This window comes from Marinobacter sp., assembly GCF_041595835.1.
Lineage (GTDB): Bacteria > Pseudomonadota > Gammaproteobacteria > Pseudomonadales > Oleiphilaceae > Marinobacter.
Genome location: NZ_JBFHJO010000001.1, coordinates 1 through 230686 on the forward strand (window position 1 = coordinate 1; position 230686 = coordinate 230686).

201 protein-coding genes, 11 tRNA genes and 1 riboswitch (1 of these 213 cut by a window edge) are annotated in these 230686 nt (G+C 51.5%); of the genes, 75 read left to right on the forward strand and 137 right to left on the reverse strand.

What is annotated here, in order from left to right:
* Nucleotides 1-291 precede the first annotated feature (291 nt).
* The 3 genes from ABYA77_RS00005 to ABYA77_RS00015 form a co-directional block, all read right to left on the reverse strand.
* Nucleotides 292-894: an outer membrane beta-barrel protein gene (locus ABYA77_RS00005; RefSeq protein WP_372963879.1), complete on the reverse strand. Its 603-nt coding sequence runs from the start codon at nt 892-894 to the stop codon at nt 292-294.
* 118 nt (nt 895-1012) lie between these two features.
* Complete coding sequence (locus ABYA77_RS00010) at nt 1013-1513, reverse strand: hypothetical protein (protein WP_372963880.1); 501 nt, start codon at nt 1511-1513, stop codon at nt 1013-1015.
* Nucleotides 1514-1741: 228 nt separating this feature from the next.
* On the reverse strand, nt 1742-1999 hold the full coding sequence (locus ABYA77_RS00015; protein WP_372963881.1) for a hypothetical protein: 258 nt from the start codon (nt 1997-1999) through the stop codon (nt 1742-1744).
* 563 nt (nt 2000-2562) lie between these two features.
* On the opposite strand from ABYA77_RS00015, the gene ABYA77_RS00020 reads away from it, so the two are divergent.
* A complete protein-coding gene (locus tag ABYA77_RS00020; protein ID WP_372963882.1) occupies nt 2563-2874 on the forward strand; it encodes a hypothetical protein in 312 nt (103 codons plus the stop codon).
* Nucleotides 2875-3096: 222 nt separating this feature from the next.
* Here the strand turns inward: ABYA77_RS00020 and ABYA77_RS00025 are convergent.
* Nucleotides 3097-3170, reverse strand: a tRNA-Cys gene (locus tag ABYA77_RS00025).
* 52 nt (nt 3171-3222) lie between these two features.
* Nucleotides 3223-3298 (reverse strand) — tRNA-Gly (locus tag ABYA77_RS00030).
* 236 nt (nt 3299-3534) lie between these two features.
* On the opposite strand from ABYA77_RS00030, the gene ABYA77_RS00035 reads away from it, so the two are divergent.
* Complete coding sequence (locus ABYA77_RS00035; RefSeq protein ID WP_372963883.1) at nt 3535-4239, forward strand: START domain-containing protein; 705 nt, start codon at nt 3535-3537, stop codon at nt 4237-4239.
* Nucleotides 4240-4260: 21 nt separating this feature from the next.
* On the opposite strand, the gene ABYA77_RS00040 is transcribed toward ABYA77_RS00035, so the two are convergent.
* Nucleotides 4261-4992, reverse strand: coding sequence for a murein L,D-transpeptidase catalytic domain family protein (locus ABYA77_RS00040; protein WP_372963884.1), 732 nt, complete (start codon nt 4990-4992; stop codon nt 4261-4263).
* Nucleotides 4993-5151: 159 nt separating this feature from the next.
* Nucleotides 5152-5244, forward strand: a riboswitch (TPP riboswitch).
* 53 nt (nt 5245-5297) lie between these two features.
* On the opposite strand from ABYA77_RS00040, the gene thiB reads away from it, so the two are divergent.
* Genes thiB through ABYA77_RS00075 form a run of 7 tightly spaced genes read left to right on the forward strand, consistent with a single transcriptional unit; the run spans nt 5298 to nt 12150 of the window.
* The gene (thiB, locus tag ABYA77_RS00045) at nt 5298-6302 is read left to right on the forward strand and encodes a thiamine ABC transporter substrate binding subunit (RefSeq protein WP_372963885.1); all 1005 of its coding nucleotides are present in this window, start codon (nt 5298-5300) and stop codon (nt 6300-6302) included.
* A 4-nt stretch (nt 6303-6306) separates the two neighbouring features.
* On the forward strand, nt 6307-7974 hold the full coding sequence (gene thiP / locus ABYA77_RS00050; protein ID WP_372963886.1) for a thiamine/thiamine pyrophosphate ABC transporter permease: 1668 nt from the start codon (nt 6307-6309) through the stop codon (nt 7972-7974).
* Entirely contained in the window at nt 7967-8581 is a 615-nt protein-coding gene (locus ABYA77_RS00055; protein WP_372963887.1) for an ATP-binding cassette domain-containing protein, read from the forward strand. Before thiP ends, ABYA77_RS00055 begins: the two co-directional genes overlap by 8 nt.
* A gap of 36 nt (nt 8582-8617) precedes the next feature.
* The gene (locus ABYA77_RS00060; protein ID WP_372963888.1) at nt 8618-9769 is read left to right on the forward strand and encodes an MlaE family lipid ABC transporter permease subunit; all 1152 of its coding nucleotides are present in this window, start codon (nt 8618-8620) and stop codon (nt 9767-9769) included.
* A gap of 3 nt (nt 9770-9772) precedes the next feature.
* Nucleotides 9773-10588 (forward strand): ABC transporter ATP-binding protein, encoded by an 816-nt coding sequence (locus ABYA77_RS00065; protein ID WP_372963889.1) that lies wholly within the window; start codon nt 9773-9775, stop codon nt 10586-10588.
* Nucleotides 10589-11527, forward strand: a complete 939-nt coding sequence (locus ABYA77_RS00070; protein ID WP_372963890.1) for an MlaD family protein — start codon at nt 10589-10591, stop codon at nt 11525-11527.
* Nucleotides 11524-12150 (forward strand): ABC-type transport auxiliary lipoprotein family protein, encoded by a 627-nt coding sequence (locus tag ABYA77_RS00075; RefSeq protein ID WP_372963891.1) that lies wholly within the window; start codon nt 11524-11526, stop codon nt 12148-12150. Before ABYA77_RS00070 ends, ABYA77_RS00075 begins: the two co-directional genes overlap by 4 nt.
* A gap of 1 nt (nt 12151) precedes the next feature.
* On the opposite strand, the gene pgsA is transcribed toward ABYA77_RS00075, so the two are convergent.
* The 4 genes from pgsA to ABYA77_RS00095 form a co-directional block, all read right to left on the reverse strand.
* The gene (gene pgsA / locus ABYA77_RS00080; RefSeq protein WP_372963892.1) at nt 12152-12721 is read right to left on the reverse strand and encodes a CDP-diacylglycerol--glycerol-3-phosphate 3-phosphatidyltransferase; all 570 of its coding nucleotides are present in this window, start codon (nt 12719-12721) and stop codon (nt 12152-12154) included.
* A gap of 10 nt (nt 12722-12731) precedes the next feature.
* Nucleotides 12732-14591, reverse strand: coding sequence for an excinuclease ABC subunit UvrC (uvrC, locus tag ABYA77_RS00085; protein ID WP_372963893.1), 1860 nt, complete (start codon nt 14589-14591; stop codon nt 12732-12734).
* The gene (gene uvrY, locus ABYA77_RS00090) at nt 14575-15234 is read right to left on the reverse strand and encodes a UvrY/SirA/GacA family response regulator transcription factor (protein ID WP_372963894.1); all 660 of its coding nucleotides are present in this window, start codon (nt 15232-15234) and stop codon (nt 14575-14577) included. Before uvrY ends, uvrC begins: the two co-directional genes overlap by 17 nt.
* A 116-nt stretch (nt 15235-15350) precedes the next feature.
* The gene (locus ABYA77_RS00095) at nt 15351-15602 is read right to left on the reverse strand and encodes a hypothetical protein (protein WP_372963895.1); all 252 of its coding nucleotides are present in this window, start codon (nt 15600-15602) and stop codon (nt 15351-15353) included.
* 168 nt (nt 15603-15770) lie between these two features.
* Here ABYA77_RS00095 and ABYA77_RS00100 point away from each other — a divergent pair, with 168 nt between their 5' ends.
* Entirely contained in the window at nt 15771-16475 is a 705-nt protein-coding gene (locus ABYA77_RS00100; protein ID WP_372963896.1) for an AzlC family ABC transporter permease, read from the forward strand.
* Nucleotides 16468-16812, forward strand: coding sequence for a branched-chain amino acid transporter permease (locus tag ABYA77_RS00105; RefSeq protein ID WP_372963897.1), 345 nt, complete (start codon nt 16468-16470; stop codon nt 16810-16812). The genes ABYA77_RS00100 and ABYA77_RS00105 overlap by 8 nt, the downstream gene beginning before the upstream one ends.
* On the opposite strand, the gene ABYA77_RS00110 is transcribed toward ABYA77_RS00105, so the two are convergent.
* Complete coding sequence (locus ABYA77_RS00110) at nt 16813-17217, reverse strand: DUF1330 domain-containing protein (RefSeq protein ID WP_372963898.1); 405 nt, start codon at nt 17215-17217, stop codon at nt 16813-16815.
* A gap of 219 nt (nt 17218-17436) precedes the next feature.
* On the opposite strand from ABYA77_RS00110, the gene ABYA77_RS00115 reads away from it, so the two are divergent.
* The 3 genes from ABYA77_RS00115 to ABYA77_RS00125 all read left to right on the forward strand — a co-directional run bounded on the left by ABYA77_RS00115 (nt 17437) and on the right by ABYA77_RS00125 (nt 20143).
* A complete protein-coding gene (locus ABYA77_RS00115) occupies nt 17437-18081 on the forward strand; it encodes a cytochrome c (RefSeq protein WP_372963899.1) in 645 nt (214 codons plus the stop codon).
* Between the two features lie 15 nt (nt 18082-18096).
* Entirely contained in the window at nt 18097-19107 is a 1011-nt protein-coding gene (locus ABYA77_RS00120; RefSeq protein WP_372963900.1) for a c-type cytochrome, read from the forward strand.
* A gap of 91 nt (nt 19108-19198) precedes the next feature.
* Nucleotides 19199-20143 (forward strand): AEC family transporter, encoded by a 945-nt coding sequence (locus ABYA77_RS00125; protein ID WP_372964117.1) that lies wholly within the window; start codon nt 19199-19201, stop codon nt 20141-20143.
* 71 nt (nt 20144-20214) lie between these two features.
* Here ABYA77_RS00125 and ABYA77_RS00130 read toward each other — a convergent pair.
* A tRNA-Ser gene (locus ABYA77_RS00130) sits at nt 20215-20305 on the reverse strand.
* Nucleotides 20306-20490: 185 nt separating this feature from the next.
* Between ABYA77_RS00130 and ABYA77_RS00135 the strand changes: the two genes are divergently transcribed.
* The gene (locus tag ABYA77_RS00135; protein WP_372963901.1) at nt 20491-21021 is read left to right on the forward strand and encodes an isochorismatase family protein; all 531 of its coding nucleotides are present in this window, start codon (nt 20491-20493) and stop codon (nt 21019-21021) included.
* Nucleotides 21022-21041: 20 nt separating this feature from the next.
* A complete protein-coding gene (locus ABYA77_RS00140; RefSeq protein ID WP_372963902.1) occupies nt 21042-21695 on the forward strand; it encodes a cupin domain-containing protein in 654 nt (217 codons plus the stop codon).
* A gap of 77 nt (nt 21696-21772) precedes the next feature.
* Here the strand turns inward: ABYA77_RS00140 and ABYA77_RS00145 are convergent, their stop codons facing one another.
* Together ABYA77_RS00145 and ABYA77_RS00150 are read right to left on the reverse strand one after the other, a co-directional pair.
* Nucleotides 21773-22600, reverse strand: coding sequence for a protein-glutamate O-methyltransferase CheR (locus ABYA77_RS00145; protein ID WP_372963903.1), 828 nt, complete (start codon nt 22598-22600; stop codon nt 21773-21775).
* Nucleotides 22601-22637: 37 nt separating this feature from the next.
* A complete protein-coding gene (locus ABYA77_RS00150) occupies nt 22638-23567 on the reverse strand; it encodes a chemotaxis protein CheV (RefSeq protein ID WP_372963904.1) in 930 nt (309 codons plus the stop codon).
* 181 nt (nt 23568-23748) lie between these two features.
* Here ABYA77_RS00150 and flgA point away from each other — a divergent pair, with 181 nt between their 5' ends.
* The 3 genes from flgA (at nt 23749) to ABYA77_RS00165 (ending at nt 25384) form a co-directional block, all read left to right on the forward strand.
* Nucleotides 23749-24450 (forward strand): flagellar basal body P-ring formation chaperone FlgA, encoded by a 702-nt coding sequence (gene flgA, locus ABYA77_RS00155; RefSeq protein ID WP_372963905.1) that lies wholly within the window; start codon nt 23749-23751, stop codon nt 24448-24450.
* A 129-nt stretch (nt 24451-24579) separates the two neighbouring features.
* Nucleotides 24580-24906 carry a flagellar biosynthesis anti-sigma factor FlgM gene (gene flgM, locus ABYA77_RS00160; protein ID WP_372963906.1) on the forward strand — a complete coding sequence of 109 codons (327 nt, stop codon included), beginning with the start codon at nt 24580-24582 and terminating at the stop codon, nt 24904-24906.
* Nucleotides 24907-24913: 7 nt separating this feature from the next.
* Nucleotides 24914-25384 carry a flagella synthesis protein FlgN gene (locus ABYA77_RS00165; protein ID WP_372963907.1) on the forward strand — a complete coding sequence of 157 codons (471 nt, stop codon included), beginning with the start codon at nt 24914-24916 and terminating at the stop codon, nt 25382-25384.
* Nucleotides 25385-25452: 68 nt separating this feature from the next.
* On the opposite strand, the gene ABYA77_RS00170 is transcribed toward ABYA77_RS00165, so the two are convergent.
* Nucleotides 25453-26208 (reverse strand): pilus assembly protein PilB, encoded by a 756-nt coding sequence (locus tag ABYA77_RS00170; protein WP_372963908.1) that lies wholly within the window; start codon nt 26206-26208, stop codon nt 25453-25455.
* Between the two features lie 214 nt (nt 26209-26422).
* Between ABYA77_RS00170 and ABYA77_RS00175 the strand changes: the two genes are divergently transcribed.
* The 3 genes from ABYA77_RS00175 (at nt 26423) to ABYA77_RS00185 (ending at nt 29643) form a co-directional block, all read left to right on the forward strand.
* Nucleotides 26423-27028 (forward strand): peptidylprolyl isomerase, encoded by a 606-nt coding sequence (locus ABYA77_RS00175; RefSeq protein WP_372963909.1) that lies wholly within the window; start codon nt 26423-26425, stop codon nt 27026-27028.
* 4 nt (nt 27029-27032) lie between these two features.
* Nucleotides 27033-28910: a bifunctional tRNA (5-methylaminomethyl-2-thiouridine)(34)-methyltransferase MnmD/FAD-dependent 5-carboxymethylaminomethyl-2-thiouridine(34) oxidoreductase MnmC gene (mnmC, locus tag ABYA77_RS00180; protein ID WP_372963910.1), complete on the forward strand. Its 1878-nt coding sequence runs from the start codon at nt 27033-27035 to the stop codon at nt 28908-28910.
* Between the two features lie 100 nt (nt 28911-29010).
* Nucleotides 29011-29643 carry a CBS domain-containing protein gene (locus tag ABYA77_RS00185; protein ID WP_372963911.1) on the forward strand — a complete coding sequence of 211 codons (633 nt, stop codon included), beginning with the start codon at nt 29011-29013 and terminating at the stop codon, nt 29641-29643.
* Nucleotides 29644-29680: 37 nt separating this feature from the next.
* On the opposite strand, the gene ABYA77_RS00190 is transcribed toward ABYA77_RS00185, so the two are convergent.
* From ABYA77_RS00190 to ABYA77_RS00210, 5 genes are all read right to left on the reverse strand, one after another.
* Nucleotides 29681-32365, reverse strand: coding sequence for a hypothetical protein (locus ABYA77_RS00190; RefSeq protein ID WP_372963912.1), 2685 nt, complete (start codon nt 32363-32365; stop codon nt 29681-29683).
* Nucleotides 32366-32518: 153 nt separating this feature from the next.
* Complete coding sequence (ligA, locus tag ABYA77_RS00195; RefSeq protein WP_372963913.1) at nt 32519-34555, reverse strand: NAD-dependent DNA ligase LigA; 2037 nt, start codon at nt 34553-34555, stop codon at nt 32519-32521.
* A gap of 23 nt (nt 34556-34578) precedes the next feature.
* A complete protein-coding gene (gene zipA, locus ABYA77_RS00200) occupies nt 34579-35586 on the reverse strand; it encodes a cell division protein ZipA (protein ID WP_372963914.1) in 1008 nt (335 codons plus the stop codon).
* Nucleotides 35587-35707: 121 nt separating this feature from the next.
* Complete coding sequence (gene smc, locus ABYA77_RS00205) at nt 35708-39202, reverse strand: chromosome segregation protein SMC (protein ID WP_372963915.1); 3495 nt, start codon at nt 39200-39202, stop codon at nt 35708-35710.
* Between the two features lies 1 nt (nt 39203).
* Nucleotides 39204-39884, reverse strand: coding sequence for a GntR family transcriptional regulator (locus tag ABYA77_RS00210; protein WP_372963916.1), 681 nt, complete (start codon nt 39882-39884; stop codon nt 39204-39206).
* A gap of 271 nt (nt 39885-40155) precedes the next feature.
* Between ABYA77_RS00210 and ABYA77_RS00215 the strand changes: the two genes are divergently transcribed.
* On the forward strand, nt 40156-41082 hold the full coding sequence (locus ABYA77_RS00215; protein WP_372963917.1) for a GGDEF domain-containing protein: 927 nt from the start codon (nt 40156-40158) through the stop codon (nt 41080-41082).
* Nucleotides 41083-41089: 7 nt separating this feature from the next.
* Here ABYA77_RS00215 and rluB read toward each other — a convergent pair whose 3' ends face one another.
* The 13 genes from rluB to sdhC form a co-directional block, all read right to left on the reverse strand.
* A complete protein-coding gene (gene rluB, locus ABYA77_RS00220; protein ID WP_372963918.1) occupies nt 41090-42097 on the reverse strand; it encodes a 23S rRNA pseudouridine(2605) synthase RluB in 1008 nt (335 codons plus the stop codon).
* A gap of 39 nt (nt 42098-42136) precedes the next feature.
* On the reverse strand, nt 42137-42802 hold the full coding sequence (gene scpB, locus ABYA77_RS00225) for an SMC-Scp complex subunit ScpB (RefSeq protein WP_372963919.1): 666 nt from the start codon (nt 42800-42802) through the stop codon (nt 42137-42139).
* 16 nt (nt 42803-42818) lie between these two features.
* Nucleotides 42819-43646, reverse strand: a complete 828-nt coding sequence (locus ABYA77_RS00230) for a ScpA family protein (RefSeq protein ID WP_372963920.1) — start codon at nt 43644-43646, stop codon at nt 42819-42821.
* 39 nt (nt 43647-43685) lie between these two features.
* A complete protein-coding gene (locus ABYA77_RS00235) occupies nt 43686-44900 on the reverse strand; it encodes a tryptophan--tRNA ligase (protein ID WP_372964118.1) in 1215 nt (404 codons plus the stop codon).
* A gap of 196 nt (nt 44901-45096) precedes the next feature.
* Nucleotides 45097-45969, reverse strand: coding sequence for a succinate--CoA ligase subunit alpha (gene sucD / locus ABYA77_RS00240; protein WP_372963921.1), 873 nt, complete (start codon nt 45967-45969; stop codon nt 45097-45099).
* Nucleotides 45969-47135, reverse strand: coding sequence for an ADP-forming succinate--CoA ligase subunit beta (sucC, locus tag ABYA77_RS00245; protein ID WP_372963922.1), 1167 nt, complete (start codon nt 47133-47135; stop codon nt 45969-45971). The genes sucD and sucC overlap by 1 nt, the downstream gene beginning before the upstream one ends.
* Nucleotides 47136-47330: 195 nt before the next feature.
* Complete coding sequence (gene lpdA, locus ABYA77_RS00250; protein ID WP_372963923.1) at nt 47331-48773, reverse strand: dihydrolipoyl dehydrogenase; 1443 nt, start codon at nt 48771-48773, stop codon at nt 47331-47333.
* Between the two features lie 35 nt (nt 48774-48808).
* Nucleotides 48809-50020, reverse strand: coding sequence for a 2-oxoglutarate dehydrogenase complex dihydrolipoyllysine-residue succinyltransferase (odhB, locus tag ABYA77_RS00255; protein ID WP_372963924.1), 1212 nt, complete (start codon nt 50018-50020; stop codon nt 48809-48811).
* 25 nt (nt 50021-50045) lie between these two features.
* Nucleotides 50046-52883, reverse strand: coding sequence for a 2-oxoglutarate dehydrogenase E1 component (locus ABYA77_RS00260; protein ID WP_372963925.1), 2838 nt, complete (start codon nt 52881-52883; stop codon nt 50046-50048).
* 314 nt (nt 52884-53197) lie between these two features.
* On the reverse strand, nt 53198-53902 hold the full coding sequence (locus ABYA77_RS00265; RefSeq protein ID WP_372963926.1) for a succinate dehydrogenase iron-sulfur subunit: 705 nt from the start codon (nt 53900-53902) through the stop codon (nt 53198-53200).
* A gap of 15 nt (nt 53903-53917) precedes the next feature.
* Complete coding sequence (sdhA, locus tag ABYA77_RS00270) at nt 53918-55690, reverse strand: succinate dehydrogenase flavoprotein subunit (RefSeq protein ID WP_372963927.1); 1773 nt, start codon at nt 55688-55690, stop codon at nt 53918-53920.
* A 3-nt stretch (nt 55691-55693) separates the two neighbouring features.
* Nucleotides 55694-56035, reverse strand: a complete 342-nt coding sequence (sdhD, locus tag ABYA77_RS00275) for a succinate dehydrogenase, hydrophobic membrane anchor protein (protein WP_372964119.1) — start codon at nt 56033-56035, stop codon at nt 55694-55696.
* Nucleotides 56032-56409, reverse strand: a complete 378-nt coding sequence (sdhC, locus tag ABYA77_RS00280; RefSeq protein ID WP_372963928.1) for a succinate dehydrogenase, cytochrome b556 subunit — start codon at nt 56407-56409, stop codon at nt 56032-56034. Before sdhC ends, sdhD begins: the two co-directional genes overlap by 4 nt.
* Before the next feature lie 476 nt (nt 56410-56885).
* On the opposite strand from sdhC, the gene gltA reads away from it, so the two are divergent.
* Nucleotides 56886-58160 (forward strand): citrate synthase, encoded by a 1275-nt coding sequence (gene gltA / locus ABYA77_RS00285; RefSeq protein ID WP_372963929.1) that lies wholly within the window; start codon nt 56886-56888, stop codon nt 58158-58160.
* Between the two features lie 88 nt (nt 58161-58248).
* Here gltA and ABYA77_RS00290 read toward each other — a convergent pair whose 3' ends face one another.
* Entirely contained in the window at nt 58249-59457 is a 1209-nt protein-coding gene (locus tag ABYA77_RS00290) for a M48 family metalloprotease (RefSeq protein WP_372963930.1), read from the reverse strand.
* Nucleotides 59458-59827: 370 nt separating this feature from the next.
* On the opposite strand from ABYA77_RS00290, the gene ABYA77_RS00295 reads away from it, so the two are divergent.
* Nucleotides 59828-60700, forward strand: coding sequence for an NAD(P)-dependent oxidoreductase (locus ABYA77_RS00295; RefSeq protein ID WP_372963931.1), 873 nt, complete (start codon nt 59828-59830; stop codon nt 60698-60700).
* 68 nt (nt 60701-60768) lie between these two features.
* Here the strand turns inward: ABYA77_RS00295 and topA are convergent, their stop codons facing one another.
* The 3 genes from topA to fadB form a co-directional block, all read right to left on the reverse strand.
* Nucleotides 60769-63408, reverse strand: coding sequence for a type I DNA topoisomerase (gene topA / locus ABYA77_RS00300; RefSeq protein ID WP_372963932.1), 2640 nt, complete (start codon nt 63406-63408; stop codon nt 60769-60771).
* Between the two features lie 265 nt (nt 63409-63673).
* On the reverse strand, nt 63674-64849 hold the full coding sequence (gene fadA, locus ABYA77_RS00305) for an acetyl-CoA C-acyltransferase FadA (RefSeq protein ID WP_372963933.1): 1176 nt from the start codon (nt 64847-64849) through the stop codon (nt 63674-63676).
* 33 nt (nt 64850-64882) lie between these two features.
* Nucleotides 64883-67030, reverse strand: a complete 2148-nt coding sequence (fadB, locus tag ABYA77_RS00310) for a fatty acid oxidation complex subunit alpha FadB (protein ID WP_372963934.1) — start codon at nt 67028-67030, stop codon at nt 64883-64885.
* 316 nt (nt 67031-67346) lie between these two features.
* Here fadB and ABYA77_RS00315 point away from each other — a divergent pair, with 316 nt between their 5' ends.
* Entirely contained in the window at nt 67347-68165 is an 819-nt protein-coding gene (locus tag ABYA77_RS00315; protein WP_372963935.1) for a hypothetical protein, read from the forward strand.
* A gap of 146 nt (nt 68166-68311) precedes the next feature.
* Nucleotides 68312-68743, forward strand: a complete 432-nt coding sequence (locus ABYA77_RS00320; protein WP_372963936.1) for a universal stress protein — start codon at nt 68312-68314, stop codon at nt 68741-68743.
* Nucleotides 68744-68780: 37 nt separating this feature from the next.
* Here the strand turns inward: ABYA77_RS00320 and ABYA77_RS00325 are convergent, their stop codons facing one another.
* The 5 genes from ABYA77_RS00325 to ABYA77_RS00345 all read right to left on the reverse strand — a co-directional run bounded on the left by ABYA77_RS00325 (nt 68781) and on the right by ABYA77_RS00345 (nt 73151).
* Entirely contained in the window at nt 68781-69452 is a 672-nt protein-coding gene (locus tag ABYA77_RS00325; RefSeq protein WP_372963937.1) for a DUF6901 family protein, read from the reverse strand.
* Nucleotides 69449-71386: an ATP-binding cassette domain-containing protein gene (locus ABYA77_RS00330; protein WP_372963938.1), complete on the reverse strand. Its 1938-nt coding sequence runs from the start codon at nt 71384-71386 to the stop codon at nt 69449-69451. Before ABYA77_RS00330 ends, ABYA77_RS00325 begins: the two co-directional genes overlap by 4 nt.
* 5 nt (nt 71387-71391) lie before the next feature.
* Nucleotides 71392-72189, reverse strand: a complete 798-nt coding sequence (locus ABYA77_RS00335) for an MOSC domain-containing protein (protein WP_372963939.1) — start codon at nt 72187-72189, stop codon at nt 71392-71394.
* 132 nt (nt 72190-72321) lie between these two features.
* Nucleotides 72322-72397 (reverse strand) — tRNA-Gly (locus ABYA77_RS00340).
* Between the two features lie 151 nt (nt 72398-72548).
* A complete protein-coding gene (locus tag ABYA77_RS00345) occupies nt 72549-73151 on the reverse strand; it encodes a DUF924 family protein (RefSeq protein WP_372963940.1) in 603 nt (200 codons plus the stop codon).
* A 56-nt stretch (nt 73152-73207) separates the two neighbouring features.
* Here ABYA77_RS00345 and ABYA77_RS00350 point away from each other — a divergent pair, with 56 nt between their 5' ends.
* Nucleotides 73208-73585: a sirohydrochlorin chelatase gene (locus ABYA77_RS00350; protein WP_372963941.1), complete on the forward strand. Its 378-nt coding sequence runs from the start codon at nt 73208-73210 to the stop codon at nt 73583-73585.
* Between the two features lie 223 nt (nt 73586-73808).
* Nucleotides 73809-73884 (forward strand) — tRNA-Glu (locus tag ABYA77_RS00355).
* A gap of 17 nt (nt 73885-73901) precedes the next feature.
* On the opposite strand, the gene ccoM is transcribed toward ABYA77_RS00355, so the two are convergent.
* On the reverse strand, nt 73902-74051 hold the full coding sequence (ccoM, locus tag ABYA77_RS00360; RefSeq protein WP_372963942.1) for a cytochrome c oxidase subunit CcoM: 150 nt from the start codon (nt 74049-74051) through the stop codon (nt 73902-73904).
* A gap of 278 nt (nt 74052-74329) precedes the next feature.
* Here ccoM and ABYA77_RS00365 point away from each other — a divergent pair, with 278 nt between their 5' ends.
* Genes ABYA77_RS00365 through pta form a run of 3 tightly spaced genes read left to right on the forward strand, consistent with a single transcriptional unit; the run spans nt 74330 to nt 80136 of the window.
* The gene (locus ABYA77_RS00365; RefSeq protein ID WP_372963943.1) at nt 74330-76747 is read left to right on the forward strand and encodes an EAL domain-containing protein; all 2418 of its coding nucleotides are present in this window, start codon (nt 74330-74332) and stop codon (nt 76745-76747) included.
* 20 nt (nt 76748-76767) lie between these two features.
* Nucleotides 76768-77952, forward strand: coding sequence for an acetate/propionate family kinase (locus ABYA77_RS00370; RefSeq protein ID WP_372963944.1), 1185 nt, complete (start codon nt 76768-76770; stop codon nt 77950-77952).
* Between the two features lie 27 nt (nt 77953-77979).
* On the forward strand, nt 77980-80136 hold the full coding sequence (gene pta / locus ABYA77_RS00375) for a phosphate acetyltransferase (protein ID WP_372963945.1): 2157 nt from the start codon (nt 77980-77982) through the stop codon (nt 80134-80136).
* A gap of 30 nt (nt 80137-80166) precedes the next feature.
* Here the strand turns inward: pta and der are convergent, their stop codons facing one another.
* The 13 genes from der to trmJ all read right to left on the reverse strand — a co-directional run bounded on the left by der (nt 80167) and on the right by trmJ (nt 92860).
* Nucleotides 80167-81588, reverse strand: coding sequence for a ribosome biogenesis GTPase Der (der, locus tag ABYA77_RS00380; protein ID WP_372963946.1), 1422 nt, complete (start codon nt 81586-81588; stop codon nt 80167-80169).
* A gap of 60 nt (nt 81589-81648) precedes the next feature.
* Nucleotides 81649-82818 carry an outer membrane protein assembly factor BamB gene (gene bamB / locus ABYA77_RS00385; protein WP_372963947.1) on the reverse strand — a complete coding sequence of 390 codons (1170 nt, stop codon included), beginning with the start codon at nt 82816-82818 and terminating at the stop codon, nt 81649-81651.
* Complete coding sequence (locus ABYA77_RS00390; RefSeq protein ID WP_372963948.1) at nt 82818-83471, reverse strand: YfgM family protein; 654 nt, start codon at nt 83469-83471, stop codon at nt 82818-82820. The genes bamB and ABYA77_RS00390 overlap by 1 nt, the downstream gene beginning before the upstream one ends.
* A gap of 48 nt (nt 83472-83519) precedes the next feature.
* The gene (gene hisS / locus ABYA77_RS00395) at nt 83520-84794 is read right to left on the reverse strand and encodes a histidine--tRNA ligase (protein ID WP_372963949.1); all 1275 of its coding nucleotides are present in this window, start codon (nt 84792-84794) and stop codon (nt 83520-83522) included.
* 39 nt (nt 84795-84833) lie between these two features.
* On the reverse strand, nt 84834-85952 hold the full coding sequence (ispG, locus tag ABYA77_RS00400) for a flavodoxin-dependent (E)-4-hydroxy-3-methylbut-2-enyl-diphosphate synthase (protein ID WP_372963950.1): 1119 nt from the start codon (nt 85950-85952) through the stop codon (nt 84834-84836).
* Nucleotides 85953-85986: 34 nt separating this feature from the next.
* Nucleotides 85987-86943, reverse strand: coding sequence for a RodZ domain-containing protein (locus ABYA77_RS00405; RefSeq protein WP_372963951.1), 957 nt, complete (start codon nt 86941-86943; stop codon nt 85987-85989).
* 16 nt (nt 86944-86959) lie between these two features.
* Nucleotides 86960-87763, reverse strand: a complete 804-nt coding sequence (gene pilW / locus ABYA77_RS00410; RefSeq protein WP_372963952.1) for a type IV pilus biogenesis/stability protein PilW — start codon at nt 87761-87763, stop codon at nt 86960-86962.
* A gap of 40 nt (nt 87764-87803) precedes the next feature.
* Nucleotides 87804-88913, reverse strand: a complete 1110-nt coding sequence (gene rlmN / locus ABYA77_RS00415; protein WP_372963953.1) for a 23S rRNA (adenine(2503)-C(2))-methyltransferase RlmN — start codon at nt 88911-88913, stop codon at nt 87804-87806.
* 62 nt (nt 88914-88975) lie between these two features.
* A complete protein-coding gene (gene ndk / locus ABYA77_RS00420; RefSeq protein WP_372963954.1) occupies nt 88976-89404 on the reverse strand; it encodes a nucleoside-diphosphate kinase in 429 nt (142 codons plus the stop codon).
* Nucleotides 89405-89471: 67 nt separating this feature from the next.
* Nucleotides 89472-90620, reverse strand: coding sequence for an IscS subfamily cysteine desulfurase (locus tag ABYA77_RS00425; RefSeq protein WP_372963955.1), 1149 nt, complete (start codon nt 90618-90620; stop codon nt 89472-89474).
* 22 nt (nt 90621-90642) lie between these two features.
* Nucleotides 90643-91134 carry a Fe-S cluster assembly transcriptional regulator IscR gene (gene iscR, locus ABYA77_RS00430; RefSeq protein WP_372963956.1) on the reverse strand — a complete coding sequence of 164 codons (492 nt, stop codon included), beginning with the start codon at nt 91132-91134 and terminating at the stop codon, nt 90643-90645.
* 78 nt (nt 91135-91212) lie between these two features.
* On the reverse strand, nt 91213-91995 hold the full coding sequence (cysE, locus tag ABYA77_RS00435; RefSeq protein WP_372963957.1) for a serine O-acetyltransferase: 783 nt from the start codon (nt 91993-91995) through the stop codon (nt 91213-91215).
* Between the two features lie 4 nt (nt 91996-91999).
* Nucleotides 92000-92860, reverse strand: a complete 861-nt coding sequence (gene trmJ, locus ABYA77_RS00440; protein ID WP_372963958.1) for a tRNA (cytosine(32)/uridine(32)-2'-O)-methyltransferase TrmJ — start codon at nt 92858-92860, stop codon at nt 92000-92002.
* 192 nt (nt 92861-93052) lie between these two features.
* Between trmJ and ABYA77_RS00445 the strand changes: the two genes are divergently transcribed.
* Nucleotides 93053-93853, forward strand: coding sequence for an inositol monophosphatase (locus tag ABYA77_RS00445; RefSeq protein WP_372963959.1), 801 nt, complete (start codon nt 93053-93055; stop codon nt 93851-93853).
* 72 nt (nt 93854-93925) lie between these two features.
* Here the strand turns inward: ABYA77_RS00445 and secF are convergent, their stop codons facing one another.
* The 18 genes from secF to ABYA77_RS00535 form a co-directional block, all read right to left on the reverse strand.
* Nucleotides 93926-94879, reverse strand: coding sequence for a protein translocase subunit SecF (secF, locus tag ABYA77_RS00450; RefSeq protein ID WP_372963960.1), 954 nt, complete (start codon nt 94877-94879; stop codon nt 93926-93928).
* Entirely contained in the window at nt 94872-96746 is a 1875-nt protein-coding gene (gene secD, locus ABYA77_RS00455; protein WP_372963961.1) for a protein translocase subunit SecD, read from the reverse strand. Before secD ends, secF begins: the two co-directional genes overlap by 8 nt.
* 92 nt (nt 96747-96838) lie before the next feature.
* Nucleotides 96839-97144 (reverse strand): preprotein translocase subunit YajC, encoded by a 306-nt coding sequence (gene yajC / locus ABYA77_RS00460; protein WP_372964120.1) that lies wholly within the window; start codon nt 97142-97144, stop codon nt 96839-96841.
* Between the two features lie 89 nt (nt 97145-97233).
* The gene (gene tgt, locus ABYA77_RS00465; protein ID WP_372964121.1) at nt 97234-98355 is read right to left on the reverse strand and encodes a tRNA guanosine(34) transglycosylase Tgt; all 1122 of its coding nucleotides are present in this window, start codon (nt 98353-98355) and stop codon (nt 97234-97236) included.
* 14 nt (nt 98356-98369) lie between these two features.
* Nucleotides 98370-99470: a tRNA preQ1(34) S-adenosylmethionine ribosyltransferase-isomerase QueA gene (gene queA / locus ABYA77_RS00470; protein WP_372963962.1), complete on the reverse strand. Its 1101-nt coding sequence runs from the start codon at nt 99468-99470 to the stop codon at nt 98370-98372.
* Between the two features lie 40 nt (nt 99471-99510).
* Nucleotides 99511-99597, reverse strand: a tRNA-Leu gene (locus tag ABYA77_RS00475).
* Between the two features lie 82 nt (nt 99598-99679).
* Nucleotides 99680-100915, reverse strand: coding sequence for a flagellar hook-associated protein FlgL (gene flgL / locus ABYA77_RS00480; RefSeq protein WP_372963963.1), 1236 nt, complete (start codon nt 100913-100915; stop codon nt 99680-99682).
* 16 nt (nt 100916-100931) lie between these two features.
* On the reverse strand, nt 100932-102962 hold the full coding sequence (gene flgK / locus ABYA77_RS00485; RefSeq protein WP_372963964.1) for a flagellar hook-associated protein FlgK: 2031 nt from the start codon (nt 102960-102962) through the stop codon (nt 100932-100934).
* Nucleotides 102963-102968: 6 nt separating this feature from the next.
* Nucleotides 102969-103967 (reverse strand): flagellar assembly peptidoglycan hydrolase FlgJ, encoded by a 999-nt coding sequence (gene flgJ, locus ABYA77_RS00490; protein ID WP_372963965.1) that lies wholly within the window; start codon nt 103965-103967, stop codon nt 102969-102971.
* Nucleotides 103968-103975: 8 nt separating this feature from the next.
* The gene (locus ABYA77_RS00495; protein ID WP_372963966.1) at nt 103976-105070 is read right to left on the reverse strand and encodes a flagellar basal body P-ring protein FlgI; all 1095 of its coding nucleotides are present in this window, start codon (nt 105068-105070) and stop codon (nt 103976-103978) included.
* On the reverse strand, nt 105067-105768 hold the full coding sequence (gene flgH, locus ABYA77_RS00500; RefSeq protein ID WP_372963967.1) for a flagellar basal body L-ring protein FlgH: 702 nt from the start codon (nt 105766-105768) through the stop codon (nt 105067-105069). The genes ABYA77_RS00495 and flgH overlap by 4 nt, the downstream gene beginning before the upstream one ends.
* Before the next feature lie 3 nt (nt 105769-105771).
* Nucleotides 105772-106560: a flagellar basal-body rod protein FlgG gene (gene flgG, locus ABYA77_RS00505; RefSeq protein ID WP_372963968.1), complete on the reverse strand. Its 789-nt coding sequence runs from the start codon at nt 106558-106560 to the stop codon at nt 105772-105774.
* 83 nt (nt 106561-106643) lie between these two features.
* Nucleotides 106644-107396 carry a flagellar basal body rod protein FlgF gene (locus ABYA77_RS00510; protein WP_372963969.1) on the reverse strand — a complete coding sequence of 251 codons (753 nt, stop codon included), beginning with the start codon at nt 107394-107396 and terminating at the stop codon, nt 106644-106646.
* Nucleotides 107397-107469: 73 nt separating this feature from the next.
* A complete protein-coding gene (locus ABYA77_RS00515) occupies nt 107470-109470 on the reverse strand; it encodes a flagellar hook protein FlgE (protein ID WP_372963970.1) in 2001 nt (666 codons plus the stop codon).
* Between the two features lie 29 nt (nt 109471-109499).
* Nucleotides 109500-110177, reverse strand: coding sequence for a flagellar hook assembly protein FlgD (locus ABYA77_RS00520; protein WP_372963971.1), 678 nt, complete (start codon nt 110175-110177; stop codon nt 109500-109502).
* An 18-nt stretch (nt 110178-110195) separates the two neighbouring features.
* Complete coding sequence (flgC, locus tag ABYA77_RS00525; RefSeq protein ID WP_372963972.1) at nt 110196-110645, reverse strand: flagellar basal body rod protein FlgC; 450 nt, start codon at nt 110643-110645, stop codon at nt 110196-110198.
* Between the two features lie 33 nt (nt 110646-110678).
* Entirely contained in the window at nt 110679-111077 is a 399-nt protein-coding gene (gene flgB / locus ABYA77_RS00530) for a flagellar basal body rod protein FlgB (RefSeq protein WP_372963973.1), read from the reverse strand.
* A 226-nt stretch (nt 111078-111303) separates the two neighbouring features.
* Nucleotides 111304-111885, reverse strand: a complete 582-nt coding sequence (locus ABYA77_RS00535) for a nitroreductase (protein WP_372963974.1) — start codon at nt 111883-111885, stop codon at nt 111304-111306.
* A gap of 218 nt (nt 111886-112103) precedes the next feature.
* Between ABYA77_RS00535 and ABYA77_RS00540 the strand changes: the two genes are divergently transcribed.
* A complete protein-coding gene (locus ABYA77_RS00540) occupies nt 112104-113543 on the forward strand; it encodes an adenylate/guanylate cyclase domain-containing protein (RefSeq protein WP_372963975.1) in 1440 nt (479 codons plus the stop codon).
* Nucleotides 113544-113558: 15 nt separating this feature from the next.
* On the opposite strand, the gene queF is transcribed toward ABYA77_RS00540, so the two are convergent.
* The 3 genes from queF to ABYA77_RS00555 are packed head-to-tail and all read right to left on the reverse strand — an operon-like array spanning nt 113559 to nt 116117.
* Nucleotides 113559-114377: an NADPH-dependent 7-cyano-7-deazaguanine reductase QueF gene (queF, locus tag ABYA77_RS00545; RefSeq protein WP_372963976.1), complete on the reverse strand. Its 819-nt coding sequence runs from the start codon at nt 114375-114377 to the stop codon at nt 113559-113561.
* Between the two features lie 19 nt (nt 114378-114396).
* Complete coding sequence (locus ABYA77_RS00550) at nt 114397-115170, reverse strand: ABC transporter permease (protein ID WP_372963977.1); 774 nt, start codon at nt 115168-115170, stop codon at nt 114397-114399.
* Nucleotides 115167-116117, reverse strand: a complete 951-nt coding sequence (locus tag ABYA77_RS00555) for an ABC transporter ATP-binding protein (protein WP_372963978.1) — start codon at nt 116115-116117, stop codon at nt 115167-115169. The genes ABYA77_RS00550 and ABYA77_RS00555 overlap by 4 nt, the downstream gene beginning before the upstream one ends.
* A gap of 239 nt (nt 116118-116356) precedes the next feature.
* On the opposite strand from ABYA77_RS00555, the gene ABYA77_RS00560 reads away from it, so the two are divergent.
* Nucleotides 116357-117499, forward strand: coding sequence for an organic solvent ABC transporter permease (locus tag ABYA77_RS00560; protein WP_372963979.1), 1143 nt, complete (start codon nt 116357-116359; stop codon nt 117497-117499).
* Here ABYA77_RS00560 and ABYA77_RS00565 read toward each other — a convergent pair.
* The 3 genes from ABYA77_RS00565 to ABYA77_RS00575 all read right to left on the reverse strand — a co-directional run bounded on the left by ABYA77_RS00565 (nt 117489) and on the right by ABYA77_RS00575 (nt 119907).
* Nucleotides 117489-118796 (reverse strand): HD-GYP domain-containing protein, encoded by a 1308-nt coding sequence (locus tag ABYA77_RS00565; protein ID WP_372963980.1) that lies wholly within the window; start codon nt 118794-118796, stop codon nt 117489-117491. The two genes, ABYA77_RS00560 and ABYA77_RS00565, sit on opposite strands and share 11 nt — an antisense overlap.
* A 173-nt stretch (nt 118797-118969) precedes the next feature.
* The gene (locus ABYA77_RS00570; protein WP_372963981.1) at nt 118970-119566 is read right to left on the reverse strand and encodes a hypothetical protein; all 597 of its coding nucleotides are present in this window, start codon (nt 119564-119566) and stop codon (nt 118970-118972) included.
* A 53-nt stretch (nt 119567-119619) separates the two neighbouring features.
* The gene (locus ABYA77_RS00575) at nt 119620-119907 is read right to left on the reverse strand and encodes a PilZ domain-containing protein (protein ID WP_372964122.1); all 288 of its coding nucleotides are present in this window, start codon (nt 119905-119907) and stop codon (nt 119620-119622) included.
* Between the two features lie 189 nt (nt 119908-120096).
* Between ABYA77_RS00575 and ABYA77_RS00580 the strand changes: the two genes are divergently transcribed.
* Together ABYA77_RS00580 and ABYA77_RS00585 are read left to right on the forward strand one after the other, a co-directional pair.
* Entirely contained in the window at nt 120097-121110 is a 1014-nt protein-coding gene (locus ABYA77_RS00580) for a Fe(3+) ABC transporter substrate-binding protein (RefSeq protein WP_372963982.1), read from the forward strand.
* A gap of 164 nt (nt 121111-121274) precedes the next feature.
* Nucleotides 121275-122963 (forward strand): ABC transporter permease, encoded by a 1689-nt coding sequence (locus ABYA77_RS00585; protein ID WP_372963983.1) that lies wholly within the window; start codon nt 121275-121277, stop codon nt 122961-122963.
* 76 nt (nt 122964-123039) lie between these two features.
* Here the strand turns inward: ABYA77_RS00585 and ABYA77_RS00590 are convergent, their stop codons facing one another.
* Nucleotides 123040-124707, reverse strand: coding sequence for an AMP-binding protein (locus ABYA77_RS00590; RefSeq protein ID WP_372963984.1), 1668 nt, complete (start codon nt 124705-124707; stop codon nt 123040-123042).
* 253 nt (nt 124708-124960) lie between these two features.
* Between ABYA77_RS00590 and ABYA77_RS00595 the strand changes: the two genes are divergently transcribed.
* The 3 genes from ABYA77_RS00595 to ABYA77_RS00605 all read left to right on the forward strand — a co-directional run bounded on the left by ABYA77_RS00595 (nt 124961) and on the right by ABYA77_RS00605 (nt 127711).
* Complete coding sequence (locus tag ABYA77_RS00595) at nt 124961-125935, forward strand: ABC transporter substrate-binding protein (protein ID WP_372963985.1); 975 nt, start codon at nt 124961-124963, stop codon at nt 125933-125935.
* A gap of 66 nt (nt 125936-126001) precedes the next feature.
* Complete coding sequence (locus ABYA77_RS00600) at nt 126002-126907, forward strand: ABC transporter permease (protein WP_372963986.1); 906 nt, start codon at nt 126002-126004, stop codon at nt 126905-126907.
* Between the two features lie 9 nt (nt 126908-126916).
* Entirely contained in the window at nt 126917-127711 is a 795-nt protein-coding gene (locus ABYA77_RS00605; protein WP_372963987.1) for an ABC transporter ATP-binding protein, read from the forward strand.
* 48 nt (nt 127712-127759) lie between these two features.
* Here ABYA77_RS00605 and ABYA77_RS00610 read toward each other — a convergent pair whose 3' ends face one another.
* Entirely contained in the window at nt 127760-128575 is an 816-nt protein-coding gene (locus ABYA77_RS00610; RefSeq protein WP_372963988.1) for a DUF6160 family protein, read from the reverse strand.
* A 368-nt stretch (nt 128576-128943) separates the two neighbouring features.
* Here ABYA77_RS00610 and ABYA77_RS00615 point away from each other — a divergent pair, with 368 nt between their 5' ends.
* Both ABYA77_RS00615 and ABYA77_RS00620 read left to right on the forward strand, forming a co-directional pair.
* A complete protein-coding gene (locus ABYA77_RS00615; protein ID WP_372963989.1) occupies nt 128944-131082 on the forward strand; it encodes an adenosylcobalamin-dependent ribonucleoside-diphosphate reductase in 2139 nt (712 codons plus the stop codon).
* A 30-nt stretch (nt 131083-131112) separates the two neighbouring features.
* Complete coding sequence (locus ABYA77_RS00620) at nt 131113-131811, forward strand: NrdJb (RefSeq protein WP_372963990.1); 699 nt, start codon at nt 131113-131115, stop codon at nt 131809-131811.
* Nucleotides 131812-131947: 136 nt separating this feature from the next.
* On the opposite strand, the gene ABYA77_RS00625 is transcribed toward ABYA77_RS00620, so the two are convergent.
* Nucleotides 131948-132109 (reverse strand): CCGSCS motif protein, encoded by a 162-nt coding sequence (locus ABYA77_RS00625; RefSeq protein ID WP_372963991.1) that lies wholly within the window; start codon nt 132107-132109, stop codon nt 131948-131950.
* Between the two features lie 191 nt (nt 132110-132300).
* On the opposite strand from ABYA77_RS00625, the gene ABYA77_RS00630 reads away from it, so the two are divergent.
* Genes ABYA77_RS00630 through ABYA77_RS00640 form a run of 3 tightly spaced genes read left to right on the forward strand, consistent with a single transcriptional unit; the run spans nt 132301 to nt 134336 of the window.
* Nucleotides 132301-132786 carry a GNAT family N-acetyltransferase gene (locus ABYA77_RS00630; protein WP_372963992.1) on the forward strand — a complete coding sequence of 162 codons (486 nt, stop codon included), beginning with the start codon at nt 132301-132303 and terminating at the stop codon, nt 132784-132786.
* Nucleotide 132787: 1 nt separating this feature from the next.
* Nucleotides 132788-133333 carry a methylated-DNA--[protein]-cysteine S-methyltransferase gene (locus ABYA77_RS00635; protein WP_372963993.1) on the forward strand — a complete coding sequence of 182 codons (546 nt, stop codon included), beginning with the start codon at nt 132788-132790 and terminating at the stop codon, nt 133331-133333.
* Nucleotides 133317-134336, forward strand: coding sequence for a class I fructose-bisphosphate aldolase (locus ABYA77_RS00640; RefSeq protein ID WP_372963994.1), 1020 nt, complete (start codon nt 133317-133319; stop codon nt 134334-134336). The genes ABYA77_RS00635 and ABYA77_RS00640 overlap by 17 nt, the downstream gene beginning before the upstream one ends.
* Before the next feature lies 1 nt (nt 134337).
* On the opposite strand, the gene ABYA77_RS00645 is transcribed toward ABYA77_RS00640, so the two are convergent.
* The 7 genes from ABYA77_RS00645 to ABYA77_RS00675 form a co-directional block, all read right to left on the reverse strand.
* The gene (locus ABYA77_RS00645; protein ID WP_372963995.1) at nt 134338-135351 is read right to left on the reverse strand and encodes a tRNA dihydrouridine synthase; all 1014 of its coding nucleotides are present in this window, start codon (nt 135349-135351) and stop codon (nt 134338-134340) included.
* 131 nt (nt 135352-135482) lie between these two features.
* On the reverse strand, nt 135483-137654 hold the full coding sequence (gene katG / locus ABYA77_RS00650) for a catalase/peroxidase HPI (protein WP_372963996.1): 2172 nt from the start codon (nt 137652-137654) through the stop codon (nt 135483-135485).
* 244 nt (nt 137655-137898) lie between these two features.
* Entirely contained in the window at nt 137899-138117 is a 219-nt protein-coding gene (locus tag ABYA77_RS00655) for a DUF2835 domain-containing protein (protein ID WP_372963997.1), read from the reverse strand.
* 12 nt (nt 138118-138129) lie between these two features.
* On the reverse strand, nt 138130-140022 hold the full coding sequence (htpG, locus tag ABYA77_RS00660; protein WP_372963998.1) for a molecular chaperone HtpG: 1893 nt from the start codon (nt 140020-140022) through the stop codon (nt 138130-138132).
* Between the two features lie 97 nt (nt 140023-140119).
* Nucleotides 140120-140554: a PaaI family thioesterase gene (locus ABYA77_RS00665; protein WP_372963999.1), complete on the reverse strand. Its 435-nt coding sequence runs from the start codon at nt 140552-140554 to the stop codon at nt 140120-140122.
* Nucleotides 140551-141021, reverse strand: coding sequence for a PaaI family thioesterase (locus ABYA77_RS00670; protein ID WP_372964000.1), 471 nt, complete (start codon nt 141019-141021; stop codon nt 140551-140553). The genes ABYA77_RS00665 and ABYA77_RS00670 overlap by 4 nt, the downstream gene beginning before the upstream one ends.
* A gap of 18 nt (nt 141022-141039) precedes the next feature.
* Nucleotides 141040-141780 (reverse strand): DUF599 domain-containing protein, encoded by a 741-nt coding sequence (locus tag ABYA77_RS00675; protein WP_372964001.1) that lies wholly within the window; start codon nt 141778-141780, stop codon nt 141040-141042.
* 235 nt (nt 141781-142015) lie between these two features.
* On the opposite strand from ABYA77_RS00675, the gene ABYA77_RS00680 reads away from it, so the two are divergent.
* The 4 genes from ABYA77_RS00680 (at nt 142016) to ABYA77_RS00695 (ending at nt 146100) form a co-directional block, all read left to right on the forward strand.
* Complete coding sequence (locus ABYA77_RS00680) at nt 142016-143251, forward strand: M48 family metalloprotease (protein WP_372964123.1); 1236 nt, start codon at nt 142016-142018, stop codon at nt 143249-143251.
* A gap of 164 nt (nt 143252-143415) precedes the next feature.
* On the forward strand, nt 143416-143961 hold the full coding sequence (locus tag ABYA77_RS00685; protein WP_372964002.1) for a hypothetical protein: 546 nt from the start codon (nt 143416-143418) through the stop codon (nt 143959-143961).
* The gene (locus tag ABYA77_RS00690; RefSeq protein ID WP_372964003.1) at nt 143961-145148 is read left to right on the forward strand and encodes an iron-containing alcohol dehydrogenase; all 1188 of its coding nucleotides are present in this window, start codon (nt 143961-143963) and stop codon (nt 145146-145148) included. The genes ABYA77_RS00685 and ABYA77_RS00690 overlap by 1 nt, the downstream gene beginning before the upstream one ends.
* 169 nt (nt 145149-145317) lie before the next feature.
* Entirely contained in the window at nt 145318-146100 is a 783-nt protein-coding gene (locus ABYA77_RS00695; RefSeq protein WP_372964004.1) for a substrate-binding periplasmic protein, read from the forward strand.
* Nucleotides 146101-146121: 21 nt separating this feature from the next.
* Here ABYA77_RS00695 and ABYA77_RS00700 read toward each other — a convergent pair whose 3' ends face one another.
* Nucleotides 146122-148608 (reverse strand): ABC transporter permease, encoded by a 2487-nt coding sequence (locus tag ABYA77_RS00700; RefSeq protein ID WP_372964005.1) that lies wholly within the window; start codon nt 148606-148608, stop codon nt 146122-146124.
* Complete coding sequence (locus ABYA77_RS00705; RefSeq protein ID WP_372964124.1) at nt 148608-149327, reverse strand: ABC transporter ATP-binding protein; 720 nt, start codon at nt 149325-149327, stop codon at nt 148608-148610. Before ABYA77_RS00705 ends, ABYA77_RS00700 begins: the two co-directional genes overlap by 1 nt.
* Before the next feature lie 67 nt (nt 149328-149394).
* On the opposite strand from ABYA77_RS00705, the gene ABYA77_RS00710 reads away from it, so the two are divergent.
* On the forward strand, nt 149395-150021 hold the full coding sequence (locus ABYA77_RS00710) for an arylesterase (protein WP_372964006.1): 627 nt from the start codon (nt 149395-149397) through the stop codon (nt 150019-150021).
* Between the two features lie 39 nt (nt 150022-150060).
* Here the strand turns inward: ABYA77_RS00710 and ABYA77_RS00715 are convergent, their stop codons facing one another.
* Nucleotides 150061-150930 carry a YheT family hydrolase gene (locus tag ABYA77_RS00715; protein ID WP_372964007.1) on the reverse strand — a complete coding sequence of 290 codons (870 nt, stop codon included), beginning with the start codon at nt 150928-150930 and terminating at the stop codon, nt 150061-150063.
* 169 nt (nt 150931-151099) lie between these two features.
* Between ABYA77_RS00715 and ABYA77_RS00720 the strand changes: the two genes are divergently transcribed.
* A tRNA-Asn gene (locus ABYA77_RS00720) sits at nt 151100-151175 on the forward strand.
* Between the two features lie 53 nt (nt 151176-151228).
* Here the strand turns inward: ABYA77_RS00720 and ABYA77_RS00725 are convergent.
* Nucleotides 151229-152518 (reverse strand): M18 family aminopeptidase, encoded by a 1290-nt coding sequence (locus tag ABYA77_RS00725; RefSeq protein ID WP_372964008.1) that lies wholly within the window; start codon nt 152516-152518, stop codon nt 151229-151231.
* 114 nt (nt 152519-152632) lie between these two features.
* On the opposite strand from ABYA77_RS00725, the gene ABYA77_RS00730 reads away from it, so the two are divergent.
* Both ABYA77_RS00730 and ABYA77_RS00735 read left to right on the forward strand, forming a co-directional pair.
* Nucleotides 152633-153118: a hypothetical protein gene (locus tag ABYA77_RS00730; protein WP_372964009.1), complete on the forward strand. Its 486-nt coding sequence runs from the start codon at nt 152633-152635 to the stop codon at nt 153116-153118.
* A 104-nt stretch (nt 153119-153222) separates the two neighbouring features.
* Nucleotides 153223-153825: an outer membrane beta-barrel protein gene (locus tag ABYA77_RS00735; RefSeq protein WP_372964010.1), complete on the forward strand. Its 603-nt coding sequence runs from the start codon at nt 153223-153225 to the stop codon at nt 153823-153825.
* Between the two features lie 76 nt (nt 153826-153901).
* Here ABYA77_RS00735 and rlmKL read toward each other — a convergent pair whose 3' ends face one another.
* Nucleotides 153902-156082: a bifunctional 23S rRNA (guanine(2069)-N(7))-methyltransferase RlmK/23S rRNA (guanine(2445)-N(2))-methyltransferase RlmL gene (gene rlmKL, locus ABYA77_RS00740; RefSeq protein ID WP_372964011.1), complete on the reverse strand. Its 2181-nt coding sequence runs from the start codon at nt 156080-156082 to the stop codon at nt 153902-153904.
* 320 nt (nt 156083-156402) lie between these two features.
* Here rlmKL and rmf point away from each other — a divergent pair, with 320 nt between their 5' ends.
* Complete coding sequence (gene rmf / locus ABYA77_RS00745; protein WP_372964012.1) at nt 156403-156615, forward strand: ribosome modulation factor; 213 nt, start codon at nt 156403-156405, stop codon at nt 156613-156615.
* A 154-nt stretch (nt 156616-156769) separates the two neighbouring features.
* Here rmf and ABYA77_RS00750 read toward each other — a convergent pair whose 3' ends face one another.
* Complete coding sequence (locus ABYA77_RS00750) at nt 156770-157813, reverse strand: quinone-dependent dihydroorotate dehydrogenase (RefSeq protein ID WP_372964013.1); 1044 nt, start codon at nt 157811-157813, stop codon at nt 156770-156772.
* A 405-nt stretch (nt 157814-158218) separates the two neighbouring features.
* On the opposite strand from ABYA77_RS00750, the gene ABYA77_RS00755 reads away from it, so the two are divergent.
* On the forward strand, nt 158219-159379 hold the full coding sequence (locus tag ABYA77_RS00755; protein WP_372964014.1) for a cation diffusion facilitator family transporter: 1161 nt from the start codon (nt 158219-158221) through the stop codon (nt 159377-159379).
* Between the two features lie 13 nt (nt 159380-159392).
* On the opposite strand, the gene ABYA77_RS00760 is transcribed toward ABYA77_RS00755, so the two are convergent.
* Complete coding sequence (locus ABYA77_RS00760) at nt 159393-160892, reverse strand: RimK family protein (protein WP_372964015.1); 1500 nt, start codon at nt 160890-160892, stop codon at nt 159393-159395.
* Nucleotides 160893-161091: 199 nt separating this feature from the next.
* On the opposite strand from ABYA77_RS00760, the gene rimI reads away from it, so the two are divergent.
* Entirely contained in the window at nt 161092-162207 is a 1116-nt protein-coding gene (rimI, locus tag ABYA77_RS00765) for a ribosomal protein S18-alanine N-acetyltransferase (RefSeq protein ID WP_372964016.1), read from the forward strand.
* Here the strand turns inward: rimI and uvrB are convergent, their stop codons facing one another.
* Nucleotides 162208-164265: an excinuclease ABC subunit UvrB gene (gene uvrB / locus ABYA77_RS00770; protein ID WP_372964017.1), complete on the reverse strand. Its 2058-nt coding sequence runs from the start codon at nt 164263-164265 to the stop codon at nt 162208-162210.
* Between the two features lie 184 nt (nt 164266-164449).
* Here uvrB and ABYA77_RS00775 point away from each other — a divergent pair, with 184 nt between their 5' ends.
* Both ABYA77_RS00775 and ABYA77_RS00780 read left to right on the forward strand, forming a co-directional pair.
* A complete protein-coding gene (locus ABYA77_RS00775) occupies nt 164450-165634 on the forward strand; it encodes a pyridoxal phosphate-dependent aminotransferase (RefSeq protein ID WP_372964018.1) in 1185 nt (394 codons plus the stop codon).
* A 70-nt stretch (nt 165635-165704) separates the two neighbouring features.
* Nucleotides 165705-165780 (forward strand) — tRNA-Asn (locus ABYA77_RS00780).
* Between the two features lie 196 nt (nt 165781-165976).
* On the opposite strand, the gene pyrF is transcribed toward ABYA77_RS00780, so the two are convergent.
* The 12 genes from pyrF to purU form a co-directional block, all read right to left on the reverse strand.
* Nucleotides 165977-166687, reverse strand: a complete 711-nt coding sequence (gene pyrF, locus ABYA77_RS00785) for an orotidine-5'-phosphate decarboxylase (protein ID WP_372964019.1) — start codon at nt 166685-166687, stop codon at nt 165977-165979.
* Nucleotides 166688-166717: 30 nt separating this feature from the next.
* Nucleotides 166718-167887, reverse strand: coding sequence for a lipopolysaccharide assembly protein LapB (gene lapB, locus ABYA77_RS00790; protein ID WP_372964020.1), 1170 nt, complete (start codon nt 167885-167887; stop codon nt 166718-166720).
* Entirely contained in the window at nt 167887-168189 is a 303-nt protein-coding gene (locus ABYA77_RS00795; RefSeq protein ID WP_372964021.1) for a LapA family protein, read from the reverse strand. Before ABYA77_RS00795 ends, lapB begins: the two co-directional genes overlap by 1 nt.
* Nucleotides 168190-168258: 69 nt before the next feature.
* Entirely contained in the window at nt 168259-168555 is a 297-nt protein-coding gene (locus tag ABYA77_RS00800) for an integration host factor subunit beta (RefSeq protein WP_372964022.1), read from the reverse strand.
* Nucleotides 168556-168687: 132 nt separating this feature from the next.
* Nucleotides 168688-170379, reverse strand: coding sequence for a 30S ribosomal protein S1 (rpsA, locus tag ABYA77_RS00805; RefSeq protein WP_372964023.1), 1692 nt, complete (start codon nt 170377-170379; stop codon nt 168688-168690).
* A 131-nt stretch (nt 170380-170510) separates the two neighbouring features.
* The gene (cmk, locus tag ABYA77_RS00810) at nt 170511-171191 is read right to left on the reverse strand and encodes a (d)CMP kinase (RefSeq protein WP_372964024.1); all 681 of its coding nucleotides are present in this window, start codon (nt 171189-171191) and stop codon (nt 170511-170513) included.
* On the reverse strand, nt 171191-173419 hold the full coding sequence (locus ABYA77_RS00815) for a bifunctional prephenate dehydrogenase/3-phosphoshikimate 1-carboxyvinyltransferase (protein WP_372964025.1): 2229 nt from the start codon (nt 173417-173419) through the stop codon (nt 171191-171193). The genes cmk and ABYA77_RS00815 overlap by 1 nt, the downstream gene beginning before the upstream one ends.
* A gap of 1 nt (nt 173420) precedes the next feature.
* The gene (gene hisC / locus ABYA77_RS00820; RefSeq protein WP_372964026.1) at nt 173421-174545 is read right to left on the reverse strand and encodes a histidinol-phosphate transaminase; all 1125 of its coding nucleotides are present in this window, start codon (nt 174543-174545) and stop codon (nt 173421-173423) included.
* Between the two features lie 32 nt (nt 174546-174577).
* Entirely contained in the window at nt 174578-175675 is a 1098-nt protein-coding gene (gene pheA, locus ABYA77_RS00825; RefSeq protein WP_372964027.1) for a prephenate dehydratase, read from the reverse strand.
* A gap of 2 nt (nt 175676-175677) precedes the next feature.
* Entirely contained in the window at nt 175678-176760 is a 1083-nt protein-coding gene (gene serC / locus ABYA77_RS00830; protein WP_372964028.1) for a 3-phosphoserine/phosphohydroxythreonine transaminase, read from the reverse strand.
* Entirely contained in the window at nt 176757-179402 is a 2646-nt protein-coding gene (gyrA, locus tag ABYA77_RS00835) for a DNA gyrase subunit A (RefSeq protein ID WP_372964029.1), read from the reverse strand. The genes serC and gyrA overlap by 4 nt, the downstream gene beginning before the upstream one ends.
* Nucleotides 179403-179528: 126 nt before the next feature.
* Entirely contained in the window at nt 179529-180383 is an 855-nt protein-coding gene (gene purU / locus ABYA77_RS00840) for a formyltetrahydrofolate deformylase (protein ID WP_372964030.1), read from the reverse strand.
* A 141-nt stretch (nt 180384-180524) separates the two neighbouring features.
* On the opposite strand from purU, the gene ggt reads away from it, so the two are divergent.
* Together ggt and ftsH are read left to right on the forward strand one after the other, a co-directional pair.
* Nucleotides 180525-182288: a gamma-glutamyltransferase gene (ggt, locus tag ABYA77_RS00845; RefSeq protein WP_372964031.1), complete on the forward strand. Its 1764-nt coding sequence runs from the start codon at nt 180525-180527 to the stop codon at nt 182286-182288.
* Nucleotides 182289-182306: 18 nt separating this feature from the next.
* The gene (gene ftsH, locus ABYA77_RS00850) at nt 182307-184196 is read left to right on the forward strand and encodes an ATP-dependent zinc metalloprotease FtsH (RefSeq protein WP_372964032.1); all 1890 of its coding nucleotides are present in this window, start codon (nt 182307-182309) and stop codon (nt 184194-184196) included.
* 48 nt (nt 184197-184244) lie between these two features.
* Here the strand turns inward: ftsH and ABYA77_RS00855 are convergent, their stop codons facing one another.
* The 5 genes from ABYA77_RS00855 to ABYA77_RS00875 all read right to left on the reverse strand — a co-directional run bounded on the left by ABYA77_RS00855 (nt 184245) and on the right by ABYA77_RS00875 (nt 189560).
* Nucleotides 184245-185108 carry a universal stress protein gene (locus ABYA77_RS00855; protein ID WP_372964033.1) on the reverse strand — a complete coding sequence of 288 codons (864 nt, stop codon included), beginning with the start codon at nt 185106-185108 and terminating at the stop codon, nt 184245-184247.
* Nucleotides 185101-187500 carry a Lon protease family protein gene (locus tag ABYA77_RS00860; protein ID WP_372964034.1) on the reverse strand — a complete coding sequence of 800 codons (2400 nt, stop codon included), beginning with the start codon at nt 187498-187500 and terminating at the stop codon, nt 185101-185103. Before ABYA77_RS00860 ends, ABYA77_RS00855 begins: the two co-directional genes overlap by 8 nt.
* An 8-nt stretch (nt 187501-187508) precedes the next feature.
* Nucleotides 187509-188381, reverse strand: coding sequence for a glutathione-dependent disulfide-bond oxidoreductase (gene yghU / locus ABYA77_RS00865; RefSeq protein ID WP_372964035.1), 873 nt, complete (start codon nt 188379-188381; stop codon nt 187509-187511).
* 259 nt (nt 188382-188640) lie between these two features.
* Nucleotides 188641-189093 carry a DUF302 domain-containing protein gene (locus ABYA77_RS00870; protein ID WP_372964036.1) on the reverse strand — a complete coding sequence of 151 codons (453 nt, stop codon included), beginning with the start codon at nt 189091-189093 and terminating at the stop codon, nt 188641-188643.
* Nucleotides 189094-189248: 155 nt separating this feature from the next.
* Nucleotides 189249-189560, reverse strand: coding sequence for a YkgJ family cysteine cluster protein (locus tag ABYA77_RS00875; protein ID WP_372964037.1), 312 nt, complete (start codon nt 189558-189560; stop codon nt 189249-189251).
* A gap of 236 nt (nt 189561-189796) precedes the next feature.
* Between ABYA77_RS00875 and ABYA77_RS00880 the strand changes: the two genes are divergently transcribed.
* Entirely contained in the window at nt 189797-191287 is a 1491-nt protein-coding gene (locus ABYA77_RS00880; protein WP_372964038.1) for a helicase HerA-like domain-containing protein, read from the forward strand.
* Between the two features lie 15 nt (nt 191288-191302).
* Here the strand turns inward: ABYA77_RS00880 and ABYA77_RS00885 are convergent, their stop codons facing one another.
* The gene (locus tag ABYA77_RS00885) at nt 191303-191635 is read right to left on the reverse strand and encodes a hypothetical protein (RefSeq protein ID WP_372964039.1); all 333 of its coding nucleotides are present in this window, start codon (nt 191633-191635) and stop codon (nt 191303-191305) included.
* A gap of 221 nt (nt 191636-191856) precedes the next feature.
* Between ABYA77_RS00885 and imuA the strand changes: the two genes are divergently transcribed.
* Genes imuA through ABYA77_RS00900 form a run of 3 tightly spaced genes read left to right on the forward strand, consistent with a single transcriptional unit; the run spans nt 191857 to nt 197086 of the window.
* On the forward strand, nt 191857-192546 hold the full coding sequence (gene imuA / locus ABYA77_RS00890) for a translesion DNA synthesis-associated protein ImuA (RefSeq protein ID WP_372964040.1): 690 nt from the start codon (nt 191857-191859) through the stop codon (nt 192544-192546).
* 5 nt (nt 192547-192551) lie between these two features.
* On the forward strand, nt 192552-193970 hold the full coding sequence (locus ABYA77_RS00895) for a DNA polymerase Y family protein (protein ID WP_372964041.1): 1419 nt from the start codon (nt 192552-192554) through the stop codon (nt 193968-193970).
* Nucleotides 193970-197086, forward strand: coding sequence for an error-prone DNA polymerase (locus ABYA77_RS00900; protein WP_372964042.1), 3117 nt, complete (start codon nt 193970-193972; stop codon nt 197084-197086). Before ABYA77_RS00895 ends, ABYA77_RS00900 begins: the two co-directional genes overlap by 1 nt.
* A 59-nt stretch (nt 197087-197145) precedes the next feature.
* On the opposite strand, the gene ABYA77_RS00905 is transcribed toward ABYA77_RS00900, so the two are convergent.
* From ABYA77_RS00905 to dbpA, 4 genes are all read right to left on the reverse strand, one after another.
* On the reverse strand, nt 197146-198468 hold the full coding sequence (locus ABYA77_RS00905; protein ID WP_372964043.1) for a sodium ion-translocating decarboxylase subunit beta: 1323 nt from the start codon (nt 198466-198468) through the stop codon (nt 197146-197148).
* A gap of 13 nt (nt 198469-198481) precedes the next feature.
* A complete protein-coding gene (oadA, locus tag ABYA77_RS00910; RefSeq protein ID WP_372964044.1) occupies nt 198482-200260 on the reverse strand; it encodes a sodium-extruding oxaloacetate decarboxylase subunit alpha in 1779 nt (592 codons plus the stop codon).
* Nucleotides 200261-200301: 41 nt separating this feature from the next.
* Nucleotides 200302-200553 carry an OadG family protein gene (locus tag ABYA77_RS00915; protein ID WP_372964045.1) on the reverse strand — a complete coding sequence of 84 codons (252 nt, stop codon included), beginning with the start codon at nt 200551-200553 and terminating at the stop codon, nt 200302-200304.
* Between the two features lie 209 nt (nt 200554-200762).
* Nucleotides 200763-202136 (reverse strand): ATP-dependent RNA helicase DbpA, encoded by a 1374-nt coding sequence (gene dbpA / locus ABYA77_RS00920; protein ID WP_372964046.1) that lies wholly within the window; start codon nt 202134-202136, stop codon nt 200763-200765.
* 104 nt (nt 202137-202240) lie between these two features.
* Here dbpA and ABYA77_RS00925 point away from each other — a divergent pair, with 104 nt between their 5' ends.
* Nucleotides 202241-202777 carry a DUF2058 domain-containing protein gene (locus ABYA77_RS00925; protein WP_372964047.1) on the forward strand — a complete coding sequence of 179 codons (537 nt, stop codon included), beginning with the start codon at nt 202241-202243 and terminating at the stop codon, nt 202775-202777.
* Nucleotides 202778-202926: 149 nt separating this feature from the next.
* Here ABYA77_RS00925 and ABYA77_RS00930 read toward each other — a convergent pair.
* The 6 genes from ABYA77_RS00930 to alaS form a co-directional block, all read right to left on the reverse strand.
* Nucleotides 202927-203003, reverse strand: a tRNA-Arg gene (locus ABYA77_RS00930).
* A gap of 20 nt (nt 203004-203023) precedes the next feature.
* Nucleotides 203024-203100 (reverse strand) — tRNA-Arg (locus ABYA77_RS00935).
* Nucleotides 203101-203158: 58 nt separating this feature from the next.
* Nucleotides 203159-203248: transfer RNA gene (locus ABYA77_RS00940), tRNA-Ser, on the reverse strand.
* A 127-nt stretch (nt 203249-203375) separates the two neighbouring features.
* Nucleotides 203376-203573 (reverse strand): carbon storage regulator CsrA, encoded by a 198-nt coding sequence (gene csrA / locus ABYA77_RS00945; protein WP_372964048.1) that lies wholly within the window; start codon nt 203571-203573, stop codon nt 203376-203378.
* A 173-nt stretch (nt 203574-203746) separates the two neighbouring features.
* Complete coding sequence (locus ABYA77_RS00950) at nt 203747-204985, reverse strand: aspartate kinase (RefSeq protein WP_372964049.1); 1239 nt, start codon at nt 204983-204985, stop codon at nt 203747-203749.
* 106 nt (nt 204986-205091) lie between these two features.
* The gene (gene alaS, locus ABYA77_RS00955) at nt 205092-207722 is read right to left on the reverse strand and encodes an alanine--tRNA ligase (RefSeq protein WP_372964050.1); all 2631 of its coding nucleotides are present in this window, start codon (nt 207720-207722) and stop codon (nt 205092-205094) included.
* Between the two features lie 141 nt (nt 207723-207863).
* Here alaS and ABYA77_RS00960 point away from each other — a divergent pair, with 141 nt between their 5' ends.
* Nucleotides 207864-208406 carry an RDD family protein gene (locus ABYA77_RS00960; RefSeq protein WP_372964051.1) on the forward strand — a complete coding sequence of 181 codons (543 nt, stop codon included), beginning with the start codon at nt 207864-207866 and terminating at the stop codon, nt 208404-208406.
* Between the two features lie 13 nt (nt 208407-208419).
* Here ABYA77_RS00960 and lptG read toward each other — a convergent pair whose 3' ends face one another.
* Together lptG and lptF are read right to left on the reverse strand one after the other, a co-directional pair.
* The gene (lptG, locus tag ABYA77_RS00965; protein WP_372964052.1) at nt 208420-209481 is read right to left on the reverse strand and encodes an LPS export ABC transporter permease LptG; all 1062 of its coding nucleotides are present in this window, start codon (nt 209479-209481) and stop codon (nt 208420-208422) included.
* Nucleotides 209474-210577, reverse strand: coding sequence for an LPS export ABC transporter permease LptF (gene lptF / locus ABYA77_RS00970; RefSeq protein WP_372964053.1), 1104 nt, complete (start codon nt 210575-210577; stop codon nt 209474-209476). Before lptF ends, lptG begins: the two co-directional genes overlap by 8 nt.
* A gap of 220 nt (nt 210578-210797) precedes the next feature.
* Here lptF and ABYA77_RS00975 point away from each other — a divergent pair, with 220 nt between their 5' ends.
* From ABYA77_RS00975 to ABYA77_RS00995, 5 genes are all read left to right on the forward strand, one after another.
* Nucleotides 210798-212288 (forward strand): leucyl aminopeptidase, encoded by a 1491-nt coding sequence (locus tag ABYA77_RS00975; RefSeq protein WP_372964054.1) that lies wholly within the window; start codon nt 210798-210800, stop codon nt 212286-212288.
* The gene (locus tag ABYA77_RS00980) at nt 212278-212790 is read left to right on the forward strand and encodes a DNA polymerase III subunit chi (RefSeq protein WP_372964055.1); all 513 of its coding nucleotides are present in this window, start codon (nt 212278-212280) and stop codon (nt 212788-212790) included. The genes ABYA77_RS00975 and ABYA77_RS00980 overlap by 11 nt, the downstream gene beginning before the upstream one ends.
* Before the next feature lie 339 nt (nt 212791-213129).
* On the forward strand, nt 213130-215982 hold the full coding sequence (locus tag ABYA77_RS00985) for a valine--tRNA ligase (protein WP_372964056.1): 2853 nt from the start codon (nt 213130-213132) through the stop codon (nt 215980-215982).
* Between the two features lie 4 nt (nt 215983-215986).
* Entirely contained in the window at nt 215987-216871 is an 885-nt protein-coding gene (locus ABYA77_RS00990; RefSeq protein WP_372964057.1) for a ketopantoate reductase family protein, read from the forward strand.
* 25 nt (nt 216872-216896) lie between these two features.
* Nucleotides 216897-217454, forward strand: coding sequence for a cob(I)yrinic acid a,c-diamide adenosyltransferase (locus tag ABYA77_RS00995; RefSeq protein WP_372964058.1), 558 nt, complete (start codon nt 216897-216899; stop codon nt 217452-217454).
* Between the two features lie 23 nt (nt 217455-217477).
* Here the strand turns inward: ABYA77_RS00995 and ABYA77_RS01000 are convergent, their stop codons facing one another.
* The 4 genes from ABYA77_RS01000 to ABYA77_RS01015 all read right to left on the reverse strand — a co-directional run bounded on the left by ABYA77_RS01000 (nt 217478) and on the right by ABYA77_RS01015 (nt 223505).
* A complete protein-coding gene (locus ABYA77_RS01000; protein ID WP_372964059.1) occupies nt 217478-219508 on the reverse strand; it encodes a methyl-accepting chemotaxis protein in 2031 nt (676 codons plus the stop codon).
* Between the two features lie 101 nt (nt 219509-219609).
* Nucleotides 219610-220497, reverse strand: a complete 888-nt coding sequence (locus ABYA77_RS01005; protein WP_372964060.1) for a histidine kinase — start codon at nt 220495-220497, stop codon at nt 219610-219612.
* Nucleotides 220498-221085 carry a 1,6-anhydro-N-acetylmuramyl-L-alanine amidase AmpD gene (gene ampD, locus ABYA77_RS01010; protein WP_372964125.1) on the reverse strand — a complete coding sequence of 196 codons (588 nt, stop codon included), beginning with the start codon at nt 221083-221085 and terminating at the stop codon, nt 220498-220500.
* A 134-nt stretch (nt 221086-221219) separates the two neighbouring features.
* Nucleotides 221220-223505 carry a DUF1631 domain-containing protein gene (locus ABYA77_RS01015; RefSeq protein WP_372964061.1) on the reverse strand — a complete coding sequence of 762 codons (2286 nt, stop codon included), beginning with the start codon at nt 223503-223505 and terminating at the stop codon, nt 221220-221222.
* A gap of 225 nt (nt 223506-223730) precedes the next feature.
* Here ABYA77_RS01015 and nadC point away from each other — a divergent pair, with 225 nt between their 5' ends.
* Nucleotides 223731-224570 (forward strand): carboxylating nicotinate-nucleotide diphosphorylase, encoded by an 840-nt coding sequence (gene nadC, locus ABYA77_RS01020; RefSeq protein WP_372964062.1) that lies wholly within the window; start codon nt 223731-223733, stop codon nt 224568-224570.
* Nucleotides 224571-224590: 20 nt separating this feature from the next.
* On the opposite strand, the gene ABYA77_RS01025 is transcribed toward nadC, so the two are convergent.
* Genes ABYA77_RS01025 through ABYA77_RS01045 form a run of 5 tightly spaced genes read right to left on the reverse strand, consistent with a single transcriptional unit; the run spans nt 224591 to nt 228313 of the window.
* Entirely contained in the window at nt 224591-224926 is a 336-nt protein-coding gene (locus ABYA77_RS01025) for a YqcC family protein (protein WP_372964063.1), read from the reverse strand.
* Between the two features lie 14 nt (nt 224927-224940).
* Nucleotides 224941-225738, reverse strand: coding sequence for a ParA family protein (locus ABYA77_RS01030; protein WP_372964064.1), 798 nt, complete (start codon nt 225736-225738; stop codon nt 224941-224943).
* Nucleotides 225739-225788: 50 nt separating this feature from the next.
* Nucleotides 225789-226472: a DnaA regulatory inactivator Hda gene (gene hda, locus ABYA77_RS01035; protein ID WP_372964126.1), complete on the reverse strand. Its 684-nt coding sequence runs from the start codon at nt 226470-226472 to the stop codon at nt 225789-225791.
* Between the two features lie 11 nt (nt 226473-226483).
* Nucleotides 226484-227044 carry a CDP-alcohol phosphatidyltransferase family protein gene (locus ABYA77_RS01040; RefSeq protein ID WP_372964065.1) on the reverse strand — a complete coding sequence of 187 codons (561 nt, stop codon included), beginning with the start codon at nt 227042-227044 and terminating at the stop codon, nt 226484-226486.
* A 21-nt stretch (nt 227045-227065) separates the two neighbouring features.
* Entirely contained in the window at nt 227066-228313 is a 1248-nt protein-coding gene (locus ABYA77_RS01045; protein ID WP_372964066.1) for a DUF2066 domain-containing protein, read from the reverse strand.
* Between the two features lie 230 nt (nt 228314-228543).
* Here ABYA77_RS01045 and purM point away from each other — a divergent pair, with 230 nt between their 5' ends.
* The 3 genes from purM to ABYA77_RS01060 all read left to right on the forward strand — a co-directional run.
* Complete coding sequence (gene purM / locus ABYA77_RS01050; RefSeq protein ID WP_372964067.1) at nt 228544-229608, forward strand: phosphoribosylformylglycinamidine cyclo-ligase; 1065 nt, start codon at nt 228544-228546, stop codon at nt 229606-229608.
* Complete coding sequence (purN, locus tag ABYA77_RS01055) at nt 229605-230267, forward strand: phosphoribosylglycinamide formyltransferase (protein WP_372964068.1); 663 nt, start codon at nt 229605-229607, stop codon at nt 230265-230267. Before purM ends, purN begins: the two co-directional genes overlap by 4 nt.
* A 72-nt stretch (nt 230268-230339) precedes the next feature.
* A protein-coding gene (locus ABYA77_RS01060) for a DUF3108 domain-containing protein (protein WP_372964069.1) crosses the window boundary here: on the forward strand, nt 230340-230686 show its 5' end (the start). It continues 394 nt past the right edge of the window; the window shows 347 of its 741 coding nt (coding positions 1-347); its start codon is at nt 230340-230342; the stop codon falls past the right edge of the window.

The following is a 230686-nucleotide window of genomic DNA, read 5'->3' on the forward strand; positions in this document are numbered from 1 at the left end:
CAGAAGCAATTGGAGCCGGATTCTTCCAATTCTGGGTGGACCTAATATGGGGTCAGGGTCAAGAAAGTTGGGAGCAGGTCACTCCGCCCAGGGCATCGCCGACGGCACCACCTAGGAGGCAAGCGGTAAATAAATTCACTGGGTCAGAGTTAAGTTCGTGGCGAGTTGATGCCATGACGATGGACCATCCAGAGATGGGCTTGGGCTGGCTTAGTACACATTCATTGAATGACACAAGACAGGAAACGCCCGGGCCTATTTCATGAGGCCCAGGCGCAAAACAACGTTCTGTTAGAAACGGAACTCAGGTCCTACGCTAAAGACGTTGATATCGGTTTCGCCGGTTTCATCTTCATCACCGACGTTAACGAGATAATCCCAGTCAGCACGTAGGCGTACCGAGTCAGAGACATCAAAGCTAACGCCAAGCCCCGTTCGGAATGCAACACCCGTATCGCTATCGCTCTCAGAAACCGTCATAAAGCCGTTACTAGCCGTCGCTTCATAATTTAGGCGCCACAACAGCAGACCCGCCTTGGTGAACACCTTAAACGGCCCTGCTTCCGGCATTCCTAGCTGAAACGTTGTATCAACGAAGTGTCCATTAACCGCACCGGCAACAGCCACGCCACTCAACACTCCGGATACCTCTACGTCATCGATATAACGGTAGCCAAACTCAAGGTTCGCAAAACCGTTTAGCTCCGTTCCCCCGTATACACGCAGAGAGAGCGCACTGTCGTCGCACGAAGTCTCCGACCCATCACAGAAATCCTCCACTGTAGCCTGCCCTAACGACACACCTACATACCCTGCCTGCGGTTCAGCGGCTTGCGCCGAAGTGTGAGCCAGAACGGCAAGGGACAGAACCAACGCAGATTTATTCAACTTCATTTCAACTTCCTTTTAATAACAATAAACACTCGCTACTCATCAGAGTGAACGAGCCACCGAATCTGGTCTATGCAAACCGTTTGCTTATTTGCTACCGGTTTCAGACACGACCAAGCCATCATGCCCTGCAGGTGCGACAGGTAGAGTCGCCAAATCGATCTACCCCTAGAACAGTGGGGGTGTCTTGTTTGCCAAGTGCAGTCTGGGCAGCGACCTTCGCGCTCTCGAATTGATCTTCCCACGCTTCTTGGCTAATCCGGTCGTTATGGAAATCCCAGCCCCCCTGGAACACATACCGGTTACTCGGCAACACACGGATGCTTTTTGGAAACTCCGCCCAAGCCAGCTGCTCCAGCTGTCGGTTTTTATCCAAGCCGGATAGCTTCTCGAGAAAACTACTGAAAGAATGCTTTTCAGAGGTTCGATACTCATCACCGATCTCGGTTGCGTAGGCCGCATTGAAGGCGATCCAGAGGAAAATAAACTGACCGTCTAAATCCTCTGCTTGCTCGGCGCGGTTTAGAACCTCATCCAGTGGGAAGCGCATGGATTCAAGGGCAATTCGTAGAAGCAACTTCGAACTCGACGGTATGGCCAACAAGGTATGCAGACGCCACATAGGAACTGACTTTCTGCTTACACCAGTTCAATGCTAGGTTCTTTTCTTCATAATCGACACCATCCCAGCATTGCTTTAGGTCAGTGGCACGATCTGCTGCGAGGATAGCCTCGGACTTAGTGATTGTGCAGGAGCTGTACGTGCTCTTTTTTGAACCATCGGAATTTTCGCTACCGCCACAGGCGGTGAGGAAAAAAGCAGTTGCGAGAATCGTAGCTATGCGTTTCATTATTCAATCTCCTTAGTTTCACCACACTCGATGTGGCTGAGCTCCATGCCCACTTGAACTTCAACTTTCTCGCCAACAAGACAAGGTTGCAGCATTGCCACGCCTGCCCCTAATTCTCGATACTCACCATTCACCCACAAATCTACCGCTTGGTCGGTAAGGTTTAGGATGGATGCTGACGTTGGGTTGCGATCAACATCATTTGCCACAGCCGCGGTAGACACCAACAAACCCAAGCACATCATTCTGATTTTCATGTTATTCCTTAGATTCAATTTCCTGCCCCAAAAGCCATAACATTCAGGCTTAGGTTGCACCCCTCTCTATAGCGATGGCTGACAGATTAACGCCCCGCCAACCATTCGCATGGTGAAACCCGTATCAAACTGGCTCAGACGAGATCGGCTTCTCTGGTGAAGTATAAGTGTCTGAACCTGAACTCCCGACAGCGGTACCGACTTCAGCGTCAGCCCTGTTGTCATTCGGTAAAGTTACCGCTTCCTTCATCCATTCATGCCAGGCTTCACATGGTGCGAAAATAATCAGACTCGAAACCTCATTTCCCGTGGATTCACTCGGTACTGATCCCTGACATTTCCCTATTAATACATCGTCGCAGGCTAACAGGTAGGCTGCACTTTTTATAAAGCCAATAGTGCTTGATTTAGAGCCACATTCCAAGACTTGAGTCGCTTTCACCAACATGCATAGAAATTCGACATAGTCGCCTGCATGGGAAGCGACACAGTATGTCGCTGTGTAATCCCCCCATTTTTAACCTCTCTTTTGAGTAGAGGTTAAGCGACCTCCAGCAGCCTGGATGGGGGAAGTCATCAAAAAGGAAGTCCGAGACTTGCTCAATAACACAGAGCTCACTGACGAGGTGCTGGCCGTTGAAATTTATGATATTGAAAAACGGATGAGCTTGGAGTTCGATACCCCTAGCGAGCCTCATGAGATCTTTTCAGGCGACCCTGTATTGGAAGATGGAGTCTTCCTGCTATATGCGACAGATGATGATCTCGCGAAATTTGCAATCGGAACAGCCGAACAACGTATCCCCTATATGCATCCCAGGGAGGCTTACCAATACCTGATTTTCCTGCGCGAAAAGGCACTTGAAAGGGCCTGAGCCCAACACAATAATCTAGCCTTATTTTTTACCAACATGTAGCCTCAATTCACTATTAAGCCTCGACCAATTCCGGCGAGGCTTTTTGCTATCAGTTGCTAAACACGCCCGGAGGAATCACTCGATACCGCGGATAATATTTTGGGTTTAATTTGGATATTTTTTGGTCAGGAATACAACTAAAATCAACAGGATTAGTGCGTTGATTTTGCTGTAAAGAAATGGAGGCGCGGGTCGGAATCGAACCGGCGTACACGGAGTTGCAGTCCGCTGCATAACCACTCTGCCACCGCGCCGGGTAAGCCTTGACAGGCCTTTGCTCTCAGGAGGCATTGAGAGACTTTGAAATGGAGCGGGAAACGAGATTCGAACTCGCGACCCCAACCTTGGCAAGGTTGTGCTCTACCAACTGAGCTATTCCCGCTCTTCGTTCAGAGGCTTTGCCTCGTCAACGGATGCGTATTCTACGGATTACGCTGGTTTCGTCAACAACTTTTTTCAACCTTTTGTTTTTATAGGTAATGTGGGTGTTTTTTAGCCAAAATCAACACGTATCATTTCAGGCCAACCCCCTAAAACAGCGAACTGGCCCCAAGATAGCAAAGAATATTTCCATCAGTATGAGCAACCGCACTCTTAATCTCACGCCAGGGCTTGCTCATGCGCATTCAAATATTTACATACTCCTGTTTTGCTGCACTTCTATTTTCCACCACTACTCCTGGCTTGGCATCCGAGTGGGTAACCGAACAACAAGGTAAAGAACGAGGCGACATTACCACTTCTGTACGCGTCGTCTCAGACACACCCATAAAACAATTCCGCGGAGTGGTAGAAACCCAGCATTCCATAGCGGCCGCACTTGCAGTAATTGATGATATTTCTTTGTGTCAGGAATGGATTTATAACTGCCAAAAGGCCCGCCACTACTACACCAGCGAAGGCCAACGGCTGTTGTGGATGATGTTTGATGGAGTCTGGCCGGTGTCCGACCGCGACCTGATCATGCAGTCTACATTTACTCAAGAACAAGCTGGTGGAGCTGTCACGGTCCAATCCATCGGTATGAAAAGCGCTGCGCCGGAACAACCAGGCTATGTACGCATTCCAATGCTGGACAACAGTTTCTATCTCGAACCCTTGGCCGATGGCTGGACTCGTATCACCTTTACCACCCACGTGGACCCGGGCGGGCTAGTACCGGCATGGGTCGCAAACATTGTCGCCACTGATGCGCCCATTCATACACTGGAAGGATTAAAACGAATGATGGATCAGGAACCGTTCAGGAATTACACAATGGATAACATGCCAGAAGAACTGTTGGAGAAGCATAAACTGCGCTTCTCCACCCAGGATCTGTAAAGAGCCTTGTCGATATAGAGCTCAGGAATTACCGTCACTTGAATGGTTGGCTTTGGCCACTTGGGCAGGGCTATCACAATTCAGGAAACTAGACGTCTGAAGCCACTTCTGGTCAGGATAGTAAGTGAAAACAAGCTGGCCGCCTTTCAGGTTGTCAACGACTGACCGGATCACATTCCGATCAACTGCGGGGCAGCCGTGACTGCGACCGATCCGCCCATAGTCTGCAACCCAGTCCGGACTGACATAATCTGCGCCGTGAATAACAATTGCCCGTTGACGAGCCAGGTCATTAATGCCCGGCTCCAGGCCATCAAGCCGCAAAGAATACCCATGCGAGCCTTTATAGCTTTCATTCGCTTTGAACAGGCCAATGCTTGACTGGTGACTGCCCTCAATATTAGAAAACGAGTTAGCCTCCACTTCGCCTGAGTTCTTCCCATGGGCGACAAGGTCTTTAAGCAGTAGACTGCCCTGCTCTAAATCGAAAATCCACATCCGCTCATTATTGGATGGCAAGGAAAAATCGATCACGGCTAAGCGTTCTGGCATGGCTACACCATTATTTACGGCACACCGTGTTGCTTTGAATGCGGCATCCAGAACATCAGGGTTAAGTTTGGGTGCAGAGTCCGCCAACTGAGCAAGAAGACTATCGTCAAATGGCTCCCCATGAGCGTGAGCGGAAAGAGACAAACAAAGTGCCAGGCCCGGTAACAATGAAAAAGGGCTTCGTTTATTGTGCTGAAACATCCGCACATCACCTCAAGAATTAAGAGTGTCAGGTATCTGACTGATAATATGCCCCATTCTAGCAGCGAAATTTGAGACTTTTGTCATTCCGTACATTTTTTAACCTTCCGGCTACAATTCCACCGCATTTCTACTGCGCTTTCGCCATGGTAGACTTGCAACAACTCAACGGGGTGCCCTTTCAGGGCTGAGACCACACCCGCGGAACCTGACACGGATAATGCCGGCGAAGGGATTGAGTAGCACTGTACCAAACAGTGTTTGCCGCGGCATGGTTACTCCCCTTTTTACACAGGATGCCGCACATGTTTTACCGTTTGTCACTTCTGTTATTGGCCGTATCTCTGCCACTGGCTGCGAAGTCTTCTGACCACCCGGTTCTGAATGTGTACACCCACCCTTCTTTCGCCGCTGAATGGGGCCCGGGGCCCGGTGTAAAGGAAGCGTTTGAAGCGCACTGCGCATGTACTCTGAACTATACGGTTCTGGACAGCGGAGGGGATATTCTTCAACGGCTTCGGCTAGAAGGTACATCCACACCTGCGGATATTGTTCTGGGCCTGGACACAGCCACAATGGAAACTGCACGTCAAACCGGGCTCATAGGTAAACATGAGCGCACTTTAGAACAACTGGCTCTTCCCATTGACTGGAACGACTCACATTTTATCCCCTACGATTGGGGCTACTTTGCATTTGTGTACGATACACAGCAACTGCCTGAGCCACCCGCCAGCCTAGACGCGCTGATTAATGCTCCGGACGACTTGAAAATCGTCATTCAAGACCCCCGCACCAGCACTCCAGGGCTGGGTCTGTTGTTATGGATGCACTCGGTATACGGTGATGAAGCATCGGCAAAATGGGAACAACTCAGCAAGAAAATTCTGGCAACAACCCAGAGTTGGAGTGACGGCTATTTTTCACTGTTCATGAATGGCGAAGCTCCGATGATCCTGTCCTATAGCACGTCCCCGGCTTACCATATGGCTATTGATAAAACCGACCGCTATCAGGCCGTCGAATTCAAAGAAGGCCATTATCTGCAAGTCGAAGTTGCGGCTTTGGTTGAATCGTCCAAAAACAAAGACCTCGCCCGATCGTTTCTGGACTTCATGCTAACGCCAGATTTTCAGCGGCACATTCCACTGAAAAATGTGATGTACCCGGCTATCGACCTTGGGACTGAACTACCCGAAGTATTTGATCGGCTGATAACCCCCAAAAACACCTTTTTTATGCCACCCGCAGAAGTTGCAAGCCAGCGTCGCAAGTTGATCAACGACTGGCTGAACGCTATGACCCAGTAGCGCAATGAATTCTCCAGCCCGAACCGCCCCACTTAGCCACCCTGGATGGCAGCTGGCCCCTGGACTATTGCTCGGGCTGTCCCTGATTCTGCTCATCGCTTTCGGGCTTGGTAGCATGCTGCTGACAGCAGGCAGCCTTGATATCGCCACTGTACTGAACAGCCGGTATCTGCAGGGCGTAGTGTGGTTTACAGTTTGGCAGGCAATGTTGTCGGTATTTCTAAGCCTGGTCCTGGCGTTACCGGTTGCCCGGGCGCTGGCCAGGTATAAGCATTTCCCGGCGCGCGGTTTGCTGCTGAGAATTATGGAGTTAAGCCTGGTACTGCCAACAATCGTGGCGGTTTCCGGTATTATCGGAGTTTATGGCAGGCAAGGTTGGGCTACCGGACTTCTAAACGAGTGGGCTCCCGGGCATGGCTGGAGCCTGTATGGCCTGAATGGCATACTCTTAGCCCATGTTTTCTTCAACGCACCACTTGCCGCAAGAGTGATGCTGCAAGCCTTGGAAGCCATTCCGTCATCACGACTTCGGATAGCATCCCAGCTAGGTCTTCGCGGATGGTGGCTGTGGCGTTCGGTTGAGTGGCCCGCCTTGCGGCCGGTGTTACCAGGGCTATTTGCCTTGGTGTTCACGTTATGCTTCACCAGCTTTGCCATCATCATGACACTGGGTGGAGGCCCTGCCGCCACTACCCTGGAAGTAGCTATATACCAAGCACTTCGATTTGAATTTGACTTCCCTCAGGCGGCTGTATTGGCGGTCATTCAGCTCCTGATTTGTGGCGGTTTGTGGTTGCTGGTTTTCCGCCAGCGCCTGGAGTCATCACTTATACCCAACCGGCAACTTTCTCACCCGGTACCGCTTAGGGGGTGGCCGTTACAAAGCGCTTTTTATGCCACCCTTCTCTTTATATTCAGCGTTTTCTTACTGCTCCCTCTTACAGCAATTGCCAGCCGCGGTTTACCAACTCTTTTTTCATTTGGTAGTGGTTCAGTTTATGAACAACTGCTTCCAGCCACCGGTCGAAGTTTACTGATTGCCTTGCCTGCCGGTTTTGGTTCCGTTGGCAGCGCCTTGTTTATTTTGGCCTCGGCCCGAAAAGCTCAGAATGGAATATTGAAAGCCATCCCTACAACTACCGGTTATCTCCCCTTAATCGTCCCCCCCATTGTTCTCGGCACAGGGCTATTTCTGCTGTTACGGCCGGGGCTGGGACACAATGCGCAAGGCTGGGTTTTAGTGGCCTTGATAAACAGCCTGATGGCCCTGCCCTTCATTATTCAGATCTTACGTGGCCCATTGAACAGCCTCGACAGTCATTCTCTGCGAGTAGCGGACCAGTTAGGCATTATTGGCTGGTATCGCTGGCACCGGATCTACTGGCCACTATTACGCCGGCCTATAGCGCTGGGGCTTGCCTATGGAATTGCCCTGTCTATGGGTGATTTTGGTGTTATCGCACTCTTTGGAAGTCCCGGGCAACCCACTCTGCCAGTTCTGCTTTATCAGCAGCTTGGCAGCTACCGAGTATCCGAAGCCGCCGGGACTGGTTTATGGCTGCTGATCCTTCTTGTACTCATTTTCGGACTGTTTTCAGCCATGGGTCGTCCCCCCATCTATCGCAGGCATACATCTTCCTCGCCAGCACTCCTGGAGCCCAAACATGCTTAACGTAGAACGCCTGTGTTTTCTTTACCCAGGCCAGGAAAACGGCTGGGAATATCATTTCTCGTTAACACCAGGCCAGTGCATTGCTATTCATGGGCCTAGCGGGTCAGGTAAAACAACGTTGCTTAACCTCATTGCAGGTTTTCTTGAACCAGACTCAGGAACAATATGTTGGAACAAGCGGCCAATCCAGCATTTAGCCCCCTGGGAGCGACCTGTCACCAGCGTTTTTCAAGAACATAACCTGTTTGAACATCTGGACGTAGCGACCAATATTGGCCTTGGTTTGCACCCGGGATTAAAACTCAGCCCCGAACAAAAAAAACAGATAGATCAAGGCCTGGAGCGCACAGGCCTGGCGGGTTTCAGCAAACGGATGCCCGGTGACCTTTCAGGAGGTCAGAGGCAACGGGTAGCGCTCGTCAGAGCCATTCTTCGCCGCCAGCCCTTATTGCTTCTGGATGAGCCCCTGACCGGATTGGATTCAGAGGCTAAAAATAGCCTTAGAACCATGTTACTTGAAGAGAAATCCCGAGGCGTTGCCTTGATTCTCGCAAGCCATGATGAAGAAGATCGAAAGATACTGGCAGACCACTACTGGAATCTTTAAGCTTGGAGTGAACAGTTACAGGGATGTCTTTACTCAGTGGCGATCCGTTCCGGACTTCTTTCATCATCACCAGGCCAGCTTCCAGGTAGTGCGGAATTCAACGGCACTCATTTGGTTCTGAGTGGCGCCTGGACCTTAGCTCAATACAGCTCACTATCTCAGCTGATAAGCACTATTCAGCAGAAAGCACCTCCCGAATTTACACCGGATCTGTCTCAACTGGGGCGAGTCGATACCGCCGGTGCCTCACTCCTTGTAAAACTCGTTGGTGCGCGCGCCCTGCTCATGGCGTTAAATAGCTCGGGGCTGGCCGATGAACAAAAGGCGCTGATAAACGCTGTTGCTTCGGCCATGGAGAACGATGAGTTCTGCCCCCCCAAAATAAACCCAATACTGGCGTTTCTGGGCACTATTGGACAAAAGGTCACGTCCGTTTCCCGGCTCATGTGGCTACTTTCCGGATTTATCGGCGAAACACTTTCCTCGTTGTTTTACATCCTCCCCCGCCCCAGCCGATGGCGGGTGACTTCTTTTGTTGCAGCCGTGCAAGATACCGGCCTCAACGCACTGCCTATTGTCGCCCTGCTGACCTTTTTGGTAGGCGCAGTTATTGCTTTCCTGGGAGCGACAGTACTGCAGGATTTTGGTGCGACAATCTACACCGTAAACCTGGTAGCTTTTTCATTCCTTCGGGAGTTTGGCGTTTTGCTTGCTGCCATTTTGTTAGCCGGTCGCACTGCCAGCTCATTTACTGCACATATCGGCGCCATGAAGGTCAATGAAGAGTTGGACGCCATACGCACCCTTGGCCTTAATCCTGTTGAGTTGCTGGTTCTGCCTCGTGTGTTGGCAATGATGGTGAGCCTTCCTGCACTTACCTTCATTGGCATGATTTCGGGAATGGTCGGTGGCGCCGTTGTGTGCGCAATAACACTGGACATTCCTCCAAGCCAGTTTATAGCCATAGTTGAACGTGATATCGCCCTGAAACACTTCCTGGTGGGGCTCGGTAAAGCTCCGATATTTGCGTTTTTGATTGCAGTGATTGGTTGTCTTGAAGGCTTCAAGGTGGCTGGCAGTGCGCAGTCCGTAGGTGAACACACCACTTCAAGCGTGGTTCAGTCGATCTTCATGGTGATCTTACTGGATTCAATCGCCGCATTGTTTTTTATGGAAATGGGCTGGTAACACATGGCTAAACCTGACAATCCCCAACACAACAAGCCGATAATTGAAGTCCGTGGGCTGAACACTCGATTTGGCAATCACATAGTTCACGATGGCCTGGATTTAGATTTATATACTGGTGAAATTCTGGGAGTGGTAGGCGGTTCAGGAACCGGAAAGTCAGTTCTACTACGAACGATTGTGGGATTAAACGCACCAGACGCAGGACATATTCATGTATTTGGCGTGGATCTGACTGAACTCTCTTCAGCGGAAAGATCGTTATACGAACAGCGCTTTGGTGTACTTTTTCAAGGAGGTGCACTATTTACATCGTTAAACCTGGTGCAGAACATCTCTCTACCCTTGATCGAACATGCAGGACTAAGCCGGTCCGATGCGGAAGAACTGGCCCGAATGAAATTATCGCTGACAGGCTTGCCTGCAGACGCTGCTTTAAAATACCCGGCTGAACTGTCTGGAGGAATGGTTAAACGTGCAGCCCTGGCCCGCGCACTGGCGCTGGACCCGGAAATTCTGTTTCTGGATGAACCCACCGCCGGGCTGGACCCAATTGGTGCCGCCGCGTTTGATGACCTCATTGTGACTCTGAGCAACGCCTTGGGATTAACTGTATTTCTTGTCACCCATGATCTGGACACCCTCTACACAACCTGCAACCGCGTAGCAGTATTATCCCAACGTAAAGTATTAATAGCGGGCACCCTTGACGAAGTTGCTCAAACAAATGACGCATGGGTTCAACAGTATTTTCACGGCCCCCGCGGGCGTGCGGCCATCACGGCCCGAAACAGACTGACACAACAGGAGCCCAGCTAAATGGAACCAAAGGCCCATCACGTCATTATAGGATTGTTTACGCTGGCAGTAGTGAGCGCTGCCCTGCTGTTTGCGTTGTGGCTGGGCAAGTCTTCAGCTGACCGTGAATGGGCTTATTATCAGATTGGGTTTGACCATCCGGTCAGCGGTCTGACTAAAGGCAATCCGGTTTTATACAGCGGTATTCAGGTCGGAGATGTTCTGGACCTGACCCTGGCTCCGGAAAATCCGGCCAATGTTCGTGTGCTGGTTCGTGTTCACAAAGAAATACCGGTGCGCGTAAACACAAAGGCCGGGCTGGTACTGGCCAATATAACGGGTAGCATGAGTATCCAGTTCACCGGTGGTACACCTGAAAGCCCGATACTTGAGGGGGATCGTGAAAACCCGCCATTGATAACAGCAGAGCCTTCCACACTCAGTAACCTTCTCAATAACGGCGAAGCCATGCTGTCTCAGGCTGAACAGCTATTAACCAACATGAACCGATTGCTCGCTACCGAAAACGTCGAAAATATTACGGTTCTTCTTCGCAATACCCGGGAAGCCACCGACTCCCTTCTTGCTAACAGAGATACCCTCATCGAGCTGCTGGCTAAGTTTGACAGTGCTGCCGTGCGTGCCGAAGAAGCAGCGATAAAGGTATCCGGTGTTTCAGACAACACCCGCTCAGTACTAAACGATCGAGTTGTCCCCGTGCTTAACGCAATGGATGTTGCCCTGTCGACCTTGCAACCGTCTTTAGAGCGAGTTGACAAGATTACCAGCAGCAATGAACACGCTTTGGATGCGGGCCTTCAGGGTCTTTCTCAGCTTGATCCCGCACTGCGCGAGTTAAGGCGCACTCTGCGTAACCTGAATGCCTTTACCCGCCGGCTCGAACAAGACCCGTCAGGCACTCTCTGGGGCGGAACAACCATCAAGGAGTTTGAGCAATGACATCATTTATAGCCCGGCTCGCAATCCTGACGACAGCAATATCGACAGCTGCCTGCACTGTGCTTCCCCGGCCTGAACCGCCCCGGGTCATGGACCTTGCTGTTGCACCGTCACAAACCACATATGACCAGGCATTACCGTTTACTGTTCGAGTTGATACCCCCCTCGCTTCAGCCCCGATAGACAGCTCGATCATTCTGTTAAAGCCAACCCCATACGAATTTCAGGCGTTCAGACAAGCCCGTTGGCGGGACAGCACCGCAGTACTTATCCGGGATCATCTCGCCAGACATCTACGCAATAGTCACGGCTTTCGTAACATCGTGATAGACACAAGCCCGGCAAACACCAATATCACACTACTGACAGAACTGTCGGCCTTTTATATCAGTGTCATCAGGGCTAACAAACCTGAAGCCATCCTTGAATTACATGCCGAACTGACAGAAAACCGGAGCGGTGAAAGCCTCTGCATTCGTAACTGGTCTATTCGGGAGCCTTCGGAAGACACCGACCTGGACTCAGCGGTAGAAGCATTCTCCCGTGCAGGAAACACCCTTGCGGAAGAGCTTACTCATTGGGCCCGGAGCTGTGTAAACAAGGCACCTTCAACTGCCCCCTGAGTTAAGCCTGACTCTCTTTGCTTTTAGCCTTGGGGAACAGGTCGCCCCAGGCCGCATGCAGGTACAGATACATAGACCAAAGAGTCAGTGCCGCTGCAATATACAGCAATCCAATTGCCACATATGCCCAGAAATTGCCCGGAGGAAATGCCAGCAAACCAACAATGGCAGCGATCTGGGCGGTGGTTTTAATCTTACCAATATAGGAAACTGCCACGCTGCCACGGCTGCCGATTTCGGCCATCCATTCTCTCAGCGCTGAGATCACGATTTCACGCCCGATGATGATCGTCGCAGGAATAGTGAGTAATACGGCAGCGTAGCCTTCAATCAGAACCGCCAGCGCTACGGCAACCATCAGTTTGTCCGCCACCGGATCCAAAAAGGCGCCAAATGGCGTGCTTTGATTGAGCTTTCGGGCGAGATAACCATCGAGCCAATCGGTAATCCCCGCCAGCGCAAAAATAGCCGCGCTAGCCATGTAACTCCACTCTGAGGGTAAATAGAAAACCACCACGAACACCGGGATCATCACGATGCGAGACATGGTAATTAGGTTCGGTAAATTCATGGTTTCCCTATTATTCGTTGTGCAGTGCTGCGTAAATGGATTCGGCCAGTGCTTTGCTGATGCCTTGCACTTTGGCGATTTCGTCAACACCGGCTTTCCGGATTCCCTGTATGCCACCGAAATAGCGTATCAGTTCCCGCCGGCGTTTTGGCCCTACTCCTTCGATGCCCTCAAGAGTGGACTGTCTGCGTTTTTTATCACGCCGTGCCCGGTGGCCGGTAATAGCAAACCGGTGCGACTCATCCCGTATATGCTGAATCAGGTGCAGTGCCGGTGAATCGGCCGGCACCCGGAAAATGGCATCCGTCATGGCATCGATCAATTGTTCCATGCCAGCCCTGCGAGTGACACCCTTCGCAACACCAATCAACGGGATATCTGAAATCCCCAGCTCGTCAAACACTTCTCTGGCGATATTCAATTGGCCTTTACCGCCATCAATAAACACCAAATCGGGTCTTTTGCCCTCGCCATTAACCAAGCGTCGGTAGCGACGAGTCAAAACCTGGCGCATAGCCGCGTAATCGTCTCCGGCTTTAACATCCTCAATATTGTATAGCCGATAATCGCTCTTGAGGGGGCCATTCTCGTCGAAAACCACGCAGGATGCGACGGTATTTTCCCCATGACTATGGCTGACATCAAAACACTCCATGCGAGAAGGTGTTTCCGTCAACTCAAGCAAGTCCCGTAATGCAAGCAACCGCCGATAAACTGTCTCTTTGCTGGCGAGGTGAGTCAACAATGTTTGCCGGGCGTTGGTCATAGCAAGCTCTAGCCAGCGCTTTCGCTCACCTCGCACGTTTCCGCGGATTCGGGTTTCACGGTTTGCCGACTCTGTAAGAGCTTTCGTTAATAATTCCTGTCCATCTACGTTAACCGGAACCAGAATATCCTTGGGGATTTCCCGCCGGGTATCACCGCCAAAATAATATTGCCCAAGAAATGATGACAGCAACTCTCCTTCTGATTGCTCCAGTGAGAACCTCGGGAAATAATCTTTGGTGCCAAGCACCCTCCCACCACGCACAATAATCACCACAATGCACACGATGCCCGCATCCTGAGCAATGGCAATCACATCCGCATCGCCACCTTCACCGTCTACTGACTGCTGCTCCTGCACGTGACGCAGATGGTTAACCTGATCGCGATAGATTGCTGCTTTTTCAAACTCAAGTTTGGCTGAAGCCTCTTCCATCGCGTTCATCAGATCATGAATGATCGCAGGGTTCTTGCCCTCCAGAAACATAGTGGCACGGCGGATATCTTGCTGATACTCCTCAGGAGTAATGTATCCCACACAAGGAGCGGTACATCGATTAATCTGATACTGCAGACAAGGACGATTTCTATTCCTGAAATAGCTTTCATCACAAGACCTTATGCGGAAAACCTTTTGTAAAATATTAAGACTTTCCTTGACGGCTCCTGAGCTTGGAAACGGCCCGAACCAAGTGCCGCCCCCCTTTTTGGTCCTCCCCCGACGGAACGTCAGCGATGGATAATCAGCGTGAGATGATAAGTAAATATAAGGGTAAGATTTATCATCCCTGAGCAGAATATTATAAGGCGGACGAAGTGATTTAATCAGGTTTTGTTCCAGCAGCAGAGCTTCGGTTTCGCTGCCGGTAACCGTAATTTCAATGGAGTGAATCTTGCTGACCAGCGCCTCTGTTTTGGGGGCCAGGCCGGTTTTTCGGAAGTAACTGCTAACGCGGTTTTTCAAATTTCGGGCTTTACCCACATAGAGTATAGCCCCGGCACTATCGTACATTCGATAAACACCGGCACGTTCAGACAGTTGTTTCAGGAAGCTTTTACTGTCAAACCCCCGCATTGGCTCGACAGGTTCAGACGGTGTCGGCATCCAGCAATCCAAGTCGTACCGCCATCAGTGCCAACTCCACATCGCTGGAGATCTCCAGCTTCTCGAAAATCCGGTAGCGATAGCTATTCACAGTTTTCGGGCTCAAGCAAAGCTTGTCCGAAATATCCTGAACTTTCTGACACTCCACCACCATCATGGCAATTTGCATTTCCCGCTCAGACAAACGCTCGAACTTTGAAAGCTCACCATCCTCATCCTTGTCGCCACCCAGGTTTTTCAAAGCCATTTTCTGAGCGATTTCGGGACTGATATAACGCTGACCAGAATGAGCTTTTCGAATGGCGCGAACCATTTCCTGAATATCCGACCCCTTGGTAATATAGGCTGCGGCGCCACTTTGCATGACTCGGGTGGGATACGGGTCATCAGCACAAGCCGTTACCACAATAACCCGGATAGAATCATCAAACCTGAGAATTCTCCGGGTAGCTTCAAGCCCGCCGATTCCAGGCATACGAATATCCATCAGAACGATGTCCGGACGGGCATTGCGTACAAACTCAATAGCGCCCTCACCAGAAGCAGCCTCGCCAATCACATCGATGTCGGGATCGTCTGCCAACATACGGGTAATACCCGAGCGCACCAGTTCATGGTCATCAACAACCAGTACCCTGATCAAAGCTCACCTCACCATCAGGTAATAAAAATCAATCTGATTGTAACGTTTACACCATCGACAGGATAGGCAAGCCACCCAAAACCTTGTCACACGTCATAGATCAGGCTCCCATCAAATCAGGCCGGGGCGGCCAGACTTGCGGTATTTTCTACTGGATCAAACCAAACTACGAGGTCACCCTGACTTATTGCTGAAAGAACCCTGCTGCGCTCAGCAAGCGGGTTTTCGGTATCATTCAAGCCATGGTAGCGAGTACAATACTCCTCTGCCAAACCCTCAAGCTGGTCCTGGGTAAGCAAGCTGGCCTCTACTACAAACTTCTCCTCTCGCGGATCCGGTTCAGGCTCCCGCTCTGTATATTCGTTCATATCATCTCCCGTGAAGGACCGTATATTATGGTTTAACGCCGCCAATCATACCCTAGCACCTTCAGACGGATCAGGATCTACCCGGTATTTATGTCGGCCAAGCATACGAACCTTCTCAATAAGCCGGCAATTCATTATCATCCCCGCTTTCACAAAGTTTGGAAGCTAATGAATCAAAACGTCTTCAAGCTAACCTTACCCATCCTGTTTGGCTACTTGCCTTTAGGCATGGCCTTTGGCGTACTGTTCACCACACAGCTGGACTATGCCTGGTGGGTTGCACCACTGATGGGGCTGCTGATCTACGCTGGCGCAGGACAGATTCTGGCCGTTAGCCTGCTATCGGTTAATGCAGGGCTTGTCGAAGTTGCCGTGGCAATGCTGGTACTTAATGCCAGACACCTGTTTTATGGCTTGTCATTACTTGGGCAATTCCGCGGCGCGGGCTGGCGTAAAGGTTATCTGATTTTCGGATTAACGGATGAAACATATTCGTTGCTCACTAGCCGCCCCCGTTCAAGTGACCGCCATCACGAACAAGAAGTCGATTTCCGGATCACGGGTTTCAACCAGATTTATTGGGTACTGGGTTGTACCCTGGGCGCACTTCTGGGGGAATGGGTAGCGTTCAACAGTACCGGCATTGAATTTGCCCTGGTCGCACTCTTTATTGTTCTAACGATTGAGCAGTTCAAGGTACTGAGGAATGGTTTTCCGATCTGGGCGGGAGCTCTTGCCGCCGGAGTTGCTATGCTGCTGATACCAGCCACCCATCAATTGATCGCCGCCATCGCCCTTGTCACCGGCGTACTGCTTCTGCACTACCGCTGTCATCGCCAAACAACACTGCAGCCGGAGACCAACCATGACTGAAAACTACTATCTGGCTGCGTTTATAGCCGTCTCGGCTCTGGCGACCTTCGCTACGCGCGTAGTACCGTTTCTATTTTTCGAAAGACACACAGAGCACCCACTTGTAAGACACCTGGGGCGCTATTTGCCGGCAGCCGTAATGGCGCTTCTGGCGACAATTTTTTTACAGCGATCGGCCCATTGGGATTCAGGACTTCCGGGACTAGATGCCTTGATACCCGGATGCCTGGTGGTGGCCATTCACGTCTGGAAAGGCAATGCTCTGTTGTCAATTGCAACAGGCACCGTCGCGTACATGATCATCCAGCAAACCGGCGTAGTAACAAGCGGGCTTTGATCAGAGCCCGTTTTCTACATTGGCCACCAGCCTTGAATCCTCGAGTGCAGCCGTTTTGTGCTTGAGTACACCTTTGTAGTCGGGATTCTCAATCATCGCGAGAAAGGCACTTATAGAGGGGTATCGAACCAATAACACCTGATCCCAGGATTCTTCTGGTGGTGCAATCAGGGAGCCAACACTACGGCCAGACCAAACCACTTCGGCGCCAACAGCTGTGACACATTCTGCAGCCTCATCCATATAGCGCTTATAGGCATCGCGCCCGGAACACTCTTCACTTTCATCCTTGTACTCAGCCCGGTCACGAAACCGCAGCAAATTCAACATAACTACCGGTTGATCTTTAGGGGTTTCCTGCAACACTTTCTTTAGCTCTTCCTGAGATGGGTCAGCGGCCGCCATAGGTGTTCCTGCTATTCGTTAAAGATAGTATCTGACTTCCGGAATACCTGAGAACAGTAAACTAAATTACCTGACCATGCACCACCCCATTAGCTTTTAGGGTAAGAGCTCTTGCTATATTGATCGTCATCGCGAGAGAATCGCAGGTTGCGCCTTAGTTATATACAAATAAGCAAAAACACTAAAAAGTGAATTTGTACACTGGGAGGGCCACGAACTGTGAGAAAAACACCATTAAAACTAGCCATATATGGACTCGCTGCACTTACCAGCTTTGCCCACGCCACCGAAGGTGATGCAACCCGGGGTGCGGAGGTCGCAAACCTTTGCGTCGCCTGTCACCAGGCCGATGGCAGTGGCATGCATATAGAGGGTGGTGAATCCTGGCCACGGCTCGCTGGTTTGAATGCCAGCTATTTCGCCAAACAGATTCATGACCTCAAAAACGGAACCCGCCAGAGCGCGACCATGACACCTTTCGTTGGCATGCTAGACGATCAGAAGATCGCAGATGTTGCTGCCTATTACAGCCAGATGAAGCCAACAGCGGGTCAAGGCGGCGAAGATGCCGATGAAGCCACACTAAAGCGCGGCGAACAGATTGCTGAACGCGGCGACTGGGCGAACTACATTGTGTCCTGCAAAAGCTGCCATGGCCCCGGTAACCGTGGTGCAGGCGATGTGTTCCCGGGCATTGCAGGCCAGCATGCAGGCTACATCAAAGCACAGCTGAACGCATGGAAGGCCGGCACTCGCAAAAACGACCCCCAGGACCTGATGGGTACCATTGCTCGCCGAATGAGCGATAAAGATATTCATGCCGTAGCCGTGTGGTTGGCAAATCAGGGCTCCGGAACCAAATAAGGGGATACAGACATCATGACACGCATATTCTTATCCGTCGTACTATCCGGGACAGCATTATTCTCTGCCAATGTCGCGGCCAATGATCAATCGCAAACACTCATCGACACGCTAACGGAAATGGGCTTTCCTGCGCCAACCGAGAACCAGCTGGTACATATCCCCCCCACCATGGCGGATCTTGAGGAAGCCGATATCCACCCGGAACTCAAGAAGGTTATTCGCAAGGGCTATAGCTTGTTCACCAACACCCAGCAACTGCGTGGCAAAAATGTTTTCAACAACATGAACTGCTCCAGCTGCCATTTGGGCGAAGGCCGAATGCCTTTCAGCGCCCCAGTCTGGCCTGCCGCGGTAACCCTACCCGACTATCGAGGTAAAAACGGCCACGTAAACAACCTTGAAGAACGCATTGCCGGTTGTTTCACCTACTCCATGAACGGCAAGCCGCTGGAGTACGGCAGTGACAACATGCTGGCACTGGCGGCTTATCATCAGTGGTTGGCAACCGGAGTCGAAATGTACCCCAAGAAGCCCATTTACGGCCGGGGTTTCCCAGCACCAGAACGCCCTAAAGAACTCAGCTACGAGCGGGGAGCGCAACTCTACAAAGACAATTGCTCGGTTTGTCACGGTGAAGATGGTTCCGGACTGCGTGTAGATGGCCAGACCGTGTTTCCCGCACCCTGGGGTGATATGTCTAACAACTGGGGTGCCGGTATTGTCCGTCTGTTCACCGCAGCAGGCTTTATCAAGAACAACATGCCTCTGGGCCAGCCTAATTCGTTGTCAGACCAGGACGCCTGGGATATCGCTTTCTTTATGGACAGCCAGGAGCGCCCGCAGGATCCTCGCTACACAGGCGACGTAAAGGAAACACTCGAGAAGTTCGGCCCTTCATTCCACAAACATTCCATGTACGGACAGGTTCGTGAACATGATGGCAAAGTCCTTGCTGATCACAGCAATACCGGCGAGAAGACTTTTTTAAAACCCGATGCGGTTGCCCCCAGAACCTTCGATTAGACTTATCTGTATAATCAAACCTGAAGGCCTCCCTTGTGGAGGCCTTTTCCATTGACGCCAGCAAACAGGAACCCTGCAACCTTTGAGCAATCTGCTAGCAACGTTTACATACACCCTTGAAATCACCTTGCCTGTCTTTGCCATGGTATTCCTCGGCATTGGTCTGCGCCGCATCGGATGGGTTGACCAGCATTTTATTACCACCGCATCTGCCCTGGTGTTTAAGGCCACTCTCCCAACCCTGGTCTTTCTCGCGATCGTAAAAGCAGATCTGAGCACGACACTAAACCCGAGCGTGCTCCTGTTTTACCTGGTCGCAACCTTGATGAGTTTTTGTTCAGTGTGGCTTTGGGCCACCAAAAGAGTGAGCAAAGCCGATGATCGGGGCGTCTATGTTCAGGGGGCCTTCAGAGGGAACTGTGGCATTGTAGGGCTGGCGTTAGCCGCCAACCTATATGGCGACTACGGGCTCTCAGCAGGAGGCATATTGCTTGGCCTGGTGATCATTTCTTACAACATTCTGTCTGTTGTCGTTCTGCTGGCTTACCAGCCGGACAAGGTCATGAACTTCTCCAGTATCACCAGAGATATCGCTCGCAACCCACTGATTATATCCGTTTTTCTTGCTATCCCTTTTGCTGCTGCAGAAATAAGTATTCCACAGTGGGTAATGACCAGTGGTGAATATTTTGCCTCTCTGACACTTCCCCTCGCCTTGCTTTGCATTGGCGCAACGGTTTCACTGAAGTCTATACGCACAGAAAGTGGACCCGCCCTGGGCTCAGCTATCTGGAAAATGGTTACCTTGCCAATGGCCTGCACACTTGCTGCCTGGCTATTTGGTTTTGAAGGGCGAGAGCTGGGCCTGATGTTCCTGTTTTTTGCCAGCCCGACAGCCGCAGCGAGTTTTGTCATGGTCAAAGCGCTTGGAGGAAATGACCGGATGGCCGCCAACATCATCGCACTGACAACACTACTGGCCAGTGTGACGGTCACTATCGGGGTATTTGTGCTGCAGTCGGCGGGCCTGACCTGAACAACATGAACGTCATTCCGACCCGTCAATAAAAAACCCTGATTCTCTATACGAAAATCAGGGTTTTAATTTGGCGGAGAGGGAGGGATTCGAACCCTCGATACGCTATTAACGTATACACACTTTCCAGGCGTGCTCCTTCAGCCACTCGGACACCTCTCCAATAAACTGTTTCAAATCAGCGGCGTTGTCGCTCATTTGAGGGCGCAAACTTTAATTGTTTTGGAGTCGTTTAGCAACCATCTAAATAAAAATCCCTGAAATTTCTTTGCAACTGCTTCAACTCCCCTATTGATGGGTAATTTCGCTATCCTAGTCACAATACGCCCCACTACTGGAGAACAACAATGTTGATGAACGCCGAACATTCAACCCTGCTACTGATTGATGTACAAGAAAGGCTGATGCCCGCTATCAGTCAGGGTAATGAAGTCATTGATCGCTGCACAACGCTTGCGATTATCGCGGGCCTTCTGGAAGTCCCTGTGATCGGCACAGAACAATTACCAGACAAATTGGGGCCAAATGTTGAATCCGTCAGGGAACTCTGTAACAACACTGTCGAAAAATACCACTTCGATGCTTGTCCAGACGGGCTGATCGATGAATTACCCGAAGGTCGTCAGCACATAGTAATCGGTGGCTGCGAAACCCATGTGTGTATGTTACAAACGGCTTTAAGTCTTATAGATGCCGGGTACAAGGTTTGGGTAGTGGCCGATGCTACCGGTTCACGCAACGATTTTGACCGGGATGTCGCGCTTGACCGTTTGCACCAAAGCGGCGCTCGCATTGTGACAACTGAAATGGTGGCGTTCGAGTGGATGACGCACTGCAAACACCCGCGTTTCCGTGACATTCAGGCACTGATTAAATAACGTTGCCCCGAGGGCTTTGTATGCTGAACATGAATTTTTCTGCCCGGGTAGTGATTCGTACTCATGAGCAAGACTGGGCTCCCAGCCCTGCAGCCGGAGTTGAGCGCAAACCCCTGGCCCGAGAAGAGGCAGAGCGTGGCCATGCCACCAGTATCGTACGCTATAAGCCCGGAGCGTCCTTCGCCCGTCACGAGCATCCGCTGGGTGAGGAAATCTTCGTTCTGGAAGGCGTATTTTCGGATGAAGATGGCCACTACCCCGCAGGCACTTACCTTCGCAACCCGCCAGGTAGCGGCCACGCGCCGTTCAGTGAAGAAGGATGCACTCTATTGGTCAAACTACACCAGTTTGATCAACGCGACACTGATAAAGTTTGCATCGACACCACCGCCGCAACATGGCTGCCGGGCATTGGCGGCTTACAGGTCCTGCCCCTTCACGATTTTGAGCATGAACACGTAGCCCTCGTGAAATGGCCTGCCAATGAAGTGTTTCAGCCGCACAGGCATTTCGGTGGCGAAGAAATACTCGTGTTATCCGGAGAGTTTTGTGACGAACACGGGAGATACCCGGCAGGCACCTGGATACGAGCCCCCCATATGAGCGAGCACCATCCTTTTGTCGATGAAGAAACTGTGATCTGGGTTAAGACAGGGCATTTACCCCAACAGTAAAACCGGCGGGGAAAGCCAACGCCCTGCCCCAACTCACCTATGCGGATGATTTAAGGCGAGCCCAGGCAGAGCACAGCTTATTTCTTTCTATAGATAATGCCAGGATGGCATTGAACCATTTCGTAAAGGTCTGGCAGGCCATTCAGCGACTCTGACGCCCCCAGAATCAGATACCCTCCCGGATTCAGAGCTCCATGCAGCCGGGTCAGAATGTCTTTTTTCAACTCTGCAGAGAAGTAGATCAGCACATTACGGCACAGAATAATATCGAACTTCCCAAGCATGTAGCGCTCCAGAAGGTTCAACTCTTTGAACTCCACCATAGACTTGATCTGGGAATTAATCTGCCAGCCACCGTTCACGGATGGCTTAAAATAGCGCTTCTGGCGATCGGGCGACAACCCCCGCCCGATGGCAATCATTTCGTATTCACCACTGCGCGCAACATCCAGAACACTTTTGGAAATATCAGTGGCCGTTATCCGCACATCCCTGAGCTTACCCGGATGGGTGCGGCGGAACTCATCAACCACCATGGATACCGAGTAAGGTTCCTGGCCTGTCGAGCAGGCTGCAGACCAGATACGCAAAGGCTGTAACGATTTTCTCTCTGCAAACTCAGGTAGCAATTTATCCTGAAGAATCCTGAACGGATGATTATCCCGAAACCAAAGTGTTTCGTTGGTTGTCATTGCATCGATAACGACTTCGCGTAGCCCTATACGCCCAGAGCGCTTCAGCCGCTCCAGTAACTCACCAAGCGTATTCAGACTGTTCTCTTCAAGAATCCTGCGAAGGCGGCTCTTTACCAGGTATTGCTTATTATCCCCAAGCAGAATGCCACACGCATCCTGCAGGAATGTTTTGAACTCTTCGTACTCCTGAGGCGTTATATCCGCTTTCATTGGATCTCTATCATGAGTAAATTGATCAACAGAAACATCAATTCTTATCAATTATTTCCATCACGCGCTCAGCCAGCTCATCGGGGCTGAATTTGGCCATAAAGTCATCTGCTCCCACCTTCTGAACCATCGCCCGGTTGAACACACCACTTAAAGACGTGTGAAGCATGATAAAAATATCTTTCAGCGCGGGGTCTTCCTTAATTCTGGTAACCAGGGTGTAGCCATCCATTTCAGGCATTTCCACATCGGAAATAATTAATGAAAGATGGTCTCGGACCGTAGTACCGTCGCCGGTAATATCCTTCAGATAATTGAGCGCCTGTTTCCCATCATTCTGAGTAATCACCTCCATACCAATATCGGTCAGGCAACGGGAAATCTGGCGACGTGCAACAAAGGAGTCATCCACCACCAATACAGGAAGGTGGCCAGCTACACGCTCAGCACTTCGTGAAACCAACGCATCAGTCACCTCTTCACGAAGCGGAGCAACCTCTGCAAGAATTTTCTCTACATCAATGATTTCAACGAGTTTTTCATCAATTTTTGTAACTGCAGTTAAGTACACATCTTTGCCCGCGCCTTTTGGCGGCGGCATGATATCCTCCCAATTCATGTTCAGGATGCGGTCAACTCCTGAAACCAGAAAACCCTGAGTTCTGCGATTATACTCGGTGATAATAACAAAGCTGGTCGCCAACGCTTCCTGAGGCACGCCAGGTAAGCCAATCGCCATGCCCATATCAATAATGGGTATTGTCTCCCCTCGAATGTGGGATACACCGCGTACCACACTACGACTGTTAGGAATGGAAGACAGCTTCGGGCATTGCAGCACCTCTTTCACCTTGAATACATTGATGCCGTATACCTGACGGCCACGCAGCCGGAACAGCAACAGTTCAAGCCGGTTCTGACCGACCAGTTGAGTACGCTGATTGACGCTGTGTAATACCCCTGCCATGACCTTTCACTCCTGGCGTGCCGAAGTCGGCATCAAAATTGCTTTATTACCCACAGAATATGAGTAATCGCGAAATAAAGCCAAATTGTTGGCGCTTAGATATATCGGCCGTAACTCGGTTTTCTTAACCTTTTTCGCTTGAACCACGGACTTCACGACAGCATAGGACAAAGCGACACAGATGCGAATCATCATCTTGACGGCGTTATGCCTCTGCAATAGTTTGCCAGCAATGGCTGACGATGCAACAACTGCGAGCGATATACGGCAAATGGCTGGCACATTTCTTGATGCATGGGCAGCCAACCAGTCTGAGCTTGGCCGCCGCGTGACGTTCAGCATAGGCAACGTAGACAGCAGGCTTACTCTTGCTCCCTGCGGCGGCGAACCAACACTCAGCTTTGCCAGTGATCCGCTAACGACGTCCAGCCCTTCTATATTAGTCAGATGCTCTGGTGACCGCCCATGGCGAATGTATGTAACCGCCTCCGTTGAGGTCTATGGCCCGGCACTGGTCGCCTCCAGGCCACTGACCCGCGGGGAGCGCCTGACAAGTTCAGCCATTACCTCTGACGAGGTTCAGCTCAACGCAAGCCGTCAGGGTATCCTGACCGACAAGAGCGTCTTGCAAGGCATGACGATTCGCCGCCCCGTACGAACCGGAACCGTAATAACCCCAGACTTACTGGAAGCGCCCCATGCCATCGAGAGAGGCGACCATGTTATCATCGTCGCCCGATCCGGTTCATTTTCTGTAACTTCTCGTGGCAAAGCTCTGGGCAACGCAGGTGTTGGCGAACAGGTAATGGTCGAAAACCTGCAATCTTCCCGTACTTTAAAGGCTACAGCGGTTGCACCAGGGCGCGTAGAAATCCCGATGTAACCGTATGCGTCAGAACAGCGGAAATTTTTTTCCGAAATACTCTAAAGTACGGCAACAAATTGCCGTTAAGCAGATATAAATCCGAATCCGCCACCAGTCACATGTGGCCACATGCAAGCAGGTAACATTATGTCAGTTGACTTAAATGGAATTGGCCCAGGCCAGGTCAACACCACCAGAACATCGGCCGATAAAACCGCAGGCAGCCCAGGCACTACACCTGCAACGGCTGACCATGCGAAGGCTCAGAGCCCGGCAGCCCGTGGTGAAAGCGTCAGCCTCAGCAGTCAGGCAAAAAACCTGAAACAGCTGGAGGAAAAGCTCGGCAGTTATCCAGAAATGGACGATGACCGTATCGCACAGATTCGCTCTGCTCTTGATAATGGCACCTATAAAGTTGATGCCGAAAAGCTGGCCCAGAAAATGCTTGAGATGGATAAAAGCATTTTTGGGTGAGTAGAGTATGGCCGCAATCGATGAGTTGAAGACCCTTCTTTGTGAAGACCTCCGCCAGCTAGACATTCTGGCGGATCTTCTTATCCGGGAAAAACAGGTGTTATCCTCCCCGGATATTAACCCCCTGCAGGAAATCACCGAGCAAAAAAGCCGTCTTCTTGGCGATATCCGTGAGCGGGCCCGGCAGAAAATTCATTTGCTGGTCAGTTTGGGTTACCGCCCGGATTCAGGGGAGCCCTCACGCTTTATTCGTGCAGGCGGGATGGATGAGCTCTACCAGTTGTGGAAATCTGCAGACCAGAAGCTCCGTGAATGCCAGGCTATAAACCATAACAACGGTCGAGTGGTTGGGCATCTTCAGAAGCGACTGGCCAGAGTGACCGATATATTTCGCGGCGCCTCTGCCCAACAAAAACTTTATGGATCGCAAGGGCAACAAACCAGCGTCTCCAGCCGGACCATATTGGCCAGCGCCTGACCCAGCCCCGACCTAAAGCAAAACGCCCGGCAATGTACCGGGCGCTTTTTTTTATTAGAACACTACGATTAACGAGTATAAATCGTCATCTGAGAGTCCGGGTGAAAACGAATACCCTGCAGACTGATACTCCCCATAGATGCACTATTACCGCCAGATACCCGAATATTATCCATCCGGATTTCCTCGATCCTTTCCGGCATAGCTAACTTTAGCGCACCGTCCTCGCGGATAGAGAATCGCTCCTCACCCTCACGATAATGAACACCAGAGATAGTCAGCTCAGAGTCAACAAAACTCAGCACCGGCACAAACACGTTAGCAGCAAGCCTGATTCCCTCAACAGCGTCAAGGCCCGCAGCCTCAGGATCACTTACCTCCCCGTCAGAAGCCGTCTCCTGCATCGCTGTAACCGCTTCAATTCGATCCAGCAAGCCGATACCCTTTTGTCCGGACACCCCGGACATCTCACTTTCAGTCAGAGGTACAAAACCATAACCTTCATATAACTGCCCCGCGCTTGCCACGGCATCTGAATCCGATACATGGTTATTCGTCGCAGCAAAAGACACCAACGGTTGAAAAGGGAGTGCAACCATCGTAACCAGAGCAGCAGCATTCCGGTATCGGGACTGATGCTTCAGAACTCTGTTCAGATCTTTCTCACTGATGCAACCAGAGGAAATCAGTACCTCACCCAACCGGAGCCCCGAAGTCCGTTGCGACAACAGAGCTTCTTCCAACTGACTTTCAGTCAGGTAACCGCGATTTATCAACAACCGGCCAAGCCGTGACTTTTCTTCAAATCCCTGATGGACTTTCACTGGACTTCTCCTGTGTTCACTATGAACACCGTACAACCTGGCCCGGCATTATGAATTCGTTCAATATAGCTCAAGAATATCTGACTGCAGCATCATCTACTGTTTGCTTTTGCTCTTATCGGAGTAAGGATCTGTTAAAATCACCTACTATTTTGTAGCCAACCTGATTATGTCAGGATTTCCGACATCAGTTGAAACAGAGAGCGCCCTTTAAATGACAAATTACGTAAAACTCCCACCCTTTGTGATATCTGTCGTATTTCTGTTCATATCAGCAATCTTCTTGTCTAACTACGCTCATGCTGATAGCAGCAATGAACTCCCCAAAGTCCGCGTTCTGACATCTGAAGGCGCGTTCGTCCTCCAGTTGCGGCCCGACGTCGCACCGAAAACGGTCGAGAATTTTCTGAGCTATGTTGAAGATGGCTTCTATGACAACACTATTTTTCACCGTGTTATTTCGGGATTCATGATTCAAGGTGGCGGATTCACCGCTGACATGTCACGAAAACCCACAAAATCACCCATTAAAAACGAAGGCAGTCAAACCTTGCCCAACCTTCGTGGCACGATTGCGATGGCGCGTACAAGCAACCCGGACTCAGCCACATCTCAATTCTTCATTAACGTTGTAAACAACGACTTTTTGAATGCTGGTGCCCGCGGCGCAGGCTATGCAGTTTTTGGCAAAGTAACCGAAGGTATGGGAGTTGTTGACCAAATAGCCTCCGTTCAAACCGGACACAAACGTGGAATGGCCGATGTACCAGTCACTCCTGTTATGATCGAAAGCATCACGCTTCTCAACACCGAAGAGTGATCCCATGAAAGCATCTGTTCACCCGCCGGCTTTAGAGCCGGCGGAATTACTCTGGCGTGATGGTATCCCGGAGTCTGCGCGTTTTGGCGATGTCTATTTTAATCGTGATAACGGCCTGTCAGAATCCCGCCATGTGTTCATTGAAGCAAATGAGTTGCCTGGCCGCTTCGCAGACCTAAAGGCCAACACGCATTTCGTGATTGCAGAAACCGGTTTCGGCACGGGCCTTAATTTTCTGAGCACTTGGGCTGAATGGAAAAAACATCAGCCACAGACCAATAGTGTTCTGCATTTCATATCCTTTGAACGCTTCCCGCTCACCACGCCAGACTTATCTAAAGCACTGGCCCTATGGCCAGAACTGGCACCATTCGCTGACCAACTTATCACCCAGTATCCGCAACTGATTAAAGGCACTCATCGCTTGCTATTCGACGAAGGGCGGGTCCGTCTTACTTTGTGCTTCGGTGATTTGCTCTATGGATTAGGCCACCTCTCATTTATAGCTGACGCTTGGTTTCTTGATGGTTTTGCACCGTCTCACAACCCAGACATGTGGGCTGAGAATGCCATCAGCGCGATACGGGAGCACAGCAAGCCCGGTACAACGTTTGCCACATTTACCGTAGCCGGCCGCATAAGGCGATCACTTGAAACGTCCGGCTTCAAAATCCAGAAGCTCCCCGGATTCGGTCGTAAGCGGGAAATGCTTGCAGGAAAAATCGTTGCTGACACTCATCCCGAAAGCCAGCCAACAATCAAACCCATAGCCATTATTGGCGCGGGTATTGCCGGCTCGATGTTAGCCAGAAACCTGGCAGAACGCGGTCTTCCCGTTCTGTTAATCGACAAAGCAAGCCACCCGGGTTCCGCAGCATCCGGCAACCCGCAGGGCGCCCTCTATGCCAAGCTCGGGATCGAATACAACGCTCAGGCAGAGTTGGCGGCAACCGCATTAACCTTTAGCCAACGTTATTACCAACCATGGCAGTCGGACTTCTGGCACCCTACGGGCTTGCTTCAGCTAGCTACGACAGAACAGGAAGAAGCGCGGCAAAAGAAATTTTGCGACCGCAACCAATACCCCGAAACCTTCCTCACTCCCGTTAGCGCAGACAAGGCGACGGAACTGGCCGGTATTACCATTAAAGTACCCGGGCTGTGGTTTCCTCAATCAGGCTGGCTTGAACCTTCCAAAGCATGCCAGCGCCTTGCCTCACATGAACAGATAACACCACTGTATAACCGGCAGGTGACTCGTATTGAACGTTATGGTGATGAATGGATTCTTCTTGATGGTCAGGGTACCAGCCACACCGTCAGCAGGATCGTCATTGCCTGCGGACACCAGACCGCTGACATCGTACCCGTGACCGGCGAGCTCCGATTGAAGCCTATACGTGGTCAAATTTCTTATTTGCCTGAAACCAGCCTTAACCAGCCCGCCACCGTTATTTGCGGTTTGAAATACCTGAACCCTGCAAACAAGGGGCAGGCAGTAACCGGCGCAACTTTTGATCTGAAAAGTGACAATCCACGGCCAACCGTAGAGGGCCATCAGGAGAACCTGGACGAACTGTTCCGAATGCTCCCTACCCTTTGCACTAATGAATCGCTACAGGCTGGCTCACTCAATGGCCGAGTGGCCTTCCGGTGCGCAACCCACGACTATCAACCCGTGGCGGGCGAACTCCTTACAGAGTCAGGCAACCCGGTAGAGGGGGTCTATCTTTTTACAGGATTAGGCAGCAAGGGGCTCGTTTGGGCGCCATTACTCGCCGAGTACCTTGCTGACATCATCACAGGGCAGCCACCCTGTCTGCCGGACTACCTCGCACGCCGGATAGAAACTCAACGGCTGTACCGGAAGCCGAAAACCTGAAGATTTCACTCCAGAACTGAAGTTTTCAGGATGTCAGCCGATACCCCCGATAAGAGAGGTCTCGCAACTATTGCGCTGATCAGTTTAAAAAGGTGATGTTATGTCTATTCACGTCAGCGAACCGGGCCGGCCCATTGGTACTCGCCTTCCCGATGCATTTCGAAGCCGTCGGGTGGGTGACGTTACCGAGCTTAAAGAATCCAGCGCAATCTCAACTGACCATAACGAAGCCACTGACGCAGAGTTTCAACAAGCTGCGAATAGCGGCAGGCACAGGGCATTACAAGAATACAGCACGGCTGCAGCCGGGGAGCGCAGAGACGAAAGAGTTTACCTTCCTGTCTCGGAGATAACCTCTCCCGCACAATATTCGATACCTGCAACAGCCACTATGAGCCAGGCGCTCGCGGCCATGGAAGACTATGGTGTGCACCATCTTGTGGTACTGTCGGATGATAATGTGGCGGGGCTGATTGACCTTAGATGGTTATTGAACTGGGTAAACGAGCACAGGGCTGAAGCCGACACCCAGCGCCTTCTACACATTGAATTACCCGCGTTTCTGACGGCATTCCCGGAAACCGACGCCCATCAACTCGCACGTTTGATGCTGGCACATCGCCTGAACGCTGCCCTGGTTGTGGCCCCAGGGGGAAAACCTGTCGGCATTGTCACCAGTACGGATTACCTCAAACTCTACGCCAGTGCCAGCCGACACGAGGGCGCAGTTTAATCCTGCCCCTCGCCACATTTCCACACAACATTTACTATCAGGGAGCTATCGGCGTCAGTAGCTTACCTTCAGGGCTGAATACCAGAAGTTGCCGGATACCCGCCACTTCAACCAGAGCCAACACTTCATCATCCCGGAAATTAGCTAAATCCAGAAATGTCATGTTGTACGGCAGTTGCTTGCCCCAATGGCGGTAGGCAGCGTCATCTTCAGAGCTACGCCGAGCCAAAACCCCATCATTATCTGTGGCGCTCTCGCTGCGTTTTTTAAGCTGGCCATTAGTGTTCCCGGCAACCACAACATCCCCATCGAACAACACGCTGCGGCTCAGGGTTTCCTTAGACGTATCCGCGTAATCATTGACTTGATAAGCAGCATTTGGAACACCTGCGGTACTGAAGCCCCACACGAAACCAGCCGGACTGTTAAGGTCATAGTCACGGGTAAGCTCATTATCTTCATCCTCTACCTCAGTGATGGAATAGGATATGCCCTGAGCATCACCCACCAACCAGGCGGATCCGGCACCGAAAACGCCGTGTTTAAGCAGCTCCGACTGGTCAGCACCAACCTGAACAGGCTTCAACGCAGAGGTGGCACGGCCACTGGCAAAAAAGGGGCCAACTGAGCCTGAGCCATCTATCGTGACCTGCGCGTTCCCGAACAACACAGGCGTTGACGCATTAAAGCCCCCCCCCACAAGGACGTCGGTACGGCTTGAACCTATCAGGCGAACAGCCTTCTGAGACGGGGCCCCGTCTTTTTCCTCAATTTCAACCAAGAAAACGTCTGATGAACCTGATACGTTCTGGTCACCCCAGTCTCCTGTTGTATCACCAGCCAGAATGACTAATGGCTTGCTACCCTCAGAGCCAAGCCCTATCCAACGAACAAAGTCATCTGACTTAGATCCCACTTCGTGTTCCCAGACAAACTCATAGGCTCCTGGAGCTGGCGGAACCTCCTTAAACCGATACAGCGCCATGTGCACATCTTCTCCACCTATAGCACCCGGAGCTGAGAATCCAACAGCGAGCTCATGGTATGTAACCCGGGGCGTCACTGTAGTATCCAGTCGATCGGCAGCATGGATATAGACATCTGTATTGGTTGTCCCGGGTGCCACAGTCATGGTTTGCAGAATGCCACCCGCCTGATCAAATATCCGAACCTCTATATCTGTGTCGGTATATCCGGCCACAAACAGCCGGTTATCATGCCCCAACTCAATATCCGTCGGCGTAAAATCTGTGAATATCTGGGGGGCAATCAGCCGGTTCAGGTTAACCCGCAACAGCGTATCTGCCTCTCCCCGGGCGTAGCCTTCTCTTCCTGCCTGGTATGCATCATCAACGGACAAATGCAAAAAGAGATCGTCAAACCCATCATCCGGGTCAACGTCATATGATATTCCGCGGAGACTGAATTCAATCTCATTTTTATCAACGGGGAAGGTCAGCTCTGAAACAGTTACGTCGTCCGGCCCCACAATTTCGTACTGAACTCCCAGTCTGGCGCCTGCGCCCTCACCTTGTTCCGAAAACCTGACGGACACCGGGCCATCCCTTTCGCCGGTCAAAACAGCCTTGTAGTTCGTTAACGAACCCTCTATCCCCGCACCGGGGTCAGCGTCTGCGTTAATAGCGTCTTTATTCCCACCATTCAGGGTTTGCACAGACACTACAGGCTCGTTATCGACAATAGTAATGCCGGCTTTGACCTCAGTATCATTTGAGCCAAGTGCGGCAATCCCTTTGCGGACTTCGGTCAGGCGAATATTGGCAAGCTCGTTGGATTCTGGAATATTGTCATCTACAACTTCCAGCGGGATATAACATTCAGTGATGCCTGGCTCTAGTATGAGCACCCCTTTGTCGTACACATTTTCATCATATTTAAGATAAGAAAGCACTTTGCCATTTTTGTCAGCAGGAGCCGCAGAGTCAGAGCCCCGGATAACAATATCCTGCCCCACAATCGCACGCCCCGTGTTCGAAGTACTGTACTCGCATCGTTGGTGTGGTTTGCTGAAGCTAGCATCACAATTATCCGGGTTGAAATCACTGTCCAGCTGAAAAGCAACAACAATTTGGGTAACAGACGGCTGATCCAGCTCTACTTTTGCCAAAACTCGGCGAGTTGTTCGGGTGATGGTTTTAACCGTGTCCAGTTCGCCATTTTCGTCGTATATATTCAAATCAAATGTATGTTGACCTGCGGACTTCAGATCCGGCATCGCACACGCGTTCTCCTCCTGAGTTTCCAGTTTCAGCGACTCGCCTTCAGTAAACTCCGAAGGCTCTACCGACAATACGTTGCGCTTAACCTCAATATCAAATGGCAGAAAACCGGCCATTCTTCCATCAGTACCCAGAATTTCAATATTCTCATGCTTACCGAGGTCAGCATCACCGCGATTGCCGCCGGACAGCCCGGGAACTCCCCGCATAATAATACCTTGTCGGGCTTTATTTGATGTGTCCTCCAACGCAAGCCAGGACGGTGCATTAACTAAAGAGTAATCAAGGATACTTTCACCGCCATACGCACCCCAGTTGTAATAGTACTCTACCCCGAGATAGGCCGTGGGTGCTGGCGCCCCCACCAAGGTTGGTTGGTCAGGACCTTTCTCGGTTTTGCAGCCGGTTGCGGCCAGCGCGATAAGAGTAAGGGCAGCCAGACGGCCCGAAAGGATAGTGCGGGAAAAAAAATCGGCGCGCATGCAAAAATCCGTTTCTTAACGTTGTTGTTTTGGCAGTGCTCTGCTGAGATTTAACACAGCAGATTTACACACCGTTACAGATCAACGCCATGTTAGCCAATTTGTTGGTAACAGGACCTGCGCGAGTTCTCAGATTCACCGGCCAGAGCCGGCTCAGACCTCTATGCCGTGGTTAGCCAAAAACGCTAGCAGCCCGTCCTCATCCAAAACCTTCACGCCAAGTTGCTCTGCTTTTGTCAGCTTTGAACCAGCCGATTCACCAGCAACAACACAGGAGGTCTTCTTAGACACGCTGCCAGCAACCTTGGCGCCCAGCGCCTCGAGTTTTTCCTTGGCCTGGTCACGAGTCATCCGCGAAAGCGCCCCTGTCAGAACCCAGGTTTCTCCAGCTAAAGGTTGTTCCTCAACTGAAAGCACCTGCTCTTCCTGCCAGCTAACCCCTGCATCTTTAAGCGCCTGAAGGATTTCCTGGTTATGGGGCTGGTCAAAGAAGCTTCGAATATGGCCAGCCACAATTGGGCCCACATCCTGTACCAGCTTCAAGGCCTCTTCATCCGCCGCGGCAATTGCCTCAAGGGAACCAAAATGGGAAGCAAGGGACTTCGCCGTTGCCTCCCCCACTTCCCGAATACCAAGGGCATACAAAAAACGCCACAACACAGGATTACGAGAACGATCGATCGCTGCGATCAAATTACCGGCAGATTTATCCCCCATGCGCTCAAGGCTGGACACCTGGAACCTGGTAAGGCGATACAAGTCTGCAACCGTGCGCACCATGCCCTCATCAACAAGCACGTCAATAAGGCGCTCCCCAAGACCTTCAATATCCAGAGCCTTGCGGGAGGCATAATGGCGAATGGCTTCTTTGCGCTGAGCCGGACAGTAAAGCCCGCCGGAACACCGGGCAACCGCTTCCCCTTCGATTTGCACGATGTCTGAATCACACACTGGACAATGTTCGGGCATGGTTACACCCGGCGCACCTTCCGGGCGTTTCTCAGGTACAACTTTAACCACCTGAGGAATCACATCCCCTGCCCGACGAATGAAAACCGTATCGCCGATATGAACATCAAGGCGACGGACTTCATCCATATTATGGAGTGTCGCATTAGAGACTGTCACACCACCTACAAACACCGGTTTCAACCGAGCAACCGGTGTCACCGCACCGGTTCGGCCAACCTGAAACTCGACACCTTCGATAGTCGTAAGCTCTTCCTGAGCTGGAAACTTTTGGGCAATTGCCCACCTGGGAGCCCGGGATACAAAACCTAGCTGGCGTTGAAGATCCAACCGGTTTACTTTGAACACGATGCCATCAATTTCATAGGGCAAAGTCGTGCGTTTTTCCAACAAATCATTATAAGCCCGCAGACAGGCTTCAGCGCCGGTAGCCTTACGCATTTCAGGGTTGATTCTGAAGCCCCAGTTTTTTACCTGTTGCAAGCAGTCCCAATGAGTTGCTGGTAACTGGCTTTCATCGGTAACTGCCAGGCTGTATGCACACATCTCCAATGGCCGCTTGGCGGTAACCGTTGATTTTTTCTGACGCAAACTGCCAGCTGCAGCGTTACGTGGGTTCACAAAGGTTTTTTCACCCTGCTCCGCCAACCCTTGATTGAGTTTCTCGAAACCAGCTTTGGGCATGTACACCTCCCCCCTCACTTCAACCAATTCCGGGAAATCCGTCCCGCGCAGTTTAAGAGGGATTGAGGGTATGGTGCGGATGTTGGCAGTTATATCTTCACCGGTGTAGCCATCACCCCGGGTTGCCGCACGAGTGAGCATCCCATGTTCGTAATTAAGACTAACAGCCAAACCATCCAGTTTTGGCTCACAAACATATTCAACCGGCTCATCAGTACCGAGCCTTTCGCGCACACGACGGTCAAATTCCTGAAGTTCTTCTTCGCTGAAAGCATTATCCAGTGAGAGCATTGGCAGCCGGTGAGTCACTTCTGCAAAGCTGGTGTCAGAACTACTTCCGACTCGACAGGTCGGGGAATCTTCCGAGGCAAGCTCTGGGTACTCTGCTTCCAGCTTCTGCAGCTCCCGGAACAGGCGATCGTATTCCGCGTCAGGTATTCTGGGATCGTCCAGAACGTAGTAGTAATAGTTATGATCGTCCAGCGCTGCGCGCAACTCTTCCACGCGCAGCCGAACTTCTGAAGGGGTCTGAGTCATCAGGTGGGAGTCCTGGTTAAGCGTTACACCCGGTTGAAACGCTGTTTACGTTCAAACTCACGGATGCGCTGACGACAATGCTCTATGGTCTGGGGCGTCATAACGCTACGGCGTTCATCTTTCAGCTCACCCCCCATGTTACGTACCACACACTGAGCCGTTTCCAGCATGAACTCGAAGGCCTGCAAAGAATTAGTGGGGCCTGGCAGGCTCATAAAAAAGCTGATTCCCGGGGTGCTCAGTGCAGGCATATCTTCTGGCCGAAAGGTTCCGGGCTCAACGGCACTTGCCACACTGAATTGTACCGGTGACGTGGTATCACTGCCTTCATGGCGATGATAAATATCCATATCTCCATATTCCAGGCCGCACGCTTCAAACAGTTTCTTGAGCACTGCCCCCTGAAAGGGTTCACCTTGGCGAGAGAGTACATTGATAACCAGCACTTCTTTCGCTTCCGGGCGATTCGCGCCAGCCAAGGGTTGCTTTTTACCGGGACTGACAACTTTCCTTTTGGCGGTATCTTCCTGAACATCAGAAACCACAGTTTCAGCCGGAGATTCTTCAGGTTCAGGTTTATCCGAAACAGGTTCCGGCACTAACTTTTTCGAAGCTGACGACTCTGCTGTCGAAGCTTTCACTTCCGCAGACTCACGGCGCCGAACTCCCGGTGCGCTTACGAGTTCATCCTGAGCAATCTCCGGAGCCTCAAGCTCATCGCGGCTAGCACTCCAACCGGATTCGGCAGTGATCTCGCCTTCATTCTCAACGCTGCTCAAAGGCTCTGAGATATCCGATTTCAAATAGCCCTTTTCCTCAAGTGTGCCTCTGGAAACAATCCGGGCGCCTCCATTAGGCAACTCAGGATTGAAATCACTATCCAGTGGTGAGTCATGGAGCTCATCCACTCCCATGCCTGATGAAATAGCCATAGACTCCTTCCGGGCACGATGCATTCGCCGCAGACCATCAATGACAATTCCAATAATAACCAGGGTACCTATGGCAATTAACCATTCCCTAAGTGACATAATTCTGCTGTCCTGTTTGCAGTTTGGAACGTTGCTACTCTAAAAAAAGCCCGAAACGAATACAACGTACTCCGGGCTCATATGGCTGTATTGTCATGGTTGGCGGCTTTTTCGCCAACCATCAGGCTTCAGCCAGTGCTGCCGCCTCTTCCACATCAACCGACACGAGTCTTGAGCAACCGGGTTCGTGCATGGTTACGCCCATCAACTGATTCGCCATTTCCATAGCGATCTTATTGTGGGTGATGTAGATAAACTGGACCTGTTTTGACATTTCTTTAACCAGGTTCGCATAGCGCCCGACATTGGCGTCGTCTAATGGCGCATCGACTTCATCCAGCATACAAAACGGTGCCGGGTTTAGCTGGAAAATAGAGAATACCAGAGCAATCGCCGTAAGCGCTTTTTCCCCACCCGATAACAGGTGGATTGTACTGTTTTTCTTGCCCGGAGGCCTTGCCATAATGGCCACGCCGGTCTCAAGAAGATCATCACTGGTCAGTTCCAGATAGGCATTCCCACCGCCAAAGACTTTAGGAAACAAGGCCTGCAGCCCCCCATTTACCTGATCAAACGTCTCTTTAAAGCGTTGGCGGGTTTCACGGTCGATCTTGCGAATGGCATTATCCAGAGTTTCCAGTGCTTCCATCAGGTCATCGTGCTGTTCGTCCAGGTAGTTTTTCCGTTCGCCCTGAACCTGATACTCCTCAATGGCGGCCAGGTTAATCGCCCCCAACCGTTGGATACGATTACCGATTTTCTCTAACTCGTCCGCCCAGATTTTTACTTCTGCACCTTCAGGAAGTTGGCTGAGCACTTCCTGAAGTTTTACATCCAGCTCCTGAAGTTGCTCAATATAGTTCGCAGAACGAATTTCGAGCGCCTGAGATTCCATTTTCAGCTTTTCTAATCTGGCACGTACATCCTGAATGAGATGGTCCGTTCGACTCCTTCCCTGCTCCTGGTCGCGTACTTTCTTATCAATATCTTCCAGCGCATCTCTCGCCGCACCAAGCTTCTCTTCTTCCGCCAGGCGTCGCTCCAACAGGCCTTCCAACTGAAGTTTCAGGTCTTCAATTGGTTCTTCAGCCCCCTCTCTGGTCTCACGCAACACCTCAAGCCGCTCGTCAAGGCGTTCTTTTTGCAATTGCATGCGGTCGATGGTTTGCTTTAAGCCATCCCGTTGACTTTGCAGTGTTTGTAGCTGGAGTTGTAGCTGATGAGCATGGTCTCTGTCGTGTCGGGCGTCCTGACGTAACCGGTCAAGATTTTCACGAAGCGTGTCGCGCTGCTCCAATAATCGCTCTTTTTCTTCATCGCTGTCTTCAGTCGAAGCTAAAGCCATATCCCATTCTTCTTTAGCTTCTTGCAGTTGAATTTGCTGATCCTCAAGATTGGCCCTCACATCATCGATATCATCACGAATACGGGCTACACGCGCATCAATCTGCTCTGTCCTGGCTTTCAGTGCACTAGCACGAGACGACAAACCAGACAGCTCACGTTCTAAGTCAGTTTGGCGCCCCTGAGCGTCCTCCCTCGCGGTTTCTACACGCTCGCTCTGTTCCTGAAACTGCGCCAGTTGAGCATTTACCAGCTCCAGCTCTTGCTCAGCATCAGCGAGCTGCAGATGCAGTTCATCAACCTTTTTCTGACGTTCAATCACACCGACCTGGCCAGCCTCAGAGTCCGGCATTAACACCCAGTCACGAGAAACCCAGACACCCTCTTGTGTAATGACGCTATCGCCGGAATCAAGGCTGGCGCGACGAGCAAGCGCACCTTCTACAGAACTCGCTACATCTATTCGTAACAGGAGATGTTCTATAGCCTTTAAACCGCTGACTTTAGCCGCCAGGCCGGAGCCGGAAGAAACGTCAACAGTTTGCTGAGAAACCACAGCGACACCTTTAGGGGCTGTGGTTAACGCTTCATTCAGGTTTTCAAGGCCAGGCAAAGCCAATCCCTGAGTATAACGGCCAATAACCTGCTCAACGGCAAATTCCCAACCATCTTCAATGTTAAGGGATGCGGCAACGCGGGGGGCATCTGCCAAACCATTTTCGCTAAGCCAGGCCTGCAAAGTATCGTCTTGCCCACCCATCTGCTCATCTAAAAGTGCTTGCTGTGAATCAAGAGCGGCACGAAGGCTCTGAACCTTCTGGCGCTTACCGGCAACATCCTGTTCTGCACTTTTAAGTTTCTGCCGAACCTGGTACACATCATCTTGGAGTACCTGAATACGCTCAGCGGACTCTTCCCGTTGTAACTCGAGGGTGTCTATCTGCTCAAGCAGCGCGTCCAGTTCAGTTCTGTCGACCTGACCTTCAAGAAGCTCCTGCTCATCTTTCAATTTAAGATGTCGATTCTGCAACTGACTGATCGCATCTTCGAGAGAACGGATACGTGACTGGGCAAGCTCAGCCTTTCGGCGCGCATCAGAAGACCGGGTACTAAAAGCATCCCAGCGGTTCTGCCAGTCTGTCATTGCATCTTCTGCTTGCTGAAGTTTTTCGCCGGACTCTTCCGAACGCAGCATTAAGGCTTCTTGTTCTGGCTCGATCATACCCAGCTCTTCAAGAATGCCCGCCAGCTTATCCTCATCCTGCTCCAGCTCGCGTTGAATCTCACGCTGATTAGCGACGGCCTGATCCAGCTCAATAGCAGTCTGACGGCTGCGATCTCGATGATGCTCCAGACTCTGCTCTATCCGGGCAATATCCGCTCCGGCCTCATAATATTTAGCTTGAGCGCGATTAAAGTGTTCTGTTCGGTCGTGGTGAGCCTCCCGAAGGGATTCCAGGGAAGTTTCAAGGTTTACCCGCTCGGTGAGTAGCTTTTCAAGCTCAAGTTCTGTGTCGCGGATTTTCTCGCGCCAGGTTTGAAGGTCGTTATCCAGGGTTTTCCATCGAAGAACGGTAAGCTCTGCTTTCTTCTGTCGCTCTTCCAGCTTGTAGGCTTTGTATTTTTCAGCTGCCGCCGCCTGGCGCTCCAGGTGCTGGAGCTGCCGCCCAAGCTCTTCTCTTAAATCAGTCAGTCGCTCAAGATTTTCGTGCGTACGTTTTATACGATTTTCGGTTTCCCGCCGACGCTCCTTGTACTTGGAGATACCTGCGGCTTCTTCAATATAAATCCGCAACTCTTCTGGTTTGGCTTCAATGAGTCGGGAGATCATTCCCTGTTCGATAATGGCGTAACTGCGAGGCCCCAAACCGGTCCCAAGAAAAAGGTCCGTTATATCACGACGACGACATTTAGAGCCGTTAAGAAAGTACTCGGACTGCCCTTCCCTGGATACGCGGCGTTTAACCGAAATCTCATTGAATTTAACGAACTCACCCGGGGCTTTGCCCGCGTCATTATCAAAAACCAGCTCGATCGAGGCCTGTCCAACCGGTTTACGTGCAGTAGAGCCATTGAAGATAACATCTGTCATGGACTCGCCACGCAGATATTTGGCCGAGCTTTCGCCCATAACCCAGCGCACAGCATCAATAATGTTGGACTTGCCACAACCGTTGGGACCAACCACCGCCGTCAGGTTAGTCGGAAAAGGAACGGTTGTCGGGTCTACAAACGATTTGAAGCCGGCCAGTTTGATGGACTTAAGCCTCATGTCAGGTGTTCTCCTCCTTGAGAATGCTCAAAACCTGTTTTCGTTGATGTTCACCAAAATCCCAGATGGCCTGTTGAAGCTGGGCGGCATCATTGTTGAGTGCAGCATCTGCAAGCTGCCGGAAAAAGACGGCTGTTTCGGCCACTTCTCCCCGGAAATTTTCGAGGGCAGCATAGTACGTTCGACTGATGGCCGGACGGAAATTTTCAAGTGTTTCCTGAAGGAAAGGGTTCTCAACCAGACGATAGGCATACTGCACAACACCAAAACCCGCCTCAATGACCCGTTCAGCAGCATCATCAGCACTGGAGTTCAGAGCATCAATCACCTCTCTGAACTCGTGTATCTGGCCCATAAAGTCCCCCAGCTCACTTCCTGACCAACGCTCAAGAACCTTACGACCCAGCATGCACAACAAATCGATATAAATATCGTAAAGGGCATTCACTGAGCTTTCAGTCAGCTCGGAAACCACCGCACCTCGCCGAGGATAAATCTCTATCAAGTGTCTGCGTTCAAGAATGAGCAAAGCTTCACGCACTGAGCCACGGCTCACATTAAGCTCACCCGCAACCTTCAATTCCTGGATACGTTCACCTGGCTTAAGGTCACGCACCACAATCCGCTGGCCGATATGCTGGGCAATTTGCTCTGAAAGACTCTCGGGGGCCTCAAATCTCATACAACCATTGCTCACTTGATACTTTCGTGGGCGCAAGTTTATCACAGCCTCTGGTGAGCCCCACACCCTTGTCCGACATTTTGATTGCAGGTCTGAGCCGGAACGGCATCGATCTGCCGGAAAATTGACACCCAAACGGGAGCCGCGAACAAAAATTCTGGCAATACACGATTTTAAATCGTAGATGCCTGGTTTTACTTGGTATTTTTTTTATGGCATCAAAAATGCTATCGAAGAGATATATTTCTTTTACGGAACAGAGTGAGCTGACGTGAAAAACCTGACATCGATCCAGCCATCAACATCTCAACCTGCCCAACTGGCCGCGCTGAAGCAAGCGTTCCAGGAATGGAGTCAGGGTCCGGATATGCTGACCAGACTGACAAAGCGACTTTCCACAACGCTTTCTCTGGAAAATCAGCTAAGCATTATGGCGGAAGAGATTTCCTCTACGATTCCTTTCGACTCGATGCAGTACCGGCACAGAATTGCACGGCAGGACTTTGTATTTTCCACAGGAATTGGCGGGCCACACCGATGTGAATATCGCCTGACACTGGAAGGCGCTCACTATGGCAGTCTTACATTCCAGCGCCGCCAGAAATTCAGCGACGACGAACTTGCCGGAATAGAAATGATCATGTCGGCGGTCATTTGCCCCCTGCGCAACGCCTGCCAGTTTATCGCTATTGAACAAACAGCGCTTACAGACTCCCTGACAGGCATTGGAAACAAACGCGCTCTTGACGAAGAGTTGCAGCGAGCCGCCTCTCTCGCAGACAGGCTCGGGTCAGCTTACAGCCTGATCATTTGCGATCTGGACCACTTCAAGCTGATCAACGATAACCAGGGCCACGTGGTTGGCGACCACATTCTGGCAAAAACGGCAGAAAAAATTGAGCAAGCGGTACGCAACTCAGACATGGTGTACCGTTTTGGAGGGGAAGAGTTTGCGATCCTACTGCCACACACTCGCGAACAGGAAGCGCGAGACGTGGCAGACCGTATTCGCCTGGCACTGGAAACGATTCGCGTAGATGGCGGCGAAACTCCAATAACCGTAACCGGCAGTTGCGGCGTAGCCTCTCACTTAGTGGCAGAACAACCGGAACAGTGGTTGGCCCGCGCAGATGAAGCACTCTATCAAGCCAAGGCTAGCGGCCGTAACTGCACGCGGGTGTTTGCCTCAATCTCATGACCGGGGGCTATGCCCCCCGATTATTCCTTGCCGGACGTGTAGCACCTACTTTACCTCTTCGGGCATCCCTCTTGGGCTTGGCCGGTGCAGAATCACTCACCTGCCAACTACCCCGCTTTGCTTTATGAAGAGATTTCCCCGGGCTTTTACGAAGCTTTCGATCATGCTCCGCTTGTTCGCCCGGCGTTTTCTGGGGTACCTGAACCGTCTGAAGCCCTACTGTTCGGCTAAGGATGTCTACCGCTTTCTGATCAAGCTCTTCCCACTTACCCAATGTCAATCTGCTAGGCAAAAAGATCGGCCCGTAACGTACTCGCTTGAGACGACTCACTCTGACACCTTGAGACTCCCACAAACGCCGAACTTCACGGTTCCTTCCCTCAAGCAGGGTCACATGGAACCATTTGTTCATACCACTGCCGCCAGCCTGTGAGATATCCGAAAACTGTGCCATACCGTCTTCAAGCAACACACCTTGAAGCAGGCGCTGGATCATCGCGTCATCCACTTCACCAAAAACACGAACAGCATACTCTCGGTCAATTTGACTCGAGGGATGCATCAAGCGGTTCGCGAGCTCACCATCCGTGGTAAACAGCACCAGGCCGGTTGTGTTGAGATCCAGTCGGCCAATGGAGATCCACCTCTGGTCTTTCAGGCGCGGCAAACGATCGAATACGGTTGGACGCCCTTCCGGGTCTTTGCGGGTTGTCACTTCACCTTCCGGCTTATTGTAAATCAGTACGCGGCGAACCACCTGACCCGCGGAAGAGACATCAAGTTTATTTCCATCCAACTCAAAAGTATCTGCGATCGTTGCCTTTTGTCCGGGCTCGGCTGGCCGTCCATTCACCAACAGACGCCCGGAATCCATCCAACCTTCAATCTCGCGGCGCGAACCAACACCCGCCCGGGCCAGAAGCTTCTGAATGCGTTCCGGGCCTTCAGTCAGTGATTTTTCACCCTGTGCAGCTTTCTTGCCTGCACGTGGTTTTCCGGGGCTAGATGCCACCATGTGTCCTTTCCTTAATAAGTATCTGACACCATCAGGGTATCAGTGAATTGTCTGTACTGATGGAGCATCTTCGTCCAGGCTGTTTTCAGCCGGGTGCTCGCGTTCGCCCAGGGTAGACTCAAACTCAATCTCACCCTGCATTTTCCCCTCTATTTCCCGGCCAATCTCTTCCAAATCCCGAACTTCTGACAAAGCGGGCAGCTCATCCAGGCCAACGAGGTTGAAATAATCCAGAAACTGCTTGGTGGTAGCATACATAGCCGGGCGCCCCGGCACATCGCGATGTCCTACTACACGCACCCACTCTCGCTCAAGCAGGGTTCGAATGATATTGCTGCTTACCGCAACGCCGCGAATATCTTCTATCTCCCCCCGGGTAATCGGTTGTCTGTAGGCTATCAGGGCAAGGGTTTCCAAAAGGGCCCGGGAATAGCGTTGCGGTTTTTCTTCAAATAACCGACTGACCCAGGGTGCATACTCTTCTTTAACCTGCAAACGAAAGCCACTGGCAACCCGCTTCAATTCGAATCCCCGACCCTGGCAGGACTGTTCGAGCATAACCATAGCGTGCTCCATCACTTGCCGGGCCGGACGTTCCTCTTCAAGGAAAAGCTCACGGAGCTGCTCCAGAGACAGCGGTTTGCCCGATGCCAGCAGCGCCGCCTCAGCGATAGCCTGTATCCTTGCCAGATCTTCTTCATTCATGGTTATTCAGTATCCTTCAGCTGACCGCTCTGGCCCGAACATGAATGGGCCCAAGAACTTCCGCCTGCACAATCTCAATCAACTGTTCTTTAACCAGCTCCAGCGTTGCCAGAAAGCTCACAACCACGCCAAGACGGCCTTCTTCCACCGTAAACAGACTTTCAAAAGTGACAAACCGGTCACCCTGAAGTACGGAGAGAATGTGTGACATGCGCTCCCGCGTTGAAAGACGTTCTTTTTCAACATGGTGACTGGTAAACAGGTCTGCTCGTTTGAGCACGCCATGCAGCGCCAGGATCAGTTCGCGCATATCCACATCGGGGTGTGGTTGAGTTGACGGCAATTTCGGCAACGCAGCAGAACCAACAAAACTGTCACGCTCCATCCTCGGCATCTGATCAATATCTTCTGCCGCTTTCTTAAACCGCTCATATTGCTGCAACCGGCGAATAAGCTCTGCCCTTGGATCCGACTCTTCATCATCGTCAGCTTCGTGACGGGGAAGCAACATGCGGGATTTAATCTCTGCGAGGGTTGCCGCCATCACCAAATACTCAGCGGCCAGTTCAAAGCGCATGGACTCTACGGCACCGATGTAATCCATGTACTGACGGGTGATTTCACTAACGTCGATGTCCAGAATATTCATATTCTGGCGCCGGATCAGGTACAACAATAAATCCAGAGGCCCCTCAAAGGCCTCTAAAAACACAGCAAGCGCATCGGGTGGAATATAAAGATCTTTAGGCAGATCCACCAGCGGCTTGCCAGAAACCAAAGCCAGGGGCACCTGCTCCATGACCTCTGGCAGCGCCTCAGCCTGCGCTTTGGTTTCTTCCGTCATGCCAGCTTCCGCCTGTCTCTGAAAATTGCCCGGACTGGCTCAGCGATAGCTGAGCCCCATAGCTGCCCGAACTTCTTCAAGAGTATCCCTCGCTGCGTCCCTTGCATGCTCTCGACCTTCTTGCAGGATGGAATATACGAGATCCGGATTATTCTCGTATTCTTTAGCACGTTCGTGCAAAGGTTTCTGCTCTTCAACGATGGCATCAATCAGCGGACCCTTGCATTCCAGGCAACCGATTCCAGCACTTCGGCATCCCTTCTGTACCCAATCACAGGTTGCGTCATCCGAATATACTTTGTGCATACTCCAAACCGGGCATTTTTCCGGCTCACCGGGGTCGGTTCTGCGCACACGCTGAGGGTCCGTTTGCATAGTACGGATTTTTTGGGCCACGCTGTCCGGCTCTTCCCGCAGGGCAATGTAGTTATTGTAGGATTTGGACATTTTTTGACCGTCCAGCCCCGGCATTTTGGATTCTGGAGTAAATAACGGCTGGGGCTCAGGCAGAATCACTTTGCCACCACCTTCGATGTAGCCATATAGACGCTCACGATCACCCAATGAAATATTTTGCTGCTCTTTTAGCAACGCTCGGGCAGTTTCAAGAGCTTCGGTATTGCCCTCCTCCTGGTACCGTTTTTTCAATGAGCGATACAGTTTGGCGTTTTTCTTGCCCATTTTGACAATCGCCGCCTCAGCATAATCCTCAAAACCTGGCTCACGCCCATAAATATGGTTAAAGCGACGCGCAATCTCACGGGTAATTTCCACGTGCGACATCTGATCGGCACCCACCGGCACCTTTCCGGCCCGATACATCAGAATATCCGAGGACATTAGTAACGGATAACCTAAAAATCCGTAGGTGGCCAAATCCTTTTCTCGCAGCTTTTCTTGCTGCTCCTTATACGTGGGAACCCGTTCGAGCCAGCCCAGCGGAGTGATCATCGACAGTAACAGGTTAAGTTCTGCATGCTCCGGGACCTGTGACTGGATAAACATGGTAGACGAACCCGGGTTAACACCGGCGGCCAACCAATCAATAACCATGTCCCACACACTCTGTTCGATACCAGAGGGGTCGTCATACTGAGTGGTTAAAGCATGCCAGTCAGCAACGAAAAAGAAGCACTCGTACTCGTGCTGGAGTTTAACCCAGTTTTTCAGCACACCGTGGTAGTGGCCGAGGTGAAGCTTGCCGGTCGGACGCATGCCGGACAAAACTCTTTGCTGGGAATCGACAGAACTCAAAGCACGAACTCCTTCTTTCTGTTTTGAAGATGCCTGATTTGCCGTGAACATACGGCCTCATAAACCAGGCTGACCGGCCATTATAGTCGCAACACCCGGCCGCGTTAAGCAAACACTTATAAAACAGTAAGCCAATAACGCAAAACCCCCGGAATTCATACGAATCCGGGGGTTTTGTTAAAGGCAATGAATTGGCTTACCAGCCAGTCACTTCCTTCAGTGCCTTGCCGATCTCAGCCAGGCTACGCACAGTTTTAACACCGGCGTCATTCAGAGCCGCAAACTTCTCGTCTGCAGTACCTTTACCACCAGAGATGATAGCACCGGCGTGGCCCATCCGCTTACCTGGGGGCGCAGTAACGCCGGCAATGTAGGAAACCACAGGCTTGGTAACGTTCTCTTTGATGAATGCAGCCGCCTCTTCTTCAGCCGTTCCACCAATTTCACCGATCATCACGATGGCCTCAGTCTGCGGATCTTCTTGCAGAAGCTTAAGGATATCGATGAAATTAGAGCCCGGAATCGGGTCGCCACCAATGCCTACGCAGGTAGACTGGCCGTAGCCAAAGTCAGTAGTCTGCTTGACAGCTTCGTAAGTCAGAGTACCGGAACGGGAAACAATACCGACCTTGCCTGGCTTATGGATATGGCCTGGCATGATACCGATCTTGCACTCACCAGGAGTAATCACACCCGGGCAGTTAGGCCCGATCATGCGTACGCCTTTACGATCAACGTATTCTTTAGCGTACAGCATGTCGATGGTCGGAATACCTTCGGTGATGCATACAATCAGCTCAAGGCCAGCATCTGCTGCTTCAATGATGGCATCCTTACAGAACGGAGCCGGAACATAGATCACAGTTGCCTGAGCACCGGTCTTTTCTACAGCGTCACGCACGGTGTTGAATACCGGGAGGCCCAGGTGTGTAGTACCACCCTTACCCGGGCTAACGCCACCCACCATCTTAGTGCCGTATTCAATCGCCTGCTCAGAGTGGAAGGTACCCTGTGCGCCGGTAAAGCCCTGGCAGATAACCTTGGTGTCTTTATTAATCAGGATGCTCATTATTTACCCCCTGCGGCTTTAACGACTTGCTCTGCAGCATCGGCCAGGCTGCTGGCGGCGATGATGTTCAGGCCACTATCAGCCAATACCTTTGAACCCAGTTCAGCGTTGTTACCTTCAAGACGAACAACCACGGGAACTTTAACGCCAACTTCTTTAACCGCGCCGATGATACCTTCAGCGATCATGTCACAGCGAACAATACCGCCGAAGATGTTAACCAGAACTGCTTGTACAGCATCATCAGACAGGATGATTTTGAACGCTTCGGAAACACGCTCTTTGGTAGCACCGCCCCCAACGTCCAGGAAGTTGGCAGGACGGCCACCAGATAATTTGATGATATCCATGGTGCCCATCGCCAAACCGGCGCCGTTAACCATGCAACCAATATTGCCGTCGAGGGCAACGTAGTTCAGTTCCCACGCTGCTGCTTCTGCTTCTCGAGCGTCTTCCTGTGAAGGGTCACGCATTTCCTGAAGCTTCTTCTGACGGTACAAAGCGTTGCCATCAACACCAATCTTGGCATCCAGACAATGCAGATCACCCGCTGGAGTAATAACGAGCGGGTTGATTTCCAGAAGCGCAAGGTCATAGTCTTCGAACAGCTTAGCCAGACCCAGGAAGATTTTGGTGAACTGACCAATTTGCTTACCTTCCAAGCCCAGCTTGAAGGCCAACTCACGCCCCTGATATGGCTGCGCACCAACGAGAGGATCAATTTCGGCTTTCAGAATTTTTTCAGGCGTTTCTTCTGCAACGGTCTCAATTTCAACACCGCCTTCAGTAGAGGCCATAAATACAATGCGACGACTACCGCGATCAACAACTGCGCCCAGGTACAGCTCCTGGTCAATGTCCGTCAGGGATTCAACAAGAATTTTGCTGACCGGCTGGCCATGCTCGTCAGTCTGAAAAGTAACCAACTGCTTACCTAACCACTGCTCAGCGAACGCGCGGATGTCGTCAGTATTCTTGACCAGCTTTACACCACCGGCTTTACCGCGGCCGCCAGCGTGAACCTGGGCTTTGACTACCCAGCTGTCTCCGCCAATTTTCTCTGCAGCTGCAACAGCTTCATCCGGGGTATCGCAGGCGATGCCCTTTGAGACAGGCAAGCCATATTCAGCGAAAAGCTGTTTGCCCTGATATTCATGCAAATTCATAGTTAATGTCCCGCTTTTTGATGGAGGATAACCACGTACGGATATGAACCCGCCACTCCCCACACAGGGAGCCTTAAACGCGAATTCGATTCGATGAGCAGGGGATCACCTCAGCTCACCATGATCGCAACCGGAAATCAGTTCTTATTATGATAAAGGGGCGCCATCAAGGGCGCCCCTGCATCCGGGTTTGCGTTACTTCTTTTTGCGACGGTTTGCAATGTGAATTGCGCCGCCACCAACAGCCAACGCTGCTTCATGCACAGACTCAGACAAAGTCGGGTGCGCAAAACAGGTCAGAGCCAAATCTTCTGCTGTAGAACCGAACTCCATGGCAATAACGCCCTGAGCTACGATCTCGGAAGCCTGAGGACCTACAACGTGGAAGCCCAGAATTCGGTCAGTTTTAGCATCAGCAAGGATCTTCACCATACCTGCGGTCGCATTAGCCGCCATAGCACGACCGTTTGCCGCAAACGGGAAGGTGCCTACATTGTAGTCTTCACCTTCTGCCTTCAGCTGCTCTTCAGTCTTGCCAACCCAGGCTACTTCCGGAGTGGTATAAATCACATTCGGAATACAGTCGTAGTTAACCTGAGGCTTATGGCCTGCAATACGCTCAGCAACCATCACGCCCTCCTCGGACGCTTTGTGTGCCAGCATAGGTCCGCGAACGATATCACCAACAGCCCATACGCCCGGCGCTTCGGTTTTGCAGTGATCATTAACAAAAATGAAGCCACGCTCATCAAGCTTAACGCCGGAATCTTCAGCCAACAGTCCGTCAGTGTAGGGACGACGACCAACGGCAACAATCAGCTTATCGAACTTCGCTTCCTGCTTACCCTTGGAATCTTCGTAGTTCACGTAAACCAGCTTACGCTTCACTTCAGCACCCGTCATACGGGCACCAGTGATGATATTCAGGCCTTGCTTTTTGAACTGCTTAAGCGCGTCTTTAGCAATTTGCTGATCAACCACTGGCAGGAAACTGCTCTGCGCTTCAAGAATGGTCACTTCAGCACCTAGGCGAGCCCAGACACTACCCAGCTCAAGACCGATAACACCCGCACCAATTACGCCAAGGCGCTTCGGCACTTCAGTGAACTCAAGTGCACCTTCGGAATCAACAATGTATTCACCATCAAATGGTGCTGGCGGGATTTCGATAGGCTTGGAGCCGCTTGCCAGAATAACGTTATCAGCTTCGTAGGTCGTGGTTTTACCGTCTTTATCAGTAACTTCAACCTTACGGCCGGCCAACAATTTGCCGTGACCATGAATAGAAGTAACACCATTGGCTTTAAACAATCCGGCAATACCACCGGTCAGTTGTTTAACGATCCCAACCTTACGTTCCATCATCTTGGCAACATCGATATCGACGTCTTTCGCCATGATACCCATGGATTCGTAATCGTGACTGGTTTCCTCAAACTTGTGCGTGACTTCCAGCAGCGCTTTGGACGGAATACAGCCAACGTTCAGACAGGTACCGCCAAGCACCTGACTTTTCCCATCTTCAGCAGTCCAGGACTCAACACACGCAGTCTTCAGACCCAGTTGAGCAGCTTTGATAGCGGCCACATAACCACCGGGGCCGGCACCAATCACAATGACATCGTACTTATCGGACATAATCTTTCCTGTTCTCAGATTCGTTGAATGTCAGCTTACACGTCCAGCAGGATGCGAGCCGGGTCTTCAAGCATTTCCTTGATGGCCACCAGGAACTGAACGGCTTCCTTACCGTCGATCATACGGTGATCGTATGATAGCGCCAGGTACATCATCGGCAGAATCTCAACCTTGCCATTCACCGCCATCGGGCGCTCCTGAATTTTATGCATACCCAAGATTGCTGTCTGCGGCGGATTCAGAATCGGAGTAGAAATTAACGACCCAAAAATACCACCGTTCGTGATGGTGAAGGTTCCGCCCGTCATCTCTTCGATGCCCAGTTTTCCACCTTTTGCCTTGGTACCGTATTCGACAATTTTCTTCTCAATATCTGCCAAGCCCAGTGCATCGACATCGCGAACAACAGGCACAACCAGGCCACGGTCAGTTGATACGGCAACACCGATATCCTGATAACCATGGTAAACCATGTCGTTACCATCAATAGAAGCGTTAACTGCCGGGAAACGTTTCAACGCTTCGGTAGCAGCCTTAGTGAAAAACGACATAAAGCCAAGCTTGATCCCGTGACGCTTAACAAAACTTTCCTGGTACTGCTTACGCAGCTCCATGATTGGCGCCATGTTGACTTCATTAAAGGTAGTCAGCATGGCAGCGGTTTGCTGAGCGTCAACCAGACGCTTAGCAATGCTGGCACGCAAACGGGTCATCGGAACGCGCTTCTCGACACGCTCGCCCTGAGCAACATCCAATGCCGCCGGCGCAGCGGCAGGCTTAGCCGGAACAGAATCTGAAGACTTGCTGCTATCAATATGATTCTGAACATCTTCTTTGGTAACACGACCGTCTTTTCCCGTGCCTTTAACGGCACTCGGATCGACATTATTCTCTTCCGCCAGCTTACGAGCTGCCGGGCTGAGAATGGCATCACCGGAAGTCGATGTTTCCTGAGGCTCTTCGGTTTTCTCTTCAGCTTTGGTTTCAGCAGGCTTGGACGAGCCGGCCGCGCCAGCTTTAAATTTGCCGATAACTTCACCGCTTTCGCAGGTATCGCCTTCGCCTTTCAGGATTTCTTCGATCACACCATCAGCCGGTGCAACCACTTCGAGCACGACTTTGTCGGTTTCGATATCGACAATCAGCTCATCACGTGAGCAGGCTTCACCTGGTTGCTTGTGCCAGGTCGCTACGGTGCCTTCGGCAACCGACTCAGGGAAAACGGGGGCTTTTATCTCTGTTGACATTACGATTCCTTAGCTCGGTAGCTCGTCAGATTTCGAACGCGTCGTTGACTAGTTTCTTTTGCTCTTCAATGTGTACAGACATATGTCCACACGCAGGAGCAGCGGAAGGCTCACGACCGGCATACTGAAGGTATAGTTTTGGGTTCAGGCGTTGCAACGCATTACGCATATGGTGCTGACTGCAGTACCAGGCTCCCTGGTTCATTGGTTCTTCCTGACACCAGACAACATTCTTGAGCCTCGCATACTGACCCAGAATTTCATCAAGATCGTCGCTCGGGAATGGATACAGCTGCTCAATACGGACAATCGCAACATCATCACGCTCATCTGCTTTTTTCTTTTCCAGCAGATCGTAATAAACCTTGCCACTGCACATAATCAGGCGCGTGATCTTCTTCGGATCAGACGGTTCCTTCTCTGGCAATACTGTCTGGAATGTGCCTGACGTCAAGTCATCCAAGCTAGAGATAGCCTCTTTATGACGCAACAAGCTCTTCGGCGTGATTGCAACCAGCGGCTTACGCAGCGGACGTTTAACCTGACGACGCAGCATATGGAACACCTGAGACGGCGTAGTGGGAACACAAACCTGAATATTGTGCTCAGCACACATTTGCAGGAAACGCTCCATACGAGCTGAACTGTGCTCCGGACCCTGTCCTTCATACCCATGAGGCAGCAACAGAGTCAGGCCACACAACCGGCCCCACTTATGTTCGCCACTGGTCAGGAACTGGTCGATAACCACCTGTGCACCATTAGCGAAATCGCCAAATTGAGCTTCCCAAACAACCAACCCGTCAGGCTTGGTTGTTGAATAGCCATATTCAAACGCCATGACAGCTTCTTCTGACAACAGCGAGTCATAAATTTCAAACCTCGGCTGGTCTTCAGCAAGCTCTTTCAGCGCAACATGGGTGGAACCATCTTTCTGATTATGCAATACCGCATGGCGATGCGAGAAGGTACCCCGGCCCACGTCCTGACCGGTCAGCCGGATCGGGTGCCCTTCATTCAGCAAGGTAGCGTAAGCCATCATCTCACCGTAACCCCAGTTCATGGCCATGGCACCTGCAGTCATTTTCTCCCGATCGTTAACGATCTTGGATACCTGACGCTGAATGCTGAAGCCTTCCGGAACCTGGGTCAGCTTATTACCTAATTTCTGAATAGTTTTCAGAGGCACGCTGGTTTTGCACTTAGCCGTCCACTCGTGACCAAGGTATGGAGTCCAGTCAACGTAAAGCTCTTTATTTGGCTCTTTCACCAACGACTTCACAACGTGCTCGCCTTTATCCAGCGCATCACGGTAGTCAGTTTCAATCTGTTTAGCTTCTTCTTCAGTGATGACACCGGCTTCAACCAAACGCTCAGCATAAATATTGCGTGTGGTGCTCAGCTTACGGATCTTGTCATACATCAGCGGCTGAGTTGCTGCCGGCTCATCGGCCTCGTTGTGACCCCGACGACGATAGCAGACCAGATCAATCACCACATCCCGCTTAAATTCGTTGCGGTAGTCCATGGCCATCTGGGTAACAAAAAGGACAGCTTCCGGGTTATCGGCGTTTACGTGCAGAATCGGCGCCTGAACCATCTTCGCCACGTCGGTACAGTATTCAGTAGAACGGGCGTCTTCCTGTTTGCTTGTGGTAAAGCCAACCTGGTTATTGATCACAATGTGGATGGTGCCACCTACACCAAAGCCTCGGGTCTGAGACATCTGGAAGGTTTCCATCACAACACCCTGCCCGGCAAAGGCCGCATCACCGTGCATCACAATCGGTACGACCTTGCTGCCGTCTGTATCACCACGGCGATCCTGACGGGCACGCACCGATCCTTCTACCACCGGAGAAACGATTTCTAGGTGCGACGGGTTAAATGCCATGGCCAAATGAACTTCGCCACCTGGAGTCATAACATTAGAGGAGAAGCCCTGGTGGTATTTCACATCACCTGAGCCGGAATCCGCGAGTTTCTTACCCTCGAATTCGTCAAACAATTCCTTCGGATTCTTACCGAGCGTATTAACCAGAACGTTTAGGCGGCCACGGTGTGCCATACCCAAAACGATTTCTTTGGCGCCATAAGAGCCGGCTCGCTGAATCAGTTCATCCAGGCAAGGAATAAGGCTTTCGCCACCTTCCAGACCAAAACGCTTCACACCCGGGTAGCGAGACCCGAGGTACTTTTCAAGACCTTCTGCTGCCGTTAGGCGCTCAAGCAAATGCTTCCGGGTTTCGACCTCGTATTCAGGACGAGAGCGAACGGGCTCCATACGCTGCTGGAACCAACGTTTTATGCGCGTATCAACAACGTGCATGTACTCTGCACCGATACTTTCGCAATAGGTCTGACGCAGACCATCAACAATGTCTCTGAGCTTCATCGTCTCAGAGCCAAAACTCAAAGAGCCTGTCTGAAACTCCAAGTCGAGATCTGATGGGCCCAACTCATGAAAAGCCGGATCCAGATCTTCAACAGGTTCACGCTGCCAGACACCCAGTGGATCAAGCTTTGACTCCTGATGACCGCGAAAACGGTACGCGTTGATCAGTTGTAGAACACGAATCTGCTTTTTATCAGCATCTGAAGTAGCGCTGGCCGGCACGCCGCCATTCGCCAAAAATCGCTGATTTCGGGAGATATGTTCAAACTGTTCACGGATGGTTGAGTGAACAACATCCGGGCCATGTTGGCCATCGATGCTGGGGAGCTTGTCAAAGTAACTCCGCCACTCTTCAGGAATAGCATTGGGGTCTGTCAGGTAGGTTTCAAAAAGCTGTTCAACATAGGCCAGATTTCCACCCTGCAAGAGGGAAGTCTGCCATAACTGCTCCATGATGCTTTCGTGCATTTTGAATAGCTCACCTTGGGCTGGTGCGGGGGAGCGGGTATGGTCGGCCAGGGGTATTTCTCAGTCAATACGGGATATTACGGCATGACTTTTGGCCACCACACCCTGCAAGGATGTTTTCCGTCCCCTGTGATTTTTATACTCAGCGATACTGCAAGGAACCAGGATAAGGCAACCAGGCAGCGCGACCAGTTTGCACCTTGGTAAGACTTTTGACTATAAGCCTTTGGTTGAAGGCCCCGCATAAGCGAGGCCTTCAGGGTTGCTAACTGGCACTGAAGAGCCAGTATAGCTGTTTCTTCACAATTTGCTGCTCAGGTGGTCCTTTGCAGCAGTAAATTCCGAATATGACCAATCGCCTTAGTGGGATTGAGGCCCTTCGGACAAACACTCACACAGTTCATAATGCCCCGGCAGCGGAATACGCTGAACGGATCATCAAGCTCAGCAAGACGCTCGGCCTGAGCCGTATCACGACTATCAACCAGGAAGCGGTATGCTTGCAACAGGCCTGATGGGCCAATGAACTTATCCGGATTCCACCAGAAAGACGGACAAGCAGTAGAACAGCATGCACAGAGAATACACTCGTACAGGCCGTCCAGCTTCTCACGTTCTTCCGGAGTCTGCAGGCGCTCAATAGCAGGCGCCGGGGTGTCATTAACAAGGTACGGCATGATTTTTTCGTACTGTTTGTAGAACAGCCCCATATCCACAACCAAGTCACGGATAACCGGCAGCCCCGGCAGTGGACGCAGAACCAGCTTGTTATTCTTGACCACTTCAGAAACCGGAGTGATACAAGCAAGACCATTCTTGCCATTCATATTCATGCCATCGGAGCCACAAACACCCTCACGGCAGGAACGACGGAATGCAACCGAAGGATCCTTTTCCTTGACCAGTGCCAAGACATCCAGAACCATCAGATCTTTACCTGCTGGCAATTCAATCTCAACGTCCTGCATGTAAGGGGCGTTGTCAGTTTCCGGGTTATAACGGTACAGACTTACCAACATTTTCTGGATACCCCCTTAGTAGGTCCGGACTTTCGGCTCGAAGGTCGGAACTGTTTTCGGTGCGAAGTTTACATCACGCTTGCCAACACGCTTTTCTAGCGGGAAGTACATGGAGTGCTTCAGCCAGTTCTCGTCATCACGCTCAGTGAAGTCGTTACGAGCATGAGCCCCACGACTTTCTTTACGCACAATCGCAGAATGCGCTGTGGCATAGGCAACTTCGTAGAGGTTGTCCAGTTCCAGTGCTTCAATGCGGGCAGTATTAAAGGCCTTACTGGTATCAGTCAGCCTGGTCTTGCGAACACGCTCACCAATTTCTTCCAGCAGCTTCAACCCCTTCTCCATGCTCTCACCATCGCGGAACACGCCGAAGTAAAGCTGCATGCAGTTCTGAAGATCCTTACGAACCTGAGCAACATCCTCACCTTCTTTGGTGTTGTTCAGACGATCAAGGCGAGCCATGGCACGCTTGATATCTTCATCGCTCGCACCATCAACCTCGAAACCGCCACGAATCTGTTCCTCGATGTGCAGACCCGCCGCACGACCGAATACCACAAGATCCAGCAGCGAGTTGCCGCCCAGGCGGTTTGCGCCGTGTACAGACACACAAGCCGCCTCACCACATGCAAACAGACCAGGAATCGGCTGATCGTTGCCGTTTTCGTCTTGAGTCAGAGCCTGGCCACCCACATTGGTCGGAATGCCGCCCATCATGTAGTGACAAGTAGGCACAACCGGAACCGGCTCTTTTACCGGATCGACATGCGCAAAGGTACGGGACAGATCACAAATACCTGGCAGACGCAGGTTCAGGGTCTCTTCACCCAGATGATCAAGCTTCAGCAGTACGTGATCTTTATCGGGACCACAACCACGCCCTTCAAGAATTTCCAGAACCATGGAGCGAGCCACAACATCACGGCCAGCCAGGTCTTTTGCGTTCGGAGCATAACGCTCCATGAAGCGCTCGCCCTCGGCGTTAATCAGATAACCACCCTCACCCCGGCAACCTTCCGTTACCAGTACACCGGCACCGTGAATGCCAGTTGGGTGGAACTGCCACATTTCCATGTCCTGGACAGGGAAGCCTGCACGCAACGCCATACCAATACCGTCACCAGTGTTGATCAGAGCGTTGGTAGTAGAAGCATAAATACGTCCGGCGCCACCGGTCGCCAGAACAGTTGCTTTGGCTTTGATATAAGCCACTTCACCGCTTTCAATTTCAATCGCAACAACACCAACCACTTCATTCTTGGCGTTCTTAACCAGATCAACAGCGTACCATTCATTAAGGAAGCTGGTACCGCCTTTCAGGTTCGCCTGGTACAGAGTGTGCAACAATGCATGCCCCGTACGGTCAGCCGCTGCACAGGTGCGCGCAGCCTGAGTTGGGTTATCAGGACCTTTGGACTGACCACCGAAAGGACGCTGATAAATACGTCCCTGTTCAGTACGGGAGAACGGCAACCCCATATGCTCAAGCTCAAATACCGCCTGAGGACCTACAGAACACATGTATTCGATAGCGTCCTGGTCGCCGATGTAGTCGGAACCCTTGACGGTGTCATACATGTGCCAGCGCCAATCGTCGTTGGGGTCAGCGCTTGCAATCGCACAAGTGATACCACCCTGGGCAGACACCGTGTGCGAACGGGTTGGAAATACTTTCGTGATACACGCGGTGTTAAGGCCCGACTCTGTCAGCTGCAGGGCGGCTCGCATACCAGCTCCGCCACCACCGATAACAATCGCGTCGTAAGACATGGTTTTGATGTTAGCCATCGATTAAAGCCCCCAAAGAATCTGAATGCCCCACACAACATACACAAACAAAACGAGTATGCAGGCCGCCTGAAGCAGGAAGCGTGGAAGTGCTGCTTTGATGTAATCCGTGGAAACTGTCCACAAACCAACCCATGCGTGTCCTGCGATAGATAGCAGCGCCAGCAGGCTGAAGACCTTGAACCAGCCTTGACCGTACAACGCAGACCAGGCCTGGTAATCAACATCAGTAGTTACAAAAAACCCAAGCAGGAACAAGGTGTAGAGCGCAAGAATGTAAGCGGTAGCGCGCTGGATAATCCAGTCTTGAACACCGTTACGACCAAGATTAGTTACACTGTTCATGCCCATACCCAGACTCCTGCCAGAATAATGAGAACAATGGAAACCACTAGTGTGGTTTTCGCGGCAAGGCGACCGCTTTCAAGCTCTTCGCCGATACCAGCATCCATCAGCAGGTGTTTAATACCCGCAACCAGGTGGTATAGCAGAGCAGACAGGATGCCCCAGGTAATCAGCTTTGCCAGGAAGCTGTTCAGCAGTTCATTTACACGGTTGAAGCCATCTTCTCCGGACAGGGAGAGATCCAGGCCGTACATCAGGAAAGCAACACCCACAAAGATGATGATGCCGCTGATGCGATGCAGGATCGATGTAATGGCTGGCAGCGGAAAATGGAACTTGCCGAGATCGAGATTTACTGGTCGTTTGCTATTCACAGCGCTCTCACACTCTCTCTTGGTTCCGCAAAACCGATATTCTGGCAGCGGATGGTTAGTATGTTGGGACCGGAGAATCGATACGATACCGATAACCGATTGGTTCAGGAGGGCGGATGACAACCCGATAGCTTGCTATGCTGTAGCCTGCAGGCAGGCGCATCCCCTATTCCGGGCTACGGATTATAAGGAGACGCCCCGGTAATTACAAACTTGCAACAACCTGAAAAGCCTTGCCAGCCGCTGAACCACCCCCTCTATTCAGCTTATTGACAAATCATCTTTTGACTCCAAAGCACTGGAATTGCGCTCTTTTAGACAGGTCAACAAAAAATGAAAACACGCTTTTCGCCTCCAATAGATTGACAAAAAAAGCTAACGCCCTATATTTTGCCGCCAGTTTTGCGATAATACGCGCCTTCTCGCGCATCTATAAATGCAAAGAGCTGTATAAGCTAATCAAATAGGAGAGCACCATGACCGACAGGAAAGCCACGCTCTCGGTGGGAGACAAGTCCATTGAGCTTCCGGTTTATTCCGGCACCGTCGGCCCTGACGTTATTGACGTACGCGGGCTAGTCCAGGAAGGCGTTTTCACCTACGATCCGGGGTTTGTCTCAACGGCAGCCTGCGAATCAGCCATAACCTATATTGATGGCGCTAACGGCGTACTCTTGCATCGGGGTTACCCGATCGACCAGCTCGCCGAGCAATCTGACTTCCTTGAAGTATGCTACCTGCTCCTGCATGGCGAATTGCCAAGCAAGGAAGAAAACAAGCGCTTCCACGACACCGTCAAAAACCACACAATGCTGCACGACCAGATGCGCAATTTCTTCAACGGCTTCCGCCGTGATGCGCACCCAATGGCAATCATGTGCGGCGTGGTTGGTGCTCTATCTGCGTTTTATCACGACCAGATGGACGTCAGCGACCCTAAGCAGCGCGAGATCACCGGCCATCGATTGATTGCCAAAATGCCTACCATTGCAGCTTGGTGCTATAAGTATTCTGCCGGCCAGCCGTTCGTGTATCCGCGCAACGACCTGTCCTATGCAGAGAATTTCCTGCAGATGATGTTCGGTACTCCTTGCGAAGAGTACAAACCGAACCCGGTTCTGGCCAACGCTATGGATAAAATCTTTATCCTGCACGCGGATCACGAACAAAATGCATCCACCTCGACGGTACGCCTGGCAGGCTCTACAGGCGCCAACCCATACGCGTGTATCGCTTCTGGTATCGCCGCCCTTTGGGGCCCGGCTCATGGCGGCGCGAATGAAGCCGTTCTGGACATGCTGGCTGAAATCGGTGATGAATCCAATATCGAGAAGTTCATTGCGAAAGCGAAGGACAAAGATGACCCATTCCGCCTAATGGGCTTTGGTCACAGGGTTTACAAGAACTTTGACCCACGCGCCAAAGTGATGAGCGAAACCGCTCATCAGGTTCTGCAAGAACTCGGCCTGGAAAATGATCCTCTGCTGAAAATTGCACAACGTCTGGAAAAAATCGCCCTGGAAGACGAATACTTCGTCAAACGCCAGCTTTACCCGAACGTAGACTTCTACTCCGGAATCATCCTGAAAGCCATCGGTATCCCAACATCCATGTTTACCGTCATTTTCGCGATGTCCCGGACTATTGGCTGGTTCTCACACTGGAACGAGATGGTCAGCGGCAACTACCGCATTGGTCGTCCGCGTCAGCTGTACACTGGCTCGCCTAAGCGTGACTACCCAACGAAATAATTCTCTGGGAATGTCAGGAAGATATAAAAAGGCCGCTGATTTCAGCGGCCTTTTTAATTGCATCAATCAACCTATGACACAAGCGTAGCTATCGGCAATTGGCCGGCAACCATTCCTCCGATACATTTTGACCGTAGCAAACCCAGCTCAAACCGGTGTCCGAAACGCTAGGTTCAAGCACGATGTATTCGAATTCACCCTGCTCGTCCATACCCATTTCAACACCGATCACTCCACCGTCGTACACATCGATTGAATAATTATTTGAAACATCGTCCAGCGTGGATTCGGGATACCCCATATCCTGCATAGCGACAGGCCACTCTTGATATTTCTCTACGTACGCATCAACTGATGCCTGAACTTCCAACGCACTGTAATAAGCCCCCAGAAAGCGCGCCCTCTCTGTGTAGTCCTGGTATTGCGGAATCGCAACAGCGGCCAGAATACCGACAATTGCTATCGCCATCAGAAGCGAAACAGGCCCGCCTCCAGCCCCAAGGCGAGGTACAAACAAGGCCAGTAGCCACGCAGGAAGACTGCGACCAGGGTGTACAACCTCTCTTCCCTCAGAAAATGCGATCGCTGACGCCATGCGCTTTGTCAGCCATGGGTAATCTCCCGTCAACTCATTGAATGACATCCAGAAACCACCCGTCTCAGAAATCTGCCGGACATAGGCATCAACATTCATAGTCTTCCAGCGTGTATCCCCAGCCGCAATAGCCGCCAACGCTGACTTGATATCATCAGAGGATTGACAGCAAGCCGCGCCATAACGGTCGCACGTATACTCCTCTGCCCGGCGCAAGGCTGGCCCAATTATTGGAAGCCAGGCCCCCGGCATCAGAAATAGACGCCAGGTCAAATGCTTGCGATGAATATGCCCAAGTTCATGACCAATATAAAAATCAATAGCCCCCGGCTGATCCTCCAAGGCATCAACAACATCGGTAAACAGCACGACAAAATGTCTTCCAAGAAACCTGGTGGCCAGCGCGTTAAAGAAATCCGTGCGCAACAAATATGCTTCAGGAACTTCTGTAACACCCACCGCCTTGCATGACCTTAAAAGGCTCTCGTAAAGATCTGGGTATTGCTCTTGACTGATACGAACACCGGAACCTTTCAGATGGGAAATAAAAGCTGAATGAGCAAACAGAAAAAACACATAACCCACGAGCAGATAAACCAGAACTAACCCAAACGTGCCGAAGAATAAAGCCAGCCAAACAATCGCTGCAATAGCAGCTGTAACCGTCACCAACGGCCTTTCATGCTTATAGATTAAATTCATACTATCCCCTTAAGAAAAACAACAGCGAGCCATTGATTCGCATCCCTGCCCGCACCAGTCATCAGGAATGTACAGGGCCATAACGAAATATACGGGTCATGGAAGTCATTTTTTGTTCGCCAGTGCCGAAAGACTGCGGAGTATAGAAACCTGAAACACCAAGATCCATAAAATTCATAGGTTTAGCCCACAATATAAGCGCCGTTGTGACTTAGCTCATAAATAGATTCTTACTTTGTTTCCAGCGCATAAACATGAATACCCGGCCAACTCGAAGTACACTCGGAGGTTCAGCAATCCTCTTCATCTGGATTCATCCATCAGGACTATCCCAGTCAATCACTTAAACACGAAAACCGGGAGCGCAATAATGGCATTAACTGTAACTTTTATCGGTCTGGGAGTGATGGGCTACCCCATGGCCGGACACCTGGCGAAGGCAGGCTTATCCGTTCGCGTTTGGAATCGTACTGAGGAAAAAACCACACAATGGTCAAACGAACATCCCGGTACAGGCTGTAAAACAATAGCCGAGGCCGTTCAAGGCTCAGACCTGGTGATTACCTGCGTAGGTGCAGATAAAGACCTTATATCAGTGTATGAAGGATCTGGAGGGATTATTGAAAATACAGCCAAAGGGGCCGTACTGGTTGATCACACCACAGCTTCTGCCGGTATCGCTGAACACCTGGCATCTGTCGCCAGCATGGCTGGCCAGGGCTTTATCGATGCTCCCGTATCAGGCGGTCAGCAAGGAGCAGAAAATGGCAAGCTCACCATCATGTGCGGTGGCCGAGAAGAAGACTACCAAAAAGCCGCTCCCGTCATGGCCCATTACGCCCGCGCACTCAACCTGATGGGACCGACAGGGTGCGGCCAGAAAACCAAAATGGTAAACCAGATAGCCATTGCAGGACTGATCCAGGGGCTATCAGAAGCTCTGCATTTTGCAGAGCAGGCTGGGCTGGATGCGAATAAAGTTGTAGAGGTGATCTCCAAAGGAGCCGCCCAATCCTGGCAGATGGAAAACCGCTCCGAGTCCATGATCGATGCCGAATTTGACCACGGTTTTGCTGTCGACTGGATGCGCAAGGATCTGGGTATTTGCCTGGAAGAAGCGCGCCGAAATGGCTCAACGTTGCCGGTGACCGCACTGGTCGACCAGTTTTACGGAGACGTTCAGAAGATGGGAGGTAACCGCTGGGACACATCATCACTGATACAGCGACTGCGCAATAAATAACAACCGACAACGAAACTCACGAAAGATCAGCCAACCCCGATACCTTCGTGAGTTTCGTATATGAACATTTACTTTTTCTTATCTCTTGGAACCCAGCGCCCGTTTTCGTACCAGGCAGACCAGCCAGTCGCCTTACCGTCTTTTTCGGACATCACATACTGCTCTTTGGATTTCCGGCTGTAACGGATCACCGAAGGGTTGCCTTCAGGATCTTTCTCAGGCGCATCCATCAAGTAATCGTACTTCGGATCAATTTCCTTACGATGTGGCTTGATCTCCATCACCAGTGGTGGCCTGGTTTCCCGGTTTTTCGGAAATTTACTCGCAGCCAGAAACAGACCAGAAGCTCCATCCCGCAAAACATAGGTGTCATCCACCTTAAGGCACTGAAGTTCTGGCATAGGCACCGGGTCCATTTTGGGGGGCGCAGGCTCACCACTCTTCAACAACTTACGGGTATTTTTACATTCAGCATTGGTACAACCAAAGTACTTGCCGAACCGGCCAGTCTTCAGCTGCATTTCGGAGCCACACTTGTCGCACTCTAATGTCGGACCATCGTAACCCTTAATACGAAAAGTCCCCTGCTCAACTTCGTAGCCAGAACAATCAGGGTTATTGCCACAGACATGGAGCTTGCGAGCTTCATCGATCAAGTAACTGTCCATCGCAGTGCCGCACTTGGCACACCGGCGCTTTTTTCGCAGGAGGCGGGTTTCACCTTCCCCTTCCACGTCCTCATCAGCACTGACAACCTCATCCCCGGACACCAGGTTGATGGTTGTTTTGCAGCGCTCTTTAGGAGGCAGAGAGTAGCCGGAACACCCAAGAAACACTCCGGTACTTGCAACTCGAATCTGCATATTCCGGCCGCAACTCGGGCACGGAATATCTGTTTCTGTCGGGTTGTTCGTCCGCATTCCGCCTTCCGTTTGCTCAGCACTTTCAAGCTGACTACGGAATTTGGCATAGAAATCATTAAGAACTTTCTTCCAGTTCACCTCGCCACCGGCAATGTGATCCAGCTCATCTTCAAGACGAGCCGTAAAATCATAATCCATCAGATTGGGGAAGGATTCTGCCAAGCGCTCAGTAACAATCTCTCCCATCTTTTCTGCATAGAATCTACGGTTTTGCAGGCGCACATAGCCCCGATCCTGAATGGTCGAAATAATGGATGCGTAGGTCGATGGCCGACCAATCCCCTGCTTTTCCAATTCTTTGACCAAGCTGGCCTCGGTATAGCGTGGGGATGGCTTGGTAAAATGCTGTGTCGGATCAAGCTTTCTGAGATCAAGCGCCTCGCCCACTTTGATGTCCGGCAATGCCACATCTTCGTCTTTCTTTGATGACTGGGGCGCAGCTTTCAGGAAGCCTTCGAACTTTACGATACGACCACGGGTACGAAGCTCGTAATCGCCATTAGCGATCACAATCGATGTGCTCAGAAATTCAGCATCTGCCATCTGACAAGCAATAAACTGGCGCCATATCAGATCATAGAGCTTCTCAGCATCTTTCTCGAGCCCGGAAATGTCAGTAGGCCTGCGAGTCACATCCGACGGACGAATAGCCTCGTGCGCCTCCTGAGCGCCTTCCTTGCTACCATACAGGCGAGGAGCATCCGGCAAGTAACGTTCACCAAACTGCTTTCCGACAAACTCACGACAGCTTTCAACGGCATCCTTACTCAGGTTGGTTGAGTCGGTACGCATGTAGGTAATGAAACCGGCTTCATACAGGCGCTGGGCCAGCATCATCGTTTTCTTGACACTAAAACCCATTCGGTTACTGGCGGCTTGTTGCAACGTCGAAGTAATGAACGGTGCGGACGGCTTAGAGCGTGTTGGCTTATCTTCACGCTTGGCAACCTTGAAGTCACCCTCTTTCAAGCGAGCAACATGCTCGTTGCTTTGCGTTTCGTTAACCGGGCGATACGGCTTATCGTTATACCGCGTCACTTCAAAACGAACAGGCGCTTTTGCCCCCTTCGCGCCGAGATCGGCATGCAACTGCCAGAATTCCTCCGGAACAAATTTCCGAATCTCGCGTTCGCGCTCAACAATCAGCCGGACCGCTACAGACTGAACCCGTCCAGCCGACAAGCCTCGGGCTATTTTACTCCAGAGCAGCGGCGAAACCATATAGCCCACGACTCGATCAAGGAAACGACGGGCTTGTTGTGCATTAACACGATCTTTATCCAGGTTGCCTGGATCTTTGAAGGCATCCTGAATGGCGCGTTTAGTTATCTCGTTAAACACCACTCGCCGATATTTTTCAGGCTCACCACCAATCGTTTCCTGAAGGTGCCAGGCAATGGCTTCCCCTTCCCTATCCAAATCCGTTGCGAGATAGATATGGTCAGCTGATTTAGCCAAGCGCTTTAACTCGCTAACGACCTTTTCCTTACCAGGCAAAATCTCGTACCGGGCACTCCAGTCATGGTCGGGGTCGACACCCATGCGGGCAACCAGCTGTTCTCTGGCCTTGCGTTTTTTGTGTATGACCTTTTCTTCCGGGCTCAACTTTCGAGTAGCAGCCGCCTGCTTTGCCCGTTCTTTAGGGTCAGACTGACTACCACTGCCACTGACTGGCAGGTCACGAATGTGGCCGACACTGGACTTAACAATGAAGTCCGAGCCCAGATACTTGTTGATGGTCTTCGCTTTCGCTGGAGACTCGACAATAACGAGACTTTTACCCATATCGGAGATCTATATCCTTGGCGGCGAATTGGTTAATCGCTGAACAAACCGTAAACTCGCATAAAAATCAGGCAACTGGAAAACATAGAGGCTGCCATTGTGTATAGGCCACTGTTTTACAGGGTCAAGAATAGCAAGACAACCCATTATTTGACTTCAGTTAGCCTTTTTTTAAATTTTTGGCGCTGGTAATCCCCACCACAAACAGGAAGGCCCGGCGTAAGCCGGGCCTTCTGAGTGAACGTTACTGATCAGAAATTACAGATCAGAGACGCTCCCACACAGTGGCAATGCCCTGACCGAGACCGATACACATGGTGGAAACACCAAGCTTACCGCCTTTAGCCTGCATTACGTTCAGCAGTGTGGTGGAGATACGGGTACCGGAACAGCCCAGCGGATGGCCAAGGGCAATCGCGCCGCCATTCAGGTTAACCTTCTCTTCCATAACGCCCAGCAGTTTCAGATCTTTCAGAACTGGCAGGGACTGGCCAGCAAAGGCTTCGTTCAGCTCCCAGAAGTCGATATCTTCAACTTTCAGGCCTGCACGCTTCAATGCTTTCTTGGTTGCCGGTACAGGACCGTAACCCATAATTGCGGGATCACAACCGGCCACAGCCATGCTACGGATCTTGGCCATTGGTTTCAGGCCAAGCGCTTCAGCACGCTCTGCAGACATCAGAACCATTGCAGAAGCGCCGTCAGTTAGCTGAGAAGAAGTACCAGCAGTCACAGTACCGTTCTTGGGATCAAACGCCGGACGCAGCTGGCCCAGAGACTCAACAGTCGTTTCCGGACGAATGGTCTCATCTTCTTCGATAAGCTTCACAAAGCCGTTCTCATCGTGACCTACGATAGGTACGATTTCGTTCTTGAATCGGCCTTCCAGCGTAGCTTCATGTGCAAGGCGGTGAGACCGGGCGCCGAACTCGTCCTGCTGCTGACGGGTGATACCGTGCATTTTCGCCAGCATTTCTGCAGTCAGCCCCATCATATTGGATGCTTTTGCAGTGTACTTGGACGCAGCCGGGTTGTGGTCGAAGCCAGTCGTCATAGGAACATGACCCATATGCTCAACACCACCAACTACGAACACATCACCGTTACCAGTCATGATAGCCTGGGCAGCGGTGTGGATGGCACTCATAGCCGAACCACACAGACGGTTTACGGTCTGGGCTCCAGACTCGTGCGGGATACGGGTCAGCAAAGAAATCTGCCTGGCCACGTTAAAGCCCTGTTCTTTAGTCTGGTTCACACAGCCCCAGATAACATCTTCAACTTCTTTCGGGTCGAGCTCAGGATTGCGCTCGAACAGTGCGTCGATCAGCGTAGCCGACAGGGTTTCCGCACGTACGTTACGGAAACAACCGTTTTTGGCACGACCCATCGGAGTCCGCACGCAATCGACGACGACAACGTCTCTCGGATTAAGGCTCATTGATCTTTCTCCGTTCGGAAATCTCGTTCAGGGTTAGCCAAAGAACTTTTTGCCAGTCTTGGCCATTTCACGCAGCTTCTCGGTCGGGTGATACAGAGGACCCAGATCTGCAAACTTGTCTGCCAGTTCAACGAACTTATCTACACCCATATCATCGATGTAGCGTAGGGCACCACCACGGAACGGCGGGAAGCCGATACCGAAGATCAGGCCCATATCCGCGTCAGCTGGGTCTTGCACAATGCCATCTTCCAGGCAACGCACAGTTTCCAGGCACAACGGAATCATCATGCGAGCAATGATGTCTTCTTCGCTGAACTCATTTTTACCCTGAACAACCGGCTCCAGCAGTTTGTAGGTTTCTTCATCGACAACCTTTTTCTGCTTACCTTTGCGGTCCAGTTCATACTTGTAGAAACCAACGTTGTTCTTCTGACCGTAACGGTTGTTCTCGAACATGACGTCGATAGCAGTGGTTTCTGCATGCTTCATACGATCCGGGAAGCCCTCGGCCATAACTTCGCCAGCGTGTTTGCCGGTATCCATGCCTACAACGTCCAGCAGGTATGCAGGCCCCATAGGCCAACCGAATTTCTCCATAACCTTGTCGACTTTCTGGAAGTCAGCACCGTCACGCACCAGACCAACAAAACCGCCGAAATATGGGAACAAAACACGGTTCACGAGGAAGCCCGGGCAATCGTTTACAACAATCGGAGTCTTGCCCATCGCCTTGGCGTAAGCCACAGTGGTCGCAATAGCCCGGTCACTGGTTTTCTCGCCACGGATAACCTCAACCAGCGGCATCATGTGTACCGGGTTGAAGAAGTGCATGCCACAGAAATTTTCCGGACGCTTCAGGTTTTTGGCCAGAAGGTTGATGGAAATAGTAGACGTGTTCGAAGTCAGAATTGCGTCATCGCGAACCATTTCTTCGGTTTCACGCAATACCGCATCTTTTACTTTCGGATTTTCAACAACTGCTTCAACAACCAGGTCTACGTTCTTGAAATCACCGTAGTTCAGGGTTGGAGTAATACTATTCAGAACGTCTGCCATCTTACCGGCATTCATCCGGCCTTTATCGACACGCTTGGTCAGAAGTTTCTTGGCTTCATTCAGACCCAGAGCGATACCATCCTGATTAATGTCCTTCATGATGATCGGAGTGCCTTTCAGTGCAGACTGATAAGCAACACCGCCACCCATGATACCAGCACCCAATACTGCTGCCAGTTTCACTTCAGACGCTTCTTTTTCCCAAGCGCTGGCTTTTTTCTTCAACGCCTGATCATTCAGGAACAGACCAACCAGACAGGCAGCAACATTCGTCTTGGCCATTTTTGCGAAGCCTTTGGCCTCTACTTCAATAGCCTTGTCACGAGTCATACCTGCATGCTTCTGCATGGTCTTAATCGCTTCCACAGGCGCTGGGTAGTTCTTGCCTGCTTTACCAGCAACGAACGCCTTGGAAATTTCAAATGCCATCATACTTTCCATGGCATTCAGTTTGATCTTGCTTTTCTTCTCTTCACGACGAGCCAGGTTGTCCAGCTTGCCTTCGTTGCACTGATTGATAATGGCAACAGCGGCCGCAACCAACTCATCATCAGCCACTACTGCATCAACGGCGCCGATTTTCAGAGCAGCATCGGCACGATTTTCAGTACCACCTGCAATCCACTCAACCGCGTTGTCTACGCCCACAAGACGGGATAGACGCACAGTGCCGCCGAAGCCCGGGAAGATACCCAGCTTAACTTCCGGCAGACCTACCTTGGCCTTGGGAGCCATAACCCGGTAGTCGGTTGCCAGACACATTTCGAAACCACCACCCAGCGCGATACCGTTAATTGCGGTAACGGTCGGGAATGGCAAGTCTTCGATGGCGCTGAATATTGCGTTCGCCTTCAGATTATTGGCAACAAGTTCTTCCTCGGAACCGTCAAACAGCTCAGTGAACTCGGTGATATCCGCACCGACAATGAAGCTATCCTTGGAACTGGTTACAACCAGCCCCTTCAGGTTCTTCTGGGATTTAAGTGCTTCAGCTGCGGCGCCCAGCTCTTCGATGGTGAGACGGTTGAACTTATTGACTGACTCGCCTTGCAAGTCAAAGTCCAACTGAGCGATCCCACCGTCGATCTCTTTAACCGTGATGGCTTTACCTTCGTAAATCATCAACTGATCTCCAGTCTGTGTTTGGAACTGCTGACAACCCATTGACGTTGAACGCCAAACCGGCTGTTTGTGCAGCGAGATTTCGGTCACTGCCCGATCTTTCCGATCCAAAATTCATACAGTCGTTTGAATCGTGAGGGCACACGATGAAAAAAAATGGAGCGTTTGTCAATTTCTTTCTTCAGGAATCCTGTAGAAAGAAATGAAGAACTATCTGTAACAGCCGGAAACTACTTGATTAGCCAGCGGAGTTACTTTAACGTCCGTTTAAGACTTTAGTCCACAATAATAAAACCGCATTACGGAGACTCATCCGATGAAAGACACCCGACTGCGCATACAGTCCGTTATGGCTGCGCTGATTTTCCTCTCTCTGACTGCCTTTGGCGCCAAGGCTCAGGAATCTGGTGCAGAGTTCCTTGCTGACCTGCACGATTTTCGCATCAACAACTACCTCGCGGTTGACGCTTTCTACAACTTCAGCACATCGGGTGATACCGAAACTCTCAACCGAATTGTTGTTGCCATTAATAACGCTAACGATGCAATGAACTCTGTCATTGCCAGTACCAGCGGGGTACTTTCTGCCAACCAGATTGAAGGCCTCAACCAAACCTTTGATCAATTTAAAAGCATTATGCGCAGTAACATCAACGAAGTTCGGGATCGAGGCTATCCCGACCTTCGGCTGATGGCTGACATGGCCGATCACGCCCTGAACTTAAACTCTAGCGCATCAGAACTTTACGCAATTGCGCAGGAAAACAGTGGCGTAAAAACTGACGACAGAGTTGAGTCAGCAAGGTCCGCATCGGTCATCATGGCACAAATGATGGTGCGCTACGCAGCAAGAAGCAATTCATCCGTGTCTCAGGCGTTCCAGGGTGCAGCGTCGGAAATCCCCTTGGATGAACAAGCAAAACAATTTGAAGAGCACCTGAAAAACGTCAGATCTACTTCCCCGTCAGGAGAGCTCAAGGCAACATTGAGTGACGTTGCCTCTAAATGGGACTTTATCCGCGGTTCCTACATCAACTACAACGACAATAATGTGTCGTTCATTATCGGCCGCTACTCCAAGGGCATTATCAAGGGGCTTACAACCGCAATTGAACTTATGCTTACCGACGCATAACCCTGCCTCCGGCCGGGGCGACGACTCACGTTCGCCCTGGCCTGTTTTATTCAGCATATTCCCGCCCAACTACGACAACCCTTCCATCAGCCTTCTAACGGTACTATTCTTGATTCATACCCCCTCATATACAAAGGAGTGAATCGATGCCGACTTACAAACGAATGCTGGTTGCCATTGACCTGACCGAAGAGGCGCCTCAGGTTCTGGATAAAGCAAAAGCCGTCTGCGACGCTCATGGAGCCAAGCTCATTCTGGTTCATGTGATTGAGCCTGTTGGCTATGCTTATGGTGGCGACATACCGATGGATCTTTCCGAACTTCAGGACCAGCTAGACAAAGCGGCCAGGGAGCAGCTCGGAAAGTATGGAGAGCAATACGGTATCAGCAAAGAAGATCAGGTGGTTACCATCGGTCGCCCGGAATCCGAGATCCATCGGATTGTAAAGGAGCAGCAGATAGATCTGACTATTGTCGGCAGCCATGGACGGAAAGGCTTCCAATTGCTACTGGGCTCAACTGCAAATGGCGTACTGCACGGCACGGAATGTGATGTGCTGGCCATCCGGATTAAATAACGGCCAAAAAGCACATAGCTGCGGAATGAAAGGGGCTTTAACTCTCCCCTTTCATCCGGGCCTGTAATTTTCTGAGCTGGCTTTCCAGTGATACGCTGACACTGGATGCCATCGAAAAGAAATTCAACAACGCTTTAAGATTGCTATCCCCCTTGCAAACCGCATGAATACGCTGCCATAGCGCCTGATTCACCAGCTGCAGCTTTTGATTACGCTGCACCAGGCCAGCCAACGCCCAGTCAGGCTCTTCCTGATTTCGCATAGCAAACATCTGCTGCAACAGATAGTAGCCCACGCTGCGCATAATAAACTCATCATTCGTTGCAAATGGCAGATGATCCAATGCCATCGGCTTCAGTTCAGAAAGCACCGGACAACCACTGGTCGCCATTTTAAGACCCAGCAACGAACGCAAAGACTCTTCCAGCGTTGTTTGCTTAAAGTAAGTGCGACGCTTGTCAGTAACCGTCACATCCACTTTCTGATAGGCATCCTCTGCCTTAAAGACTTCAACCACCGGCAGAATTTCAGTGGCTGCAGGACAAAACTCCACATCACCTTTTTTCAGAGGGCAGTTGGTGCATTGGCAATGCTCCAGCCTCGTCCATGCCGGCATCAGGTCAGCCGATGACACTTTCGGCGATTCAGTCGCGACCCGAAAGTCTATAACTCGACCATCCTGAAATTTAAAGCTGTAGTTGATGTTCATTGATTCGCCTGCTCCTCCAACTCCATCCATCTTTCTATAACAGACTCAAGGCTTGCTTCCGTTTCCGACAATTTTTCCAGAGTAGCTGCTACTTCTTCCGGCGGGAGCGAATAAAAATCCGAGGCTGCAATGGCCTCTTGCAACTCCGCCACTCGACTTTCAAGTTGCTCAATCTTAGCGGGCAGCTGTTCCAACTCAAGCTTTAGCTTGTAGCTAAGCTTTCCGGCTTTCGGTTTTGACGATTGCTCCACAGCCTTAGCACTCGGACCAGCCTTTTCTGAAGATGTGGATGTTTTATCACGCTTATCCTGCTTGTCTGGCCGGCTTCCTGAGGTTTCAGCAGGAAATTTGCCGCCCTGCCTGCGCCAATCGCTGTAACCGCCAACAAACTCACGCGCTGAGCCGGTGCCATCAAGGAAGATAATGTCAGTAACCACATTATCCAGAAACTCACGGTCATGACTGATAACGATAACTGTGCCTTTGAACTCCGACAATTGCTCTTCCAGCAATTCGAGCGTTTCTACATCCAGATCGTTGGTTGGCTCGTCCAGCACCAGGATATTGGCAGGCTTGCTGAACAGTTTGGCCAGCAGCAACCGAGCACGTTCACCACCAGAAAAAACACTGACAGGAGAACGCGCCCGAGCCGGAGTGAACAAGAACTCCTGCAGGTAACCTAAAACATGCTTGCTCTGACCGTTTATATCAATGAACTCACGCCCCTCAGAGAGGTTATCCAGGGCATTTTTCTCAAGATCCAGCTCACCACGTAACTGGTCGAAATAAGCGACCTCCAGATTCGTCCCCAGCCTGACACTGCCTTTTGTAGGCTCCAGTTCCCCCAGAAGCAACCGAACCAGAGTGGTTTTACCCGTTCCGTTCTCACCAACCAGGCCGATCTTATCGCCCCGGAGCACTGTCAGATCCAAATCACGAATAATCGGATCCTGCCCGGCGTAGGCAAAATCAACGTGACTGGCTTCAGCCACCAACTTACCGGATCTGGCGGCCTCTTCAACGGCAAAACTGGCAGTACCACCACGCACGCGACGCTGTCTGTGTTCTTCCCGCATGGCTTTCAACGAACGAACCCTTCCCATATTACGGGTTCGGCGCGCTTTGATACCTTGCCTTATCCACACCTCTTCCTGTTTCAGGCGCTTATCAAACAGAGCATTTTGTCGCTCCTCCTCTTCCAGCGCCTTTTCTTTCAGTTCAAGGTACTTATCGTATGATGCGGCAAAACTCACCAACTGGCCGCGATCCAACTCCACCACACGCGTTGCCATACGCCGTATAAATGCCCTGTCGTGGCTCACAAACAACATGGCGCCGCGAAACTGGGTTAGCGCGTCTTCAAGCCAGGCAATGGCGGGCACATCCAGGTGGTTGGTCGGTTCGTCCAGCAACAGAATGTCCGGCTCAGCCACCAAAGCCTTGGCAAGCAAAACTCGCCGCTGCCAACCTCCGGACAGCGTATTGAGAGCTCGATCCGGATCTACCCCATACTGAGCCAGAATGGTCGTCACTTTCTGATCCAGACGCCAACCATCGAGAGCCTCCAGACGCTCCTGAACAGCCATCAACTTTTCCAGGCTTGCTTCATCCGCTTGCTGCGCCAGATGATGAAACTCAATCAACAAGGCCCCGGTTTCCGGAAACGCTGAGGCAACTACGTCATATGCTGTCCTCGTATCGCCGGATGGCAGACTCTGAGGGAGCACAGACAGCACAGAACCTTCTTCCAGCCGAACGACACCGCCATCTGGTGTAACCTCGCCTTTAAGAATCTTCAACAGCGTCGACTTGCCTTCTCCATTTCGCCCCAGAAGGCAAACCCGCTCTCCCGGCTCAATAATAAGCGAGGCCCCATCCAATAGTGGATGCATACCAAAGGAAAGCGATATCTTATCCAGAGTTAATAACGGCACTGTACTCAACACTCCTGCTTAGAAATAAAAACACGGTCTCCAACGACTATTTTGCCCGTGCCCTCATGGATCGCATTTTGACCAAAAATCACCCCATCAGGAGTTTTTCTGTACGAAGAAAGAGCTTTGAGCGGCTGGGTGTCAGCATCTTTCACACCGGTATCCGGGTCAACGGTTGTCAGAACGCACCGCGAGCAAGGCTTAACCACGTCAAAACGGATCTCACCGATCATCAATGAGTGCCAGCGGTCTTCAGCCCATGGCTCTGAGCCCGATACTACAATATTGGGGCGGAATCGCCGGATATCTACCGGCTGGGTCAATCGAGAGTTCAATTCGTCCAGAGAAGCCAGATTAACAAGAAGAAAAGGAAATCCATCAGCAAAACCTACCCGACGAACATCAGCCACTCGCTCCGGGTCCACTCTTCGGTAGGTTGTATTCGGCATATAGACAAACTGCAAACGCTCCCCTGAAAAACGGCTCAAAGCTTCATTTGCCTGATCTTGCCCTGCACTGGCACAGACCTGATCGCGCCAAACTGTCACCTGTAACTGCTCAGGGGTTGGCTGAAGCACAAATACGCCCTCACCCGGAATGCGAACCCTCACATGCCCCCCCTCAAGTTCAGTCCTGATCAGGGCCAAATGCGGCATCTTCCGCTGGGTCACAAACTGTCCACCACCATCCACAATCATCCACCGGCGGTCACCCCTCGGTCCAAAATCATCAAGCTCGAGCGACGACACCTGAATACCCGCGAGGGATTTAACGGGATACAAATAGAGCGACAGCACCTTCATAAAAACCTCTCGGAAGAAGCCCGTTTAAAAAAAGAGGATGCAGAGTATAACTGAGGCAACAAACTAAAGGAGGGAGTATGGCGGCTTCCAAAAACAAAAAACCCGACACTAAGGTCGGGTTTTTCTAAATTCTGGAGCGGGAAACGAGATTCGAACTCGCGACCCCAACCTTGGCAAGGTTGTGCTCTACCAACTGAGCTATTCCCGCTTTTCAGCTGCGAGGCATTGCCTCTCAACGGCTGCGTATTCTACTGATCAGCGGCCGGTCGTCAACAGTTTTATTAAACTTTTTTGTGTAATCAAACAATGCTCAACATGCGCGCTCGCTGAATGGATCACCAGATAGCCAGCCCCTTACCTCACTGGCCAAAACGGGAACCACTCTTCAGATAGTCCAACTCCTCAGCCGTAGAAGCTCGCCCCAGCACCTTGTTTCGATGAGGAAAACGACCAAAACGACGAACCACCTCCCGATGATCCTTCGCAGACTGAACAAAACTCTCCAGAAAATCAGCAAGCAGCCCGCTTTCGGTCGCCGCCAACTGACGATAACAATCCACGGAAAGATTCTGATCATCAAGCGCCTCTGAATGCTGCAATGGCATGTAAATAAAGGCCCTCATAACCGCTGGCAAAGCTACATCCCACCCTTTGTCCATCGCCTTTTTACAAAGATCCCGAGCTAACTTGTCCTGCTCGAATGCCAATGATGTCCCCCTGAAGATATTCCGGGTGAACTGATCCAGAAGAATAATCTCGGCCAAAGCCCCGCCAGGTTCATTCCGCCAACTATCCAACCCCTGCTCGGAGGCAAACAGTACAAGCGACAAAAACCGGCGCCTTATCTCCTGATCGAATCGTTTTTCAGAACGAAACCACCGGCGCCGGTGATCGCTGTCAGGCAGACCAATGTCATCTAATGTGCCAAACCAGAAATCCAGAAGCTCTTTCCAATCGAACATTAGCCAACTCCCTGATACATTGAAACCTTCATTCAGCTGACGTCACCGGAGATTAGATGAACAACCCACATCAGATTATTTTACTGGCCCATGGCAGTAGCGACAGACGTTGGTGCGAAACCTTTGAAAAGCTGGCTGAACCAACCCTCCAGTCAATTGAAAATTCTGCCATTGCCTATATGGAGCTTGCAGAACCGTCGCTGGAAACGATTGTGGCCCAGGCTAAAGCACAAGGTACCGAGCAGTTCACAGTAGTGCCACTGTTTTTAGCAGCAGGAAGGCATTTACGCAAAGACGTGCCAGCCATGATCGAAAAGATCGAGAAACAACACGGTGTAACCATGCGCCTTGCTGAGCCCATCGGCCAGAACCCACACCTGGGTGATGCAATAAGAGATGTCGTTCAGGAAGAGCTGGCAAAGTCGGTGCATTAACAGGCACCAACACTGAAAGTGCTCATTTATGCAATATGCAGGGTAATGCGGGCAGAACAAAAAGCGACAGCACGTAGAAGAGATTCGAGTTCGCTACCTTCAACTCGATAACCGCGTAGGCAAATTCAGCGGTAGAATATTTTTTCCAAAAAATCGTTGACAGCCTCGCGACCCTTACTTAATATACGCGCCACCTCGACGAGGCAAGTGTTGAAAACGTTGCGTCCCCTTCGTCTAGTGGCCTAGGACTCCGCCCTTTCACGGCGGCAACAGGGGTTCGAACCCCCTAGGGGACGCCATTTTTTCACAACTCGGGCTAGCCAGTATGGCCGCCTTGCTTCGCTCTTCCTGGCTTATCATCGTGATTTTTTTGATCTTTCATTATAAAAATACCAACACCAACGAAAAATCCGATCATTAGTAGTACGGTTAAAATTCCTGCAATTACAACAACGTCCGTAAACATGGCGAACCCCCAACTGATACTTAACTTGATTAAGCTCAGGTTACGCGGTCGCCAGTCTCTCGGTATTGACCTGTATCAAGAGCAAACGCTCCTTTTGACTAAACGTGCCCGCTGAGAAGTAGTCCTCCTTTTCCCCGATTTATCCTGTATTTTCAGCGCATTTGAAAAAAACTGCTGCTATAGTCAACTCTAAGAGACACCCCAGATAAGCCAATAGCAGGGATATTCACTGTTCAACGGTTCTGTCCGGTACTTCATGCGGTGGCCAAATCAGAAACATGTCAGATATCACCAGTCATCTGAAACGCTTTCGTAGCACCTCTCCCCTGTCTTTCAGGCTCCTCGCCTGGATTTTAGTCTTTAGCTCCGCTTTGACCTTAATAGCTTCAGGTATTCAGATATACTCAGACTATAAAAAAGATCTCCACGATATAGAACAAAGAATGTCTGTGATTGAGTCCGGATACGCGTCCAGCCTGGCTCGAAGCTTATGGGCACTCGATCAAAAACTGCTGCAAACTCAAATGGAGGGAATTCTTAGCCTCCCGGACATTTCACACCTCCGCTTACGAATAGAACCAGACTCAGAACTGGTTATGGGTGAGGTACCTCGTAACTCACCTACCCTCAGTCATAGCTTTGCATTGCAATATGAGGAAGGAGAACTTTTTAATCTTGGCCGGTTGACAATTACGGCAAATCTCGACCGTATCTATAGCGACCTCCGGACAAAAATCGGTGTAACCCTGGCCACCCAATTTCTCACGATATTCGTGATAGCAATTCTGGTTCTCTCAATCTTCCGTCACCTGGTAACCCGGCACCTGGCCGCTATGGCTCAATATGCCCGAGATCTTTCACTCGAAAACCTTTCGCAGCCACTGCTTTTAGATCGCCACACGCCCCCCGGCCATCAAAGAGACGAACTGGGGATGGTTACAGACGCCATAAACCAGATGCGAGAACGACTGAATGAAGACGTCGACCGTCGCGAACATGACGCAGCAGAAATTCTTAAATTTTCCAAGGCGATAGACCAAAGCCCATCCTCCGTCCTGATCTGCGACAAATTCTGGCACATCGAATATGCCAACAAAAAGTTTGTCCAGCTTACCGGCCACATTCCGGATGACATCAAGGGAAAACACCCATCCAGCCTCATCATCCAAAGCATGGATCGCAAGGAAGCTCAAAAACTCTGGCAATCAATACGCCTCCAGGTTCAGCGTGTTGGCGTCTGGCAAGGAGAGGTAAACAGCGCACGTTACAACGGTGAGCGTTACTGGGAACAGCTTGTTATCACTCCGATAAAAGATAATAACGGCGAAACTACCGGATATCTCATTCTTGGAGAAGACATCAGTATCCGTAAGCGGTACGAACAACAATTACTGAGACAAGCAAACTACGACATACTCACCGGTCTACCCAACAGAATGCTTGCACTCGATCGACTGAAACTCGCCCTGGCTCAAGCACGACGGGACAATGCTCAAGTGGGCGTTATGTTCCTGGATCTCGATAACTTCAAGCATATTAACGATACGTTAGGCCACGACGCCGGCGACACACTTCTGATTGAAGCGGCACGAAGAATTTCCAGCTGTTTGCGAGGAACCAGTACTGTCGCCCGACTCGGGGGCGATGAGTTTCTTGTTATCCTACCGGGCCTCACACATCCAGAGGATGCTTGTCAGGTAGCTGAACGCGTGCTCCTTACCTTCTCCGCACCGTTCACCCTGAATACTCAGGAAGTTTTCGTCACAACCAGTATAGGCATCGCAACCTTCCCCGATGATGCAGATAACAGCGGTACCCTGCTCCAGCATGCAGATGCGGCAATGTACGAAGCCAAGCACAAAGGTAAAAGTTCCTACGCCAGATTTACCCCTGAAATGACCGAGGTGTCTCACGAACGCCTGCATATGGAGTCCCATATGCGAAAAGCATTGGATCTCAAGGAGTTCCAGCTCGTATTTCAGCCAATCGTCGATACTAAAAACGGTAAATTAATGGCCGCAGAAGCCTTGCTCCGCTGGAATAATCCAGCCCTTGGCCTGGTCATGCCTGACCGGTTTATCCCGCTGGCAGAAGAAACCGGCATGATTATTCCTATCGGTGAGTGGGTTATTCAGGAGGCCTGTAAAGCGGCGTGTTGTTGGCAAGCCCTGGCTGGCTACGACATTGGTATCGCAGTGAATGTTTCTCCGCGGCAATTCCGTGACCCAGGGTTCACCGCAGCGGTTATGCAAGCGCTGAATGACAGCAACTTAAAACCTGAACTTCTGGAACTTGAAATAACAGAAAGACTGATTCTGGACAACACCATTGAAACTGCTGATATTCTCAAGCAACTAGATCAGGCTGGTATACGGTTATCAGTTGATGACTTTGGAACAGGCTATTCCGCGCTGAGCTACCTGAAGAGTTACCCATTTGATACCCTTAAAATTGATAAATCCTTTATTCAAGATGTAGTCAACGAAACAGATGACGCTTCTCTGGTCCGAGCCATTATCAATATGGCCCACAGCTTGGGCCTGAGAGTTATCGCCGAAGGTGTCGAAGAGGAAGCACAATGTCATTTTCTGACAGCTGAAAACTGTGATTTCTCACAAGGCTACTTCTACAGTCGCCCCCTGCCTGAGCAGGACTTCATTCACTGGCTTGAAACCGATGATCGAGCCAACGGCTAGGAATCAACACGGCATTACCCATGGACGAATCTATACTGGTCGTAAACTGCGGCAGTTCTTCCCTGAAACTCGCACTGTTTGACAGGCACCTCCAAAAAACGGTCTCAGCATTGGCTGAAAAACTCAACAGACCAGATGCAGTTGCACATATATCCGGAGACCAAGAGCCCATTCAGCTTCCTTCCGGCGCCAGTCACAAGAAGGCCCTGCACAAGCTCATTCAAGCCTTCGCTAAGCGGAAATCATTTAGCGGCCAGCCTATCGCCATTGGTCACCGTGTTGTTCACGGTGGCGAAACGTTTCGTGAAGCCGCATTGATAAACCCGGAAACAATCTCTGCAATTCAAGACTGTGCTGGCTTGGCTCCACTTCACAACCCCGTCAACCTTGCCGGCATAAAAGCCATGCGTGCACTGTTTCCGGCGGTTCCTCAAATAGCTGTCTTTGACACGGCATTCCATCAAACTCTTCCAGAAAGAGCTTATCGCTACGCTCTGCCAGAGCGTTGTTATAAAAACTGGGGTATCCGACGTTACGGTTTTCACGGAACCAGCCACTACTTCATGGCTCAGGAAGCAGCTCGCCTGCTTGGTAAAACCCCTGCGACTACCTCCATAATCTCAGCCCATTTAGGTAACGGCTGCAGTATTACAGCCATCAAAAACGGTTTAAGCGTCGACACCAGCATGGGGCTTACCCCACTCGAGGGGCTGGTTATGGGCACGAGAAGCGGCGACGTAGATCCGGGGCTGTTTGACTACCTGGCAGGAAAGGGGGTCAGCGCAGACGAAGTACATACCATGTTGAACAACGAGAGCGGCCTGCTGGGCCTGTCCGGGCAAACAAACGATATGCGTACAATTTGTGAATTAGCGGAGCACGGCCACGCCCCTTCCCGCCTGGCAGTTGATGTTTTCTGCTTCAGGCTGGCCCGTTATATTGCCGCGATGACAGCTTCTCTCACTCATTTGGATGCTATTGTTTTCACCGGAGGAATTGGAGAAAACAGTCCCCAAATTCGAAGTGAAACCATTAAGCACCTGCACTTAATGGGACTCGAAATTGACCCCGAACTTAACCAACATCACGGTAGGCTGAGCGATGGCAGAGTGAACAGTGCCGATTCACGCTTCCCAGTACTCACCATACCAACCAACGAAGAACTGGTTATTGCTCGCGAAGCAGGCCGGCTGGCCTCCGCCTAAACCTTTAAGACCCGAACTGGAAACACCATGGCAAAAAGTCTTTTTATCGCTCCGACATCGATGAACTCAGGCCTGACGTCCGTATGTCTTGGCCTGTTTAGAGCACTTGAGCGTGAAGGTGTCAGCGTCGGTTTTTTTAAACCGTTCACACAATCTGTTCACCAAGGAGAAGCTATTCACAATGGTGGAAAAGACTCCTCCGTAGCTTTTGTACGAGCTCACAGTGATCAGGAGTTACCAGACCCTATTCCACTCAAACAGGCCCAGCAACTGCTTAATCATGGCAAGGGCGACCTGCTACTGGAAAACGTTATTGGCGAATACCAAAAAGTAGCCAGTAACGTTGACGTTGTCATCATTGAAGGTTTGGTGCCAGATAGCGGCGAAGCCTATATTGCCCGATTAAACGTGGAGGTTGCCCGTAACCTCGGTTCTGAGGTTATCTTAGTCAGCACACCCAAAGGCTGTACGCCAGAAGAATTAGACGAAGAACTGGAGTTCTCTGCCCGTTTGTTCACAACATCTCCAGGCCTGGACGTTATTGCAGTTATTCTCAATAAAATTGGAGAACCGAAAAAAACGGGAATGGCGCTGGCGTTCGAACCTCCTAAAGAGATTCAAAACACGGACTTTCAGCCTGCGTGTAAAGTATTTTCTTCTGGTCGCTTCCACTTGCTGGGTCAAATTCCCTGGAACCCCAAGCTACTTGCACCCCGGGTTTCAGATGTAGCCCGCGAGCTTGGTATCAATGTCCTGCATGAAGGTGAAATGTATCAGCGGCGAGTGCAAAAGGTCTCCGTATGCGCCCGCACGATCCGGAATATGACCGATATATTGAAGCCAGGAACGCTACTCGTAACACCTGGTGACCGGGAAGATATTGTCGTCACGACTGCCGTGGCGGCCCTCAACGGCGTCCCTCTTGCGGGCCTGATGCTAACTGGCGGGCTGATGCCTGATGACAATGTGATTGAGCTTTGTCGTCGCGCTCTGGATACCGGGCTCCCTATTCTGAGTTCACAAAACAACACTTTTGAATCGGCTCACAGGCTGGCATGCCTTTCATCTTCTATCCCGATTGATGATCCTAAACGGGTTGAACAGGCGATGGAATCCGTTGCAAAAAAAATTGACACAAAGTGGCTGGAAGAGCATCTGAAGGTGCAACGCCAGACCCGCCTGTCTCCACCCGCCTTCCGTTACCAGCTTTCAGAACGCTCAAGAGCGGCTAACAAACGCATTGTCTTGCCTGAAGGCAGCGAGCCACGGACCGTACAGGCAGCTATCATTTGCCACAAGCGCAAACTTGCCCGTTGTGCGTTGATCGGCGACCCGCAGGAAATTCAATCAGTCGCTGTATCTCTAGGGGTTCACATACCCGACGACATGGAGATCATCAACCCTCAGAGCAGTGTTCGCCAGCGATATATTGAACCCATGGTGGAGCTTAGGAAGCACAAAGGATTAACCAGCGATCAGGCTGAAGCACTGCTGGAAGACAACGTCGTACTTGGCACCATGATGGTTGCCATGGACGAGGCCGACGGGCTCGTATCCGGAGCTATCCACACAACAGCTAACACTGTTCGTCCAGCCCTTCAGTTAATTAAAACGCATGACAAGGCCAAAGTCGTATCATCCGTATTCTTCATGCTATTGCCACAACAAGTTCTGGTTTACGGCGACTGCGCCATAAACCCTGACCCTAACGCTGAAGAGTTGGCGGATATTGCAATACAAAGTGCAGAGTCAGCTGAAGCATTTGGTATTGAGCCCGTAGTTGCAATGATCAGCTACAGCACCGGTGAATCAGGTACCGGGCATGATGTAGAAAAGGTACGAGAAGCAACACGTATTGCCCGAGAACGTCGCCCAGATCTGCTAATAGATGGGCCTCTACAATACGATGCAGCCGTTATAGAGAGCGTTGGTAAGTCGAAGGCGCCAAATAGCAAGGTAGCAGGGAAAGCCACCGTCTTTGTATTCCCGGATTTGAATACCGGGAATACGACTTATAAAGCCGTGCAGCGAAGTGCTAATGTTGTAAGCGTTGGCCCGATGCTTCAAGGCCTGAGAAAACCAGTTAACGATTTGTCGAGAGGTGCTCTGGTAGAGGATATTGTCTTTACCATAGCGCTAACATGCGTACAGGCTAAGCAAGTAGCTGACGCAGGGGTGGCATAGGTCACCCCTGCCAGCCAGACTTCCGGCTGATTAGCGCTTAGTGCTCTTCTGCCGGACTTTCTTGACTGTGCGCCCCTTCTTAATATCGTTATCTTTTTTAACCTTCTGCCTGGGCGTAAGCCGGTCAACCTTATGGGCAAAAGGATTCTCTCCACCACGGAACTCAAAGCGTATAGGTGAACCCACCACTTTCAACACCTTACGGAAAGTATTCTCAAGATAGCGTTTGTAGGCGCCAGGCAAAGAACCCACCTGATTACCATGAACCACAACAATAGGTGGATTAGACCCCCCTTGGTGTGCGTAACGAAGTTTGATTCTACGACCATGTACCATCGGCGGCTGATGCTGAGCAACCGCATCCTCAAGAATGGCCGTGAGGCGATTGGTTGGCCACTTGGCCATCGAAGATTCGTAGCTGGCCTGTACCGACTCGTACATAGAGCCAACGCCGGTGCCATGTAACGCAGAGATATAATATTTGTCGGCATAATCAAGGAAGTCCAGGCGTCGAGCGACCTGCTCTTTCACCTTTGCCCGATCCTCCGAATCCATGCCGTCCCATTTGTTGATCGCAATGACCAGTGACCGACCAGCATCCAGAACAAAGCCAATCAGATGCATATCCTGATCGACCAGACCCTCACGCGCATCGATTACAAGAATAACCACATGCGCGTCATCAATAGCCTGAAGGGTTTTAATAATAGAGAATTTCTCTACCACTTCACGCACGTTCTTCCTTCGGCGGACACCCGCGGTATCAATCAGCGTATATTCCTGGCCATGCCGCTCATAGGGGATATAGATACTATCCCGAGTGGTACCTGGCATATCATAAACAACAACACGATCTTCCCCCAGCATACGGTTAACCAACGTGGACTTGCCCACATTCGGCCGACCAACAACGCCGATACGAATGCCAGGGTAGCGATCTGCCCGATCCTGCTCACTGGCGTCTTCAGGCTCGGGCAGCAATAGCTCAAGCATGGAACGAACACCACGGTTGTGGGCCGCTGCAATCATGAAGACGGACTGAAAGCCCAGCTTGTAGAAGTCAGCTGCAGCCACGTCTGGATCTTGCCCATCCGTTTTATTAACAACCAAATGGGCCGGCTTATCGGAACGACGCAAATGATCCGCAATGACCTCATCGCCCACGGTCAGGCCGGCACGACCATCCACCAGAAACAATACGATGTCTGCTTCTTCAACGGCCTGTAAAGACTGACGAGCCATCTCGGAATCCAGCCCGGCCTCTTGGCCGGTCAAGCCACCGGTATCAATTACGATGAACTTACGCTCCTCGTAGAATCCTTCCCCGTATTTTCTATCACGGGTTAATCCCGGAAAATCCGCGACCAAAGCATCCCGAGACCGGGTCATCTGATTAAACAACGTGGACTTGCCCACATTCGGGCGTCCTACAAGGGCAATAACTGGGGTCATAATTATCTGCTATACAAAGAAACAAAAACCCGGCCTGAGCCGGGTAAATTCAGTCAGTGGTCAGTCTTTCTGCTCGAGTTTCAGAACAGACATTTTGCCACCGTTACCATAAACCAACAGGTTACCATTAGTCAGCACCTGTACAGGTACGCGGATACCGTCACTGTCAAATTTGAACTGGCCCACCAGGTGGCCATCTTTCATCGACAACACGTGCAGATAACCTTCAAAGTCACCCACAACCAAGTAGTTACCAGACACCGCAGGCCGTGTAATCTGCCTCCAGGCCAAATCACTCTGAACCCATAGCTCGCGCCGATCAGTGCCACGTAGTGCAACGACATCGCCATTGGCAGAAGCCAGGAAAATATTGCCGTTTCCGATTGCCGGTGAATAGAAACTTGAGGCCGTGCGACTCCAGATTTCCTGCCCGGAACGGATATCAACCAGAGCCAGCTTTCCCTGGTAGCCAACGACCATAATGGCAGAATCCAGGACCAGCGGTTGACCACCAATATCAACCAGCCGTTCCAGCTCGGTACGACCTTGCGCCTGCCCTACTTCATATTGCCATACAGGTTGTCCATTTTCGGCCGTAAGCGCAATGACACGCCCATTAGAAAACGAAGCAATAACAATGTCTGCGCCAACCAGTGGGGCCGCAGCGGTACGCATCGTCAGCACTGGAACCTGAGCTTCATACTGCCACACCCGGTCGCCCTTATCAGTACTAAAACCAATGACCCGGCCATCGGTGGTCTGAACCACAACAAGTGAACCATTAGACTGTGGAGCTGCAAGTACCTCTGTAGGCAAAGGCACACGCCAGACTTCGCTTCCATCTTCAGCCGACAGTGCAATCAACTCAGCATCGCGAGTGACGACGTACAGGTGACGGGAATCAGCCCCAGGGCCAGCGAATATCCGGTCATCCAGTTCCGTCGACCATACAACTTCACCATTTTCTGTGCCTACGGTAACCACCTCACCGTCAGCAGAAGCTGCGAAAATCACATCGCCAGCGTAAAGCGGTGCAAGCTGCAAGAATTCGTTATCATGCCCGTTACCGACAGACATACTCCAGACACGATCAAACTCAACAGTTGCTTCAATTTCAGGCACTGGCACGGGCTGTTCGTAAGTATCCGTAGCACTGCAACCTGTCAGCACCAACAGCAAGACAGACAACGCCGAGATTAATCTGAATGGCTTGTTACGCCCAAAAGGCATCAAGCACCCTCCCCGACGCCGAGATCTGACAGTTTGAGCTCAAGCAGGTCTCCACCGCTTGCTTGCCCCTGCTCTCTGGCAGCAAGATAAGCTTCCCGCGCTCCATCGGTATCGCCCATCGCCATAAGAATGTCGCCTCTCAGTTCAGAAAAAACCGCGTCGAATGCCTTTGCATCGCCAGCACCATCCAAAGTCGCCAAAGCAGCTTCATGCTGGCCGGCCGCGAACTGAGCTATCGCCAAGCGGTTGCGAATAACCAGTGATAGCGCGTTGTAGTCTGAGGCTTGCTCCAGAGACCACTGCAACGATTCGATAGCTGCCTCCGGATCCTTCTGCACCATCATCTGCTGACGCGCTAAAACCAGGTTCCCATAAATAGCATACGCACTGCTTCCGTGCTCATTGCGCAAAGACTCTGCCACAAACTCAATGGTGTCATTACTACCCTCACCACCGCTAGAGAAGGCACTCAACAAAGTCGCAAACTGGTTTGCAGCTTCTGCGCGCTCCTGAGCCTGATGGTTTTGCCATGCCTGCCAGCCAAAAACAATCGCCAAAGCAGCGCCGATACCAATTAATAACGAGCTACCGTTTTTCTTCCACCAGTCCTTGATAGCCTGGACCTGTTCTTCTTCGGTGCGCAACTCAGCCATGAAAACTCCTGTTAATTATTTATTGTCGCCCGTTAGCGGTTATTTAAATCAAACATGCTCTGCCAGAATTCTGGCAAGATCTGCTTGCGCCACTTCCTGCTGAGGCTGATCATCCCGCAGTGGCTTTAAGCCAGCCGTGCCATGTTCTATTTCATTTTCGCCCAAGATAACCGCATAGCGGGCGCCGCTGCGATCCGCTTTCTTCATCTGGCTTTTAAAACTACCGCCGCCACAATGGGTGATAACTACTCTGCCGGGCAGATCATTACGAAGTGTATTCGCAATAGACATCGCCGTAGAGATACTCTTATCCCCCATAGCAGTAACGTATATATCTGCACGGTTATTCACTTCGTCAGGAATAAGGTTCAATGTTTCCAATAGCAGAATCAAACGCTCAAGGCCCATTGCAAATCCAACAGCTAAAGTTGGTTTGCCACCCAACTGTTCAACCAGACCATCATATCGACCACCAGCACAAATAGTGCCTTGGGCGCCAAGGCTTTCAGTGACCCATTCAAACACTGTTTTGCCATAATAATCCAAGCCACGAACCAGGGCCGGATTCACTGTGTAAGCTACACCTGCGGAATCAAGCAAAGCCTTGAGCTGTTCAAAGTGGCATCTGGACTCTTCATCCAGGTAATCACTAAGACTGGGAGCATGCTCCAAAATACTGCGGGTCTGCTGAACCTTGCTGTCCAGAATACGAAGCGGGTTTGTCGTCAGCCTGCGCTTGCTATCCTCATCCAGCTGATCCCGGTACTGCTCAAGATAACTGACCAGCGCTTCGCGATAGACCTTGCGAGACTCGCTGGTGCCGATAGAGTTAATTTCAAGACGAGCATGACCTGAAAGACCTAACTCCGCCCACAACCGCGAAGTCAGCATCAACAACTCCGCATCAATATCCGGGCCGGCCATACCAAAACATTCAACCCCGATCTGGTGAAACTGACGGTAACGGCCCTTTTGCGGACGCTCATGACGAAACATCGGGCCGGTATACCAGAGACGACGGGTCTGATTGAACAGCAGGCCATGCTCCTCCGCAGCGCGTACACAACCGGCAGTTCCTTCCGGACGCAGAGTCAGGCTATCTCCGTTGCGGTCGTCGAATGTATACATTTCTTTTTCGACAATATCGGTCACTTCACCGATGGAGCGCTTGAACAGCTCTGTTTGCTCCACAATGGGCATCCGAATTTCCTGGTAGCCATACTGTGCAAGAACTTTTCGAACGGTTGTTTCAACGTACTGCCAGACAGGTGTCTGGTCCGGGAGAATATCGTTCATCCCCCGAATTGCCTGAATTTTAGCCAAAGTAAAACCCTGATAGCTTTTTGAAATAGTATAAGTAGATCAGTCTGCCGACTTTGCGATTACTAATGCTTCCTGATCCTGCCGCCGCGAGACCTCTTCACGAATCAGACGTTCTAAGTCATCGGTCAGTGTGGCGTTGTCCAGTTTTTGATTCGGCTTTCCACTGAGATAGAACAAGTTCTTGGGTGAGCCTCCGGTCAAGCCGATGTCGGCCTCGCGTGCTTCGCCTGGCCCGTTTACAATGCAGCCGATAATGGCAACATCCAACGGTGTGTTGACATCTTCCAGACGCACCTCCAGATCATTCATTGTCTGGATAACATCAAAATTCTGCCTTGAGCAACTTGGGCAAGCTATAAAGTTTATGCCACGACTACGCAACCGAAGACTTTTAAGAATATCGAAGCCTACTTTTATTTCCTGAACAGGATCAGCTGCAAGCGATACCCGAATTGTGTCGCCAATACCATCCATCAACAACATGCCTAAACCAATGGACGACTTAACCGTACCTGACCGAAAGCCGCCCGCTTCTGTAATTCCCAAATGAAGAGGCTGTTCGATCTGTGCTGCGATTAATCGGTACGCCGCTACGGTCATAAAGACCTCAGAGGCCTTAAGACTTACCTTGAAATTCTGGAAATCATGCTTATCGAGAATATCGATATGGCGCATAGCAGACTCTACAAGCGCTTCAGGTGTCGGCTCCCCGTATTTACGCTGAAGAGCCTTCTCTAACGAACCAGCATTCACCCCAATGCGAATGGGAATATTGCCATCTTTCGCAGCGCTGATAACGGCGCTTACCCGATCATCTCGGCCAATATTACCGGGGTTAATCCGCAAGCAATCAACGCCCAGTTCCGCCACACGCAACGCAATTTTATGATCAAAATGAATATCGGCTACCAAGGGTACAGAGACCTGCTTGCGAATCTGACCAAAAGCCTCTGCGGCCTCAATAGACGGCACGGACACCCGCACAATATCGGCTCCGGCGTCTTGAATGGCTTTAATCTGCGCAACGGTTGCAGCAACATCACAGGTGTTTGTATTGGTCATGCTCTGAACGGCAATAGGTGCATCACCACCTACCGGCACATCGCCAACCATGATCTGCCGGGATTTACGTCTTTTGATTGGGGAATCTTGTTTCATTGACTGGAACCAACAATATGTCCGGGCGTTAGGTTCAGGGTTCGAGTGTGAACTCTGATCTGTTATTCACTACACGAAAATCATCCATCTCAAGGCGTTCGCCCTGAAACCGAATAACTTCAACTGCATTCATTGCTCCAACAACCACTTTCAAAGGAGGGGGACCGCTCACATCCAGAGTATCACCCCGTCGGCGAAGCTCACTGGCCAAACGCTGACCATTAGCATCAGTTACCTGAATCCAACAGTCATCGCTGAAGGTCATTTCCAGGCGTCCCACCGGAAACACGGTATCGGACCCGGCGGAGGCCGGCTCAATCTCCTCAGCAGCCTGCTGCGGAGCCTCTACATTCGGCTCTTCCTCAGTCTGCAGCGCCGCGCCCTGATCCACAGGGATATCCGTGATTGATAAAGCTTCAGGCTCTTCCAATAATTCTGGGGATGGTGTTACAGAAAGGGCCTGCAAAGATTCCATCGGGGCATCGTCAGAAGGGCTGCCTGCAAGAGGCTCTGACAGAGCTTCATTCGTATCTGGATGTTGCTCACCAACTGATAACTCAGGAGCATCAGAGCCTGTACCATCAAAAATTCCTACTCGGCCCGGGGTCAGGTAATGAAATGCCAAATACCCCAACAGTGCAAGTAGCAACACCACTAAAAAGGACTTAACCAGCCGACGCTTTCTTCGCCGTCTGCGTTCAATATCTACCAGTGGATGGGTTTGCAGCTCATCTTCGCGCTGCTTACGCATCGGGGCTAACTCTGCGTCGAGATCCCGGATCACCGCATCAGCATCAAGGCCAACCTGACGAGCATAGGCTCTCACGTAGCCTTTAAGAAACAGCTCGGTATCAATCTTGCTGTAGTCGCCAGATTCAATGGCCTGAACGACAGAACACCGCAGGTGCTGCTGCTCCGTAATAGCAGACACAGACCAGCCTTTGGCTTCTCTGGCTCGCTGTAACTGCTGCCCAACAGGGTCTGCTGGCACGGAAATTTCCTGCTGTTCACTGCCCATTAGAAATCAGTGCCTTATATTGTTGGTATTCCACAGAGTCAGGAAACTCGTTTCTCAATAAAAGTGCCAAACTCGCTTCCTGGTCTCTATCCTCAAAATGTCTCGCTATACGAATACCTGTGTAAAGACTCTCGGGCGAATGAGCCAGTCGCGGATTTTTCTGAATCATCGTCTGAAGGCGGGAATAATAACGGGAGGCGGCCATGTAATCCCCCTTTTCAACCAACACGCGTGACAAAGAAAGTACCGCACGGGCCTCACCCCGAGTCAGATCTACCGCCCGGCGATAGGCCTGCTCCGCTCCCTCTCGGTTTCCTAACTGTTCTTCGGTCATTCCCAGGTTATAAAATACACCGCCACGGTCTTTATAACCTGTGTTTTCAGAAGCTACCTCGAACTGCCGCCGAGCTTCTTCAAATCTGCCCTGGCTATAGAGAAATGCACCATAATAAACCCGGCCGCGAGTGTAACTGCTATCAGATTCAACCGAGTTTTTGAAACTTTGCTCTGCAAGAGCGTCTTCGCCTTCAGAACTATACACAAGACCCATTGCAGCATGGGCCGGGGCATAATTTCCGTCTAATTCAAAAGCACGGTTGAGATGGTGCCGCGCCCTACGCAGGTTACCCTGCCCGATATAGCGGGATGCCAACTGAACATAGCTATCTAAAGCTTTATCTCGATCAGCTTCACGATTGAAACGACTGTCTGTTGTGGTTACGCAACCAGAAACCAGCAATCCGAAAAGCACCAGAAACAAGGCAGCCAGTTTTACAGTCGTGTTTTTTACCATCTACAAACACCTTCTATTACGGCTTTATCTGCATTTTTGATCAGGGATTAACCTGCTGCACAGCAATATAACGCTGACTTCTTCGAGTACGATCTTCTACTTGCCCTACCAACTGACCACAGGCCGCATCGATATCGTCACCACGGGTTGTTCTGATTGTCGTAACGTAGCCAGCCTCGTTCATAACCGTCTGGAAGCGGCGCGTAGCATTCATGCTAGGGCGCTTGAAGTCACTTTCCGGGAACGGATTAAACGGAATCAGATTAACCTTGCACGGCAATCCCTTCAATATAACAGCCAGCTCTTTTGCATGATCAAGATGATCATTCACGCCTTCAATAACGGTGTATTCGATTGTCGCCTTTCGCTTATCAGGCAACCGGGCGAGATAGCGCCTGGTTGCAGCAAGCAGCTCTGCAATCGGATACTTTTTGTTCAATGGCACCAATTGGTTACGCAATTCATCATTAGGTGCATGGAGCGATATAGCCAGTGAAACATCGGTAACCTCACCCAACCGGTCAATGGCCGGGACAACACCCGACGTACTCACCGTAACCCGACGTTTAGAGATCCCGTATGCGAGATCTTCCATCATCAGGTTCATGGCATCCACTACGTTCTCAAAATTAAGTAACGGCTCCCCCATGCCCATCATCACAACATTGGTAATGGGTCGGCTACTGGGCTCAAACGGCATGAAAGCCTTACGGGCGACCCATACCTGACCGATAATTTCAGCAGCCGTCAGATTACGATTAAAACCACGCTTTCCAGTTGAACAGAACGTGCAGTCAAGGCTACAGCCGATCTGAGAGGAAACACAGAGGGTACCGCGTTCACCATCAGGGATCAGAACGGTTTCAACGTTATTTCCGTTGTCCATTTTCATAACCCATTTACGTGTTCCGTCTTTCGAGGTTTCGTCATACACCACCTCAGGACCACGCACTTCGGCTATGTCTTTCAGCCGCTCCCGAAGAGCTACGCTCATATTGGTCATTTGATCGAAGTCATCAACACCACGCTGATGAATCCACTGCAACATCTGCTGAGCACGAAAACGCTTTTCTCCCAAAGTTTCAAAGAAGGCCTCAAGTTTATCTTTAGGCATTCCAAGAAGGTTGGTTTTTTCAGCAGGGGCAGTCATGGCATAACCTCGATCAGATAACCAATTCAGGGGTAGCACCTGCCACCCCTGAACAGACAACATTAGCCGCGTGGGCAGATTTCGTTGTCATTGAAGAAGTAAGCCACTTCGCGCTCTGCAGAAGCAGCAGAGTCGGAGCCGTGAACGGCGTTGGCATCGATAGATGAAGCGAAATCAGCACGGATAGTACCGGCAGCAGCTTCTTTCGGGTTGGTAGCACCCATCAGGTCACGATTCTTCAGGATAGCGCCTTCACCTTCCAGAACCTGAACAACAACAGGGCCGGAAGTCATAAATGCAACCAGGTCGTTGAAGAAAGGACGCTCTTTATGCTCAGCATAGAAGCCTTCAGCTTGTTCCTGGGTCAGGTGCATCATTTTGGATGCAACGATTTGCAGGCCAGCTTTTTCGAAACGGCTGTAGATTTCGCCAATCACGTTTTTGGCTACCGCGTCAGGCTTGATGATTGAGAGCGTGCGCTCATTTGCCATGCTAATTCTCCAGTCTGGTTAGGGTTAAAATCAGGGATTAGATTATACGCAGTCAAGGGCCTACTGCCTACCGCACCGAGCGAAGTCGCGTAACAACATCAACTATTTGAGCGCTGGCGAACTCAATTTCCTCGTCGGTAGTGAAACGGCCGAACGAAAATCTCAGAGCCCGATGCGCAAGCTCATCGCTGCGACCTATTCCGCGTACCACAAAAGACGACTCCACTGAAGCTGACGCACAAGCAGAACCCGACGACACCGCAATATTTCGTAAACCCAGCATGAGAGACTCTGCATCTACACCCTCAAAGGAAAGGTTAATAATGCCAGGCACACGGTGCTCAGTACTGCCATTAAAGTGCACCCTATCTAACGCCTGAAGGCCAGACAAAAACCGCTGCCTCAGCTCTTCCAGACGAGCCACCTCTTCACCAAGACTCTGGCCAGCCAACTCGAAAGCCTTGCCCATACCAACTATCTGGTGCGTAGCCAAGGTCCCTGAACGCATATTTCGCTCATGCCCACCACCATGCATCTGCGCCTCGACCCGAACATCCGGTGACCGCCGCACATACAAAGCGCCAATACCCTTCGGCCCGTATAGCTTGTGAGCCGACAGCGACAACAGGTCTACATTAAGACTGACAACATCAAGAGGCAGCTTGCCCGCAGCCTGGGCTGCGTCAACGTGAAACAATACGCCCCGCGCTCGCAAGACAGCTCCGATAGCTCCAACATCCGTGATACAACCAAGCTCGTTATTTACCAGCATCAAACTAACGAGAACCGTATTGTCTTTTAGCGCATTAATGACAGAATCAAGAGATATTCGCCCATCTTCTTGCGGAGTCAGCCACGTCACCTCGACACCTTGGCGCTCCAGCCATTTGCACGTATCAATCACAGCCTTGTGTTCAATCAGCGAAGTGACTATATGCGGCCTGGAAGCGATATCAATCACACCTTTAATTGCAAGATTGTCAGACTCCGTCGCACCGGACGTCCAAACGATTTCTCGTGGGTCAGCATGAATCAGTTCGGCCACCTGCCGACGCGCATTTTCCACCGCAGCCTCAGCCTGCCACCCATAACCATGGGACCGTGAGGCTGGGTTGCCAAAAACACCATCAAGCGTCAGGTGTTTTGCCATTTCTTCAGCAACAACGGGATCAACCGGCGTTGTGGCCGCATAATCCAGATATACAGGCTTTTTCATAATTTGAGAGTGTATGCTGTTATCAGGCCGAAGCCTGGTCTGTCAATTGACGGGTATTTATCGCATCAGCATCTGATTGCTTACGATTCTGGCGATCAGCAACCAGCTGGATTTCACGCTTACGCATCAAATCGCCGAGACTGATGTCACTCAGGAACTGGTGAATCTGATCGGACAAATCAGACCAAAGATGGTGAGTCAGACATTTTTCACCATTCTGACAGTCGCCCTTATTACCACAGCGGGTAGTGTCCAGGGACTCACTGACGGCATCAACCACCTCAGCAATATAGACTTCATCTGCTGTTCGGCTGAGCTGATATCCACCACCTGGGCCTCGGACACTGGCCACCAGATTCTGGCGACGCAGGCGAGAGAAAAGCTGTTCGAGATAGGAGAGGGAGATTTCCTGACGAGCGGAGATATCCGCCAGGCTCACCGGCCCCTCACTGCCATGCAGAGCCAGATCCAGCATAGCTGTAACGGCATAGCGGCCTTTTGTGGTGAGCTTCATATTCTCAGCCCTGATAATGGGATTGAATATCGATCTTCATGACTGAGTATGAATTGACCCACTAAAACAGTCAAGTATTCAGCCTTTCGCCCCATCCTCAGGGTCGTCACGAACGCAATCAAAATCATCATCATCCAGCTGCGGCAGATCGCCATTCTGATATTCACTATTTACTTTATGAAGAGCCTTACACATCGTTTCCAACCGCTCATCTACGGCATGCATATGGTCCAGCAAGGCACGAACAGATCTCGCCATAGGATCAGGCATTTCTTCAGTCACACCATAAGCATCAAAGCCCATGCGCTCTTCCATCACTTTACGGCGAACGTCGTCTTCCTCCAACTTCCGCTTAACAATGACACGCCCCGGGATCCCGACAACGGTGGCACCGGCAGGCACCGCTTTCGTCACCACCGAGTTAGACCCGATTTTGGCACCCTCACCCACTTCAAACGGCCCAAGAATCTTGGCTCCGGCACCAACGACCACCCCACTCCCTATCGTAGGGTGGCGCTTACCTTTGTTCCAACTGGTACCCCCAAGCGTGACCCCCTGATAAAGCGTTACATCATTCCCAATAACGGTCGTCTCACCAATCACGACACCCATACCATGATCAATAAAAAACCGCCGACCAATAGTGGCGCCAGGATGAATCTCTATACCAGTAAACCATCGAGCCAGCGTGGACAGCGTCCGGGCCACCCACTTCAGACCATGCCCCCACAACCAGTGCGCTACACGATGCAGTAACAAAGCGTGTAAACCGGGATAATTGGTAAGCACCTCGAAGGTGTTACGTGCTGCAGGATCTCGGTGGAAAACGCTGTTAATGTCTTCCTTTAATCTTTGAAACATATCGTTATTCCTGCCCTTCATCTTTGGAGTCTACAGAAACAGATTGCCGCTGGCCTTTACCCTTATGATTGCCAGCTGCCTTTTGAACAGCCGACAGAACACCCCGAAGAATGTTCACTTCCAACTGATCCATCCTCGCTCTCTGGAACAGGCGACGAAGGCGAGCAATCAGGTGGCGCGGGTTATCCCGCCGATGGAAATCCACATCCACCAGCATTTGCTCAAAATGACCAAAAAAGCCTTCAACTTCACCGACTGTGGCCGGAGGAGAATCCCAGCCCGGATCACCTGGAGCAAGCATAGGCTCAAGGTATGGACGAGACTCGTCCTCTTCAAGGCTTCTCAGGTGGTGCATCCTCAGTTCGTAACTGATCACCTGTACAGCCATAGCGAGATTCAACGAGCTATAATCCGGATTTGACGGGATATGTATATGGTAATGACATCGCTGTAACTCATCATTGGAAAGCCCGTGATTTTCGCGACCAAAAACCAGAGCCACCTTACCTTTCGAAGAATACTCCAAAGCAGTGGCCGCCGCCGCGGGCGGAGGAACAACCGGCCAGGGAACCTTCCGCCCCCGCGCACTGGTACCCATCACCAGCACACAATCAGCCAAAGCCTCATCCAGGGACTGCACTACCTGCGCCCTGTCCAAAACATCAGAGGCCCCTGCGGAACGGGCATAGGATGTTTCATCCGGAAAGGATGACGGGTTAACCAGAAATAAGTTTCCGAGCCCCATATTTTTCATGGCCCGAGCCACTGCGCCAATGTTTCCCGAATGGGAGGTTTCCACCAGAACTATACGAATCTGGTTATTAAAGGAGTCTGTACCTTCCAGCGGCAGCGCGGTTTCGTGCATGGTAATCGGGCCTGTTGCTCGTCATTAATTTGGAAAAAGAGGCGAATCATACCAGAAAGCCAAGGGATTCCGCTCTCAGGAAATCCCGCAACCCGGTGGCATGCGTGGTTTTGCTAAGGCAAAAAGCATACAAGCGGCCTAAGTTTTTGCTATTATATCCGCCCTTCACACACTCGGATAATGAACTCTCAGATGCAACCAGCAATTAAAATGGCCCTGCGCGTTGCCCGCCACGGGTCTGACTACCTGAAAGCCCATTTCGAGCGTCAGGAACCCAATGGCAAAGACGAAGGCGAACGTTACCGGCAACTGGAACGAGTCGAACAGTCTATCTACGACAACTTCTCAGAGCAGCTTGCCAAAGCCTATAAAGATCACACCATCGCACCGATGGGAGAGGCTGACGCTAACGGCAGCGATAAAAGCTGGCACATATTTCCGATTCTTGGTCGGGAAAACTTTGTCCGGGGAATTCCTGAGTTCGCTCTGGCTCTATCCCAGAAGAAGAACAACCGTACCGAGAACCTTTTGATCGTCAACCCTGTTACCGGGGAAGAGTATTCAGCAAGTCGTGGTCACGGTGCAGCTCTGAACAGCCGCCGAGTGCGTGCATCAGAAATAAAGCTGCCAGCCAGATCAGCACTGGCCTCTAATCTTTTAGACCAGGCCCGCCAAGGCGAGGACCCAATGATCTGGGGTGAAATGGCAGCAACAATTGCTCGCGAAACCGGAATGTTCCGCACTTCGGGCTGCGTTGTTCTCGACATCGCTCGCGTTTCATCTGGCCTTCTGGACGCTGCGATAATCTTCCGCCCATCAGCTGCAGACATCGATCTGGGCGTAACCCTGGCAATGGAGTCAGGCGCACTAACAGGTGATTTTTCCGGCAACCCATCTATCGGCACAGCCCGGCAGCTGATCGTTGCAAACCCGAAGCTATTCAGAGAGCTGCTAAAGGTGCTCAACCCGTTCCGCGGCCGTTTACCGCGATAAACTTTACACGGGTACAAAAAAACCGCCATCCTTTTTAGGGGTGGCGGTTTTTTTATGACGGCACAAAATTAATTACATACGATTCAACCATTCGGGTGGCTGCTCTTCATCCGCATCATCACCCGCGCCCTCTTTAGCTGGTACCATTAAGTCTTCACGGGTAACCCCCATCACCATCAGCATATTAGCCGACACGTAGATGGATGAGTATGTACCCACAACAACACCAATAATCAATGCCAAGGCGAAGTTATTGATGGCTTCGCCCCCCAGGAAATACAAAGCAATAAGCACTACCAGCGTGGTACCAGAGGTATTAATTGTTCGAGAAATCGTCTCATGAATTGACTGATTGATAATATCCCATGACTCACCAACACGAAGCTTTCGGAAGTTTTCCCGAATCCGGTCTGCGACAACGATGGTATCGTTAAGGGAGTAACCAATAACAGCCAGCAGCGCTGCAAGAACCGTCAAATCAAACGTCCACTGGAACAGTGCAAACATACCCAAAACGATGATCACGTCATGAGCCAAGGGGATCACCGAAGCGATACCGAACTTGAACTGGAAACGCATGCCAACGTATATGAGCACCACAGCCAAAGCAATCAGAAGCCCAAGACCACTATCCTCTTTCAGCTCCTCACCCACCTGAGATCCCACAAACTCTGAACTCACCAGCTCCAGCTCAGCTCCGGAAGCCGACAACACTTCCGTTACTTCACGGGCCAGCTCATCATTACCGGACTCAGCCATGCGAATCAGAACAGTAGTATCTGCACCAAAATTCTGGACAGAAAACTGCTCGTACCCAGATGCAGTCAATTTGTTACGGATATCATCAAGCATTGGGGCTTCAGCATATTCAAACTCAACCGAAGTACCGCCCGTGAAGTCCATGCCAAAGTTAAGACCACGTACACCCAGCAGAACAATGGAGCCAATCACCAGTATAAGAGAAAAGACCGAAGCTGCTTTTCGGAACCCCATGAAATCAAAAGGTTTTTTAGTCATATCAGGCATTGGCCAGCTTCCCCCCGATCGAAAGTTTCTCGACCCTACGGCCGCCGTATACCATGTTCACGATACCCCGACTTACCATCAATCCACAGAACATGGAGGTCAGTATGCCAATACATAAAGTAACCGCAAAACCTTTCACTGGACCTGACCCCATAGCAAACAGAATCACCGCAACCAACAGAGTTGTGATATTCGCGTCAAAGATTGAAACGAAGGCACGCCCATAACCAGCATTGATTGCACTCTGAGGTGGCACGCCCACTTTGAGCTCTTCTTTTATACGCTCAAAAATCAGAACGTTAGCATCAACAGCCATACCAACTGTCAAAACAATCCCCGCAATCCCCGGTAACGTAAGCGTCGCTGAGAGAATAGACATACAGGCAACCAAAAGCATAAGGTTCAGAGTCAACGATACGTTGGCAATCAAACCAAAACCACGGTAATAAGCCAGCATATAAAGCAGAACCAAGCCGAAGCCCAATGCTACAGACATCATACCGGCATCGATATTTTTCTGACCAAGGCTGGGGCCAATAGTACGTTCCTGTACGAAATACATCGGTGCAGCAAGCGCACCCGCACGCAGCAAGAGCGCAAGCTCAGCTGCCTCAGGGATAGAATCAAGACCAGTGATGCGGAAGCTGCTACCAAGTGCAGACTGCACCGTTGCCAGGCTAATCAAGCCTTTCTCAACAACGCGTTTTTCAACCTGCTTCAGCTCACCATCAACTTCCCGAGTCTCCATTTCGGTACGGAATTCAATAAACAGCACCGCCATGCGCCGGCCTATGTTGTTCCGGGTAGCGCGGTTCATAAGATCACCACCAACAGAATCCATGGTGATATTAACCTGAGGCTGACCATTTTCATCAAAGGCCTGCTGAGCGTTTGCTACATTATTACCCGTAGCAATCACATCGCGCTCCAGACGTGCCGTACGTTGGGGCGTATCACGGAAGCTGAACTGCTCCGTTTCAGCGGAAGGCGCATCCTGACGAGCTTCCATACGAAACTCAAGGTTTGCAGTAGCACCCAAAACTCGTTTTGCCTGGGCGGTATCCTGAACACCTGGAAGTTCTACAATGATTCGATCAGTACCCTGGCGCTGAACCAGCGGCTCAGCAACACCCAACTCATTTACCCTGTTGCGGATCGTGGTAAGGTTCTGCTCCAGAGCATACTCCTGAATTTTTCGGACTTCTGCTTCTGAAAGTCTCAGGGTCAGCAGAAACTCACTACCTTCAGTGGTTGAGTCCAATAGAAATTCATTAAACTGACCACGCACCAAATCAAAAGCCTCAGCCCGGGATTCTTCGTCCCGGAAGCTCAGCACAATCTCCCGACTATTCTCAACGTCGCCACCACGGTAGCGAATCCTCTCATCACGCATATCCTGCTTAATTTGCCCTGACAGCGCTTCCAGCCTTTGGGTCACCGCGGTATCCATATCCACTTCAAGCAGGAAGTGGACACCACCACGAAGATCCAGGCCGAGTTTCATCGGACCAGCACCGAGGCTGCGCAGCCATCCCGGTGTGGACGGAGCCATATTCAACGCCACCAGATAATCGTTACCGAGTGCAGCCTGGACTGCCGGGCGTGCACGCAGCTGATCATCAGAACTGTTTAAACGGATCAAAGCATCACGCGCCTCTACAGCGCTGGACTTTACTTCAATGCCCTGAGACTCGAGTGCGCCGACCGCACGATCAAGGATTCGCTGATCGACCTCGGTACTACCTCGGGAACCAGTAATCTGGATGGCATAATCGTCAGGAAAGAAATTGGGTAAGGCGTATATAAAACCGATAATCAGCGCGAACACGATTACCAGATTTTTCCAGAGAGGATACTTATTCAGCATGGGATCCCTTTGGGCCGGCAAACAGCCAGCCTTGGTGTTTCAGCCAGTGTGATTCAGCCGGCGCAACCCGCGCACGCCGGCACCGAATCGGCTCAGATTTCCTTGAGCGTGCCCTTAGGCAGAGCACCAGCAACGGCAACTTTCTGAATCTTGATTTCGATGTTGTCGGCCACTTCAAGAACAATAAAGTCATCAGTAACTTTAGTGATACGACCAACCATGCCGCCAGAAGTTACAACTTCGTCGCCTTTATTCAGGCCAGACATCAGATTCTTGTGTTCCTTGGCACGCTTGGACTGCGGGCGCCAGATCAGGAAGTAGAAAATCAGAATGAAGCCTGCGAAAAAAATAACCTGGCCCATCACGCCCATAGACTGGCCTCCAGCGCTTTGCGCCATGGCAAGGGTGGGCATAAGAGATAACAGGCCGGCCATAAGCAGTTTGATTGATTTCATTCAGGTTCTCCGTAGTCTTAAGTAGAATTTGATCACTGATCACCCAGCGGCGGGACATTTTCGCCACGTAAGGCGTAGAATTCGCTTACAAAGTCCGACAATGTACCTGCTTCAATGGCACCGCGCAATCCGCTCATCAGGTTCTGATAAAAACGTAGATTGTGGATGGTATTAAGCTGCGAGCCAAGCATTTCCCCGCACTTGTCCAGATGGTGCAGATAACTTTTCGAGAAGTTCTGACAGGTATAGCAATCGCAACGCTCATCCAGAGGCCCAGTATCGTGGCGATTCTTGGCATTACGGATTTTCACAATACCGGTTGAGGTAAACAGGTAACCATTTCGAGCATTGCGCGTCGGCATTACGCAGTCGAACATATCCACACCGCGCCGAACCGCTTCAACAATGTCTTCCGGCCGCCCCACGCCCATCAGGTACCGAGGCTTATCGTCAGGCATTTTCGGTGGCAAATAATCAAGAATCCGAATCATATCTTCTTTGGGTTCGCCAACCGACAGCCCGCCAATAGCATAACCATCAAAACCGATCTCAGTCAGACCTTCGAGAGACCGTTCCCGCAAAGATTCATACATACCGCCTTGAACGATACCGAAAAGTGCAGCCGGATTACCTTCGTGCGCTTTTTTGCTTCGGTTCGCCCAGCGTAACGAAAGCTCCATAGAATCTTTTGCCTGTTTTTCAGTGGCTGGATATGGCGTGCACTCATCAAAAATCATGACGATGTCAGAGCCCAGATCCCGCTGAACCTGCATAGCAATTTCCGGAGACAACTCCACCTTCGCACCATCAACAGGAGAACGGAAAGTAACCCCCTGTTCTGTTATCTTGCGCATTTCACCCAGACTGAACACCTGAAAGCCGCCAGAGTCGGTAAGAATCGGACCTTGCCATTGGGTAAAATCATGGAGATCACCGTGAGCCTTTACCACTTCAGTGCCTGGGCGTAACATCAAGTGAAAAGTGTTACCCAGAATAATCTCGGCACCAATCTCTTTGATATCACGGGGCAGCATGCCTTTCACCGTGCCATAGGTGCCCACTGGCATGAACGCAGGGGTTTCCACTGTGCCGCGAGGAAAAGTCAAACGGCCGCGGCGCGCTTTGCCATCCTGGCCCAACTTTTCAAACGACATATAACAGGAATCACTCACAAGCTATCTCCACTGGATTCGGTGTTGTCAGCATCAGTTTCTTCCTGGCTATCCAACATGCCACGACTCAGTTCCCGGGGGGCCAGAAACATAGCATCGCCGTAACTGAAAAATCGATAGTTTTGCTCAACCGCCTCACGATAGGCAGACATAATGTTGTCATACCCTGCAAACGCACTGACGAGCATGATCAAAGTCGATTCGGGCAAGTGGAAATTGGTGACCATGGCGTCAACGGTTTGAAAACGGTAACCAGGATAAATAAAAATATCAGTTTCGCCCTGAAAGGCACTTAAGCCCCCGGCCTGACTGGCAGACTCCAGTGAGCGGACCGACGTTGTGCCAACCGCCACTACACGCCCTCCTCTCGCCCGAGTCTGATTAACTGCATCCACAGTTTCCTGAGGCACGTGAGCAACTTCACTATGCATAATGTGCTCTTCCAGAGTGTCGACGCGAACAGGCTGAAAAGTGCCTGCGCCAACATGAAGAGTCACGTACGCAAAATCAACGCCTTTGGCCTTCAGATGTCCCAGCAGCACATCATCAAAATGCAGGCCGGCGGTAGGCGCAGCCACAGCGCCGGCTTCTCTGGCGTAAACTGTCTGATAACGCTCCCGGTCAGAAAAGTCGTCATCGCGCTCCATATAGGGCGGCAGCGGCATATGACCAATACGCTCAAGCACATCCAGAATAGCTTCATCACCCTCATTCACAAAGCGGAACAAGGCATCTTCCCGACCGACCATCGTCAGCTCTGTACCATCTTCCAGGATAACTTTCTGGCCTTCTTTTAACGCTTTGGACGCTCGGGCATGCGCTAGAATTTCACGCGCTCCCAGCAACCGTTCCACCAGAACCTCAACACGTCCCCCGGTCTCTTTCCTGCCAAACAGGCGAGCAGGAATAACACGGGTATTATTGAAGACAAGAAGGTCGCCAGGCTGAAGCAAATCAGGGAGATCAGTAAACTGAAGATGTTCTGTTTTACCAGACAGACCGTCAAGGCTAAGCAGACGGGAGGCACTACGTTGTTTAAGAGGATAACGGGCGATCAACTCGTCCGGCAGGTCAAAATGAAAATCGGAGACGTTCATGGGCCGGCTATTTGAGATGCCGCGAATTGCGGCCAATAAGTGGTAGCGGCGGGCGGACTCGAACCGCCACTCCCGTTAAGGAAACGGATTTTGAATCCGTCGTGTCTACCAATTTCACCACGCCGCCATCAAGAAGTGGGAGAATTATACTGAGCCTGAGTTTGAAAGCAACACGCTCAGAAATAAAAATTGTCCACCACCTCAAATCATTACAATCGATCGAACAGAGACAGCTGTGAAATCTGTGCGAAGGATTGCTGTGCAGCCTGCAGCACAAAACTCTGGAAGCTCAGGTTGCTGACTGCTTCGGCATAATCTACGTCCTGCAACTGTGACCGGATCTCTTTGGTGTACAGTGCAGAATCCTCGAGAAATTCACCGGTAGATTCCACAGCATTAAGGCGACCACCGAGTTCGGTTTGTTTCAGAAGAATAGATTCCTGGGCATTATCAAGGTTGGTCAACGACTCCGCAATCAAAGCATCATACTCAGCGTTAGACTTCGGAGAGCCTTTGGCTAAAAAGTCCAGACCGTCAATCAGAGTTTCGATGGTCCCAAAAATTGACTGTTTATCGCTGATACCAAACGTAAACTCATCATTATCAGCGACATCGTTCAGGGTAAACTTAATCCCCGCAAATTCAATTTCTTCACCTTCATTGAACGATATAGGGGCCGCTATCAAGTTGTTCGGCGGAGTGATGCTGTCGTCATAAATTCCGTCAATTTCATAAACACCAGTAGCGACTTCATTGATCGTTATGCGTAGATCATTCGGTACACTTGGCGCAAACTCGGCACGTAATGCACTCTCATTAGCAAGCGACAAATCAGAGATGTAGCCATCAGCAGAGTTGGTCCCCACAATCGATATAGCAGCTGGAACATTCTCGAATATACCCTTACCGTGATCACTGATAGCCACAGTAACACCATCATCGATTTCGAGAACACGCTGCCCCTCATCTCCCTGATAGACCCACGAACCAGAAGCATTTTTGGCAAACGCCGGGGTACTGCCCTGAAAACCGCTGAAAATATACTCTCCAGACGCATCTCTGGTATTGGCAACATTGGCCAGCTGAGCCAGGCGCTCTTTTAATTCGGAGGAAATGGACGTTCGGTCATTTGATGACAACGAACCGTTACCGGCTTTCACCGCTAATTCCCGCACTCGCTGAAGAATGTCAATAGAACTGGCCAGCGCGCTCTCTTCCTGCTTCAACCGGTTATCTGCCAGACTGACGTTGCGCTGGTAGGTTTCAGTGCGCGTCAGCTCTTGATCGAGTTTCAGAATACGCGCTGCAGCCACGGGGTCATCAGAAGGTTTATTTACCTTCTTGCCCGTGGATATCTGCTGCTGGGTATCAACCAGATTGCTATTGAGATCCTGCATTCGGTTGATGCCGCCGGAGAAAATCTGCTGTGATGAAATTCGGATCATTTTACCTTACCTCACCTTACCGGAAGCTCTGGAGCAGTGTATTGAACAAGTCCTGAGCTACCGACATGACTTGTGCCGAAGCGTTGTAGGCAGCCTGGTACTGAATCAGCTTGCCGGCCTCTTCATCAAGGTTGACCCCCGATATGGATTCCCGCTGGTTACTGGACTGCTCGAGCAGCGTCTGGCCTGCGTCTTTATCGAGCTGGCTTTGGCGGGTTTTCACGCCAATATCTTCAACGAGCCCTGCATACCCCTCGGTAAAACTCTGTTGTCCACCATTAATGGTATTCGCCGTACCAAGAGCCGCCAGCAATTCGGCGTTACGGTTATCTGAAACTCCATTCTCATTGAAATCGATGGTAAATGTATCGCCAACGTTTGGCTCACCGACCATCTCAAACAAGTAGCCTTGGTAGGCATCACCAGCACTCGGGTCGTCACTAAAGAAAGTATTTATTTCCTTGGGGTTATAAACCCCGGCCTCCAAAACAAGATTATCCTTGTCCTGAATGCTGTAGTTATAGGTACCGTCAGGATTGTAACTATCAAACTCAATACTTATCGGACCATTTGTCAGCGCACCCCGAGTCTGAAAGCCCGGCAACAATGCATTGGTATTAGGATTGCGAACATTCAGCATTTCGCCCTGATTAATAGTGGCCGACCCCAGGTTATGATCACCCGCGCTGGCACGGATCGGACTGGCAAAGGCCAGATCCTCTTCCCTGCGAACATTCAACGCAATCATCTCTGCAGCGTTTCGACTTGGCTGAATCAGGTACTCATCGCCGGCATTGAATTCACCACCTTCGATTCTGATACTGAACCCTGGCATAGTGATTTCCGATTGCACAGGGTCAGGCAACCGGCCCTGACGCGCAACCTCTCCCGTTTCCGTATCGACCAGCTGATAACTACTGCCATCACCGCTGAACTGCAAAGCCCAGGTTCCAGCCGGCAACTGAGAGCTATCGGTAATTTCTACGGCTAAACGGGCATTTTTCGGTTCAGCATTGTTGGCATTCGCCACTACCCTGCTTTGCTGTAACTCGATACTGTTAACATCCGTAAAGAAGTTACCCCCTAAATCGCCTTCAAGATCCATCCCGATTTGATGCTGATGGTTGATGGACGCAGAAATCGTCACTGCTAAACGGCCCAACTCATCAAAGGCGGGCTTTAATGCTTCCTGGTCAAAACGCTTCAGTCCACCCAGTTTGCCACCCTGAATCTGCTCATCTATCAACAGGGTCCGGCCACTGGTTGTCAGTGTAAATTCAAGCCTTGTCGGGTCTTCTGCACTGATCTGGGTTCCAATCTCTGACGAGTTCGCACCCGTCACCAGCGCCAGGCCATTGCTCAGCGACACATTAACCTGGCTGCCCTCTGCCTCCGTGACCCGGATAGATACCAGTTCTGACAGTTCGCGAAGTTTTTCGTCACGCTTGTCCATCAACTCCAAAGGCATTTTGCCCTGCGCCAGTCCTGGAGATTCAGAAATGGCAAGGTTCAGGTCAGCAATATTCTTGATCAAAGTATTCGCGTCTTTAACACCTTGCTGCATCTGCGTTTTGATAGATTCTCGCTGCTGTATAAACTCCTCATTCAGGGCCTGAAACCGGTTAACCACTTGCTGAGCTTCGCTCAGTACCATCTGCCGCTGAGGCAAAGACGTTGGATCCTCAGCTGCACTTTGCAGCGAAGCAAAAAAATTATTCAATGCACTGTTCAGGCCGGTACTTTCGCCGCCCAATAGGTTGTCCAAGCGGGAGAGCTCTGCATTAAGAATGTTCTGCTCGCCAAAGAGCGTGCTGTCTTCACGTACTTGTTGTGTCAGGTATTCATCCGCAAGGCGCTGAATATTTGTAACAGAAACACCGCTGCCAATTGTTCCTGCGCCTGTTCGCCGCCCTTCCTGGGTATCAAACTGAACTTCTTGACGGCTGTACCCCGGAGTGTTGGCATTGGTAATGTTATTGGCAGTGGTATTCAGCGCGCTCTGATGACTGAGCACTCCCGTTAAGCCGATTCCAATCAATCCTGCCATGATCTATTACTCCTTTATCTCAGCGCTGCTCATAGACAGCGTCATCAGAGAATCACGATTCATAATCCGACGAATCTTGGAACCATATTCCGGATCAGTGGCATAGCCTGCTTGCTGAAGTTTTTCTGCAAACACTTCAGGCTCACCTGCCGAAGAAAGAACCTCTTTATAGCGAGGGTTGCTCTGAAGGAAATCGACATAGTCACGAAAGCTCGCTTCGTAATCCGCATAGGCACGAAAATCTGCACGCTCTTTCATGGCCACGCCACCACGAAATTCCGTCGTTGTGATAGTGACAGCATCCCCATTCCAGCGACTATCGGCCTTTATACCAAACAGATTGAAGCTGGGCTCGTTAGCATCACCTTCGATCATGTGCTTGCCCCACCCGGTTTCAAGTGCGGCTTGAGCCACCATCAGCCGAGGGTCAATACCACTCTCACGCCCAATACGTTGAGCAAAGGGCATGAGTTCACTCACAAACTGTTCCGGAGAGTCAAAAACAACGGGCAGCTCAGCATCAGAGTTCAGATTCGCCGTCAGGATTTCGTTTGCCAGTGATTTTTCTACGTCTTCTACAGCTTCAATCTGCTCAGGCAGACGGGGAGAAATGGCAGGCATGCTACGATCATAATCTGCCAACGTTGTCTTGTGGCCAGCCAGTTTTTCGCCATTGGGAGCCATGCCAGGAATGCTTTCTCCCAGTTGCCGGACCAACGCTTCAGCCAGACCGGTGCCGGTACCATTGGCCATACTCAGACTGATCTGGCTATCGAACATATCGCGGTAAAATTCACTCTCATTGCTGTTCAGATAGTTACCCTCAGCAAACACTTCTCCAGCTTTGCGCATCGACTTCAGCATTTCTGAAAGAAACAGACTTTCAAACTGTTTCGCCACCTGCTCAAGTGCCGCATTTTTATCTGTGCGTGCCTGTGTTTTCAGAGCATTCAAGCCATCAAAGTCGGTATATACCTGAGCTTGCTGTACACGATAGTCCTGCATGGCAACCCCTAAATCACGATCAACTCGGCGCGAAGCGCACCAGCCTGTTTCAAAGCTTCCAGCACAGCCATGACATCACCCGGCGCAGCACCCACCTGGTTAACAGCCTGAACAATTTCGTTCAGGGTCGTTGCCGGCCCGAACTGAAACATACGAGCCGGCTCTTCCGTCATAGTAATCTGTGAATCCTGCTGCACCGCAGTGTCGCCACCGGCAAAGGGGTTGGGCTGTACCACTTCCGGGTTTTCCTGAATAGTGACGGTCAGGTTGCCATGAGTAATTGCCGCTGGGCTAACCTTTACATTCTGGCCAACCACTATCGTTCCTGTGCGACTGTTGATAACCACTTTGGCCGACTCTTCAGCGGGATCTACCTCAATATTTTCCAGAATCGACAAGAAGCTGACCCGCTGTGACGCATCTCGCGGAGCCCTGACAGAAATTGAGGTGGGATCATGGGCGTATGCCATATCCGGCCCCAGGCGAGCATTGATAGCCTCTACAACCCGGCGAGCCGTTGTAAAATCAGGGCGCAGTAAATTAAAAGTAATGGTGTCACCACGGCTAAAAGGCGATTCAACTTCACGTTCAATGGTGGCGCCATTGGGAATCCTGCCCACGCTGGGTACATTCACGGTTATTCGTGAGCCGTCCTGACCTTGTGAACCAAATCCACCCACAACCAGACTGCCCTGCGCCATGGCATAAACCTGCCCGTCAGCACCTTTCAAAGGAGTCATTAACAATGTTCCGCCACGTAAGCTATCTGCATTACCAATAGACGATACAGTGATATCAAGTTCCTGCCCGGCCTTGGCGAAAGGGGGCAATGTTGCACTAATGGTCACCGCAGCCACGTTAGCCAGGTTTGGGTTAACTCCATCCGGCAGGGTTATGCCAAACTGGTTCATCATGTTACGGAAAGTCTGGTTGGTAAAAGGCGCCTTATCGCCCGTACCATCCAACCCCACCACTAAACCGTAGCCAATCAACTGGTTGTTACGTACACCTTTGACCTTCGCCAGATCCTTCAGGCGATCCGCCGTTACTGGCGCCGCAATGACCGCCAGCAACGCAAACAAAACAAAAAGTTTACGGATCATAAAGGCCACCACTCACTGTTGAAGAACCGAGCCAGCCAGCCCATCTGGTTAGCCTGATCAAAATCACCGGTGCCACCATAGGCAAACCGAGCGTCGGCAATACGGTTAGAAGCCACGGTATTATCCGGCGCAATGTCCTGCGGGCGTACCATGCCTGTCAGGCGAATGAACTCATCGCCGTTGGTCAACGAAAGCCACTTTTCCCCCCGAATACGCAACACACCGTTTGGCAAAACTTCAGTGACGGTTACCGAGATACTGCCAGCCAGGCTGTTGCTCTGATCAGCCTCGGCAGAGCCGGAAAAATCACGCTCATAGTTCGCTGACGCATTCAGGCCAATATTATTCTTACCAAACAAGTTAGGCTCCGGGAGACTCAGCTCCTGGTCTTTTGTGATGCTGGTTTCAGCATTTTTACTGGCACTAGTGGATTCTTCCAACAACACCGTTAGTACATCACCTACATTCAACGCTTTGGTATCACCATAAATATTGTAGCTACGGGATACCTGGAAGATTGCTCCGGAGTCCGGGTCACGCTGCATCATGGCCTGGGCCCGCACCGGTGCATAAGCCGGGTCGTCAGGCATCGCACGCGGCCGACTCATGGCAGTGCACCCCTGCAAAATAATCAGGCCCCCCACCAGTGTCAGTGTGGCCGCACGCTTAGCTTTCCAGGTTTGATGTATGCGTTTCATGGTTTACCCGATATTGTTGGTAATAAACTGAAGCATCTGGTCGGTGGTAGAAACGACCTTCGAATTCATTTCATAGGCTCGTTGGGTCGTAATCATATTTACCAGCTCTTCCACCACCTCTACGTTTGATGATTCGATCGTGCCCTGCTCAATAGTGCCCAGCCCGGCCAACCCTGGTTCGCCTTCGGCTGCGTCACCACTGGCGTTGGTTTCCTTGAACAGGTTGTTACCAATGGCCTGCAAACCCTGTGGGTTGATAAAATTCACCAATGTGATCTGCCCCAGGTTGATAGGTGCAGCCTGATCATTTGTCACGGCAGTCACTGTGCCGTCACGGCCAATCGTAACGTTGGTAGCATCCTCAGGTACGTTGATATTCGGTTCCAGCGGATAGCCATCGGGCGTCACGATATCGCCATCAGAATTGAGCTGGAACTGGCCATCCCGTGTATAGGCAATCTGCCCATCCGGCATTTCGATCTGGAAAAATCCTCGACCATTAACGGCCATATCCAATGGCTGCTCAGTTATTTGCAGGTTGCCCTGACTAAACTGTTTGGCCGTGCCAACCACACGTACACCCGTGCCCAGTTGCAGACCTGAAGGCAATTCTGTGTTTTCGGTGCTCATGCCACCAGGTTGCCGGTTGATCTGGTACAGCAGATCCTGGAACACAGCTCTGTCCCGCTTAAACCCCGTTGTGTTCACATTCGCCAGGTTATTGGAGATCGTCGACAGGTTGGTATCCTGCGCGCTTAGCCCGGTTTTACTGACCCATAGTGCTGGATGCATTTTGCTACTCCTTACCTTGCCGGCTGCAGTTGCGGCCATTGTTTGCCGCTTGCTGCCGGCCGGTGATGCTTAAATCAGCGTTATCAGAGGTTCTGCAACAGTCGTGCCGCAGCCTCGGAATTCTCATTAGCGGTCGACATGACTTTCACTTGCATTTCGTATTGTCGAGAAAGCTGCAAGTTGGAAATCATCTCTTCAACAGCGTTCACGTTAGAGCTTTCCAGAAACCCTGTAGCTACACGCATATTGGCGTCGGGCGGCTCAGGTCCATCCAGTGCCTGCCCCGGTTTTCGATGAATAAACCCATCCAGACCTTTTTCGAGCGCATCCGCCGGTGGGTTCACCAGTTTCAGACGATCCACCTCAACCAACTGGTCTGGCGGGCCTCCTACCGGAACTATGGAAATCGTGCCATCACCGCCAACCAATAAATTGTCGAACGGAGGAAGAGCAATCGGGCCGCCGTTACCAAGAACGAGTTCTCCGCTGGCCATACGAACAAGGCCGTTCACATCCACCTGCAGACTACCGCTACGAGTAAACACTTCTTCGCCCTGGTTGTTCTGCACCGCCAGCCAGCCGTCACCATCAACCGCAACGTCGAGCTTTCGGCCCGTATCCATAAGGGCGCCGGCAGAAAGATCTGTGCCTGGCCGCTCTGTCATGGCATAGGCGCGAGTGGGGTGATATTCACCAAACACCGGCATACTGCGGGCTTGGGCAAAATCCTTCTTGAACCCCGTGGTATTCACGTTGGCGAGGTTGTTGGCGTGGGCACGCTGGGCCAGCATGTTCTGCTTGGCGCCAGACATTCCAATATAGAGGGCTTTGTCCATGGGCAAACTCCTGCCGGAATTTTGACTGTTTACAGTCTTCCTGCAGGAGTCATGCCATGTTTACATGAGGAGATTAACGGAGATTGATAATGGTCTGAGTAACCGCATCTGAAGTTTCGATAGTCTTTGCGTTGGCCTGATAATTTCGCTGGGCAATAATCAGGTTAACCAACTCGGCGGAAAGATCGACGTTAGACTCTTCCACAGAACTCGCCTTGATGGCACCAAGGGTGCCTGTATCCGGCGCACCAATAACCGCCTGGCCAGATTCGAAGGTTTCTACCCACGTTGTCTCACCTACCGGGGACAAGCCGTTGGTGTTATTAAAGGAAGCCAATGCTACCTGTCCCAAAGACTTCGATTGTCCGTTAGTATACCGCGCAAAAATAACCCCTTGATCTGAAACATCCAAACCCGATAACCGGCCCGTTGTATACCCGTTTTGCCGCTGATCGTTCACGCCAAACGCGGCACCATATTGCGTCGTACTCCCAAGGTTAAGCACAAGCGCCGAGCTGGTTGGCGGCTCCGGAATAGGCGTTATAACCGCTTCGCCAGGCATTGGCGGACCATCAGCACCATTAGGTTCACCATTCGGATCTTTCGGGGTCCAGTCAGCGATAATAATCTCGCCATTTGCATCGCCATTAACCGACTGTAAAGTTCCATCTTCTGTAAACCGGGCCGTATAAGGAGAGTTAGCTGTACCTCCGACCAGTTCACCATCAATCTGCAGGTACACTGACCATTCACTCACGCCAACCCCATTACCTGGTGCAGGATTCTTAACGAAGAACTGGGTCAACTCATGAGAGTTCCCCAAGCTATCGTATATCGTGGTTGAGGTTGCGTGATTGTAGGTACGCTGGTCCAACGGATTAAACGAATTGGTGATCGTAAGATCGCCAGCATCGAAACCGGCGGCAACCAGACTACTAACCGCAGGATCATTTGGGTTCGTAGTCGTAATATCCTGCACACTTCTATCCGTTGAAATGCTCAATTCACCTTTTTTATCATAATCAGCTGTAGCGGCGGCAATGCCATATGTAACCGTCAGGTTGGAGCCCCGATTATCAATAATTCTCACATCCTGAACTACCTCGCCAGACGCATCAAGGATAGGGTTACCAGATGCGTCTACAGCATCAACCAGTGCAGCCGACAGCGAGCTCGTACTGGATGAATTAATGGCCTCCACAAGCTCCTCTTTTGTGCTCACATCCGCCGTAGCTATTGGTATATTCTGGCCATCTATCGCGATAGAAAACTCAAAATCAGGGTCTGCTAACGCAGTCTCCAGCGAACCAATACCGCCACCAGCACTTGCATCGCTTTCAAATGTAAACAGCGTGGTGGCTGAGGATGAAACGCCAGGAATATCATTGAGCATACCCGCAACCTCACGCGCGGTTATGTCACGAAGTACACCTGCGCCATTGTCGACTTGTCCGGGAATCTCAACGGTTTGATTCGGGCTACCATCTGCATATACAACGACAAAGTCGTCACCGCCATTTGCAATCAGATCCCCGAGCGGTACCTCTCCAAGTCTATTCACCCGGGCTTCCAGTACAGATTCCCGCGAATCGAGATTAAGGTCTGATTCAAGGCTGGTGGTGCGCCTCGGTGAGAGGTTATCTGTCTCAATTTTCAGGTCGCCCCGAATACCCGACAGATTTCCATCACTATCCGCAGTATAACCTTGCACCCTCATGTTCTGATTGTTGGTGACAAAGCCATCTTTATCTATACCGAACTGACCAGCGCGTGAGTAGCGAGTTTCACCGTTATTGCTGAGAATAAAGAAGCCATCACCACTGATGGCCATATCCAGACCACCATCAGTAAAACTGATATTGCCCTGACCAAACGACTGCTTAATATCCTGCACACGAACACCATCTCCGATCGGGTTCGTGCCACCACTCAGAAAGCCGCTGGCATACAGGTCTCCGAACTGGGCCTTACTACTCTTAAAGCCAACCGTACTGGCGTTCGCAATATTATTGCCAGTCACCTCAAGATCTACCGATGCCGCCCGAAGACCACTCAAACCTGTATTAAATGCCATGATTTATACCTCCTGGTCTGACCACCGGTTCAGTTAATTTGCTTTACGTCGGCCAAGGCGATAGAGCCCATGCCGGCCAAGTTCAAAGTAATTGTGCCACCGTTACCCAATGAAACGCTGTCCACATTGGCACTAACCATCGTTTCCAGCTGTTCAGGCCCTGATGGATAGCTGCCTTGTGCAATAATCTGATATGGGCCAGGCGGCAAAGGATTGCCGTTGCCATCGGCTCCATCCCAACGGAACGACACAACGCCCGCCGCACTACTCCCCATATCAATCTGCCGGACAAGTTCACCCGACTGGCTCATCACAGATAACCGCAAGCCGCCCGTGGAAGCCGGTACATTAATAGTTCCTGTAATCTCGCCCTTGCTTCCAAGAATTCCGACACCAGATGGCGCCAATACAGTTTTACCAACCATCGCAGAGGCCTGCAGCGCCTGGCTTGAACGGAACTGTCCCGCCACATCATCTACAGTGCCGGTCAAGTTCTGCATCTCTTCCAGAGAGCTGAACTGGGCTAACTGAGAGATAAAATCTCCGTTGTCCTGCGGCTCTAACGGATTCTGGTTCTTCATCTGCGCCAGCATCAGCTCCATAAAAGCATCTTTGCCAAGCTCACTACCGCCCTGTGCTGTGTTCTCCGGCTGAATCTGATACTGGCTCAGCACATCTGCGGCGGACGCTGAATTTACTGCACTCATAATTCTCTCCTCGCCTTATTACTGCTGACCTAGTGTCAGGATTCGCTGCATCATGGATTTGGCCGTGTTCATCACATCAACATTCATCTGAAAGCTACGCGATGAGGACATCATGTCTGCCATTTCTTCCACCACGTTTACGTTGGGATAAAATACATAACCGTCTTCATTAGCAGCTGGATGGTTTGGCTCATAACGCATCTGTAGCTCTGCGTCACTTTCAACAATACCCTCGACCCTCACTCCTGCACCGGTACCCTCAGACTGGGTTACGCCGAATCCCTGTTGATCGGGGTTCAGCATTGATGCCTGAATCGCAGCAAAAACGGGCTTTCGGGCGCGATAAGTCGTATCTGAACTGGAACTTGCGGTTTCCGCATTAGCAATATTGGAAGCGGTCGTATTAAGCCGCAGGGACTGTGCGGTCATACCTGAACCCGCAATGTCAAAAATGTTACCAAGCGACATGACAATCTCCTTCAATCATAAATTGGCTGCGGCTTATTCGCCCTTGAGAGCTTTGGTCAGACCAGAAAACTTGCTGCTCAGGAACTGAAAGCTGGCTTGATAATCCATGGCGTTACGCATAAACCGACTCTGCTCTTGCTGAGCATCGACGGTATTACCATCTACAGAGGGCTGGTGAGGCGTACGATAAAGTAGTTCAGCATCACTACCGGCATCAGATGCGCCCATATGGCCACTGTGAGTAGTGGTCATGGCAAATCCAGCCATAGAGTCTTGCGCTTTCTGCATCATCGCCTGGAAGTCGACATCCCGAGCCTTATAGCCTGGGGTATCCGCATTAGCGAGATTGTTTGCCAGTACTTCTGCACGCTTAACCCGACCGTGTAACGCCTGCTCATGAATGCCCAACGCACTATCGAATGAAATTGCCATTACCGCCTCCGAAAATCTGCACCGGCCACCTGTGTACAAAGGTTTGCCGGTATTGCGTTCTGAAAGAGATAAAGCAAGCAAGATGCCAGAATTTAAAAAGCCTGCAAGGACGCAGGCTTCAGGAGAGTTTTAAGGATTTAAGGTTAACATTTGAGCGGCAATTCTCGAGCTGCCAGGATAAGGGCGGCAAGGTATTTCCCCAAGAGACCCTTCAACCCCGAAACATTCATACCGCCCAAGTCCGGAACTGGCCTGGGCCAGTCCATTCCTTCACATATTCCGAACATGGCGGGCGCGGCACTGCAGGCTTTTCCGAAGACACTGTACCGGTATAAAGAAAGCCAACTACCGATTCCCCCTCAAGCAGGCCAAGCCCCTCCAGTACCAGCGGATGGTAAGCAACCGCACCCGTTCGCCACATAACACCATAACCTGCATCGGCCAAAGCAAGTGATAAAAACGACATACCCGCGGCTGCGGACATCACCTGCTCAATATCAGGGACCTTTGTATGCGGCTTCGGTGATGCAATACCGACGATAACCATCGGTGCCCTGAGCGGTGCTTTTCTGGCTCTCTCCTGATCCTGCTCAGTGGCATTTTCCGGACAGGTGTCAGCAAACAAATGCCCGAGCTTCACAAGAGCATCGCCTTCTATAACCAGATAACGCCACGGCCTCAACAAAGCGTGGTCTGGCGCTCTCGCAGCGCACTTAAACGCCAGATCAACCACCGCTCTGGGTGGGGCCGGTGCCTCTAGCCTGGGCTCGGAAGAACGGCCCATAAGAAATTCGGTTATCGAACTCATACACTCTCGCTGTTCGTTCACTAATGAGAAAAACAACCACACACTGCTAACGCTGGTGAATTGTGGGTTCTACGTAATACTGTTAACCTTTAGTCGCAGTTACAACCAACAATTAAATATGTCCGGCAGCACACCATGAGCAACACTCAACGTTACCACAACGCCATAAAACAGAATCCACCCGCACCCGGCAACTCAGGAAAGGGTCCGACTCTGAAATGATGAGCGCTCCGGTGGAACTTCGCAATGTTACGGCAAACGCAAGCAAGGCACCCCAGGGTGACATCTACGGCCACACTGTAGCCATTCCACCTATGCCGGATTATAACGGTCGCATACTTGCGTACACGGCCACTGCTTCCATTATTGTATGCGGCGTGCTGCAAGGTGTGTTTTCACAATGGTTACTCTGGCTTGTTGCCGGGGCACTGATTTGGCCACATATTACCCACCTGCTAACCCGGCGTACCTTCTTAAGAAACTCACCCCGCATCCGGCAAAAGATGCTGCTGCTGGATTGCATCATTGGAGGGGGTTTTATCGGCGCCATAGGCCTGGTAGCGATACCCACCGCAGCCATTGTGCTCATGCTAATGTTCAGCTGCCTGATTGTTGGCGGCATTCGGCAATGGTTGTTCGGCACCGTACTCGCCGCAGCCACACTTGCCGCTACAATAGCAGTCTGCGGTGCAGCCGTCAGCTTCCAGACCCCCATGCTCACCAGTATTGTCGCCATTGTATCAACCGGCCTGTACATCTGCGTAACTGCCTATTATTCACACGTTCAGGCACGCGCCCTGCTATATGCAAAAAGTCAGATACAGAATCAGCGTGAGCAATCGATTGCACTGTCACACAAGCTTTCAAAATACCTTTCACCCCAGGTTTGGCAGTCTATTTTTACCGGTGAAAGAGATGTCCGGCTGGAAACCCAGCGAAAAAAACTCGCCGTTTTTTTCTCCGATATTAAGGGCTTTACCGAACTGTCTGAAGAAATGGAGCCCGAAGCCCTCACTGAGCTACTGAACCACTACTTTAACGAAATGTCTCAGGTAGCCCTGCGATACGGCGGCACCATCGATAAATTTGTGGGTGATTCCATTATGGTGTTCTTCGGCGACCCTACCAGCCGCGGTCAACGGGAAGATGCCTTCGCCTGCGTATCGATGGCTATAGACATGCGTAAGCACATGAAAATCATGCGACAAAAATGGCGTAGCCAGGGTATTAAAACCCCCCTGGAAATACGCATGGGCATCAGCACCGGCTACACTACGGTTGGCAACTTCGGTGCGGAAAACCGTATGGACTACACCATTATCGGTAAGGAAGTGAACCTCGCCAGCCGTTTGGAATCCCTGGCAGAGGCCGGTGAAATTCTGGTTTCCTATGAAACTTTCTCGCTAATCAAAGACCGTATCATGTGCAGGGATAAAGGCGAGATCACCGTTAAAGGTTTCGGCAAACCTGTACCTATTTACGAGGTTGTGGACTTCCGCAGAGATATGGGGCCAAACCGCAGCTTCATGGAACATGAGCACAGCGGTTTTGCCATGTACCTGGATTCTGACAAGATCACCGAACGTGAGCGCAAATCCATTCTTACCGCGCTTGAAGATGCTGCTGACCGCCTGAGACAAGAAGACGATACAGAATAACACCCTCCCCGCCGACTATTGCCGAACCAACCTTGGCCCCACCCCAACGTCCGGGCTTGTGCTCCGCCAGGGATTAATATCCAGGCCGCCACGTCGGGTATAACGGGCACAAACCATCAGATCTTTTGGCTTACAGCGGGTCATCAAATCCATAAACACGGTCTCTACACAGTGCTCATGGAAGTCCTGTTTCTGGCGAAAACTAATGATATAGCGCAGTAATCCTGCATGCTTTATAGCCGGACCGGTATACCGGACAAAAATCGTCGCCCAATCTGGCTGTCCCGTAACCGGGCAGTTACTCTTCAAGAGGTGCGAGCATAGCTGTTCCGTCACTTCAGGGCCTGATGCCACCAGGGATTCCGGAGAGTAATCGTAAACTACGTTCTCAACCGGCTCATCATCAATCAACTGATATCCTTCGGGCCGACCGATAGCCGCAGCCGTTTCGTCAACACTCAGCAGATGTACATCTACCGCACCGCCACACACTTTGGACAGATCCCGGGTGATGGTTTCTGCCACCTGCTCTTTAGAGGAAAAAACAGCCTGATTCAGAGAATTCAGGTACAACTTCAGTGACTTACTTTCAACAATTGAGGGCGATGCAGCCGGGAAACGGATTTCCGCCCAAGCGACCACCGGCACCCCACCAGGCCGTAACCAGGACAGCTCCCAAGCCTGCCACATATCCTCACCAAACCAGGGCCAGCGACCATCCTCAAGACCAAGACGACGCCGATTTTCCGCCCGGGCAACAGGGAATAACAGCGCGGGATCGTATTGATTCGGGTATTCGCTGGATTTTCCCAGCGGAGCGTTATGCAATGCCATAAATAGTATCGGAACCCCGTTAGTGACGAATACCTTTGCCTCGCGCCAGCATGCGCAAAGCAATGGTCGCCAACAGAACAATGAAGACCAGAATCATACCAAGCGAGACAAACGGATTGACATCCGAAACACCCAGTATGCCGTAACGGAAACCGTTCACCATATAGAGAATCGGATTTGCCATAGAAATGCTCTGCCAAAACTCCGGTAGCAAATCAATGCTGTAGAACACGCCACCCAGATAGGTCAGAGGGGTCAGCACAAACGTAGGCACGATAGACACATCATCAAACTTGGTAGCCAACATAGCATTGATGAAGCCCCCCAGCGAAAACAATGCTGACGTGAGAAACACCGTGAGCACAACCATTGGCAGGTTGTGAATCGAAAGACTGGTAAAGACAAGCGACAACAGGGTCACAATAAACCCGATAATAAGCCCCCTGGCCATACCACCCACCACGTAGCCAGCCAGAATAATCCAGTTTGGTACCGGCGATACCAGGAGCTCCTCAATGCTCCTCTGAAATTTCATGGAGAAAAATGATGACACAACGTTTGCGTAGGAGTTAGTGATCACCGCCATCATGATCAGACCGGGCACAATAAACTGCATATAATCGAACCCGCCCATGTCACCAATGCGAGAGCCAATCAAGTTCCCAAAAATAATAAAATACAGCGTCATGGTCACAGCAGGAGGCACCAGCGTCTGAGGCCAAATCCGGGTAAAACGGCGAACCTCACGCAGCACGATAGTTTGGAAAGCCGTCCAGAGTGCTCGAGGGGTCATGCTCTGCCTCCTTCAGCCTTGCCATGCTCCAAAGCATTATCTTCAACCATACGCACAAACAACTCCTCCAGCCGGTTGGCTTTGGTCCGCATGCTGTTCACTTTGATAGCTTTGTTTTCCAATTCCAAAAACAACGCATTCAGACCCTGGCCTTTGGCCACATCAACCTCCAGTGCTCCGTCACTATTGATCACACAGTGAAACCCCGGTAGCTCCGGTACAGCGTCCAGGGCTTGGTCGGTATCAAGAACGAAAGTCTCAACATTCAGTTGCTGAAGCAGTTCACGCTTACCTGTGTGGCGGATAATTTCACCTTGATCAATGATCGCAATATTACGGCAAAGAGCCTCTGCCTCTTCCAAATAATGGGTAGTCAGAATAATCGTTGTACCTTGCCGGTTAATTTCTTCAAGAAACTGCCACATGGAGCGGCGCAACTCGATATCCACCCCCGCTGTCGGCTCATCAAGTATCAACAAGCGAGGCTCATGCACCAAGGCTCGGGCAATCATTAATCGCCGCTTCATTCCGCCCGACAACATCCGGGACGGCGTATTTCGCTTATCCCAAAGGCCGAGTTTTTTCAGGTACTTCTCCGCCGACACCCGTGCCTGTTTTAGTGGGATGCCATAATAGCCGGCCTGAGTCGTGACAATATCAACAACTTTCTCAAACTGATTGAAGTTAAACTCCTGCGGAACCACGCCCAGATTGAGCTTGGCATCGGAAAGTTCGGTATCAATATCCTTTCCAAACACTCGAACCTTACCGCCTGTTTTATTAACCAAAGACGAGACAATTCCGAGAGTGGTGGATTTCCCTGCACCATTAGGGCCCAGCAATGCAAAGAAATCTCCATCCTTGACCCGAAGATCAATACCTTTCAGTGCCTGAAAGCCATCTCCATAGCGTTTCTCAAGCCCTTCAATTTCTAATGCATAGGTCATAAACCGAACCGTTATCTGTAGATTCGCCGAGCTCACGGCTAAAATGTTAGAGAGCTATTTGATTGAGGCGCTCTGTTAAAAATTCAAGGTGGCGAACAGGCTTCATACGACACGAGCCAAACATCGAAACTGCGACAGGATTCCCGATATAGTGCTGCCACCCTCCCTATAATGCCGTTACAACAACTTACAAAAGCCTGCGGCCATCAGGTCATCGCGAAGGGATTGCTCGATACACTATGAAATTCGTTCATCTAAGCCGTCTATTTCTGCCACTTTCCGTGGTACTCATATGTTCCGGCTGCTTTGACAGCGGCGGGTCTGGCTCTGATGATCTAAAGACCGGGCGCATCCACGCACACGGCATAAGCGGGCTTAGCTATCAAACGGCCAGCCAGGCAGGCACTACAGACGAACAAGGCACATTTCGCTACTACCCCGGTGAAACTCTGTCACTAAAAGTCGGCAACCTGCCCATTACCGAAGGAGTACCAGCCCAGGAATTCGTCAGCTTCCTCGAGTTTCAGCCCGAACTGCGTGAGGCTCTGCAAACCCCAAAGGTGGATAGCGAACAACTCAAAGATCACACGCTTACTGAAAACAGTCTTCTCGACAACATTGAACTCATCAACCGCACCCGGTTCCTTATGGCACTGAACTGGACGGAAATCATTGAAGACGACGAAGGCATAGATATCCGTCCCAGAGTCATTGAACAACTAAATGCAGCATTAAGTAACCCCGATCTTCCGGACAGTCTGGACTTCAGCAACAGTGCTCATTTTAACGTACCACCAGATGCTCCTGATGATTACATTCCTCCTGCAGGCAGATTACTCGCAGCAATCTGCTTCTATGAAGAAGGCGATCAAATGTGTGACGAACCGCCCAGTCAGGAAGAGATCGATAACGCCCCCATACGGCCAGAAAACGATGACGAGGCAGATCCTGATATCTCTTATCAGCAAGACCTGAAGTCCCTGAGAGACAGGATCATCCAATCTATTCGCAAGATCGAAGACGTAGATGAAGAACAAGCAAAAGAGTATTTGCAGAAAGAGTTAGCCGGCATTACCAACGCCATTAGCCGGAAATACTATCTTTCCAATCATGTTGCTTCACACTCCGCCAGTGATACATCGCTGAAAACAATAAATCTCAAAAAAGTCGGTGGAGGCATTGCTTTGCCAAAGAATGGCGTTGAAGCCATCAGCACTCGTCCTCAAGAGGTCGCCGTTCACTCATGGAGTTGGCAGGAAGCTGAGGTTGAGTACTTTGTAGATGGAGATTCCGGCGGAGAGTCTGAAATCATCATCAACTTCACACCGGAAGACAGTTATCGCTGGGTACGGAAGTCACTCCGCGTGCGGATTACCGATTAATCAGCTTACCGAGTGACCACCGGGATTCACCAGTTACATCGAAACCGGCAGGATTCAACCCTTCAGTTCCGTGGGGCAGGCATTCACGCACCGCCAACGCTTCAGCCGACGACCGTGACTCATTAAAACTTGCAAGATCAATCACTTTTGCTGTTTTCAGCGGGTTTCGGTTTGCGTCCTGCATAATCATTACCTTGGGCCACAACCGGCGGTCCGGGCTATGGGAGACAACAACACCACGATGCCCGTCAGAAAGCTCAACTAAAGTACCCACAGGGTACACTCCGACAGCCTGAATGAACGCTTCAACAAGATCCTGCTGAAACTCGATATTACGCATCTCATAAAGCAACCCTACAGCCTTGGCCGGCGTCATCGGTTCCTGCCCGTCACGAGGCGCAATCAAGGATTCAAAAAATTCTGCAATTCCTGCAATTTTTGCCAACAACGGGATTTTCTCGCCACCTACAGCCGCAGGAAAACCGGAGCCGTTATGTCTCTCCCGGTGACCCTGAACTACACTCAGCACAGCGCGAGATACGCCTGCGGGCTCCAGGATACCCACACCAAGATCAACGTAAGTCCGAAAGGTTTCGTAATCCTCCGAAGACAACTGATGTTCTTGAACAACAATATCTTTTGGCAACGCTGTTTTACCAACTTGCGATAGCAGGCAGCCGGTACCCAAATGGTTTAGAAGCCCTTCATTCAAACCCAGCTGCCTGCCACAGACTAGCGCCCATACCGCTGTGTTCAGTGCATGCCGATATATAAAATCATCGTATTGACGGGTTCTGCTTAGCCATAGCAGCGCATTGGGCTGCCTGGCCACGCTCGCTACCATTTTCCTGGTAACGTCTGCAACCGGCCGCACATCCAGAACACCTTCGGCACGAACGGTATCGAAGAACCGCCCTAAAGCCACCTCGGCATCACCCAGCAATCTCTTTGACGTTTTCACTTCTTTCTTCAGCGTGGTAACAATCTTGTGCGTTACCGGCTCACGAATACTCAAAGGTGGTAACTGAACTTCCTCACGACCATTACCGCGGGTTGCCACGCGACGTCGGAAACCGACAACATTTCCAGATTCAACATTGATAGACCCACGACGTTCAGCTTCATCAACCATCACCCACTTGCAGTGAGAGACAAGAGCACGGATATCATTCTGGGAACGAATGTAAAACCCCTGGATGGGGAAAGGGGTCTGGTGCCATGGGCGATCAAGATCCGACACAAACATGCCGATTTCAAGATCGTGAACCGCTAGCTTTTTTTGCTGAACTCCCACCATGCACCTCTGCAAAGAGCAATTATCGATGCTTCACAGTTTGCCACGATACCTGCAAGATGCTATTACGATTTCGTAGCAAACAGTCACAGTAGAGCAACAAAACGTAACTCAACTTATCGAATAGCTACGAAATGTATTCGTGTGAACAGCATCACGTAGCCAGTGGCAACTAATCAGTTTTCCTTGCACTCAGACTGGTCAAATTCAGGCAGGCGCGCATTCAAGGTGCCTCGAGGCACCTTGCGAGCGTACACAGAATAGGCTGCTACAGAAGGACGAAGGTAATCCATGTGAACCGTGTCATCGCCCTTACGAAGATCAGTGGCCGCAGGCCGACAGGAAACAAGAAGAGAAAACATGCCGCCAATATCTGCAATACGATCCACACCCTCAGGGCCAGCAACCTCCATACACACAACATCTTCCCCGGCAACACTTCCTGTAGAGGCCTGCACATCCAGATTAACGTCACCACAGGCACGAATGCCTTCAGCACAACTACCCGCTTGCTCATGGCTATCATCACTAAGGCGCCAAACCCGATCACTACACTGAGTCTCAACCTTCATGACCGTGGATTTATCGCCCAAAAACCACCAATCGGGGTAATCCGCTGTTTGCCAGGACACCCTGATCTGCCGGGCTTCACCCGAAGAGTTTTCCGCTGGAAACATGGCGTAGTGGGTGTAGTAACTAGCGCACCCTCCGAGGAAAAACACAGGCAGAAGCAAGAAAAAAATTCTCATAAAAACAACAGAAAACAGTCTCATTACAACAGGCCTTCCAGGGCAACTGGGGTCATTATCACTTTTCTTTAGTTACGCTATTCCGACTCTTCGTCAGAACTCTCAAATTGCAACCCGAAACCATCAACAGTGCGGCGAACGACTCTCATATCGAGTACCGGCGCCGGTATTGGCAAGCCTTGCACCTGCACAACAACACGGTCACCGAGATTCGGCTCGAAGACAGCATCTTCTAACGAAATAAAAATACCACCATCGGAAATATCGCGGGTTGAGAAAATAAACTCCCCCCAATGTTCGTGAACCACCTTTACTTTTGCACTCATAGCAGTGCGGTTATGCACCCTGCGATCGCTAGCCGGCATTCGTGAAATCCCTACGATGTTCAGTGTTTTTATAGTGTTAAGAAGCATAACACCATTTTCATCAAAATATGCCAAAGGAGATATTGACTAAGAAAGCTCCATAGATGAGAATGGTTGTCGTTATGAAATGCCTCTGATACCTAATTACAGAAACGCATTCACAAGTACTGCAACCAAAGGAAAGCCTCTATGCGTATGAAACTAGCCGCAACCGCTGCCATTGCCTTGGCCGCTATGCCGCTCAGCGCCTCAGCCGATGGCGAAGTTAACATCTATTCTTATCGCCAAGCCTACCTGCTGGAACCGCTACTGAATGCGTTTACCGACGAGACCGGCATTGAAACCAACGTCGTCTTTGCTAAACAGGGTCTTGCTGAACGCCTTGAGCGAGAAGGTCGAAACAGCCCTGCTGACGTTGTGATGACTGTCGACATTTCACGGATTAACGAGCTGGTTGAGAAAGACCTGGTTGCCGGCGTGAAAACAGACGTTCTTCAACATAATATTCCTGAAAACCTCCGCCACCCTGATGGTAAATGGTACGCCCTGACAACCCGTGGCCGGTTGATCTTCGCCTCCAAAGACCGCGTAAAAGAAGGTGAAATCAGCAGCTACGAAGAGCTGGCCGATGACAAATGGGCCGGGCGCATTTGCACCCGCAGTGGCAAACATCCGTACAACATTGCCCTGATCTCTTCTATGATCGCCCACCACGGCGAAGCAGAAACCGAAGCTTGGCTAAGAGACGTCAAAAACAACCTGGCGCGCAAACCCCAGGGCGGTGATCGCGACCAGATTAAAGCCATTGCCGAAGGCGTCTGCGATATTGCTATTGGCAACAGCTACTACTACGGCAACATGTTAAAGGATGAAAACCAACGACCAATCGCCGAGCAAGTGAACCTCGTGTTCCCGAACGCCGAAGGTCGTGGAACTCACGTAAATATCAGTGGCATTGCTCTTACCAAAAGCGCACCTAACAAAGAAAACGCCGTAAAACTTATGGAATTCCTGTCTTCTGCTGAAGCACAGAGAATTTATGCTGAAGCAAACACGGAATACCCGGCCAACCCTGCGATTAAACCAACCGGGCTGGTAGCAGAATGGGGAGAAATCAACCCTGACACACTCTCGTTGCAGGAAATTGCTAACAACCGGAATGCGGCAGTGAAGCTGGTCGACCGCGTCGATTACGACAGCTAAGAAACCTACGGGTTCGTGTTGCCAAAAAAGAGGGGGGGGACATGCTAAATGCCCCCCTTTTTACTTTAGTGTTCAACAATGACATGACCCGAATCATTGCAGGGAGCTTACTCAGTAACTAAAATCGCAACACTTCTCATCACCACTATCAAAACAGGAACGCCATGACTGAGGTTGTTAGCAGTACCAACCCGGGGCTTTCGCAACCATTATTGGCAAAACGCACATCTAAAAGATGGCTGATCAGTGCTGTTATCACCACGGCAATTGTTGTCCTGCCCGTTTTTTCAGTCATTTTTCTTGCGCTGTTTCCGGAAGAAAATATCTGGCCACACCTGATCGATACCACTCTACCCCGATACCTTGTCACTACTCTTAAGCTGATGGCGGGGGTTGGTGCCATCACGCTGATTATAGGCCTGTCTACGGCCTGGGCAGTGACCATGTGCGAATTTCCTGGTCGAAAATTCTTTGAATGGGCACTGTTACTTCCCTTTGCCATCCCCGCCTATGTCATTGCCTATGTGTACACCAGCCTGCTGGATTACGCCGGGCCAGTGCAAAGAGCACTACGCGAATGGTTTGCCTGGCAAAATGCCAGCGAATACTGGTTCCCTGAAATCAGAAGCCTGGAAGGGGCTACCCTGATGATCGGGTTAGTGTTGTACCCATACGTATACCTTCTGGGAAGAGCGGCCTTCCTTGAACAGTCACCCTCTCTATTTGCAGTCAGCCGCAGCCTGGGCCACTCGGCATTAAGCACCTTTTTCAAGGTTGTGCTTCCGATTGCACGGCCCGCCATAGCGGTTGGCCTGTCGTTAGTTCTGATGGAAACATTGAACGACTTCGGCACCGTTGATTTTTTTGCTGTCCAAACACTTACCCGAGGACTCTTCGATACCTGGATGAATCTGGGCAACCTTGGAGGAGCCGCCCAGATCGCCACCACCATGCTGGCGTTTGTCGTAATACTCGTCACACTGGAGCGCTATTCGCGGCGCAGACAGGAGCAATTCGCGGCCAGAGATAATCGTGAACCAATTCACCGCTTTACTATGTCATTCCCACGTCAAATGGTTTGCGTGGCAGTGTGCGCAATTCCTCTGATCTTTGGCTTCATCATTCCCGGCACTACACTGGGCTACTACGCCTGGGAATATTTCGATGTAAGCTGGAATCCGAATTTCATTCGAAATACGTTCAACAGCCTGTTCCTGTCGGGTTCAGCAGCTTTAACGACTTTATTTATCGGTGTAACCCTTGCCTACAGCCGACGCCTTCACAACACGAAAGGCATGAAGGTTCTCATGCGTTTGTCGAGCCTTGGGTACGCCATGCCCGGCGCGGTACTCGCAGTAGGCGTTATCGTCCCTCTGGCAGGCTTCGACAACTGGCTCGATACCTTAATGCGCGATCACGCTGGTATAAGCACGGGATTGCTGTTAAGCGGCTCTGCCTTTGCGTTAATATTCGCTTATACCGTGCGCTTTTTGGCTGTCTCGGCTGGCAGTGTCGAAAGCGCCCTGCAAAAAATCACACCAAGCATGGATATGGCCTCTCGCTCTCTGGGCCACACGCCAGGCAAAACGTTGCTGAATGTCCACCTCCCAATGCTACGGGGAACTCTGGTTACCGCGGCCCTTGTCGTCTTCGTAGATTGCATGAAAGAATTGCCAGCTACGCTAATACTTCGGCCATTCAACTACGAAACCCTGGCTACCTATGTTTACCAGTTTGCATCCGACGAGCAGCTCTACCACAGCGCCCTACCCGCCTTAATTATTGTAGTTGCTGGCATTATTCCGATCATTCTGATGAGCCGCTCTATCTCCAACTCTCGCGCCATGAACTGAATCACTAGTAAGACAAGACAAAACGAAAAAGGCCCGACAAATTGTCAGGCCTTTTTCTTTAAAACTGGCGAACATCTTATTGCCAGATAACCTTTTTCTTCTGGGCATACCAAGCGTCAACCTTGGCTTCGTATGCATCTTCAACCACATTACGCTTAAGTTTAAGCGTGGGCGTCAGGAAGCTATTCTCAATAGACCACTCGTCGCTGACAACCGTAATGAAAGCCAACTGCTCATGGGGATCTACGGTTTTATTCACGTCCTCAATCAGCTGTTTAAAGCTTTCTTCAATCTCTTTGCGGAAGTTTGCATCTCCAGACTTCGGACGAATTTCCTCAGACAGTACGACAAGCGCATGGGGCTGTGTCTGGTTCGCTCCAGACACGCAGACCATTTCAATCGCATCGTGGGACATCAAGCTATTTTCGATAGGTGCCGGCGCAATGTACTTACCCTTGCTGGTTTTAAAGATTTCCTTGATACGACCGGTCAATTTCAGGCGACCCATCTCATCAATTTCACCCTTGTCCCCTGTTTTGAGGAACCCATCTTCGGTGAAGGCTTCGGCAGTCTTCTCCTCATCCTTGTAGTAACCCATCATCGTAGCCGGGCTTTTCACCAGAATCTCGCCCACATCGCTAATTTTCACTTCTACGCCAGGCAATGGCTCACCAACATAGCCTGTACGGGTACGCCCAGGCTTATTCATGTGTGAATAGGCGAAATTTTCCGACATACCGTAGCCTTCAAGAAGCTCAAGCCCCAGGTTTCGATACCAGTCAAGCACATCGCTGGACAAAGGTGCTGAACCTGAGCCTGCAAACTTCACTTTGCTGAGACCAAGTCCTTTGAGTACTTTTTTCTTGATAACCTTGTTGAGCAACGGAATTTTTAACAGCCGCTCCAGTTTTTTCTTGGGCAACTTCTGCAACACACCATGCTGGAATTTTACCCACAAGCGCGGCACAGACAGGAATAACGTTGGTTCAGCTCGCTGAAGGTCTGCCACAAAGGTATCAAGAGACTCAGCAAAATAAAGTTCAAACCCGGCATACAGAGAACCAAGCTCAACGAAAGTCCGCTCAAAAACATGCGCCAGCGGCAGGTAAGACAACATCCGCTCATTCGGGCCCACGCCCAGCGTTTGAGTACCACCAACAGCAGCGAAAGCCATATTGTTGAAGCTGAGCATCACACCCTTCGGCCTCCCCGTACTACCAGAGGTATAAACAATCGTTGCCAGTTCATCGGGTTCCCGGTGGGTTTTACCCTCAAGCGGTGGGTACTTGGCTACGATGTCATCCCAGGTTTCAAAGTCATTTGGCGGGCTCAGAGGAAAAGAAATACAGCGAACTGAATCAGGCACGCCGGGCTTCATCATGTCCCAGTCATCCAGCTTACCCACAAAAAGAACGTCACACTCTGCGTGATCAAGAATGTAATGAACAGTGTCCGCATTCAGGGTTGGGTACAAAGGAACGGAGATATGCCCGGCCATCCAGATAGCCCAGTCCGTCATCACCCATTGAGCGCAGTTTTTGGAAATAAGACCAATGCGGCTTTTTTCAGGCAGGTTTAAAGACTTAAGGTACGCCGCCACCCGACGCGCTTCGTCAATGGCACGGCCCCAAGTGTATTCAACGACCTTGCCATTACCAATCGGCTGAGTCATGTAAAGAGAGTCAGCTTTCGTGGCCTCCCAGTGGTAGACCATATCGAGCGGGAGTTTTTTGGTGGAGTCCATGGATCTTCCTGTTTTCTTTATAGTTAGATGACTTACGTATTATTAGACTTTAGTCGGCCATTTCAACATATCTGCGCGCAACAAAACGTGATCAATGCGAAATAATTCGAAATAACACACACCGGTCACTTTAAACTTGAAAACTGCCGTCAGTCACTACCCTTAACCCCTAATCCCTGTGGTAAACTTCACGACTTTGAGTTTTCGTCCCTGCATTCAAGGGAAAACCACCAAAAAAACCGGAGATGGGCATATGGCCAAAAAGACCCTGCGCACCCTGCTTGGCGCGTCGCTGCTTGCCGCAGCCAGCCTGGTTCAGGCTGACGACACCCGCGTTGTCGCCATTACACAGATTGTTGAGCATCCGGCGCTTGACGCCGCTCACCAAGGCGTTAAAGACGAACTGGCAGAGCGTGGATACCGTGAGGGCGAAAACCTTCGCCTGATGCACGAGAGCGCCCAAGGCAACTCCGCAATTGCTACCCAGATTGCCCGGAAGTTTGTTGGCGAAAGCCCTGATGTCATCGTTGCAATTGCAACCCCATCCGCTCAGACCGTGGCCGCTGCCGCCAGAAAAATCCCAGTGGTTTTCTCTGCGGTAACCGACCCGATTGCAGCCAAGCTGGTTAAAAGCTGGGAAGAGCCAGGTGCGAACATCACGGGCGTTAGCGACATGCTCCCCATCGAAAAGCACATTGATCTTTTACAACGCGTAATGCCCGATGCCAAGCGTATTGGTACCGTTTACAATCCCGGCGAAGCCAACGCAGTCGCTTTGATTGAGCTTCTCGATGAGCGTTTGGCTGCTCGCGGCCTGGAGTTAGTGAAAGGTGCGGCCACCAAAACCTCCGAAGTCCTGGGCGCTGCCCGCTCTCTCGTGGGCAAGGTTGACGCCATCTACCTGACAACAGATAACACCGTTATCAGCGCTGCAGAAGCCGTTGTATCGGTGGGTGAACGCTCCAAGATTCCGGTTTTCGCAGCCGACACCGCCACCGTTGAACGTGGTGCAGTGGCTGCCTTGGGTTTTAACTATTACAACCACGGCCGCCAGACTGGCGCAATGGTCGCCCGGATTCTGGAAGGCGCAGACCCCGCAACTATGCCCGTCGAAACCATGGAAGAACTGGATCTTTTTGTGAACCCTGCTGCCGGAGAGCGCATGGGTATCACCCTGTCTGAAGATCTGATCAAGGATGCCAAGGAAGTCATCAAAAGCGACAAATAATGCCTGACCAACACGGGCGAGCCCCAAAAGGGCCCGCCCGTTTTCTTTCACGGTGACCTATTACCCATGCTCAGTGAAATCGCATTCTACGGTGCTCTTGAAACCGGCCTTATCTATGGCTTGGTTGCTTTTGGCATATATATCTCTTTCCGTGTTCTGGATTTTCCGGACCTCACGGTAGACGGCAGCTTCCCCCTTGGTGCAGCCGTAGCCGCAGTGCTCATTATCGCAGGCTGGAATCCATGGCTCGCCACCGGTATGGCCGTGCTGGCCGGCATGGCTGCGGGTGCAGTAACAGCAATTCTGAATGTGAAGCTCAACATTCTGAACCTGCTGGCCTCCATCCTGACCATGATTGCACTTTACTCTGTCAACTTGCGCGTTATGGGCCGCCCCAACCTGGCCTTGTTGACTGAGGACACGGTTCTCACGCCTTGGTACGATCTGGAATTTCTGGAATACCACCAAGTATCTGTTGTCTTGTTCGCAATCGTTGCGCTCGTCTCACTAATACTATTATGGCGCTTCATGAAATCTGAAACTGGCCTTGCCATGCGAGCAACCGGTGCCAATGCACGAATGGCTCGCGCTCAAGGTATTGCCACAGGCGGCATGATTATTTTTGGTGTTGCCCTATCAAACGGACTGGTCGGACTTGCCGGCGCCCTGTTCGCGCAAAGCCAAGGCGCGGCAGATGTAACAATGGGCGTGGGCGTCATTGTTATAGGCCTGGCCTCTCTGATCGGTGGTGAAGCCGTTATTACCCCGTCGTCTGTTATGCGAGCTCTGGTGGCCTGCGTTATTGGCGCCATCATCTACCGGCTGGCTATTGCCTTCGCACTGAACGCAGACGTATTAGGGCTGCAAGCACAAGACCTCAACCTTATTACAGCGGTTCTGGTCACCCTGGCAATTGTATTGCCTGGTGTGCGGACAAACCTCACTAACCGCTTTAGCCGCAAGAAAGCCTGAGGAGGCAATATGATCAGCGCAACCGATCTGAGGCTCACCTTTGGTAAGGGAACTCCTCTGGAAAATCCAGCCTTGCGAGGCATGAGTCTGACGGTTAACCAAGGGGAATTTGTAACGGTAATCGGCAGCAATGGTGCGGGTAAATCCACTTTCCTGAACGCCCTTTCCGGCGAAGTCATGGTCGACAGCGGTAAAATTGTTGTCGACAACCTTGATGTTACCAGGCTCCCAACCCATAAGCGGGCCAGTCGTGTAGCAAGGGTATTTCAAGACCCTCTTGCGGGCACCTGCGAAGGTTTAAGCATTGAAGAAAACCTGGCTCTTGCCATCAAGCGCGGCCAACGTCGTGGTCTGACCAGTGCAGTAAAAAAACAATATTTTGAACAATTCAGGAATAGCTTGTCATCACTGAAACTGGGCCTTGAAGACCGCCTGGGTGACAAAATGGGGTTACTCTCGGGCGGCCAACGCCAGGCTGTCAGCCTCTTGATGGCAAGTTTAACGCCCTCAGCTATTCTCCTGTTAGACGAACATACTGCAGCGCTGGACCCTAAAACAGCAGCCTTCGTACTGGAGCTCACCACAAAAATCATCGAAGAGCAGAAACTCACAGCCCTGATGGTAACCCACAGCATGAAACAGGCGCTGGAAGTCGGCACCCGTACGGTTATGCTGCATCAAGGCCAGGTAGTGTTTGATATTGGAGGTCAGGAACGCGAAGGCCTTGAGGTAAAAGATCTTCTGGAACTGTTTGAGAAGCAGCGCGGACTTTCAGTAGACGACGACAGCCTCTTACTAGGCTAACGAAAAGCGGGAGCCAGCCCTGGCTCCCGCTTTTAACAGGCAGGTCTCTTAGTGACCGTATATCAGCATCGACGTATTCGTAATCGCCAGATTATCTAATGCGACGGAACCGATCGATGTACCACCCACGATAACCCCACCTATGCGAATATCTGCTTCAAACGTATGCAGATCAATCGCCAGGCTATCAACATTATTCGCGTTGGGAGCTTTATAGATATCCAGCTCCACGGGAGCAAATACCCTCAACGGTTGTGGTGCCTGAAGGTCGTAATCTGCACCAGTCATCTCAAAGTCACGGATACCCAGCGCCAAAAACGGCACATCGAAGTCCAAGTCATCAATAGCAATATCTGTCTTGAAGTTCAGTTTGTCGGTAGCGGTATCGATCCGAATGGTGCCTGAACCAACCAGTGCATCCATATTGAAGTTATCAAGAATGGTCGTGGAACCACCGCTACCCTTAAGGTTCCATGCACCGGTTGAGATTCTCAAATCAACAGCATTGAACGACAAAGGCAACAGATTGATGATGGCATCACCATCGCTTGCTATATCAATATTAACCCGGATGTTATCTAAACGGTCTGTTGCAGCCCCGCTCATGTTTACACCCATCTCTGAAAACATATCAGTTCGGTTGGCACCGCCCACAAATATGTCGTTTATCTCCAGCGACCCTTCATCCGTATAGATGAAACGGTCAATGTTCAGCTTCGTCTCAAGCTCGATTGTAACCCCCGCCTGACCGGTGATATTCCCCATCGAAGCCTCATCCAGTGGCTGGAAGCCAGCACCGGCTAACACCAGTGTCGGCGCTCCGGCAACACACAGCGCTAATAACGTAGGTTTCAGGCCTTTCATTGTTATTTTCCTTTTATATTAGTTATCACTTCCTGTGGTCCACAGCAGCATTTCGACACCACTCACTCACTTTACCGATACGTAGCAAATAGATACGTGCAATGATCACAAAACCCGCAGTTTCAAAGCTCTCAGGGTGCCGCTGAATATCTCCCAAATTGAGCAAAAGCATCCAAACCGGCCATCAGCGCAGGCCCTGCACGGAGTTACAAACTTTCAAGGCCTTTTCCATTGATTTTCTTTGCTCAGCCATCTCACTCCATAGGTTCTACCTTATTCACAAAACACTATATCCTGTTATACTCCTTCAAAATAAACCCATATATAGGGTTAAAGACCAGAACACCGTTTATAAGCAGAGGGTGGCAATGAACGCTAAGGCACAGGCAGTTATCTCAACGATTCCCATGCAGGAAGCTTCGCTCGATATCTGGGCAAGCAAATACCAGCTCAAAACCAAGACTGGTGAGCCTGTAGACAAAGATATCAACGCAACCTACGAGCGGGTTGCCAAAGCCCTGGCGGAAGTTGAAAAGAAAAATGTACGCGACAAGTACATGAAAGATTTTCTGTGGGCCTTACAGAACGGTGCCATTCCAGCAGGCCGCATCACTTCCAACGCCGGAGCTGAGGCGCACAAACCCGCTACATCGACCATTAACTGCACCGTGTCTGGCAGCATTCAGGATTCAATGAATGACATTCTGGAGAAAAACCACGAAGCAGGCCTCACCCTCAAGGCTGGCTGTGGTATCGGCTATGAGTTCTCTACCCTGCGTCCGCGTGGTGCCTACGTGGCAGGTGCAGGTGCAACGACGTCTGGTCCGTTGTCGTTCATGGATATTTTCGACCGCATGTGTTTCACTGTTTCCTCTGCCGGTGGCCGTCGCGGAGCCCAAATGGCCACCTTTGATGTTCACCACCCTGACGTCATCGAATTTATTCAAGCCAAGCGTGAAGATGGTCGCCTGCGCCAGTTCAACCTGTCACTTCTGATCACCGAAGATTTCATTGAAGCGGTTCGGAACGATGCCGACTGGCACCTGTCATTCCCCATGACACGCAAAGAAGCCGAAGAAGAAGGTCTCGACCTGAACGATGAAAGCCAGTTCCTATACCGCGATTTCCCGGTTCAGGACGGTTACGTCGTTAACGAAGAAGGCAAGGTAGCCTGCCGCATCTACCGAACCCTGAAAGCCCAGTTTATCTGGGACACCATCATGACCAGCACCTATGACTACGCCGAACCAGGTTTCATCCTGATCGACAAAGTCAATCAGATGAACAACAACTGGTTTTGTGAAGATATTCGCGCCACCAACCCTTGCGGTGAACAGCCCCTTCCCCCATATGGCAGCTGCCTGCTGGGATCGGTCAACCTGACCAAGTTTGTGGACTACCCATTCACAGATAAAGCCAGCTTCAATTATGAGAAGTACCGTAAAGTTGTAGGCACTTTTACCCGTATGCTGGATAACGTAGTAGAGATAAACGGCCTGCCACTACCCGAGCAGCGCCACGAAATCAGCTACAAGCGCCGTCACGGCATGGGTATTCTTGGCTTAGGCTCAACCCTTGCCATGCTTCGCATGCCCTACGGTTCTGATGAATCTGTAGCCTTCACGGAAGACGTCGTTCGCGAAATGGCCGTAGAAGGCTGGCGTCAATCTCTGGCACTGGCTGAAGAAAAAGGCCCGGCCCCCATCATGGATGACGAGTTCGAAGTAACGCCAAAAATGATGGCAAAATGCCCTGACCTGGCCAAAGATGGCTACAAAATCGGAGATCTTCTCAAGGGTAAACTGCTGCACGCAAAATACAGCCGATACATGCAGCAAATTGCCAGGGTTGAGCCAGAGCTGGTCAAACAACTGGCCGAGAAAGGTGGTCGATTCACTCACCATACGTCCATTGCGCCGACCGGCACCATCAGCTTGTCATTGGCGAACAACGCCAGCAACGGTATCGAGCCCAGCTTTTCTCACCACTATGCTCGTAACATCATCCGTGAAGGCCGAAAAACCAAAGAAAAGGTGGATGTATTCTCCTTCGAACTACTCGCATACCGCCATTTGGTTAATCCAGGTGCGATGCCTTTCTCCGAAGAGGAAGACAAGAAACTGCCGGGCTACTTCACCACATCCGACGATGTATCACCGAAGCAGCATGTTGATATTCAGGCCGCAGCTCAAAAATGGGTTGATTCTTCCATATCCAAAACAGCGAATGTGCCACAAGACTTCGCTTACCAGGATTTCAAAGGCATCTACCTGTACGCCTATGACAAGGGTCTGAAAGGTTGCACCACGTTCCGCTTCAACCCGGAAGCCTTCCAGGGCGTATTGGTCAAAGAGAAAGATCTTGAGAATACTTTGTACGAGTTCACTCTGGATGATGGCAGCAAAGTCACATTAAAAGGTAACGAACAGGTAGAATATGACGGCGAAATTCATACCGCTGCAAACCTGTTTGACGCTCTTAAAGAAGGCACTTACGGTAAGTATTGATTCCGGAAACCGACAGACAGGACAACACCCATGACAGTAAAAATCAGCAACAAGATTGTCGGCTACCGGGTAAAGACAGCCGACACAGACAGCAACCATGACAATCAGGCCGCAGCACAGGCAGAGAATAAGCCAGTGCAGATGAACGAATACATCGAACGGCCGGATTTTCTGCTGGGCACTACCTACAAAATCAAGCCGCCGGTGGCGGAGCATGCAATGTACATTACCATTAATGACATCCTGCTCAACGAAGGTACGGACCACGAAAGCCGGCAGCCGTATGAAGTGTTCATCAACTCCAAGTCGATGGAGCACTTCCAGTGGGTTATCGCACTGACACGGGTAATCTCTGCAGTCTTCCGTAAGGGTGGCGATCTGACCTTCCTGGTAGAAGAGTTGCGCAGTGTTTACGACCCCAATGGCGGTTACTTCAAGAAAGGTGGCGTATTCATGCCATCTTTGGTAGCCGAGATCGGCGCAGTGATCGAAAAACACCTTAAGGCCATTGGTCTGCTGGAAAGCGATGAGATGAGCGAAACCACCAAACGCATCCTCGCTGAAAAACGGGCTGAGTTTGAGGCTTCACAAAGTGCTGCCACCAACGATGATACCAGCACTGATTATCCCGCTAGTGCCACCATGTGCAGCAAGTGCAACACCAAAGCAGTGATCGTGATGGACGGATGTGCTACTTGCCTGTCTTGTGGCGACAGTAAATGTGGTTAAGATAGCCAGATACACGGGGGGCTGAAACCAGAATCTATACCGCTTGGTCTCTTTAGTCGCTTCAAACAACAAAAAACCCGGACTGACGCTCCGGGTTTTTTGTTATCTGACACCAAAAGATTTTTATATAGCTTGATTAAGAACACGAGCCACAGCAAAAATCCTCACCGTGCTTACCGTTCTCTGGAGCCTCTTCCTCGCTCACCTTCGCACTATCTTTCACCTCATAAGACTGTGCCTCAGCCGACTCGTTTTCTGCGCTTTCCTTCTTAAATATATTCATGAATGACTGTGCCATTGGATTACCTCTGCGCCTATCAATAAGATGTATAGTAAATACAGTTTATAATTCAAAATCGATCCGATCAAGCTTTAGCCTGCACAATGGAAAACTGGCATTTCTTACGGTTGTCGGTATGCTGCTATGAGTAGCTGGCGTATGGCTCGCCATACAATCCGCTTTCCAATACAGGCGCGCACTGAATCATCATGGACATAGCCAATTCTATCGTTATCCGAAAGTACCGGATTCAGGACCTGAGCCCGGTTGTTCGCGTGTTTACCGATTCCGTTCACGAATTGACAGCCGCGGCCTATGACGAAACCCAGCGTTATGCCTGGGCTTCTCGCATGCCAAACCTTGATACCTGGCAGGAGCGGCTGGCCTCCATGGAAACGCTCGTTGCCGAGGACGGCACCACTCTGGCGGGATTTATCTCCTACGAGCCAAGCGGCACGATCGACCTGGTTTTCACCGCTCCCAATTTTGCCCGACAAGGTATTGCCTCGGCCCTTTATCATGAAGCTGAACAGCAACTGAAGAAAAAAGGAGTGAAAGAGCTCCATACCGAGTCCAGTGTCATAGCTCGGCCTTTCTTCGAAAAACACGGCTTCGAAGTGCTTGACGAACAACGGGTTACCATTCGGGGCGCACAGTTTCTTCGCTTTACCATGCGTAAGAAGCTGCAGGAGTAATATGGTGATGCGCTATGGCATCACAAACTGTTCTTTAGGCTTGCTGCTTGCTGGCTGGTCTGAAAATGGCTTATGCGCAGTTGAACTGGCCGACACTGAAGAGCAGCTTCTCACCCTGCTCCGCGCTCACTTCCCCCGCCATTCTTTCGAACCAGCGGGATCGGAAGACTCCGAAATGCTTAACCAAATCTCTCGATTCATTGATGATTCTGGCAATGCACCTGAATTCGCATTGGCTCCTGAAGGGACTGTTTTTCAGCAGAAAGTGTGGATAGCGCTTCAGAGCATCCCCGGAGGGAAAACCGTTAGTTATTCAGAACTCGCACAGCAGATTGGCATGCCTGAAGCCACACGAGCTGTTGCTAATGCCTGCGGGGCAAACAAATTAGCCGTCGTCATCCCCTGCCACCGAGTTATCCGGGCTGATGGAGGCCTGGGGGGCTATCGCTGGGGAAGCGTACGCAAAAAAGCCTTGCTTAGCCGCGAAGCGAAACAAGCAGAGATATTAAACACCAACCCAAGGAGGCGCCATGAGCATTCAGGATGAACTGACGACAACCATCGCAGAGCTGGTCCAGCCACATAAAGGCATACTCGCCGCTGATGAAAGCTCTCCCACCATCGCCAAGCGTTTCAAAGCGGTCGGTGTTGAATCCACAGAGGCTTCTCGCCGCGAGTATCGCAGCCTGATTTTTTCAACACCCAACCTTGGCGACCACATCAGTGGCGTTATTCTCTACGAAGAAACACTTGAACAGCTAAGCCTGGACGATATTCCCATACCCAAGCTTCTGGCAAAGCAGGGCATCGTTCCCGGAATAAAGGTAGACGCCGGCAAGGGGCCTCTGGTCAACTCGCCGGGGGATGAGATCACCTACGGTCTGGATGGCCTTGCAACCCGGCTGGAGCACTACAAATCGCTAGGTGCCCGTTTTGCAAAATGGCGCAGTGTCTTCCACATTTCCGACACTCTACCCTCTTTTCAGGCAACAAAATCCAATGCCGAGGTATTGGCGCGCTATGCGGCAGTCTGCCAAGCCGCGGGAATTGTCCCGATTGTTGAGCCAGAAGTGCTGATTGACGGCAATCACACCATCGAACGAGCGGCCGAAGTGAGTGAAGATGTATTGCTTGAGGTGTTTAAAGCGCTGCATCGCCACAGAGTATGTCTGGAGTGGATAGTACTGAAACCCAGCATGGTGACTCCAGGAAAAGATGCCGGTAAAGCGACCCCTGAACAGGTTGCTGAAGCCACTCTCAGAGTGTTCCGCCGAGTGGTGCCAGCGGCTGTACCTGGAATTGCGTTTTTATCAGGCGGGCAAACACCCGAGGAATCCACCGAAAATCTTAACGCACTGAACAACCAGGGCTCTCAACCCTGGGAGTTAAGCTTTTCCTATGGGCGGGCACTACAGGAGCCTGCACAAAAGGCATGGGCCGGCAAACTGGCCAATGCTGAACTCACTCAAGCTGCACTGAAAAAACGGGCCAGGCTCAATGGTCTGGCCCGCTCTGGCCGTTACACGCCGGACATGGAGGGCGAGGGCTAACTCAAGCCCTCAATCGTGAGCTGCGTTCTAAAGATAATACCGACGGTGTTGAGTTGTGGCCTTCAGAAGTCATAGCGTGATTCAGGCAAGCCAGCATAGGTTCAACGTCCCGGATTTTACGAGCATGGGGCCACAACGCTTCCGCTTCAGGAAAGCCTTGGCGCAAAAAGTTCAGCCACTGCTTGATGCGCCCAGTTACATACTTATCTTCCAGCCGGGTCTGCAAGGCTGCAGCATATTCGCGAACCAGCGCGACGGCCTCCGGCCAGCTCATGGGAGTAATTGTCTCTCCACACTGGGAGGCTTTGATTTGCGCTGCGAGATCCGGTCGGGCAATCAAGCCGCGACCGATCATCACATCGTCACAGCCAGACACTTCACGGCAGCGCCAGTAATCGGCAACGGTCCAGATTTCACCGTTGGCGATTACATGGCTGCTGACAGCTTCACGCACTTTAGCGATTTCTTCCCAATAGGCAGGCGGTTTATAGCCATCAATTTTACTACGGGCGTGAATAACAATTTCTGAAGCTCCAGCAGCTTCCAGCGCCTGCCCGCAGGCCACTCCCATGGATCGGTCATCGTAGCCCAGCCGCATTTTCGCGGTCACCGAAGTACCCGCCGGCACCGCTTTACGCACCGCCGCAGCAATCTCGTACATCAACTCCGGTTCCCGCATCAATACACAACCGCCTTTATGTTTGTTGACGGTTTTCGCCGGACAACCAAAATTAATATCCACCTGCACAGCACCGAGTTCAGCCGCTTTGGCACCGTGGCGCCCCATCATCTCGGGGTCTGACCCCAATAACTGCACGGCAACAGGAACGCCCACTTCGGTTTCAGCCCGGTTATACAATTCCGGCGCATATTTGTAGAAAATCCGGGATGGCAGCATGCCCTGGGTCACACGAATAAATTCGGTTACGCACCGGTCAATACCGCCGACTTTAGTCAGGGTTTCACGGATTGGCGCGTCGACCAGCCCTTCCATCGGGGCAAGGATGATTCGCATGAAGGCTCCAGAAGCAGATGAAATCAGAATGAGGGTGATCAAAAATCAAGCGGAGCGGATTGTAAGGAATTTAGCGGGAAGTTGGTAGCCGGACACTCCCCTACGGGAATGCCCGGCAAACATCTAACAACTTACATTTGCAGGTCGAAACGGTCAGCGTTCATAACCTTAACCCAGGCAGCAATGAAATCCTTAACAAATTTCTCCTGGTTGTCGTCCTGAGCATACACTTCGGCGTAGGAACGCAAGATAGAGTTCGAACCAAACACCAGATCTACACGGCTCGCCATCCATTTCAACTGAGCCGTCTTACGGTCGCGAATCTCATAGAGATTCTTACCTGCAGGCTTCCACGTATTGCTCATGTCGGTCAGGTTCACGAAGAAATCATTCGTCAACTGGCCATCACGATCCGTCAACACACCCAGCGCCGAACCACCATGGTTGGTACCAAGCATACGCATACCGCCAATCAACACCGTCATTTCAGGTGCTGTGAGCCCCATTAACTGGGCACGATCAAGCAACAACTCTTCTGGCTTGACCACGTAATCCTTCTTAAGCCAATTACGGAAACCATCGGCTACCGGTTCCAGTGGCTCGAAAGACTCAGCATCGGTCATCTCATCGGTAGCGTCGCCGCGCCCTTTCAGGAACGGCACAAGAACGTTGTAACCTGCTGTTTTTGCCGCCTGTTCGATACCAACGCTACCAGCCAGAACAATCACATCTGCTACGCTCGCGCCGGTATCAGCAGAAATTTGTTCGTAAACTTTCAGTACTTTGTCAAGACGAGCAGGCTCGTTACCTTCCCAGTCTTTCTGAGGAGCAAGACGAATACGCGCTCCATTGGCGCCACCGCGCATATCTGAACCGCGGTAGGTCCTCGCGCTGTCCCAGGCAGTGCTGACCATCTCGCCAATACTCAGACCACTTTCAGCAATTTTTACCTTGACCACTTCGACACAGTAGTCGGTATTACCTGCGGGCACAGGGTCTTGCCAAATCAGTACTTCAGCAGGGACTTCCGGGCCGATGTAACGTACTTTGGGCCCCAGGTCCCGATGTGTCAGCTTGAACCATGCGCGGGCAAAACAGTCCCTGAAGTATTCAGGGTCGGCCATGAATTTTTCACAAATTGCGCGGTACTTAGGGTCCATCTTCATGGCCATATCCGCATCAGTCATAATCGGATTATGGCGTACGGAAGGGTTACTGGCGTCCACCGGCTTATCCTCTTCCTTCATGTTGATGGGTTCCCATTGCCAGGCACCCGCCGGACTCTTTTTTAGCTCCCACTCATAGCCAAACAGTAACTTGAAGAAGCCCATATCAAATTTCGTGGGGTGGGTAGTCCAGGCACCTTCAATACCCGAAGTCACTGCTCGGCTGGCCTTGCCCTTCATATTAGGGTTGCTCCAACCCAAGCCCTGCTCTTCTACATCTGCGGCTTCAGGCTCAGCACCAAGCGCCCCGGCATCACCATTACCATGACACTTACCAACAGTGTGTCCTCCAGCCGTGAGAGCCGCGGTTTCTTCATCATTCATAGCCATACGGGCAAAGGTCACCCGCACTTGCTCTGCGGTCTTAAGCGGGTCAGGCTTACCGTTCACACCTTCCGGGTTTACATAGATCAACCCCATCTGCACTGCGGCGAGCGGGTTTTCCATGGTATCGGGTTTCTCTACGTCTTCGTATCGTTCATCAGAGGGTGCCAGCCATTCCTTCTCTGCCCCCCAGTATATGTCTTTCTCCGGATGCCAGATGTCTTCACGGCCAAAGGAAAATCCATAGGAAGGAAGCCCCATAGACTCATAAGCCACTGTTCCCGCTAAAATAATTAAATCAGCCCAGCTGATCTTGTTGCCATACTTTTTCTTGATTGGCCACAGCAAGCGTCGGGCTTTATCCAGACTGACGTTGTCCGGCCAGGAATTAATCGGCGCAAAACGCTGATTTCCCGTACCCGCGCCACCACGCCCGTCAGCAATACGGTAAGTGCCCGCCGAATGCCAGGCCATGCGGATCATTAAACCACCATAGTGCCCCCAATCTGCCGGCCACCAGTCCTGACTGTCTGTCATCAGGTCATGAAGGTCTTTTTTGATCCCATCAAAATCGAGAGTTTTGACTTCTTTACGGTAGTCAAAATTATCACCAAGTGGATTGGTCTTGCGGTCATGCTGGTGCAAAATATCCAGGTTAAGACCTTCAGGCCACCAGTTCATAACATTACGACTTTCAATAGAATTGGCGCCGTGCATCACGGGACATTGGCCGCCAGATTTGTGCTGAGACATCGTTTTCTCCTTTTCTGCATTATTTGCAGAGACCGGCTCTTTATAAGAGTCCCTATAACTATAGAGCACCCAGTTTTTGCTGCTTAAAACTTTACTACTGCCGAAATAGAGAAGGCCTATGAGCCTCTCGTTTTCTCTGAGACAGCATCAGGCTACTCTCACGACAAAAAGAGAAACAATTAATTAACTATACAGTTATGAGAGTTTTAGTTAATCGATTGAGGCAACATTGGGAGGGAAATAATCAGAGTCTTTCAATGGAAGAAAACTTACCGGAATCATCGAACAGAATACGGAAACTACCCCGTACACCGTCCCTAAGGTAAAACCTGGAGAGAATACGCGCCGGGAAGCGGACTGAACGCCCGTCCCGGCTGGTTGTATGTACATCAGTCGCTACGCCCTGATAAAGCTTGATCCACTCATCAGGGCTGATAGCGACATCCACGATTATTTGCTGCATTCTTTCGCCGGCTTAGTTCGCCAGCTCCAGCAACAACCGGTTCAAACGGCTGACATAGGCACCTGGATCTTTCAACTGCTCACCACTGGCCAAAGTAGCCTGATCAAACAGAACTGCAGATAGCTCACCAAAGCGCTCTTCGCTTTGTTCACTTTCCAGACGCTGCACCAGTGGGTGATCCACGTTGATTTCGAAGATTGGCTTACTGTCCGGCACTTGCTGGCCAGCCGCTTCCATAATCTTCTTCATCTGTGCCCCCATATCGAACTGCCCTGTCACCAGGCAAGCAGGCGAATCAGTCAGACGGTTAGTCACACGAACTTCCTGCACCTGGTCATCAAGTACTTTCTTGATTCGATCGGTCAGGTCTTTATGCTCTTTGGCCGCTTCTTCCTGATGCTTTTTATCTTCCTCAGTTTCCACTTCGCCGAGATCAAGATCACCCCGAGCAACATCCTGGAACTGCTTACCGTCGTATTCGTTGAGGTACCCCATCATCCACTCGTCGATGCGATCAGACAGGATCAGAACCTCGATACCTTTCTTACGGAACACTTCCAGATGCGGACTGCTCTTAGCGGCCATAAAGTTGTCAGCTGTGATGTAGTAGATCTTGTTCTGACCTTCTTTCATACGGCTGATGTAGTCATCCAGCGATACATTCTGGGTAGATTCGCCGGTATGAGTTGATGCGAAGCGTAGTAACGCAGCAATCTTCTCACGGTTACTGAAGTCTTCCGCAGGGCCTTCTTTCAATACTGCACCGAACTCGTCCCAGAAGACCTGATAATCGCCGGCATCCTTCTTGGCCATCTTAGACAGCATATCCAGCACACGCTTGGTCAATGCCGTACGGATGCTCTCTACAGTGCTGTCATTCTGAAGGATTTCACGGGAAACGTTCAGCGACAGGTCGTTGGAATCGATAACTCCTTTCGTGAAACGCAGGTACAGCGGCAGGAACTGCTCAGCATCGTCCATAATGAACACACGCTGCACGTACAATTTCAGGCCGCGTGGCGCCTCACGATTGTACAGATCAAACGGGGCACGTTTAGGAATGTACAACAGGCTGGTGTAATCCAGCTTACCTTCCACTTTGTTATGAGACCAGGTGAGCGGGTCTTCAAAGTCATGGCCGATGTGCTTGTAGAACTCTTTGTACTCTTCATCTTTGATTTCAGTACGTGGCAGCGTCCACAGGGCAGTCGCATCGTTGATGGTTTCGTACTCTTCCTTCTTGTCTTCTTCTCCGCTCTCGGCCTTCATGACCACTGGGAAGGAGATGTGATCGGAATACTTTTTCACCAGGCTGCGCAGCTTCCAGCCATCGGCAAACTCCATGGCGTCAGGCTTCAGGTGCAGAACAATCTGGGTGCCATGCTTGTCGCGGTTAACCTGCTCGATAGTGAATTCACCATCACCTTTGGAAGACCAATGCACACCTTCTTCAACAGGCGTGCCGGCACGACGAGTAAATACGTCGACTGAGTCAGCAACGATAAACGCGGAATAGAAACCAACACCAAATTGGCCAATCAATTTGCTGTCTTTCTTTTCATCGCCGGAGAGCTGCTTAAGGAATTCAGCGGTGCCGGATCGGGCAATGGTACCCAGGTTGGAGACAACGTCGTCACGGGTCATACCGATGCCGTTATCCGTCAGGGTGATCGTGCCGGCGTCTTTGTCGTAGTCCAGCCGGATTTGCAATTCGGAATCGCCTTCGAACAAAGCGTCGTCTTTCAGGGCAGCGAAGCGGAGTTTGTCTTCGGCGTCTGAGGCGTTGGAAATCAGCTCACGAAGGAAGATTTCCTTATTGGAGTACAGAGAATGGATCATCAGTTGAAGCAGTTGCTTCACTTCAGTCTGGAATCCCAGTGTCTCTTTATTAGTTTCTACCGTCATGGCTTTGTGTGTCTCCTGCTTGATTACACCAGTGCTAAAGATGATGAAACCAAAGATGGGGCTCGACCGGGGCTTTTCAACCCCGGCGAGGTCAAAATCAATCTTCGAGCAGGAAGTGAGCCCGGGCGGTAGCAATAGGCTGAGAACGGGATTTTTGCCAGGCGGTGATCATGACATTAGCGACCCGGTTTCCCTGGCGGGTCAGGTAGCATTCTGCGTAGGTTTCACGATTAAGACCGGCACGCAGGTAATCGAGCGAGAAATCAACAATCCTCGGCATCCGCAGAGCGTCTTGCGACATCATCAGGTAAATGGCCGCAGACAATTCCATGAAGCCGCCGATAACCCCACCATGGATGGCCGGCAGGATAGGGTTACCCAGGTTTTCGTCTTTCATAGGAAGACGAAAAATCAGGTCGTCACCAAAAAGTTCGCATTGCAGGCCAATCCATTTCGCGTAAGGAATACTATCGAGCATCCGGGAGAAGTCGCCCGTTTTCTGTGTATATTTCAGAATTTCCGGATCGGTCATTCTTCACCTCCGGTAATCAAATCACGGTATGTTGTCGGGCTCGCGTCTTTACCAATCCGCATGAATGTACCCACACAGTTGGCGATGGTTTCGCCACCCTCCTGATAAGCCTCACAACGGGTGAAGATAATGTTACGAGTAATTTTGTAGGCTTCTGCACGAGCATATACCGGCTTTCTCGGCGCTGCCGGGCGCATGTAATCCACTCGAAGATCGAGCGTCGGGCAAAGCTCAAATTCATCCAGCGCACAAATCATGACAGATCCGGAAGCTGTATCCATCAAGGTGGTGATCGCTCCGCCGTGAATAACCCCCGTGTCCGGGTTGCCTATAATTTTGTCACTGTAAGGCAACTCCATGATCAGATATCCGCTACCCACTTCCTTTGCGGTCAAGCCAAGCTCCCTGGCCTGGTTCAGGGTATTCACAAACCGGGTGACCCGGTTAATTCGGGTTTGATTATTCATTCAGGAAGGTCCTGCAGATCAGCTTTTCGTCTTAACATCCGTGCTCTGTCGCACCTGCAAAGATTCCTCAAAAACCTTACCGTCACGCAGTGCGTTAAGAGCATCGGAATGGAATTCCCGGCGGTACAGTACAATAACCACCAGAGTTGAAGCAGCTAAAAAAGCCAGAGGGTGAATAAAGCTGGCAACCACAGCAAGTGCGTAGTAATAGGAGCGAAGCCCCAGATTGAATGCGTCACCCGCCAAATTGCAGATGTTACCGGCATTGCGGGCAAAGGCTTCCCGGGATGCCGGGCTTGGCTTGCTGTCATCAGGCAGAGGCGCGCTGCCAATCATCACGGAGACAAAATTGTACATCCGCATCGCCCATGTGAACTTAAAGAAGGCGTAAACAAACACCAGAAGCAAAACAACCAGCCTCAGTTCCCATACTTCACGGGTAGGCACAACACTAAACGGCATGGTGGCAAAAACTTCCATGGCTTCGCTGGTATAACCCAGCGCGGTAATAATACCGGCCAGTATCAGCAAGCAGCTGGACGCAAAAAATGCGCCGTTTCGCTCAAGGTTACCAATGGCAGAGGTGTCAGAGATCCGGTTCTCACGCTTAAGCATCACCCGCATCCAGTCTTCACGATATAAGTCGAGCGTATTAGACAGGCATGAGCGAGTTTTCGCGCGATTCCGGGAGTACCAGGTATAACCAACCCAACAAACTAGAAACCAGAGCAATGCCAATAGGTCCAGGTAATGTGTCATCGGGTGTTTTTATATCCGGGCCAGTAAAATGCGGTACAAACGTCCCTATATAATACGCGAAGGCGGCTGTTCCAGCCACTTTCCCAAAACAGGCATTACGGCATGCGGTTGTGACTGTGCTATAAAATGGCGACTCTATTTTTACCTATGCCGGTCCAGACAGATCAAACACTGTCCTATCAAGGAGTACAAAGTGAAACCAGGAAAACTTCCCGCCCTGCTTATTGCTCTGGCGATGGTGGTGGCACTAAACGGCTGTGCGGTGAACCCTGTTACCGGCGAACGACAGTTGTCGTTGATTCCGGAAAGCCAGGAACTGACGCTCGGTGCAGAACAGTACACTCCAACCCAACAAACACAGGGTGGCCAGTTCTACCTCGATCCTGAACTTACAGTGTACGTACGGGAAGTTGGCATGAAAATGGCCAATGTAAGTGACCGCCCCGACCTGCCCTATGAATTCGTCGTATTGAACAGCAGTGTTCCCAATGCCTGGGCATTGCCAGGAGGCAAAATTGCCATCAACCGTGGCTTGCTGGTGAAACTGGACGATGAAGCCCAGCTTGCTTCAGTACTTGGCCATGAGATCGTTCATGCGGCAGCCCGGCACAGTGTTCAACGCATGCAGCAAGGTATGCTGATCAGCGCAGGCATGGCCGGCATAGGTATGGCAATGTCAGACAACGAATGGGCCGGCTTGATTATGGGGGGAGCAGCTGTCGGTGCACAACTAGCCCTTGCTCAATACAGTCAGGGCGACGAACTGGAGTCAGATGCTTACGGCATCAAGTATATGAAAGCTGCCGGATACGATCCCCAGGCTGCCGTGGAGCTTCAGGAGCTGTTTCTGTCATTATCCGAAGGCAATGAATCCAACTGGCTGAACGGGTTGTTTGCCAGTCACCCTCCGTCCGCCACCCGGGTTCAGGCGAATCAGGAACTTGTCCAGAAAATCGGTGGGGGTGGCTATCGGGGCATAGAGATTTACGAGCGAAGAATCGCCAAGATCAAAGCACTTCAACCTGCTTATGACGCCCACGACAAAGCCATAGAACTGGCCTCAGAAGGTGACTTCTCCGGCGCTTTGGCGTCGATAAACACCGCTATTAAAGCTGAGCCCCGCGAGGCCATGTTCTATGCGCTCCGCGGCCGGATTTACCAAAACCAGAATGAACCCGGGAAAGCACAGATCGATTTTGACAAAGCAGTATCACTGTATCCGGAAATGTTTCAATACCAACTTTATAACGGTCTCAACGAACTGGCCCTGAACAATCTGAATAAAGCCAAAGACCACTTAGAACGTGCCAATGAAGTGGTCCCGACATCGATCTCTTACCTGCGTCTCGGCGATATTGCCAAAGAACAAGGTCGTAGGGATGACGCCATTAGCTATTATTCAGCCGTTGCCGAAGCCGGGGGTGATATCGGAGAGGAAGCCAAACGTAAACTGGCGGCTATGACAAACTAAAAACACATCTGAATTTATTTTAAAAACCGGAGGTTAGCAGCTTCCGGTTTTTTTATGACCAGCGACATTGCCCCTCTGACGCACATTCAGCGTCAATGATTACATTGACTTCTAGAGCAATAACTCTAAAAATCAGTTAAACCAATAACAACCGGATAACAAACATGCTGGCAAAACGACTGCAACCGATGGTATTTCAGGCAAGACGGGCCTACGTGGAGCTGATGTTTCAGGTAATGGGTCGCGCACTGCAAGCCATCAGCGAGGTGGATGACAGTACTCGCAACGAGATCAGACCCTTACCTCCAGGTTTTCTTTTTGCAATGCAGGTCATGCCCAATGGCCCAAAACTGATTATGGAGCACACTGGCGACGGCCGCCTTCACTACCATGGTGAGAACGCCCCCGGCCCTGTTGATTTGTCCATCCAGTTTAAACATATGGCCCATGCATTTCTGGTGCTTTCCTTTCAGGAAAAGACCTCCACAGCGTTTGCCTATGACCGAATGCTGGTTGACGGAGACATCAGCCTCGCTGTGCGCATTACACGAGTACTGAACCGGCTGGAAACATTCATCCTGCCCAAGCTCCTTGCTGAAAGAGCGGTAAAAGAATATCCAGAGACCCTTAATCTCCCGGATAAACTCCTGAATGCCGCACGCATTTACCTGAAAGTTGTTACCAATTTTGTCGAGACAGTGAGAGCATAATGACCAACAAATACTACGAGTTCTTCTGCCCGGTAAAAGTCGTTGCCGGCAAAGCTGCCCTGGAACATATTCCCTTTGAGCTGATGAGCCTGGCGGCCAAACGCCCAATGATCATTACTGATAAAGGTGTCCGCGCAGCAGGCCTGCTGGACCCTGTTATTGCCGCCTGTGAAGAAAGTGGCCTGGAAATCATTGCCATTTATGACGACGTTCCGCCAGATTCATCAACCACGGTTGTTGGCGCCATTGCCAAGGTCTACCGCAAAGAAAAATGCGATTCCATCATCGCTGTCGGCGGAGGCTCCGCCATCGATACAGGAAAAGCCGTAAACATCCTGGTTTCTGAAGGCGGCGATGACATCGCTAAATACAGCGGCGCGGGAATTCTGAAGCATCCACTGAAACCCTTTTTCGTGGTTCCAACCACAGCCGGCACAGGCTCTGAGGTAACATCTGTAGCAGTCATTTCCGACGAGAAAAAAGGCGTCAAACTGCCTTACGCCTCTCCTTTCCTGCTTCCAAATGCGGCCATTATTGACCCAAGAATGACCCTCACTCTGCCTCCGCATATTACCGCAGCCACCGCCATGGACGCTCTTACTCACGCGACAGAGTCTTTTACCTGTATTGCAAAGAACCCACTGAGCGACGCCTACGCTTCGGCCGCTGTCAAAAAAATAAGCCAATCCTTGCTCAAGGTTATGGACAACCCAAAAGACGAAGGCGGTCGGCTGGAACTGGCTCAGGCTTCCACTATGGCTGGCATCGCGTTCTCCAATTCTATGGTCGGCCTGGTGCACTCTCTGGGGCATGCCACAGGCGCCACCTGCCACCTCCCTCACGGCCTCTGTATGAGCCTGTTTCTTCCCTATGTTCTGGAGTACAACCTGGAAGAAATTCGTGCCCCGCTAGGAGAACTGCTGTTGCATCTGGAAGGGCCTGAAGTATATTCCGCCACACCCGCGAACCGCAGGGCTGAAGCCACCATCTCAGCTATCCGCAAACTGCGTGATCAGCTCTATAAACGTTGTGAATTGCCGAGAACGCTGAAAGAAACCGGAAAAGTACTGGAAAGCCAACTGGAGTCCATCGCAACGATGGCACTGGATGACGGATCTATTATGTTCAACCCCAAAGAAGTCCTTTTTGATGACGCAATGGCAGTATTGCAAAGGGCCTGGGCGTAGTAACCCAACAGGTATGTATGGGCTGCTTATTATCCAGGCAGCCCATCACCATATCCCAATCTTTAAAATCACATCATAAAAAGGTAGTATCCGAAATATATTATGGCAGGGCATTGGTCGTAGCCCCTCGGGTCAAATTCTCAGGCCTGACCAACCCGGGACTCTTGTAATGAATATTTCGTGCCTTCGCCTTATGAAGAAGCGCCTTACAAGCCTGTTTGCCGTCTCATTGATTGCCCTTATATCGGCGGGCACCGGTAACGCCGCCGATAGCTACCCGCCAAAATTTCGCTTCAACATATCTCCCAACGGCTATCCACCTTACCTGATTGTTGACGACACTCAGCCAGCCGGAATCATGTGGGAAGTCGTGAATACCATCGCCCCCCGTCTTGGATATGAGGTTATACCAAGAAAAATTCCCCGTAAGCGCGTAGACGGGATGCTTGCAGAGCACTATATCGACGGCACTCCAAGAGCCATTGAGTGGACCGAAAATCCTGATGATTTTTTGTTCACAGACTCCATTGTGAACGTCGAGGAAGTGATTTTCTTTCAAAAACACTCAGAACTTGATTTCTACCACCCTACAGATTTGTTTGGCAAAACCGTGATCGCCCATCTGGGTTACAGATACCCTGTTCTCGCCCCCTACTTCGCGGACAACAAGATTATGCGTTTCGACGTATCAAGCGATGTAGATCTATTCCGCTTTTTATTACTGGGTGAACGGTTCGATGCTGCTGTGGCCGATAAACTGGTTGGCCACTGGGTCATGCGAAATGAAGGGATTGGCGGGCAGTTTCGACCCTCGACCGCCAATATCAGCGAATACGGCTTCCGTATTATGCTACGTAAAGACTGGGCAGAATTTGCGCAAGCCTTTAACCAGGAACTGGACATAATGCGCGAGAATGGCGAACTGGATGCCATTCTCGCGCATTACCGTTAACCAGCGACGCTAACGCCCCGTTTATTCAAGCCGGCGCAGAAGCAACATCGGAGAAACGCTCAATACTGGCCTCAGCTGCCAACGTCCAAACAGGGCGAGCAATATGGCACTGAGCAGCGGGATCGGTAATATCACCTGCCAATGCCAACGAAATTCCCCTTCAAACATTCGCATTTGCAAGACATATACTGAAACCTCTGCCGCCAGCACCCCAAGTACTCCGGCAAAAAATCCAAGTAAGGCAAACTCCATCATAGTGCTGCGTACCAGGAGCGACTGCTGCCCACCTAGCGTGCGCAACAATGCTCCTTCCCGCTGCCTATCCCGCAAAGTTGCACTTACCACGGCGGCCATCACAACCAGTGCCGCTGCCAGGATCAATGCCAGAATTGCTTCTATCGCCTGGGTGACCTGCTTTACGATCTCTTGGATTCGCTTAATAATGTGATCGATCTCCAGCACAGAGACCGTCGGGTATCTCCGGGAGAATTCATTCAATAGCGTTTTGTCATTTTCATCAAGGTGGAAACTGGTAATCCAGGTTCCCGGCATTTCTGTAAGCCCGCTACCAGGTGGAAATGCCATGTAGAAGTTCGGCTTCATGCTATCCCACTGCACGGTTCGAATACTGGTCACGGGCTCTGTTAATTTTTCCGAACCAATGGTGAAGGTCAGCCTGTCACCAAGCTTCAAACCCAGGCGTTCTGCCAACTCCGCTTCCACGGACACCCCTTTGGTAACTCCCGGAGCAAACCACTTCCCTTCCACCAACCGATTGTCTTCGGGCAATTCAGCCATCCAGGTCAGGTTTAGTTCCCGGTTCAAGGCGTTGATCCGTTCATCCTTGCTCACCGCTTCTTTAACCGGCAGGTCATTCAGCTCAGTCAGCCGGCCACGGACCATTGGATACAACATGTCGAGAGACGCATCCCGCTCTGCCCAAAAAGCCTCGACCTCATCGACCGAGTCTGGAGCAATATTGATAAGGAAGTGATTAGGCGCATCATCTGGCAACTGTGCCTGCCAATCGTCCAGCAAAGCGGACCGAACCAGAACCAGAGTTGCCGCCAGCATCAATGTCATCGCAAACACCGCCATTTGCGCCATACTGGCCTGACGGTGACGATACAGCCCCACCAAGGCCAAACGCCAGGCATTGCCTCCGCCACGCACCTTGCGCAGCACAGATACCATCAGCCATCCCGTCAAGGCCAGCACGGCCAGCAAAAGTGCCAGACCACCAAGCAACGACACGACCAGAGTCAATTCGCCAGCATAGAACCAGACCAAGCAAAATATCGCAGCAATGGCAACCAGCATGTCAGGGATGGCTTCCCGGCTGGTTTCACCTGGCTGAGCACGCAAAACTCTCATAGCGGGCACGCTGCGCAAGCGTCGGATGGGAGGATAAGCAAACGCAAAAAGCGAAACCAGCGCGGTCAATAATGCAGGCGTAAGTGCAGCAGGGTCCAGGTAAACATCGACAGGGCGCTCCAGAACATTGCTCAGCATTCGCACCAACAACCAGAACAAAGGCAGTGCGACCGCCAGTCCTCCGAGAACACCTGCGACACCCCACAGCGCCAAACGGCGCAGATAGAGCCTGCCAATACCTTGGCCAGTCAGACCTAGCGTTTTCAAAAGCGCCACCGTATCACGTTGAGACAACGCATACTGGCGACTGGCCACGGCTACAGCCACAGCAGCCAATAAAACAGCGAGACTGCCACCAAGTAACAGGAATCGCTCCGCCCGCTCCAGCGAACGGGAAAAGGTTTCACCATCGCGGACACCTTCCCATTCATGACTGGCTTCGAGCTGGGGCTCCAGCCAATGGTAGTAGTCTTCAAGCGCCTTATCCGAGCCCGCAAACAGATAAACAAATTCCACTCGACTGCCTTCCTGCAGCACGCCGGTGGCCGCAACATCGTTAACATGCATCATGACGCGAGGTGCCAGAGAGGATAGTCTAAAGCCACCATCCGGCTCCCGTATCAACAGATTGGCGATGGTCAGTTTCAGGCTACCCACTTCCAGAGTATCGCCGATATCAAGCTCCAGAAGCCGGAGTAATCGGGGATTAATCCATATTTCTCCCGGGCCTGGGCCAGCACTGACGACCATTCGAGGCGCATCGGCAGAAGATTGGATTTCAATATCCCCCCGCAACGGATATTCATCGCTGACAGCCTTCACAGAAACCAACTGAAAGCCGCTTTCTCCGAATACCATGGTGGAAAACTCAATCATCTGGCCAGTTTCCAGACCCCGACGACGAGCTTCTTCTATCCACGCATCGGGTACCGGCCGGCCATTCTCTGCCTCAAGCTGACGATCCGCTGCCAGAAAGGAGCTGGCAGATGACACAAGAGTACGCTGTAACTGGCTGGCAAACAGGGCGATTGTTGCCACGGTAGCGACAGCAATAATCAATGCAACCAGGACAACTCGAACATCCCGTTCCCGCCAATCGCGGCTTACGGACATCAATTTCTTTGCAGCAGCCATCAGTCCGTCTTCTCCCAAGCGGTATCCGGCTCTGTTAAAACACCAGCTTCGATATGCAGCAAACGCCCGCAACGAGCGGCCAGACTTTCGTCGTGAGTTACCATCACAAGCGTAGTCCCCTGCTCTCGGTTCAGATCCATCAGCAAATCCGATACGGATTGACCAGTACGGTTATCAAGATTGCCGGTAGGTTCATCAGCAAACAGGATAACGGGGTCAGACGCAAAGGCTCGGGCAATGGCAACACGTTGCTGCTCACCTCCGGACAGTTGGCGGGGGGTATGGCTCAGTCGTTCTCCCAGACCGACCCGCTCAAGAAGATCTCGGGCACGCTTTTCGGGCGATCCTATTCCCGCCAGCTCAAGCGGAAGCATCACGTTTTCCAGTGCGCTCAGAGCGGGAAGTAATTGAAACGACTGGAACACAAAACCGACACGCCGGGCGCGTAGTTTTGCTCTTTCGTCCTCACTGAGGCTACTTATTTCAGAACCATCCAGCTCAACGGTCCCCTCGCTTGGAGTATCCAATCCCGCTAACAATCCCAGCAGGGTAGTCTTTCCTGAGCCGGACCGACCCACGATAGCTACGGATTCTCCCCGATTGATTTCCAGGTTAACCCCCTGCAAGATCGTCAATGTATCAGTTTCCAGGCGGACTTTATGAGTCAGTCCGGTGACTCGCAGCATAGGGCTGTTATCGACTCTTCTGAGATCCGTCATCTGGTTCACGGTTGCTCCGTTCTCTGGTATTTCGGTTATTTACAATTTAAGGGTACACGAATCTATTATGCATACGGCATTTGCGTACATTCGATCTTTCCTGGCCATTACCTTCTTCCTGATTTCATGGCCGGCACTAGCAAACCAGCACACTCTGATGGTGGTTGGCGACAGCCTTAGCGCAGCCTATGGCGTGCCATCTGAAACAGCTTGGGTGCAACTGCTTCGCGACCGACTCGAAGCACATGGCCTGCCGTGGCAGGTGGTTAACGCCAGCATCAGTGGTGAAACAACAGATGGTGGTTTACGCCGGTTGCCGAGGTTGCTTGAGCAGAACGAGCCGGATGTTGTTGTGATCGAGCTTGGCGGCAACGATGGTCTTCGAGGGTTTCCACCCAATGTGATTGAGGCTAATCTGGCCAAAATGATCGAGCTGGTTATGGGTACTGGTGCAACTCCGGTTTTGATTGGCATTCAGATTCCACCGAATTACGGTCAGCGCTATACGCGGATGTTTTCGGATATCTTCCCGACATTATCTGACCGGTATGATGTGGGGTTGGTTCCCTTTTTTCTTGAAGGGATTTTTGATCAAAATGGAATGATGCAAGGGGATGGAATTCATCCTACGGAGGAAGCGCAGCCATTGTTGCTGGACAACGTCTGGCCTCGGCTGGAACCTCTTGTACGTTAGATGTCTGAGCACGTTAAGGGTGAACTTCATATCATTGATTTAAATAGTATTTCTTACAAAATCCAGAACCCTTCTTTCTGACCAGTAGTAACCATCCCTTGCGTGCTCGACAAACCCGACATGACCACCCCACTTAGGAACCTCGATCTTCACGTATGAACCCAACACCTTTCTTGATTCCGGGAAACAACCCGCAGACAAGAATGGATCGTCTGCTGCATTGACCATTAAGGCCGGTACGCGGATGTCTTTTAACCGGTGCAGAGCCGAGCAACTGGCCCAATAGTCAGTAGCGTCTTTAAAACCGTGTAACGGTGCCGTGTACCGATCATCGAATTCATGAAAGTTGCGGATATTTTTAAAACCAGTGATGTCAATCCGATCTGGAAAACGCTGGGATTTTTCCTCCATTTTTCCGTGCAGGTCATTCAGAAATCTCTGCATATAAATCCGGCGACTGGGCAAGGCCAGCATGTCAGCGCAGCCAGCAAGGTCTATGGGAACGGAGTAAGTCACAGCGCCGCTGATTCGGCTATCAACCTGCTCACCTTGTTGTCCCAGGTACAGAAGCGTGAGGTTACCGCCCATACTGAAACCAGACAAAAATACATTTCGATAGCGCTCACTCAGGGTCCGAGTAACAACGGCATGGAGGTCTTCTGTGGCTCCGCTGTGGTAAAACCTTGGCTGTAGGTTCATTACGCCGCCGCAGGAACGGAAATTCCAGGCAAGTACGTCCCAGCCCTGCCCCATAAGGGCTTTTGCCAGGCCAAGAACGTAGGGTCTGCGGCTGTGACCTTCTAATCCATGAGAAATAACAGCCACACGATCACTGCCCTGGCGGTACCAGTCCAGATGCAGCTCATCATCGTCCTCAGTCGCGAGCACTTCAGTTTGAGGTGCAGGCATGTCGACTGTCCGGAACAAAGTGGGCCATATAGACTGTATATGTCCATTACGTAACCAGACCGGAGGACGGTAAGGATACTTAATAGGCCTGTGTAAATTTTGACCTTTTATTTCATGGGGTTGACGAACCAAATCAAAGTCCTTAATATGCGCGGCACATTGATGCTGTTCCCCGATAGCTCAGTTGGTAGAGCAACGGACTGTTAATCCGTTTGTCCCTGGTTCGAGCCCAGGTCGGGGAGCCACTTATTCTGAAAAGCCGCTGATTGTCTGAATCAGCGGCTTTTTTCTTTTTACGTCAGAAAACCTCCTCCCGTTGCATGAATTCCGTAAGAACCTGGTACAAGGTATACCCATCCTGTGCACCAATCAGTTCCCGAACGGAATGCATCGCAAACTGCGGCACACCTATATCAAGAGTGGTCACGCCAAGGTTTGCTGCCGTCAATGGACCGATAGTACTGCCGCACCCCATGTCACTGCGCACCACAAATGTCTGGTATGGCAAACCCAGTTCATCACTCATATGCCGGTACAGGGCTGCAGAACGACTGTTGGTTGCGTACCGCTGATTATGATTCACTTTAATGACCGGCCCCTGGTTTAATATCGGCCCGTGGTTTTCATCGTGCTTATCCATAAAGTTCGGATGGACACCGTGGGCATTGTCAGCCGAGATCATCATGGACCGGGCAATTGCCCTTGCCTTACCGGCACCACACCAACGTTCAAGCACAGCACCCAGGAATGGACCTTGCGCGCCTTCTGCAGACACACTACCCACCTCTTCGTGATCATTACATACCAGCAAGGCCGCTTCGTCACCGGATGTATTCAGTAACGATTGCAGGCCGATGTAGCAACTGAGCAGGTTGTCCAGTCGGGCTGAAGCCAGAAAGTCTTCACGCAGCCCTACCAGTGAAGCACCCTGGGCGTCATAGAAACTGAGTTCGTAACCGAGCACCTTATGAACTTGCAGGCCGGATTCGCTTGCAACCTGTTCTTTCAGCAAATCACTGAAAGCTGTCGAGTCATCATCAGGCACCTGCATCAGCACCGGCGGCAGATCCGTCTGAGCATTAACTGAATGGTTACTGTTAGCCTCACGGTCCAGATGAATAGCCAAGCTCGGAATAATTGCTACCGGCCTGCGGAAATTGACCAAAATATCCTGAACCTTGCCCTCTTTATCCAGCACCGTCACCCTGCCCGCCAGGGATAGATCCCGGTCAAACCAAGGGTTGAGCAAGGCACCACCGTAAACTTCAACACCCAGCTGAAAATATCCCTTACGGCGAAGCTCCGGATTCGGCTTCACTTTCAGACAAGGGCTATCCGTGTGGGCGCCTACCATTCGAATACCAGACGCTACGGCATCTTTTGTACCGGTACGGAAGGCGATAATGGATGAGCCGTTACGGATTGCGTAATAGCTTTTTCCCTGTTCAAGAACCCATTCTTCCCGCTCATCCAAAGACTCAAACCCTGCCGCATCAAGGCGGAGCTTCATTGCGTTAACCGCATGCCAGGGCGTGGGTGATACGTTTAGAAATTGAATCAAGTCATTATTAAATTCGGTGTATTCCATGATCTTCCTGATTGCATGATAATGGCTGCTACAGTATGGCATGAAGCTACTGGCTCTCCTACAGAACAACGACTTGTCCGTATAGTCAAACAACGATCTAATCCGGAGTTCACTGTGTCGATACCCCGCTTTCTGGACATCGAATATTGTCAGACCGATGACGTACTTTTCCCAACCGCAATTGCCTGGTCACTGGGGGACGGGCAAATGAAGTCTGTGGTGATTGCACCTGATGACTCATGGCTGCCAGAAGACGCCGATCTGGGCGACGTAGACTTCCACTATCTGGAAGAACAGGGTGTACCACTTCTGGAACTTATTCGTGAACTCCACGAAGATCTGCCAGACCAGACTGTATACGTATGCGGGATGGACCCGGATGAAATCCTGATCGATCTCATATTCAGTGCCGTGCAGCAGGATGCGCCTTTTGAAATCGCGCCTATTTCCGACCTGGTTACCGAACTTGATGCCGGTGATCTGGAAGACCGCAGGCGCGCGTTGATGTTTGAAGAAGGACTGGAACCCCAACTCCCGGAAAACGGCGTATACGCTTTATTGCTCCTGGCCAGGGAGGCCGGGCTACTGGGCGGCCTGTAAACGGCTACTGGAGAAAGCGAACTGTGACAGGTGTCTGCGTAACAATGCGTTACACAAGGCAGAATCTGGCGTCAGCACCGTTAATGACAGGAAGCCGGATAATAATGAATAAGGTCGCAATACGTTTCCTCACCACCAGCCTGATGACTCTGTGCCTGTCGCCGATGGCAGCACAATCCCAGGAAACACCCCGCTCAGACAAGCACTATGTGGGCCTTCTGGCGACAACAATTGAGCACCGCTCCATCGGCGAGTTCACCAAAGAAGATGCCTGGGGACAAGCCGGCACTCTCGTCATTGGTGGTCACCTGAACGATCTCATTCACGCTGAAATCCGTCTTGGGGGTGGTTTTAAAGACGCCGAAGTGGCCAACGACCTGAATCTGGCGGTGGATTACTTCGGCAGCTGGTACATGGGGCTTCACTACCCTGTCGGCGAGCTGGGCAATGTGTATGCCCAGGCCGGCTTTACACACATAAGCGGCGAAGCAACACTTGAGAACAGTGACGAGGACCGAAATAAACAGTTCCGGAATTTAGAAGGCAACTATCCCGGTAGCAGTTTCAGTTTCAGTTGGATTGCAGGTATCGATTTTGAGCTATTCGACAGCATGTACCTGGTGCTTGAAGGCGGAAAGCTGTTTAAAGACACCGAGACCAGTGCTAACGCCTTTCAGTTTTCTTCGGGAATTCGTTATGAATTCTGACTGTGGCGCATATTAAGGTTTCCCGGCTCCCTTGACCCAGATTAAAACAGGGAGGGGCTTATCGCCCCTCCCTGTTTTAATCAGCCAACTTATGCTGAACATGCCAGCACTGGTGGATCTTCTGGTTCCGCTGAAAATCCTTGTCCAGGGTACTGGCAGTCACCTCCGTTACATCAAATTCTGCTGCCAGATCTTCATCCAGTTTAAACTTCCGGAAATTATTGGAGAAAATCAGCAAGCCATCACTGGACAAGCGCTCCATACACTGGCGAATCATCACACCGTGGTCACGCTGAACGTCCAGAACACCAGCCATACGGGCTGAATTGGAGAAGGTCGGTGGGTCCATGAAGATCAGGTCGAACCTTTGGTTCGCAGTTCTTCTGTCCGCCAGCCATGCCAGACAGTCAGCCTGCTCAACAACGTGCTTACGAAGATCTGCGCCATTCAGGGCCAGATTGTCTATCGCCCAATTCACATACGTTTTCGACATATCCAGGCTCAGAGAGCGGCTAGCTCCGCCCACAGCAGCGTGTACTGTCGCTGCACCGGTATAACAGAACAAGTTCAGGAATCGCTTACCTTTCGCGTGCTGCTGTATCCAATGGCGTACCGGGCGATGATCCAGAAACAACCCGGTATCCAGATAGTCTTTCAGGTTAACCTTCAATGTACAGCCATGCTCCTGCACATGAAGATACTCACCCGTAGCCGCCTGCTTTTCATATTGTCTGGTACCCGTTTGACGCTGACGCTGTTTACAGACCATGTCTTTCGGATCTATCTCCAATACGTCCGGAATAACCGCCAAAGCTTCGGCCAAACGTTCACGAGCGGCTCGTTCGTCAACAGACTTAGGTGCCAGGTACTCCTGAACGTGCACTCTGCCCTCATAAATATCAATCGCCAACGCATATTCCGGCATATCAGCATCGTATAGGCGATAGCTGCCTATGTTTTGCTTTCTGGCCCACTGACCAATAGTTTTTAGGTTCTTTTTCAAACGATTCCGGAGCATGTCAGCACGTTCCGCATTAGCAATGCGGGGCATCACCTGACCAGCGGCCGCAGGATCTCTCGGTGTCATCGCGTTTTCTGTGCGCACGTCAAACAAAATCAACTGCGCTGGCAGCTTACCGTTGAACAGGTTGTACTGTTTGAAACTTCGAAGGCCCACCGACTTACCAAACTCTGGAGCACCGGTGAACACACCCAGGCGCCAACCGGAAAGCTCACGGAGCACAACTTCACCCAGGCTCTGATAAAGCCCTGCAAGTGCATTTCGCTCGCTCAGGCGCTCACCATAGGGAGGATTCGTTAAAACCAGCCCTTGCTCAGCCCACCGGGCCTGACGGGCAAATTCAGTTATAGAACAAACCTCCAGGCTCACAATGCCTTCAAGCCCTGCACGCTGGACGTTTCGCCAGGCGGTATCAAGCACTCGGCTATCCTGGTCAAATCCAGCAAACACCGGCACCCGCCCCTGCTTGCCTTCATGAGCACGACGCTCAGCCTCCTGTCGCACTCTCAGCCAAAGTTCTGGCTGATGACCAGGCCACTTCTCAAAGCCAAATCTATCCTGTCTGCGACCAGGTGCAATATCCAGAGCCATCATGGCAGCTTCAATCAGTAACGTACCGGAACCACACATTGGGTCAACGAAATCCCCCCCCATTGCTGCAATTTCCGGCCAGCCAGCGCGTAATAACAGCGCTGCCGCGAGGTTTTCTTTCAAGGGCGCCAAGCCCTGCTCTGTGCGGTAGCCACGCATATGAAGACTATGGCCACTGAGATCCAGACCAACAGCCAGCCGACCACGATTCAGCCGTGCTGAAATAGTTATATCGGGGTCTTTCTGGGCGACCGCAGGCCTTGCTGCACCAGCACCGCGAATACTGTCAACAATGCCATCTTTAACCTTCTGGGCACCGAACTGAGTATTGCGGAGTTCTTCATTCTGCCCCAGGAAGTTGACCCGAAAACTGCCACCGGCAGGAATATGAGCCTGCCAATTCAGCGCAACCACGCCCTCGTATAGCTCATCAGCACTCCGGGCATCCACTTCAGCAATGTGAAGGATCACCCGGTTGGCCAAGCGGGACCACATACACGCCCGGTAACCAGCTTCTAAAGCTCCTTCAACCCAGACTCCCGCCGGTGCATTGCGTACCAGTGCAAGACCCAAGGTTTCCAGCTCATCCCCCAGAAGGTACTCAACGCCCTTGGGGCAGGTTACAAAAAATACATACTTGGACAAAATCAACTCCTGGTTTTCTAGATAAAGCTGGTAAGCCGCCGTAATGACAGCAAAACCCAAAACTGGGCCGTTATACTTATTTCATAAGCCTATAAAGAATAGCTTACATATACGAATTTAATAGTGTACATCTGCTCAAGGTTCGTCTTACCTTGTAGGTGACGCGTCGTTCTGGGAGCAAGAGTTGTGCTTCCATTAACAGGATCCTGACTGCTCTGACCGGAGCTGGCAATAGTGGGTTATCCCGGATGGGTATCCACATGCCATGGTCACTGCAGATGTGTACACGCTTGTTCTGTTAATCCATAGTGAGGAACGGCATGAAAAGACAGAAGAGAGATATGTACGCTCGTGCATTCAAGCGGGGATACCTCGCTGGCGTGTCCGGCAAATCCAAAGACAGCTGCCCAATTGATCAACCAGATGCGCGCCAGGAATGGTTGAGTGGGTGGCGAGAAGGCCGCACTGATAATTGGGAGGGCATGACCGGCGTCTCCGGCATCCACAAGTTAGCCAACGTAACCGCAACGTAACCGCGGTGTTGGCCTACCCCGTTAGCTTGATCTGTTTTTTTCAAACACACTAACACTACAACTTGACGCAGTATTCCGAGCAACCGAAACGGGGCCACCCGCCCCGTACCATGCGAAGAAGCGCCACGGGGTTTATTCCCCGCAAAGGGCCCGCTCAGCGGGCCCTACCTTTTAAATGCTCCAGCTCCTTCCTGATCGCATCAACAGCCTCACCAATCAATGCAGGCCCGCGATAGATAAAGCCCGTATATATTTGCACTAACCTGGCGCCGGCCCGCACCTTCTCTGCCGCACTGGCTCCATCGGAAATACCACCCACACCAATTATAGGTAACCGCTCACCGAGCTCAGCGTAGAGCCCTTCAATCACACGCAAGGATGCCTGGCGAACAGGAGCTCCACTTAACCCACCCGTCTCCTGTTCATGTCGGTGCCCGCGCACGGCTTCTCGACTGATAGTCGTGTTGGTAGCTATCACACCGTCCAGCCCGGCTTCAAGCAAGGCCGCAGCTACAAAGCGAATACCGGCATCATCCATATCCGGTGCAATTTTTACAGCAACCGGCACATAATGCCCATGCGCCTTATGACAACGAGACTGCTCATCTTTAATCGCGTACAGCAACTGTTTCAGTGAATCACCAAACTGCAGGTCCCGCAGGCCCGGAGTGTTAGGCGAAGACACATTCACTGTGATGTAATCGGCGTGAGCATAAACTGCCGCAATACCCTTTCGGTAATCCAACTCGGACTGTTCATTCGGAGTGTCTTTGTTCTTCCCAACGTTAATGCCCAGCACGCCTTTATAACGCCGGTTTTCGACATTATTGACCAGATGACCAAGACCTTCATTATTGAACCCCATCCGGTTAATGATCGCTTGATGCTCAGGCAAACGGAACATCCGTGGCTTCGGGTTACCGGGCTGAGCTAACGGGGTAACAGTCCCAACCTCAATAAACCCGAACCCCAGAGCACCCAGAGCATCCAGGTGATCAGCATTCTTATCCAGCCCTGCCGCAAGCCCCACCGGGTTCGGAAACTCCAACCCCATCACATTCACCGGGCAAGGAGCTGGATGCCGGGAAAAAAGACCTAGCATGCCAAGTTTCTGGGCAATATCCATACCCTTTAAAGCAAAATTGTGCGCCTGTTCTGGCGGTAGCCTGAACAATAGATTTCGAAGAACGGGGTACATCAGAAAACTCCTTGCCAAGAGGTGGCAGGAGTATACCGGAAGTTTTCCACACCATCCTCCTGAACAAGCAAATGTAGCGCAAAGCCGCATGTTTACGAGGCTGGCGAGGCTTTTCCACGGATTCTGTGGATAACTCTGTTGATAAGGTCGGGGCAAACGTTTCTACCCCTTGATAACTGCGCCAGCCTACAGATTGATCATTTTTTGATCAACCTTTTATACCTTTATTATCAACAACTTATAAAGATTAAAATAAGAATTGACTGCAATTGTAACAAAATGGTAGCTGGCAACCAATTTGTAATATTGTGCATAAATCATTCGCTCATTCTTGAATTAGCAACCCCTATTTCACCTTTTTTGAGGCTATACTGGCGCCACAACAACACACTGGAGCCTAACCATATGGAACAGCCCCCAGGCAGCCCCCACAACCTGCAACGCAACCTGGATAAAGAAAAACATGAAGCCTCCAGAGTGACAGTCATTGGCATGTTTCTTGACGCGTTTCTGGGCCTGATAAAGATCGTGGGCGGTACTTTATTCCACTCTCACGCTTTAGTGGTTGATGGCATCCACTCCTTTACCGATGTTATTTCCGACTGGGTCGTGCTGGCTGTTATGCGGCTGTCTCGAAAAGGGCCGGATGCTGACCACCCTTATGGTCACCAAAGAATTGAAACTCTGGGCACCCTTTTACTCGGGAGTATATTAATTGCCGTTGGTGCGGCACTCGCATGGGAAAACATATTGCGGCTGATCGCTGGCGAGGATCTTGAAGTGCCGGGTTGGCCAGTTCTGCTTGCGGCCACCATTTCAGTGATCGGCAAAGAGTGGATTTATCGCTATACCCGCCACATTGGCATCAAGATCCGCTCAGACCTCATTATTGCCAATGCCTGGCATAGCCGTACCGACGCGTTTTCATCCGTCGTCGTACTGCTTTCTACTATCGGGGCCATGCTCGGAATAGTGTGGTTAGATGTCGTTGCCGCCGTGGCTATTGCCCTCATCATTATTCACATAGGCTGGAAATTCACCTGGGACAGCGTTAAAGAGCTCATCGACACAGGCCTGTCTGAAGATGATATCGAAACTCTCAAAAAAATAGCCATGAACACGGATGGCGTGCGTAATGTTCACGAGCTTCGCAGCCGCCGCATGGGCCAGGACATTCTGTTAGATGTACACTTGGTGGTTCGCCCAGAAATCAGCGTATCTGAAGGCCACCAAATCGGCATGAAAGTAGTTGCCGGAATGAGGGAAGCGCTGGATAACATTCATGACATCAATTTCCACATTGATGCCGAGAACGACGAAATATACCCATCCCCAACGGAGCCAGAACTGCCATCCCGGAAAGAAATCCGGTCACAGATTGCACACGCTCTAGGGGAACTCCCGCCCCACAGCCGTCTTGACCTGCATTATCTGGAAAACCGCGTGCATTTGGAAATCTTTCTGGATGAGAGTCACCCCGCCCCCGAGATCACTAACGAACGGGTTCGGGAGGCGTTCGCAGACGCTCCCTGGTTCGGCACTATCCGGGTCTGGGTCGCGGCCTGAAAACCCGCCGGGGTTACCGGCGCCGTTTCTCTTCCATGCGAGAAAGGAACTCCTGCATGACCAGGGTATAGAGCTCTCCTCCCAGAAATTTATCTTCAACGCCTGAATCGATACTCGGGTTGTCATTCACTTCAATCACCGCAACACGATTGCCCGCCTGTTTGATATCCACGCCATACAGCCCGTTGCCAATTAAGCGAGTAGAGTTTAACGCTGCCTGAATGACATTGCGCGGCACTTCATAGGTCGGCATGGTTTCAAAGCCACCGCTTTCTACCGATACACCGCCGTGCTGATAAATCTGCCAGTGCCCTTTAACCATCATATATTTGCAAGCATAAATAGCACGCCCGCCAAGCACCCCTATTCGCCAATCGTACTCTGTGTAGAAATACTCCTGAGCCAATACCAGTGCTGACTGTTTAAATAGCTCTTTCAACCCGGCCTTCAGCTCGGCTTCATCTTTTGCCTTAGCCACTCCCAGTGAAAACGCACCATCTGGAATTTTGATGACAACCGGAAAACCCAGCTCACCCACAACCTGCTCTACTGCATCCTTCTGATCTTTGGAAAGAATCAGAGTTTTGGGTGTGGGGATCTTGTTATTTTTCAGCAAGTCCGCCAGAAACACCTTGTTAGTGCAACGCAGGATAGACACAGGGTCATCAATCACCACCAAACCTTCAGCCTCTGCCTTGCGAGCAAAACGGTAAGTGTGATGGTCAATCGCGGTGGTTTCCCGAATAAACAAACCGTCGTACTCCGGTAATCTCATATAATCCCGGCGAGTAATCCGCTCCACATTAATACCAAGCTTACGACCTGCCCGTTCAAACCGTTTAAGTGCAGCTTCATCGCTTGGCGGCATCGCCTCATCCGGGTTCACCAGCATGGCAAGATCGAAGCGATAACGGCGACGACTTCTTGGTTTACGCCAGATCATGCTGCTGAAACGATCAAAAGCTGCGGCAAACAGGTCTTGCTCACGTTCATTCAGGTCCGCTGGGCACGCCGGCTTCATAGACTCAATTTGCCACTGCTTTCGGTGGCGGAAAACCACGTCCAGAATCGGACATGGGAAACGCTCAAACAATGCACGAGCTACTGGCTTCAAGTCCGAATGTTCAGCTTGACCAAAGTATGTTCGAACCCTCACTTCATGGGTGGCGTGCCGGTCATCGGTGGATGGATCGATCTCTTGTGCTTCGTTTTCCAGCCACTGGATCACTCTATAGTCCAACTCTTCCAACTCAAGAGAAAACAACCCCTTTCGGCTTAGATCGTTCAACGTCATCACCGAGGGCACAACATGATGCCCCCGGGCCTCCGCCAGCAATGAGCAGTAATAGCCCCGGCTCAGATATTTGGCGCTCTGGCAAAGATTGATTACCCGCACCCGACTATTCGTTGGAGCTGTATACTTCAAGTACTCATCAAAGGTAAGAACATCGTCACTGGGGTAGTATGGCGCCCAGTCTTTCGCTCTATCGACAACGATTAACAAACGGGACATCTGTGGCACCCCTCCCTGAAGGTTCAGCCGGGTAATTTGCGCAACAATACGCCGCTGCTGTGTGCGCCACAATCAACTATTGATGAGTGCTTTTACGCATGATTGTCCGCTATCGAAAGCCCCCGGCCTCTACCATAATAGCGACAGAGGAAGTCACCGCCAGCTTCCAGTTTTATCGACGCTCCAGAGTTCAACCACTATGCAAGACGTCCTGCTACGACAAGCTGTCGCCACTGACCTGAATAATCTCGTGGAGCTTGAAAACCGGAGCTTTACCGAAGACAGGATCTCCCGCCGGAGTTTTCGGCGTTTTCTTGAAATGCCCAGAGACAGGTTAATTATCGCGGAGCTTGATTCAAAACTGGTGGGCTACTGCCTGGTACTCATGAACGCAGCCACCCGCCTGGCGCGGATTTACTCTATAGCGGTGGCACCAGCGGCACGCGGCAAGGGTGTCGGCGAGAAACTGATCAGTAACGCCGAGAAAGAAGCCGTCGGGGCCGACCGCATCATCATGCGCCTTGAAGTACGGGAAGATAATGGCGCAGCCATCAATTTGTACCAGCGCCTGGGCTACCGTCAGTTCGGCACCTACCGCGATTACTATGAAGATCACGGTACAGCGCTACGCTTCGAACGCCGGATTTTATATTACGAACCTTCGCAAGAGTTTCTGCCCGTTCCGTACTACCCCCAGACCACCGAATTCACCTGCGGCCCATCGGCTCTGCTCATGGCCATGGCAGCACTGGATGAGCAACAACCCCTCAACACCCTGGAAGAACTGAAAATCTGGCGTGAAGCTACCACCATTTTCATGCTCGCCGGCCATGGTGGTTGCGGCCCTCACGGGCTCGCACTGGCCGCCTGGCACCGCGGTTTTGAAGTCAGAGCCTGGGTCAGCCAGGAAGGCGCGCTGTTCAAGGATACTGTGCGCAATGACGATAAAAAACGGGTTTTGGAATTGGTACACGAAGGCTTTCTGTACGACATAGGCCAAACAGGAATTCAGCTTCACCACGATCCACTAACCCTGGACGCCATGGAAGCGGCACTCCACAAAGGCCAGATCCCCGTCATTCTGATCAGCACCTGGCAACTGAATCGCAGCCGGGTACCTCACTGGGTAACCGTGTGTGCAATCGATGAGGATTTCGTTTACCTTCACGACCCGGAGATCGACACAGACGAAGGTGAAACCGTAGCAGATAAACAGTATCTGCCCATCGACAAGCGCGTGTTCAGCAAAATATCCAGCTATGGCCGCAATCAACCACTACAGGCAGCGGTGATTATCGGCCCCAAGCGGACATAATTAACCATTGCGGATTGCCGCTTCCTTAAGCTCAGAAATCTGGTCCCGCAATCTGGCGGCCGCCTCAAAGTCCAGTTCAGCAGCTGCTTTGTACATATCATCTTCCAGACTCGCCACTTCCTTGAGCAGGTCCTGTGGCGAGCGTTTTCTGGCCATAACCAGATAGTCTTCCGCATCTTCCGCAGCCTTTCTGTCTGCCCGATCAGCCTTACGGCGACCACGCGCGCCCACCGTTGCACCTTCCATGATATCCGCGATCTTTTTATTCAGCCCAGTAGGGGTAATACCGTGCTGCTCATTATGGGCTTGCTGCTTTTCCCTGCGACGCGCAGTTTCATCCAAAGCCCTCTGCATAGAACCGGTAATCCGGTCACCGTAAAGAATCGCTCTGCCATTTACGTTCCGGGCAGCCCGCCCAATAGTTTGAATCAGTGACCGTTCACTACGCAGGAAGCCTTCTTTATCCGCATCCAGAATGGCCACCAGAGAAACCTCTGGCATATCCAGCCCTTCCCGCAGCAGATTTATACCCACCAGGACATCAAACTCACCCCTACGTAGATCCCGAATAATTTCAACCCGCTCAACCGTATCGATATCTGAGTGCAGATAACGCACACGGATATCATGCTCCATCAGAAAGTCTGTCAGGTCTTCCGCCATTCGCTTAGTCAGCGTGGTAACCAAAACCCGCTCTTTAACAGCAACCGTGGCATGAATTTCAGACAGCAGATCATCCACTTGAGTAGACGCCGGCCGAACTTCGATATTGGGGTCCAGCAGACCTGTCGGCCGTACAACCTGTTCTACCACCTGCCCCGCATGTTCCGCCTCGTAATTACCTGGAGTGGCAGAGACAAAAATCATCTGGGGTGCAATCCGTTCCCACTCTTCAAAACGCATGGGGCGATTATCCAGCGCCGACGGCAACCGGAAACCATATTCCACCAATGTTTCCTTTCTTGAACGATCCCCCTTATACATGGCGCCAATTTGGGAAATTGTCACGTGGGATTCATCCACCACCAACAACGCATCAGGCGGAAGGTAATCAAACAAAGTAGGTGGCGGCGCCCCCGGTGCACGACCCGACAAATACCGGGAGTAGTTTTCGATACCGTTGCAGTATCCCAGCTCTAACATCATTTCAATATCATACCGGGTGCGTTCCTCAAGACGCTGAGCTTCAACCAACCGGTGATTATCCCGCAATTGCTTAAGCCGTTCATCCAGCTCAACTTTGATATGCTCAACAGCATCCAGCACTGTTTGCCGAGGAGTGACATAATGGGACTTCGGGTAAATCGTTACCCGGGGCACTCGCCGTATGACTTCTCCGGTCAGCGGATCGAAGTGACTGAGCTGCTCCACTTCGTCATCAAATAATTCAATGCGAATCGCTTCGCGCTCGGATTCTGCCGGAAATACATCAATAACATCCCCACGAACCCGATAATTCGCCCGATGGAATTCGACATCATTACGGGTGTACTGCAATTCAGCCAACCGGCGCAAAATCGCACGCTGATCAACAGGGTCGCCACGATCCAGATGGAGCATCATCTTCATGTAAGATTCAGGGTCACCCAGACCATAGATAGAAGACACAGAGGCCACAATAATGGCGTCTGGACGCTCCAGCAGCGCCTTGGTTGCCGACAAACGCATCTGTTCAATGTGCTCGTTAATGGATGCATCTTTTTCAATGAAGGTGTCAGACGACGGCACATAGGCTTCAGGCTGGTAATAATCGTAGTAAGACACGAAATATTCCACCGCGTTGTCCGGAAAAAACTCTTTAAACTCTCCGTACAACTGAGCTGCCAGGGTTTTGTTGTGGGCCATGACAATAGTCGGCCGCTGAACTTCCTGAATGACATTAGCAATGGTGAATGTCTTACCGGAACCGGTTACACCCAGCAAGGTCTGGTGAGCCAAACCGGAGTGAATACCATCGACCAGCGCTGCAATAGCTTTGGGCTGATCACCAGCCGGCTGATAGGGTGAATCAACACGAAACACTCCTTCTTTGGCGGCACGGGATGTTTTACTGGCCATAATTGACGACTAACCTCCGACAATCCGTAGTAGATCCAATGGCCACTACTTACAAGAAATTTAGCGATAGCGCTGCTTCATGATACCATCTGCACGATCGACGGCTGGGGGAAATTCAGCCAGGATGTCTGGCTCCTGCCCTGCCGATCGCAGCCCATAAGACGCAGCTTTAAGGAGCTCAAGTTTGGACCTTCAACTTTCCAGCCGAGTACAGGCGATCAAGCCTTCCCCCACCCTCGCAGTAACCAACAAAGCAGCGGAGCTACGTGCTGCTGGCCAGGACATTATAGGCCTGGGTGCTGGCGAGCCGGACTTCGATACCCCTGAACATATCAAACAGGCAGCTATTGAGGCCATCAACAACGGCCAGACCAAATACACTGCTGTAGATGGTACGCCCGCCCTGAAAAAAGCGATCATTGCGAAGTTCAAGCGTGACAACGGCCTGGAATACGAAGCCAATCAAATTTTGGTCTCCAGTGGAGGCAAGCAAAGCTTTTTCAACCTGGCACTGGCCACATTGAATGCTGGCGACGAAGCCATTATCCCAGCACCCTACTGGGTATCTTACCCGGATATGGTACTGGTTGCTGAAGGCAAACCGGTGATTATCGAAACCACCGTAGATACTCGCTTCAAGATCACCCCTGAGCAGCTTGAAAACGCCATCACTGAGCGTACCCGGCTGTTCGTAATCAACAGCCCCTCAAACCCCAGCGGCATGGCCTACTCATTAGAAGAACTCCAGGCTATAGGGGAAGTGCTGAAAAAACACCCGAACGTCATGATCGCCACTGACGATATGTACGAGCCAATCCTCTGGACTGGCAAGCCGTTCTGCAACATTCTGAATGCCTGCCCAGAGCTGTATGAGCGTACATTCGTACTGAATGGCGTTTCCAAGGCTTACTCGATGACAGGCTGGCGCATTGGCTACGCAGCAGGGCCAGCGAAAATCATCGGTGCCATGAAGAAGATTCAGTCTCAAAGCACATCTAACCCTTGCTCCATATCCCAGGCGGCCGCTGCTGCAGCTCTGGATGGTGACCAATCCTGTGTCGGGGAAATGGTTAAAGCATTCAAAGAGCGCCATGACTGGCTCGTAGGTGCACTGAATAAATTGCCAGGCGTTGAGTGCCCGTACGGAGACGGCACATTCTACGTGTTCCCGAGTTTCCAGGGAGCCATTGATGCGACGGATGGCGTAAACACTGACGTAGAGTTTGCTGAGAAGCTTCTGAGCGAAGCTGGCGTCGCTCTGGTCCCAGGCTCTGCATTTGGCAGCCCCGGCCATATGCGTCTGAGCTTTGCTACCAGCATGGACAATCTCAAGAAGGCCATTGAACGTTTAGAGAAAGCACTCGGCTAAATTTTTTAGTTGGGGGGTTGACGAGGCGGTATACCCAAATTAATATACGCGCCTCGTCACATGACGATGTTCCCCGATAGCTCAGTTGGTAGAGCAACGGACTGTTAATCCGTTTGTCCCTGGTTCGAGCCCAGGTCGGGGAGCCACTATTTCGAAAGCCCGCTAGTTCTATGAATCAGCGGGCTTTTTTGTGCGCTTCAGTTTGGAGTTTTAAGCCCAGAGAATGCCCGTCGGTTTTTAGCCGTCGCCTGAAAGGCTGCTCCCAAAACGCCGCCCTCAGCATACCCCACCCTGCTCCGCCAGCATTGCCGCCACTCACGGAACAGAATGTTAAGCCTTGATTCAGACCGAAATCACCTCAGCATGAATAGCATCCAGCGCGGCCAGAGGATCAATAGCCTGAGTAATCGGGCGGCCGATAACCAGGTAGTCGGAACCAGCCTTAAGGGCATCCGTAGGCGTCATGATGCGCTGTTGGTCGCCTTTGTCCCCTGACAGAGGACGAATACCAGGAGTAATGAGCTTAAACTCAGAACCCTGCTCAGACTTTAAACGAGGAGCTTCCTGAGCTGAGCACACCACACCGTCCAAACCACAATTCTTAGTCAGCCTAGCCAAACGAGAAACATGAACCTCAGCTGAGTCAGTGATTCCAATACCGAGCAAGTCATCATTAGACATGCTGGTCAGCACAGTAACTGCAATGAGCAGCGGTTTATCCGCGCCAAACTGCTCCAGACGATCGCGGCAGGCGACCATCATCTTTTCACCACCAGAGGCATGAACGTTCACCATCCATACCCCGAGGTCCGCCGCCGCCGCAACAGCAGCAGATGTCGTATTAGGAATATCGTGAAATTTCAGATCCAAAAAGACATCAAACCCGCGGCCCTGTAACAGCTTTACTAATTCAGGACCAGAACGGGTAAACAACTCCTTGCCAACCTTCAGACGGCATTTGGCCGGATCAAGCTTATCAACCAGAGCCAAAGCTGGATCTTGGGAGGGAAAGTCCAGAGCAACGATAATTTGGGGATCGTTAAGATTTTGCACAGTCGGTTTCCGAGTCAATAGATTAAAACGTTATTCTGCTTCCACACCCTGAATTGGCTGCACCGTTTCCCATTGCTTACAGCTTGGGCACAACCAGTGCAATTGCTGACCATCGAAGCCGCAACTCACACAGCGATAGACCGGACGATTCGCGAGAATCAGGTGGCCTATTCGACTTACCAGCCGCCCCTCATCAGTGCTCATGCCTTTTTCATAGCCAGCCAGTTCCACTAACCGCAACAAACCACGTACAGACGGACGAATTTCCAATTCTTGCCGAAGCAGCTCAATAGCTGCAGCACGGCTGGATGAACGCTCTACAGATTCTACCAGCGCAAGCAGTAAACTTGTGCTTGGATGCTGCTCATAAAGCTTTTTAAGCTTTTTAAACAAACGACCAACATCGCCATGCTCATGCTCCAGCTTCATCAGCCGATCAACTGCCTCCGGGCCAAACGCCGGATTCTGTTCAAAAACTTTCAGACTTTGATTTCCAGCTTCCCTGAAATTCCCCTGACGGACCTGAAGCTTCATTAACAACAGCGTTGCACGCACACAAGACGGGTCATACTCCAAAGCTTCCCGAAAGCGCTTCTGAGCCGTCCAGCGGTCGTCTTCCTTAAGAGCCAAATCTGCAAGCTCACAGGTAATGTATGCCAAGGTTTTAAACATCCCTGGATCTGCATCGGTTCTGGCGAGTGTCTTAGCAACACGCGCAGCTTTCTCCCACTCCTTTTCTTGCTGGTACAACTCAATGAGCTGACTGGCTGCACGACGACCATAATCGCGGTCGCCCATCAGCTCTTGAAATAGCGCTTCAGCCCTATCCAACAAACCGGCACCGAGATAATCCATCGCCAGTTCCAAAGTTACCTTCGGCGTGTAACGAGCAGGTAGTTCAGGGCGAGCAAGAAGGTTTTGGTGAATCAAGGTAGCGCGATCAGTCTCGCCTTTGTTGCGAAAGTGACTACCAATAGACAAATGAAGACTGACCGTATCTTTGTTGACCGGCAAAGATTGAACAAAGTTTTCAACGGCCTGATCGGAATAATTTGTAAACAGAAATTGCAGACGATCTTTTACAGACTCTTCATCAGAAATAGACTTACGAGAGCGCCGATACGAACTTCCAAACCGCCCTAACAGCCAGCCAAGCGCTACCGCTACCGTCAAAAGCAGCCAGTTAAACACTATTTCCATTAAAGTGCCTGGTCGTTCTGGGCCCTGGATTTCTCTAGCGCTTGCTCTGCACGATCAAGCTGCTTTTTGAGGCTACGCTGTGAAACCGATGAACGAAAAGTGCCGATCATTGTTAGCAAAATTCCGGTTAGCGCACCAATAACGAAAGACAGGATAATCCAGACTGCGACGCCATGGGGCTGAGTTTCGAACAGCAGGAAATTGAGAGATACCGCCATCTGATTATTCAGGGAGAACACCAGCGCTAAAAGTATCAGAACCAGAACCAAAACTATTAAAAGAATTTTCTGTAGTCCTGCCATGTTGCCTACGCTCCAGACGGGCTTTTTACCCGAATTTTCGGTGTTCTTTAATTAACCCGGAACAGGGTTTCAAAAACCCTTTTTCAAACTATCGTTGACCTGTTCTCTTAACTCTTTCCCAGGTTTAAAGTGAGGTACATACTTTGCCGGCAGTTGAACAGCTTCACCTGTCTTAGGGTTACGTCCGGTCCGAGCCTCCCTGTGATGCAGGGAAAAACTACCAAACCCTCTGATCTCAATTCGCTGACCATCCGACAAAGCCTGAGACATATGCTCAATAATGGTCTTTACAGCCAACTCAACATCTTTAACGGAAAGCTGCGTCTGCTTTGATGCAACCAATTCTACCAGTTCGGACTTCGTCATGAGGCATTTCCCTCTGTCATTATTATTCCGCAGTTAAATGCCGGATTCCAATGACTATAGTTTAGCCAAACCAGAAAAAAACACAAAAAAAACGGGCTCTTAGAGCCCGTTTTTTTGACACCAACCAGACATTTAGTCTTTATTGGCGTTCTGCTGCTGCATCTGTTCCTTGATAAGGTCACCAATAGTGGTGGCACCAGAGGATTCTGCAGTCTTGCTACGTACGTTATCAAGAGCCTGCTTGTCATCCTCAACATCTTTGGACTTAACAGACAGGTTGATTACGCGATTCTTACGGTCGATGCTGATGATCTTCGCTTCAACTTCATCGCCTTCTTTCAGGACGTTGCGTGCGTCTTCAACGCGATCACGACTGATTTCGGAAGCTTTCAGAACCGCTTCAACTTCTTCGTTCAGGGCAATGGTGGCGCCTTTGGCATCAACCGCAGAAACCGTACCCTTAACGATGGAGCCCTTATCGTTCAACTGAACGAACTCAGCGAACGGATCGCTTTCCAGCTGCTTGATACCCAGAGAGATACGCTCACGCTCTGGATCAACAGACAGAATAACGGTTTCAACTTCGTCGCCCTTCTTGTATTCACGAACGGCTTCTTCGCCAGTTTCATTCCAGCTGATGTCAGACAGATGAACCAGACCGTCAATTCCGCCATCCAGACCGATAAAGATACCAAAGTCAGTGATTGACTTGATCTTACCGGAGATGCGATCACCCTTGTTGAAGTTACCGGAGAAATCTTCCCATGGGTTAGAAACACACTGCTTGATACCCAGAGAAATACGACGACGCTCTTCGTCGATATCCAGAATCATTACTTCAACTTCATCGCCCACCTGAACAACTTTAGACGGGTGAATATTCTTGTTAGTCCAATCCATTTCAGATACGTGAACCAGACCTTCAACACCTTCTTCCAGCTCAGCAAAGCAGCCGTAGTCAGTCAGGTTGGTAACACGAGCAGTTACACGGGCGTTTTCTGGGTAACGAGCCTTGATTTCTACCCACGGATCTTCGCCCAGCTGTTTCAGTCCCAGAGAAACACGGTTGCGCTCACGGTCAAACTTCAGGACTTTAACATTGATTTCATCACCCACATTCACGATTTCGCTCGGGTGCTTAATGCGCTTCCAGGCCATATCAGTGATGTGCAGCAAGCCATCGACACCGCCCAGATCTACGAATGCACCGTAGTCGGTCAGGTTTTTGACGATACCTTTGATTTCCAGACCTTCGGTCAGAGTTTCCAGCAGAGCTTCACGTTGCTCGCTGTTTTCAGCTTCCAGAACGGCGCGGCGAGAGACAACCACGTTGTTACGCTTCTGGTCCAGCTTAATAACTTTGAACTCAAGTTCTTTGTTCTCCAGGTGCGCAGTATCGCGAACCGGACGAACATCTACCAGAGAACCTGGCAGGAAGGCACGGATACCAGCCAGATCAACAGTGAAACCACCTTTGACCTTGCCGTTAATGATACCTTTAACAACTTCTTCAGCTTCGAAGGACTTCTCAAGAACCTTCCATGCTTCAGCGCGTTTAGCCTTCTCACGGGACAGACGAGTTTCACCGAAACCGTCCTCAACAGCGTCGAGAGCTACATCGACTACGTCGCCGATTTGTACTTCCAACTCGCCTTTTTCGTTCAGGAACTGGGAGGCGGGGATAACACCTTCGGACTTCAGCCCGGCGTTAACTGTGACCCAGTCGTTATCAACATCAACTACGGTTCCCTGTACAATGGAACCTGGCTGCATGTCGATTTCTTTCAAACTTTCTTCGAAAAGATCCGCAAAGCTCTCGCTCATTATGTGCCCTATATGATCAACGCAAGTATGCTCCGTGCCGCCAGCAACACGGTCTGTTAGTGTTTTCCGAAGTCAGCCTGCGGCTGGCAATTTTATGCTGAATCCGGCTTTCCAATGACGAAAAGGTGCCATCAGGCCTGACCCGCCAGGGCCATACACCTGTTTAACACCTCTTCTATACTCAAACCTGTAGAATCAATGACTTGCGCATCATCTGCAGGTTTGAGAGGGGCCGCAGAACGATTCATGTCCCGTTCGTCACGCACCCGTATCTCGTCTAAAACGGCGTCAATGTTAACATCGACCCCCGCTCCCTTCAACTGATTGTACCGACGACGGGCCCGCTCTTCCGCGCTTGCCGTCAGAAAAACCTTCACCGGCGCATCGGGAAAAACCACGGTTCCCATGTCGCGACCATCAGCCACCAGGCCAGGAGCTTGCCTGAAGTCGCGCTGGCGCTGGAGTAAGGCATCTCGAACTGACTGCATAACGGCGACCCGTGAAGCATTATCCCCACAGGCTTCTGTACGAATTTCAGAAGTCACGTCCTCTCCGGCTAACACCACCCGTACCGGCTGACCATCCTCGCCCGGCTCGAAGGCCACATCCAGAGTTGCAGCCACTTCTGCCAGCCCGGACTCATCATCTAACGACACACCCTGCCGAATAGCCGCCAGAGCCGTTAACCGATACAAAGCACCACTATCCAGCAAGTGCCAACCAAGTTTACGAGCCAACATCTGAGTTATCGTGCCTTTACCGGCGCCGCCAGGGCCATCTACAGTAATAACCGGTGCCTTGCTGTCTGCCATCAGGAATTGCCTTCTGTACGAATCTTAAAACCGGTTTGTTTTGCCAGCTCAACAAAGTCGGGGAACGACGTAGTGACATTGGAGCAGTCATTGATTGTGATCGGACCGGTTGCCCGCAATGAAGCCACAGCAAAAGACATGGAAATCCGGTGGTCCTCGTGACTTTCAACCGTGCCTGAGCCGATCGTCTGTCCACCCTCAATAATAATACCGTCTGGCGTAACAGTCGTCTCGACACCCAGAGCTGCCAGGCCATCTGCCATCACCTGAATACGGTCACTCTCTTTAACCCGCAACTCTTCCGCTCCAGTCAGCACTGTTCGGCCTCTGGCGCAGGTTGCAGCAATAAACAACACCGGAAATTCATCGATCGCCAATGGCACCTGATCTTCCGGAATATCGATCCCCTGCAGCTCCGCAGAACGTACACGAAGATCTGCGACCGGCTCACCACCAATTACACGTTCTTCCAGCACCTCAATATCAGCGCCCATCTGGCGAAGAATATTGATAACACCAACACGAGTCGGGTTCATACCCACATGACGCAAAGTCAGGTCAGAGCCCGGCGCAATAGTGGCGGCAACCAAAAAGAAGGCGGCGGACGAAATATCGGCTGGCACATCAATCGTGCAAGCTGAAAGCTTTCCTCCACCGGTGACACTCGCGGTTGCTCCGCTACGCTGCACATCGTAACCAAAGCCTTTAAGCATGCGCTCTGTATGGTCACGGGTTGGTGCAGGCTCTGTAACCGATGTTGTACCATCCGCATAAAGCCCGGCGAGCAACAAGCAGGATTTAACCTGAGCACTGGCCACCGGCATATCGTAATGAATACCAGTAAGCGCCTGGCCGCCGCGAATTTTTAAAGGCGGGCGCCCACCATCTGCGGTCTCAATCACTGCCCCCATGGCCCGTAGCGGATCAGCAACGCGGCCCATCGGGCGCTTGGATAAACTGGAATCACCCGCCAACTCTGAATCAAATGGCTGAGCCGCGAGCAAACCAGCAAACAGACGCATTCCTGTACCGGAATTACCCAAATAGAGAGGACCTCTCGGCGCTTGCAGACCATTCATGCCTACACCATGAATCCGAACCTGGCCGTTTTCCGGCCCTTCGATGGTAACGCCCATATCCCGGAAGGCCTGGAGAGTCGCAAGACTGTCTTCACCTTCGAGAAAACCCTTAACTTCCGTCACGCCTTCGGCCAGAGCACCCAGCATAATCGACCGATGAGAGATAGACTTGTCTCCCGGAACCCGAATGTCACCTCGAACGGAACCGCCGGGCTGCATATGAAAGATAACTTGCTGATCACTATTGTTAGTCACGTACGCCTGCCCCGAAAGCATCTTCGTAAAATGTTCGCGCGCCGCCTTGGCGCGACTGAAAACCCGGAGCAGAGTTGCCCCATCACCTTCTGCGATGGCGCCCCGGAGCTCTCCCAAATCCTGGGTAAAATGGTCAATCACGCGAAGTACTGCATCGCGGTTTGACAGAAAAATGTCGTGCCACATTACGGGATCACTGGCAGCTATGCGCGTAAAATCCCGAAACCCACCGGCAGCGTACCGGAAGATATCCATATTCTCGTCTTCGCCGGCCAGTGTATCGACCAGGGAGAATGCAATGAGATGTGGCAGGTGGCTTGTAGCAGCAAGCACTTCATCGTGATATGCCACAGACATGGTCAGCACAGTTGCACCAGTGCCTTCCCATAAAACTTTAAGGCGAGCCAAGCTGTCCGCATCGGCATTGTCTGCAGGGGTAAGAATCACTTTGTGTCTGGAAAACAGCTCCGGATTGGCGGCACGAATACCGCTTTTTTCAGAACCCGCAATAGGGTGCCCCGGAATCACTCTTGGCGGCATTCCACCAAAAACAGCTTTTACATCTGCCGCAAAACTGGTTTTAGTGCTACCCACATCAGACAATACCGTGTCCTGACCTAACCACGGGCGAATCTGTTCCAATACGGTACGAGTCGCCCGCACTGGTACAGCCAGCACAACCAGATCACTCCCTTTGACGGCAGCTTCCAAACTTGGTGCGGCTTCGTCAATGACACCAAGATCAACCCCCAGCGCAAGCTCATCAGACCGCTGATCAAACCCAACCACAGATTCAGCCAATCTACCTTTACGGATAGCGCTAGCCAAAGAGCCTCCAATCAGGCCCAGGCCGATGATAGCAACACGCCTGAAAAGAGGCTGACGATCCGCCACGTTAGCTACCCTGCCCTACAGACTGCAAAGCTTTGGACAGTGCAACCAGAAAACGTTCATTTTCTTCCGGTAAGCCGACAGAAACTCTTAAGTGGCGAGGCATGCCGTAGCCAGCAACCGGACGAACAATCACGCCATGACTCAATAATGCCTGATAAACATCAGCTGCCTGTTCTCCAACATCTACTGCAACGAAGTTGCCAACCGATGGAATATAAGGCAGCCCGATTCGATCGAAACCTTCCGACAACTGGCGCAGCCCGGCTTTATTTACTTCGCGCGAACGATTCAGATAAGCCTCGTCTTCAAGAACCGCTGAAGCTGCCGCCAACGCAACCGAGTTGACATTGAAGGGCTGGCGAACGCGATTCAAAATATCAGCAATTTCAGGAGAACTAATACTGTAACCCACTCTGAGTGCAGCCAGCCCCCAGGCTTTGGAGAAAGTACGGCAGACAATCAGGTTCGGGAACCGGTTAAGCAGACGGATACCGTCCGGAAATTCATCGCCGGTCAGGTATTCGCAGTAAGCTTCATCCAGGACAACCAATACGCGTTCTGGAATACGCTCCAAAAAAGCCTCAAGAGCTACAGCATCATGTACGGTGCCTGTAGGGTTGTTGGGATTGGCAACAAAGATCAGCTTTGTTCGTTCATTGACTGCCGCCGACATGGCATCAAGATCGTGCCCCCACTCTTTAGCAGGTACCGAAACACTTTTGGCACCAATAGCCTGAGTAACCAGAGGATAAACGGCGAAGGCATATTGAGAAAAAATCACTTCACTGTCAGGGCCGACAAAACAGCGAGCCACTACTTCCAACAAATCATTGGAACCATTACCCAGCGTGATCTGACTCATTGGTACGCCAAACCGTTTCGACAGCGCCTGTTTCAACTCAAAACCGTTGCCATCAGGGTACAAACAGGACTCTTCCAAAGCTTTGCGCGCCGCAGCCAGCGCTACCTCACTCGGCCCCAAAGGATTTTCATTGCTGGCCAGCTTGATGATCTCCCCTGGATTCAGCCCCAACTCACGAGCAAGTTCTTCAATGGGTTTTCCGGGCTGATAAGGAGACAGAGCCTGAACACTTTTAACCGCAAGACTCTGATAATCCAGTGCCATTCAATATTCCTCCAGGTCAAATCAATCTGAGCTTAAAGCACGCCAATGGGGTAGGAACCCAAACGCTTCAATTCCACGGCTTCTTCGTCAATTTCAGACAACACTTTACGCGCAAGCTCATCCTCCATGTGCCCCTCAAAATCGATATAGAACACATAAGCCCAAGTGCCGCTGGGTGAGGGTCTCGTCTCAATACGAGTCAGGCTGATTCCTTCACGATGAAACGGTTCCAACAATTGGTACAACGCGCCTGGCTTGTTGCGCATGGAAACCAGAATGGAAGACTTGTCATGACCGCTCGCCTCAACCTCTTCACGCCCGATAATCAGGAAACGGGTGGTGTTGTCAGGGCGATCCTCAATGCTGTTAGACAGCTTTTCCAAACCGTACAGCTCAGCAGCCATATCGCCGGCAATTGCAACCGAACCAGGCTCTTCCGCAGCACGACGTGCTGCTTCAGCGTTGCTGGAGACCGTGATTCGCTCAATGCCAGCACGGTGTGTATCCAACCACTGCCGACACTGGGCAAAAGACTGCTGGTGAGAGTAAATACGGGTGACCTCGGCATCTTTAAACTTTGGAGATACCAGCAAATGGTGGTGGATACGCAGTTGCACTTCACCGCAAATTTTCAGCGGCGAAGACATGAACATATCCAGAGTATGGTTAACCATACCTTCCGTGGAGTTCTCTACCGGTACAACCCCGTAATGCGCGGAGCCCGACTCGACCTCACGAAACACGGCATCAATAGCCGGCATCGGCACACTGATAACAGAGTGCCCAAAATGCTTGAGGGCTGCCGCCTGAGTAAATGTGCCTAATGGCCCGAGGAAAGCAATATGCATCGGTTTCTCAAGCGCCAGACAGGCAGACATGATCTCACGGAACAACCGAGCCATTTCCTCGGCAGGCAACGGGCCGGGATTTTCTTCTTTAATCCGACGGAGAACCTGAGCTTCCCGTTCAGGACGATAAAAAAACACATCCTGCCCGGGGTTCGCAGCCATTTTCACATGAGCCACTTCCTGAGCGCACGCGGCTCTGGCGCTGATCAGCTTCATAATTTGCTGATCAAGGCTGTCGATTTCGTCCCTAAGTTCGCTCAGGCGAGCCTTCTCATCCGTCATGATCAGCCCCGCTCCTTCGCAAATTCAGCCATGTACTGAATCAGCGCATCGACACCAGCTTCTGACATGGCGTTATACAAACTTGCACGCATACCACCAACAGAGCGGTGCCCCTGAAGGTTCAGCAGGCCACGAGCCTCTGCACCTTTCAGGAATTCAGCATTAAGAGCATCGTCAGCTAAAGTGAACGGCACATTCATCCAGGAGCGGAAACGCGGATCAACAGGGTTCGCGTAGAAATCATTGTTATCAATAAAACCATATAGTTTGCTGGCTTTACGGGCATTTATCTCGCCCATAGCTTTTACGCCACCCTGCTCTTTCAGCCACTTAAATACCAAACCAGCGAGATACCAGGAGTAAGTCGCTGGCGTGTTGTACATAGAGCCGTTGTCAGCGATGACCTGATAATTCATCATCGTCGGCGTCTCCTTACGGGCTTTACCCAGCAAGTCTTTACGGATAATCACCACAACCAGCCCTGAGGGCCCGATGTTCTTTTGGGCTCCAGCGTAAATCAAACCGAACTTTGAGACGTCTACCGGACGAGACAAAATGGTCGAAGACATATCGGCCACCAGCGGTACAGAACCGCTGTCAGGCACAAAGTCATACTCCAGGCCACCAATGGTTTCGTTAGGTGTGTAATGCAGGTAGGCCGCATCGGCCCGGGTGTTCCAGGTCGACGGATCAGGAATCGTGGTAAAACCGGAGTCTTCCGAGCTGGCTACGATATTCACATCTCCGAAGCGCTTGGCTTCGGAGATAGCTTTCTTGGACCATATACCTGTATTCACATAATCCGCAGTCTCGTTCTCAGCCATCAGGTTCAGCGGAATCGTCGAGAATTGACTGGATGCTCCACCCTGCATGAAGAGTACGGCGTAATCATCTGAAATTCCTGCAAGTTCTCTCAGATCCTTCTCTGCAGTTTCAGCAATGGACACAAAGTCATCGCTGCGATGACTCATTTCCATTACCGACATGCCGGTACCACGCCAATCCAGCATTTCACTTTGAGCCTGCTTCAATACGGCTTCCGGCAAAGTAGCCGGACCGGCACAAAAATTAAACGCCCTGCTCATTCTTCGTTTTCCTCGCCTTCTGCGTCCACGTCCGCATCAGTGTCTGTATTTGTTTCGACATCAGTATCGGCGTCAACAGCTTCATCAGCACTGACATCTACGTCGTCATCATCGGATTCCGCAATTCGCTCAACACCAACAAGACGCTCGTCCTCCTGAGCCAGACGAATCAAGCGAACCCCCTGAGTGTTACGACTGAGAACCGATACTTCATCCGCACGGGTACGCACAAGCGTGCCCTTATCGGAAATCAGCATCATTTCGTCGCCTTCAAACAACTGCAATGCAGTCACCAGGTTGCCGTTTCGCTCCGAGCACTGCATGGCAATAACACCCTGGCTGCCACGACTATAGGCCGGAAACTCATCAATAGACGTACGCTTACCATAACCGTGCTCACTGGCGGTCAGGAGAACGCCACCTTCCTGCGGGATAATCAGCGACACCACATGGTGGCCTTCCGGCATTTTGATGCCTCGCACACCACGGGCTGTCCGACTCATAGGACGCACCTGATCTTCGCTGAACCGCACACCTTTACCTGCGGAGGAGAACAGCATGATTTCTGCATCACCATTCGTTATTGCTGCGCCCACCAAAGTGTCGCCTTCATCCAGATTCAGAGCGATTAAGCCGCTGCTACGCGGGCGGGAGAAGTTTGTCAGAGGCGTTTTCTTGACGACACCAGCCGATGTTGCCATCAGTACAAACTGGTCTTCAGGATAATCACGAACCGGCAAGAACGTAGTGATACGTTCATCAGCTTCCAGCGGCAAGATGTTAACCATTGGGCGGCCACGGGAACCACGACTGCCACGGGGGATTTCGAACACCCGCAACCAATACACCTTGCCACGGTTAGAGAAGCACAGAATGGTGTCGTGGGAGTTCGCCACCAAGAGTTTTTCGATAAAGTCTTCATCTTTCATGGCTGTCGCGGCTTTACCACGCCCACCACGGCGCTGGGCCTGATAATCTTCTACTGCCTGGGTTTTCGCGTAACCGGTATGGGAAATAGTGACCACCAGGTCTTCTTCATCAATCAGGTCAGCGATGGTCAGGTCGCGCTGGGAACTGGTAATTTCAGTACGGCGTTCATCACCAAACTCGGCAACTACCGCTTCCAGCTCTTCACGGATCACCGCCATCAAACGATCCGGGTCGCCAAGAATTTCCAGCAAACCCGCAATTTTCTCCAGAATTTCTTTGTATTCGTTCTGAAGTTTTTCAGTTTCCAGACCAGTCAGGCGATGCAGACGCATATCCAAAATCGCCTGAGTTTGCTCAGGAGACATATAATACAAGCCGTCACGCAGTCCGTAGATTTCCGGCAGGTCGTCAGGGCGACAAGCATCCTCACCTGCGCGCTCCAGCATGGCCAGAACGTTACCAGGAGCCCATCCCCGGGCCATCAGTTTCTCTTTCGCTTCTACCGACGTAGGCGAAGACTTGATCAGCTCAATCATCTCATCAATGTTGGCCAGCGCTACGGTCAGACCTTCAAGGATATGGCCGCGCTCTCGAGCCTTACGCAACTCAAAGATGGTCCGGCGAGTCACCACTTCACGGCGGTGGCGAACAAACGCATCGAGCATTTCTTTCAGATTCAGGGTCTTTGGTTCGCCGTTAATCAGGGCGACCATATTGATCCCGAACACTGTCTGAAGCTGGGTCTGAGCGAACAGATTGTTGACTACAACTTCCGGGTTTTCTCCGCGACGAAGTTCAATAACTACCCGAATACCTTCCTTGTTGGACTCATCTCGCAGCTCAGAGATGCCCTCAAGACGCTTTTCTTTCACCAGCTCGGCAATCTTCTCGATCAGACGAGCCTTATTCAGCTGGTAAGGCAGTTCCGTGATAATAACGGCATCACGATTGGTTTTATTATCGTGTTCAATCTCATGGCGAGCACGAATATAGATACGACCCCGGCCCGTGCGATAAGCTTCTACGATACCTGCACGGCCATTAATAATGCCCTCCGTCGGAAAATCCGGGCCCGGAATAAACTCCATCAACTCATCGATGGACAGGTCAGGGTTTTCAATCAACGCCAGACAACCATTAACCACTTCGGTCAGGTTGTGAGGGGGAATATTAGTTGCCATACCAACAGCGATACCAGACGAGCCATTAACCAGCAGGTTCGGTACGCGGGTAGGCATAACTTCCGGAATCCGCTCGGAACCGTCATAGTTATCGACGAAATCGACCGTTTCTTTTTCAAGGTCAGCCAACAGTGAATGAGCCAGCTTCTCCATACGGATTTCGGTGTAACGCATTGCCGCCGCGTTATCGCCGTCAATGGAACCGAAGTTACCCTGACCGTCGACCAGCGGATACCGCAAGGAGAACGGCTGAGCCATACGAACGATGGTGTCGTATACAGCAGAGTCACCGTGAGGGTGATATTTACCGATAACATCACCCACCACACGGGCAGACTTCTTGTAGGCCTTGTTCCAGTCGTTGTTCAGCTCGGACATAGCGAACAGAACACGACGGTGAACCGGCTTGAGGCCATCCCGCACGTCAGGAAGCGCTCGCCCAACGATTACGCTCATGGCGTAGTCCAGGTAAGACTGCTTCAGTTCATCTTCAATATTGACTGGCAGGATCTCTTTGGCTAACTCACCCATCGAGAAAGGTTCCTTTGCGTTATCTGGAAGTCGTCCCGGGACCGTTTCCGGGCCCCGTCTTTATTCTTTAGTAAGCCACCTAGCATACCACAGTCCAAACTGGCCCGGGGTAGCTGTCATGACTCGTTAATCAAACACTACAGTCTTGTTTTCGTAGGTAATCACGCGATCTTCAACATGAGATCGAAGCCCTCGCGCCAAAACGTTCTTTTCAACGTCCTTACCCAGGCGAACCATGTCTTCTATCGAGTCTCTGTGACTGATACGAATCACGTCTTGCTCAATAATCGGACCTTCATCAAGGTCTTGAGTTACATAATGGCAAGTGGCACCAATTAGCTTCACACCACGACTGTATGCCTGGTGATAAGGCCGGGCACCGGCAAAAGAAGGCAGAAAGCTGTGGTGAATATTAATCACCTTACCTGCATACTTCTCACACAATTCCGGTGGCAGGATCTGCATGTAACGCGCCAGCACGATCACATCCGCCTCGTACTGACCGAGCAATTCTTCAATCTGGGCAAACGCTTCGGCCTTATTCTCCTTACTCACAGGAATATGGTGATAAGGAATGTTATGCCACTCGACCATCCGCCGAAGATCGTCATGATTCGAGATCACAGCCACCATTTCAGCATTCAGCTCTTTACTGTGCCAGCGGTGTAAAAGGTCGGCGATGCAATGCGACTCTTTACTGCACATCAGCACTACCCGCTTTGGGCGGGCAGAGTCAGCAATGTGCCAGCGCATATTGAATTCCCGGGCAATCGGTTCAAAAGCCGCACGAAACTGATCCAAACCGAACGGTATCGACTCGGCCTTGATCTGGTGCCGCATGAAGAACCAGCCGGACTGGGTATCTGAATGATGGCTCGCCTCGGTAATCCAGCCATTATAGGTGGACAGGAAATTACTCACCTTGGCAACAATCCCCACCCTGTCCGGGCAGGAAATAACAAGACGATAGGTATGCTCCATTAAGCCATTCCTTAACTAAAATCCGGGAAAGCGGATGCGATAAAAAACCATAAGCGAGTGCTTATGACGGAATATCAGTACGCACCTATAAAAATAGACCGGCTATGATAGCCTATCTGGCAGCCAGAAACGAGGAACCTCATGTTAGACACAGTGATCCACAGCCCCACAACAAAACTCTCCTCAAAGCGCCTGTGGAGCCTGACACTAACACTGGTAATAACATTATCGACAACAACGTCGCACGCCAGTAATCCGGCCATTCTGGAGGGTGAACGTTTTCACCCTGCCCAAGGCAACCACGGCATGGTTGCCAGCAGCCACACTCTCGCGACAGAAATAGCGTTGAACGTTCTCAAAAGTGGCGGCAACGCCATTGATGCGGCAGTGACAGCCGGCTTTGCCCTTGCTGTCACTCAGCCACGCTCGGGCAACATTGGCGGTGGCGGCTTCTTACTGTACGCCCCCGGCAACGGTGAGCCCCCAGAAGCCATTGACTACCGTGAAACCGCGCCAGCTTCAGCTACCGAAACCATGTTTCAGGACAGCGAAGGCAACGCTGTTAATGAACTGAGTCGTTTTAGCCACAAAGCGGCAGGCGTACCAGGCACCGTTGCGGGGCTGGCCGTTGCTCTTGAGCGCCATGGCACTCTTTCCCTGAGCGAAGCACTTGCGCCAGCCATTCAGTTAGCCAGAGATGGTTTTGTCGTGCCACGCCGTTTTTCCGAGGGACTGGAGCAAGCGGCAGAGCGATTACAACGCTGGCCTGCCACCAACGCCACATTTTATAAAGAGAATGGCTTGCCCCCTCAACCCGGAGACGTTTTCAGACAGCCCGACCTGGCAGCCACCCTTCAGCGCATCTCTGATCAGGGCACTAAAGGCTTTTACGAAGGTGAAACGGCCCGTCTAATTGTTGATGAAATGCAACGCCATGATGGTCTCATCACGCTCAACGATCTAAAAAACTACCGACCGGTCATCCGCCAACCGGTTCATGGCACGTATCGCAACCATGACATCTACTCCATGTCCCCCCCCTCGTCCGGGGGGGTGCATATTGTTCAGATCCTTAACATCCTGGAAGGCTACCCGATCGGAGAAATGGGTCACAATTCAGCCAGCACTATCCACCATATGGCCGAAGCCATGAAACTGGCCTACGCTGACCGCTCTCAATATCTCGGCGACACAGACTATGTAGACGTTCCGCTAAAAGGCCTGACCAGCAAGGTATACGGCCAGGCCCTCAGAAAAAACATCAACCCGGACAAAGCGCGCCCCTCCCTCGATATCAGACATGGCGAACCCACTGCCTGGGAAAGTCCTGAAACAACGCACTTCTCAGTGGTTGATCGCTGGGGCAATGCTGTTTCCAACACCTACACCATCAATTTCAGCTATGGCTCTGGTATTACCGTGGCCGGCGCGGGCTTTCTACTCAATAATGAAATGGATGATTTCAGTGCCAAGCCCGGCACACCCAACGCTTACGGGCTCATTGGCGGCGAAGCCAACAAGATCGAACCCGGAAAACGTATGCTCAGCTCTATGTCACCCACCATTGTTCGTAAAGATGGGCGTAACTTTCTGGTGACCGGCAGCCCCGGCGGTTCGCGCATCATCACCACAACCCTGCAAGTGGTGATGAACGTTATCGATCACAATATGAATATACAAACAGCTGTAAATGCTCCTCGTATTCATCACCAATGGTTGCCTGACGAAATACGCATAGAACAAGGCATCAGTCCGGACACCATCAAATTACTGGAAGCCCGCGGCCATAAAATAAAGACCAGCACCGCAATGGGGGCCATTCAGAGTATTATGATTGGTAAAGACGGCACCCTATACGGCGGAGCAGACCCACGACGCAGCACTTCATCAGCTATGGGCTATTAACAGAGCAAGGTAAAAGTAATGGAACCTGAACAACACAATAAAGACCAAAGCCCGCAACCGGCTCTTCCTAATCAATATTCATTTTTATGGTTGAGCGCCGTTATTTTCCTGATTTTTCTCTGGCTTCAGGACAGCGGCCAACAACAACAAAAAGATCTCGCTTACTCCGAATTCAAAGAAGCCGTCCTGAACGATCAGATCGCAGAGGTAACGCTCCAGAATGAAGTGATCCGCGGCCAGTTCAGCGATTCGGGGGCCGTCAGTTTCAGTTCCGACACAGGCCCGTCTGCCACCCGGTTTATAACCATTCGCCCTCCGGTTGAAGACCAGGACCTGCTACCAATGCTTGAGCAACATGACGTTATCGTCCGGGGCGCGGCCTCCGGCCGCCCTTGGTGGCAAGAGCTCATTCTGGGCTTCATGCCTTGGATTTTATTGCTGGCATTGATGTTCTGGTTCTGGGGCGCAGCTCAAAAGCGAATGACTCAGGGTGGCGGGCCTTTCGAATATGCAAAATCCAGAGCCCGTCGGGCTCGTAAAGAAACCTCTACAACAACGCTCGATGATGTTGCCGGTATTGAATCCGCCAAACGGGATATTGCTGAGATTATCGACTTCCTGAAATCTCCGGACAAATATCACAAGCTGGGCGCGACCATGCCCAGAGGCGTACTTTTAGTTGGCCCGCCAGGCACAGGTAAAACCCTGTTGGCCAGAGCCATTGCAGGAGAAGCTGAAGTGCCTTTCTTCAGCATCAGCGCATCAGAGTTTATAGAAATGTTTGTCGGCGTTGGCGCGGCTCGGGTTCGGGACATGTTCCAGAACGCTCGCAAGGAGGCTCCCTCCCTGATTTTTATCGACGAACTGGACGCTATCGGCCGGTCACGAGGCGCCGGCATGGGGGGGGGACATGATGAGCGTGAACAGACCCTGAACCAGATTCTGACTGAAATGGACGGTTTTGAAACCCATGAGAACGTCCTTGTGCTGGCGGCCACCAACCGGCCAGATGTCCTGGACTCTGCCCTGCTTCGGCCTGGACGATTTGACCGCAAAATCACCCTCGACCGCCCCCATAAAGAAGCACGGGAAGCCATACTGAAAGTACACGTTCGCAAGGTACCACTGGCAACCGATGTTGATCTGAAGCAGTTGTCTGCCCGAACAACCGGTTTCTCCGGTGCAGACCTTAAAAACCTGGTGAACGAGGCTGCGCTAGCGGCCGCAAGAGAAAACCTGAACGAGGTGACTGCTCATTGTTTTGACGTCGCCCGGGACCGGATTATTCTTGGGGAAAAGAGGGATATCCATCTCCCGCCTCAGGAACGAGAAGCGGTGGCCTACCATGAGTGCGGGCATGCAATCATGGCCTACTACATGCCCAAAGCAGATCCACTCACCAAAGTAACCATCATTCCCCACGGCATGGCGATGGGCGTAACCGAACAAACCCCACGGGAAGATCATTACAGCTATACCGAAAGCTACCTGAAAGACCGCATTAAGGTCATGCTGGGCGGCCGGTGCGCAGAAAAGCTTATATATGGGGAAGTAAGCACTGGCGCCCAGAACGATCTAAAAGAAGCCACCACTCTAATCCGCAAAATGATTGGCCAATGGGGCATGAGCGAAAAAATAGGTCCATTAGGCCTCAGTATTGGTGAAGAACATGTCTTCCTCGGACGGGACATGGGCCTCCCGAGAGAGTTCAGTGAAAAGATGGCTGAGAAGATCGATACTGAAATTCAGTCCCAGCTTCAGGCCCTGGAAAAGGCCACTGGCGACTTTCTGAGCGAACACCGTACCCAACTGGAAAACCTGGCCGCAGCTGTATTAGAGCGAGAGACGTTAACGGCGAAGGAAATCGAAGAAGTTCTGCACGACAGGCCAGCTCAAGCAACCGGCTAACTACCGGTGTCCTGATCAAGGTATGGCACAACAGCGAACGCCTGTAAGCTACGGGGTCACTATCACCGGCAAATCGAGCGCAGCCAGAAAGTGTTCTGCCCCGGGCTCACAAAGCAGTGCGCATCGTCGGCTGAGCACCAGTTGCGACGCTCTTTCCTTCCGCAGAATCTGTGTGACAGTCTCAGGGTCTGTGGCCGGGAGCTGTTGCACCCGAACCTCGGAGTCAGGCACACCAATACTCCGTTTCAGTGAAGCCAGAGACGCCTTCGACAAACTGGACGCAGGTCCCAAAAGCACTGTCACTGGCTGGCCAGCCCCCCTGACCACATCTGCAGCAGCCTTGGCTGCACGGTGATTTGCGTCTTCATGATCGTTGAGAAAAACGACGATTCTACTCTGAGGCGTCGCTTGTTTTTCACACCACAACAACAACCTCGCCGGCGATTTGCGCAGCAAGCCCCTGGCGGTGGAGCCCAGCCGTGCGTCTGGCGCCGACCAGCCAACACGTCCAAGAACCAGCAAGTCCTCCGGCTCTGTCAGCGCCAGAACTTCTTCAACAACCCGACCTCGTGCAACACTCAGGGTAGACCGGACACCTTGTTGAGCCACAGCACTTTCGAGAGCTCGACGTGCCTGGTTTGCCAACCTTTGCATTCGCCGCTCCAGCTCGGCCACACTGACCGGCCGACTGACCCCGGAAACTGACCCCACCTCACAACTGAAACCATAGCCCGCGCTGCGCAGAATGTTCAGTTCTTCAACAAACACGCCCTGCACCTCAGTGCCTGTGCGAGCAGCGATTTCCACCGCCGCATCTAATGCAGCAAGGCTCATTCGGGAACCATCCAGAAGCACCAGAATTCGTCCATTCGAAGGGCTTCGGCCAACCTGATCCAGGGGGCGATCAGTCACTATCATTGTCCTCGTTGTTGCTGGCGTCACCGTTCTCCTCTTTCTTTTTACTAACGTCCGAGAATTCCGCCAACCGTTCTGCGACCAGACGATTGAAGGTATTCTCCGGGAATTTACCTTCCGCATCCGGCTCACCGGCCTCCATCCCGGTCAACAATTCAATGGCTTCTTCAATCCGGGTTATCGGATAAATGGAAAACCGCCCTTCCCGTACGGCTTCGCGTACATCTTCATTGAGCATCAGATGTTCAACGTTGCTGGCTGGCAACAAGGCTCCCTGACCACTGACCCCACCAGCCTGTTTGCAGACATCAAAGAAACCTTCAATCTTCTCATTCACGCCACCCACAGCCTGAACTTCACCGTGCTGGTTCATGGATCCGGTTACTGCCAAAGATTGCTTCAGAGGAATGCCCGTAATGGCTGACAACAGAACACAGGTTTCTGCTACCGAGGCAGAATCTCCGTCAACACCTCCATAGGATTGTTCAAATGCCAGGCTGGCAGAAAGCGACAATTCACCCATGGGCGCGTATTGGCTCGCCAGGAACCGGGACAGAATCATCACCCCTTTGCTGTGAATCCGCCCCCCCAGCTTCGCTTCACGCTCAATATCCACCACCTGACCTTTCCCTGGCCGGGCAGTGGCAGTAATTCTAGTGGGCTGACCAAAACGAGTGGCGCCTATCTGCAACACCGAAAGCCCATTCACCTGGCCAGCCTTTTCACCTTCGGTGGCAATCATCATCACACCTCGGCGAATTTGCTCCAGGCTCCGTTCACGTATGCGGCTGGAACGATATTCACGCTCATCAATGGCCTGCTGAACGTGGCAAACTTCAATGCGCTCGCTACCCGCTTCCGAGGCCCAGTGGTCTGCTTCGCTAAGCAGATCTTTAAGGACCCGGTCATGTGCGGTCAGTTTTTTCTGATCACTGGCCAGGCGACTGGCATGCTCGATCAGCCTCGCAACTGCAGCACGATCCAAAGCCTTCACTCCAGCCGCGCGGGCCATGGTTGCAATCAGCCGGGCATATAAGAGATAGCTTTCATCATTTCTATCCAGATCATCTTCGAAATCCGCTTCTACCTTGAACAGATCCAGGAAGTCCGGGTCGTAATGAGATAACAGGTAGTACAATGTCCGATCACCAATCAACACAACCTTCACGCTCAGAGGAATCGGCTCTGGCTTCAAACTGACGGTCGTCGCCAACCCATATAAACGTTCCAGTGATTCGATTCTGATCTCAGAGGAAAACAGAATACGTTTCAGGCTATCCCAAGCCAGGGGCTGGGTCAGAATGCGACGTGCATCCAGAATCAGATAGCCACCGTTGGCCCGATGAAGAGAACCCGCACTAATCAGTGTGAAATCTGTGTACAGATTACCCTGGTGAGCACGATGCTCTATCTGCCCGGTCAGATGCTGATGACTGGGCAGATCTTCATAAATAACAGGAGCACCCCGGGTTTCAGCATTATCCACTAGCAAATTAACCCGATACCGATTCAATAACCTTACGGGCGCGCCACTCTCGGTATCCTGAAAAGCTTCGGCGTGCTCTACCACATCCTCCCGCACAGCATCCAGGTGGGCAACCACAGCCGGAACATGCCTCCATTTTTCCCGCAGCTCACCAATAGGCCCGCCGAGGGATAACTGCACCATTTCTTCATTAAGCTCATGGATTCGTTCACGCACTTCCTTGCGCAAACGGGGAACCTGCTGAATCGCTGATTGAAGCTTTTTCTGCAGCTCCAGTACCTTGGACTCAACCTGCTCTTTTTCGTCATCCGTGAACTTCTGGTATTCCTCTGGCTCAACCGCTTCCCCGTCACGCATGGGGGCAAAAGTAAAACCGACGGAGGTGGCCAGCATTGCAATGTTATTGGCGTTAGCCTCTTCCTGTATCGCCGCCAAAGCTTTTTGCTGACGCCGTGTCACTTCTTCCTGCAATTCCTGAATGCGAGCCTGATATTCCTCGCTTTCAAAGGTTGCCGGAATGGCCGTTTTCAACTCGTCGGCCAAATCATTCATATCACTTTTAAACGACTGCCCCTCACCCGGTGACAGCTCGATAGCTACTGGCTTGTCAGATTGCTGAAAATTAAAAACATGGCACCAGTCTGAAGGAACCTTTTCGCCTGCAGCATGGTTATCCAGAAACTGTTTGACCAATTCATGCTTACCCGCACCCGCAGGCCCGAGCACAAACAGATTAAAACCGCTGGCCTGCATACTGGCGCCAAACTCCAGGGCTCGAAGCATTCGCTCCTGACCAAACGGAAGCTCCAGATCTTCCAGAGTTGCTGTGGTATCAAAATCGAGCTTCTCAAGAGGGCAGAAGTGGTAAACCTGCTCCTCCGTTAACTTCACAGGTTCAGCCATTCCCATTCCTATTTATCCGCGCCTAGCTTGTCCTGGGTGCGCAATTCAAAGTCGCTGGCATCATGTCGCTCGTGCAACTGTGAAGACAACTCACCCCAGGCCCTGTTCACCATCCGCCCCCGCTTTACTCCAGGCCGCTGCGCCAACTCATCGGTCCAACGCAACACATTAGTATAGGTATGCGCCTCCAGAAACTCGGCAGCCTCGTACACAGTGTTCTTCACCAATGCGCCATACCAGGGCCAGATGGCCATATCAGCGATGGTATATTCATCACCGGCAATATAGCGATTGTTCGCTAACTGACGGTCCAGAACATCTAACTGACGTTTCACCTCCATGGTGTAACGGTTGATCGGGTACTCGTATTTTTCCGGTGCATAGGCAAAGAAATGTCCGAAACCACCACCCAGAAAAGGCGCACTCCCCATCTGCCAAAACAACCAATTCATGGTTTCAGCCCGCTTAGCAGGATCTGTCGGCAGAAATCGGCCAAACTTTTCTGCCAGGTAGAACAAAATCGATCCCGATTCAAATACACGAATGCCCGGGTCTACACTCCGATCCAGCATGGCAGGGATTTTAGAGTTGGGATTCACCTGAACAAAACCGCTACTGAACTGCTCACCTTCCATGATGCGGATAAGCCACGCATCGTATTCAGCTTCCTTAATACCCAGTTCCAGCAGTTCCTCAAACATGATCGTTGCCTTCACCCCGTTAGGTGTCGCCAGGGAATACAACTGGAAAGGGTGCTCACCTACCGGTAAATCCTTTTCATGGGTGTGGCCGGCAACCGGACGGTTAATATTGGAAAACTTACTGCTGCTTTCCGGGTTCCACTTCCACACTTTAGGTGGAGTATAAGTAGGATCGCTCATCAACTGCTCCCGTACGCTGTAAGATCTGGTTAGTATCAAACCGGCCCTGGAGACGACCAGGCAGTCCTTCTACGAGGCACCAGGACACGCATCCCGAGCTGGCGCCGCCAAAGAACAATAGCGGCAAACCAACGGGGCCGGCAACCTAAAGGCGAGGCTTTATCGTCAAGTATCGATAGTAAAAAATATTAAGAATAATTTCCGGAACGGGCGATTCGCTCCAGCGAGGCCATCAGGCACACACCGGGTGGCCAGGCGCTCAGCGGGTGACAACAGCCTCGGCCATGCCAGCCAACGCCTTTTGCAGGTTCGGCACAACCGCGCACTCTGACACGTGGTGGCGCTGCGCAATAAAGGCCGGATCATTATAGCCCAGCCATACCTGGGAGGATTCATCTTCCCAAACCAGAGCTTTCAGCGGAAGGTCTATGCCCGTAGTCTGCGCACACTCCATCAGCGGAGTGCCTCCCTGAGGATTACCGAAGATCAATAGCTCAGTAGCACGCAATGACTTGTCGATTTTACTGGCACCAGCAGCATGATCAATTCGGGCAAACACCGTCAGGTTACGTTCTTTAACCACCTTTTCCAGTCTGTCCATGGTTTCCCCTGCGCTGAAGGGGCTCTTCATAACAATCAATCCATCAGCCGCAGCTGACAGCTGGCTGACCGACAAGATGGTAACCACCGTCAATAAACGAATAATTTTCACCGTTTTCTCCTCTCAAACTGAACAAGTGATGTGAGTTCGATCAAACAAACATAGTTCAACCAAAGGTTCATAGCGAACTCACTGGAAAAACCTGCATGCAATAAGACACAGGCTCGACACTGGCAACAATTCAGCGGAGCCTAATTAGCGGCCAATTATGCCTCACTCAGAATGACGCCACTGACCTCCACTCTCTGTTGGCGACATTCATAAGAACCCATTTCAAACTCCCGACAAATCCAGGGACGATTGTCATAAATCGTACACAGGAACGTCTCCCGATCTAAAGCAGAGCACCAACCATCCTCTAAACGCAGCATGGTCTCCCCTCCCCACTCATCGAAAGCAATATGCCGCTCAGGCACACCCGTGTCACTGATAATCATCACCTCTAAACGGCAACAGCAAGCCTGGCAGTTTGAACAGGAAACTTCCGGAACAAGTATATTTTCAAGGGGAATAGTCATAAATTTTTACAATTTTCAGAATCCTGGCCAGCTAAAGGGGAGATAAAACAGATCAAGACAGTGATACCGCCTCCAGTATCGGACAATCACCTTCCTTTTGTATAGAAAATGAGACCAGCACACAGAACTCTATTGCTCTGAGAGAGGTTAAACATTGAGCGCTTATTACCCATTAATCAACATATCGACCATACTGATTAATCTTGCACAACCTGTCATAAGCAGAGGTGAGCACCGTGTCCGAAGATTCCGTTTTCATAGGCAAAGGCCATCAGGTCCAGAGCCTGCTGTTACGCCGTGCAAATCGCCACGGTCTTATCGCTGGTGCAACAGGTACAGGTAAAACAGTCACCCTGCAAATTCTTGCGGAAGGCTTTTCCGCTCAGGGCGTGCCAGTATTTATGGCCGATGTGAAAGGCGATTTGTCTGGCATATCCCAGGCAGGCACAGCGAAACCATTTCTCACCAAACGCGCGGATCAGGTTGGCCTTAAGCCATACACGTTTGAGGGTTTCCCCACTGTTTTCTGGGATGTTTCAGGCAAAGAAGGCCACCCTATGCGGGCCACTATTTCAGATATGGGTCCTCTATTGCTGTCTCGCCTGCTTGAACTCAACGACACTCAGGAAGGCGTTCTCAATATCGCCTTTCAACTGTCAGATGACCACGGTTTGCCCCTGCTGGACCTAAAAGACCTACGATCTCTGATGACCTTCGTGGCCGGACAATCCAAAGAACTCTCTGCCTTATATGGTAATGTCAGCAAAGCTTCCGTAGGTGCGATACAGCGCCGCTTGCTGCAACTTGAACAACAGGGCGGCGCCCAGTTCTTTGGCGAACCGGCTCTGGAGCTTTCCGATTTGATGCGCTGCGACTCTAAAGGTCGCGGACACATCAACTTGCTGGCAGCCAACCAACTTATCGAACGACCACGGCTATACGCCACAATCCTGCTCTGGCTATTAGCTGAATTGTTTGAAGAATTGCCGGAAGCCGGTGATCCCGAAAAACCCAAACTCGTGTTCTTTTTCGACGAAGCACACCTGCTGTTTGATGATGCCCCGAAGGCACTGTTACAAAAAGTCGAGCAAGTGGTTCGTTTAATACGCTCCAAAGGCGTAGGTATCTATTTTGTTTCACAAAACCCCACAGATATTCCCGACAAAGTACTGGGTCAACTCGGCAACCGGGTACAGCACGCTCTACGAGCCTTTACCACTCGCGATCAAAAAGCCGTTCGAGCTGCCGCCTCAACCTTCAGACAAAACCCCGGTCTTGATACCGAAAAAGTCATAACCGAACTTGGTGTTGGTGAAGCCCTGGTCTCCACTCTCGACGCTAAAGGCATACCTTCTATTGTTGATCGAACACTTATTCGTCCGCCATCTTCACGTCTCGGACCCGCAACAACTGAAGAACGCAACAGTATTCTCAACGCCAGTGAATTCGGCGTTCGCTACAACAAAGCTATTGACCGCGAGTCTGCCCACGAAAAATTACAGAAGCGGGCAGCGCAGGCTGCCAATGAAGCCCAACAGGCTGTCCTCGACAAAGAACGAGTTTATAGAGCGCCAGCGAACAGACGTAAAAAGTCTTCGGCAGCCGGCAGCTCATCACGCCAGAGCGTTTTCGAGACCATGGCGAAAAGCGTTGCGCGGACAATGGGGCGCGAAGTAACGCGGGGGTTTATGCGCGGCTTACTGGGCTCCCTGTTTAAGGGACGCTAACACTCATGCTGGCTGCTAAATGATCTCTTTTACAATCCTGTTCCGAACCAGCTCAACGGCATCTCTGTCATTGCCAGCAACAGCAACCCAGACTTTGCTCTTCCCTTCTCCCATCGCCAGGCATTTAACAACGACTCTATTGCCCTTGAAGGTCCCATAGATCCCATAGTCATTCTCCACCTGGTTCTCAAGGCCCATTTTTTTGAGTGCAAATGAACTTTGTATTTCACAAGCCGACACGGACTTATTGAGATCTTTAAACCAAGACCAAAGCTCTGGGGCTCTCTCGGGCTCATGGGCGAAACACGCGCCACAAAAAAAACACAACGCGACAATCCATTTGTTCATACCTGCTCCTTAACCTTTTGTTAAAGCCTGTCAGCCGAAAAATTCCAGGTACAGCCAGACTAAGACCCGACTTCACGCCTGAAGAGAATAACAATACACCGATAAATGCTCACGCATGGTGTAGAAAAACTCAATTCTGTCAGAGTTCCGGCCCTATCTTTTGTTGAAATTCTGCAGCCTTAAGAATACTGTATATAAAAACAGTATTCAGAGAATTCCTCATGAGCAAATTACTGAGCACCCTGCTTCAAGATGCCCGGGTATGGCAGGGCTACCAGCACAGGAGAGCGACCCAACCGGCAGAATCTACCGGGTATCAAGCGCTAGACAACCAACTCGGCGGGCTCGGATGGCCCAAAGGGGCGTTAAGCGAATGTCTGCTTGATACCTGGGGCATTGGCGAGTTGCACCTTGTACTGCCACTGATGCAGAGAGTGTCTGAAGAGGGCAAAACCATTTTCTGGCTGAACCCACCACATACGCCTTATGCTCCAGCCCTGGCACGGGAAGGGGTAAACCTCGGGCACCTGGTGATGATCAACACTCAGGATCGAAATGATTTTTTATGGACCCTAGAAAACTGCCTTCGCTCGCCAGTTACCGGACTGGTGTTCGCATGGCCAGGAAAACTTGCAAGCCGGGATGTCCGGCGGCTGCAACTTGCTGCAGAGGCTGGCAACAACCTGTGCGTGCTGTTTCGAAGCCGCCAACATGTAGAGCAGAACTCCCCAGCAGCTTTACGCCTGGAACTTGTTCCGGGTGAACACCAAGAACTCAAGATAAATATCATCAAACGCCGTGGCAGTTGGCCAGGCCAGCGCTGCTCTCTGGCCCTTGGCCACCGAGCTAATAGTATTGATCACAACTCCGTTCGTGTAGTTCAAGGCCCTTGGCCCAAAACCAGGCGATAAGTTTTATGCTCTGGCTTTATCTGCACTTCCCGCACCTATTACTGGACCACATTCAAAGAAACCAGGAATCCATGGGGGCGCTGGCCATTCTGGATAGCGCCAGGCAATGCATTGTGCAAGCCTGCCCAACAGCGCAAAATCTTGGAATTGAAACAGGCATGCGTCTAAAAACCGCTCTGGCACTGGCCCCCGACCTGAACACCCTGCAAGCAGAGCCGAAACAAGAAGCCTGGCTCCTGGAAGACCAGGCCCGCTGGCTCTATCACTTCGCCGCGCACATCACCCTGGTACCACCAGATGGCCTTTGCGCCGAAGTCAGTAGTCTGCAAAAGTTATATGGCGGCCTATCGGCCATCTGGCAAACGATAGAGCAGGCTTTAACCGAGCGCCGGCTAACCGCCTGGATCGCCGTTGGCCACACGCCGTTAGCCGCCCGGTTACTGGCCCAAACCGGCAAAGGGGAATGCTCCGCAGACAAAGCCCACCTTCTGACTGCTCTTGGCAAACTGCCCCTACTCTCCGCTGGCTTTGACAAAAAGTCCTGCACTCGCTTACAGCGTCTGGGACTTAATTCGCTCGGGGAAGTTTTCACGCTCCCCGCGCCTGAGCTGGCCCGAAGACTCTCTCCGGAACTGTTGGCCAGAGTACAAAAGATTGAAGGCACCAGGTCAGACCCCCAAGCACCCTGGCAGCCTCCCCACATATTCAGACAGCGGGCAGATTTCATTCAAGAAGTGGAACATACACAGGGGCTTTTCTTCTCACTTCAGAGGATATTGGCTGAATTGGAAGAAGATCTGTGCTGGCGCCAGCAGGATACCGACACCCTGTTACTGACCCTGCAACACCGTCATGAGGAAGCAACCCGGCTGAGAATCCGCACAACCGGGCCTGAACACCGGGCAGAAGCTTTTTTAAAACTAATACGCCTGAAGCTTGATCAGCAGCCACTAAAAGCCCCCGTCACAGCTCTTATTTTTACGGTGAAGCAATTTACTGACCGAGAAGTACCCATTGGCCAGGACCTGCTAGGCGAAACCGCAGACCTGGACGAAGCGTGGCACACTCTCATCAGTCGCCTTCAGGCCCGCCTGGGAGAGCAAGCACTCAGACAGTTTTCTCTCAAGGAAGATTACCGTCCGGAATGCGCCTGGTTTGCCAAAGAGGTGCTTAAGCCTGGGCAAAAACAGGAAAAAGCACCTGCGTCACTTCCCCACCGCCCCATCTGGTTACTGAAATGTCCCAAGCCACTGACACAAATACCTGTGGCCTGGCTCTCCGGCCCAGAACGTATCAGTGGTGGCTGGTGGGATGGCCAACGAGTACACCGGGATTATTACATCGCTCAGTTACCAGGCGGCGAACTGGCCTGGGTATTCCGGAATCATCAAGATGGATGGTTCATACATGGATGGTTTGGCTGATGACAACAGGATATGCGGAGCTCTTCTGTTTCAGCAACTTCACATTTCTGACTGGAGCTTCACACCCTCATGAATTAGCCGAACGAGCCCTGGAACTTGGCTATAGCGCAATCGCTGTCACCGATGCATGCTCAGTGGCAGGTATTCCCAGAGCATGGGCGGCACTGAAAGGCAGCCCGCTAAAACTCATTACCGGAAGCTGGTTTGAACTGGACGATACCCCAGTCGGCTCAGCTACTCCCCGCTTCATCCTGCTGGCACAAAACCGAAAGGGTTACGGCCAGTTATGCCGACTGATCACCACAGGCCGTCGCCGGGCCGAAAAAGGCAAGTACAACCTGTTCGCCCGGGATATTGAAAGCCACGAATTAGACCACTGTTTTTGTCTTTGGCTTCCTCCTTCAGAAACAAAGGCGAATTCTGAGCAGGCCCGAGCTTGTGGAGAATGGTTACTGCGACTCTTCGAACAGCGTTTACGCATTGCCGCCAACAGAACCCTTGAAGCCGGTGAGGAAAAACAACTAGAACGGGTACGCTGGCTTTCTGAGCACTTACATTGCCCTATCGTAGCCACTGGCGAAGTGCATATGCATAGCCGCGAACGTCAACCTTTGCAGGATGTCCTGACCGCCCTGCGCCATCATAAAACCCTGGAAACCGCCGGCCACTATCTCTTCCAAAATGGTGAGCGTTACCTTCGCCCGATCCCCGTATTGCAACGGTTATTTCCTGAAAGCTGGCTACAGGAAACAGTGCGCATAGCTAACAACTGCCAATTCGAGCCCGGCAGCTTGCGCTACGAATATCCATCAGACTTAGTCCCCGCCGATAAAACCCCGGGCGCCCACCTGAGACACCTGACACGAGAAGGCGAACGCCGCCGTTACCCGGAAGGCACTCCCATGAACGTTCAGGCTCTGATACGAAAGGAGCTGGAACTGATTTCAGAGTTACAGTACGAACACTATTTTCTGACGATCCATGACATCGTCAACTTTGCCCGAAGTAAGGGCATCCTCTGCCAGGGGCGTGGCTCAGCTGCAAACTCTGCAGTCTGTTATTGCCTGGGAATCACCGAAGTAAATCCGGCCAGAGTAGAATTGCTATTCGAGCGATTCATCTCAAAAGACCGGGATGAGCCACCCGATATCGATGTGGATTTCGAGCACCACCGGCGAGAAGAAGTCATTCAATATATTTATCAACGCTACGGTCGAGAGCGAGCAGCACTGGCTGCCACGGTCATTCGATATCGCCCTCGGAGCGCCATCCGGGATGTTGGCAAAACGTTAGGCTTTGATGCCGCTCTGGTAGAAAAATTACTGGATGGCATTGACTGGCAAGACAATGCCATCAACTGGCGCCAGCAAATTCTGGACAGAGGCCTTACTCGTAATCCAAAAATAGCGGACCAGTTTTTCACTCTGGTTAACACCTTGCTTGGCTTCCCCCGCCATCTCTCACAGCATGTCGGCGGCTTTGTGATCAGCGCAGGACCGCTTTCAGAACTGGTGCCGGTGGAAAATGCCGCCATGAAAGACCGTACTGTGATCCAGTGGGATAAAGACGATCTGGAAAGCCTGGGTTTAATGAAAGTGGATATACTGGCTCTGGGTATGCTTACCGCCATACGCAAAGCCCTCGAATTGATCAGCAAGGAAAAGGGAATAGCCTTTACTATGCAGGATATTCCTCAAGAAGATCCTGCAACCTACTCTATGCTGCAAAAAGGGGACAGCATAGGCGTGTTCCAAGTGGAATCCCGGGCCCAAATCAATATGCTGCCCCGATTGAAACCCGAGACCTACTACGACTTGGTTATCGAGGTTGCCATTGTGCGTCCAGGCCCGATACAGGGCGATATGGTGCACCCGTACCTTCGTCGCAAACATGGGCTTGAACCTGTCGAATATCCTAACGACGCCATTCGCCAGGTATTGGAACGCACCTTAGGTGTACCTATATTTCAGGAGCAGGTCATCAAACTGGCCATGGTCGCTGCAGGCTTTAGCGCTGGTGAAGCCGACAAGCTTCGCCGGGCAATGGCCGCCTGGAAATCCGACGGCGACCTTACTCCGTTTCGAGACAAACTCATCACCGGCATGCTAAAGCGAGGCTACGCCCCGGATTTTTCGGAACGCCTTTATCAGCAAGTATGTGGCTTTGGTGGTTACGGGTTTCCTGAATCCCACGCCGCCAGCTTTGCCTTACTGGTCTACGTTTCTGCATGGATAAAACGCCACCACCCGTCTGCTTTTTACTGTGCATTACTCAACAGCCAGCCAATGGGCTTCTATTCCCCAAGCCAATTGGTACAAGATGCCCGCCGTCATGATGTCACCACCCTGCCGCCCGACGTCAACTACAGCCAGTGGGACCACACCCTGGAAGGGCCGAAAAGACACCTGCGTTTAGGCCTGAGAATCATTCAAGGCCTATCCAGCACTGGGGGCCAACGCATCCACAAAAAGCGCCCTAAACACGGTTATCGTTCTGCCAGTGAACTGCGTACTGTAGCCAACCTTGACCAACGGGATATGGAGCTCCTGGCCGGCGCTAACGCCATGCCGGGCTTCACAACTAACCGTCACCAGGCCTACTGGCAGCTTCTGGAGCACGAGGAGCCAACAGAGCTCTTTGCTCAGGAAGCCCAGGCAGATTACCAACCCCATACGTGCGACTTGTTACCCACCCCTACTGAAGGGCAAAATATATTTGCCGATTACAGTAGCCAGGGGCTGACTCTGATAAAACACCCTCTGGCCCTGCTTCGTGAACAAGGCCACCTGCACCACTGCCTGACCGCAGAACAACTAAAACACAGCCGGGCCGGAATCCCGGTACAGGTCGCCGGCCTCGTAACTGGCCGTCAACGCCCCGGGTCAGCCTCTGGTACTACCTTTGTCACTCTCGAAGACGAAACCGGAAACATCAACATCGTGGTCTGGCTCGCAACCGCTCGCCAGCAACGAAAACCGTTGTTAACAGCCCGGTTGTTACACGTAAAAGGTGTGATCGAAAAGCAAGGAGAGATCGTGCATGTAATGGCAGGAAAACTGTCAGACTTGAGCCATCTAATTCGCTCTTTACCAGTTAGTTCAAGAAACTTTCACTAACCCCATAAACAAGAAAACCCCGCTAAGCGGGGTTTTCTCAATACAATGGTACGACCCGATCAGCCTAACAGCTTGATCATCACACCCGCGGCAACCGCAGAACCAATAACACCCGCTACGTTCGGACCCATAGCGTGCATCAGCAAGAAGTTCTGAGGATTCGCCTCAAGGCCCACCTTATTGGACACCCGCGCCGCCATTGGCACCGCAGATACTCCCGCAGAACCGATCAACGGATTGATCGGGTCCTTGGTGACCTTGTTCATCAGTTTTGCCATCAAAACACCTGAGGCTGTACCCACACCGAACGCTACAACTCCCAGTCCCAGGATACCCAAAGTCTGAGCATCCAGGAACTTATCCGCCATCAGCTTGGAGCCAACAGACAGTCCCAGGAATATGGTTACGATGTTGATCAACGCGTTCTGCGCCGTATCGCTCAAACGCTCAACTACGCCACACTCACGCATCAGATTACCAAAACAGAACATACCCAGCAGCGGAGCTGCATCAGGCAGGAACAAAACAACAGCAATCAGAACCACCAGCGGGAAGACAATCTTCTCTTTCTTGCTCACCGGGCGCAGTTGCGACATCTTAATGGCACGTTCTTTTTCACTGGTCAACGCTCGCATAATGGGCGGCTGAATCATCGGTACTAATGCCATATAGGCGTACGCTGAAACAGCAATCGCACCAATCAGATGTGGCGCCAGAACACTGGACACATAAATGGACGTCGGGCCGTCCGCACCACCGATGATACCGATCGCAGCCGCTTCCAGAATGGTGAAATCCAAAATGCCCAGCCAATCCAGTAGCGCTGCACCAAGAACGGTACCGAAGATACCGAACTGAGCGGCCGCACCCAATAGCAAGGTTTTCGGGTTCGCCAATAACGGACCAAAGTCCGTCATTGCACCCACGCCCATAAAGATCAACAGCGGGCCGACGGTACTACCAATAACCACCGTGTAAAAGTTATACAGCATGCCATTACCGTAACCGAAGTCCTGAGCAAGGGCGTTCGCTGCTGCAACTTGTGCGTAGCCAGCTTCTTTATAAGCTAACTTGAACGCGTCCTGCACTTCCGGCGTGACGGCCTGGCCAGCCTGATAGGCCACATCCAAAGCACCCGCCATAGCCGCCATAACCTGAGGCTGGGCAAAGTGAATCGCATTTTCAGCCGCAGACAGAGCAAGCCCTGCCTCCGGAATATTCGCCAAAATGCCACCGAATCCGATCGGTACCAGCAGCAACGGCTCAAACCCTTTGCGTATCGCAAGGAATAGAAGAAGAAGGCCAATGGCAATCATCACCACCTGACCTAACTCTATGTTGTACAGGCCACTGCCTGTCCAGAGCGTCAATAATTTTTCCATGGAATGCTGGCCCTTATGCGATTGTCAGCATTTCATCATCAACAGAGACGGCATCACCGACCTTGATGAAGACTTCACCGACAGTTCCGGCCTTAGGTGCGCGAATCTCGGTTTCCATTTTCATGGCCTCGAGAATAATCAGCACATCACCTTCTTCAACGGTGTCCCCCGGGGAGACCAGGATCTTCCAGATATTGCCGCTCAGCGGTGCACCAACAGGCTCACCGTCGCCAGCAACCGGTGCTGGTGCCGCAGCCGGAGTCGTTGCACCACCCTGGCTTTCGATCTGGCTAATCTCACCACCTTCGGAAACCGCCACTACGTATTTCTGGCCGTTCACCTCAACGGTGTAAGTCTCAGGGCCTGCAGCTTTCTTGGCAGGCGCGACATCATCGGCGCTGGGGACTGGCTCAAACGCTTCAGCATTACCACGGTTCTCAAGGAACTTCAGGCCAATCTGCGGGAACAGAGCGTAAGTCAGAACATCGTCAACTTCCTGCTCTGCGAGCTTGATACCTTTCTCGTTCGCAAGGTCTTTCAACTCCGCGGTCAACTTGTCCATTTCCGGTTCAATGTTGTCCGCCGGGCGGCAAGTAATGGCTTCGGCGCCACCCAGAACGCGCTCTTGCAGTTCTTTGTTGAACGGAGCTGGTGCAGAGCCGTACTCACCTTTAAGAATGGCAGAGGTTTCTTTGGAAATAGACTTGTAGCGCTCGCCAGTCAATACGTTCAGTACAGCCTGTGTACCTACGATCTGGGACGTCGGGGTTACCAGCGGGATGAAACCGAGGTCTTCTCGCACCTTCGGAATCTCAGCCAGTACCTGATCAAACTTGTCGCTGGCATTTTGCTCTTTCAGCTGACTTTCCATGTTGGTCAGCATGCCTCCAGGCACCTGAGCAATCAGAATGCGAGAATCCACACCCTTCAGGCTGCCTTCAAACTTCGCATACTTTTTACGAACTTCACGGAAGTAAGAGGCAATTTCCTCAAGCAGGTTCAGGTCCAGCCCCGTATCACGGTCGGTACCTTCCAGAATGGCGACAACCGCCTCGGTGGGTGAATGGCCGTAGGTCATACTCATGGAAGAGATCGCCGTATCGACGTTGTCGATACCAGCTTCAGCGGCCTTCAGGGCTGTAGCGGTAGACATGCCGGTCGTGGCATGACACTGCATATGGATGGGGATATCCAACTCTTTCTTCAGACGACTAACCAGATCGAAAGCAACGTATGGCTTCAGCAGTCCGGCCATGTCTTTGATCGCAATAGAGTCCGCGCCCATGTCCGCAATTTCTTTTGCCAGCTCAACCCACATTTCAATCGTGTGGACCGGACTGGTCGTGTAAGAAATGGTTCCCTGCGCATGCTTGCCGTTTTTGCGTACGGCTTTAATTGCGGTGTCCAGGTTGCGGGGGTCGTTCATCGCATCGAAGATACGGAAGACGTCAACACCGTTCTCGGCGGCACGGTCAACAAACCGCTCTACCACGTCATCCGCATAGTGACGATAGCCCAGCAGGTTCTGGCCACGCAGCAACATTTGCTGGGGCGTATTGGGCATAACTTTTTTCAGTTCGCGGATGCGCTCCCAGGGGTCTTCACCCAGGTAACGAATACAGGAGTCAAAGGTAGCACCACCCCAGGATTCCAGAGACCAGAAACCCACTTTGTCGAGTTTCTCGGCAATCGGCAGCATATCATCCAGCCGCATACGGGTGGCAAGCAGGGATTGGTGGGCGTCACGCAGAATTACGTCCGTAATCCCCAGCGGTTTTTTCGTGTCAGTCATCGTGTCAGCCTTCTGTTAAAAGGTTCTAATCTTTACCAGGGTCACTTCTTGTGGCGTGACCGGTATTGTGCAATCGCCTTCTTAATGGCCTCGGCGGTGTCAGGGTCAACCGACGTGGGCGCCTTCGGCTTGGCACGTGGTGTTTTGGCCGGGGTTGCCGGCTCTGGCGGCGCAAACCGCAGAATGATTTTGGACATCAGGCCAGTTGCGAACACAAGAACAACCAGGAACGCAAATACAAAGCCCATGCCGGCGATCATCAGTTCTACGGCTTGTGACATCAGCTCATTCATATCGAACAGCTACCTGTATTGGTTTGTGATTTCCCCGCTGCAGACGACCCCCTTCAGACAAAAGTCCAATAGCGAATGAAAGCAAAACGGGAGGCAAAATCCTGCGTAATTTACCGGTTTCATGGTTCATGAGCAACCGAAAGCACACATTTCTATAGGGATTTCCCGAGTGGTGAGACCTGAAACTCAACTCTGAAGCTCCCAGTTACTCAGGCATAACGAACCCGGACCTTCCGCCCCTTAACCTTCCCCTGCTCAAGTCGCGCCAGAGCCTTACCGGCCCAAGCCACGTCCACAGCAACAAAACACTGAAAATCAAACAAGTCGATTTTTCCGACGGCAGCCCCGGGAATACCGGCATCCCCCGTCAGCGCCCCAAGTACATCACCAGGGCGTACCTTTTCTTTGCGACCACCAGCGAGGCAAAGTGTCTTCATGGGCGGAACAACAGGACGAACAGGTTCAGACAACAACTGGTCAGTGTCGCCCCACCCTGCTGCCATACCGCGGACAGCCTCCAAACGAGAGATTTTATGCCCCTGCTTAGGAGTACACAGCGTTACCGCGAGCCCCTGCTCTCCTGCTCGCCCGGTACGGCCGATACGATGGGTGTACACCTCAGGATCGCGAGCTGGTTCGGCATTGATTACCAGCGGCAAGCCCTTGATATCCAACCCTCGGGCGGCTACATCAGTTGCTACCAGAACGGTGCAACTCTGGTTAGCGAATCTCACCAACGTACTATCACGGTCTTTCTGATCCAGATCCCCATGCAATGCCGAAGCTGAAAATCCCAATTCTTTAAGCGCGACAGTCAGATCATCGCAATCCCGCTTAGTGGTGCAGAACACCAGGCACGCTGTCGGCTGAAACCGAGACAGCAAAGCAGCTACAGCTCTTACTTGCTGGTCTGGCGCAATCTCGTAAAAGATCTCTTCGATCGTCGCCGCCGAATCCGTCACTTCCACTCTCACATCTTCGGGATCGACCTGGAAACGCTCACTCAGCGTCCGGATGGGTGCCGGCCAAGTGGCCGAAAACAACAATGTCTGCCTTGATGAAGGTGTCTGAGCAAGGATAGATGCCATCACATCCTCAAACCCCATATCCAACATCCGGTCGGCTTCATCCAACACCAGTGTATTCAAGTTATCCAGAGACAAAGTGCCTTTACGCAAATGATCCTCTACCCGACCCGGCGTCCCTACAATAATGTGCGCACCATGGCTGAGCGAACCAATCTGAGGCCCAATCGATACACCACCGCACAGCGTAAGAACCTTGACGTTCTCTTTGGCCCGGGCCAACTCCCTCAAAGCTTTAGCCACTTGGTCTGCCAGTTCTCGCGTAGGACACAACACCAATGCCTGAACCATGAATCGCCTGGGCTGCAGCTTTTCAATCAAAGGAATGCCAAAAGCAGCCGTTTTACCGCTTCCGGTTTGAGCCATGGCAATCACATCCTTTCCTGCCAAAGCTGGTGGCAGCGCCTTAACCTGAATACCCGTAGGCTGCTTAAAACCCAGCTGCTCAAGATTGGCCAGCATGGACGAAGAAAGACCAAGCTCTGTAAAAGAAGACATAGAAAAATCCGTGAGGTGAGTAATCGTGGGTTATTGAGTCCGCACTGACGGCGTATACTAGATAAAATTTCGATACAGTTTATCACGAATTTACGGAGTCACTGATGGCGTCTTTGCAGGAACAACTACTCAAAGCCGGGCTCGCTGATGAAAAGAAAGCCCGCACCATTCGCAGCGAGAAACGCAAACAGCGCAAGCAACAACCCAAAGGCACCGTTCAGGTTAATGAAACTGAAGAACGAGCCCGTCTGGCCCGGCAGGAAAAGGCCGAACGCGACCGTTTATTAAACCTCGAGCGAAAAAAAGAAGCCGACAAAAAGGCTATTCAAGCCCAGATTCGACAACTGGTTGAAACCAACCGTTTAAATCGAAGCCGAGGCGAAACCTCCTACCAGTTTGTGCATGACAAAAAAATCAAAAAGATATTTGTCGACGACCAAATGGTGGACCAGCTATCACGAGGTCGCCTGGCCGTTATCTTCGTTAACGGTGAGTATGAGGTTGTAGCCGAAGGCGTCGCCCGTAAGATCATGGAGCGTGACGAGTCCGCCGTCGTTGTGCTACATGATCGTACAGCGGAAGACCAAGGTGATGACGACCCCTATGCAGGCTATGAGATCCCTGATGACCTGATGTGGTAACTCCCGTCCGGCACGGAGACAGGGCCTCACACTCAGCGCTGCCTCCAGCCTGCCCGCTACGGGCTAAACGCAAAGCTTTATTTTTGTAACGACAGATAGCAAAACGCCCCGGATTGCAGAGGCACAATCCGGGGCGTTTAACTTTAATATGGCGCGGCTGGGAGGATTCGAACCTCCGACCGCCTGGTTCGTAGCCAGGTACTCTATCCAGCTGAGCTACAGCCGCTAAAAACTTGTTTGCGAAAATGGCGCGGCTGGGAGGATTCGAACCTCCGACCGCCTGGTTCGTAGCCAGGTACTCTATCCAGCTGAGCTACAGCCGCACATCTATTCGCAACGGGTTGAGTGCAACCTCAACGTATTCTCATTTCCTAAAGGAAATGGCGGAGAGGGAGGGATTCGAACCCTCGGTACGATTGCTCGTACGGTTCCTTAGCAGGGAACTGGTTTCAGCCACTCACCCACCTCTCCTTGAGAACGGTGCGTATACTACCACAACTTTTCTGTTTTCATAGGGTTGACACAAGTTTTTTCTACCCATTTTTCCCCTAAATTAAAAAAGCCGTTCAAGTTTTCCTTGAACGGCTTTTTTATCTGATCAACTATTGCCCGGTTCCGGCTCCTCTGAGCCTTTTTCAGACTGAATTCGTTGATAGATTTCTTCACGGTGAACGGCCACATCTTTGGGAGCATTAACCCCGATACGAACCTGGTTCCCCTTCACTCCCAGAACGGTGACAGTAATTTCGTCACCGATCATCAGAGTTTCGCCTACACGGCGAGTTAAAATCAGCATGTCCCGTACTCCCTATTGCAAAGCTATCTGTTCCGACTGTCACTACTTTTTTCTACTTATTGCTTTTATAAATGGATCACCAGCTAAACTATAGACGCAATAACACTTATGCTGAACTGCATGCTGATAGAAATAACCAATAACCCGATGATGCATATCAGAGCATCCTGCTCTTAGGCACCCTCGCTCACTCCAGCTTCATCCAGCTTAAACGCGCTATGCAATGCACGAACAGCCAGCTCGAGATACTTCTCATCGATCACCACCGAAATCTTGATTTCAGAAGTGGAGATCATCTGAATATTAATACCTTCTTTCGACAACGCCTCAAACATTTGAGTTGCAACGCCTGCATGAGAGCGCATACCAACGCCTACAATGCTGACTTTTGCAATCTTGCTGTCGGCACCCACTTCGCCTGCGCCGATTTTGCTGGAAACGTTGCGCAACACTTCTTGAGCACGCTTCAGTTCAGTACGGTTAACGGTAAACGTAAACGCGGTTTTATTGTCCTGACCAACATTCTGAACGATCATGTCCACTTCAATATTCGCATCACTGATCGGCTTCAGAATCCGCAGGGCGCTGCCTGGAGTATCCGGCACACCGGAGATCGTCAGTTTGGCTTCATCACGATTAAAAGCAATGCCGGAAACAACCGGTTGTTCCATGGCCGTATCATCCTCAAAAGTGATAAGGGTTCCTTCGCCTTCCGTAAAACTGGAAAGCACCCTTAACGGAACGTTGTATTTACCTGCAAACTCGACAGCACGGATCTGGAGCACTTTCGACCCCAAGCTGGCCATCTCAAGCATTTCTTCAAATGTAATACGCTCTAGCCGACGCGCACTGTCGACGACTCGCGGATCAGTGGTATAAACACCGTCCACATCGGTGTAGATCTGACATTCATCGGCTTTCAGTGCTGCAGCTAATGCGACGGCTGTCGTATCGGAGCCACCACGCCCAAGCGTGGTGATATTCCCGTTTTCATCCACACCCTGGAAACCCGCCACAACAATCACCCGGCCAGCGTCAATATCTTTCCGCATTCGGTGCGAATCAATTTCCTTGATTCGGGCCTTACTGTGGCTACTGTCGGTCAGAATCCGGACCTGGGAGCCTGTATATGAACGAGCATCACAGCCGCGTTTTTTCAGCGCCATTGCCAACAGAGCAATCGTGACCTGTTCACCTGTGGAAACCAACACATCCATTTCGCGCAGTGTAGGCTCTTCCATAATGTCGTTGGCCAGAGCAATCAGACGATTAGTCTCGCCACTCATGGCCGAGACCACCACGACAATATCGTGGCCGTCCTGACGGAACTGACAAATCTTGTCAGCCACTGCTTCAATCCGCTCGGTTGTGCCGACGGATGTACCACCAAATTTTTGAACCAACAGAGCCATGCTTTGCCAAACTCCGAACCGGGGACTCAAAGCGGAGCCCTGAGACTCCGCCATCAAATTAAGCGGCCAGAATTATAAACCCCTGCCCGCTCCCGTAAACAGCGGATTAACGTATATTTCCTTCCACCCAAGCTGGCACGCTCGCCAAAGCGTCGGCCAATTTCGATGCATCGTTACCGCCACCCTGAGCCATGTCCGGTCGACCGCCGCCTTTACCATCAACCTGAGCACACAAGTGCTTCATCAAGTCGCCGGCCTTCACCTTGTTCGTGGCTGATTTGGTAACACCGGCAACCAGTGTCACCTTGCCGTCAGCAACGGCAGCCAAAACAACCACGCCCTCGCCCAGCTTATTCTTCAGCTGATCAGCAGTTTCCATCAAAGCTTTACGATCAACGCCCTCAAGCTGAGCGGCAACCACTTTCAAACCCGCGACTTCCACCGCAGATCCTGCAAGGTCAGTGCCGGCAGAGCTGGCCAGCTTAGCATTAAGAGCATCCACTTCTTTTTCAAGCTGACGGTTACGATCCAGCGCCTGCTTAACCTTATCTACCACTGTCTCACGAGTGGCTTTCACCAGCTTCGCGGTATCGCGCAAGGTATTTTCAGTTTCTTCCACCCAGGCCAATGCTCCAAAGCCGGTAACAGCCTCAATACGACGAACGCCCGAAGAAATACCGCTTTCAGAAATAATGCGCATCATGCCAATATCACCAGTGCGGGAAACATGAGTTCCGCCACACAGCTCAACTGAGAATCGCTCAGCGCCCATCGTCAGCACTCGAACCACGTCACCGTATTTCTCGCCGAACAAGGCCATTGCACCTTTTTCCTGAGCAGTTTCCATATCTGTAACGTCGATCTGAACCGGTGTATTTATGAGGATCTGCTCATTTACCTGCCGTTCAATTTCTTTGAGCTGCTCAGGAGTAACCGCTTCAAAGTGAGAAAAATCGAAGCGTAGCTTATCCGGATCAACCAAGGATCCTTTTTGAGTTACGTGTTCACCCAGAACATTGCGTAAGGCTGCATGCAACAAATGCGTGGCGGAATGGTTACGTTTGGTACGTTCACGGCGTGCGTGATCAATGCGCGCGTCTACTTCCTGCCCCGAACTCAGCTCACCTTCAACCAAGGTACCTACGTGCAGATGATTGTCGCCTTCCTTACGGGTATCGGACACTTCGAAACGACCGCCATTCCAGGTTAACACCCCGGTGTCACCTACCTGGCCACCTGATTCAGCATAAAAAGGCGTACGCTCAAGTACGACCACACACTCGTCGCCCGCAACAGCCTTACCTTCTTCGCCGTTCACCAGAACCGCACGAACGAGTTCCCGGCCATCGATGTGGTCGTAACCGGTAAATTCGGTTTTACCTTCAATGGTGATGCCTGCAGCATTGTAGTCAATACCAAACTTACTGGCGGCCCGAGCCCGCTCACGCTGGGCTTCCATGGCTTTTTCATACCCCGGATAGTCCAGGGTCAACCCACGCTCACGGGCAATGTCGTTAGTCAGGTCAACCGGAAAACCGTAGGTGTCATATAACGTGAACACTGTCTCACCAGGAATCTCAGTGCCTTCGAGCCCGGCAATGTCTTGCTCCAGCAGGCGCAGACCTTTATCCAGAGTCTTGGCGAACTGTTCTTCTTCCTGCAGCAGCACTTTTTCAACCTGTTTAAGGCTGCTCACCAATTGAGGAAACGCCTCACCCATCAACTCAGCCAAGGGCGCCGCAAGCTTATAAAAGAAAGGCTCGTTCGCACCCAGCTTGTTGCCATGACGCGCAGCGCGACGAATGATTCGGCGCAAGACAAAGCCCCGCCCTTCGTTTGAAGGCATCACACCATCAGCAATCAGGAACGCACAGGAACGGATATGGTCAGCCACAACACGCAGAGAGGCCTCGGTCGTTGCAGCACCACCCAGTACATCAGAGGCCGCTTTCAGAAGATCCTGGAACAGGTCAATTTCGTAGTTACTGTGTACACCCTGCAAAACGGCAGCAATGCGCTCCAGCCCCATACCGGTATCAACAGAAGGCTTGGGCAGATTCAGCATTTCACCATCAGCCGTGCGGTTGTACTGCATAAACACCACGTTCCAGATTTCAATATAGCGGTCGCCATCTTCTTCCGGGCTGCCTGGAGGGCCACCGGCCACATCCGGACCGTGATCGTAGAAAATTTCAGTGCAGGGGCCGCAAGGCCCCGTATCGCCCATCTGCCAGAAGTTATCTGACGCATAGCGACCACCTTTGTTGTCGCCAATACGGACGATGCGATCGGCCGGAACCCCCACTTCCTGGTTCCAGATATCATAGGCTTCGTCATCGTCGGCATAGACGGTGACCCACAGCTTTTCTTCCGGCAGATTCAGCCAGTCCTTGCCGGTCAGAAAGGTCCAGGCGTAGTTGATGGCTTCCCGCTTGAAATAATCACCAAAGCTGAAGTTGCCCAGCATCTCGAAAAAGGTGTGATGACGCGCGGTATAGCCTACGTTCTCAAGGTCATTGTGTTTACCACCAGCACGCACACACTTCTGGGACGAAGTCGCTCGAGTGTAGTCGCGCTCTTCTCTGCCAAGGAACGTATCCTTGAACTGATTCATGCCAGCATTAGTAAACAGCAATGTTGGATCATCCGCCGGAACCAGCGAACTGCTCGGAACAATGGTGTGACCCTGCTGCTTGAAATAATCGAGGAACGCCTGTCGCAACTCTGCGGTTTTCATAGCCCTTTGATACCCTTCCAGAAACCCGCCGGGGGGTCGGCAGGTCCGCGATTGAAATACGAATACTTACATGCGTGTACAAATCCGCTACTCTAGCACACGCCGAGTACAGGAAAAACGTGAAAACTCATAGGAGATCCCATGCCCCGACGCTTCCATGACGCCGAGGAACTCTTTCCCCCAGCAACTGCCCTCAAACGCGCCCTGGCCATCATTTACGACGGCCTGATCAGCATTGCTGTACTGCTGGTTACCACCTGGATTTACACCATGATTACCGGCTGGATCCGGGGCTGGGAACATATGGAACGTATGGCGGAGGCCGGTCAGCTATCCGGAGACCCGGGCCTGACTTTCCTTCTGTTCCTGGTGCTCTACCTGTTTTTTGCCTATTTCTGGACCCATAACGGCCAGACTCTGGGGATGCAAGTGTGGCGGATACGCATCGAAAACCTGGATGGCACATCAGTTAGCTGGACCCAGTCATTACTCCGCTACGGCACCGCCTCAGCAGTGGTCTTCCTGGCCATACTCGGCGGCTACTATCTGGGCGCTGTTGCCCTGATACTCGCCCTGCCAGCCATCGTCGCACTGTTCTATCCGATTAACGGCTTGTCGGTAACTGACCGCACCTCCAACAGTGTCGTTGTGGCACTACCCAAACAGGTAAAGAAACAGCTCTAAAATACAGGCCGGCCTAGCCGGCCTTTCTCATCAACACTGCACCGACCGCGGCATTCACCAATATTGGCGCTAACACAGCGATCAACGGATTGAACCCGTACACCATGCTCATCGGCCCCAACAAATCCTGCATATACTTGAACAACAGCCCCACCAGCAAACCGGTAAAAACCCGAAACCCCATGGTAACTGAACGCAGCGGGCCAAAAACAAACGAAATTGCCACCAGCACCATGACAGCAGTCCCCAGGGGCATCAGTGCTTTTTTCCAGAACGCCAGCCAATATTGTGCTGCCGTCAGCCCCTGCTCTCCCAGATAACGGGCATACGTAAACAAACCGGTCATCGAAAGATTCTCAGGCTTCACAATCAATACGCTGAGTACCTCCGGCGAAAGACCTGTATCCCAGCGCAACGAAGGCAGCTTGTCCCGCACAGTGCGCTCGCCTTCCATCCGGGTGGCAACCACCTTCTCAAGAACCCAGTAATCGCCATGGAATACAGCCCTTTTAGAAAAACTGGATTTAATCAGCTGCCGGTCACCATCAAATTCAAACAGAGAGACCCCAACCAAAACACCATTTGGCTGTACGGCATTCAAGTGCATGAAGGTGTTACCCTCCCGGTGCCAAACACCGTGGGCTGAGGCTACATTCTTACCCGCACCCAGGGCCACCGCCTTGTCACTCTGCGCAATGCGCTCCGTTGTCGGCGCTACATACTCACCAATAACTACTCCAAGCAGAACCACAACCAATGCCGGCTTCATGGCAGACCAGACAATTCGTTTCAGAGAAACGCCTGCAGCACGGATCACCGTTAATTCTGAGGAACTGGCCATAGTACCCAGCCCAACCAAGCACCCCATGAAGGCGCCAAGCGGCAGGTAATCGTATATTCTTCTCGGCAGAGTCAACGCCACATACCACAACGCCTGCAGCGTCTGATAACCATTTCGGGTATCTTCGAGCTCGGCGATAAACGCGAAAATCAAATCCAGCGACAGCACCACCACCATCACCAGGAACATGGCGCTGCCCACTGTGCTCATCACGTAATTATCAATCTTACGCATGGGCGCCCCCCTCTTTTTCAAGGCGCCGGCGATTTCGCCAGGCTGGGCCAAACTGAAGCCACAACCCAAGAGATAAGAACAACGCATGAACCCACAACATGCCGATCCACTCAGGAACCTTGCCGTCGGCCAAAGCGTCCCGGGCAACAATCAGCAAGCCAAGGTAAGTGATATAAACCAACATGGCTGGCAACAAATGAAAAAACCGCCCTTGCCGCGGATTCACTCGACTCAGGCGAACCGCAAGCAAAGTAATGATAGGAACAATCAGCGGCAGAGAAATGCGCCAATGCAACAAGGCGCGATCTTCAAGGTTATCGGACTTCCACAGATCCAGAGTTGAAATGCCCTCTTCTAACTCTTTGGTACCCGCCTCACCACTTTGAATTTTCAGTCCATAGGCATCAAAAAGCGTAACATTATAATCACGCCGCCCCGGTACGCCCTGAAAACGGCCACCATCTTCCAAAATCAGAAAACGGCTACCAGTTTCCTGATCAATCAATTGAGAGCCGGTTTCTGCGGTGATCAGAGTCACCCCCTTACCATCGCGCCCATACTCAGCAATGAATACACCTTGCAATTCTCGTTTGTCATCACTCAAAGCCTCGGTGTAAGTAACTCGCGTGCCTGAAGTGAAGTCCTGAAACCGTCCGGGAGCCAACATTTCAAATTCTGTGGCCTTACGCTGCTCATTGAAAATCTGTTCAACCTGCTTCATCCCCCAGGGCGAAACGAACAGGCTCATGGCTCCCACCACGAGCATCACCGGCAATACACCGATCAGAGTTTTCGTCAGCAGTTGCCGCTCGCTAACACCACAAGCAAACAACACTGTCATCTCACTTTCCAGGTACATCCGACCGTAAGCCAGCAGAATACCTATAAACAAACCCAGCGGCAGAATCAGCTCAAGAAAACCCGGGAAACGATAACCCATGATCGAAAACAGTACATCTGCAGCTATTTCACCTTCTGCAGCACTGCCCAGATACTTGATAAAACGACCACTCATGAACACCAGCAAGAGAATGCCGGAGACAGCGAGCATGCTAACCATAATCTGGCGAATGAGGTAACGGAAAATGATAGTCAAACCAGTCTCTCTGATGGTGTCCTGTTACAAGATGGTAGATACAGGAAACTGCGCGTATTCTATGTAACCTTGCAGCCGATTGACAGTAAAGCGCTCATAGATTGGAACCATCGTAGCAATATAGGCCGACTCCTTGATTATTCGATGCTTAACCCCAATCCTAAAGAACATGTATTGAGCCAGCCTCAGCAAAAAAACTAATCATATGACAGGAGTTGCTATGAATTTCAGCCTGAGCAGCAAAGCCATCACGGCCACCAAAACCGATTGCCTTGTTATCGGCCTGCCTGAAAAGGGTGAATGGCCAGAAACCACCAAGGCTGCGGATGAAGCACTTGGAGGGCTGATCAAGCAACTGGATAAAGCCGGAGACGTAACAGGCAAGAATGCCTCTGTTAACACCTTCCCTCTGATCGACCAACCCTGGAAACGAATCATTGTCGTCGGCACAGGCAAAGATAGTGAACGCAACCTGGCCAACTACCGCAAAGCTTTAATTGCCACTTTGGGTGCACTGAAAGACGGCCCCTCCAGCAACGCCCTGATCTGCCTGGCAGACACCACCTTTCAAAGTCAAGACGCTGCCAGCTCTGAAGAAGCACGCCTGAACCTGATCGGCCGCACTCTGGAAGAACAACTTTATACTTTCACAGACTACAAGAGTGAAAAACCTGCCGCTCGCAAGCTGAACAAAGTCGTCATTCAGACCTCTACCGCCGATAAACCCCGGAAAGACGCCTTAAACCTGGGGTTGGCCACCGGCCGCGGCATGAACTTCACCCGCGACCTGGGCAACACCCCGCCCAACATCTGTCACCCAATCTGGCTGGCTGAACAAGCCGAAAACATGGCCAAAGAATATGACAACATCAAGACCGAAGTGCTTGATGAAAAACAGATGGAAAAGCTGGGCATGAACACCATTCTGGCCGTCGGAAAAGGCTCCAAACAGCCACCACGCCTGATTGTCATGGAGTACCGTGGCGGCAGTACCAAAGACAAGCCCTATGCCCTGGTTGGCAAAGGTATCACCTTTGACTCAGGCGGAATCAGCCTGAAACCAGGTGAAGGCATGGACGAAATGAAATATGACATGGGCGGCTCCGCAAGCGTACTAGGCACCATGCAAGTGCTGGCTGAAACCAAGCCCAAAATCAACGTAGTTGCAGTAATTGCTGCCGCTGAAAACATGCCAGATGGCGGCGCATCACGCCCCGGCGACATCGTCACCACCCTGAACGGCATGACCGTAGAAATTCTCAACACCGATGCCGAAGGCCGCTTGGTATTGTGCGATGCACTCACCTACGTTAAAAAGTTCGAACCACAAGCTGTTGTGGACCTGGCAACCCTGACAGGCGCCTGCATCATCGCACTGGGACACCACGCCACCGGCCTGCTGTCCAATAATGACGAACTGGCCAACGAACTGCTGTCTGCTGGCGAAAGAAGCGGCGACCGGGCCTGGCGTCTGCCTCTGTGGGACGAATACCAAAGCCAGCTCGACAGCAACTTCGCTGACATGGCCAACATCGGCGGACGCCCGGCCGGCACTATCACTGCCGCCTGCTTCCTGTCCCGATTCGCCAAAGACTACCGTTGGGCCCATCTCGATATCGCCGGTACTGCCTGGAACTCTGGCAAGGCCAAAGGCGCCACCGGCCGCCCGGTCCCCCTGCTGGTCGACTACCTGATGTCTCATGCCGGGTAAGCAGTTAAACAATCCCGTGGAGCCCGGCAGCTCAGCTGCCGGCACCTCCGGCCGGGACGCAAAAAACCAACGCTACTGGTTTCACATCCTCGCCCAAAACACCCCAGCCGCCCGCAATCTCCACGCAGCCAAACTGGTGGACAAAGCCTGGCAGCAAGGCGACCGTGTGTGCGTACTCTGTGACAACCAGCAACAAGCGCAAGAACTCGATGACCTACTCTGGAACTTCACCCCAGATGCCTTCATCCCCCACAGCATCGCAACCGATGCAAACACCCCATGCTCAGACCCGGTCGGCATTTTGCTTTACCCACCCGCAGCTTCCGACTGGGACACAGTCATCATCCTGTCGTCTGCCCTGCCCGGACAGTCTGACCAATACCGAAGGCTGGCACTGGTCGCCCAAAACGACCCTGCGGTACTGAACCAAGCTCGCGGCCACTACAAACAACTGCGAAAGCTGGGCATAGAAGCGCGGGTACACGACATGCGAAAACGCTGACTAACACGTTTGTCCGTCAAAATGCATACGGTCGCGCACGAATTTTCAGGAACATCAAAACCAAGCATCCTTGTATACAAGCGAACAGCTCCGAATTTGAACCGCGTAGTTGGGATAAGCTTTCCAAAAATTTCGTAGGCCATGGATGGCCGGAGAGAAGCGCACATGGATGTGCTCGAAGCGGTTTTTGGAAAGCTTATCCCAACTGCCCAGGCACCCAAATCCGAAGGCTACTGGACGAACACCTAGCCGAAGGTTCGCCGCAACCAAACCGACCATGTATAATCGCCGGTTTCAAACTTTCCCTCGTGAATCAACCAACGGTCACTGCAGAAACCCATGGAAAAAACCTACCAGCCAGAAAACATAGAGCGCCAGTGGTACGAAAACTGGGAGTCTAAAGGGTACTTCCGCCCCAGCGGAGAAGGCCAGTCCTATAGCATTGCTATCCCGCCACCTAACGTGACCGGAAGCCTGCACATGGGCCACGCCTTCCAGCACACCATCATGGACACCCTCACACGCTACAAGCGCATGCAGGGCAATAACACCGTCTGGACCGTCGGCACAGACCACGCCGGTATCGCCACCCAAATGGTTGTTGAGCGGAAACTCGCTGCAGAAGAAGGCAAAACCCGCCACGACCTCGGCCGGGAAGAATTTATTAAACGTATCTGGGAGTGGAAAGAAGAATCCGGCGGAACCATCACCCGCCAGATGCGCCGCCTTGGAAACTCCGTAGACTGGAGCAACGAACGCTTCACCATGGACGAAGGCTTTTACAAGGCCGTACAAGAAGTCTTCATTCGCCTGTACGAAGACGGCCTCGTCTACCGCGGCAAGCGACTGGTCAACTGGGACCCGAAACTACACACTGCCATCTCCGATCTTGAAGTAGAGAACAAAGAAGAAAAGGGTTTCTTCTGGCACCTGCGCTACCCGCTGGCCGACGGCGCAACAACCCAGGACGGCAAAGATTATGTAGTGGTCGCCACTACCCGTCCCGAAACCATGCTCGGCGACACCGCCGTAGCCGTACATCCGGACGACGAACGGTATCAGCACCTGATTGGCAAATACGTCGTGCTGCCGTTGGTAAATCGCAGAATCCCGATTGTAGCCGACCACCACGCCGACCCGGAAAAAGGCTCCGGCTGTGTGAAAATTACTCCGGCTCACGACTTCAACGACTACGCCGTCGGCAAACGTAATAGCCTGCCGATGATCAACGTCCTGACCCAAGACGCCAACATCCGTGAGGTCGCCGAAGTCTTCAATAGCGACGGCACCGAAAACACCGACATCGACGGCAGCATGCCAGCAGCCTACGCCGGCCTGACCCGCGAAGCAGCCCGCAAGCAAATCGTTGCAGACATGGAAGCTGCTGGCCTGTTGCAGCAGGTTGAAGACCACATACTCAGCGTACCCCGCGGCGACCGCTCAGGCCTGATCATAGAGCCCATGCTGACCGACCAGTGGTTTGCTGACGCAAAAACCCTGGCCAAACCTGCGATTGAAGCCGTAGAAGACGGCCGTATCCAGTTTGTCCCCAAGCAGTACGAAAACATGTACTTCTCCTGGATGCGCGATATCCAGGATTGGTGTATCTCCCGCCAGTTATGGTGGGGCCACCGGATTCCAGCCTGGTACGACGCCGACGGCAACATCTACGTTGGCCGCAACGAAGACGACGTGCGCAAGAAACACAACCTGGCCGCCAGCCTGGAACTGAAACAAGACGACGACGTTCTCGACACCTGGTTCAGCTCTGCACTGTGGACCTTCGGCACTTTAGGCTGGCCAGAAATTACTGAACGTCTGAAAACCTTTCACCCAACTGACGTGCTAGTGACCGGCTTTGACATCATCTTCTTCTGGGTCGCCCGGATGATCATGATGACCATGCACTTCATGAAGAACGAAGACGGCACACCACAAGTACCGTTCAAAACAGTTTACGTAACCGGCCTGATCCGTGACGAACACGGCGACAAGATGTCCAAATCCAAGGGCAACGTGATCGACCCGCTGGACATGATCGACGGTATCACTCTGGAAGACCTGCTGAAAAAGCGCACAGGCAACATGATGCAGCCCAAGCTGGCTGAAAAGATTGGCAAGCGCACTCAGAAAGAATTCCCGGAAGGCATCGCCGCTCACGGCACTGACGCTCTGCGTTTCACCCTTGCAGCTATGGCCACTACCGGTCGTGACATCAACTGGGATATGAAGCGACTGGAAGGTTACCGTAACTTCTGCAACAAGCTTTGGAATGCTGCTCGTTACGTGCTGATGAACACCGAAGGCGAAGACTGTGGTGTAAATGATGAGCCGGTAGAACTGTCACTGGCTGACCGCTGGATCATCAGTGAACTGCAGCACTGCGAGCAAGAAGTGATCCGTCATCTGGAGCAGTACCGTTTCGACCTGGCCGCCTACGCCCTGTACGAATTCATCTGGAACGAATACTGCGACTGGTACCTGGAACTGTCGAAGCCCATGCTGAACGACGATAACGCCAGTGCTACAGCCAAACGAGGCACACGCCGGACTCTGGTTCGCGTTCTGGAATCTATCCTGCGGCTTGCACATCCGATGATGCCGTACATCACCGAAGAAATCTGGCAGCGTATTGCTCCGCTGGCAGGAAAGAGCGGCGACAGCATCATGCTTCAGCCATTTCCACGGCCAGAAGAAAGCAAGCAGGATGCCACTGCAAAAGCTGATATCGACTGGGTAAAAGGCGTCATCGTCGCCGTTCGAAACATCCGTGGTGAAATGAACATATCTCCGGGCAAGCCTGTACCGGTATTGCTGAAAGGCGGCAACAGCGAAGACGAACGTCGCCTTAACGCAAACCGTCAGTTCCTGATGTCTCTGGCAAAACTTGAAAAGCTGGAATGGCTGGGCTCTGACAAAGCCCCTATGAGTGCCACCCAGCTCGTTGGCGAAATGGAAGTTCTGGTCCCAATGGCCGGCCTCATAGACAAAGATGCGGAACTCAAGCGTCTGGATAAAGAACTTGATCGCCTGCAGAAAGACATCAGCCGTGTAGAAGGCAAGCTGAACAACGAAAAGTTCACATCCAAAGCTCCGGCTGAAGTCATTGAAAAAGAGAAAGGAAAACTGCGCGATGCTCAAGGCAGCCTGCAGAGGTTGAGCGCACAGCGAGCTGAAATCGAGGCCATGTAAGGCCATGATAGCCATTCTGGGAGCCGGCTCTCTGGGCCGGCTCTGGGCCGCTAAACTTCCAGCAGGACAAGTGGCCTTTGTGCCTCGCCCGGAACAATCAGCCAAACAACTGGCCTATAAACTCCGGCCCCTTCAGGGGCCGGACGAGCAAGTTATCGTACCCTGGCTGGATTACTCTCAGCCAACATCTCTGCTAATCGTTACCACCAAGGCCGGTGACACCGTTAACGCCTTAGCCCCCATACTTGCCCGGTTTCCCAGCGATACCCCAATCGTGCTCTTCCAAAATGGCCTGGGCAGTCAACAGCGCGTCGCTGAAACCTGGCCAGACCGACCAGTTCTAGCCGCCACAACGACCGAAGGCGCTAATCGGCCTGAAGCCGGGCTCACGATCCATGCCGGGCAAGGTGAAACCTGGGTCGGTGCACTTACAACCACGGGCAAAATCCATCTCACCAATTCAGTTTCTTTGCTCGCTCTCAGTAGCCTGACCGTTCATGCGGAGCAGGACATCCTGAGTAAGCTCTGGCAAAAATTGATCATCAATGCCGGCATCAACGCCTTCACTGCCATTCTTAATTGCCCAAACGGAGAGATACTGGCTCACCCCTTTTATCTCCAATGGATATCTCCTTTATGCGACGAGATCAGCAAACTGATGAGCGCCAGCCGTCAAAAGGAACAGTCCGCCAAAGCCATACAGAATGCGATTGAGACCGTGGCCCGCAGAACGGCCAGAAATACATCCTCCATGAGAGCCGATATTTTGGCTGGCCGGAATACCGAAATCGACTTTATAAATGGTTATCTCGTGCGTCTTGGTCAGGATTACGGCATCGATACCCCAGTGAACCAAATGCTCACCGAGCAAGTAAAACAACTTAACTGACTGTCTATTAGCAGGAGCGCCACGCATGGGCAACCGCCTATCAAAGATCTACACACGCACCGGAGATGATGGCTCCACAGGCTTGGCAGACGGCAATCGAATTACCAAGAACGCCCTGAGAGTTGAAGCCATGGGGACAGCCGATGAGCTGAGTTGTCATATAGGCATTCTCGTGGAAACCCTGCCCGCCGAAGATGCCTTGATTGACGTATTTCGCCGAATACAGCACCACCTGTTCGACATTGGCGGAGAGCTTGCAATTCCCGGCAGCAAAGTTATTAGCAACGAACACACCAACTGGCTGGAACAGGTGCTTGACCATTACAATGAAGACTTGCCACCTTTGAAAAACTTCATTCTACCGGGTGGATCCATCGCCGCAGCCCACTGCCACTTAGCACGCGCAGTCTGCCGTCGTACTGAGCGGGTGGTGGTTGGTCTGAGTCAGGAAGATGCCATAAACCCTGCAGCACAACAGTACCTCAATCGACTTTCCGATCTGCTGTTCGTAATTTCCAGGGTGTTGGCTCGCAGGGATGGTGCTCAGGAAATTCTTTGGGAACAAAAAAAATCCGGCCTGTAAAGGCCGGATTTTTATCAACTGCCTCAAACTTTAAATGTCTGAACAAGCTTCTGAAGTGAAGCTGTAAGATCCGACATCTGACGAGACGACTCCAGAGTTTCCTCTGCGTTCGCTGCCGTAATATGGCCAAGCTCACCAATACTTTCTACGTTCGCATTAACATTCTGGGCAACAGCAGACTGCTCTTCCGCGGCCTGCGCAATCTGATGGCTCATATCCACAATTTCTGAAATACCCTGAGCAATACGATCCAAAGCCTCGGTCACTTCATCAGACTTCTGTACGGTCAATTCAGTAGCGCCATGGCTGCTCGTCATCGCTGAAACAGCTTCCTTTACACCACCCTGTAACCGGGAAATCATATCCTCAATCTCTTCCGTGGACTTGTGCGTCCTTTGCGACAAGGAACGAACTTCGTCAGCCACTACCGCAAAACCACGGCCATACTCACCTGCACGGGCGGCTTCAATCGCGGCATTAAGTGCTAACAGGTTTGTTTGCTCTGCAATGGCTTTAATTTCAACCAACACCTGACTGATATTATCGCTGTCTTTGTTAACCCGGTTAATAACCTCAACTGCACCGGCAATCTCGCCGGCCAGCTTATTAATGGTTTCAACCGTATCAGCCACAACTTTACGGCCGGTTTCGGTATCCCTTTCGGCACTACCGGCACTGTCAGCAACCCGGTGCGCGCTCTCGGTCACCTCATTGACAGCATCCACCATCTGCCCCATAGCTTCATTAATCTGGCTACTTTCATCCATCTGGCGAGCTACTGCTTCGCTATTCGCTGCAGCCGTCTCATTAACTCTGACGGCCTGCAGCCCCACATCCGCCGTCGTGCCACTAACAGAACGGATCAGCTCAGCAATTTTGTCCGTCATATTATTAAACTCACTGGTCAGCTCACCCAACTCATCACGGTTGGAAAGCTCTATGTGAGTCGTCATATCGCCGGCAGCCACATTTCTTGCTGCCAGGCTGAACCGGTTAATGGCAACCCGGACCGACATAAAGAACCCGATATACAGGTATACGACAACAAGCATCACCGTGATAAGGGCAACAAAAATCAGGGCGCGCTGCTGAGTCTCACTTTGTAGCCGGCTCTTCAGGTTGTCACCTACAACCTGAAAAATATCTTCGGTCAGCGTGTCATAGTGTTTCAACTCGCCCGATACCTTTGCCTCATACTCTTGCCAAGGCATATCCAGTCGCATTGGAGAGATAATGTTTAAGTCCAGCTCTTCGCGAACAACCAGCAGACTTTCATCCACGCTCGCGAGCGTTCCGCCAGACGACTCAGCCAATGTATCAGAAGTTTCTTTTGCAACCAGCAGACTTGGAGACAGCAGTGAGCTGCGATTCGTCAACAGGTCAAATATTTCGTTCAGGTTCTCACTCAGAGCAGAGCCTAACCGGCCCTCAATCAACGCAAAAATACCGTATGAACGAGCGCCACCAATTGCGTTACGGGCATCCGGCAATGCTGAACGCACCAATCCCAGCAACAATAAATTTTCCCGTGATGCATCCTGGCCAAGGCCCGAAACTTCGATAGTAGCAGGCAATACTGCACGAACCTTCTGGACAAACTCTTGATAGATCTGGAACTGCGGGCCCATTCTGACCTGATAATTTTCATTGGTCCGGAGTGCCTGCCATTCTTTCTGCAGGTTCTGGACCTGCTCCTGCCAAGACCCGGTTGAGTCGAAAGACCGGCGTGGCTCTGCCAGGTCGGCAAGCAAGACATCTATTCGATTAGCCGAGGCTTCAGCTTTCGCTAACAGCTCAGGCTGCTGCTTCAGAACCCCCGGAGACTGAAAGTCCCGGAAATCCATAGCGGCCGACAATAGCTGCTCTGCTTTTTGAAGCTCTACCAGCCCCTCAATACTCCGGTTCATCGTTTGCACAGACTGGTTAAGACCTGAAATAACCAGCCAGGACAACACCAGAATAGGGCCAAGAAACAGGATGCTGATGAGGCTGAATTTGTAAACCATCGGCAGCCGATTCATCAATGCAATTGCTGGATTAATTATATAGTTCACAATGCCCTCACGCCGATTCTAAAAGCTGAATCTTGGTTCTTTGTTTTTTTGATTATCGCTCAGAGCCACTACAATTTAATCACTACTAAGTGTTATTCCACTTATACCACTCCGGAGATAACCAGCAACGCAATTGCGCATATCCAGACCAGCATGCTTCGGTTTAGCAGGTCCCTGATGGCAATCAGGCTGCGCCCGCCGAAACGGGGCCACTCCTCCGGGTGCACCTGAGAGAAACGCTCCGGATCAAGTGCATACCCGGTTAACGACCCGTTAGCGGAAATCATTAGGACTTCCGACGTCGATTTTTTGAGACCCGGTATAACCTGGCCAACTTCACGCGACCAGCCTGCAAGATCTCCCGCCAGACCAAAAGTGCAGGAAAGCAGTCTGGCTGGTAGCCAGCTAACCCAGTCCGCCGCTTTTCTGTATGCTGGCCTTGCGCCTTCTTGCGGCCATTGCTCAGCAAGTGCTACCAAACCCCTGGCCAGCAACGCCATGCCTATGCCCCCAACGACATACCAGAAAACAACCAAGAAGAATCCTTCAAAAGCCGACACCATCAAGGCCTTCGACACCGATAAATGTAAAGCATCAGGAGAGAGTGCAGCACCCCGCTCCGCTGCAGGAAGCCGATCCCGAACATGATACCAGGCACTCTGCATGTCTCCTCGATGCCAGGCTTCCGAATAGGCTTTTAACGCTGCTCTCCAGCCAGGCACCCCCATCAACAGTACCAGCACCAACAACTCAAGTGGATAGATTGCAAGCCGGAATCCTGTCCGTTCGGCGACAATCGTCAAAGCGATCAGGCCAAGAGCCGGTAACACGATCACTCCATAACCCTTGGCAAGCGCTTGCTCATGACCCGCTTTTACCTTTGTTCCCCAGTGCAGCCAAGTACGCCAAAGACCATCCCCACGGAATGTTTCCAGACGATCCAGCTTCCGGCGAATAATGTATGCAAACAGAAAAACCACCAGAACCATTCAGATGTTCTCCGTTATTTTCAGAAGCCTTCGAAAATGAGCCCAATGGAAAGCCGGCCCGGGATCTGTTTTTCTACCAGGTGCAATGTCGCAATGTCCGGTGATGCGGCCAGGCGTTACTGCAGGCCACGCAGCCATAGTTAATGCAGTGAGGCGCGCCAGCGTTTGGTACTGACGTTCGGTGTACGGAATGTCGTCAGCACCCTCCAGCTCAACGCCAATCGAAAAATCGTTGCACTCCTCTTCAGATCCAAAACACGAACGGCCTGCATGCCAGGCCCGGTCAAGACAACTCACAAACTGTACAACGGAGCCATCTCTTCGAACCAAGGCATGGGCTGACACCTGCATATCAGCGATTTCTGAAAAATAGGGGTGCGCATTCCGGTCAAGCTGATTACAGAAAAACTGTTCAATATAAGGACCGCCAAACTGCCCCGGAGGAAGACTGATATTGTGCACCACCAACAAGGAAATACTGGAGCCTTCAGGTCTGGGGCCAAAGTTTGGGGAGGGGCACCATCGGCTACCGTGGAACCGGCCAGTCACTCTTAACCGTTCAACCTGCTCGCTGAACTGAGTGGTAATAGAAAATACATCAGAAATGTCAGATCGTGTGTTAGGCAAGGCTCATCCGTAGGTGCAATGAGTGATTCATCGCTTTTGATTGAATCACAAAGCGCCTGCAGATGCTATGAAATGCCGAAGCGGGCATGGCACAATCAATCTTTCCGACTGTGCCGAAGGTTATCAATAATCGACTCCAGGGCACGGTCAAAAATCAATCCGTCATCCAGCAAGATAACTTCCCCATCTTGCATGGCCTGGGCCAGTTCATCCCGAAGGTATTCTGCAACCTTTGCACCGCTTCGATTTACAAAAATGTACTTCCCGGTTGCTTTAATAAATGCCGCCAGCTTACAGCGCAACCGAGTGCCGTCTCGCTGCAACTCCAGCCAGGAGCCAACGCGCAACTGATCCGCACTTTCAAGCCACTCTTGAGCTGGCGCAGCAACAGGCACCGTATCGGCAGATGATTCATCTACAATTTCCACCGACGGAGAAGTATCCGTGTCCTCAGCATCCTCCGGAGTGTCGGACAATGCATCTGGCACGGCAATAACCGGTTCTGCATATCCAGCAACATCCGCTTCAACTTCAGAAACATCCGGGTGAGCTGAAACGTCATTCGTCCTTTCTACCGGTGCAGTCACCAGTTTTTGGAAAACATCAACATGGACCAACTCCAGGTCCCTGATAACAGCATCTGTCGCGAAGGGATCCCAGGATATTTCCTGAAGCGCTTTCCTTAAATCCTCGACCACCTCAGGAATCGCCCGCAACAACTCCGAACGGGTGTCGGCTGACACTGGCTGCGGATCGACACTCCATACCAAGCGACCCGTGAGCTCACAGGCGTGTGCCCACAAAGAGCTATCTTCGCCATGGCGCAAAGCAACCCACTGCAGGTAGCGCGACCAGGGTTCGTTCAGCAGCTGAAGAACCGAGTCAGGTATTTCATGGTTCTCGATCTGTTCCTGAATCAAATCAACCGCTGCCTGGTTAGCACGCTCCTGTCGCGCTCTACCCTCTTCCGCGTCTCTTAAACGCTGTTCCACCAACTCCCTGCGTCGACGATCCAGATCCATGAAATGACCAAAATCGGTCAGGAGCTCTTCGAATAGCTCAACACTCTCCGTGAATTCAGACAGCACCCGCCCAACGACCTCTTCAATTTTGTCACGCAGCGGATCCCGAATGCCCGGGCGTTTTTCTGTCCAACCAATTGCTGCCAGAGCCAGCTCGTTCAGCAATTTCCGAACCGGGTGCCCACCACGATTGAAAAAATTCCGGTCACTCAATGCGACTTTTAGTACCGGTATCTGCAAACGCCCGATGAGCGCTTTCATAACCGAGTGAAGCTGTCGATCTTCCAGAATGAAATCAAACAACATGGAAACCAGATTAATGACATCCCCGTCAACCTGGTCTACAGTCGCCCTGTCACCTTCCGGAGATTGCAGTACTGTCTGTAATTGATCTCTCAGAGGCGCGACCTGATCACCCTGATAGTTTTGTAACGAACCTTGAAGCTCGTTCAACCGCGCCATCAACCGGTCGGTATCAAGAACCACTGTACCAGGCTGCAGTGCCCCCCCTGAGTGCCCGCGGCCTTGATGCAGCAAGGCACTTAATTCATTGAATGTCGGCGTCGCCGGACTTTGCGTATAACGGGATTGCGCGATGAATTCACCATCGCCCCCGGAATGTGCGGATGCTGGCATAACACGCCTATGCGGCACCTGGGGCCCGGCCGCAGGTGGCTTTTTCATTTCCGGCATAACGCCTTCTGCAATCAGAGTCTGGTTACAGACCTGATAAAAATCTCCAAGCTGTTCCGTCAGCATGCGCTCAAACAATTTGAGAATAACCAGCTTGGCTCGTATATCAATATCCAAGCCAGCACAGGCCTCAGCTATGCCGCCACAGAGAACTTCTGGGCTAAGCGGCATCTGAACTTCCGCCAATGACAGTTCGGGCACCAGATGCCTCACTCTGGCCGTCAGCAAACTCAAAGATTCCTGATACCGGTTACGCAGCCGGTTGATCAGATTTTCCATCGCAACTTGCTGCTCAAGGTCTGAATGGTCAACCAGACTCAATGAGTCAGGATCAACCTCTTCCAGCGAATTACTTTTGCTGACTGGATTAAACCGCCCCAACTCATTAAACGCCTGACTTACATACTGGAGAATCGAAACGGTCATGGACTTGCGCTGCAACCGCAACTCCCGCATAGCATCAAAATAGGCAGTCTGATCCTGGTTAGAGCCCGCCCGATCGGCTAATGCAAACAAGCTGTCGTCTGCCTGCTCAAAAAAACGCGCCAATACTGTCTTCAGGGATTGCCCCGAAGTATCACGGAGCCGCACCAACGCCACCGGCAGAGAAAATCTACCTATCGACGCCTGCCCCCCCAAGTGAACGACCTTATTGTCTTGCGCCATGGAGATACTCCGGTTCAAACCTGTTAAATAATGTTAAAACACGCTCTATGTACATCATATAGGCGGGGCGTGTCACCTTGTGTCAGAAATTGTCACCTTTTGTTCGATATAGAACTGAGTCACACTTTGCATTATCTGTGCCCGTCATTTTGATAAAACCCGAACGCGCAGTAGAATTGCGCCCCTACTTAAACATCATTCACCTTTCAGAGCCGGACAGCCATCATGATCACCCCTGAACTGCTTCGCCAGGCCCGCATAGAAACTGTCGCACAAAGCCTTCGCGAGGATATTGGCGATGGCGATATCACTGCAATGCTGATTCCTGCAGACAAGCAGGCACAAGGCCGTGTTATCACTCGTGAGCCCGCACGCCTTTCAGGAAAAGATTGGGTTAACGAAGTTTTCAGGCAGGTAGACCCTGGCGTTCACCTGGAATGGATGTTCAATGATGGTGACGATCTGCAACCCAACGACATCATCTTCCGTATGTCTGGCCCGGCCAGGTCGCTTCTGACCGCTGAAAGGTCTGCTCTGAACTGGCTGCAGAGCCTATCCGGAGTGGCAACACAGTGTGCCGCGTATGCCTCCCGGGTTGCTCATACCAAAGTGCGCCTGCTCGACACCCGGAAAACCTTGCCAGGGCTGAGGCTTGCACAAAAGTATGCGGTATCCTGTGGCGGGTGCGGCAATCACCGGTTAGGTCTGTGGGATGCGTTCCTTATCAAGGAAAACCACATCGCTGCCTGCGGATCTATTGCTGCCGCTGTTGCAGAAGCGCACCGAATTGCTCCAGGCAAACCTGTTGAAGTAGAAACTGAAAATCTGGAAGAGCTGAAACAAGCTCTGGACGCCGGCGCAGACATTATCATGCTGGATGAGTTTTCCCTGGCCGACATGGAGCAGGCTGTGAAACTGGTTGGGGGGCGAGCCAGACTTGAAGCATCCGGAGGTATCAATGAGCAGACTCTGGTGCCCATCGCTGAAACCGGCGTGGATTACATTTCCATCGGTGCTCTGACCAAAGATGTTAAAGCCATCGATTTATCCATGCGCCTGGAATAACACCCTGGGCGCATCACAGATCAACTGCCTGACAGCAGGTCGTCCATATGTTTCAGCGCCCGGGTCAGCCTGGCGCCCGGCAGATTCCTGCCCCTGAAGTACTCTTCAGCCATCGGAGCAATACCAGATACCGAAGGTAAAGGCCGCCCAGCCTCCACTAACTGTCTCATCCGCTCAAGAAAAACGAACTGGAGCCACTGGGTAAACTCCATGGTGTCCAGGCAAAACGGCTGGGTGCTCTCAAAAGCCTCCGGAGGTAGTGCCTCCAATTGCCACGCATCCAACTGCCTGAGCTCCAACTCAATCTGAAGCAAGCTATCGGCAACCCGCTCCAAATGGCTCTGCACCTCACTCATGCACTGTCACTCCATCAATCAGCAAGTGGTTCCAACTCCACGGTTTCACCGTGCAAAATCCGATAAAGATCTTCAAATTGTCTGGTTAGCGCATGCTTCGGCGCCATATATATTAGCGGCTGCCGGCTTTGGTGCGACTCCTTCATCTTCACAGAGCTGGTTAAACGCACTGGCAGCACCGGCAACCCTTCTTCAATAAGCTCTCTGACCAATTTTTTGGGCAGGCTAGCCCTTGGCTGGAATTGGTTAGCGACAATACCTTCAACAACCAGCTCCTCGTTGTGATCTTCCTGCAACTCGCGAATTTCATTCAGAATGCTATACAGCGCCTGGCGAGAGAAATCATCGCAATCAAATGGGATCAGACAACGTTGTGCTGCAATCAGAGCCGAGCGAGTATAGAAATTAAGAGCAGGTGCAGTATCAATAAAGATTTCATCAAAACTGTCACCGAGCTTCTTCAGAAACTCACGCAGCTTGTAAATTTTATGCTTGGCTTCAAGTTTCCGCTCAAGGAAATCAAGCTCCGGACTGGATGGCAAAACAAAGAGATTGTCGAAAGGCGTAGCGTGGACAAACTCATCCGGACGGCGAGTAAACATGCTGAAAGCTACCGTCTGCTCCAGTAAGTCTGCAACCGTATCCTTGAGTTCAGAGGCCGGTTTCCCGAGAAGGTAATGTGTTGAGTTGCCCTGAGGGTCCAGGTCCACCACCAAGGTACGCTTTCCCCTGGCAGCGCTGATAGCCGCAAGGTTACAGGTAATACTGGACTTGCCCACGCCGCCTTTCTGGTTGAATACAACCCGTCTCATGTCGTCTCTCCAAGAATATTTATAGTTTTATTTTCTTTATTATCAGCTGGCTACCAGCCCATGACAGCTTTCACGAAGGGGATGGTCAGCCGCCGCTGGGCCTGAAGGGAATTTTCATCCAGCGTATCCAGAATCCCCAGCAACTCACCGAGCTTTCTCGGCGCTCTGCGCATAATGTAGCCAGCCACATCATCACTCATTACCAGGCCCCGCTGCTCTGCTCGCGCCATCAGTATGTGCATCCTGTCTTCATCGCGATACAGCCCCAACTGGAGGAGCAAGCCGTGAGACAGTCTCGAAACAAGATCCGGCAGGTCGAAAGGCAGAGACCCGGGAACTTCAGACAAAGTCACCACCAACAGACCACCATGATCAAGCACCCGGTTATAAAGGTGAAAAATGGCTTCTTCCCAATTCGCGTTGCCTGCAATTATATCAAGGTCATCGAGGCAGACGATGGGATGCGCCTCAAGACCTGCCAGAGCCTCCGGCCCAAAAGGCAGCAGCTCAGTAATACTAATGCAAACTCCGCCACGCCCCAATTGCTCAGCCTTATGACAGGTAGCCTGAAGCAAGTGACTCTTGCCAGTATCTGAATCACCGCAAATAACTACAGCCGGCAACCCCTGAGGAGCCTGGCATACAGCTTCAAGGCGTCGGGCTACCTCCCGGTTCCGGGCCCCATGAAAATTGTCGAAACGAGCGTCATCCCTGAGCTTGACCCCGAGGATCATTTGAGACGGTATCACGACCGCATTGCCCTCCAGGCCCTTAAGCTCCACACAAGAACATAATGTCCGCCACTATACACAGCCGAAATGGCTACCAGCCAGATGCCCGCGTCCCGAATCCATGATTCCATAGGCAGGTCCGCCAACAGAATAATAATGGCCAGAACCACAAGTATCTGGATAAAGGTGTTAAATTTCCCCGGGATACTCGGCTCCATTTCGAAGCGCCCCACACCATAATGATAAGCTAAGCCACCGCATACGATAATCAGGTCGCGCCCCAGCACCAGACCAAACAGCCAGACAGGCAAAATACCGGTGATCGTTAACATCAGGTAAGCTGTTATTAACAAAGCTTTGTCTGCCAGGGGGTCAGCAATCGCACCAAGCCGGCTCTTCCAGCCGAAATACCGGGCAAGAAAACCATCTACTGCATCAGTAAAAGCAGCCACAATAAAGATCAACAGAGCCAGCCGGTACCCCCCATCAAGCAAGGCAGCGGCAAACGGAATGATCAGAATGATCCGCAAAAACGTCAGGGCATTGGGAATCCAGCGCCACTGCTGCGATTTCACGTGGCAGCCCCCATCAGATTATCAGTCGCCATCACCATTGCCTGGTGCTAACTGCCAACGGTAGTACAGCACCTCATACAGAGATTCAAAAGCCTGTGCGGCATCCTGCTCATCCCCTTCTGGCAAAGGCTGATACGCAAGCGCCGCACTACTACCAACGGTTCCGACACCGGACTCGCCTGTCACAGGCTTAATGGCAGGAGCAGTCTGCTCAACCGGCGACCTTGCGGGAGGAGCCATATTTTTTGCTTCCTGCATTACAAATCTCGAATCAAGAGCGATGTATTCACGCAACTGGTTCAACTCTCCGGTAAACGTTACCTGCACTGTAAGCCGCTCACCCCGGATACGCGAAGGCCCTACAGCGCGCACCGGCGTCAGTCCCTGAAGCGCTTTAACCACATTGCCGTAGTCCGCCAAAGTAGTAACGCCGTCCAGAACAACATCTACCTTTGGCGAGTCCCCGACATTACCTGCAGATACCGCATAGCGACTGGCATAAAGCTCCGCCCACTGATCCACAACTTTGACAACAAGAGCTTCCGGGCTTTCGGCATTGGCAGAGCGTTCGCTTGCATCCATACCCATGCCTTTAAACACCCAGCCTGCACGCCATTGCCCGCCGGAGCGGCTAATGCGCATCAGGGCCATTACATCATTGGGGAGGCCTTTGGAAGCGTTATCAATACGCCCGACAAACTGGCCCCACAGGTCAGACAACAATGCCCTGTCCCCTTCGAAACGGTCCGGAGGAAAGGCCACTGGCAGGCCGCGCTCAGATGCGGCAGCCCTAAAAAGCTGACGCCACATTCCGGCCCCGTCAGACAAAGAATCCGGTGTTTCAGAATGAGTAATCAATTGACGCTGACCACGATCTTCGATTGCGATCCAGGCCAGAGTCAACGGGCGATTAGCTCCCCACACGGGCGCACCTATAGCCGCCAAGGCACGATTCACACCAACCGCGCCAAAATTCATCTCAAGACGGGCTTGTCCCGGACTCTGTCCGACCTGATAGGACAACAATAACGATTCTGCATTATCAAGAAGTTCGTCAGCGCCCTCGAGTTGCAAAACATCTCTGCTCCCCGACACTCTGACCAACACCTCCTTCAGCCCTGCCACATAACCAGCTTTTAAATCGGACGCCCCTGTGCCGGACACCGGCACATCTGCGTTATAGAGTCCTGTAGTAGTCACTGCCACTGCAGGCGCAGCGACAAACAAGGCACTAACCATAGCGATGGCGACCAGCGTTGCTCGTATCATTCTTGCTGAATATCCATTAACTGATTTCGTCATGTAGATGTAGCACCCTGCCGTTCCCATGATTCGCGCACAGGATACACCATCACCTGTCAGCTGAGTAGCAAGGCCCGCCTTGCCGTTTGGCAATATATAAATAGAGGAATCGTGCCTGTATCGGGAATTCCGGTTGGCCGCCCTGAGCCCACCTGTTAAAATCCGCGGCCAGACCCATTGTCCAACGGTTATTTTCCATGAGCGAACAGAAGCCCTCCCTCACCTATCGCGATGCTGGTGTTGATATTGATGCTGGTAACGAACTGGTTAACCGCATAAAGAATACTGCGGCCAAAACCCGCCGCCCCGAAGTACTTGGCGGGCTCGGCGGCTTTGGCGCCATGGTGTCCATTCCGTCGGGATACAAAGAACCCGTTCTGGTCTCCGGCACTGATGGAGTAGGCACCAAACTTCGTTTGGCCATGCAACTTCAAAAGCATGACAGTATTGGCATCGACCTGGTGGCCATGTGCGTAAACGATTTAATCGTTGGCGGTGCAGAACCTCTGTTCTTCCTGGACTATTACGCAACCGGCAAACTGAACGTTGATATTGCCGCTCAAGTAGTTGAAGGCATCGGCAAGGGCTGCGAATTATCAGGATGCGCTCTGGTTGGTGGCGAAACAGCCGAAATGCCCGGCATGTACGAAGGCGAAGACTATGACCTCGCCGGATTCTGCGTGGGCGTTGTTGAACGTAACAACATTCTGGACGGCAGCCGGGTTAAATCAGGAGACGTATTACTGGCACTGGGCTCGTCAGGCCCACATTCAAATGGCTACTCCCTGATTCGCAAAATCATCGAAGTAAGCGGTGCTGACCTGAGCCAGCCGATGGGCGACAGCACCCTGGCAGATTCACTCATGGCACCCACCCGCATTTATGTAAAGAATCTACTAGAACTCATTCGTAAAGTAGACGTCAACGCAATGTCGCATATCACTGGTGGCGGGCTGCCTGAAAATATTCCCAGAGTGCTTCCGGAAGGCACTATCGCTGCAATTGATACCGAAAGCTGGGAACTACCTCCGGTATTCCAGTGGCTGAAAAATGCGGGCGGCGTGGCTGCAGAAGAAATGTATCGCACCTTCAATTGCGGTATTGGCATGATTGTATGCGTACCAGCAGACCAGAAGGATCTGGCCATCGACACCTTGAAAACACTGGGCGAAAGAGTCTGGCAGGTTGGCGTCATTGAAACAGCAGAAACCAGCAGCTCGGCATCAGAAATTCGTTACGCTCCAGGATTACTGAAAGCATGAAGGCAGATCCCTCGCCGCTACCAAAAATTGTCGTTCTGGCTTCGGGCAGCGGCACAAATCTGCAAGCGCTGATTGATGCCAGCCGGGAAAGAAACTTTCCCGGCGAGATCATCGCTGTTGGCAGCAATCGCCCAGAAGCCTTTGCACTGGAACGAGCAGCCCAGGCAAATATCGATACCTTCGTGATTGACCATACGAAATTCGGTTCACGGGAAGAATTTGATGCCGCCCTGCTGGCAGAGCTTCACCGGAAAAACCCGGACGTTATCGTTCTTGCAGGCTTCATGCGCATTCTGACGCCAGATTTCGTCCGCGCTTTCCGCGGCCGGATGCTGAACATCCATCCATCCCTGCTCCCCGCTTACACAGGTCTGAACACACACCAAAGGGTGCTGGAAGCCGGCGATAAAGTTCACGGCGTATCCATTCACTTTGTCACCGAAGAGTTGGATGGAGGGCCCGTAATCGCTCAGGCTGAAATAGCCGTAAACGACAACGACACGCCAGAATCCTTGGCTGAGCGCGTTCTGCAGCAGGAACACACCCTGTATCCGATTGTTCTGCGCTGGTTTTGTGAAGGTCGCATTCAGCTTGCAGCAGGAGGTGTTCAGTTTGATGGAGAGTTACTCCCAAACCCTATGCGACTCTCTGACAACTGAACAGACTGTCATCTTCCCAAGGCCAGGGAAAGGCTAAACTGTCTACGCATAGACAGTAGAAGAGGCAAATGGATGCACAACTATAAAGCACCAACCAGGATCATCACACTGCTTGCGGGGCTAATGCTCAGCAACCTCGCGCTGAGCGCCTCAGCTGAGAATCCGTCATCCCCGGTGCTAACACCCTACAAGGCCAGCTACACAGCCTCAATGTCCAAAGGTGTCAGCCTGAACGGTAAAGGCGTTCGCACCCTGACAGACCAAGGCAACAACGTGTGGCTTTACCGCACAGACGTTGACTCATTCATTGCCGACATCGATGAATCTTTAATTTTTAAGTGGGAAGACGGGCGAGTTATACCCTTGAGGTATCGATACAACCTGTCAGGATTCCTGATTAAAGACCGAAAGCAGTCTAT

Bases quoted from the DNA above. Each gene is read 5' to 3' on its own strand.
- ABYA77_RS00600 (WP_372963986.1), top strand. From the start codon at position 126,002: ATGCTCAGTGAAATCGCATTCTACGGTGCTCTTGAAACCGGCCTTATC.
- flgH (WP_372963967.1), bottom strand. From the start codon at position 105,768: ATGAAACGCATACATCAAACCTGGAAAGCTAAGCGTGCGGCCACACTG.
- ABYA77_RS00190 (WP_372963912.1), bottom strand. From the start codon at position 32,365: ATGCGCGCCGATTTTTTTTCCCGCACTATCCTTTCGGGCCGTCTGGCT.
- rmf (WP_372964012.1), top strand. From the start codon at position 156,403: ATGAAAAGACAGAAGAGAGATATGTACGCTCGTGCATTCAAGCGGGGA.
- rimI (WP_372964016.1), top strand. From the start codon at position 161,092: ATGCAAGACGTCCTGCTACGACAAGCTGTCGCCACTGACCTGAATAAT.
- ABYA77_RS01005 (WP_372964060.1), bottom strand. From the start codon at position 220,497: ATGGTTCTGGTGGTTTTTCTGTTTGCATACATTATTCGCCGGAAGCTG.
- ABYA77_RS00975 (WP_372964054.1), top strand. From the start codon at position 210,798: ATGAATTTCAGCCTGAGCAGCAAAGCCATCACGGCCACCAAAACCGAT.
- sucD (WP_372963921.1), bottom strand. From the start codon at position 45,969: ATGAGCATCCTGATTAATAAAGACACCAAGGTTATCTGCCAGGGCTTT.
- nadC (WP_372964062.1), top strand. From the start codon at position 223,731: ATGATCACCCCTGAACTGCTTCGCCAGGCCCGCATAGAAACTGTCGCA.
- ABYA77_RS00265 (WP_372963926.1), bottom strand. From the start codon at position 53,902: ATGTTGGTAAGTCTGTACCGTTATAACCCGGAAACTGACAACGCCCCT.
- rpsA (WP_372964023.1), bottom strand. From the start codon at position 170,379: ATGAGCGAGAGCTTTGCGGATCTTTTCGAAGAAAGTTTGAAAGAAATC.
- csrA (WP_372964048.1), bottom strand. From the start codon at position 203,573: ATGCTGATTTTAACTCGCCGTGTAGGCGAAACTCTGATGATCGGTGAC.
- purU (WP_372964030.1), bottom strand. From the start codon at position 180,383: ATGGAGCATACCTATCGTCTTGTTATTTCCTGCCCGGACAGGGTGGGG.
- pta (WP_372963945.1), top strand. From the start codon at position 77,980: ATGGCAAAAAGTCTTTTTATCGCTCCGACATCGATGAACTCAGGCCTG.
- ABYA77_RS00900 (WP_372964042.1), top strand. From the start codon at position 193,970: ATGACAACAGGATATGCGGAGCTCTTCTGTTTCAGCAACTTCACATTT.
- ABYA77_RS00625 (WP_372963991.1), bottom strand. From the start codon at position 132,109: ATGGCACAGTCATTCATGAATATATTTAAGAAGGAAAGCGCAGAAAAC.
- ABYA77_RS00135 (WP_372963901.1), top strand. From the start codon at position 20,491: ATGTTGATGAACGCCGAACATTCAACCCTGCTACTGATTGATGTACAA.
- ABYA77_RS00615 (WP_372963989.1), top strand. From the start codon at position 128,944: ATGAACGCTAAGGCACAGGCAGTTATCTCAACGATTCCCATGCAGGAA.
- ABYA77_RS00860 (WP_372964034.1), bottom strand. From the start codon at position 187,500: ATGGCTGAACCTGTGAAGTTAACGGAGGAGCAGGTTTACCACTTCTGC.
- ABYA77_RS00495 (WP_372963966.1), bottom strand. From the start codon at position 105,070: ATGATCCGTAAACTTTTTGTTTTGTTTGCGTTGCTGGCGGTCATTGCG.
- pheA (WP_372964027.1), bottom strand. From the start codon at position 175,675: ATGACGGATGAGAAGGCTCGCCTGAGCGAACTTAGGGACGAAATCGAC.
- flgC (WP_372963972.1), bottom strand. From the start codon at position 110,645: ATGTCGCTTGGTAACATTTTTGACATTGCGGGTTCAGGTATGACCGCA.
- pgsA (WP_372963892.1), bottom strand. From the start codon at position 12,721: ATGAATTTACCGAACCTAATTACCATGTCTCGCATCGTGATGATCCCG.
- ABYA77_RS00760 (WP_372964015.1), bottom strand. From the start codon at position 160,892: ATGTCCCGTTTGTTAATCGTTGTCGATAGAGCGAAAGACTGGGCGCCA.
- ABYA77_RS00510 (WP_372963969.1), bottom strand. From the start codon at position 107,396: ATGGACAAAGCCCTCTATATTGGAATGTCTGGCGCCAAGCAGAACATG.
- ABYA77_RS00755 (WP_372964014.1), top strand. From the start codon at position 158,219: ATGGAACAGCCCCCAGGCAGCCCCCACAACCTGCAACGCAACCTGGAT.
- imuA (WP_372964040.1), top strand. From the start codon at position 191,857: ATGAGCAAATTACTGAGCACCCTGCTTCAAGATGCCCGGGTATGGCAG.
- ABYA77_RS00725 (WP_372964008.1), bottom strand. From the start codon at position 152,518: ATGGAATACACCGAATTTAATAATGACTTGATTCAATTTCTAAACGTA.
- ABYA77_RS00100 (WP_372963896.1), top strand. From the start codon at position 15,771: ATGAATCAAAACGTCTTCAAGCTAACCTTACCCATCCTGTTTGGCTAC.
- ABYA77_RS00575 (WP_372964122.1), bottom strand. From the start codon at position 119,907: ATGCCGGCTAGCGATCGCAGGGTGCATAACCGCACTGCTATGAGTGCA.
- ABYA77_RS00565 (WP_372963980.1), bottom strand. From the start codon at position 118,796: ATGGTGGGAGTTCAGCAAAAAAAGCTAGCGGTTCACGATCTTGAAATC.
- ABYA77_RS00800 (WP_372964022.1), bottom strand. From the start codon at position 168,555: ATGACGAAGTCCGAACTGGTAGAATTGGTTGCATCAAAGCAGACGCAG.
- pilW (WP_372963952.1), bottom strand. From the start codon at position 87,763: ATGGTAAAAAACACGACTGTAAAACTGGCTGCCTTGTTTCTGGTGCTT.
- ABYA77_RS00980 (WP_372964055.1), top strand. From the start codon at position 212,278: ATGCCGGGTAAGCAGTTAAACAATCCCGTGGAGCCCGGCAGCTCAGCT.
- ABYA77_RS00150 (WP_372963904.1), bottom strand. From the start codon at position 23,567: ATGGCAGGGGTATTACACAGCGTCAATCAGCGTACTCAACTGGTCGGT.
- queA (WP_372963962.1), bottom strand. From the start codon at position 99,470: ATGAACGTCTCCGATTTTCATTTTGACCTGCCGGACGAGTTGATCGCC.
- fadA (WP_372963933.1), bottom strand. From the start codon at position 64,849: ATGAGCCTTAATCCGAGAGACGTTGTCGTCGTCGATTGCGTGCGGACT.
- ABYA77_RS00595 (WP_372963985.1), top strand. From the start codon at position 124,961: ATGGCCAAAAAGACCCTGCGCACCCTGCTTGGCGCGTCGCTGCTTGCC.
- queF (WP_372963976.1), bottom strand. From the start codon at position 114,377: ATGGCATTGCATAACGCTCCGCTGGGAAAATCCAGCGAATACCCGAAT.
- ABYA77_RS00705 (WP_372964124.1), bottom strand. From the start codon at position 149,327: ATGACGGATCTCAGAAGAGTCGATAACAGCCCTATGCTGCGAGTCACC.
- ABYA77_RS00695 (WP_372964004.1), top strand. From the start codon at position 145,318: ATGAATATTTCGTGCCTTCGCCTTATGAAGAAGCGCCTTACAAGCCTG.
- ABYA77_RS00230 (WP_372963920.1), bottom strand. From the start codon at position 43,646: ATGACGGAAGAAACCAAAGCGCAGGCTGAGGCGCTGCCAGAGGTCATG.
- ABYA77_RS01025 (WP_372964063.1), bottom strand. From the start codon at position 224,926: ATGAGTGAGGTGCAGAGCCATTTGGAGCGGGTTGCCGATAGCTTGCTT.
- uvrC (WP_372963893.1), bottom strand. From the start codon at position 14,591: ATGCCGACACCGTCTGAACCTGTCGAGCCAATGCGGGGGTTTGACAGT.
- ABYA77_RS00750 (WP_372964013.1), bottom strand. From the start codon at position 157,813: ATGTACCCCGTTCTTCGAAATCTATTGTTCAGGCTACCGCCAGAACAG.
- ABYA77_RS00680 (WP_372964123.1), top strand. From the start codon at position 142,016: ATGGTGGTGGCACTAAACGGCTGTGCGGTGAACCCTGTTACCGGCGAA.
- ABYA77_RS00580 (WP_372963982.1), top strand. From the start codon at position 120,097: ATGCGTATGAAACTAGCCGCAACCGCTGCCATTGCCTTGGCCGCTATG.
- katG (WP_372963996.1), bottom strand. From the start codon at position 137,654: ATGTCTCAGCACAAATCTGGCGGCCAATGTCCCGTGATGCACGGCGCC.
- lpdA (WP_372963923.1), bottom strand. From the start codon at position 48,773: ATGTCCGATAAGTACGATGTCATTGTGATTGGTGCCGGCCCCGGTGGT.
- ABYA77_RS00895 (WP_372964041.1), top strand. From the start codon at position 192,552: ATGCTCTGGCTTTATCTGCACTTCCCGCACCTATTACTGGACCACATT.
- ABYA77_RS00350 (WP_372963941.1), top strand. From the start codon at position 73,208: ATGAACAACCCACATCAGATTATTTTACTGGCCCATGGCAGTAGCGAC.
- ABYA77_RS00210 (WP_372963916.1), bottom strand. From the start codon at position 39,884: ATGAGATTTGAGGCCCCCGAGAGTCTTTCAGAGCAAATTGCCCAGCAT.
- ABYA77_RS00145 (WP_372963903.1), bottom strand. From the start codon at position 22,600: ATGAAAGCGGATATAACGCCTCAGGAGTACGAAGAGTTCAAAACATTC.
- gltA (WP_372963929.1), top strand. From the start codon at position 56,886: ATGACCGACAGGAAAGCCACGCTCTCGGTGGGAGACAAGTCCATTGAG.
- ABYA77_RS00735 (WP_372964010.1), top strand. From the start codon at position 153,223: ATGAATAAGGTCGCAATACGTTTCCTCACCACCAGCCTGATGACTCTG.
- odhB (WP_372963924.1), bottom strand. From the start codon at position 50,020: ATGTCAACAGAGATAAAAGCCCCCGTTTTCCCTGAGTCGGTTGCCGAA.
- ABYA77_RS00610 (WP_372963988.1), bottom strand. From the start codon at position 128,575: ATGAAAGGCCTGAAACCTACGTTATTAGCGCTGTGTGTTGCCGGAGCG.
- ABYA77_RS00645 (WP_372963995.1), bottom strand. From the start codon at position 135,351: ATGCGAATCATCCTTGCCCCGATGGAAGGGCTGGTCGACGCGCCAATC.
- ABYA77_RS00095 (WP_372963895.1), bottom strand. From the start codon at position 15,602: ATGAACGAATATACAGAGCGGGAGCCTGAACCGGATCCGCGAGAGGAG.
- sdhD (WP_372964119.1), bottom strand. From the start codon at position 56,035: ATGAACAGTGTAACTAATCTTGGTCGTAACGGTGTTCAAGACTGGATT.
- ABYA77_RS00710 (WP_372964006.1), top strand. From the start codon at position 149,395: ATGCATACGGCATTTGCGTACATTCGATCTTTCCTGGCCATTACCTTC.
- rluB (WP_372963918.1), bottom strand. From the start codon at position 42,097: ATGGTGGCATCTAGCCCCGGAAAACCACGTGCAGGCAAGAAAGCTGCA.
- ABYA77_RS00960 (WP_372964051.1), top strand. From the start codon at position 207,864: ATGCCCCGACGCTTCCATGACGCCGAGGAACTCTTTCCCCCAGCAACT.
- ABYA77_RS00560 (WP_372963979.1), top strand. From the start codon at position 116,357: ATGAAATTCGTTCATCTAAGCCGTCTATTTCTGCCACTTTCCGTGGTA.
- ABYA77_RS00675 (WP_372964001.1), bottom strand. From the start codon at position 141,780: ATGACACATTACCTGGACCTATTGGCATTGCTCTGGTTTCTAGTTTGT.
- ABYA77_RS00065 (WP_372963889.1), top strand. From the start codon at position 9,773: ATGGCTAAACCTGACAATCCCCAACACAACAAGCCGATAATTGAAGTC.
- cysE (WP_372963957.1), bottom strand. From the start codon at position 91,995: ATGTTTCAAAGATTAAAGGAAGACATTAACAGCGTTTTCCACCGAGAT.
- thiB (WP_372963885.1), top strand. From the start codon at position 5,298: ATGTTTTACCGTTTGTCACTTCTGTTATTGGCCGTATCTCTGCCACTG.
- ABYA77_RS00390 (WP_372963948.1), bottom strand. From the start codon at position 83,471: ATGGCTGAGTTGCGCACCGAAGAAGAACAGGTCCAGGCTATCAAGGAC.
- iscR (WP_372963956.1), bottom strand. From the start codon at position 91,134: ATGAAGCTCACCACAAAAGGCCGCTATGCCGTTACAGCTATGCTGGAT.
- ABYA77_RS01015 (WP_372964061.1), bottom strand. From the start codon at position 223,505: ATGGCGCAAGACAATAAGGTCGTTCACTTGGGGGGGCAGGCGTCGATA.
- htpG (WP_372963998.1), bottom strand. From the start codon at position 140,022: ATGACGGTAGAAACTAATAAAGAGACACTGGGATTCCAGACTGAAGTG.
- ABYA77_RS00365 (WP_372963943.1), top strand. From the start codon at position 74,330: ATGTCAGATATCACCAGTCATCTGAAACGCTTTCGTAGCACCTCTCCC.
- ABYA77_RS00425 (WP_372963955.1), bottom strand. From the start codon at position 90,620: ATGAAAAAGCCTGTATATCTGGATTATGCGGCCACAACGCCGGTTGAT.
- ABYA77_RS00550 (WP_372963977.1), bottom strand. From the start codon at position 115,170: ATGACCCCTCGAGCACTCTGGACGGCTTTCCAAACTATCGTGCTGCGT.
- purM (WP_372964067.1), top strand. From the start codon at position 228,544: ATGAGCGAACAGAAGCCCTCCCTCACCTATCGCGATGCTGGTGTTGAT.
- ABYA77_RS00555 (WP_372963978.1), bottom strand. From the start codon at position 116,117: ATGACCTATGCATTAGAAATTGAAGGGCTTGAGAAACGCTATGGAGAT.
- rlmN (WP_372963953.1), bottom strand. From the start codon at position 88,913: ATGACTGCCCCTGCTGAAAAAACCAACCTTCTTGGAATGCCTAAAGAT.
- bamB (WP_372963947.1), bottom strand. From the start codon at position 82,818: ATGCCTTTTGGGCGTAACAAGCCATTCAGATTAATCTCGGCGTTGTCT.
- ABYA77_RS00370 (WP_372963944.1), top strand. From the start codon at position 76,768: ATGGACGAATCTATACTGGTCGTAAACTGCGGCAGTTCTTCCCTGAAA.
- ABYA77_RS00315 (WP_372963935.1), top strand. From the start codon at position 67,347: ATGAAAGACACCCGACTGCGCATACAGTCCGTTATGGCTGCGCTGATT.
- scpB (WP_372963919.1), bottom strand. From the start codon at position 42,802: ATGAATGAAGAAGATCTGGCAAGGATACAGGCTATCGCTGAGGCGGCG.
- alaS (WP_372964050.1), bottom strand. From the start codon at position 207,722: ATGAAAACCGCAGAGTTGCGACAGGCGTTCCTCGATTATTTCAAGCAG.
- secD (WP_372963961.1), bottom strand. From the start codon at position 96,746: ATGCTGAATAAGTATCCTCTCTGGAAAAATCTGGTAATCGTGTTCGCG.
- ABYA77_RS00185 (WP_372963911.1), top strand. From the start codon at position 29,011: ATGTCTATTCACGTCAGCGAACCGGGCCGGCCCATTGGTACTCGCCTT.
- ABYA77_RS00520 (WP_372963971.1), bottom strand. From the start codon at position 110,177: ATGAGTGCAGTAAATTCAGCGTCCGCCGCAGATGTGCTGAGCCAGTAT.
- serC (WP_372964028.1), bottom strand. From the start codon at position 176,760: ATGAGCAGGGCGTTTAATTTTTGTGCCGGTCCGGCTACTTTGCCGGAA.
- ABYA77_RS00295 (WP_372963931.1), top strand. From the start codon at position 59,828: ATGGCATTAACTGTAACTTTTATCGGTCTGGGAGTGATGGGCTACCCC.
- ftsH (WP_372964032.1), top strand. From the start codon at position 182,307: ATGGAACCTGAACAACACAATAAAGACCAAAGCCCGCAACCGGCTCTT.
- ABYA77_RS00070 (WP_372963890.1), top strand. From the start codon at position 10,589: ATGGAACCAAAGGCCCATCACGTCATTATAGGATTGTTTACGCTGGCA.
- uvrB (WP_372964017.1), bottom strand. From the start codon at position 164,265: ATGGCCAGTAAAACATCCCGTGCCGCCAAAGAAGGAGTGTTTCGTGTT.
- gyrA (WP_372964029.1), bottom strand. From the start codon at position 179,402: ATGGGTGAGTTAGCCAAAGAGATCCTGCCAGTCAATATTGAAGATGAA.
- ABYA77_RS00325 (WP_372963937.1), bottom strand. From the start codon at position 69,452: ATGAACATCAACTACAGCTTTAAATTTCAGGATGGTCGAGTTATAGAC.
- ccoM (WP_372963942.1), bottom strand. From the start codon at position 74,051: ATGTTTACGGACGTTGTTGTAATTGCAGGAATTTTAACCGTACTACTA.
- ABYA77_RS00570 (WP_372963981.1), bottom strand. From the start codon at position 119,566: ATGAGACTGTTTTCTGTTGTTTTTATGAGAATTTTTTTCTTGCTTCTG.
- ABYA77_RS00535 (WP_372963974.1), bottom strand. From the start codon at position 111,885: ATGAGTTCGATAACCGAATTTCTTATGGGCCGTTCTTCCGAGCCCAGG.
- flgA (WP_372963905.1), top strand. From the start codon at position 23,749: ATGCGAATCATCATCTTGACGGCGTTATGCCTCTGCAATAGTTTGCCA.
- ABYA77_RS00685 (WP_372964002.1), top strand. From the start codon at position 143,416: ATGCTGGCAAAACGACTGCAACCGATGGTATTTCAGGCAAGACGGGCC.
- ABYA77_RS00885 (WP_372964039.1), bottom strand. From the start codon at position 191,635: ATGAACAAATGGATTGTCGCGTTGTGTTTTTTTTGTGGCGCGTGTTTC.
- ABYA77_RS00985 (WP_372964056.1), top strand. From the start codon at position 213,130: ATGGAAAAAACCTACCAGCCAGAAAACATAGAGCGCCAGTGGTACGAA.
- hisC (WP_372964026.1), bottom strand. From the start codon at position 174,545: ATGGCACTGGATTATCAGAGTCTTGCGGTTAAAAGTGTTCAGGCTCTG.
- ABYA77_RS00590 (WP_372963984.1), bottom strand. From the start codon at position 124,707: ATGGACTCCACCAAAAAACTCCCGCTCGATATGGTCTACCACTGGGAG.
- ndk (WP_372963954.1), bottom strand. From the start codon at position 89,404: ATGGCAAATGAGCGCACGCTCTCAATCATCAAGCCTGACGCGGTAGCC.
- thiP (WP_372963886.1), top strand. From the start codon at position 6,307: ATGAATTCTCCAGCCCGAACCGCCCCACTTAGCCACCCTGGATGGCAG.
- ABYA77_RS00110 (WP_372963898.1), bottom strand. From the start codon at position 17,217: ATGGCGGCCGCTGACCCATCTCAGGAAGAGCTAAAGAAAGTGTTGCAG.
- ABYA77_RS00320 (WP_372963936.1), top strand. From the start codon at position 68,312: ATGCCGACTTACAAACGAATGCTGGTTGCCATTGACCTGACCGAAGAG.
- ABYA77_RS00905 (WP_372964043.1), bottom strand. From the start codon at position 198,468: ATGGAAAAATTATTGACGCTCTGGACAGGCAGTGGCCTGTACAACATA.
- ABYA77_RS00700 (WP_372964005.1), bottom strand. From the start codon at position 148,608: ATGGCTGCTGCAAAGAAATTGATGTCCGTAAGCCGCGATTGGCGGGAA.
- flgL (WP_372963963.1), bottom strand. From the start codon at position 100,915: ATGATCCGAATTTCATCACAGCAGATTTTCTCCGGCGGCATCAACCGA.
- mnmC (WP_372963910.1), top strand. From the start codon at position 27,033: ATGAAAGCATCTGTTCACCCGCCGGCTTTAGAGCCGGCGGAATTACTC.
- ABYA77_RS00010 (WP_372963880.1), bottom strand. From the start codon at position 1,513: ATGTGGCGTCTGCATACCTTGTTGGCCATACCGTCGAGTTCGAAGTTG.
- ABYA77_RS00290 (WP_372963930.1), bottom strand. From the start codon at position 59,457: ATGAATTTAATCTATAAGCATGAAAGGCCGTTGGTGACGGTTACAGCT.
- smc (WP_372963915.1), bottom strand. From the start codon at position 39,202: ATGAGGCTTAAGTCCATCAAACTGGCCGGCTTCAAATCGTTTGTAGAC.
- ABYA77_RS00995 (WP_372964058.1), top strand. From the start codon at position 216,897: ATGGGCAACCGCCTATCAAAGATCTACACACGCACCGGAGATGATGGC.
- flgM (WP_372963906.1), top strand. From the start codon at position 24,580: ATGTCAGTTGACTTAAATGGAATTGGCCCAGGCCAGGTCAACACCACC.
- flgB (WP_372963973.1), bottom strand. From the start codon at position 111,077: ATGGCAATTTCATTCGATAGTGCGTTGGGCATTCATGAGCAGGCGTTA.
- ABYA77_RS00105 (WP_372963897.1), top strand. From the start codon at position 16,468: ATGACTGAAAACTACTATCTGGCTGCGTTTATAGCCGTCTCGGCTCTG.
- ligA (WP_372963913.1), bottom strand. From the start codon at position 34,555: ATGACTCAGACCCCTTCAGAAGTTCGGCTGCGCGTGGAAGAGTTGCGC.
- ABYA77_RS00990 (WP_372964057.1), top strand. From the start codon at position 215,987: ATGATAGCCATTCTGGGAGCCGGCTCTCTGGGCCGGCTCTGGGCCGCT.
- ABYA77_RS00055 (WP_372963887.1), top strand. From the start codon at position 7,967: ATGCTTAACGTAGAACGCCTGTGTTTTCTTTACCCAGGCCAGGAAAAC.
- trmJ (WP_372963958.1), bottom strand. From the start codon at position 92,860: ATGCACGAAACCGCGCTGCCGCTGGAAGGTACAGACTCCTTTAATAAC.
- ABYA77_RS00015 (WP_372963881.1), bottom strand. From the start codon at position 1,999: ATGAAAATCAGAATGATGTGCTTGGGTTTGTTGGTGTCTACCGCGGCT.
- ABYA77_RS00020 (WP_372963882.1), top strand. From the start codon at position 2,563: ATGGGGGAAGTCATCAAAAAGGAAGTCCGAGACTTGCTCAATAACACA.
- ABYA77_RS00120 (WP_372963900.1), top strand. From the start codon at position 18,097: ATGACACGCATATTCTTATCCGTCGTACTATCCGGGACAGCATTATTC.
- oadA (WP_372964044.1), bottom strand. From the start codon at position 200,260: ATGACTGACACGAAAAAACCGCTGGGGATTACGGACGTAATTCTGCGT.
- ABYA77_RS00715 (WP_372964007.1), bottom strand. From the start codon at position 150,930: ATGCCTGCACCTCAAACTGAAGTGCTCGCGACTGAGGACGATGATGAG.
- ABYA77_RS00035 (WP_372963883.1), top strand. From the start codon at position 3,535: ATGCGCATTCAAATATTTACATACTCCTGTTTTGCTGCACTTCTATTT.
- ABYA77_RS00345 (WP_372963940.1), bottom strand. From the start codon at position 73,151: ATGTTCGATTGGAAAGAGCTTCTGGATTTCTGGTTTGGCACATTAGAT.
- ABYA77_RS00335 (WP_372963939.1), bottom strand. From the start codon at position 72,189: ATGAAGGTGCTGTCGCTCTATTTGTATCCCGTTAAATCCCTCGCGGGT.
- sdhA (WP_372963927.1), bottom strand. From the start codon at position 55,690: ATGGCTAACATCAAAACCATGTCTTACGACGCGATTGTTATCGGTGGT.
- ABYA77_RS00040 (WP_372963884.1), bottom strand. From the start codon at position 4,992: ATGTTTCAGCACAATAAACGAAGCCCTTTTTCATTGTTACCGGGCCTG.
- cmk (WP_372964024.1), bottom strand. From the start codon at position 171,191: ATGGCAGACAGCAAGGCACCGGTTATTACTGTAGATGGCCCTGGCGGC.
- purN (WP_372964068.1), top strand. From the start codon at position 229,605: ATGAAGGCAGATCCCTCGCCGCTACCAAAAATTGTCGTTCTGGCTTCG.
- lapB (WP_372964020.1), bottom strand. From the start codon at position 167,887: ATGGAAATAGTGTTTAACTGGCTGCTTTTGACGGTAGCGGTAGCGCTT.
- flgG (WP_372963968.1), bottom strand. From the start codon at position 106,560: ATGCATCCAGCACTATGGGTCAGTAAAACCGGGCTAAGCGCGCAGGAT.
- ABYA77_RS00175 (WP_372963909.1), top strand. From the start codon at position 26,423: ATGACAAATTACGTAAAACTCCCACCCTTTGTGATATCTGTCGTATTT.
- ABYA77_RS00640 (WP_372963994.1), top strand. From the start codon at position 133,317: ATGAGCATTCAGGATGAACTGACGACAACCATCGCAGAGCTGGTCCAG.
- yajC (WP_372964120.1), bottom strand. From the start codon at position 97,144: ATGGCGCAAAGCGCTGGAGGCCAGTCTATGGGCGTGATGGGCCAGGTT.
- ABYA77_RS00690 (WP_372964003.1), top strand. From the start codon at position 143,961: ATGACCAACAAATACTACGAGTTCTTCTGCCCGGTAAAAGTCGTTGCC.
- secF (WP_372963960.1), bottom strand. From the start codon at position 94,879: ATGCCTGATATGACTAAAAAACCTTTTGATTTCATGGGGTTCCGAAAA.
- ABYA77_RS00915 (WP_372964045.1), bottom strand. From the start codon at position 200,553: ATGAATGAGCTGATGTCACAAGCCGTAGAACTGATGATCGCCGGCATG.
- ABYA77_RS00875 (WP_372964037.1), bottom strand. From the start codon at position 189,560: ATGACTATTCCCCTTGAAAATATACTTGTTCCGGAAGTTTCCTGTTCA.
- ggt (WP_372964031.1), top strand. From the start codon at position 180,525: ATGTTAGACACAGTGATCCACAGCCCCACAACAAAACTCTCCTCAAAG.
- fadB (WP_372963934.1), bottom strand. From the start codon at position 67,030: ATGATTTACGAAGGTAAAGCCATCACGGTTAAAGAGATCGACGGTGGG.
- flgJ (WP_372963965.1), bottom strand. From the start codon at position 103,967: ATGCAGGACTATCGTGTACAGCAAGCTCAGGTATATACCGACTTTGAT.
- ABYA77_RS00605 (WP_372963987.1), top strand. From the start codon at position 126,917: ATGATCAGCGCAACCGATCTGAGGCTCACCTTTGGTAAGGGAACTCCT.
- flgK (WP_372963964.1), bottom strand. From the start codon at position 102,962: ATGGCAGGATTGATTGGAATCGGCTTAACGGGAGTGCTCAGTCATCAG.
- hda (WP_372964126.1), bottom strand. From the start codon at position 226,472: ATGATCCTCGGGGTCAAGCTCAGGGATGACGCTCGTTTCGACAATTTT.
- ABYA77_RS00585 (WP_372963983.1), top strand. From the start codon at position 121,275: ATGACTGAGGTTGTTAGCAGTACCAACCCGGGGCTTTCGCAACCATTA.
- der (WP_372963946.1), bottom strand. From the start codon at position 81,588: ATGACCCCAGTTATTGCCCTTGTAGGACGCCCGAATGTGGGCAAGTCC.
- ABYA77_RS00630 (WP_372963992.1), top strand. From the start codon at position 132,301: ATGGACATAGCCAATTCTATCGTTATCCGAAAGTACCGGATTCAGGAC.
- ABYA77_RS00655 (WP_372963997.1), bottom strand. From the start codon at position 138,117: ATGCAGCAAATAATCGTGGATGTCGCTATCAGCCCTGATGAGTGGATC.
- sucC (WP_372963922.1), bottom strand. From the start codon at position 47,135: ATGAATTTGCATGAATATCAGGGCAAACAGCTTTTCGCTGAATATGGC.
- ispG (WP_372963950.1), bottom strand. From the start codon at position 85,952: ATGAAACAAGATTCCCCAATCAAAAGACGTAAATCCCGGCAGATCATG.
- ABYA77_RS00670 (WP_372964000.1), bottom strand. From the start codon at position 141,021: ATGAATAATCAAACCCGAATTAACCGGGTCACCCGGTTTGTGAATACC.
- ABYA77_RS01030 (WP_372964064.1), bottom strand. From the start codon at position 225,738: ATGAGACGGGTTGTATTCAACCAGAAAGGCGGCGTGGGCAAGTCCAGT.
- ABYA77_RS00540 (WP_372963975.1), top strand. From the start codon at position 112,104: ATGATGAGCGCTCCGGTGGAACTTCGCAATGTTACGGCAAACGCAAGC.
- ABYA77_RS00165 (WP_372963907.1), top strand. From the start codon at position 24,914: ATGGCCGCAATCGATGAGTTGAAGACCCTTCTTTGTGAAGACCTCCGC.
- ABYA77_RS01045 (WP_372964066.1), bottom strand. From the start codon at position 228,313: ATGATACGAGCAACGCTGGTCGCCATCGCTATGGTTAGTGCCTTGTTT.
- ABYA77_RS00140 (WP_372963902.1), top strand. From the start codon at position 21,042: ATGCTGAACATGAATTTTTCTGCCCGGGTAGTGATTCGTACTCATGAG.
- topA (WP_372963932.1), bottom strand. From the start codon at position 63,408: ATGGGTAAAAGTCTCGTTATTGTCGAGTCTCCAGCGAAAGCGAAGACC.
- yghU (WP_372964035.1), bottom strand. From the start codon at position 188,381: ATGAGCGATCCTACTTATACTCCACCTAAAGTGTGGAAGTGGAACCCG.
- ABYA77_RS00260 (WP_372963925.1), bottom strand. From the start codon at position 52,883: ATGCACGAAAGCATCATGGAGCAGTTATGGCAGACTTCCCTCTTGCAG.
- ABYA77_RS00445 (WP_372963959.1), top strand. From the start codon at position 93,053: ATGCAACCAGCAATTAAAATGGCCCTGCGCGTTGCCCGCCACGGGTCT.
- ABYA77_RS00620 (WP_372963990.1), top strand. From the start codon at position 131,113: ATGACAGTAAAAATCAGCAACAAGATTGTCGGCTACCGGGTAAAGACA.
- ABYA77_RS00515 (WP_372963970.1), bottom strand. From the start codon at position 109,470: ATGGCATTTAATACAGGTTTGAGTGGTCTTCGGGCGGCATCGGTAGAT.
- lptG (WP_372964052.1), bottom strand. From the start codon at position 209,481: ATGCGTAAGATTGATAATTACGTGATGAGCACAGTGGGCAGCGCCATG.
- ABYA77_RS00795 (WP_372964021.1), bottom strand. From the start codon at position 168,189: ATGGCAGGACTACAGAAAATTCTTTTAATAGTTTTGGTTCTGGTTCTG.
- ABYA77_RS00075 (WP_372963891.1), top strand. From the start codon at position 11,524: ATGACATCATTTATAGCCCGGCTCGCAATCCTGACGACAGCAATATCG.
- ABYA77_RS00665 (WP_372963999.1), bottom strand. From the start codon at position 140,554: ATGACCGATCCGGAAATTCTGAAATATACACAGAAAACGGGCGACTTC.
- zipA (WP_372963914.1), bottom strand. From the start codon at position 35,586: ATGTCACTTAGGGAATGGTTAATTGCCATAGGTACCCTGGTTATTATT.
- ABYA77_RS00925 (WP_372964047.1), top strand. From the start codon at position 202,241: ATGGCGTCTTTGCAGGAACAACTACTCAAAGCCGGGCTCGCTGATGAA.
- ABYA77_RS00635 (WP_372963993.1), top strand. From the start codon at position 132,788: ATGGTGATGCGCTATGGCATCACAAACTGTTCTTTAGGCTTGCTGCTT.
- ABYA77_RS00005 (WP_372963879.1), bottom strand. From the start codon at position 894: ATGAAGTTGAATAAATCTGCGTTGGTTCTGTCCCTTGCCGTTCTGGCT.
- tgt (WP_372964121.1), bottom strand. From the start codon at position 98,355: ATGTCGTTTGAAAAGTTGGGCCAGGATGGCAAAGCGCGCCGCGGCCGT.
- ABYA77_RS00950 (WP_372964049.1), bottom strand. From the start codon at position 204,985: ATGGCTCTGTTGGTTCAAAAATTTGGTGGTACATCCGTCGGCACAACC.
- dbpA (WP_372964046.1), bottom strand. From the start codon at position 202,136: ATGTCTTCTTTTACAGAGCTTGGTCTTTCTTCGTCCATGCTGGCCAAT.